This window comes from Klebsiella ornithinolytica (assembly GCF_030505655.1).
In the GTDB taxonomy this organism is placed as follows: domain Bacteria; phylum Pseudomonadota; class Gammaproteobacteria; order Enterobacterales; family Enterobacteriaceae; genus Klebsiella; species Klebsiella ornithinolytica.
The window spans coordinates 115,343-346,028 of the sequence record NZ_CP130154.1; the positions used below are offsets into that span (position 1 = coordinate 115,343).

Annotated in this window: 224 protein-coding genes, 22 pseudogenes and 1 riboswitch (2 of these 247 cut by a window edge); of the genes and pseudogenes, 153 read left to right on the plus strand and 93 right to left on the minus strand. The window is 49.0% G+C overall.

The window, feature by feature from the left end:
* The 48 genes from Q1L34_RS26805 to Q1L34_RS27040 all read left to right on the plus strand — a co-directional run.
* Positions 1–225: the 3' portion of a type II toxin-antitoxin system RelE/ParE family toxin gene (locus Q1L34_RS26805; protein WP_014839961.1), read on the plus strand. 87 nt of this gene lie to the left of the window's left edge; 225 of the gene's 312 nt are visible here — the last part of the coding sequence; its start codon lies off the left edge, out of view; it ends in the stop codon at positions 223–225.
* 10 nt (positions 226–235) lie between these two features.
* Positions 236–571, plus strand: a complete 336-nt coding sequence (locus Q1L34_RS26810) for a hypothetical protein (protein ID WP_017901023.1) — start codon at positions 236–238, stop codon at positions 569–571.
* Between the two features lie 11 nt (positions 572–582).
* Complete coding sequence (locus Q1L34_RS26815; protein WP_017901022.1) at positions 583–957, plus strand: hypothetical protein; 375 nt, start codon at positions 583–585, stop codon at positions 955–957.
* Positions 958–1,102: 145 nt separating this feature from the next.
* Positions 1,103–1,363: a hypothetical protein gene (locus Q1L34_RS26820; RefSeq protein ID WP_024266227.1), complete on the plus strand. Its 261-nt coding sequence runs from the start codon at positions 1,103–1,105 to the stop codon at positions 1,361–1,363.
* A complete protein-coding gene (locus Q1L34_RS26825; protein ID WP_017901021.1) occupies positions 1,350–1,874 on the plus strand; it encodes a hypothetical protein in 525 nt (174 codons plus the stop codon). Before Q1L34_RS26820 ends, Q1L34_RS26825 begins: the two co-directional genes overlap by 14 nt.
* 356 nt (positions 1,875–2,230) lie before the next feature.
* Entirely contained in the window at positions 2,231–2,545 is a 315-nt protein-coding gene (locus tag Q1L34_RS26830; protein WP_017901020.1) for a hypothetical protein, read from the plus strand.
* Positions 2,546–2,572: 27 nt separating this feature from the next.
* Positions 2,573–3,220 (plus strand): hypothetical protein, encoded by a 648-nt coding sequence (locus tag Q1L34_RS26835; RefSeq protein WP_014839962.1) that lies wholly within the window; start codon positions 2,573–2,575, stop codon positions 3,218–3,220.
* Positions 3,221–3,241: 21 nt separating this feature from the next.
* Positions 3,242–3,487 (plus strand): hypothetical protein, encoded by a 246-nt coding sequence (locus Q1L34_RS26840; protein ID WP_024266234.1) that lies wholly within the window; start codon positions 3,242–3,244, stop codon positions 3,485–3,487.
* Between the two features lie 260 nt (positions 3,488–3,747).
* Positions 3,748–4,992, plus strand: coding sequence for a site-specific DNA-methyltransferase (locus Q1L34_RS26845; RefSeq protein WP_017901019.1), 1,245 nt, complete (start codon positions 3,748–3,750; stop codon positions 4,990–4,992).
* A 63-nt stretch (positions 4,993–5,055) separates the two neighbouring features.
* Positions 5,056–8,436 carry a hypothetical protein gene (locus tag Q1L34_RS26850; RefSeq protein ID WP_014839963.1) on the plus strand — a complete coding sequence of 1,127 codons (3,381 nt, stop codon included), beginning with the start codon at positions 5,056–5,058 and terminating at the stop codon, positions 8,434–8,436.
* A 9-nt stretch (positions 8,437–8,445) separates the two neighbouring features.
* Positions 8,446–8,799, plus strand: coding sequence for a hypothetical protein (locus tag Q1L34_RS26855; RefSeq protein ID WP_017901018.1), 354 nt, complete (start codon positions 8,446–8,448; stop codon positions 8,797–8,799).
* A gap of 319 nt (positions 8,800–9,118) precedes the next feature.
* On the plus strand, positions 9,119–9,910 hold the full coding sequence (locus Q1L34_RS26860; RefSeq protein ID WP_014839964.1) for a hypothetical protein: 792 nt from the start codon (positions 9,119–9,121) through the stop codon (positions 9,908–9,910).
* 1,122 nt (positions 9,911–11,032) lie between these two features.
* The gene (locus tag Q1L34_RS26865) at positions 11,033–12,130 is read left to right on the plus strand and encodes a RepB family plasmid replication initiator protein (RefSeq protein ID WP_024266240.1); all 1,098 of its coding nucleotides are present in this window, start codon (positions 11,033–11,035) and stop codon (positions 12,128–12,130) included.
* 1,157 nt (positions 12,131–13,287) lie between these two features.
* Positions 13,288–13,632, plus strand: coding sequence for a hypothetical protein (locus Q1L34_RS26870; RefSeq protein WP_017900716.1), 345 nt, complete (start codon positions 13,288–13,290; stop codon positions 13,630–13,632).
* A gap of 694 nt (positions 13,633–14,326) precedes the next feature.
* A complete protein-coding gene (locus tag Q1L34_RS26875) occupies positions 14,327–14,863 on the plus strand; it encodes a hypothetical protein (protein WP_014839965.1) in 537 nt (178 codons plus the stop codon).
* A 75-nt stretch (positions 14,864–14,938) separates the two neighbouring features.
* Complete coding sequence (locus Q1L34_RS26880) at positions 14,939–15,142, plus strand: hypothetical protein (RefSeq protein ID WP_017900715.1); 204 nt, start codon at positions 14,939–14,941, stop codon at positions 15,140–15,142.
* An 83-nt stretch (positions 15,143–15,225) separates the two neighbouring features.
* Positions 15,226–15,702: a hypothetical protein gene (locus Q1L34_RS26885; RefSeq protein ID WP_017900714.1), complete on the plus strand. Its 477-nt coding sequence runs from the start codon at positions 15,226–15,228 to the stop codon at positions 15,700–15,702.
* A gap of 476 nt (positions 15,703–16,178) precedes the next feature.
* Positions 16,179–16,760, plus strand: coding sequence for a hypothetical protein (locus Q1L34_RS26890; RefSeq protein WP_017900713.1), 582 nt, complete (start codon positions 16,179–16,181; stop codon positions 16,758–16,760).
* 16 nt (positions 16,761–16,776) lie between these two features.
* Positions 16,777–17,070 carry a hypothetical protein gene (locus tag Q1L34_RS26895; RefSeq protein ID WP_017900712.1) on the plus strand — a complete coding sequence of 98 codons (294 nt, stop codon included), beginning with the start codon at positions 16,777–16,779 and terminating at the stop codon, positions 17,068–17,070.
* Between the two features lie 33 nt (positions 17,071–17,103).
* Positions 17,104–17,685, plus strand: coding sequence for a DUF6012 family protein (locus Q1L34_RS26900; protein ID WP_025999287.1), 582 nt, complete (start codon positions 17,104–17,106; stop codon positions 17,683–17,685).
* A gap of 388 nt (positions 17,686–18,073) precedes the next feature.
* Positions 18,074–18,943 (plus strand): DUF4942 domain-containing protein, encoded by an 870-nt coding sequence (locus Q1L34_RS26905; protein ID WP_014839966.1) that lies wholly within the window; start codon positions 18,074–18,076, stop codon positions 18,941–18,943.
* Positions 18,944–18,996: 53 nt separating this feature from the next.
* Positions 18,997–19,317 carry a DUF5983 family protein gene (locus tag Q1L34_RS26910; protein WP_014839967.1) on the plus strand — a complete coding sequence of 107 codons (321 nt, stop codon included), beginning with the start codon at positions 18,997–18,999 and terminating at the stop codon, positions 19,315–19,317.
* 80 nt (positions 19,318–19,397) lie between these two features.
* Positions 19,398–19,712: a hypothetical protein gene (locus tag Q1L34_RS26915; protein WP_017900709.1), complete on the plus strand. Its 315-nt coding sequence runs from the start codon at positions 19,398–19,400 to the stop codon at positions 19,710–19,712.
* Between the two features lie 286 nt (positions 19,713–19,998).
* Positions 19,999–20,202, plus strand: coding sequence for a hypothetical protein (locus Q1L34_RS26920; protein ID WP_014839968.1), 204 nt, complete (start codon positions 19,999–20,001; stop codon positions 20,200–20,202).
* Between the two features lie 42 nt (positions 20,203–20,244).
* Positions 20,245–20,856 carry a hypothetical protein gene (locus tag Q1L34_RS26925; protein ID WP_025999286.1) on the plus strand — a complete coding sequence of 204 codons (612 nt, stop codon included), beginning with the start codon at positions 20,245–20,247 and terminating at the stop codon, positions 20,854–20,856.
* 64 nt (positions 20,857–20,920) lie between these two features.
* Positions 20,921–21,166, plus strand: a complete 246-nt coding sequence (locus Q1L34_RS26930) for a hypothetical protein (RefSeq protein ID WP_014839969.1) — start codon at positions 20,921–20,923, stop codon at positions 21,164–21,166.
* A 327-nt stretch (positions 21,167–21,493) separates the two neighbouring features.
* A complete protein-coding gene (locus tag Q1L34_RS26935; protein ID WP_017900706.1) occupies positions 21,494–22,228 on the plus strand; it encodes a hypothetical protein in 735 nt (244 codons plus the stop codon).
* Between the two features lie 298 nt (positions 22,229–22,526).
* The gene (locus Q1L34_RS26940) at positions 22,527–22,718 is read left to right on the plus strand and encodes a hypothetical protein (RefSeq protein WP_223226679.1); all 192 of its coding nucleotides are present in this window, start codon (positions 22,527–22,529) and stop codon (positions 22,716–22,718) included.
* A gap of 3 nt (positions 22,719–22,721) precedes the next feature.
* A complete protein-coding gene (locus Q1L34_RS26945; RefSeq protein WP_017900705.1) occupies positions 22,722–23,795 on the plus strand; it encodes a hypothetical protein in 1,074 nt (357 codons plus the stop codon).
* A 416-nt stretch (positions 23,796–24,211) separates the two neighbouring features.
* Positions 24,212–24,619, plus strand: a complete 408-nt coding sequence (locus Q1L34_RS26950; protein ID WP_017900703.1) for a hypothetical protein — start codon at positions 24,212–24,214, stop codon at positions 24,617–24,619.
* Positions 24,616–24,900 (plus strand): hypothetical protein, encoded by a 285-nt coding sequence (locus tag Q1L34_RS26955; RefSeq protein WP_017900702.1) that lies wholly within the window; start codon positions 24,616–24,618, stop codon positions 24,898–24,900. The genes Q1L34_RS26950 and Q1L34_RS26955 overlap by 4 nt, the downstream gene beginning before the upstream one ends.
* 369 nt (positions 24,901–25,269) lie before the next feature.
* Complete coding sequence (locus Q1L34_RS28405; RefSeq protein WP_305955157.1) at positions 25,270–25,602, plus strand: hypothetical protein; 333 nt, start codon at positions 25,270–25,272, stop codon at positions 25,600–25,602.
* Between the two features lie 256 nt (positions 25,603–25,858).
* On the plus strand, positions 25,859–26,491 hold the full coding sequence (locus Q1L34_RS26965) for a hypothetical protein (protein ID WP_017900701.1): 633 nt from the start codon (positions 25,859–25,861) through the stop codon (positions 26,489–26,491).
* Between the two features lie 39 nt (positions 26,492–26,530).
* Entirely contained in the window at positions 26,531–27,052 is a 522-nt protein-coding gene (locus tag Q1L34_RS26970; RefSeq protein WP_017900700.1) for a DUF262 domain-containing protein, read from the plus strand.
* 92 nt (positions 27,053–27,144) lie between these two features.
* Positions 27,145–27,432 carry a hypothetical protein gene (locus tag Q1L34_RS26975; RefSeq protein ID WP_009654227.1) on the plus strand — a complete coding sequence of 96 codons (288 nt, stop codon included), beginning with the start codon at positions 27,145–27,147 and terminating at the stop codon, positions 27,430–27,432.
* 252 nt (positions 27,433–27,684) lie between these two features.
* Positions 27,685–28,005, plus strand: coding sequence for a hypothetical protein (locus tag Q1L34_RS26980; protein WP_009654204.1), 321 nt, complete (start codon positions 27,685–27,687; stop codon positions 28,003–28,005).
* 89 nt (positions 28,006–28,094) lie between these two features.
* Positions 28,095–28,529, plus strand: a complete 435-nt coding sequence (locus Q1L34_RS26985) for a hypothetical protein (protein ID WP_017900698.1) — start codon at positions 28,095–28,097, stop codon at positions 28,527–28,529.
* A gap of 85 nt (positions 28,530–28,614) precedes the next feature.
* Positions 28,615–29,247: a polyamine aminopropyltransferase gene (locus tag Q1L34_RS26990; protein ID WP_017900697.1), complete on the plus strand. Its 633-nt coding sequence runs from the start codon at positions 28,615–28,617 to the stop codon at positions 29,245–29,247.
* Positions 29,248–29,528: 281 nt separating this feature from the next.
* A complete protein-coding gene (locus tag Q1L34_RS26995) occupies positions 29,529–29,873 on the plus strand; it encodes a DUF957 domain-containing protein (protein ID WP_025999285.1) in 345 nt (114 codons plus the stop codon).
* Positions 29,870–30,115: a hypothetical protein gene (locus Q1L34_RS27000; protein WP_017900695.1), complete on the plus strand. Its 246-nt coding sequence runs from the start codon at positions 29,870–29,872 to the stop codon at positions 30,113–30,115. The genes Q1L34_RS26995 and Q1L34_RS27000 overlap by 4 nt, the downstream gene beginning before the upstream one ends.
* Positions 30,116–30,149: 34 nt before the next feature.
* The gene (locus Q1L34_RS27005; RefSeq protein ID WP_017900694.1) at positions 30,150–30,578 is read left to right on the plus strand and encodes a hypothetical protein; all 429 of its coding nucleotides are present in this window, start codon (positions 30,150–30,152) and stop codon (positions 30,576–30,578) included.
* An 88-nt stretch (positions 30,579–30,666) separates the two neighbouring features.
* Positions 30,667–30,831, plus strand: a complete 165-nt coding sequence (locus tag Q1L34_RS27010; RefSeq protein ID WP_014839972.1) for a hypothetical protein — start codon at positions 30,667–30,669, stop codon at positions 30,829–30,831.
* 646 nt (positions 30,832–31,477) lie between these two features.
* Positions 31,478–32,719 (plus strand): hypothetical protein, encoded by a 1,242-nt coding sequence (locus Q1L34_RS27015; RefSeq protein WP_017900693.1) that lies wholly within the window; start codon positions 31,478–31,480, stop codon positions 32,717–32,719.
* Between the two features lie 104 nt (positions 32,720–32,823).
* The gene (locus Q1L34_RS27020) at positions 32,824–33,246 is read left to right on the plus strand and encodes a hypothetical protein (protein ID WP_009654205.1); all 423 of its coding nucleotides are present in this window, start codon (positions 32,824–32,826) and stop codon (positions 33,244–33,246) included.
* The gene (locus tag Q1L34_RS27025) at positions 33,239–33,421 is read left to right on the plus strand and encodes a hypothetical protein (protein WP_009654202.1); all 183 of its coding nucleotides are present in this window, start codon (positions 33,239–33,241) and stop codon (positions 33,419–33,421) included. The genes Q1L34_RS27020 and Q1L34_RS27025 overlap by 8 nt, the downstream gene beginning before the upstream one ends.
* Positions 33,414–33,833, plus strand: coding sequence for a hypothetical protein (locus Q1L34_RS27030; protein WP_017900692.1), 420 nt, complete (start codon positions 33,414–33,416; stop codon positions 33,831–33,833). Before Q1L34_RS27025 ends, Q1L34_RS27030 begins: the two co-directional genes overlap by 8 nt.
* A 23-nt stretch (positions 33,834–33,856) precedes the next feature.
* Entirely contained in the window at positions 33,857–34,294 is a 438-nt protein-coding gene (locus Q1L34_RS27035) for a hypothetical protein (protein ID WP_017900691.1), read from the plus strand.
* Positions 34,295–34,389: 95 nt separating this feature from the next.
* Positions 34,390–34,881 (plus strand): P-loop NTPase family protein, encoded by a 492-nt coding sequence (locus Q1L34_RS27040; protein WP_017900690.1) that lies wholly within the window; start codon positions 34,390–34,392, stop codon positions 34,879–34,881.
* A gap of 503 nt (positions 34,882–35,384) precedes the next feature.
* Here the strand turns inward: Q1L34_RS27040 and Q1L34_RS27045 are convergent.
* A complete protein-coding gene (locus tag Q1L34_RS27045) occupies positions 35,385–35,798 on the minus strand; it encodes a hypothetical protein (RefSeq protein ID WP_017900689.1) in 414 nt (137 codons plus the stop codon).
* Between the two features lie 303 nt (positions 35,799–36,101).
* Between Q1L34_RS27045 and umuD (Q1L34_RS27050) the strand changes: the two genes are divergently transcribed.
* Both umuD (Q1L34_RS27050) and Q1L34_RS27055 read left to right on the plus strand, forming a co-directional pair.
* The gene (gene umuD, locus Q1L34_RS27050) at positions 36,102–36,524 is read left to right on the plus strand and encodes a translesion error-prone DNA polymerase V autoproteolytic subunit (protein ID WP_014839973.1); all 423 of its coding nucleotides are present in this window, start codon (positions 36,102–36,104) and stop codon (positions 36,522–36,524) included.
* A pseudogene (locus Q1L34_RS27055) lies at positions 36,524–36,652 on the plus strand (Y-family DNA polymerase); the annotation flags it as partial. The gene umuD (Q1L34_RS27050) and the pseudogene Q1L34_RS27055, both read left to right, overlap by 1 nt.
* 44 nt (positions 36,653–36,696) lie before the next feature.
* Here Q1L34_RS27055 and cap2-3 read toward each other — a convergent pair.
* Together cap2-3 and mblB are read right to left on the minus strand one after the other, a co-directional pair.
* Positions 36,697–38,925 carry an anti-phage 6A-MBL system cap2_3 protein gene (gene cap2-3 / locus Q1L34_RS27060; protein WP_014839974.1) on the minus strand — a complete coding sequence of 743 codons (2,229 nt, stop codon included), beginning with the start codon at positions 38,923–38,925 and terminating at the stop codon, positions 36,697–36,699.
* The gene (mblB, locus tag Q1L34_RS27065; RefSeq protein ID WP_327204593.1) at positions 38,922–40,103 is read right to left on the minus strand and encodes an anti-phage 6A-MBL system MBL-fold protein; all 1,182 of its coding nucleotides are present in this window, start codon (positions 40,101–40,103) and stop codon (positions 38,922–38,924) included. Before mblB ends, cap2-3 begins: the two co-directional genes overlap by 4 nt.
* 136 nt (positions 40,104–40,239) lie before the next feature.
* Here mblB and Q1L34_RS27070 point away from each other — a divergent pair, with 136 nt between their 5' ends.
* Both Q1L34_RS27070 and Q1L34_RS27075 read left to right on the plus strand, forming a co-directional pair.
* On the plus strand, positions 40,240–41,100 hold the full coding sequence (locus Q1L34_RS27070; RefSeq protein ID WP_017900684.1) for a BrxR family helix-turn-helix transcriptional regulator: 861 nt from the start codon (positions 40,240–40,242) through the stop codon (positions 41,098–41,100).
* Positions 41,101–41,107: 7 nt separating this feature from the next.
* Complete coding sequence (locus Q1L34_RS27075) at positions 41,108–41,626, plus strand: hypothetical protein (protein ID WP_014839975.1); 519 nt, start codon at positions 41,108–41,110, stop codon at positions 41,624–41,626.
* Positions 41,627–41,665: 39 nt separating this feature from the next.
* Here Q1L34_RS27075 and Q1L34_RS27080 read toward each other — a convergent pair whose 3' ends face one another.
* The 3 genes and pseudogenes from Q1L34_RS27080 to Q1L34_RS27090 all read right to left on the minus strand — a co-directional run bounded on the left by Q1L34_RS27080 (position 41,666) and on the right by Q1L34_RS27090 (position 47,451).
* Positions 41,666–43,876 carry a tyrosine-type recombinase/integrase gene (locus Q1L34_RS27080; protein ID WP_032447056.1) on the minus strand — a complete coding sequence of 737 codons (2,211 nt, stop codon included), beginning with the start codon at positions 43,874–43,876 and terminating at the stop codon, positions 41,666–41,668.
* Positions 43,860–44,417, minus strand: a pseudogene (locus tag Q1L34_RS27085) (tyrosine-type recombinase/integrase); the annotation flags it as partial. The gene Q1L34_RS27080 and the pseudogene Q1L34_RS27085, both read right to left, overlap by 17 nt.
* Before the next feature lie 25 nt (positions 44,418–44,442).
* Positions 44,443–47,451 carry a Tn3 family transposase gene (locus Q1L34_RS27090; RefSeq protein ID WP_004118541.1) on the minus strand — a complete coding sequence of 1,003 codons (3,009 nt, stop codon included), beginning with the start codon at positions 47,449–47,451 and terminating at the stop codon, positions 44,443–44,445.
* A 160-nt stretch (positions 47,452–47,611) separates the two neighbouring features.
* On the opposite strand from Q1L34_RS27090, the gene Q1L34_RS27095 reads away from it, so the two are divergent.
* Both Q1L34_RS27095 and Q1L34_RS27100 read left to right on the plus strand, forming a co-directional pair.
* On the plus strand, positions 47,612–48,169 hold the full coding sequence (locus tag Q1L34_RS27095; RefSeq protein ID WP_327204594.1) for a recombinase family protein: 558 nt from the start codon (positions 47,612–47,614) through the stop codon (positions 48,167–48,169).
* Positions 48,170–48,300: 131 nt separating this feature from the next.
* Complete coding sequence (locus Q1L34_RS27100) at positions 48,301–48,633, plus strand: DMT family transporter (RefSeq protein WP_004118538.1); 333 nt, start codon at positions 48,301–48,303, stop codon at positions 48,631–48,633.
* A gap of 353 nt (positions 48,634–48,986) precedes the next feature.
* Here Q1L34_RS27100 and nhaA read toward each other — a convergent pair whose 3' ends face one another.
* From nhaA to Q1L34_RS27140, 8 genes are all read right to left on the minus strand, one after another.
* Complete coding sequence (gene nhaA / locus Q1L34_RS27105; RefSeq protein ID WP_011977829.1) at positions 48,987–50,135, minus strand: Na+/H+ antiporter NhaA; 1,149 nt, start codon at positions 50,133–50,135, stop codon at positions 48,987–48,989.
* Positions 50,136–50,510: 375 nt separating this feature from the next.
* Positions 50,511–51,068, minus strand: a complete 558-nt coding sequence (locus tag Q1L34_RS27110) for a recombinase family protein (RefSeq protein WP_003100847.1) — start codon at positions 51,066–51,068, stop codon at positions 50,511–50,513.
* A complete protein-coding gene (locus tag Q1L34_RS27115) occupies positions 51,062–51,433 on the minus strand; it encodes a hypothetical protein (protein WP_003100853.1) in 372 nt (123 codons plus the stop codon). The genes Q1L34_RS27110 and Q1L34_RS27115 overlap by 7 nt, the downstream gene beginning before the upstream one ends.
* Positions 51,430–51,930, minus strand: a complete 501-nt coding sequence (locus Q1L34_RS27120; RefSeq protein ID WP_003100856.1) for a hypothetical protein — start codon at positions 51,928–51,930, stop codon at positions 51,430–51,432. The genes Q1L34_RS27115 and Q1L34_RS27120 overlap by 4 nt, the downstream gene beginning before the upstream one ends.
* A complete protein-coding gene (locus Q1L34_RS27125; protein WP_003100858.1) occupies positions 51,927–52,253 on the minus strand; it encodes a hypothetical protein in 327 nt (108 codons plus the stop codon). Before Q1L34_RS27125 ends, Q1L34_RS27120 begins: the two co-directional genes overlap by 4 nt.
* A gap of 254 nt (positions 52,254–52,507) precedes the next feature.
* Positions 52,508–52,864 (minus strand): cupin domain-containing protein, encoded by a 357-nt coding sequence (locus Q1L34_RS27130; protein WP_000215515.1) that lies wholly within the window; start codon positions 52,862–52,864, stop codon positions 52,508–52,510.
* Positions 52,854–53,255: a HepT-like ribonuclease domain-containing protein gene (locus Q1L34_RS27135; protein ID WP_001293886.1), complete on the minus strand. Its 402-nt coding sequence runs from the start codon at positions 53,253–53,255 to the stop codon at positions 52,854–52,856. The genes Q1L34_RS27130 and Q1L34_RS27135 overlap by 11 nt, the downstream gene beginning before the upstream one ends.
* Entirely contained in the window at positions 53,252–53,542 is a 291-nt protein-coding gene (locus Q1L34_RS27140) for a nucleotidyltransferase family protein (protein ID WP_001247892.1), read from the minus strand. Before Q1L34_RS27140 ends, Q1L34_RS27135 begins: the two co-directional genes overlap by 4 nt.
* A gap of 158 nt (positions 53,543–53,700) precedes the next feature.
* On the opposite strand from Q1L34_RS27140, the gene Q1L34_RS27145 reads away from it, so the two are divergent.
* A complete protein-coding gene (locus tag Q1L34_RS27145; protein WP_015065644.1) occupies positions 53,701–56,667 on the plus strand; it encodes a Tn3-like element ISPa38 family transposase in 2,967 nt (988 codons plus the stop codon).
* On the opposite strand, the gene crcB is transcribed toward Q1L34_RS27145, so the two are convergent.
* The gene (gene crcB, locus Q1L34_RS27150) at positions 56,664–57,011 is read right to left on the minus strand and encodes a fluoride efflux transporter CrcB (protein ID WP_085903546.1); all 348 of its coding nucleotides are present in this window, start codon (positions 57,009–57,011) and stop codon (positions 56,664–56,666) included. The genes Q1L34_RS27145 and crcB overlap by 4 nt on opposite strands.
* A 77-nt stretch (positions 57,012–57,088) precedes the next feature.
* Positions 57,089–57,159, minus strand: a riboswitch (Fluoride riboswitch).
* Between the two features lie 380 nt (positions 57,160–57,539).
* On the opposite strand from crcB, the gene Q1L34_RS27155 reads away from it, so the two are divergent.
* Positions 57,540–58,736 carry an MFS transporter gene (locus Q1L34_RS27155; protein ID WP_001549953.1) on the plus strand — a complete coding sequence of 399 codons (1,197 nt, stop codon included), beginning with the start codon at positions 57,540–57,542 and terminating at the stop codon, positions 58,734–58,736.
* A gap of 71 nt (positions 58,737–58,807) precedes the next feature.
* Here the strand turns inward: Q1L34_RS27155 and Q1L34_RS27160 are convergent, their stop codons facing one another.
* Together Q1L34_RS27160 and Q1L34_RS27165 are read right to left on the minus strand one after the other, a co-directional pair.
* Positions 58,808–59,635, minus strand: coding sequence for a universal stress protein (locus Q1L34_RS27160; RefSeq protein ID WP_004118529.1), 828 nt, complete (start codon positions 59,633–59,635; stop codon positions 58,808–58,810).
* Positions 59,636–59,653: 18 nt separating this feature from the next.
* A complete protein-coding gene (locus Q1L34_RS27165; RefSeq protein WP_001549885.1) occupies positions 59,654–61,132 on the minus strand; it encodes a SulP family inorganic anion transporter in 1,479 nt (492 codons plus the stop codon).
* A gap of 483 nt (positions 61,133–61,615) precedes the next feature.
* Between Q1L34_RS27165 and Q1L34_RS27170 the strand changes: the two genes are divergently transcribed.
* Together Q1L34_RS27170 and Q1L34_RS27175 are read left to right on the plus strand one after the other, a co-directional pair.
* Complete coding sequence (locus Q1L34_RS27170; protein ID WP_001549886.1) at positions 61,616–61,969, plus strand: metalloregulator ArsR/SmtB family transcription factor; 354 nt, start codon at positions 61,616–61,618, stop codon at positions 61,967–61,969.
* 95 nt (positions 61,970–62,064) lie between these two features.
* A pseudogene (locus Q1L34_RS27175) lies at positions 62,065–63,267 on the plus strand (arsenic transporter); the annotation flags it as partial.
* Positions 63,268–63,560: 293 nt separating this feature from the next.
* Here Q1L34_RS27175 and Q1L34_RS27180 read toward each other — a convergent pair.
* Positions 63,561–64,583 carry an IS110 family RNA-guided transposase gene (locus Q1L34_RS27180; protein ID WP_001572362.1) on the minus strand — a complete coding sequence of 341 codons (1,023 nt, stop codon included), beginning with the start codon at positions 64,581–64,583 and terminating at the stop codon, positions 63,561–63,563.
* 23 nt (positions 64,584–64,606) lie between these two features.
* Complete coding sequence (locus Q1L34_RS27185) at positions 64,607–67,645, minus strand: Tn3 family transposase (protein ID WP_015062840.1); 3,039 nt, start codon at positions 67,643–67,645, stop codon at positions 64,607–64,609.
* Positions 67,646–67,812: 167 nt separating this feature from the next.
* On the opposite strand from Q1L34_RS27185, the gene Q1L34_RS27190 reads away from it, so the two are divergent.
* A complete protein-coding gene (locus Q1L34_RS27190; protein ID WP_157190499.1) occupies positions 67,813–68,448 on the plus strand; it encodes a recombinase family protein in 636 nt (211 codons plus the stop codon).
* 27 nt (positions 68,449–68,475) lie between these two features.
* On the opposite strand, the pseudogene fghA (Q1L34_RS27195) reads toward Q1L34_RS27190, so the two are convergent.
* Positions 68,476–69,111 (minus strand): annotated as a pseudogene (gene fghA, locus Q1L34_RS27195) (S-formylglutathione hydrolase); the annotation flags it as partial.
* 83 nt (positions 69,112–69,194) lie between these two features.
* Here fghA (Q1L34_RS27195) and Q1L34_RS27200 point away from each other — a divergent pair.
* From Q1L34_RS27200 to Q1L34_RS27260, 13 genes and pseudogenes are all read left to right on the plus strand, one after another.
* Positions 69,195–70,190 carry a tyrosine-type recombinase/integrase gene (locus tag Q1L34_RS27200; protein WP_374121765.1) on the plus strand — a complete coding sequence of 332 codons (996 nt, stop codon included), beginning with the start codon at positions 69,195–69,197 and terminating at the stop codon, positions 70,188–70,190.
* Entirely contained in the window at positions 70,187–72,319 is a 2,133-nt protein-coding gene (locus Q1L34_RS27205; protein WP_256800097.1) for a site-specific integrase, read from the plus strand. The genes Q1L34_RS27200 and Q1L34_RS27205 overlap by 4 nt, the downstream gene beginning before the upstream one ends.
* A 138-nt stretch (positions 72,320–72,457) precedes the next feature.
* The gene (locus Q1L34_RS27210) at positions 72,458–73,501 is read left to right on the plus strand and encodes a nucleotidyltransferase domain-containing protein (RefSeq protein ID WP_157190501.1); all 1,044 of its coding nucleotides are present in this window, start codon (positions 72,458–72,460) and stop codon (positions 73,499–73,501) included.
* Positions 73,498–75,231: a ThiF family adenylyltransferase gene (locus Q1L34_RS27215; protein WP_157190502.1), complete on the plus strand. Its 1,734-nt coding sequence runs from the start codon at positions 73,498–73,500 to the stop codon at positions 75,229–75,231. The genes Q1L34_RS27210 and Q1L34_RS27215 overlap by 4 nt, the downstream gene beginning before the upstream one ends.
* On the plus strand, positions 75,224–75,694 hold the full coding sequence (locus Q1L34_RS27220; protein WP_157190503.1) for a Mov34/MPN/PAD-1 family protein: 471 nt from the start codon (positions 75,224–75,226) through the stop codon (positions 75,692–75,694). Before Q1L34_RS27215 ends, Q1L34_RS27220 begins: the two co-directional genes overlap by 8 nt.
* An 8-nt stretch (positions 75,695–75,702) precedes the next feature.
* On the plus strand, positions 75,703–76,770 hold the full coding sequence (locus Q1L34_RS27225) for an SAVED domain-containing protein (RefSeq protein ID WP_157190504.1): 1,068 nt from the start codon (positions 75,703–75,705) through the stop codon (positions 76,768–76,770).
* Positions 76,771–77,220: 450 nt separating this feature from the next.
* The gene (locus Q1L34_RS27230) at positions 77,221–79,074 is read left to right on the plus strand and encodes an ATP-dependent nuclease (protein ID WP_226327460.1); all 1,854 of its coding nucleotides are present in this window, start codon (positions 77,221–77,223) and stop codon (positions 79,072–79,074) included.
* A 554-nt stretch (positions 79,075–79,628) separates the two neighbouring features.
* The gene (gene umuD, locus Q1L34_RS27235; protein ID WP_172692341.1) at positions 79,629–79,985 is read left to right on the plus strand and encodes a translesion error-prone DNA polymerase V autoproteolytic subunit; all 357 of its coding nucleotides are present in this window, start codon (positions 79,629–79,631) and stop codon (positions 79,983–79,985) included.
* An 8-nt stretch (positions 79,986–79,993) separates the two neighbouring features.
* Positions 79,994–80,299 (plus strand): annotated as a pseudogene (locus Q1L34_RS27240) (Y-family DNA polymerase); the annotation flags it as partial.
* Positions 80,300–80,375: 76 nt separating this feature from the next.
* Complete coding sequence (locus Q1L34_RS27245; protein WP_034039555.1) at positions 80,376–81,665, plus strand: site-specific integrase; 1,290 nt, start codon at positions 80,376–80,378, stop codon at positions 81,663–81,665.
* Entirely contained in the window at positions 81,658–83,388 is a 1,731-nt protein-coding gene (locus Q1L34_RS27250) for a site-specific integrase (RefSeq protein WP_034039553.1), read from the plus strand. The genes Q1L34_RS27245 and Q1L34_RS27250 overlap by 8 nt, the downstream gene beginning before the upstream one ends.
* On the plus strand, positions 83,385–85,424 hold the full coding sequence (locus tag Q1L34_RS27255; protein WP_034039551.1) for a hypothetical protein: 2,040 nt from the start codon (positions 83,385–83,387) through the stop codon (positions 85,422–85,424). Before Q1L34_RS27250 ends, Q1L34_RS27255 begins: the two co-directional genes overlap by 4 nt.
* The gene (locus tag Q1L34_RS27260; protein ID WP_023443007.1) at positions 85,405–85,869 is read left to right on the plus strand and encodes a hypothetical protein; all 465 of its coding nucleotides are present in this window, start codon (positions 85,405–85,407) and stop codon (positions 85,867–85,869) included. Before Q1L34_RS27255 ends, Q1L34_RS27260 begins: the two co-directional genes overlap by 20 nt.
* A 67-nt stretch (positions 85,870–85,936) precedes the next feature.
* On the opposite strand, the gene Q1L34_RS27265 is transcribed toward Q1L34_RS27260, so the two are convergent.
* Both Q1L34_RS27265 and Q1L34_RS27270 read right to left on the minus strand, forming a co-directional pair.
* Positions 85,937–88,627 (minus strand): AAA family ATPase, encoded by a 2,691-nt coding sequence (locus Q1L34_RS27265; RefSeq protein WP_058131653.1) that lies wholly within the window; start codon positions 88,625–88,627, stop codon positions 85,937–85,939.
* 440 nt (positions 88,628–89,067) lie between these two features.
* Positions 89,068–89,625, minus strand: coding sequence for a TetR/AcrR family transcriptional regulator (locus tag Q1L34_RS27270; protein WP_088903444.1), 558 nt, complete (start codon positions 89,623–89,625; stop codon positions 89,068–89,070).
* Positions 89,626–89,670: 45 nt separating this feature from the next.
* Between Q1L34_RS27270 and Q1L34_RS27275 the strand changes: the two genes are divergently transcribed.
* The 8 genes and pseudogenes from Q1L34_RS27275 to Q1L34_RS27310 all read left to right on the plus strand — a co-directional run bounded on the left by Q1L34_RS27275 (position 89,671) and on the right by Q1L34_RS27310 (position 100,040).
* Entirely contained in the window at positions 89,671–90,645 is a 975-nt protein-coding gene (locus Q1L34_RS27275) for an IS5 family transposase (protein ID WP_088903445.1), read from the plus strand.
* Positions 90,646–90,958: 313 nt separating this feature from the next.
* Positions 90,959–92,122 carry a multidrug efflux RND transporter periplasmic adaptor subunit TMexC2 gene (locus tag Q1L34_RS27280; RefSeq protein WP_088903431.1) on the plus strand — a complete coding sequence of 388 codons (1,164 nt, stop codon included), beginning with the start codon at positions 90,959–90,961 and terminating at the stop codon, positions 92,120–92,122.
* A gap of 15 nt (positions 92,123–92,137) precedes the next feature.
* Entirely contained in the window at positions 92,138–95,272 is a 3,135-nt protein-coding gene (locus tag Q1L34_RS27285) for a multidrug efflux RND transporter permease subunit TMexD2 (protein ID WP_027591160.1), read from the plus strand.
* A 4-nt stretch (positions 95,273–95,276) separates the two neighbouring features.
* Complete coding sequence (locus tag Q1L34_RS27290) at positions 95,277–96,710, plus strand: multidrug efflux transporter outer membrane subunit TOprJ2 (protein WP_088903432.1); 1,434 nt, start codon at positions 95,277–95,279, stop codon at positions 96,708–96,710.
* A 429-nt stretch (positions 96,711–97,139) separates the two neighbouring features.
* Positions 97,140–98,117: pseudogene (umuC, locus tag Q1L34_RS27295) on the plus strand (translesion error-prone DNA polymerase V subunit UmuC); the annotation flags it as partial.
* Positions 98,118–98,162: 45 nt separating this feature from the next.
* Positions 98,163–99,215 (plus strand): annotated as a pseudogene (umuC, locus tag Q1L34_RS27300) (translesion error-prone DNA polymerase V subunit UmuC); the annotation flags it as partial.
* Positions 99,216–99,820: 605 nt separating this feature from the next.
* Positions 99,821–99,973 (plus strand): annotated as a pseudogene (locus Q1L34_RS27305) (DUF5431 family protein); the annotation flags it as partial.
* Positions 99,918–100,040 carry a type I toxin-antitoxin system Hok family toxin gene (locus tag Q1L34_RS27310; RefSeq protein WP_223256846.1) on the plus strand — a complete coding sequence of 41 codons (123 nt, stop codon included), beginning with the start codon at positions 99,918–99,920 and terminating at the stop codon, positions 100,038–100,040. The pseudogene Q1L34_RS27305 and the gene Q1L34_RS27310, both read left to right, overlap by 56 nt.
* Positions 100,041–100,247: 207 nt before the next feature.
* Here Q1L34_RS27310 and Q1L34_RS27315 read toward each other — a convergent pair whose 3' ends face one another.
* Positions 100,248–100,508: a hypothetical protein gene (locus Q1L34_RS27315; RefSeq protein ID WP_009653224.1), complete on the minus strand. Its 261-nt coding sequence runs from the start codon at positions 100,506–100,508 to the stop codon at positions 100,248–100,250.
* A gap of 540 nt (positions 100,509–101,048) precedes the next feature.
* Here Q1L34_RS27315 and Q1L34_RS27320 point away from each other — a divergent pair.
* Positions 101,049–102,020 carry a hypothetical protein gene (locus tag Q1L34_RS27320; RefSeq protein WP_009653249.1) on the plus strand — a complete coding sequence of 324 codons (972 nt, stop codon included), beginning with the start codon at positions 101,049–101,051 and terminating at the stop codon, positions 102,018–102,020.
* A 360-nt stretch (positions 102,021–102,380) separates the two neighbouring features.
* On the opposite strand, the gene Q1L34_RS27325 is transcribed toward Q1L34_RS27320, so the two are convergent.
* The gene (locus Q1L34_RS27325) at positions 102,381–102,758 is read right to left on the minus strand and encodes a hypothetical protein (RefSeq protein WP_014839919.1); all 378 of its coding nucleotides are present in this window, start codon (positions 102,756–102,758) and stop codon (positions 102,381–102,383) included.
* Between the two features lie 1,534 nt (positions 102,759–104,292).
* Here Q1L34_RS27325 and Q1L34_RS27330 point away from each other — a divergent pair.
* The 5 genes from Q1L34_RS27330 (at position 104,293) to Q1L34_RS27350 (ending at position 106,950) form a co-directional block, all read left to right on the plus strand.
* A complete protein-coding gene (locus Q1L34_RS27330; protein ID WP_017900896.1) occupies positions 104,293–104,508 on the plus strand; it encodes a hypothetical protein in 216 nt (71 codons plus the stop codon).
* Between the two features lie 89 nt (positions 104,509–104,597).
* Positions 104,598–104,885: a hypothetical protein gene (locus tag Q1L34_RS27335; RefSeq protein WP_025999308.1), complete on the plus strand. Its 288-nt coding sequence runs from the start codon at positions 104,598–104,600 to the stop codon at positions 104,883–104,885.
* A gap of 167 nt (positions 104,886–105,052) precedes the next feature.
* Positions 105,053–105,457, plus strand: coding sequence for a hypothetical protein (locus Q1L34_RS27340; RefSeq protein WP_017900898.1), 405 nt, complete (start codon positions 105,053–105,055; stop codon positions 105,455–105,457).
* Between the two features lie 161 nt (positions 105,458–105,618).
* Positions 105,619–105,966 carry a hypothetical protein gene (locus tag Q1L34_RS27345; RefSeq protein WP_014839918.1) on the plus strand — a complete coding sequence of 116 codons (348 nt, stop codon included), beginning with the start codon at positions 105,619–105,621 and terminating at the stop codon, positions 105,964–105,966.
* Positions 105,967–106,593: 627 nt separating this feature from the next.
* Entirely contained in the window at positions 106,594–106,950 is a 357-nt protein-coding gene (locus Q1L34_RS27350; protein ID WP_014839917.1) for a hypothetical protein, read from the plus strand.
* 51 nt (positions 106,951–107,001) lie between these two features.
* On the opposite strand, the gene Q1L34_RS27355 is transcribed toward Q1L34_RS27350, so the two are convergent.
* From Q1L34_RS27355 to mobI, 8 genes are read right to left on the minus strand one after another with little or no spacing between them, the layout of a single operon-like run.
* A complete protein-coding gene (locus Q1L34_RS27355; RefSeq protein WP_017900900.1) occupies positions 107,002–107,775 on the minus strand; it encodes a nuclease-related domain-containing protein in 774 nt (257 codons plus the stop codon).
* 6 nt (positions 107,776–107,781) lie between these two features.
* Entirely contained in the window at positions 107,782–108,918 is a 1,137-nt protein-coding gene (locus tag Q1L34_RS27360) for a S49 family peptidase (RefSeq protein WP_014839915.1), read from the minus strand.
* Positions 108,919–108,926: 8 nt separating this feature from the next.
* Positions 108,927–109,601: an IncC plasmid conjugative DNA transfer DtrJ family protein gene (locus Q1L34_RS27365; protein WP_024266292.1), complete on the minus strand. Its 675-nt coding sequence runs from the start codon at positions 109,599–109,601 to the stop codon at positions 108,927–108,929.
* Between the two features lie 12 nt (positions 109,602–109,613).
* Complete coding sequence (locus Q1L34_RS27370; RefSeq protein WP_014839913.1) at positions 109,614–110,711, minus strand: hypothetical protein; 1,098 nt, start codon at positions 110,709–110,711, stop codon at positions 109,614–109,616.
* 2 nt (positions 110,712–110,713) lie between these two features.
* Positions 110,714–112,840, minus strand: a complete 2,127-nt coding sequence (gene traD / locus Q1L34_RS27375; protein ID WP_014839912.1) for a conjugative transfer system coupling protein TraD — start codon at positions 112,838–112,840, stop codon at positions 110,714–110,716.
* Positions 112,830–115,766 carry a TraI domain-containing protein gene (locus tag Q1L34_RS27380; protein WP_014839911.1) on the minus strand — a complete coding sequence of 979 codons (2,937 nt, stop codon included), beginning with the start codon at positions 115,764–115,766 and terminating at the stop codon, positions 112,830–112,832. The genes traD and Q1L34_RS27380 overlap by 11 nt, the downstream gene beginning before the upstream one ends.
* Positions 115,767–115,780: 14 nt before the next feature.
* Positions 115,781–116,590: a hypothetical protein gene (locus Q1L34_RS27385; RefSeq protein WP_014839910.1), complete on the minus strand. Its 810-nt coding sequence runs from the start codon at positions 116,588–116,590 to the stop codon at positions 115,781–115,783.
* On the minus strand, positions 116,590–117,054 hold the full coding sequence (gene mobI, locus Q1L34_RS27390; RefSeq protein WP_017900904.1) for a conjugative transfer protein MobI(A/C): 465 nt from the start codon (positions 117,052–117,054) through the stop codon (positions 116,590–116,592). The genes Q1L34_RS27385 and mobI overlap by 1 nt, the downstream gene beginning before the upstream one ends.
* 609 nt (positions 117,055–117,663) lie before the next feature.
* Here mobI and Q1L34_RS27395 point away from each other — a divergent pair.
* The 6 genes from Q1L34_RS27395 (at position 117,664) to Q1L34_RS27420 (ending at position 126,445) form a co-directional block, all read left to right on the plus strand.
* Positions 117,664–118,419, plus strand: a complete 756-nt coding sequence (locus Q1L34_RS27395; protein WP_017900905.1) for a hypothetical protein — start codon at positions 117,664–117,666, stop codon at positions 118,417–118,419.
* Between the two features lie 193 nt (positions 118,420–118,612).
* Positions 118,613–119,137, plus strand: coding sequence for a hypothetical protein (locus Q1L34_RS27400; RefSeq protein WP_017900906.1), 525 nt, complete (start codon positions 118,613–118,615; stop codon positions 119,135–119,137).
* 16 nt (positions 119,138–119,153) lie between these two features.
* Positions 119,154–119,696 (plus strand): hypothetical protein, encoded by a 543-nt coding sequence (locus tag Q1L34_RS27405; RefSeq protein ID WP_024266295.1) that lies wholly within the window; start codon positions 119,154–119,156, stop codon positions 119,694–119,696.
* 372 nt (positions 119,697–120,068) lie between these two features.
* A complete protein-coding gene (gene traF / locus Q1L34_RS27410) occupies positions 120,069–121,106 on the plus strand; it encodes a conjugal transfer protein TraF (protein WP_017900908.1) in 1,038 nt (345 codons plus the stop codon).
* Positions 121,096–122,505, plus strand: coding sequence for a conjugal transfer protein TraH (locus Q1L34_RS27415; protein WP_017900909.1), 1,410 nt, complete (start codon positions 121,096–121,098; stop codon positions 122,503–122,505). The genes traF and Q1L34_RS27415 overlap by 11 nt, the downstream gene beginning before the upstream one ends.
* Before the next feature lies 1 nt (position 122,506).
* A complete protein-coding gene (locus tag Q1L34_RS27420) occupies positions 122,507–126,445 on the plus strand; it encodes a conjugal transfer protein TraG N-terminal domain-containing protein (protein WP_025999309.1) in 3,939 nt (1,312 codons plus the stop codon).
* A 36-nt stretch (positions 126,446–126,481) separates the two neighbouring features.
* Here Q1L34_RS27420 and Q1L34_RS27425 read toward each other — a convergent pair whose 3' ends face one another.
* Complete coding sequence (locus Q1L34_RS27425) at positions 126,482–127,810, minus strand: IS4 family transposase (protein ID WP_017900911.1); 1,329 nt, start codon at positions 127,808–127,810, stop codon at positions 126,482–126,484.
* 107 nt (positions 127,811–127,917) lie between these two features.
* Positions 127,918–128,205: a hypothetical protein gene (locus tag Q1L34_RS27430; RefSeq protein WP_017900912.1), complete on the minus strand. Its 288-nt coding sequence runs from the start codon at positions 128,203–128,205 to the stop codon at positions 127,918–127,920.
* A gap of 268 nt (positions 128,206–128,473) precedes the next feature.
* Here Q1L34_RS27430 and Q1L34_RS27435 point away from each other — a divergent pair, with 268 nt between their 5' ends.
* The gene (locus Q1L34_RS27435) at positions 128,474–129,142 is read left to right on the plus strand and encodes a DEAD/DEAH box helicase (RefSeq protein WP_024266297.1); all 669 of its coding nucleotides are present in this window, start codon (positions 128,474–128,476) and stop codon (positions 129,140–129,142) included.
* A 301-nt stretch (positions 129,143–129,443) separates the two neighbouring features.
* Here Q1L34_RS27435 and Q1L34_RS27440 read toward each other — a convergent pair whose 3' ends face one another.
* Entirely contained in the window at positions 129,444–130,037 is a 594-nt protein-coding gene (locus Q1L34_RS27440; protein ID WP_017900914.1) for a lytic transglycosylase domain-containing protein, read from the minus strand.
* Positions 130,038–130,170: 133 nt separating this feature from the next.
* Between Q1L34_RS27440 and Q1L34_RS27445 the strand changes: the two genes are divergently transcribed.
* The 11 genes from Q1L34_RS27445 to Q1L34_RS27495 all read left to right on the plus strand — a co-directional run bounded on the left by Q1L34_RS27445 (position 130,171) and on the right by Q1L34_RS27495 (position 138,379).
* On the plus strand, positions 130,171–130,899 hold the full coding sequence (locus tag Q1L34_RS27445) for a thioredoxin fold domain-containing protein (protein WP_017900915.1): 729 nt from the start codon (positions 130,171–130,173) through the stop codon (positions 130,897–130,899).
* Positions 130,900–130,915: 16 nt separating this feature from the next.
* Entirely contained in the window at positions 130,916–131,221 is a 306-nt protein-coding gene (locus tag Q1L34_RS27450; RefSeq protein WP_017900916.1) for a hypothetical protein, read from the plus strand.
* 13 nt (positions 131,222–131,234) lie between these two features.
* Entirely contained in the window at positions 131,235–131,576 is a 342-nt protein-coding gene (locus Q1L34_RS27455; protein WP_017900917.1) for a hypothetical protein, read from the plus strand.
* A 63-nt stretch (positions 131,577–131,639) separates the two neighbouring features.
* Positions 131,640–131,849, plus strand: a complete 210-nt coding sequence (locus tag Q1L34_RS27460) for a hypothetical protein (protein ID WP_017900918.1) — start codon at positions 131,640–131,642, stop codon at positions 131,847–131,849.
* Between the two features lie 62 nt (positions 131,850–131,911).
* Positions 131,912–132,856, plus strand: a complete 945-nt coding sequence (locus Q1L34_RS27465; RefSeq protein WP_017900919.1) for a DsbA family protein — start codon at positions 131,912–131,914, stop codon at positions 132,854–132,856.
* Positions 132,857–132,936: 80 nt separating this feature from the next.
* Positions 132,937–133,452: a hypothetical protein gene (locus tag Q1L34_RS27470; RefSeq protein WP_087549171.1), complete on the plus strand. Its 516-nt coding sequence runs from the start codon at positions 132,937–132,939 to the stop codon at positions 133,450–133,452.
* Positions 133,449–134,051, plus strand: a complete 603-nt coding sequence (locus Q1L34_RS27475; protein WP_017901393.1) for an HAD domain-containing protein — start codon at positions 133,449–133,451, stop codon at positions 134,049–134,051. Before Q1L34_RS27470 ends, Q1L34_RS27475 begins: the two co-directional genes overlap by 4 nt.
* 265 nt (positions 134,052–134,316) lie before the next feature.
* Entirely contained in the window at positions 134,317–135,306 is a 990-nt protein-coding gene (locus Q1L34_RS27480; RefSeq protein WP_017901392.1) for a hypothetical protein, read from the plus strand.
* A 103-nt stretch (positions 135,307–135,409) separates the two neighbouring features.
* Positions 135,410–135,985, plus strand: coding sequence for a hypothetical protein (locus Q1L34_RS27485; protein ID WP_223226691.1), 576 nt, complete (start codon positions 135,410–135,412; stop codon positions 135,983–135,985).
* 293 nt (positions 135,986–136,278) lie between these two features.
* The gene (locus tag Q1L34_RS27490) at positions 136,279–137,913 is read left to right on the plus strand and encodes a Na+/H+ antiporter (RefSeq protein WP_017900828.1); all 1,635 of its coding nucleotides are present in this window, start codon (positions 136,279–136,281) and stop codon (positions 137,911–137,913) included.
* Between the two features lie 121 nt (positions 137,914–138,034).
* Positions 138,035–138,379 carry a hypothetical protein gene (locus Q1L34_RS27495; protein ID WP_017900829.1) on the plus strand — a complete coding sequence of 115 codons (345 nt, stop codon included), beginning with the start codon at positions 138,035–138,037 and terminating at the stop codon, positions 138,377–138,379.
* Positions 138,380–138,455: 76 nt separating this feature from the next.
* Here Q1L34_RS27495 and Q1L34_RS27500 read toward each other — a convergent pair whose 3' ends face one another.
* On the minus strand, positions 138,456–138,770 hold the full coding sequence (locus Q1L34_RS27500; RefSeq protein WP_017900830.1) for a hypothetical protein: 315 nt from the start codon (positions 138,768–138,770) through the stop codon (positions 138,456–138,458).
* A gap of 209 nt (positions 138,771–138,979) precedes the next feature.
* Here Q1L34_RS27500 and Q1L34_RS27505 point away from each other — a divergent pair, with 209 nt between their 5' ends.
* Positions 138,980–140,383 carry an ISNCY-like element ISKpn21 family transposase gene (locus Q1L34_RS27505; protein WP_001567368.1) on the plus strand — a complete coding sequence of 468 codons (1,404 nt, stop codon included), beginning with the start codon at positions 138,980–138,982 and terminating at the stop codon, positions 140,381–140,383.
* A 28-nt stretch (positions 140,384–140,411) separates the two neighbouring features.
* Here Q1L34_RS27505 and Q1L34_RS27510 read toward each other — a convergent pair whose 3' ends face one another.
* From Q1L34_RS27510 to Q1L34_RS27540, 7 genes are all read right to left on the minus strand, one after another.
* On the minus strand, positions 140,412–141,044 hold the full coding sequence (locus Q1L34_RS27510) for a DUF6904 family protein (RefSeq protein ID WP_236949582.1): 633 nt from the start codon (positions 141,042–141,044) through the stop codon (positions 140,412–140,414).
* 543 nt (positions 141,045–141,587) lie between these two features.
* Positions 141,588–142,196 carry a DUF2913 family protein gene (locus Q1L34_RS27515; protein ID WP_024266306.1) on the minus strand — a complete coding sequence of 203 codons (609 nt, stop codon included), beginning with the start codon at positions 142,194–142,196 and terminating at the stop codon, positions 141,588–141,590.
* A 136-nt stretch (positions 142,197–142,332) separates the two neighbouring features.
* Complete coding sequence (locus Q1L34_RS27520) at positions 142,333–142,731, minus strand: H-NS family histone-like protein (protein WP_014839899.1); 399 nt, start codon at positions 142,729–142,731, stop codon at positions 142,333–142,335.
* A gap of 373 nt (positions 142,732–143,104) precedes the next feature.
* The gene (locus tag Q1L34_RS27525) at positions 143,105–143,461 is read right to left on the minus strand and encodes a hypothetical protein (RefSeq protein WP_017901071.1); all 357 of its coding nucleotides are present in this window, start codon (positions 143,459–143,461) and stop codon (positions 143,105–143,107) included.
* A 380-nt stretch (positions 143,462–143,841) separates the two neighbouring features.
* Complete coding sequence (locus tag Q1L34_RS27530) at positions 143,842–144,636, minus strand: DUF4942 domain-containing protein (RefSeq protein ID WP_017901072.1); 795 nt, start codon at positions 144,634–144,636, stop codon at positions 143,842–143,844.
* Between the two features lie 244 nt (positions 144,637–144,880).
* The gene (locus Q1L34_RS27535) at positions 144,881–145,702 is read right to left on the minus strand and encodes a phospholipase D family protein (RefSeq protein ID WP_014839898.1); all 822 of its coding nucleotides are present in this window, start codon (positions 145,700–145,702) and stop codon (positions 144,881–144,883) included.
* Positions 145,703–145,810: 108 nt separating this feature from the next.
* Positions 145,811–146,305 (minus strand): thermonuclease family protein, encoded by a 495-nt coding sequence (locus tag Q1L34_RS27540; RefSeq protein ID WP_017901073.1) that lies wholly within the window; start codon positions 146,303–146,305, stop codon positions 145,811–145,813.
* A gap of 179 nt (positions 146,306–146,484) precedes the next feature.
* Between Q1L34_RS27540 and Q1L34_RS27545 the strand changes: the two genes are divergently transcribed.
* Both Q1L34_RS27545 and Q1L34_RS27550 read left to right on the plus strand, forming a co-directional pair.
* The gene (locus Q1L34_RS27545) at positions 146,485–147,756 is read left to right on the plus strand and encodes a DUF1173 family protein (RefSeq protein ID WP_014839897.1); all 1,272 of its coding nucleotides are present in this window, start codon (positions 146,485–146,487) and stop codon (positions 147,754–147,756) included.
* A gap of 395 nt (positions 147,757–148,151) precedes the next feature.
* The gene (locus tag Q1L34_RS27550) at positions 148,152–148,637 is read left to right on the plus strand and encodes a hypothetical protein (protein ID WP_017901075.1); all 486 of its coding nucleotides are present in this window, start codon (positions 148,152–148,154) and stop codon (positions 148,635–148,637) included.
* Between the two features lie 10 nt (positions 148,638–148,647).
* Here Q1L34_RS27550 and Q1L34_RS27555 read toward each other — a convergent pair whose 3' ends face one another.
* Positions 148,648–148,980 (minus strand): hypothetical protein, encoded by a 333-nt coding sequence (locus tag Q1L34_RS27555; RefSeq protein ID WP_017901076.1) that lies wholly within the window; start codon positions 148,978–148,980, stop codon positions 148,648–148,650.
* Between the two features lie 1,353 nt (positions 148,981–150,333).
* Here Q1L34_RS27555 and Q1L34_RS27560 point away from each other — a divergent pair.
* The gene (locus Q1L34_RS27560) at positions 150,334–150,933 is read left to right on the plus strand and encodes a hypothetical protein (protein WP_025999330.1); all 600 of its coding nucleotides are present in this window, start codon (positions 150,334–150,336) and stop codon (positions 150,931–150,933) included.
* 80 nt (positions 150,934–151,013) lie between these two features.
* On the opposite strand, the gene Q1L34_RS27565 is transcribed toward Q1L34_RS27560, so the two are convergent.
* Together Q1L34_RS27565 and Q1L34_RS27570 are read right to left on the minus strand one after the other, a co-directional pair.
* Positions 151,014–151,325, minus strand: coding sequence for a hypothetical protein (locus Q1L34_RS27565; RefSeq protein ID WP_226566131.1), 312 nt, complete (start codon positions 151,323–151,325; stop codon positions 151,014–151,016).
* Positions 151,307–152,287, minus strand: a complete 981-nt coding sequence (locus Q1L34_RS27570; RefSeq protein ID WP_000019450.1) for an IS5-like element ISKpn26 family transposase — start codon at positions 152,285–152,287, stop codon at positions 151,307–151,309. Before Q1L34_RS27570 ends, Q1L34_RS27565 begins: the two co-directional genes overlap by 19 nt.
* Positions 152,288–152,364: 77 nt before the next feature.
* Between Q1L34_RS27570 and Q1L34_RS27575 the strand changes: the two genes are divergently transcribed.
* On the plus strand, positions 152,365–153,048 hold the full coding sequence (locus tag Q1L34_RS27575) for a hypothetical protein (protein WP_162263803.1): 684 nt from the start codon (positions 152,365–152,367) through the stop codon (positions 153,046–153,048).
* 66 nt (positions 153,049–153,114) lie between these two features.
* The gene (locus tag Q1L34_RS27580; protein ID WP_017901081.1) at positions 153,115–153,861 is read left to right on the plus strand and encodes a hypothetical protein; all 747 of its coding nucleotides are present in this window, start codon (positions 153,115–153,117) and stop codon (positions 153,859–153,861) included.
* Between the two features lie 190 nt (positions 153,862–154,051).
* On the opposite strand, the gene Q1L34_RS28455 is transcribed toward Q1L34_RS27580, so the two are convergent.
* Both Q1L34_RS28455 and Q1L34_RS27585 read right to left on the minus strand, forming a co-directional pair.
* Positions 154,052–154,621: a LuxR C-terminal-related transcriptional regulator gene (locus Q1L34_RS28455; RefSeq protein ID WP_017901082.1), complete on the minus strand. Its 570-nt coding sequence runs from the start codon at positions 154,619–154,621 to the stop codon at positions 154,052–154,054.
* 78 nt (positions 154,622–154,699) lie between these two features.
* On the minus strand, positions 154,700–154,816 hold the full coding sequence (locus Q1L34_RS27585) for a small membrane protein (RefSeq protein ID WP_017901083.1): 117 nt from the start codon (positions 154,814–154,816) through the stop codon (positions 154,700–154,702).
* Between the two features lie 99 nt (positions 154,817–154,915).
* On the opposite strand from Q1L34_RS27585, the gene Q1L34_RS27590 reads away from it, so the two are divergent.
* Both Q1L34_RS27590 and aqpZ read left to right on the plus strand, forming a co-directional pair.
* Entirely contained in the window at positions 154,916–155,896 is a 981-nt protein-coding gene (locus tag Q1L34_RS27590; RefSeq protein WP_042934497.1) for an IS5-like element IS5 family transposase, read from the plus strand.
* 146 nt (positions 155,897–156,042) lie between these two features.
* A pseudogene (aqpZ, locus tag Q1L34_RS27595) lies at positions 156,043–156,666 on the plus strand (aquaporin Z); the annotation flags it as partial.
* Positions 156,667–156,875: 209 nt separating this feature from the next.
* Here the strand turns inward: aqpZ and Q1L34_RS27600 are convergent.
* Together Q1L34_RS27600 and Q1L34_RS27605 are read right to left on the minus strand one after the other, a co-directional pair.
* A complete protein-coding gene (locus Q1L34_RS27600) occupies positions 156,876–157,589 on the minus strand; it encodes a site-specific integrase (RefSeq protein ID WP_071600436.1) in 714 nt (237 codons plus the stop codon).
* A gap of 58 nt (positions 157,590–157,647) precedes the next feature.
* A complete protein-coding gene (locus Q1L34_RS27605) occupies positions 157,648–158,751 on the minus strand; it encodes a porin OmpC (RefSeq protein WP_017901372.1) in 1,104 nt (367 codons plus the stop codon).
* 223 nt (positions 158,752–158,974) lie between these two features.
* Here Q1L34_RS27605 and Q1L34_RS27610 point away from each other — a divergent pair.
* Positions 158,975–159,064: pseudogene (locus Q1L34_RS27610) on the plus strand (DinI-like family protein); the annotation flags it as partial.
* Between the two features lie 15 nt (positions 159,065–159,079).
* On the opposite strand, the gene Q1L34_RS27615 reads toward Q1L34_RS27610, so the two are convergent.
* The 3 genes and pseudogenes from Q1L34_RS27615 to Q1L34_RS27625 form a co-directional block, all read right to left on the minus strand.
* Positions 159,080–159,265 carry a hypothetical protein gene (locus tag Q1L34_RS27615; RefSeq protein ID WP_017901373.1) on the minus strand — a complete coding sequence of 62 codons (186 nt, stop codon included), beginning with the start codon at positions 159,263–159,265 and terminating at the stop codon, positions 159,080–159,082.
* Between the two features lie 88 nt (positions 159,266–159,353).
* Positions 159,354–159,690: pseudogene (locus Q1L34_RS27620) on the minus strand (glycoside hydrolase family protein); the annotation flags it as partial.
* Positions 159,691–159,789: 99 nt separating this feature from the next.
* Positions 159,790–160,821 (minus strand): IS630-like element ISEc33 family transposase, encoded by a 1,032-nt coding sequence (locus Q1L34_RS27625; protein WP_001752311.1) that lies wholly within the window; start codon positions 160,819–160,821, stop codon positions 159,790–159,792.
* A 250-nt stretch (positions 160,822–161,071) separates the two neighbouring features.
* Between Q1L34_RS27625 and Q1L34_RS27630 the strand changes: the two genes are divergently transcribed.
* Positions 161,072–162,052, plus strand: coding sequence for an IS5-like element IS5 family transposase (locus tag Q1L34_RS27630; RefSeq protein ID WP_042934497.1), 981 nt, complete (start codon positions 161,072–161,074; stop codon positions 162,050–162,052).
* Positions 162,053–162,657: 605 nt separating this feature from the next.
* Complete coding sequence (locus tag Q1L34_RS27635) at positions 162,658–163,308, plus strand: HAD family hydrolase (RefSeq protein ID WP_014839892.1); 651 nt, start codon at positions 162,658–162,660, stop codon at positions 163,306–163,308.
* Between the two features lie 27 nt (positions 163,309–163,335).
* Here the strand turns inward: Q1L34_RS27635 and Q1L34_RS27640 are convergent.
* Positions 163,336–163,719: pseudogene (locus tag Q1L34_RS27640) on the minus strand (VWA domain-containing protein); the annotation flags it as partial.
* Positions 163,720–163,786: 67 nt separating this feature from the next.
* Here Q1L34_RS27640 and Q1L34_RS27645 point away from each other — a divergent pair.
* Positions 163,787–164,952, plus strand: a protein-coding gene (locus tag Q1L34_RS27645) for an IS3-like element ISKpn37 family transposase (protein ID WP_100248964.1) whose coding sequence is annotated in 2 segments (ribosomal slippage) — positions 163,787–164,051 and positions 164,051–164,952 — 1,167 coding nt in all. Because the reading frame shifts where the segments join, the coding sequence is not laid out codon by codon here.
* Positions 164,953–164,969: 17 nt separating this feature from the next.
* Here Q1L34_RS27645 and Q1L34_RS27650 read toward each other — a convergent pair.
* The 7 genes and pseudogenes from Q1L34_RS27650 to Q1L34_RS27680 form a co-directional block, all read right to left on the minus strand.
* Positions 164,970–165,833, minus strand: a pseudogene (locus Q1L34_RS27650) (TerD family protein); the annotation flags it as partial.
* A gap of 88 nt (positions 165,834–165,921) precedes the next feature.
* The gene (locus Q1L34_RS27655) at positions 165,922–166,497 is read right to left on the minus strand and encodes a TerD family protein (protein WP_017901334.1); all 576 of its coding nucleotides are present in this window, start codon (positions 166,495–166,497) and stop codon (positions 165,922–165,924) included.
* Between the two features lie 80 nt (positions 166,498–166,577).
* Positions 166,578–167,156 (minus strand): tellurium resistance membrane protein TerD, encoded by a 579-nt coding sequence (terD, locus tag Q1L34_RS27660; protein WP_014839890.1) that lies wholly within the window; start codon positions 167,154–167,156, stop codon positions 166,578–166,580.
* 50 nt (positions 167,157–167,206) lie between these two features.
* Entirely contained in the window at positions 167,207–168,247 is a 1,041-nt protein-coding gene (gene terC / locus Q1L34_RS27665) for a tellurium resistance membrane protein TerC (protein WP_014839889.1), read from the minus strand.
* Between the two features lie 23 nt (positions 168,248–168,270).
* Positions 168,271–168,726, minus strand: coding sequence for a tellurium resistance membrane protein TerB (gene terB / locus Q1L34_RS27670; RefSeq protein ID WP_014839888.1), 456 nt, complete (start codon positions 168,724–168,726; stop codon positions 168,271–168,273).
* 22 nt (positions 168,727–168,748) lie between these two features.
* Positions 168,749–169,912 carry a TerD family protein gene (locus Q1L34_RS27675; RefSeq protein ID WP_014839887.1) on the minus strand — a complete coding sequence of 388 codons (1,164 nt, stop codon included), beginning with the start codon at positions 169,910–169,912 and terminating at the stop codon, positions 168,749–168,751.
* Positions 169,909–170,493 (minus strand): TerD family protein, encoded by a 585-nt coding sequence (locus Q1L34_RS27680; RefSeq protein WP_014839886.1) that lies wholly within the window; start codon positions 170,491–170,493, stop codon positions 169,909–169,911. Before Q1L34_RS27680 ends, Q1L34_RS27675 begins: the two co-directional genes overlap by 4 nt.
* A 311-nt stretch (positions 170,494–170,804) precedes the next feature.
* Here Q1L34_RS27680 and Q1L34_RS27685 point away from each other — a divergent pair, with 311 nt between their 5' ends.
* From Q1L34_RS27685 to Q1L34_RS27715, 7 genes are read left to right on the plus strand one after another with little or no spacing between them, the layout of a single operon-like run.
* Positions 170,805–171,863, plus strand: coding sequence for an ATP-grasp domain-containing protein (locus tag Q1L34_RS27685; RefSeq protein WP_014839885.1), 1,059 nt, complete (start codon positions 170,805–170,807; stop codon positions 171,861–171,863).
* Between the two features lie 11 nt (positions 171,864–171,874).
* Positions 171,875–173,017 carry a phosphoribosyltransferase domain-containing protein gene (locus tag Q1L34_RS27690; protein WP_014839884.1) on the plus strand — a complete coding sequence of 381 codons (1,143 nt, stop codon included), beginning with the start codon at positions 171,875–171,877 and terminating at the stop codon, positions 173,015–173,017.
* Positions 173,010–173,783, plus strand: coding sequence for an HAD family hydrolase (locus Q1L34_RS27695; protein WP_014839883.1), 774 nt, complete (start codon positions 173,010–173,012; stop codon positions 173,781–173,783). Before Q1L34_RS27690 ends, Q1L34_RS27695 begins: the two co-directional genes overlap by 8 nt.
* Position 173,784: 1 nt before the next feature.
* A complete protein-coding gene (locus tag Q1L34_RS27700; protein WP_024266325.1) occupies positions 173,785–174,864 on the plus strand; it encodes a cysteine protease StiP family protein in 1,080 nt (359 codons plus the stop codon).
* A complete protein-coding gene (locus Q1L34_RS27705) occupies positions 174,864–175,820 on the plus strand; it encodes an HpcH/HpaI aldolase/citrate lyase family protein (protein ID WP_014839882.1) in 957 nt (318 codons plus the stop codon). Before Q1L34_RS27700 ends, Q1L34_RS27705 begins: the two co-directional genes overlap by 1 nt.
* A 10-nt stretch (positions 175,821–175,830) precedes the next feature.
* The gene (locus Q1L34_RS27710) at positions 175,831–177,054 is read left to right on the plus strand and encodes a DUF4236 domain-containing protein (protein ID WP_014839881.1); all 1,224 of its coding nucleotides are present in this window, start codon (positions 175,831–175,833) and stop codon (positions 177,052–177,054) included.
* Positions 177,055–177,056: 2 nt separating this feature from the next.
* A complete protein-coding gene (locus Q1L34_RS27715) occupies positions 177,057–177,530 on the plus strand; it encodes a lipoate--protein ligase family protein (protein WP_017901328.1) in 474 nt (157 codons plus the stop codon).
* Between the two features lie 178 nt (positions 177,531–177,708).
* On the opposite strand, the pseudogene Q1L34_RS27720 reads toward Q1L34_RS27715, so the two are convergent.
* From Q1L34_RS27720 to merR, 3 genes and pseudogenes are all read right to left on the minus strand, one after another.
* Positions 177,709–177,897, minus strand: a pseudogene (locus tag Q1L34_RS27720) (type II toxin-antitoxin system TacA family antitoxin); the annotation flags it as partial.
* Positions 177,897–178,436: a type II toxin-antitoxin system RelB/DinJ family antitoxin gene (locus tag Q1L34_RS27725; protein WP_017901326.1), complete on the minus strand. Its 540-nt coding sequence runs from the start codon at positions 178,434–178,436 to the stop codon at positions 177,897–177,899. The pseudogene Q1L34_RS27720 and the gene Q1L34_RS27725, both read right to left, overlap by 1 nt.
* 130 nt (positions 178,437–178,566) lie before the next feature.
* Complete coding sequence (merR, locus tag Q1L34_RS27730) at positions 178,567–179,022, minus strand: mercury resistance transcriptional regulator MerR (RefSeq protein WP_001166628.1); 456 nt, start codon at positions 179,020–179,022, stop codon at positions 178,567–178,569.
* A gap of 71 nt (positions 179,023–179,093) precedes the next feature.
* On the opposite strand from merR, the pseudogene merT reads away from it, so the two are divergent.
* The 4 genes and pseudogenes from merT to Q1L34_RS27750 all read left to right on the plus strand — a co-directional run.
* Positions 179,094–179,381, plus strand: a pseudogene (merT, locus tag Q1L34_RS27735) (mercuric ion transporter MerT); the annotation flags it as partial.
* A 264-nt stretch (positions 179,382–179,645) separates the two neighbouring features.
* Positions 179,646–179,825 (plus strand): annotated as a pseudogene (locus Q1L34_RS27740) (ArsR/SmtB family transcription factor); the annotation flags it as partial.
* 64 nt (positions 179,826–179,889) lie between these two features.
* Positions 179,890–180,594: an IS6-like element IS26 family transposase gene (locus Q1L34_RS27745; RefSeq protein ID WP_001067855.1), complete on the plus strand. Its 705-nt coding sequence runs from the start codon at positions 179,890–179,892 to the stop codon at positions 180,592–180,594.
* A 5-nt stretch (positions 180,595–180,599) separates the two neighbouring features.
* On the plus strand, positions 180,600–181,169 hold the full coding sequence (locus Q1L34_RS27750; protein WP_048221193.1) for a hypothetical protein: 570 nt from the start codon (positions 180,600–180,602) through the stop codon (positions 181,167–181,169).
* Here Q1L34_RS27750 and Q1L34_RS27755 read toward each other — a convergent pair.
* Positions 181,163–181,860 (minus strand): IS1-like element IS1B family transposase gene (locus tag Q1L34_RS27755; protein ID WP_223822560.1). Its coding sequence is split into 2 segments (ribosomal slippage): positions 181,163–181,611 and positions 181,611–181,860, totalling 699 coding nucleotides; the frame shifts between segments, so codons are not numbered across the junction. The two genes, Q1L34_RS27750 and Q1L34_RS27755, sit on opposite strands and share 7 nt — an antisense overlap.
* Before the next feature lie 337 nt (positions 181,861–182,197).
* Here Q1L34_RS27755 and Q1L34_RS27760 point away from each other — a divergent pair.
* The 4 genes from Q1L34_RS27760 (at position 182,198) to Q1L34_RS27775 (ending at position 184,644) form a co-directional block, all read left to right on the plus strand.
* Positions 182,198–182,737, plus strand: coding sequence for a fimbrial protein (locus tag Q1L34_RS27760; RefSeq protein WP_072210013.1), 540 nt, complete (start codon positions 182,198–182,200; stop codon positions 182,735–182,737).
* 17 nt (positions 182,738–182,754) lie between these two features.
* Positions 182,755–183,501, plus strand: coding sequence for a hypothetical protein (locus tag Q1L34_RS27765; protein ID WP_060635798.1), 747 nt, complete (start codon positions 182,755–182,757; stop codon positions 183,499–183,501).
* A 238-nt stretch (positions 183,502–183,739) separates the two neighbouring features.
* Entirely contained in the window at positions 183,740–184,180 is a 441-nt protein-coding gene (locus tag Q1L34_RS27770) for an SgcJ/EcaC family oxidoreductase (RefSeq protein ID WP_171817557.1), read from the plus strand.
* 134 nt (positions 184,181–184,314) lie between these two features.
* Complete coding sequence (locus Q1L34_RS27775; RefSeq protein WP_042863089.1) at positions 184,315–184,644, plus strand: SMR family transporter; 330 nt, start codon at positions 184,315–184,317, stop codon at positions 184,642–184,644.
* 127 nt (positions 184,645–184,771) lie between these two features.
* Here the strand turns inward: Q1L34_RS27775 and Q1L34_RS27780 are convergent, their stop codons facing one another.
* Entirely contained in the window at positions 184,772–185,377 is a 606-nt protein-coding gene (locus Q1L34_RS27780; protein ID WP_042863090.1) for a cyclic nucleotide-binding domain-containing protein, read from the minus strand.
* 276 nt (positions 185,378–185,653) lie between these two features.
* Here Q1L34_RS27780 and Q1L34_RS27785 point away from each other — a divergent pair, with 276 nt between their 5' ends.
* A complete protein-coding gene (locus Q1L34_RS27785) occupies positions 185,654–186,406 on the plus strand; it encodes a winged helix-turn-helix domain-containing protein (protein WP_052215425.1) in 753 nt (250 codons plus the stop codon).
* A 10-nt stretch (positions 186,407–186,416) separates the two neighbouring features.
* A complete protein-coding gene (locus tag Q1L34_RS27790) occupies positions 186,417–186,899 on the plus strand; it encodes a FidL-like protein (protein WP_042863091.1) in 483 nt (160 codons plus the stop codon).
* A gap of 163 nt (positions 186,900–187,062) precedes the next feature.
* Here Q1L34_RS27790 and Q1L34_RS27795 read toward each other — a convergent pair.
* The 3 genes and pseudogenes from Q1L34_RS27795 to Q1L34_RS27805 form a co-directional block, all read right to left on the minus strand.
* Positions 187,063–187,965 (minus strand): annotated as a pseudogene (locus Q1L34_RS27795) (TrlF family AAA-like ATPase); the annotation flags it as partial.
* Positions 187,966–188,004: 39 nt separating this feature from the next.
* Complete coding sequence (locus Q1L34_RS27800; protein WP_022646508.1) at positions 188,005–188,571, minus strand: hypothetical protein; 567 nt, start codon at positions 188,569–188,571, stop codon at positions 188,005–188,007.
* Positions 188,568–188,831, minus strand: coding sequence for a hypothetical protein (locus tag Q1L34_RS27805; protein ID WP_022646507.1), 264 nt, complete (start codon positions 188,829–188,831; stop codon positions 188,568–188,570). The genes Q1L34_RS27800 and Q1L34_RS27805 overlap by 4 nt, the downstream gene beginning before the upstream one ends.
* Before the next feature lie 275 nt (positions 188,832–189,106).
* Between Q1L34_RS27805 and Q1L34_RS27810 the strand changes: the two genes are divergently transcribed.
* Together Q1L34_RS27810 and Q1L34_RS27815 are read left to right on the plus strand one after the other, a co-directional pair.
* Entirely contained in the window at positions 189,107–190,144 is a 1,038-nt protein-coding gene (locus tag Q1L34_RS27810) for a hypothetical protein (protein ID WP_022646506.1), read from the plus strand.
* A complete protein-coding gene (locus Q1L34_RS27815; protein ID WP_007372364.1) occupies positions 190,141–190,431 on the plus strand; it encodes a helix-turn-helix domain-containing protein in 291 nt (96 codons plus the stop codon). Before Q1L34_RS27810 ends, Q1L34_RS27815 begins: the two co-directional genes overlap by 4 nt.
* Before the next feature lie 531 nt (positions 190,432–190,962).
* Here Q1L34_RS27815 and Q1L34_RS27820 read toward each other — a convergent pair.
* A complete protein-coding gene (locus Q1L34_RS27820; RefSeq protein WP_007372363.1) occupies positions 190,963–191,343 on the minus strand; it encodes a hypothetical protein in 381 nt (126 codons plus the stop codon).
* Between the two features lie 979 nt (positions 191,344–192,322).
* Between Q1L34_RS27820 and Q1L34_RS27825 the strand changes: the two genes are divergently transcribed.
* From Q1L34_RS27825 to Q1L34_RS27835, 3 genes are read left to right on the plus strand one after another with little or no spacing between them, the layout of a single operon-like run.
* Entirely contained in the window at positions 192,323–193,732 is a 1,410-nt protein-coding gene (locus Q1L34_RS27825; protein ID WP_007372362.1) for a cytochrome ubiquinol oxidase subunit I, read from the plus strand.
* Positions 193,732–194,742, plus strand: coding sequence for a cytochrome d ubiquinol oxidase subunit II (cydB, locus tag Q1L34_RS27830; protein WP_007372361.1), 1,011 nt, complete (start codon positions 193,732–193,734; stop codon positions 194,740–194,742). Before Q1L34_RS27825 ends, cydB begins: the two co-directional genes overlap by 1 nt.
* Before the next feature lie 25 nt (positions 194,743–194,767).
* Complete coding sequence (locus Q1L34_RS27835) at positions 194,768–194,914, plus strand: DUF2474 domain-containing protein (protein ID WP_000859348.1); 147 nt, start codon at positions 194,768–194,770, stop codon at positions 194,912–194,914.
* A 160-nt stretch (positions 194,915–195,074) separates the two neighbouring features.
* On the opposite strand, the gene Q1L34_RS27840 is transcribed toward Q1L34_RS27835, so the two are convergent.
* From Q1L34_RS27840 to frmR (Q1L34_RS27885), 10 genes are all read right to left on the minus strand, one after another.
* On the minus strand, positions 195,075–196,226 hold the full coding sequence (locus Q1L34_RS27840) for an iron-containing alcohol dehydrogenase (RefSeq protein ID WP_007372360.1): 1,152 nt from the start codon (positions 196,224–196,226) through the stop codon (positions 195,075–195,077).
* A gap of 685 nt (positions 196,227–196,911) precedes the next feature.
* On the minus strand, positions 196,912–197,187 hold the full coding sequence (gene frmR, locus Q1L34_RS27845) for a formaldehyde-responsive transcriptional repressor FrmR (protein WP_001141269.1): 276 nt from the start codon (positions 197,185–197,187) through the stop codon (positions 196,912–196,914).
* A gap of 364 nt (positions 197,188–197,551) precedes the next feature.
* Positions 197,552–197,983: a DUF488 domain-containing protein gene (locus Q1L34_RS27850; protein WP_000765646.1), complete on the minus strand. Its 432-nt coding sequence runs from the start codon at positions 197,981–197,983 to the stop codon at positions 197,552–197,554.
* 191 nt (positions 197,984–198,174) lie between these two features.
* Entirely contained in the window at positions 198,175–200,826 is a 2,652-nt protein-coding gene (locus Q1L34_RS27855; RefSeq protein ID WP_000038427.1) for an excinuclease ABC subunit UvrA, read from the minus strand.
* 203 nt (positions 200,827–201,029) lie between these two features.
* Positions 201,030–202,340, minus strand: a complete 1,311-nt coding sequence (locus Q1L34_RS27860; RefSeq protein ID WP_000233327.1) for an NAD(P)/FAD-dependent oxidoreductase — start codon at positions 202,338–202,340, stop codon at positions 201,030–201,032.
* A gap of 17 nt (positions 202,341–202,357) precedes the next feature.
* The gene (gene fghA / locus Q1L34_RS27865; RefSeq protein WP_000440264.1) at positions 202,358–203,188 is read right to left on the minus strand and encodes an S-formylglutathione hydrolase; all 831 of its coding nucleotides are present in this window, start codon (positions 203,186–203,188) and stop codon (positions 202,358–202,360) included.
* A 47-nt stretch (positions 203,189–203,235) separates the two neighbouring features.
* The gene (locus tag Q1L34_RS27870; RefSeq protein WP_000664785.1) at positions 203,236–204,570 is read right to left on the minus strand and encodes a DUF3422 family protein; all 1,335 of its coding nucleotides are present in this window, start codon (positions 204,568–204,570) and stop codon (positions 203,236–203,238) included.
* Positions 204,571–204,727: 157 nt separating this feature from the next.
* Positions 204,728–205,126: a VOC family protein gene (locus tag Q1L34_RS27875; RefSeq protein ID WP_000070400.1), complete on the minus strand. Its 399-nt coding sequence runs from the start codon at positions 205,124–205,126 to the stop codon at positions 204,728–204,730.
* Between the two features lie 50 nt (positions 205,127–205,176).
* The gene (locus Q1L34_RS27880; protein WP_000842119.1) at positions 205,177–206,286 is read right to left on the minus strand and encodes an S-(hydroxymethyl)glutathione dehydrogenase/class III alcohol dehydrogenase; all 1,110 of its coding nucleotides are present in this window, start codon (positions 206,284–206,286) and stop codon (positions 205,177–205,179) included.
* 58 nt (positions 206,287–206,344) lie between these two features.
* Complete coding sequence (gene frmR, locus Q1L34_RS27885; RefSeq protein ID WP_001120775.1) at positions 206,345–206,620, minus strand: formaldehyde-responsive transcriptional repressor FrmR; 276 nt, start codon at positions 206,618–206,620, stop codon at positions 206,345–206,347.
* Positions 206,621–206,906: 286 nt separating this feature from the next.
* On the opposite strand from frmR (Q1L34_RS27885), the gene uvrB reads away from it, so the two are divergent.
* Entirely contained in the window at positions 206,907–208,883 is a 1,977-nt protein-coding gene (gene uvrB, locus Q1L34_RS27890; protein ID WP_000103071.1) for an excinuclease ABC subunit UvrB, read from the plus strand.
* A gap of 301 nt (positions 208,884–209,184) precedes the next feature.
* Here uvrB and Q1L34_RS27895 read toward each other — a convergent pair whose 3' ends face one another.
* From Q1L34_RS27895 to vapB, 4 genes and pseudogenes are all read right to left on the minus strand, one after another.
* Complete coding sequence (locus tag Q1L34_RS27895; protein WP_000699996.1) at positions 209,185–209,451, minus strand: flagellar transcriptional regulator FlhD; 267 nt, start codon at positions 209,449–209,451, stop codon at positions 209,185–209,187.
* 48 nt (positions 209,452–209,499) lie between these two features.
* Positions 209,500–210,213, minus strand: coding sequence for a GNAT family N-acetyltransferase (locus Q1L34_RS27900; RefSeq protein WP_000139428.1), 714 nt, complete (start codon positions 210,211–210,213; stop codon positions 209,500–209,502).
* A 686-nt stretch (positions 210,214–210,899) separates the two neighbouring features.
* Positions 210,900–211,297, minus strand: a pseudogene (locus tag Q1L34_RS27905) (type II toxin-antitoxin system VapC family toxin).
* A complete protein-coding gene (vapB, locus tag Q1L34_RS27910; protein ID WP_032140383.1) occupies positions 211,294–211,527 on the minus strand; it encodes a type II toxin-antitoxin system VapB family antitoxin in 234 nt (77 codons plus the stop codon). Before vapB ends, Q1L34_RS27905 begins: the two are co-directional and overlap by 4 nt.
* A 70-nt stretch (positions 211,528–211,597) precedes the next feature.
* On the opposite strand from vapB, the gene Q1L34_RS27915 reads away from it, so the two are divergent.
* Together Q1L34_RS27915 and ppl are read left to right on the plus strand one after the other, a co-directional pair.
* Positions 211,598–212,428 carry a hypothetical protein gene (locus tag Q1L34_RS27915; RefSeq protein WP_001270901.1) on the plus strand — a complete coding sequence of 277 codons (831 nt, stop codon included), beginning with the start codon at positions 211,598–211,600 and terminating at the stop codon, positions 212,426–212,428.
* A gap of 151 nt (positions 212,429–212,579) precedes the next feature.
* Entirely contained in the window at positions 212,580–215,267 is a 2,688-nt protein-coding gene (gene ppl / locus Q1L34_RS27920; protein ID WP_000215804.1) for an anti-phage protein Ppl, read from the plus strand.
* Positions 215,268–215,436: 169 nt separating this feature from the next.
* On the opposite strand, the gene Q1L34_RS27925 is transcribed toward ppl, so the two are convergent.
* From Q1L34_RS27925 to Q1L34_RS27940, 4 genes are all read right to left on the minus strand, one after another.
* On the minus strand, positions 215,437–217,266 hold the full coding sequence (locus tag Q1L34_RS27925; protein WP_063251046.1) for a hypothetical protein: 1,830 nt from the start codon (positions 217,264–217,266) through the stop codon (positions 215,437–215,439).
* A gap of 206 nt (positions 217,267–217,472) precedes the next feature.
* The gene (locus tag Q1L34_RS27930; protein WP_007372357.1) at positions 217,473–217,610 is read right to left on the minus strand and encodes a hypothetical protein; all 138 of its coding nucleotides are present in this window, start codon (positions 217,608–217,610) and stop codon (positions 217,473–217,475) included.
* A gap of 177 nt (positions 217,611–217,787) precedes the next feature.
* Positions 217,788–218,267 carry a hypothetical protein gene (locus tag Q1L34_RS27935; protein WP_126498302.1) on the minus strand — a complete coding sequence of 160 codons (480 nt, stop codon included), beginning with the start codon at positions 218,265–218,267 and terminating at the stop codon, positions 217,788–217,790.
* Positions 218,268–219,011: 744 nt separating this feature from the next.
* The gene (locus Q1L34_RS27940) at positions 219,012–219,947 is read right to left on the minus strand and encodes a hypothetical protein (protein ID WP_000151478.1); all 936 of its coding nucleotides are present in this window, start codon (positions 219,945–219,947) and stop codon (positions 219,012–219,014) included.
* A gap of 178 nt (positions 219,948–220,125) precedes the next feature.
* On the opposite strand from Q1L34_RS27940, the gene Q1L34_RS27945 reads away from it, so the two are divergent.
* Positions 220,126–220,953 carry a ParA family protein gene (locus tag Q1L34_RS27945; RefSeq protein WP_000981293.1) on the plus strand — a complete coding sequence of 276 codons (828 nt, stop codon included), beginning with the start codon at positions 220,126–220,128 and terminating at the stop codon, positions 220,951–220,953.
* A complete protein-coding gene (locus tag Q1L34_RS27950) occupies positions 220,953–221,237 on the plus strand; it encodes a hypothetical protein (RefSeq protein WP_000032260.1) in 285 nt (94 codons plus the stop codon). Before Q1L34_RS27945 ends, Q1L34_RS27950 begins: the two co-directional genes overlap by 1 nt.
* A 175-nt stretch (positions 221,238–221,412) precedes the next feature.
* Here Q1L34_RS27950 and Q1L34_RS27955 read toward each other — a convergent pair whose 3' ends face one another.
* On the minus strand, positions 221,413–222,108 hold the full coding sequence (locus tag Q1L34_RS27955; RefSeq protein WP_000778342.1) for a hypothetical protein: 696 nt from the start codon (positions 222,106–222,108) through the stop codon (positions 221,413–221,415).
* Positions 222,109–222,638: 530 nt separating this feature from the next.
* On the opposite strand from Q1L34_RS27955, the gene Q1L34_RS27960 reads away from it, so the two are divergent.
* Positions 222,639–223,262: an RES family NAD+ phosphorylase gene (locus tag Q1L34_RS27960; protein WP_001071437.1), complete on the plus strand. Its 624-nt coding sequence runs from the start codon at positions 222,639–222,641 to the stop codon at positions 223,260–223,262.
* 30 nt (positions 223,263–223,292) lie between these two features.
* Here Q1L34_RS27960 and Q1L34_RS27965 read toward each other — a convergent pair whose 3' ends face one another.
* Positions 223,293–223,970, minus strand: a complete 678-nt coding sequence (locus tag Q1L34_RS27965; RefSeq protein WP_000182008.1) for a hypothetical protein — start codon at positions 223,968–223,970, stop codon at positions 223,293–223,295.
* A 464-nt stretch (positions 223,971–224,434) separates the two neighbouring features.
* On the opposite strand from Q1L34_RS27965, the gene Q1L34_RS27970 reads away from it, so the two are divergent.
* The 7 genes and pseudogenes from Q1L34_RS27970 (at position 224,435) to Q1L34_RS28000 (ending at position 228,320) form a co-directional block, all read left to right on the plus strand.
* Entirely contained in the window at positions 224,435–225,199 is a 765-nt protein-coding gene (locus Q1L34_RS27970; RefSeq protein WP_000174662.1) for a tyrosine-type recombinase/integrase, read from the plus strand.
* A 19-nt stretch (positions 225,200–225,218) separates the two neighbouring features.
* A pseudogene (locus Q1L34_RS27975) lies at positions 225,219–225,395 on the plus strand (hsdR); the annotation flags it as partial.
* Between the two features lie 64 nt (positions 225,396–225,459).
* On the plus strand, positions 225,460–226,164 hold the full coding sequence (locus Q1L34_RS27980) for an IS6-like element IS26 family transposase (RefSeq protein ID WP_042863657.1): 705 nt from the start codon (positions 225,460–225,462) through the stop codon (positions 226,162–226,164).
* A gap of 51 nt (positions 226,165–226,215) precedes the next feature.
* A pseudogene (locus Q1L34_RS27985) lies at positions 226,216–226,395 on the plus strand (IS30 family transposase); the annotation flags it as partial.
* Positions 226,396–226,495: 100 nt separating this feature from the next.
* Positions 226,496–227,308 carry a subclass B1 metallo-beta-lactamase NDM-1 gene (locus Q1L34_RS27990; RefSeq protein ID WP_004201164.1) on the plus strand — a complete coding sequence of 271 codons (813 nt, stop codon included), beginning with the start codon at positions 226,496–226,498 and terminating at the stop codon, positions 227,306–227,308.
* 3 nt (positions 227,309–227,311) lie between these two features.
* Positions 227,312–227,677 carry a bleomycin binding protein Ble-MBL gene (gene ble, locus Q1L34_RS27995; protein WP_004201167.1) on the plus strand — a complete coding sequence of 122 codons (366 nt, stop codon included), beginning with the start codon at positions 227,312–227,314 and terminating at the stop codon, positions 227,675–227,677.
* Positions 227,678–227,681: 4 nt separating this feature from the next.
* Positions 227,682–228,320, plus strand: coding sequence for a phosphoribosylanthranilate isomerase (locus tag Q1L34_RS28000; RefSeq protein ID WP_004201168.1), 639 nt, complete (start codon positions 227,682–227,684; stop codon positions 228,318–228,320).
* 10 nt (positions 228,321–228,330) lie between these two features.
* Here the strand turns inward: Q1L34_RS28000 and Q1L34_RS28005 are convergent.
* From Q1L34_RS28005 to cutA, 3 genes and pseudogenes are all read right to left on the minus strand, one after another.
* Positions 228,331–228,897: pseudogene (locus tag Q1L34_RS28005) on the minus strand (hypothetical protein); the annotation flags it as partial.
* Between the two features lie 90 nt (positions 228,898–228,987).
* Positions 228,988–229,362: pseudogene (locus Q1L34_RS28010) on the minus strand (protein-disulfide reductase DsbD domain-containing protein); the annotation flags it as partial.
* 4 nt (positions 229,363–229,366) lie between these two features.
* Positions 229,367–229,696 (minus strand): divalent-cation tolerance protein CutA, encoded by a 330-nt coding sequence (gene cutA / locus Q1L34_RS28015; protein WP_004201171.1) that lies wholly within the window; start codon positions 229,694–229,696, stop codon positions 229,367–229,369.
* Positions 229,697–229,889: 193 nt separating this feature from the next.
* Here cutA and groES point away from each other — a divergent pair, with 193 nt between their 5' ends.
* Together groES and groL are read left to right on the plus strand one after the other, a co-directional pair.
* The gene (gene groES, locus Q1L34_RS28020; RefSeq protein ID WP_004201172.1) at positions 229,890–230,180 is read left to right on the plus strand and encodes a co-chaperone GroES; all 291 of its coding nucleotides are present in this window, start codon (positions 229,890–229,892) and stop codon (positions 230,178–230,180) included.
* Between the two features lie 55 nt (positions 230,181–230,235).
* On the plus strand, positions 230,236–230,686 hold the 5' portion of the coding sequence (gene groL, locus Q1L34_RS28025; protein ID WP_004201176.1) for a chaperonin GroEL. Its footprint extends 1,190 nt past the window's final position; the window shows 451 of its 1,641 coding nt (coding positions 1–451); its start codon is at positions 230,236–230,238; its stop codon lies off the right edge, out of view.

A 230,686-nucleotide genomic window follows, 5' to 3' on the forward strand; every position in this document is an offset into this window, starting at 1 on the left:
AGTCTGAAAAGGGCGCTTGAGGAGCTGCATAATGCGGCAAGCGAAGCTGACCTGATCCGTCTTAAAAGTCGTAACTATGAAAAAATTCACCATACACGTTTACGAGAACGTGAAAGGGCGGGAGATATGTCATCTATCCGTGTCTCTTCAAAATATCGTCTGCTGTTCACCTGGGCCGATGGTGGCGCAAACCGGGTGAAACTTACCGCTCATGCCCATGCGTAAGGATTCGTTTATGCAGCATTGCACAGCACGTCCTAATGACGAAGTCCGGGCTATCGATCTGTTTACATCCTTAGGTCGGGAAGGGGTGCAGTTTCGCCTGGACAGCCTCGCTATATTGGCAGCATCTCGCTGGGAGCAGGCGTTACCTTTGCCTCCTGATTACACAGGAACACCGATTGATTTTCTGTCGGATGCGGAACGCGAGGAAAGGCATATCCTTTTAACCGGTCAGATGCTTTGCATCGATGAGATAGCTGAAGCACGTGAACGTATAAAGCAGCGTATAGCCAGTCGTAAAAAGCTATGCGGTACACGGAATGCTGACTCACATATTGAAAGCGTTTGAATGGGACTACCATGTTAGAGAAAATTTATTATCTGGCCCTTTTTCTGATTGCGGTTTGCATTATCTGTGGTTTCGTTTTTGCATGGCGCAGACGTAGCCCTATGGCCCTGACGTTGACTATCAGCGCTCTTGTGATCTGTATTGCTTTTCATACGCTGGAGAACTCTGTTGCGACAGGTAAGGATGAGTTATTGCCAGGTGCCAGGGACTTTACACAGTGCGAGCTGGTTGACCAGCAATCAGCTGAAATCAGCGGTTTTGGCTATCCGGTCGTTGTTCTGATTTGTGATGACGGCCAACAGATTTTAGATGCAGGGATATACACGCAGCAGCTGAAGCAAAAACAGGATTGCGCCCCGGGCAGTGAGGTAACAAGCTGTCATTAACTGCCAGAAAAGTTACTTTCCCAAATAATTCTTATCCGCTGCAGTATTTCCTGTTTTCCAGCGAGAAAGTATCCGTTAGTATCTGTTAACATCATTGAATCAAACACAGAGAGAACAAAAAAAATTAACCGCCATAGAGGTATAAATGACTTCCGACGACAATCAGAATAATGCAAGCGGCAAAGGTGTGGATGATTCTGTTAAATCAGGCCAGAGCCAACAAAACACAATTAGCATTCTTAAACCAGGATCAAATAACGACCTGATTGACCAACTTCGTGGTGGGCCTCTGGACAAAACATCCGTTGACTATGAATACCACTCACCGGATCCTACTGAAACTGCCCAACGTCTTGCTTTAATTAGTTATTTGATTGCCGGGGAAGAAAAAAATGGTGCCTTTTAAACCTGTTAATTTGCTTCAAATTATGTCATCTCACAAGATGGAGACAGATGATGTTGCACTAATCGCCGGTACCGATTCTGTTGTAGTGGAGTCCTGGTTCAAGGATGGGGTCGCCAGTGAGACAGCCCTGCACAACATCGCATGTGCAGTCGGAGTATCGACGGAATGGATTCGGGGCTTTGTCTCCGGTGAGGATGAAACACTTAAGGCAAACAGTGAAGGCCTGACGAAAGAGTTGCAGAATCTTCCCCCTGAAGAAATCTCCGTTCTGGCAAAAAGCTTCAGTTTGCGTTTGAAAGATATCAGTGAACTCGATAACAAGCAGCAGGGGCAGGCTCTTTCAACGGTCAATAATAATGCGGTTTTCAATAGTGATACCGAAGAACTCCTTGCGGTATATCGGTTATTGCCAGAAACAGAAAGACGAAATCTATATCGTGTGGTTTGTTTGAGACACAAAGAACTAGCACGGCTTTACGAAAAATATATTAATAATAAACAACTTATTTAATAATGCTACATGGCTACAGAACTGGACATTAGCAATAGCCGGTGTCCGGTTTTTATCCGCACGCGCTAGTTTTAAATGAAACTAACAATCAGTCATAAACACTGGGCAAAAACAAATTATTTCCATTTCAATCTCATTTCACCCCTGGTCATAGCATTTATTTCTGGCATAATAGCTTTATAGTGAATAACACAGCTTGCCCTGAATTGTTACTCTCTTACTAAATTATCAAGGATAAACTAATGATATCTAAAAACGAGGCATTAGATTTTTTAATGATGCCAAGCCAGGGTGCAACCTTTAGCGTTTTTGTTGGTGCTATTAGTTTATTATCAATCCATACACAAGGGTAAAACATGACGAACAAAGATGTCAGCAAAGCGATTTCAGTCAAAGACAAAGAAGCTCTTCATTTAGAAGTTGTAGATGGAAAACTAGCTGTAAAAAGAATATGCGAAGATTTTGTTATCGTAAATTTGAATGATATCCCTTCGAACCGTGAAGAACTCATTCATTTCAATAATAAATATTTAGCTCCAAACGGACTCGGTATTGATGCAGAGTCACTTTCTGATGTAAAAGTCGAGCAACTTATTGAAACAATAAAAGAAACATTCACTAAGGAGAATGGGGTTGCCACTATGACTGACTATACTGGCCCTCTTAATTAACCCAACACTAGCTATCAGTGAGGCGATATGTCGACAGAAAACAGTGCAAAGATCACTTTTACTTTTAACGGTAATGCTCCTCAACACTGGATAACTACATTAAATAGTCAAAGGAAAGGTACCTGGATTGATCCGCAATCCAGCGGCAGCAAAGTACTGCTGGACATCCTCACTAGCAGCGGCATTGATGCGGACAGCGTTCGCGGTGATGATGTTCTGGTGTTTTCAGTTCCCTCTCAGCGTGAGATTTTGTCTGAACTTCTTGGTATCTATGCCGTTTCTGATGCCAGAGTGTTGCTTATCGCCGCTACGCCATTCTGTCCGAACCTTTCTCGTGTTGTGGTAACAACCCACCAGCTTCTTTCGGACGGCAGCTCTGTTTCCAGCGAACAAAAGGCATTACGCAACCTGTTTTTTATGACACAAAACGGCATCTGTATTCAGAGTGATTTATCTTTGAATCTTGACCCGGCCAAACTACCTGGTTCCCGTTTCTTTGCCTGTGAAGATGATATGGAACAAGCAGGAATTCAGCGTTGGGGAGAAAATGGTGGTGATGCCTGGCGTGCAATGGCAACGATTATGCATGGAAAGAAAATTCTCATCAACGGGGCCGGACAAATGCTGGAACTAGGGAATACCCCGGAAGAGCGGATTAACGCCGTCAATAATTAAATTCATTTATAGGTTGTACCTATGGAAACAACATTTTTAGGAAACAACGAGTTTATCAAACATGGAGGCCAGTTATTCCTAAAAACTGAGGAAAGCTGTTTCGCTTTTTATAATATAGAATGGGCGAAAAAAATCTTATCCAGTGATAATGTTAAGTTTCAAAATGGAAGGATGTCCCATGACGTCGCCCATGATGTTCTTGAGGAAGCTCAGGATAACTTATTATGTTTTTTGTGTGCAACATTACCTAAAATGTCCACCAGCTAAAACTAACTGTTTGCGTGAAATGACGCTATCGAGCCCCCCCCTAACACAGGGGTTCTCGTAGCCATAACAAGAATTCCATCTAACACTGCAATCAAAGGGAAATGGTTTTTGGGGATTCGAAAGTTATACATCCATAAACAGTGGATGTTTATAAATCATATAATTTTTTATCGGATTATTTTTTAATCTAATGAAAATCACCCCTGGCACTCAATTATAAATATGAGATAATGATTTTACGAATTCAACAGGGGTATGTTATGTCTCGTCTGAACCTGGATTTAATTGAAACTATTTACTCTGATGCTGACCGTGAACTCACCAATGATGAGTTGTATCGGGAGGTACAGTCTCGCCTTTCAATTTCAGATAATGATTTCAATTCAAAAGAAAAATTCGGTTTGGCCGGTGTTCCTCATAACAAAATTAAACACCGTATCCGTTGGTTCCAACAGACACTAAAAGCCATGAACGTCATCGAACGTTTAAGCTCCGGCCGCTCTCTATGGCGTCACTGCAGGAAAAAAAATTCCGGACTTTCCGAAGCGCGGGAAGGGACACGTATAGTGGCATTCAGTACAGATCTCGGGGTAGCGATTTTAGGCAACTCTACAATGGTGTTGCCTGGCAATACCGAACCGGTCCATCTCTGCCTGACATCTCCACCGTATCCACTCAGAAAGCAGCGGGATTATGCCGCAGCCTTCAAAAACGACAGTGACTATATTGATTTCATCGTGGAAGCCATTAGACCAATCGCCCGCCAGCTGGTTAACGGTGGTTCTGTCGTGCTGAATATCGGTCAGGATATTTTTAATCCGGGTCAGCCTTCACGTTCCCTCTACCCGGAGCGCCTGCTACTGGCCTTGTGCGAAAAACTTGACCTCTACCTGATGGACCGGGTGCCGTGGGTGAATATGAGCAAACCACCCTCACCGACATATTGGGCCTGCCGTAAGAAAGTTCAGCTGCTGGCCGGTCATGAAATTATTTTCTGGCTGACCAATAATCCTGATGCTGTCCGTTCCTGTAACCAGCGCGTTTTGCAGCCCCATACAGAGAGCCACAGCGCGTTGGTTGCCAGAGGCGGAGAGAACCGTACGACCATCTACGGTGACGGAGCCCATGTCGTGAAACCAGGTGCCTTTTCTCAATCCACTGACGGGGCTATTCCCAAAAATGTGATAATCCGAGGCCATGCGTGTGCTGACACTCGCCGCTTTCACAAGGAAGCTAAACGGTTAGGGCTTCCTGGACATGGGGCGATGTTCCCTACGGCCATCCCCGACTTCTTCATACGGTTTCTGACGGAAGAAAACGAGCTGGTGGTTGATCCTTTCGCTGGCTCTCTAAAAACAGGCCTTGCCGCCGAACGGCTCAACCGCAGATGGATGTGTTTTGATAGTATTCTGGAATGGTTACGAATTTCAGCCACCGGCTTTTTTTCTGACTTCCCGGGATTTGAGATGAACCCGATTATTGATAACGGCGAGTTGTTCGCGTAAGCGGGCGTTAGAACATTTTTCATTCTGCACATCGTGGAGTGAACGATCACAGGAGATGGCAATATGCCTGACATTATCCCGCACCAACAGCAGCCGGAACAATTTCATAAATTCTACTCCCTCAAGGGGGGGCAATACTGGCGTGCCAAAAACGCGATTCCTGAACAACGTATAGAGCAGGATGAGGTTTTGCTGATTGAGTCGCTTCGCTGGGTCGATAATGCACTCCATACCGTGATCCTCCGCACCCATCCGTCAAAATTCGACAAAAACTTTGTTTTCAAATTCACCGATGCTGCTGGCCGTAGCTACAGCACGACGAAATCGTTTAAAGAACACCGCTTTCTGTTCGACGATTTTCTGGACAAATTTGAGTTTGCCGATGACGGGCAGGAAATCCGTGGTCAGGAACTGCTGGCCGCTCAAAACCGGGTTAGCCAGCTGACACAGCAAATGACCGACACCATGTCCGATCCTGATGCTCTGCGTACGGAACTTCTTGGCAGGATTGAAGCGAAAAAAGCCAGTTCATCAGCTCCTGGGGATGAGAAAAAACAACTGCCTATGGTTCCGGGCCTGTCGTCATCTACGGAGTTAGCATCTCTCGGTTCCGCTCTTTCTTCCGGAATAGATGAAACAAAAATAGTACAGCTCAAGCAGGCAGTTGAGTTCAGACATGAAATCGCGCAGGCCCAAATCGACTGGATCAAAGAAAAGAACTCTGTGATTTCGAAAGCCGTCATGGCTATTACACCCTATCTGGAAGAGTCGGCCGCCGCACAGTTGGCTATTGCTGAAGATAGTCGTGAAACGCTGAATAAGCTGATGGACGGTATCAAGTCCCTTGACCTTTACATCGGTAAAGATGTGGTGGTTAACACGATCAGAGAGGGCGATTCAGCACCGGCACACATTCCCTTAACGTTCGTACAGCGTAAGCTGGCCGTCGACGAGGAAACCGCTGTTTTTCTCGATATCGGTGAATGGTTTGATTTTGAAAAGCTGCCACTTTTTTTCCAGGCATTAAAGAACCATCCGGGGCTGGTGGAGCAGATCTTCCCGTCACAGCGCTGCGTGGTCTGTATGACCACGACCCGGCGCTATATTGATTATCAGGACCGCTGGGCGAACTGGGAGCTTAATGCCAAAAACCAGACCGTTTTCCTGATGGTTCGGGACGGCGAACGGCTGTTCCAGGTCTACTCCGGTGTTGAATCTCACCTCGGCGCTCATACGCTTTTCCCGACCACCGATGAGCAGGGAAATATCTTTCGTGGCGTTGACGGTTCGCAGGTGACGTTCAATGACGTGTCCTACACGGACAAACTCAAAGCCCATGAGATGGTTGCTCTGCATTATTACCGGTTTCTTATCCTGTGCTGCGGGCTCGACCACCGGCTTAAGCTCTTTGGCGAGTTCTACGACCCTCAGGACCGCTTAAGTTTCGTCTCTATGGCGTTCCAGGAGACGTATTGTCGATTCATTTACGATCATGATGGTACTGGTCTTCTGGACGATCCTGATGCGAAAGTGCGCCCCTCTATTGAGGAGTATATAACCCAGGCCAATAGCCATTTGCGCTCAGGTTCAAGGGTGTTCTGCGAGTGGAGAGCTGTTTGTACACCAAATACCGCGCCAGGTGTTGTGAAAGTCGATACTGGTACCAGTTACCGATCCTATTATTTTACCGCCGATTTCATCGATGATGAGGGAATGGCAGTGGCCTTTACCCGCAACAATGAGATTTGCGTGGAGGTTCCGGTCAAAAAAGATATCTACCGTCGCACCCGGGCTAATGATGTACGTGAATTTAATGCGAAAGTATCCCTCACGAATTTTCAGCGTGATCCGTGGGATGACGCCAGCAGCGTGGGATTCCTCTGTCTGGACGCGGTAAAAGCCGATGATCTGGATTATTACATCAACAGCCGCTCCAGCCGTAGGGATTTTATGTACTACATAAAGCTCTTCAAACGCCTTTCAGCTGTCCTGAGAGCGGAAGAAGAGCAGGAGATGCCATATCGACAAAAGCTCCTCAGAGCGCTGGTTGATGGCAACATAGGCACTAAAGCTAACCGTGCTGAAATCGTCGACAAGACAGTTATCACCTGGCGGGCTGACAAAAAAGGTCAGCCGCTTAGTGAAGGAATTGACAACGAGAAAAGCTGGAAGGCATTACTTGGCATGATGGACCTGATCGCCTGGCGCGGTTTGAGCCATAAAGAGGCCGCAGTGGAGATGGCCATCTCCCGGGGTAGCAAACCGTTACGTCTGATAGTCATGACAAATGCCAGACTGGCTCTGTACGTAACCCCTACAGACGAGGAACGTGATGATCGCGTGGAAAAACATAAGTGGGCCATGCTGCTGACCTTCAAAATGTCAGCAAAAGGGCTGACTCTGGATTCCAGCAAGCCTGCTTTGCTAAGCAAAAATAGTGTCTGCGAAACAACCCTCTATGAATGGCCGGAGGCCAATGAGTGGAAAGGGCTGAAATCAGTGTTCTCCAGCTTCCACGAAAAACAAAGAGCTTTTGAATACATTGAGACAGGTAAAGAGGACCTGCGAAAACTGTCTCCGGCTAACCCTGCTGAATTTGAGGCTGGGGTACGTGAATGGATGACGGCCTACTGCGAAATGAATGATTACCGCAAAACCGGGGGCCAGGTGCAGCATCCGAGATTGATGATACCGGTAGGCATCTACATTGACCGGGGAGACTGGCAATATATCTACGTCACTACAGAGAGTGAGGCCGCAGGGTATTTTTATCACAACGCCAGCGAATCCCTGAAAAAGGAACTTTTTCAGGAGTATGTATCACGCTTTGCTCATCAGGAAGGAAAACTCGAAAGGCTTGAAACTCGGGGGAACCGGCTGGCATTGGGCATGGCTAACAAAACTCCCGACATCGGGATGTTCAGTGCAGATCGCAATGTTGAAATGGATAGCGTGAAATATGGTTCTCTGTCTTACAGTGCTTACAGCCAGCTTCAGATGATAGAAAACCGTTTATATTTTGTCATTGAGGAAGCTGAACGTGGGGTACATCGTCGGATTTATATTGCCGATAACCTAAAAGACGATAAGGATGAGTTTATCATAGACAAACTCCTTGGTTCTTCACATCTACAGGAGTCGTCTGGCGTTGATGTATTCGAAGTTATGCTGCCTAAGTCGCTGTCAGAAGGGCCACTGCCGGTATTGAAATCAAGTGGTGAAATCTACCGTATTCACCACTGGTTCGACATTTGTCCAAAAGGGACTGACTCGAATGTATCATTGAGCAATATTGATGCCCCTGTAAATACTGTTACCAGACACAGTTTTGATAGCAGGGAGGCGGCAATTATGCATATCCTGAGGCAGGATAATACAGTTAGGAAAAACACCTCTGGTGACATATTTAATACGCCAGAAGGTATTAACGAAAGATGGTATTAGGAGGGGCTAATGTTTAGCATGTTCTTTGTTTTAACCAGTATTGTTGTGTGGATTATGCCGGTGATGACCATCGCCGGAGCAATTTTCCGTAAGGACCTGTTAAACCGGAATGAATGGACATTTCTCGTATTCTTTAGCGTTATTGCTGCATCGTACGTGTCATATTCCAGCTGGCAGGACAGAAATATGGGCCTGGTACCAATAGGGAAAGAATATTTATCTTGCCAGTTAAAATCGCGTAATGAACCTGACCTCACAAGTTTCAGGACCGTGACACTTGATTGTGGCGGAGAAGAAAAAATGGCTAAAGAGGAATTTTATGATGCGGCCGTAAAAGCCGCCACAAAATACGGTTATGAGTAAATCGTCAAGATTCACTTTCCTCCATTTTACCCCTCAGCAATTTCAATTTCGTTCAATCCACCAGCACAGGCCCACGGTCCCGGTAAACCCGGTACCGGGACCTGTGCCGTGAGACCACTTTAGACGGGTCACATCACTTCAAAGGGAAGCTGTCGCCGTCTCAGTCACCCGGTCTCAAAATTTTTACAGGCGTTCAGCCTGCAAAAACTTTGAGCTGCGGCTTCCTTCTCCGCCCTTTTTCGTTCTGTTTTCCCCGTCTGCGTTTGTCTCACGGCACAGGTCAAGCCGCATACTATCCTCAACTGCTGGAGAACTCGCTATGAACGTTTTTAACAATCTGTTTAATCGTCACTGCCAAAACACTCTGCTGGCGCACGGCTGGCCCGCCGATCTGGAGCTGGACTATTCATTACGTTATTGCCAGGGAGATGGTGTGGCATTTTACGGCGTGCTGCATGACAAAGAAATTTTGACTTTGCTGTCTGGTCTGCTGAGAGATAACCACATCACCGAAAAGCTGGCAGAAGAGGTTGCCGAAGTAATAAAAGACAGCGACACAACACTCACCCTTGAGCGCAACAGTTTTGGCTACCGGTATTCTCATGCTAATACCATCCGGGCAGAGTTAGAGAATTACCCAGACGACATTGGATATGAAGAGCGCTTTAATGACATGCTGGAGAGTGTCCGTGGGAGCATTGAGCAGATTTGTAGCACACTGGAAGGTGACGGATATAAAATTCATGAAAGCATAACGCCTTCGTATGAAGGAGACCTGGTTATGTCACGTTCCACCGCCAATTTTGAAATCATTGTGACAGAAAGCGAAGAGGAATACTGGGACACATCTGATACCTGGGATGATGAATGCAAAGATTTATGCATCGCAGATATTCTGAGTGGCAAATGTGAACTGAAAAACCTAGAAATCCAGGTCAGAGGTAGACACACAGGCAAGGTCTATGGGCAACATTATGCCGAACTGGTATTTATTAATAAAAACAGCCCGGTGCGAAGCTGGTTTGACAGGGAATGGTTAAGAACAGCGCTTGATGATGCACGTGGCAATATTGAAGAAAACCGTAGTGAACTGAAAAACATAAGGTCATAATTTATATTTAAGGAGGTGCGACTATATATGATGTCGCACCTTTTTAAAATATTGGCAAACACATAAATGCCTGTCACATTCAGAAAGGAAAATCATTGTAGCACTATTCTGAAATTCATAAGGAATTACAGCGTTGAGAATATCCGATGTTTACTGGCTTAACTTTCGCTGAAAACTACGGCAGTTCAGTAGATACAGGTATCGGAATGCCCAGAGCTTCCATCATTCCGGCCCCCGGTCGTGCAGTGGAACAGCGAAACGAGATTGCCGCGCTTCGCCTGTCCATCCGGTGACGGCGAACGGAAAAAACTATTCGTCCGCGATGGACGATTCCGGTTAAAGTCCTAAAATGGTCAATGTCTCCAGGCTTTCAGGGATTGGGATCCGCTTGGCCCGCTTATCCAACATTTCACTGATCCTTTCTGGATCAAACAGGATCCAACCTTTCAGCAACCCTATCCTTAAGTCAATTAGCCCCTCAGAAGCCCGTAAACGCTCTCTGAGGACATTTTTCAGAAAAAAGGTATCTACCTACGTATAAATTCTACGATTAATCCTGTGGCGTTTCAGGGGCATTTTGTCATTGGGGGGGGATTGTCTTCACTGTTAGCTGTTCCCAAATTCTACCACCAGCATTACCAGGCAGAGATACAACACACATTGACTTTTTTTTATCATATTAATAAATAACAGTTTTTAAAACAAAACATCAGCGTTCGTACGTTGCCTTTTACGCTTGTTTGCCGTTGTTTATCTCGATCTGGAATCCAGCTTCGGGAGGATCAGGGGGGGGAATGCCCGGAAAGAAGCTATTTTGCTGGTTTTGTAAGCAATCTGGAGGGGCAAGACACTTATCACCGTTATCCACAGGGTATAACCAATAATAGATCCCAATATGATCCAAGATCTAACCTAAATAAAACCCAAAGGATCCCCGTTCCTTCATCCCATTGATTTTATGATAAAAATCGTCACTTTCCCTCATCGTTCGTACGTAGTTTTGTCAACGTTCGTACGTGATTATGTCATTGCTAGGTTGAAATTCGTCATCGTTGGTATGTATTTTTAACATCGTTCATATGATATTAAGTAATCGTTCGTACGTTTGCAGAAGGGTAACCTGTGAAGAAAGTAAACAAAGAAATATCTAAAGATATCAGTGGGAAAGGTTATTTTTCTTTTGAAGTGACAGGACAAACAGGCAAAGTTACTCACTTCGCACCAGGGAACACAGGCACTGTCCAGCCCGTTGCGCTGCTAAGACTAGGGGTATTTGTCCCGACTCCCTTGGCTACAGGCAAAACACGTTCCATTGATAAAGTTGTGACTATGGACGTGTCAAACGAGCTCCAGCATATGGAGGTCGCTTCCAGTGAAGGGTACAAGGAGATCTCCCTATCTAGCCCCCGGCTGGATATGAACACCGATTTTCGAGTCTGGCTGGGAATTGTCAGGACGATTCACGATTTTAACGATGTCTCAGTTTCGGGAAGAATAAAATTACCTTTCTCAACGTTCCTCAAAAACTGTGGATTTGACCCGACACGATCGAATAAGCACATGAAAGCACGTATCGACGCCTCGATGGTTAAGCTAAGAATGGTGACATTTCAGTTCAGAAACGAAGATTCCACGCTTACTACCGGCCTGATAAACTGGGCACGTTATAACATCAAAACAAATGAGATCGAGATAGAAGGTGACCCCCGCATCAAAGAGCTTTACGCGATTGATTATAAGGTTTTTTTGCGGCTTAAGGCACTGGACAGCTTACAACGAAAAGAGTCTGCACAGGCGTTGTATACCTATCTGGCGAGCTTGCCGAAGAACCCGGCCCCAATCAGCATGAAACGATTCCGAGACCGACTGCGGTTAACTTCCCACGTCTCCGCTCAGAATGAAATTATACGGCGCTCACTTCGTGAGCTACATGAGATAGGTTATCTGCAATACCATGAAGAGAAGGTCGGTAGAAATATCAAATTTCATATCCTAAAAAGAAGCCCATCTCTCGGTGCGAAAAAGGACCCTATTCAGGCACCGGCACAAAATGCCCCGATCCTGGATGACCCGTTGCTTGAAAAACTGAAAATGATGAAAGCAGCTGGATTTACCGGCGAAGAGATTGCTGCAGTTCTTGTTTCCATCGATAAGATGAAAAAGATAAACGGCAAGCATCATGATGAAGAGGCTGAAGACGCGGATTTTAGCGAGGAGTGAGACTGCTCAACTAACAGAGGGAGTCTTGGCTTTCTGAGACTCGTTCATTTCCTGATTGCCTTCCTTCAGACGCAAAAAAACCTGGGGCATTCCCCATCTAATTATCAAAACGTCATCGTTCGTACGTTCACGGTTGACGGATGCGTGTATCCGGACCTATTGTCATCGTTCGTACGTTAACGTGCTTTGCTCGTTAAAAACACTCCCGATAAAATGGCAGATGCCAGGAACGTTCTGGAACAAAAACAGATTGTATGAATTGATATTTAAATTAATAAAAATCAATAAGATATACTTTCGTGAGCTACATATACACCTTCCCTAAACTCATACTGTCTTCTAAATACAGTTTCCGCTAACACTAGCGCAACGCCAAAAAGTCATCGTTCGTACGTATGAACGATGACGAAATGGATCAGAGGCATTGTTCTACTGAACAGGCAATCTGATAACAGATGTGTGCGGAACTAGCCTCAGGCCTAAACCTTTAACGTTCAGCGAGCTTTAATTGGTATTGATACTCGTACGGCGGTACTCCCTTACTAAAAGTAACTTTTCAAACTTAAATTGCCCGATGTGCTGTCCTGTTTTGAAACTCACCAAAGTTTTCCAGACAGCGCGCTTTAGAGACTCAATCGCCCACCACTTTACTTGGAAAAAAAGTTACTTTTGGTGATAAGCCCTGTCAGAGCAGCTGATCCTGTTTCGTCGTGCATCCGGACGAACATATAAATGAGAGACTGGACAGAGCAAGGCACCGGAGGCCAAGATTGCTCCTTCTCTCGTACGTCTGGCTTGTCCTGGCCTCAAGTGATCACTCAAGGCTTATCGCAATCAAAAGTAACTTTACAAACTATCCCACCAGCTGAAGCACCGGAATGCCGTTGCTCATCACAGGTTGAACAATTTTACAATGTGCTGAAATGATTTTTCGGGATTAAGGAACGTTTTTTCGTGATGTAAGCAATAAAATGTCATTTCATATCAAGGCTGTATGAATATACAGTGTCTGGATATGACCGTCGCCGGTTTTTGTCCGATTGGGGAAATAATAAATATCCTGGAAAAGGCCTTTACAGCGTTAAAGACATAGATATGCATTTAGCCCATGCCTATAATGAGTAGCCGAAACATTAAAATAGATATGAGGTAACAGAATGATTAATATCAAAGAAATTCCACTTAGGGATATCCTTGTTGTGGGGATTCCTGTTCTGTTGTTTTTGACTTTGCTGTGCATGCTTAAAAGTCACTTTCCAGACGTTGTTAACGTCATCGGTACATTATTCGTTTTTATTTTTTCGCCAGCACTGGTGGCACTGTTGACCCTTAACCGGGGAGTGTTCGTGTACTTTGCCGGAGCGCTCGTTACACAGGTGCTTACTGCTTCTCTGGTGTATTTTGTTTCTTCCCGCGACTTTAGCGAATCTGTAGGCCTTGGAGCGTGCGCAATAGTGATTTACGTAATTGCTCAGTCGAAAATTAACGACATTAATCCATAGTTAAGAAGGGAAAAACATAACTCCGCACATTAGTTCTGGTGGCGGAAAGCAGAAAGCCTCGTAGTTAATTTTCAAGGAAGAGTAAACCACGAAATTAACGCGAAACGCCCTTAGACATTTTATCCCCCTCCTTTGCATAATCACTGAATGTTTATGAAATAAAAGAATTTTTTTCCTCTATTATTCAAATAAGGGCTTTACACAGGGTTTTAATCTGTATAATTGTTGCTGCCAGACACGAATACAGAAGAGGGTTTTATTGCATATGGGTGGTCGTGGAAGTTGCCGAAGAAAGCGAAGCCTGCGCTGTGTCCCCTGCTATGCAGGAAACTGGCACCGCTACAGAGACGGGCTGGACTATAACGGATGGGAAGATGTATCAGTGATCGCAAATAAAGGGTCGGGGTATGTGTGTCAATGCAGACAATGTGGTCACACCTACATCTCCTACTCCTCTGCTGCCCGTCGCCAGTATCAGTATCAGGTTAACAGAAGCAGCGATGAACCCGGTATTCGGGAAAATAATTTTAATTCAAATGCAAATTCACCCTCTTAATTCTGAAACGCCATTGTGTATCGGGATAAACTTTCTGTGCATGCTGGTTTGCATCAGCGCATTTCATGAGTGCTGTTGCAGACATGCAGATGAAATCAGATTTGATAATTTATAAAGAATGAAGGGCAGGGCTGATTAATGAAAACGTCTATCGCACCGATTCTGTTCGGGAGGAATATTGCCAATATTTCGGAGAAGCATTTTACTCCCTGGTTTTGTCCTTATGACCACTACCCGGGTTTGGTTCTGGCCTCAACGATCACCGTTCCTTATTCACCCTCACCGGACTGGTTTCTGGGTGAAGAACAATGTGGAGGTCACAGTTGTAACCAGTTTCGTGCAGCAATAAAGCCTTTGCAGATCATACCTCAGTCACAGGTACAAGGGGATCTGGAACTCATTGCCAGCGAGGGATTTGAGCCAGGCACGCTCGATTATTTTAGCCTTGCAGACGATGAGGTGCAGAAACGGGTACGGCTGAATTATCAGTCATTCGTTATGAATCTAGGTTTAACCTGCTCGGATGAAAATGTTCTTCTGCTGACGCAGCCACTGTATCCACTGGATGCGACGGAATCCAATCTCAGAGCGTTAACTACAGACCAGACTTGCCTGAGCGGACTTACTGACACCACCGGACTGGTCATTTTTGTTGTGGGGGTGAACTGCGACTAGGAGAGGGTAGAAAAGGGTAGTATCACGCTAAGCCACTTACACATTAACGAATAAAAGTCACTTTTTGAGGTAGATATGAAAAAAATCACACGCGATGCATTACTGGTACCCTTCATCGGGCTGCTGATCCTCTCCTACCACATGGGCTATTTCCTTTCCGACTGGCCTTACTGGCAGGTATACGCCATGCTGGCGGTGGCCTTCTTTGCAGGCCGTTTCTGGCTGAGAAAAAAAACGTCGAAAGATGAACCTCAGGAAGGCAAAACAGCCGGTGAGTAAATCTTTTCCTGAACTGGCCTGTTCCGGTAATAACGTCCAGGCCATTCAGTCAGTTGACGGAATAACATAAAAGGAGCCTCTGTATGAGCAACATGACAGTGTCGTTTTACAGTAAAAAACATCATGACACCGTAACCAGCGCGATTAAAGCCCGTGCCACATCATCAATTGAGCTTCTCTGTACACCGACGCTTAATCAGCTCCTGGAGCTGACAAATGCGATCTGCCTGTGTGCCGGGATTGAAAATCAAATCGGCCTTTTCGTTGACGACTCAAATAGTGACGAATCCGGGCACGACGAACAGGAACTTACGACACACGTTGCATGGCTGTTTAACCAGAAAAGCCATGGTACTGCCCGTAATGCAATTATTAAAAAAGACATTACGGAGGTGAAAATTGATGACCCTCTGACTTTGAATGAGATTCTGGCGATCATCGAGGCAGTGTGTCGTTGCGGCGGTATTGACGATGACGTAGTGGCTATTGCCGAGCCTATGGTAACGGTCATTGACGGCGCAAAATACGATAACGCCGCTGCCGTGGATACCATTCATTGACCGAACGGAAACCGGAAAAGTAACTTTTCCATAGAGGTGTTTATGCTGTTTCGGAAACTTGTTTTGTCAGGGGGAGGATGTATCTTGCTTCTGGCCTATCACGGAGGCTATTTGTTAAGAACCTGGCCGTGGCTGTTCTATTATGCAATGGTCGCATGGGGGGTTGCATTCAGCTGGTATTTTTTCGCGACCCCTAAAGCCGATTTGGTTCCGGAAAAGATAAACAAAAACGAAAAACAAATACCCATCGCTGGTCAATCACAGACTAACCGGTATAAACAGAATGATAGTGATTCTTCACTGATTAGCCATAACATTAATTTCTCATCTACAGGAATCAATCATTCGGAAAGTATCATAAACAATGGATCAGATTGCAGTTATTCGGACTCGTCAGATTCAGGATGCAGTGGGGGTGATTAAAAATCCTGGATAAATAATTAAAATCCTTACAAATAATTAGATGAGGAGGAGATATGGCATACACAGGAATAACAGATCACGCCAGACTCAGACTTATGCAGCGTTCACGACTTCCCCTGCATGTACTCACTGACATGATCGACAAAAGGGAATATGTGGATCTGGGTTCCAAACCCGGAATATTAAAAAAACACATTCTGATTTATAGTCGACTGGATGAACGTTGGTACGTACTAATCAGGGACATAACATCAGGATGTATCGTTACGGTATTGCCGGAAAATTACCATGATTCTTCATTTATTAAAATCAAAGATTCAGATAAAAAATCTGCATATGATTTAGCGTTTAAAGTCAGGGCTTCTAGTCCTGAAGTTATTAGTATAAATCTGTGCTTTAATGATTTCGATGGTTACCGACATTCAAAGAATATTTATTCCATACCGCTTTCACAGGTGGATATGTCGCAAGAGTTATTTTTAAAGTCAAAGTTTATAAAACAGATAAAAAGAAATATTAGGGAAAATATTGCACGAGGGCTTTCCTTTGATGAACATACCATAGAGCCTGGTTATACGCCGTTGTTCCTGAACGTGAGGTTCAGTGCGGATACATACAAAATATTATATTTCTGATTACAGGGGAAACTCAATGAATGACCGAGTCGTCTTTTTAAACATCAATGCAGAAGATAAAACCCCATTTATTACTGAGGTAGAAATGCTTATTGGGGGAGTCCCACGGCTTATGTATCCAGATGGCACAGAGCAGTTTGCGGATGATGAAAGCGAAACTGTTCTGATTTATTCACCTCGACTGACCGAGCAGGAACTAGAAGCATTTTGCGAATCGAACATTGAGCATTACCGGACTTTTCACGAGAAAAATTTAAAACACATACTGAGGGGAGACCGCGTATCAATAACCCATTTCTGGGTTGAATAAACTAAGTTAGGTATTCACGATTTGGAGGGAATCATGTATCTGCATCTTGTACCAACACTATACCACATCATTTCAAATAAATGCCGACTAGAATCAGTGACGATCCCGGAACTGAAATTCGAGATTAAGGATGATGGACTTTCATGCGGAAGACCGTATCCAAATAAACGGCTTTATGTTGGCATGAAAAATAATCGGAAAGCCATGGTTGGGCTACTTCTTGAATATGACAAACAACTCAGCCAATTTACAACGGAATATAAATGGGTTATTGATAACATTGGTGTTGTTCAGCACCATATTAAAACGATTGTGCTGGACAGTGAATTTGACCTTATTTCACAACACATAGGGTTAAATATTGGTCTGGATGAATTGAAGCCAAGACTCCATCCCTCTTATCACAAAATCGCACCAGTTAAAATACAACCTATGATGGAATCATACCGAACAGGCGAAGCGGTTAATAAATTGCAGCATGATGTATGGGAGAATAATGTTCTACTGTTCAGGACAGAGACATTGCTTTTGCATACTCTGGAATCAGAAAGACTCGCTAAGTATAGTTTTTTCATCGACAGGCTTCCTCAATTAAGTTCTAAAATTTGCATCTGAATTAATTCAAAAAGCTCCGATTTTATTGAGGGGCTTTCCTTTTCATGAAATGCCAATTTAAAAACCCCATACAACTTATGACCTAAACTTGAAACACAATCAGGAAAAGACGACTACGCAATGATGGTTGCTATGGGGGGTTAACCCCATTCCAATTTTGATTAAAATCACTGAGTGATTTTGACTTAATTTTTCTCCCTTATTTGCATCTTATGTAAACAGTGGGGCATTATAAACTCATGACTTTCTGCCCCAACACCTCAAGATCTAAGAAAGTAACTTTTTTATTGGTTTTTTAAAAATGGGGGTTGATGGGACGAAAAAAAAAGGTATCCTGGTTTCAACGAAGAATAGTTTTAATGCTTGCCTTATCTACCCGGGAGTTCATATGTCCTTAGAAAATACATTGACCGCTGAGTTAAATTCATCAGAGAACGCAGGCGGTATTATACCTTCTGTTGCTATTGATTTAATTATTGCTCAACGTGCAGCAGGTATTGCGGCATTTATGGAAGGTTTAGATAAACTCAGGGAAGCGGAGCGACTGTTCGCTGCTGCGGCTGAAAAGGACTGGTTCACGGGGCTAGATGAGATTATTTCGACCGGTAGGCGTTGCCTTAAAGAACATGAGATAGAGGCGGTTCGACGCCGGGTGGCTCGTAGCGTTGATAGATCTATCTGGCAACGCTTGATGACCCAGACAGGTATGTTTACGTTGATGAGTGGTGATCAACATGACAAATGGACTGCTCAGGTATACAGCAAAGATTGTCCGGAAGTCACCCTGGACAATGTCATCAGTACGTTTCAGCATCTTAATGCAACAAAAAATGAAACGTTTGTTACAGGTATTATTGATGTTTTCCGTAAGCTGTCCTGGGACTACAAAACAAATAATCCTTGCCGTCTGGGCAAGAAAATTATCCTCGAAGGTGTTTTATCCATAAATGTCTCACCAACCCGATACGCTTCGGTCAGGACTAATGCGCAGAACTGGATTAACGATCTCGCCCGTGCTTTCTGCCTCATCGACAAGAAAAACGTGCCAGATTCACGGATAGCAGAAGGGTGCCAGTACAGGGATTTTATCAACTTAAACAGTTATACGTTAAACGGTGTGTTTACCTGCGAGTGGTTCACTATTAAATCTTTCTGGAAAGGTTCAGCTCATGTGACTTTCACACGCCCTGACCTCGTTGAAAAAATTAATGAAATTATTGCAAGCCGATACCCCGGCGCTCTCCCACCCAGAGTATGAAAGTAAATTCCAACTATTTAATCATACAAAATTCATTATTAAGGAATCCTGATATGGGAATTCAAATTAAAGAAAGTTACACCACTGCTGTTATCAGCACCGCGCACATTGCTAAAGAAGATACTGAGTTATTAACTGATGCCAGTTATAATCCCCGAACAGATAGTGGACGTAGCTGGATCCACGTAAACGAATATGGTTATATTATTCGGACCAGCGTTGAAAATCCGGGGTGGAAACAGCTTTTACGAGACGATGGTATCTCCTGGCCTACAATTGAAAATATCGAAAAAGTGATTAATGCTGGGTACGAATGTGTTCATTTTGACCGTGACGCAGATATCGTTGATGGTCTGATGGCGTGGGAATGGTAACTACTCATTACCAGGGCTCCTTAACCTATAGGGAAGGGGCCCATATATAATTGGCAGTACAGAAAAAAAAGGAGTCATTAATGGATATGCTTAACGGGTGCAGTTCAGCTCCTCAGGTTTCAACATCAACCGCTATTGCTGGTGGACGCGAAGTCATTGTGACCGGTTGTGTGACAAAGCAGGGCAGAGCTATTCATTTCTGCAATCATAAGCTACTCAGCGGTAGCAATAATAATCTCTGGTTCCCAGTGGACACCGTAGATGACTGGTTTTCCGGCATTGAACGAGTGCTGGTTATGAATGGGCTTGCTGAGAATGTCGTAAACCTCACGCCGTTAATTGAAGGTTCAGAATATTTCGACTGGAAAGTAAAGTATAACCTCCGGGTTATCTGACTCACAAAAAGTTACTTTCTTGCTTAACGCTTATGAACAATCAGAGAAATCAATTGGCTGTCCACCAGCTTCTGGACAGCCGTTCTTCTAATTAGATCTTATCCAGAAATTACAAGATAACTCCATTTCTGTCCCGTTAATTGTCGTTTTGAAAAAATCATAATGATAAAATCAAATTCACCGTAGAGCTTGTCACCTGCCTGAAAAAAAACAGGGGCTTGATAAGGCGATTTAAAAATGTATCCTGGTTTGATGAATAGTCATTTCCGGGTGAAGGGAGAATTTAATGGCTGTCCAAAAAACTCATACTGGCATCGTGATTACCAAAGACGGCGAGGTAACAAAGAAATTTCATGAAACACCGACCATGTGGGTGGTCAATAAAACTGAATGTTATCGCAAGGATAACGGCATACGCCATTTTGGTGAAAGAACCCGCCGCCGCCTTGTCCTCGAATCCATAAAACCAATACCTGAAGTTAAAAATTAACTAACTTAATTATTTAATTAGTTGACAAAAAAGGAAAAAATAATGAATAGCCATTCTCCAAAAGTCGTCATGATGGACAGTGACGAAGCAGCCAGTATTCAAACATTAACGGGATGGGTCGATCGTCAGGGGCGTTTCTGGGGAGATAACGAACATCAGGCCCGCTGGAGTGGTTCAACGCACCGCAAATGTGGAAAACATCCGGAACAACATCCTGCATACCCTTCTAACAGTTATTGTGAATCATGCAGAAAAGAAGATCGCCAGGCTAAGTTTGCAGAAATGAAGCGGGTGGCCTGGCGCGGCGAACCGTTGGTGATTTTCGATACGGATACCTATTTTTTTGATGCCGAGTCGCTGGAGGATTATTGCCGTGACCATGACGTTTTACCCGGTGATCTGCAACTGGTTATCTGTCTTCCAAACCATATAGATCAGTTTGATATCCTGCAACATTGCGAAGAAATTCTACCCGAAGATGGTGAGATAAGCTTTATCCCTGAAGCTGTCCAGGTGGCGGTTGAGGCGTTGAATAAAGCGATCAAAGAAAGCGCAGCGGTCTCATGGAGCCAGGGCTCCCTGGTAGCTGTTTTACCGGATGACCTGCTGAATGCCGGTGAGAAGACCGCAGGGCAGAAAGAACAAACCGCCTGATAATGGCGGTGGGCACCACCGATAATTACGGGGCTTGTAAGCCCCTAAATTAGGGCTGACAGATATGTTAATGCAGACAGAAAAGGCAGTATTACAAATTGCGGAGTATATCCCCCGAGCTTGCCGCAATATGAAACTCTTTGAGGCAAAGGCCCGACTTGCAACCAAAATCGCATTGTATATTGTTGACGGCTGCTGTGACGAAGTACTCAATCTGGCTTTCAAACCTGCACTTAACTGCCGCACCAGGGAACAGTTTTTTAACCATATTCAGCAAATTAAAAACGGAGCTGGCAATGTTCGCTTTTAATGACGTTAATACTCCGCATGAATGCTTCAAGAAATGTCGTTGCTACCTCCCCCCAAAGCAACGCGAACAGCATCGTTTAACCCAGCATGTTTCTGAATTTGACGAGCATCCCGCTGACCAGATTGACCAATACAAGGACTACCCCGATGCGTAAAGATAACAATGTCCTCCCTCCAAAGATTAACAACGGTGTTCTCCGGCGATGGAATGCTCAGCGTGGGCAAAGAAATAGCAGGGGTGGGAGATATAAACGCTTCCCTTCAGTTCACAACTTGAACGAGTGGGTCGTTGATCGTTTGATCTCAGAAATTATCGCAGAGGACAGAGATGCCTGATAACACCGAACTGACACATGATGAAATCATTGCTGCGTTGGCACAGCTGAAGCAGATCAGCGAATACCCAACTCCCTCTACTCAATACGCACGCGTCTTACTTAAATATATTACTACGCTGGTGGAGTCGCAGAAGAAGGCGCATTCAGTAATGGCTGGAGTCGTAACCACAGCATGTATCCGGGGAGTCAGACCATTTGATGGAATTGAGTGCGATCCCCCAACTCTGGAAGAAAATGCGGAAGCGTGTGGCGATGCCATGTCTGCTCGAATCAGAGAACTGGAATCTAACCCACCAAAACCTAAGGAATTAGCCGAAGCGCTTTTTCTGATTGCAACTTTACGTGAGCAAAGCGACGGTTGGGAGCGTAAAGCCATTAACAGTTTCGCTGAGCGTACGCAGATGTTCCAGCGCATTGCCGAGTTGGAAAAGAGAAACCAAGAACTGGAGTCAGGGCTGTTAATTCCAGCCGAAGTTGAGAGCCAGGACCGAGCATCTGGCATGAACGCTGAGGCAATTTGTGTCGACGGGAACAAACCTGGCATGATTGTGGCGGTGCACATTGATGCCGGTGACTTTGTTAATGTTAATGGTCTGATATTAAAGGTAATTGAAACCGACTTTGACGACCACGACGTAACTTTATATTTGGCTGGTGGTGAAGAGTTTAAATGTGCTGCTGGTTACCTGATAGAAGTGGTTCCTGTACCAGAGGATGAAGAGTAATGGCTAAGCGCGATTTTATCCCAGCTGGCGCGACCTGCTGGCAGGGCGGTTGTTGTACTCACAGGGGGATTACCCGTCGCCATCGTTATGTTACCGGGGGCGATGGGCGGAAATTCGAATCGTGTTCCTATACTGACGACTGGTACGCACTTGGCGACACGATTGACTCTTATGGGAGACCATACCGGTATCGAATCACGGGTGAGAAGGCCACGGTTCTTACTCAGTTCTGCTTAGAAAATTTAAAGCCAGAGTAAAACAGACAATGAAAAAATATACCGAGCTTGACAGAATAATCATGGAAAAAATCGGTGTTACCCCGATCCCTTTTCACCTCTTGTTTTCCCACGACGACATCCCGGCCGAATGCAAAAAAATTGCCATGAAAGAAGGAAAAAGCGAGCCATTTCGCATCCTCGATCGTCGGCTTCAGGCTCTACGTAAAGCCGGAAATATCCGTAGCACTTCTAAAGGTTGGGTGAGGACTTAACAAATGACCACTAAATTACCATTAACAGACGAACGCCTCTCCACCATCAGTGATTACTTTGTTGCGATGGAAGAACATTACAGTGACCCGGCAGACAGAGAGAATTTTGAAATTTTCAGTGATGCTAAAGCCTTTCTGGCAGAGCTACAGCAACGTCGCAAGGCTGCAACAGGTCGCGAACCGGTGGGCATTAAGCTCCCCCCTAAGATGTCGAATGATCGCATAAATGCGCATGAATTAAGCACAGGCGTCGACGTCTGGAACCGATGTATTGATGAAGTGGCAAAGCTGAACGGCAAATGTATCCCGTCAGTTCCATCCGGGCTTCACCCAAATACGCAAAAGCTCGTGACCGAATTCTGCACCGAGCTGGCTGAAAAGCTTTATAAGGCGCAACTCAAGTACGGCCACTCAGATAACTGGTCATACGCAAATTGGGAAATTGAGTGCCAGACAGCTTTCCACGAGCATATCGCCAAAGGTGACCCCCGCGACGTTGCCGCGTACTGCGCATTTATGTGGTATCACGGCTGGAGAACCGAGGTCGAGCGTCGAGAACAGGTCGTGCCAGATGAGGTCGAGCATGTAGCCGCCGTACTAGAGCTTATCGGTGGTTTTGAGGCTGCTGATATCGATAGCGACACAGTAGATTTACGGTTTGAGATCGACGATGTGGACACTGGCTCTGACGTATCCATTACTGAATATGCCGCACGCGGTTCCGCTATTATCCGTATGCTGGCTGGCAATGCTCCGGTAAATCCAGACAGTTGCATTCTAGAGGCGCTGGAGAACATACAAACCGAGAATGAAGTGGCACGAGACCAGTTAGTCATTCTCCAGCTGACGCTATTAAAGCAGCAGAGAAAGATTGCCGAGCTGGAGTCCCGCACCGTGAAGCTGCCGAAACCTAAAGATTCTGACCCGGGTTGGAAAATTGATCCGGAATTTATCAGCAAAGTTCAGAACGAGATAGGGTACGATGACCAATGCGAATGCTGGGAGGGTACACCTTCCATGGAGGTAGTAGAGGCCGTTTTGCTGGCCGCCGCTGGCATCAAGATGGAGGTTGAATAGATGGCATTCATATCTCAACTGGGAACAATACCAAAGAGTAGCGGAAGAGTGCCAGGTTCTAAGTTCGTTTCGTTTAGAAAGACAAAATCTGGTGCTACTGGTGGGCTTATTACTAAGGACACTGGACTGCGCGGAACCAAAATAGACATTCAGATTGATGAGGATAATAAAACTATCCGTCTTGGCGAGTACGAGAACGGAGTGATGGTAACTCAAAGACAGGGCGTATTCAGTTGCTCGGTTAGCGTATTTAATGCAGTGGGAAAGTGCCGAATATCCCTGACTGATGGCGGGGACGGGTGGTGGTACGGAAGTTATAAATAAGTAGGCAGCTAACCACTATTATCCGGTTTATAACAAAAACCAGGTTCTCCCCCTGCTGGAATCACTTGGACTTAGATTTTTTAGGCGGATGCATGAGTAGAGACGAAAATATTCAGGCTGTATTTGATCTAAAAGCTGGTTATACACTTGGGCTCGCCGACATCGAGATTCTTAAGAGAGTGGCCCGGATGGCGCTGGCCGCAATGGACGGCGAGCCGGTAGTGTTTACCGACGAACGAAACCTTCATCATATTGCCATGGGCCGAGAAACCTCTCTGATTTGGGGCAAACAGAACCATGAGGCGGGAGATATCCCGCTCTTTCGCCACGCTAAGCCAGCGCCGGTAGTGCCGGTAGTGCCGGATGCATTGATTAAAGCTGTAGATTTTTATGAACAGGTTAAACGTGAAAATCCGTCAGTAGAAACGGGAGCCTGGAAAGATGCCGTGGAGTGGGTACTGAAGGAAGCCTGCCTGGCTGCTAAAAAGGATGAGTCATGACACAGAAAATCAGATTAACAGACGCGCAAGTCTATACGCTGCGCCGAATGAAAAGCGGCACCAGATACTTTCTACAGGGCGATGGAAGGCGTGGAGATGAGGACAACGGTACGCGCAGAGTCAACTGCCCGTCGCTTCCCGTCCTCTTTAGAAATGGTCTCGTTGATTTTTGCAGTGATTGCGTAAAGCAGAATTACACCTGGTATAGCGTGAAGTTGACGCCTGAAGGAGCAAAAGCCGCAAATGGTTCTCAGACAAGGAAAGAGCGCGGTTTGCCCTGATGAGGGTTGCTTACAGTGCCATGATGCAATTGATCTCGGATACCTGTCAGCATAACAGTCAGAAAAAGTTACTTTCTTTTCTCCCCAGCAGTGATAATCCCCGGCACTATCGGGTGTTTTTAGATATTCTCCATGTTTACTTTTTCATGCTTCGGGGAGAATATTTTAATTCATCGTTAATTATTTCTCAGTGTTTATGAAATCACCATGGTTTATTTTTTGTGGAGCGACCATTGGATGCCGTCAGAAAAAGTTTCTTTCCTGGTGATATGCAATTAGGGGCTTGCGAAAACGATTCGAAATAGTATCCTGGTTTGAGGTCGAATAATTTTATCCAAGACTGGACACCACATTCCGGGAGCGATGAACATGAGCAAGGTACCTGAACAAAAAAAGCATGTAATTAATTTTGAATGCGACCATTGCGGACGCAGCTATGACGATACTGATGTTTGTACTTCTGACGATTGCCCTGATAATGAAATCGCTATGCCAGACCTACTCAATTACTGGACAGTTGATGAAGTGGCTGAATGTCTCGACGGCGTGGGTGATGATCTTTACAGAAAGCTATGGTCGTACATTACAGCAGAGACTGATGGTAACCCGCCACTGGCTAAAGTTGCCTGGGAAGCGTTGACTCATGAAGAGAAGGCTGAAATGGTCCAGGCAGTGGAACAAGAGTTCCCTGACGGTGATTAAGTTCAGTAATGTGTGACAAACAAAGTGTCGTGCCGGTAATGGGTAAAGAACGGAAATAATACACAGCAAACCCTATAAATACCTTCCACCAGCAGCAATGGACATTTACGCTTGTATCCATTCTGGAAGAGCAGGCGACAGGCCTGCTTTAAAAAAGAACAACTAAACAGCTGGTGGATTGGGATAATTTAATCAACTTTAGTGTTATCTGAGTGGTAACGCGATATTTTCACTTAAATATTTCATGGTGAATTAAATGAAAGCATTAAACGAACTACAGTTACGCCAGATATCCGCATGCCCTGGGAACATTGAGTTACAGGATTGGTTGAAAATACTTGTTGCTGATAATGCAGTGCTCGTTCGTTCTTTAACGGTCATCGCTAATTCAGATGAGCATCATGGTAAGACGATGGTCTGTGATTTTGATTCGTTGATTTCTGTAGCTACTGCTGGTCTGAAAGAGCATGAGCAACTCCTTAAAGGGAACACTTCACCTGATTGCGAACAACAAGAAACAAACATCCCTATGTTCTACGTGGATGGAGAGGCGGCAATACGTCTTCTCAAGGGGCATACTCGTTATGCAGCCATGACGACTGAGCCAAAGTCTGGTAAGACGTTGCCGCTTTACATAAACGCTCAATCTGCGTCAGTCGCACCGGCAGAAACAGAGCGAAAAGGTAAAAGGCTCCGCGTTGCAGAAGGGAGGTATGCCGCTTTTTTCCCTCAAGAGCGGCCACTCGATGGAGCGCAGATCATCGCATGGGATGAGAACGGTAATTTGTTAGGCATTGGTTTTGGACGAGACACACGCGATACGGGAGTTGCTATCATCGTCAACGGAAAAAAATACGACTCAAACCATGTGATTCACTGGTGTAGTTAGCCATTCGAATGTGGCCGGTATGTAAGGAAGATGAGAATTATGACCAGTACCAACAGAGTTCGGGACGCTGAAATCTTTCGGGCCAGAACGGGGGAGTATCCGGTTGACATGTACATCAAGTGGCTGAAGGATGGCGCACTGGATTTCGATGCCGACTATCAACGTGACTATGTCTGGGGGCATGAGGAACAACAGGCTTTTTTACAGGGGCTGATATCCGGCTTTCCTCTGGGGTATGTGGCGCTGGCGAGAGCCCCCGACTGGGCGTCCCGGGATGGTGCATATATTGAGGTTGTTGACGGCAAGCAGCGACTGACAACGTTAAGGCTGTTTATCAACAACAAAATTTCACTGGCGCTCGCAGGGGGGCCGGTTTTCTGGCAGGACCTAACTCGTGGTGAGCAACTCGCCTTTGGTGCCCCCACGTTAACCGCCGTGGTGCTTGATGACGCCACGCCACAAGACCGTCTTGACTATTTTATTGCAGTTAACTTCACCGGCATGCCACAAAGCGAGGAGCATAAACACAGGGTTCTCGCACTCAAAGGAAATATTCAGTAACGATCAGTCAACTTGTCAGTTAACGAGAGCATGATGAGTCAGTTGCTGGTTTGCACCAACCCTTTCAGGATGTATATCGGGAGGTCTGTTAAGTGGATCAGAATCAGGTTTTAGACGCAATCAATAATGACGATGTTACAGCACATGAATTGTTGAGCGAAGCAATGCCAAACGCCGCCTCCCGTTTTTACCGGACGGCAAAAAATCTCTCCAGACTCCTGGATGAAATTCACGAGCATTTCCCGGATGCATCGTATTATGCCGCATCCGGCACGTTATGCTTACTGCTGGGGGAGAGCCATAGCAAGTCTGACGTGGCGCAGCAGGAGCTTTTAGCCCATGCAGCTCCTGGCTTGAGGGTTGAAGGGGGGGACTGGTAGTGGAGAATACTTTCGGTAAAGAGTGACTGGTAAACGTCATTGTGGGGGATATTAGTTGGCCGATTATTTTGTCAGTAGCCGTAAATCCTGAATACCGTTACTATCCGTAAATCGGCAGTCTTTCCTTGAACGTTGAGCCGTATATTAGCATTAATACCTAAAACCCCCTCCGGCTATTCGCCGGAAAATCAGATACTGGGAAAGGGAGGAAGAAAGTGATGCTTATGAATTTTTTCCATGAAGGTGGTTAGTATGCGTAAATCCGTTTCATTTGCAGTGGTTACTTTTTTTACTGGTATCAACCTCGTTATAAACCCGTTCCTGGAGGAACCTGCATTATGGGGGGCGCTCCTTGCAGGCATTTTCATTCTGATAAACATTGTGGCGGAAAAAATGCATCTTTGGAGTGGCGTTGCGTGGATTATAGCCGCTGGCATAATTCTCGCCATGATGATTAATGGTTACGTTCTAGGCGATAAATTCAAATATCTTATCTGCGTTTTCTCTTTCTTGTCTTCTGCCTGGTATTCCGTTGTAGAGTTTAGGAAGAAAAAAGCAGCGCAGGCTTCATAATATAAGGGTTTATGCGCGAGCAGATTAATATACTTTTCGCGAAATCTAACCTGATTTTTTGTGTTTAACCAGAAAGTAAAGGCTGAATTATGGTAACTGAAAAGGAACTAATTGCATTTGACCTACTACAGAACTTCGGCGAACGATGGAAATACCGATATTCAGCTGGCGCTAAATATATATTTGCCAGCAGTAAGGCTCGGGCAATTGAAGGTGCTACAGAAGCATTCAGGAAAGCTAGACCGGGTGAGCTTTTAACACGTGAGGAACGCTATGAGAAAGCAAACCAAGATGATATCGAACAGTCGGATAATCGGTGGAAACACCTTAACCTTGACGATCTGCAAGCGCTTTTCTCACGAATGGGAGGTGATATTAAGTCGCTACAGGGGGCCTCTCTACGTGAGTTCACCGGGAACGGCGGTCGGCGTACGTCAAGTGCGGTTGCGGCTCAGGGGGCACGGGATACAGCACTAATGTGTATGCGACTTGAGCGCTACATACAATGGCGGCGGGAAAAATAGACTTTCTTGGCTCCATATCCCTGCATCAGCTGCAATACTGTGATAATTTTACGTCATCAACGTCTCGGAAATTCAGGTAGGCCGTATGAACGCTATTTTTTCTGATCTCCCAGTCAAAGACGGTAAATCCGGCTCGTGGACATTGGATACTTTCACTATCACCGAAAATGACGCAGAACGTCTTGCTATTCGTGCCGACTTTTCAGGCAATCAGGATGAATTTATTCCAGCGGGAGAGTATCGTCGTCTCTCATACAACAGTGATGTCGTGATGTCCAACACACCGATGGAAATACGGACCTGCATGGATTTCATCGAGCGGGCGACAGGCCACGTGCTTATCAATGGACTGGGCCTTGGAATGGTGCTTAATGCAGTATTAATGAAAGCAGACGTCACGCACGTTACTGTTATTGAGAAAGAGCAGGACGTGATCAACCTTGTCGCCGCGAGCTTTGCGGACGATAAACGCGTAGAAATTATCTGTGCAGATGCGATGACTTTCGTTCCACCAGCAGAGGTCACCTATGATGTATGCTGGCACGACATATGGCCTCAGTTCTCAATGGGGAATCTTGATGAAATGGAAATGTTGGAAAGAAAGTACCTTTATCGTTGCCAGTGGCAGGGTTCCTGGGGTAAGGAACAATGCGAGAAAGAGTTAATTAATTTTATCCAGATTGAGGGTGAAATTGAAAAATGGCTGCAAAGGGTTTAATGAAAATAAATCGTCGTATATAACACCGGCATGACCCTGTTTTTACTCAGAAGTTATGGTGTGGTATATTTAGGTGTTATTGTTGTTTTTTCTGGCTTAATTCGAATTAATGGATTTTCTGGTAACCCCCATATAAATCAACCTCCGCCTTTGTTGTTTAAATGGGGTTGCATACGCAATTAAATAATGTATCCTGGAGTTCGGGTTATCTGTGGTTTTCGTACGTAAATTGCGCACCACTACAAGGTAATATATCTGCTCACTTTATTATGGGGTTTATTATGAGCGCACAAGATTCTTTGGAAATACTTCTCGCCTGGCTTGAGGATAATGTTGAAATGGAAACAGATATCATCTTTGCTGATGATATTGACTCCGCAGCCATGATACCCGCAGTCCAGGCTGCTATCGCTGGTTTAAAATTTGATATATTTAACGATGAAGTGAGAAACCTGTTAAAGGTTAAACATAAGCAGGTTGTTAAAGACGCTCTGGACGCAAGCTCAGACTTTCTGGATACGGATTGCGTCATGGACCGACTGGGTATTTCATACAGTGATGCAGAACTCCGGACTTCCGGTGCTCTGGAGCTGCATAACGCTCTTCTCGGATGGGCATCAGAATGACCGAAATAGCCCAATGCCCGGCAGTTAAGCAAATTAACTTTTATATACTGGAGGCCTCACCGGAGTTGCTGGTGGATCGCCGGGTATATCTTGAAGTTGTGCTGCTGAAAATCTGGCGAAGCCGACTTGAGACAATCCGGTCCTGGAATTGTGTTTCTGATGAAGATCGCATTCTGGCTGAAGCATATCAACGTGGCATAGATTTTCTGACGAAAACAGTCAGGCTCGTCACCCTGGATTGATTCTTTAACTCAACTGTGATGCAGAGGACGGAACATGTCTGAGAGCAAAGCCTTCAGGCCCGATGGCGGTGGAATGAGCTTAGGGCGCATTCAGGAAATTGCCGATAACCCGTATTGTGATGAAGAAAAACGGTGGCTGGCTCAAACGTTTCTGGCAAGAGCCAGTCAAAAACCAGCTGCATATGTGGATGCTGTTAATCTGCGCCAACTCCAGAGGGGGGAAGTGGAATCAGCGGTAATTTTTACCAATATGGAATGTACCGCCCTATATCTCAATCCACCTGCCATTCTTAACGGCGTCGATACAGCACAGGTGACGAGAAGTGCAGACCTGCTCGATTTAGAGCTACGCATTGCAGAAGCAAAAAAAATGGGTCTCGACACGACCTCGGTTGAACAGAAGTACCACGAGTTAATTGAAGAGATTCGATCGAACAGGCATCATTCCGGGAACGAACGTTGACCTGCTCAGTATGGTTATGGTTTGCAGTCAGATAAAGTAACTTTTAAATATAAAACACCATAAATAAAACGGTTAAAAAGGTGGTCGAATGAAAACCAACGAACAATTACTCAGTGCACTGATTGCGGCACTGGAATGGATTGATGCAGTTCCTTCGGATACGGTTCTGCCTGCTATGCCAGGATTTGACCGCGACGAAGTGAACGAGTTGATCGCAAACGCCCGCAAAGAGCTGCAATCAAAGGTGAGCTAAACAGATGAGCCGTACCGTGCATAGCAGGAGACTTGTACCTGCTATGTTTCCGGCGACGTGGTACTGAACCTGAAAAGTAACTTTTCCATCGACGTTCGGGGGCCTTTTTTTGAACAGGAATCAACATGACGGGTCAAGCGTCTACGATTTTCACAATCAGATAAAAATGGTTTCTTCCTTCCCCCACAAGCTTTGCCACCATTCCCAGCGCCGCTTTTGTCAAAAAGTTACTTTTGAAAGCACTGACTCAGCACCTAAAAAAGTTACTTTTCTGCCCTTGTAAACGTGTCCGATCGTCTTTTCCACCCTCAAATAAAAGTAACTTTTGACAATTTATGCCAAAAACCAATGAAACACGCATCTTTCCTATGCCCCTTCATTTCTCGTATCTCATTCAAAATGCTCCAGAAATTATGAAATACGGGAAACCACTGCAAAAATTTTCTTCCTCTAAACACTAAAATCCGCCTCCTGGTTCCCTTGTCACAAAGAAATCATGTGTAGAATTTTTGCCGTGAACAAAAAAAAGTAACTTTTTTCACGCCAAAGTGAAAATAGGGGCTTGATGGAGCGTTTTGAAAATGTATCCTGGGTCTAACAACGGCAATGACCGTTAAACCACATACAACAGGAAGAGGAAAATTCAATGACTACTGCAACTCTGGCAACTCCAGCTAAAACCAAAAACGAAAATGTTTCTCTGCGTACCTTCTTAGAAAAAAACGGTATCGGTGGTCGTCTGGGCAATGGTCTTGTTATGGACCCGACGCATCTGAACATCATCCCTGGCTTTAACACCCGTACTGCTGGCCTGGGTGAGGCTTACTGGGAACTCCCGGAAGTTAAGGACCACCTGGCGCGTCTGGCGCAGCAATATGCCGATAGCCCACTGGAAATGGCCGCTATGGTTGTCCAGGTTCGTGATGGCCAGGTTGTCATTCGTCAGGGACACTGCCGTCACCGTGCAATCCCTCTGGCTAATAAAATTCGCGAAGAACGTGGAGAAGGCCCGGTAGATAAAATCCGTGTTGACGAGTTTCGTGGCTCGGATGGTAAAGCAGAGCTCTTTAACCTTAAAGGTAACGATCAACTGCCGGTTTCTATCGTTGCGCAGGCAGAATCACTGTACCGCCTGCACAACGATAGCGAAGAGCCTATGAGCATTGAGGAACTTGCCGAAGCCCGGAAAGTCTCCGTTACCCATGTTCGTAAATTGCTCAAAGTTCACACCGCCCCGGAAGCGTTAAAAGGTCTGGTCGTAAAAGGTGTTGTCGCATATTACGCTGCTCTCGACGTGATGGAAAAACATCCTGATAACTGTGTTGCTATTATTCAGGAAGCGTATGATAAGTTTGGCAAAGCCACTGACAAAACCATTGGGCAGGTCCTTCTTGCTCAGCGTGCAGGTGAAAACGGCACCAGCGGTGAATCTGATGGCAACGTGACAACCATTACAGCGACTGATGCAGGTAACGCATCTAATAGCACTGCTGGCGCTGCTGCTGGTGCAGTTGATGGCTCTGCAGGGAATGAGGCTGGTGTTGCTGGTGGTGGCTCGGAAGAAGGGGCAGGGAGTGACAATACCGAACCGACGCCGACTCCGGCCCCGAAACGCGAACCTAAACAAAATTTCAAAACTCAGCTGTCGGTATTCGACGTGCTGCCGAAAAAAATCTCAAAAGAGATCGTCGATAACTCGCTGGAAGTTATCAACCGTATCGTTGTTGATGCGAAAGAAATTCCGTTTATGGAAGACGGTGCGGAAGTTCTCACTAAAGCTCAATATCAACTGACTCTAACCTATGAAGAGTTCGTGCAACTGACAGCAGCCAAAGACAGCTACGATAAACATCTGGAAAAAATCCAGAAAAAAAACACAGAGCAGTAAGGTAATAACCGTAACCGGGGAGATATCCCCGGCTAACATCCTGTTTATTTCATTTCGAATACATTACCGGCTTGTTTTCAGATAAGCCAGGGGACATACATAAAATGAATTTTATTAAGCTTATTATTTTATTTGCCGTTGTGGCTTTGCTGGTTTATGGATTCAGCGGTTTATCAGGAAAAGATTCCGTCGCCTTTACATTTCTGAGCTTTGGTTTTTCAGCTGTTATAGCTGCATTTTTCTGGATAATGATTGTGTTGCTGGTGGCTCTGTATTTGTTTGCTTCAAGCTCAATCAGTATTTATCCAAAAATGCTTTTCCTGGAAGGTACACTTTTTGGCTGGTGGTATTTTGTTTTCAATTTTCTTATACCAGACGGACAGTCTCTAACCTTGCTGGGCGTAAATATCTATAACCTTGGGGGTTATTTTATATACGGAACGACCGTGCTTATTGGTATCGGTATTGTGATGATGATGTTCCGGCGGTCAACTAATCAGGTTGATAAGGTGAAAAAGCATGGCTGATTTCGCTTCAACAAAACAAAATTCATCGTTCGAGCTTTGGTTTGAACAACTCCAGATTTTGGCTGAACTGAATGGTGATGTCGCTGGAGAAAAGGCTGACTGGGTACAGGCCTATGAAGCGGGAATGGCTGTTGATTCTGCGTACTATGAAGCCTTTGGTGACAGTGATGACTGACACGAACAATCAGGAAAGAAACGGTTCAAAATTTCTGTTTGGTGTGACTTCTACCGACCGCATTATTCAGACTGAGCAAGGCGATGGATTCATTAATTCATGTATCGCAGCTCACGGGATTATCACCAAAATTATTTTGACGAGCTATCGTGCTGCTGGTGCTCTTACGGAGATGGTTCTCTTTAATGAGCAAGGTGCTACCTTCGTTATTACCATTGAGTCAGGGGTGTTTACACCTTCTGGATTCGTGCTAACTGATGAAGATATCCAGATAGCACACAAGCAGATCACATTATCCGACACAACAGACATATTAATCCTGGCAACGAGGATGGCTAGACGTGCAGGGCTTAAGCCCGTTTTTCCTGAACAATCGGAATTTAGTTCGATTTTAGAATTTACAGTCAATTAACGCACATTTATTAAGGTGAAAATATGAGTTCTGATGGTGTTGAATTGTCTTCTATATCCGATGGTGTTGAGTTGTCTTCTATATGGGAGGCGGGTTCCTGGTTTCCCGTTCGTGAGTTTGGCATTCTGTTATTAGTCATGCTGTTCCTGATGATTGTTTTTGGTATTTTTAGGAAAGATTTTTCCCATTTAAAACCACTGCTCACATTGTTTGTTTTGTTAATTGCTCTTGGCGGGACGATACTCTTTATGACCTTATTCTTTTCTGCCAAAAACAAAAATGAAGCTGAATGGCGAGACTGGGCAAAAGACCACTGTAAAATTGTTGCTAAAAAAGATGGGTCAACAACTACTGGTGTCGGTATATCCCTGAAAGGGCAGGCTGGCCTGTTTATTGGCGGAGAGCCAGGGCAGACCGGTTACAGTTGCGATGATGGCGTGACTTACTGGAAAAATGAGTAAGACCAACCATTGCGATATCCTTTTTACGTTCTATTTATAATCTGTTTGCGATAAATATCTATTTACTATTTCAGCTACCTGTAAGGAAATTTTATATGATGCAACATAATTCTTTACCTGAACTGGTTCAGGCGAATGTGGATGGCTACAGCCGTAGTATCAATAGTTTTTTGCAGCAAACTAAGGTGATGCCTCTGGCTTTCATCATTGGCGAATCTGGATCCGGTAAAACTTGTCTGGCTAATCTCGCATTACCAGGGGCTTTATATCCCACTGCGCGGGAAATCGCAGAATGTGACAATATCTCTGAAGACTTTTCAGGGGCTGACATAGTCATTGATGATATTGAGCTGTTTGACGCAGATAAAATCCACGAATGCATTCTGGCGGTTCGTGCATCAGGACATAAAATCATAATCACCGCCAATCCTGCAGAACATACTTTGTGTACAGGTCTCTTTAGTCGTCTACCTGTGCCTACTCGGTGTTTTTTTGCGAGGTTGCATGATCGCCATACTCTTCAGGAGATGAAGAGAGAAAAAGACTCCCTGAATATCCCGGCTACTGGTTCGAATTTTTCAGCCTAACTTAAACCCCGGCTTCGCAGTTTGGCTGGTATGTCCCCCGCTAGCGGGGGTTATCGGCAGTAATTTGATGCCCTCATTTGCACCTGAAGTATGTCCCCTGGATGCGGGGGTTATCGGATGCTGAGCCAGCTTAAACTGTGTGTCTGTCCCCCGTTGGCGGGGGTTATAGAGCAGTTGGTCTTTTCGGAATTGATTGTTTTCGGTGCGGGCCCCGTAAACGGGGGGATGGACGATAGCGAAAGCTCTCCTTGATTCCTCTCTTGTGTGCCCACAATCTCGCGGGGGGTGATGCGAATGAATTTTGGCGAGCAGGGGGCGCATCCCTGATTTCGTCTAATGGATTAAATCAAATAGTAGCGTGTCCCTAGAAATTTCTTCTCCTGCATTCATGAGGAAGCAACTCAATATTAGAATATTTTCTCAAGGAAAGTTACTTTTCTGTCGTATAGACGTTTGCACAAATTTCAACTCAATAACCTAATATCCTAGATAGCTCCACTGTATTATGCCTGGTTCCAAGGGGTTACATACGAGTTATCTGGTCGTTTTAATCTAAAGTTGTTGTACGGAAATTCTCCATGGCGCTCTACTATCCATATTTCGTTGAGCACCTCTTTGCGCTCTGAGTTCGGATTAACGATGAATGCTTGTACGGTATCATCTTCCTGATCGATGACAATGCATCCCGACCGAATGTCATCGTCAGATGAGGTAGGACAATCTTTATTCCCATATACTTCTGCAACACTTCCGTGATCGTTAATTTTCCAACCAGGAGAAATAGCTATGGATGGTAACTTAAATGCTCCCTCTAAGAAAATCTGCTTTATATAAATATCAACTGAGTCTTTAACTTGATCGCAACCAGTAAGCAATAAGCCTGACATTATTGTTAGAGTGATAAGTTTCATTTTCATTTGCGATGTCCTCCTTTTTTTAAATTTATCACCTGTCGAAGATTTAATCATTATTTTATGAGTCACAAATGTGAATTAAAGGGCTTATGCAATCAAAATGGAGTGTTCGGTCAGATTCAACAGTTGATATCAGATGGTAGACGCCTTGATGCTTGTGTTTGGGTTTGCTCAGATGAAAAACAGCCAGTAATTATGGATTTACGAATGACGTCGCTAACCTGTTACCTGATGGGCTGGGAACCGCCTGAAACATAATTTATACTGTTTATTTATACAGTTATATTTTGTGGCGAGGTTAGTTATATGTTATTGGTTCCTAAAGAAAATCTGGTGAAACTTAACATTCCACTGTTTCTTGAGTTATGCCCCGCTGGTTTTCCAAGCCCGGCCCAAGACTATACCTCCAGTGAGTTAGACCTGAACGATTATTGCATAAGGCATCCCTCTGCAACCTATTTTGTCAGGGCACAGGGGAACAGCATGCAGGATGTGGGGATGCGGGATGGAGATTTGCTGGTGGTCGACCGTTCACTACGCCCTCAGAACCGAGACATTGTGATTGCCGAAGTGGACGGGGGCTTCACAGTTAAACAGCTCCAGACTACTCCGAAGCTGGCCCTTCTGCCCATGAATAATGCCTATTCGCCTATTTACCCTAATCCTGATGAACTTACTATTTTCGGAGTGGTGACACATTGGGTTCACCGTGCCAGGGGTAATATCTGATGTATGCACTGGCTGATGTAAACAGCTTTTATGCAAGCTGCGAAAAGGTCTTTCGCCCAGACCTTCGGGATAAGCCTTTGATTGTTTTGAGTAATAATGACGGCTGCGTAATCGCTAGGTCAATTGATTATGTGGAATTGCAAGTAACACTGTGATGCAGATGAAGCGAACTTCATCTGACTATAATGTTGATATCGTTTTCCGCAACAATCAGCATCACAGCAGGTAAACCTTCCACACTCATTTTTTGATGTAACTTTTTGATTAAATTATCATCTTCATTACTGGCTTTCGCTGAAAATCCTTGAGGATGGGAGTGCCATTCACCAACATAATCGACAACACGAGCGGTCAGCTGCTGAACCCGTTCTAATGCTTCCTTTTGTCCCTCTTCTCCTCGGACAAAGAAGGCTGGTGAGGATTTACTGTCGATAGGTTCTGGGAACACATCAACCAGAATAATAGTCTTGTTCTTAAAATCAGTTATGCCCACAATAGCGCCCCCGGTTTCATTCGGTAGGGCCTGTAAACGGGTATGTCTCAGTTTTTGTTCTAAGCCTTGATCGTATCTAACAATCCATTCGCCAGCAATTACAGATACCACAGGGTAAAGCTCAATTTCATGAGCGCTCACTGCACCTGAATTTTCATCAGACACCCAGATACATAATCGAGCATCATCCTTAAGGACGGTCTGCCGTAGTTGGCGCGACAGGATACCAGCATGAACGTGAATACATTCGTTAGACATACGTACAGAAATATCCCTACATCCACCACCGACCCAACGATCACCATAATTGTGCTGTAGGTGAGTGTTTCCCCACTCGCTGCTCAAAATTGCCCGGTAGTATTGCCCCTCAATTGCATCAATTCGGCACTGTCTGTCTGTATCCTCTATTAACATCACGCTGGCCTTGCCTGATGGTGTCAGAAACAGACTAACTGTTCTGGGTATATCATCTTTTAACGCTAGGGTCCTAGGCACCTCAAAGGTGGTACTGACATCCACAACTAAGTGAGCCTCATTCACAGCTCTGGCAATATCATGATCGTCATCAAGAATACTTTTATTGATCGCTCCGGGGAGAGGTTCATGTGGATAAATACTACCTGCGAGGTGCCGAAGAATATCAGTTTTAGGGTATCCAATATGATCATCAACCCCAATATGGCGGGGCAGATTATGTGGAAGGAGTTTGTCAGGATCGATAAATGTCCAGTGTCCCCAGCCGATTCGTATCCAGATATCAGCTAATGTGCCGCCAAGAGCCCCAACGCCAGCCAGAACACCATAGAAAGATGCATTATCAGAATCAACAGCAGAAATGTCTCTTGCTCGTGCAGCATTCATAGCAGAACGTATTTCGACAGGTAACAGTGGTAACTGTTGCCATTGTGTACCTCTTACGCCACCAAGTAGTCGGAAACGGTGCTGTATTCCCCGCTCATTCCTGGGGGCAAGTATGTCTAATACGCTGGCAAGTTCGTAGAGTGAGCGTTCCACGATATAGCCCATAACATCAGTACGTTCTGTTTTACCATCCCTTAAACGAGGAACCCATAGCAGAATTAGCAAACCTTCCTTTTCACCAGAGCTAGGGCGAAGACCTGTATCAGGTATAGCATCATAAACAGCATCAGCGAGTGGCTGGAGAAGTTCACTTCCCCAGGATTGAAGCTGCTCTTCCAGTTTTTTCAGATTGTCAGGATATGAAGCAACTAATGAGGCTTCAACTGGTGGGACGGCAATGGTTAATAAGCGAAATGGTCTGATGCCCTGATTAGAATGTTCAGGTACAGCCCTTAAAATTATCGGCTTACCATTGCTGACCATCTGGAGGCTGAGTTTATGAGCTGCGGCATGATTATAATCAAGATAATTCGCTGGTAAAATAAGTTGATAGGGGCTCATATAAAAAAGTTGCTCAAGAGGTTGGTCTTCTCGATGCAAACGTTGTTCAGCTGATTCTCTGAGCCACCAAAATATTCGCTCAATAAATCTTTCAGGTGTCCAGTTGCGTTCGACGGCGTTCCAAGATACATCATAAAGGCAAAGAATTTTTGGAGAGTCTGGTACACCTGCATGTTGATGAGATAAAACAGGAAAATCTTTACGCAATGCATGAACTAGGATCGGGATAGTGAACTTAGGGTTTATCTCAATAGCTAATCGTTCTTTACGACGAATGCCGGCCTTATTGCCAGAAGTTACTGTACCATCAGCAACATCAATGACTAGGTATTCCGAGCGGTCATTGTTTTGCTCAGATAAACGTAATTCTCGAACAGTTATATAGGGATGCTGTTCGCATGCTGTAAGCAATGAGATTGTTTGCGGATATAGGCTATCACGCCCCGATGAATCGAGGCGTTTACCCAATTCGAAATATTCGATCATTGGTTTATTACACCTGCCCGGGGTGCGGCTGCCGTAGCAGCGCTTGTCGCAGCAGAAACTGCACCAACAATAGCGGGAATCAATTTTCCATCTCGTGCCACTTCAAACTCAAGAACAGTTTTATCTTTAAGGTCGCCCGTGCAACTGAACCAACCATCAACATTATCCAGAATATCATCGTACTCACGTTTAGCTCGAATACACGGAGGATCATAATCGTCATCAAGTATCTGTTTGCTGCTGGAAACTATTGTCGCTCCAGAACGCGCTTGCCCTAAAGCATTACGGGCCGCATCGCAAACCAGAGCATCTTCTCCCCATTGTGACCAGCTATAATAGGAAAGTGAATGCCACGAACAATGATGTGGTGTGAGGAGAAGATCATACTCCAGCACCTCAGGATTGCTTTTGTAACGATTCCATAATCGCTCCCAGATGAGAACTTCTGCATCCCCACCGAGTAAAAAGTGCATAGGATTACGAGAATATGCGGAAGGCAGTATTTTCATATTCATAATGATACTGGATTCATTTTTAGAAAGGGCTTCTTCCAGATTTTCATCATCTTCATGTGGTGCGGGTGCCAGAAGCTGTGCAGAGAAAACGTCTGAAACTTGCCCGTCAATTCTGGTGAATGTATCACCAGCTTTAATAAGAATGGCACTCAGAACATCCGTTTTACCGTTAATATCTTCACCCATGATAAGAATGCGATTACCGCTAAATGCGTAACCATGTTCCCGCCAGTATTTTACACGGCGCCGAGCTTCCGTATTAAATGCCTGAGCATCTTCGCAAAGTGTGTGATTTTTCGAACGACGTCGAAAAATCAATGGTGATGACCACAACTCTCGGATGATTATGCGTTTTTCTGAACGTTTCAGATGGTCATCTGGATAGTCTTCAGGACGGCCCAGCCAAAAATGTTTACGTAGCCCCCCACAATGGTCCTGATCCGGATGACTCAGCATAAAGACGTCAACAAAAGGGCGATCGTTATTATCGTACTTCAATCTGTTACGTAGCGCCGAGGCAACATCAGGTGTGTCATCTTTGGGGTCATCAGCAGCAGAACGGATATGTACATCAGTCAGAATGGATGTACCCGGGGTATCAGCCAAACGCACCAGTGTCATATCACCGTTGCCGACCTGGAAAAAAGTAACTTTTGCTGCCATCGACATCTCCTTCAGGGATACGAAAGATTGAGGTTAAGAACATCTGTTGCTAAGATACATCTAGTAATTATTCGAGTCTAGTAACTATACGTATATTTTTTAGACTCAAATTGTAAGCACAGGAAATGATTGATAAATGATTGATAAAATGGTGCGAACTGGTCATTGGGGCCAAGAGAGACGACTTGAATTCATCGATTTTCGCCTACTGTGGGAAGGTCGACTTAACCGTGCAGATATCACTACATTTTTCAGAATTTCTGTGCCGCAGGCTTCATTAGATTTGGCTAAATATCAAGAGATTGCACCAAGAAACATGGTGTATGATCGAACTCAGAAGGCTTATGTAACTACCCCAGATTTCAAACCTGTTTTTTCAAGTTTTGACAGTAATCATTACCTGAATGAACTATTAGGGCGAGAAAATGGAATAGTGGATCCTTGTGATAGTTTCATTGGATGGGCCCCTCCGGTTGCCAGCCTTCCTCTTCCGGCTAGGAAAGTACAACCTGAAATATTGATTGATTTAATCCGGGCCATGCAAAGAGAACAGGCTTTGGTTGTTGATTATCGTTCGATGACTAATGAACCAGCGGTTCGTATGTTATACCCAACTGCATTTGCACATGATGGTCATCGGTGGCATATTCGCGCCTATTGTTTTAAATCTGCAATGTTTAAAGATTTTGTCCTTGGCAGATTCTTTAATATTATTGAATTTGTTTCCCCACCGACATCAATTCCACAAGATGTTGACTGGAATACATTTATTGATGTGGTGATAGGTCCAAATCCTAACTACGATACGAATAGACGGCTATCTATTGAGCATGATTACCAAATGGTGCATGGCGAGGCGAAAATTCGGATACGTCAAGCACAATTATATTATCTTAACCGTCGGTTAAATTTGGATGTGAAAATCGATTCTTCAATAGATGATAAGCAGCAAATCATCATGCTAAGAATAGAAAAACCTGAAGATTCTATAGGATAAAGTTAACATGAATGTAACTGGTATTAATAAAAACAATAAGGAATGGATGATTGCGATAATAATCACCTACCTTTTTATTCTGTTATGTCTGGCAACATACGCTATTGGGGCTATGTCTCTGGGGTGGTTGCCTGCACCTTACGCACCATTAAGGGTGCCACTGATGTGTGGCACCATTGCCTATATTGGTGGTTGTTTATATTGTTTTCGTGCAATTTACATCAATAAATGCATTAGAAAACAATGGGATCCAGATTGGCATGTATGGTATTTCATCCGCCCACTTACCAGTACAATTGCAGGTGCAATCAGTTACTTATTTCTTAAAGCAGGATTGTTAGTTCTGGAATCTAGCTCCAATGCAGGGTCCAGTGAAATGGGTTTCTTTGCATTGGCGTTTATTGCAGGCTTTAATGTCGATAAGTTTGTCGCGAAAATTGAGGAAGTTGCAAAGGCCGTGTGGGGGATTGAAAAAACAAGAAGTGCAACTAATCATGAGGTAAAAGACTTAGATAAAAAAGAATAACTTGGATATTCAAATTAACCGGGATATTTTTTCGCTATTTTATCTTTTTTGCTTGTCTGGTGTTTCAATGTTTTTTAATTTCTCTAATAATTTGTCTATCGCACCAATATCATTATTTACTGCTGCCTGTTCATCATCCGTCAACGGGATCTCCTGCATCATTTTGAGTAAATTCTGACGCCCCTCTATATATTGCGCTTCTGATGATGATTTAGGCAGGTAGAACGAACATTTTGCACAAGCCATACGGTGTGGGCACTGTTCAAAAAAGTCATAACTACACAATCCGTGCCCAAGGTCATAATATCGCCATGGTTCTCCTTTCTGCATTTGTCCGGACGAAATTGCATCCTGATCGATCAGCACCGAAACCATACGACGGTTTCGCTCAAAGTATCCTGCTTTAGACAGAGACCCTGCCAGTTTTGTCGGTGTGATATCGATATAATGCTGTGTCGAACTGGGAGAGGAATGTCCGAGCCAGCGCTGTAACTCAAATAATCCTAGTGGTTCCCGGGCATTAAACAGCTGGCTGGCTATAGTTGCCCGCGCTCTGTGGCTAGTGATAGTCCCCCTGATATCTTCGTTTGGAACACCAGCTTTCCGACAAAGCATCGGAATTAAGGATTTATTAATATAACTCTGGCTAATCCGAGCAGCTTTATGCATAAAAAGATAACTGACAAGTTCACCCGTTTTTAAATCAAGTTGGTCTGGTTGTATATTTCGTTCTTTTTCCCAGCAATCAATGTATTCCCCTACGATTGGATCAACAGGTTTGGTGAAGGCCGTGCTGGTTTTGTTCACGGGGACATCCAGCAAACATATCCGAGAGCCGCCCTGATGTTCATCATTTTGCCAGCGTATACAGCCTGTTCGCATCCGCAAAATTTCATCACGACGCAACCCACCAAACAGCCAGAGAACACATAATGCACGAACCATAGAAAATGGGTAGCGATAGTAAAGTTGTTCACCATAATGCAGATCCTGCTCCTGCAGGTTCAACCCTGCCCAGACAAGTTTACTCCATATATCATCAGCAACGACTCTTGGTGCAGGGCCAATACTGGCCCGGATAGCGCGGGGTAAACGGAACGTTCTGACAGGATCAAATCGGACGATAATAAGCCCCCATTCCTGAAGGTCTCGAAAAAAAACTCTGATAGCCTGTAAAATCCCCGCCCGTGCAGAGGCTGTCATTAACTGGCCTATTCGATTCTGATACATATGGCGCGGTTCAGACCACTGGCCTATTTTCATTTGACACACTGCAGCTACGTATTCAAGTGCGATGTCCCGGCTCCAGTCTGCAGGAGAATGTATATCAGGGTGAGTGGCTTTCAGCCAGCGCCCACACTGCAGGATGCGGTACCATGTACTGAGTTCAGATGATGGTGCTTTAATAGCGGTTTTACGCCAGCGTTCACACCATCGCAACCATTCTTCCGGAACGTTACTGGTTGCACGATATTCCCCGTGAGGCCGTCTGCGCTCAAGAATACGATGGTCAATGCCCGCGGGGAACAGCCCCATCGCAGCAAATATCCTTGACAAGGTGGCCGCAGAGCGACGCATATAAACAGGCCCGTAAGTTATTACTCGCTTAAGTGTTTCCAGTTCCAATTTTTCAGGATCAACCTGCCGCTGACAAAGCATAGACAGCAGTAGCGCATTACGAATGTTATTGTCAGCAGCGACAAAGCCGAGGCGCTGCATGTTCTCCTGAAGCTTGTTTACCGCCGCCTCTGTCGCCGGGCGGCCAAAAACTTTGACAGAAAGCCGATAATGATAAAAGCAGCCAGCCGCCTCAAGTCGATTAAATCCGCACAGTAACCAAGCAATCGCGAGGATATACTGTCGACAATTACCACAGCTGCCATATTTTTTGCGAAATACCTCTTCACTGCTGCACAGCACTTCGAGCCAGTCGTCCTGGGTCCATGACCAGTAGTTTTTTTCCAGCCGGTGCATTTCCAGAATGATGTCATGAATTGCAGAATTGGTTGTTGTGGATGCGGCATTCATCCACTTTAATGCTGCTCTGAGTGGAATTATCAGGCGAGAAAGCCTTTGTCTTACACAGTTCGACCAGTTTTGTTTATGACGTCCAACAACATACTGAGCCAGGTTTATCAAAGTATCTCGTTCAATCGGCTGTAATTTGGGAGAACAATCCCAGTCAGGATCAGGTTGCCATTCTTCGTAGTCAAAAGGGGCTGGCGCATCATATTCAGTTTTCATTGCCATCCGTATTGTCCCCCTTTAAATTGTGTAACCGATGTTCATGTATCGACGCCATACCTGCGTTAAATTTTTCCGTAAGATCACGCGCACTAAGATGGATATAAAGTAACGTTGACTGGATACTCTGATGGCCGGCAAACGTAGCGATCTCATGAATATCCCAGTCAGCTCTGGCGAGATCGGTCAGACATAGATGTCTGAAGGTATGCGTACTCAATTGGGGTAGCCCCGCCTGCATTGCCAACGACCTTACGATCTTGGACCAGGTCCACCGGGTTATTGGCGCAGTTCTGTTGCGACAGGAATAAGAAAGAAACAGTGGGCCACGGGAAGTATTTAATTGTCGCCGTTCTGCTAACCAGAGGAAATATAACTCTCCGGTTACGACAGAATAGGGCACAACCCGACCTCGCTTAGTTTTTGTCGTTTCAGCCCGAACTGTTAGCAAGCGACGAGAAGGGTCAATATCGCCGGTAGCAACGGAGCACAACTCTTCCCGGCGCAGGGCACAGTCGTACGCAAGAGATAGCATAAAAGGGGTTCGAGGTTCAATCGTGTAAAAAACCACGTTAAGGCAATAATTCATTGTTTGAATTGAAATTTAATGGCCTCAACTCTCCCTTCAGAATATTTTCCGGCAGCGTGAACGTATAATGTCCCAGCATGTTGATATGACCGTACATCAGTGGCGACAGGCGTGAGATATGCTCGTCTTCCGGGATCTCACCAGCGCTGCGCAAATGTGATAGCGCTTCCTGCATATAAAGCGTGTTCCACAATACAACTGCGTTAGTGACAAGCCCCAGCGCACCCAGTTGATCCTCCTGCCCCTCACGGTAACGTTTTCTAATCTCACCACGTTGGCCGTAACAGATCGCCCTTGCCACGGCGTGACGGCCTTCTCCCCGGTTAAGCTGAGTCAGTATCCTGCGACGATATTCTTCATCATCAATGTAGTTGAGGAGGTACAGCGTCTTGTTGACCCGTCCCACCTCCATAATCGCCTGCGCCAGCCCTGACGGACGGGAACTTTTTAAAAGCGAGCCCACAAGTTCTGAGGCGTGGACTGTACCCAGCTTCAGAGAACCGGAAACCCTCATCATTTCATCCCATTGGGTTTCTATCTTTGACAGTTCAACGCATCCCCGCGCCAGCTCATCCAGTACCCCGTAGTTCGCATTTTTATCTGCACGCCAAAATACCGCCTCACCGGCATCTGCCAGGCGGGGCGAAAACTGGTAGCCCAGCAGCCAGAACAGGCCAAAGATAATGTCGCTGGACCCTCCAGTGTCCGTCATAATCTCCACCGGATTCAGCCCCGTCTGCTGCTCCAGAAGCCCTTCCAGCACAAAGATAGAGTCACGCAACGTACCGGGGATAACGATGCCGTGAAAGCCGGAATACTGGTCAGAAACAAAATTGTACCAGGTGATCCCACGCCCTGAGCCAAAGTATTTTCTGTTAGGGCCAGAGTTCAGCGTTTTTACAGGAGTGACAAAGCGCATCCCATCTGCAGAAGCCACTTCTCCGCCGCCCCAGCGCTCAGACAGTTCCAGCGTGGACTGAAAATCGACCAACCGGGCATTAGCGCTGACCAGCGTTTCAGCCCGAATGTAGTTTTGTTTTACCCAGCTCAGACGGTGGCGGGTCAGTGCCGGAATACTGTGTTTGATCAGCGGTTCATGTCCGATATTGCAGGCTTCAGCGAGCAGTACGGCACACAGGCTGATGTTAAGATCCTGAGCACGGGCTTCAGACTCACTCACATGAGTGAATTCGCGGGTAAAACCAGTCCGGGCGTCAATTTCAAGCAGCAGCTCTGTCAGATCAACAGGGGGGACCAGCTGCCTGACGCGGCTGTTCAGAAGAATCAGCGGCTGCGGTTCTTCCAGTTTTTCCAGACTGCTGATGGTCAGGGACGGATATTTACCCTGATGACAGATGCTCACGGCAGCATTCAGCTCAAAGCGTGAGGCCACCGTTTTCCAGGTTTCGTCCAGTTCGGTTGCCAGCTGTTTAACGGCATTTCCACCATCGGTGGGGTGTCCAAGCGCCCGGCATACGGCGATCCGCTGAGCCTGCCATTCTTTCCCCTGAAGAAACTTCTGACGCGGATCGCCCCAGCGATCGCTGTTCTCCAGCCAGATATCGCGGCGACGCAGCGAATCCTGAAGGCGTTCCAGCAGGCACAATGAGTATCCTGCACGCTGTATCCGGCCTTCGGAGTCGTACACCAGACGTTTCCAGGGACCTGTAATGATCTGCTCAGGCGCATTCTCCAGGAGGCGTTTTTTCGAACCACTCAGTTCGGCCAGGTAATGTATGGCCGATAGCGTATTTTCGCCGGCAGGGGCAGACTGAAAATGTAAATCACGCAGCATCGCTGGCAGAAAGCGCTTAACCCGTCCATATTGCTCGACCATTTCATCCTGGAAATTTGTGTCCTGCGGGCGGGCAAGCTCATTGACTTTACCTACGGATTCCGCCAGCCGGTTCTTTGGTACGTGGCTGAAAATAGTCTGACGCAGCGCTGCGTCATCCATTTTATCATCCAGTAAAAGCGTACATGCATGTGCCAGAAGTAGCGCCGCGCGATCAAGATCTTTGAGCGTTCTGAGCCGTTTTTTCTGCCCGGTTTGCTTCGCTGAACGCGTGATATTGAGGATCAGCAGATCCAGAACATCGACAGCCTCATCGAGTGCCAAAATTTCCTGTGCTTTAACAAACGCGGTCAGGATGGCCAGCCGCCGTTCCTCCGGCATTCTGGCGATATATTTTACCGAAGCCATGCCAGCATAACGAGCCAGGTTGCGGAGTTGAATTGCAGGCAGCCCGGCAAAATTCAGCCGGGAAAACTCCAGGCTGCGCAGGCGTGTGTAGCGCTGAAGTGCGTCAGTAAAGGCCGGACCACTGACGTTGACGGGCCCTTTTCGTATCTGCTCCATCACGGAAACCCGCTGTCCTTCCGGTATGACAAGCAGACCGGCCAGTTGCTCAGTCTGCCAGCTGTCAGGTAATGCAGCCAGTCTGCGCCACAAACGCCTGCTTGCCCGCTCACGAATTTCGCCAATGAGCCTCGTCAGCGCTGAGGCTGCGGGCAACAATACTTTATTCTGGAGCAACCATGCCGTGGCAAAATCGAACATCAGACCGGGGCGCTCGTTACTGAGCCATGTGCGGATATAAAGCAGACGTTTCAGTCTGAACGACCAGGGGAAATCGCCAAAATCATGGTAGTCAGAGTGTTGCCTGATCAGCCTTTGATGCTCCCAACGGGTATTCTCTCTCTGGGCGTATCGGGCCATGATCTCAGGGCGATGAATGTTCAGCTGTAATGCAACGTAATTTCGGACGCCGGGAGGTATTTGCAAGGGATCGGTCTGGAAGGTTCCCAGAAAACGGGCCGTGGTTAGCTGAAGGGCAATCCCAAATCGGTTATGTTTCCCCCGGCGCTGATTAATAAAAACAAGATCGCGTTCATCAAGATGAAAATACCGGGCCAGCTGAACCTCGTTAGGCTCGGCGGCATACCGTCCGTAGTTTTCGGTCTGTTCACTGGTCAGAAAACCGTCACTCATCCCGCATCCTTTCGTAAGGGTATCGCTCTGCTCAAATTTTGATAGTCTCAGATATTATAAGTTTTGAGACCTTTTAAAGTGCGTGCTTACATGAGTATCAAAAATCGTGTTTTATGCTTTATGATACTACGCAGTATCAGTATCGATTTGTGAGACCAATATGGCATTACTGGGATATGCAAGGGTATCAACGAGCCATCAGAAACTGACGGCGCAGATCATGGAGCTGAAATCTTCAGGCGTCAGAGATGACCGGATTTTTACTGACATGATGTCGGGCGCCACGGACGAACGTGAAGGGTTACAACGGCTGCTTGCCCGTGCCGAACAAGATGACATTATCATGTGTACCAAAATGGACCGGCTTGGCCGCAACACAGCGGATATGATCCACATTGTTGATGCCTGCTATAAAAAGGGAATAGCCATCCGGTTTCTGGAGAATGGACTGAGTACTGAAGGCACGATGGGTAAAATGGTCATTCAGATCCTTGCTGCCGTTGCTGAAGCTGAGCGGGAGCGGATCCTGGAGCGCACAAACGAAGGCCGGGTCATCGCCATGGCGGCAGGCGTCAGGTTTGGACGGAAACCTCATCACAAATCGGCCGCCGCACTGGAGCTTATCCGGCACGAAACGCCCATTAAACTGGTGATGGAGAAAACCGGCATATCCAGGGCCACCTATTTCAGGTTAAAAAAACTGGGCCCAGGCAGTTAACCCGACGCAGGCAGCGATTTTTTCCTGTGCCGGAAAGGGTTTCGCGGTTGATGCTGATGATCCCCTGCTTAAAAACAGAGTTAACATTGCCCACAATATTGCTGGTTTTGATGAGCCGTTAAAGGAGTTTTATGAATGGATGGATGTATCTGGTGATTGCCGGCATAGCCGAAGTCTTTTATGCCGCGTCAATGCTCCGGACTGAGGGATTTACCCGGATCTACCCCAGTATTTTTTGCCTGACATTTATCGGTGTGAGCATGTACTTTTTGTCCCTGGCAACACGGACTATTCCTGTAGGAACCGCTTATGCGGTCTGGGTCGGGATTGGTGCTTTAGGGACAGCAGCGTACGGAATAATTTACTTAAATGAAGATAAGGGCCTGTTACGCATTGCCTGTTTCGGACTGATTCTGGCGGGTATCATTGGCCTGAAAATTCTGGCAGGACACAAGCAGCTGTAGGTTCTCATCCATAAACAGAACTCCGGGGGCATTCTGATTTTAGACATCAGCATGCCTCTCCCTTTCCCCTTTTTGAAATGGGACATTACCCGCTACATTAATAACAGGCGAGAGAACCGACATAACCGGGGGCGGCCAGGAAAAGTTGCCATGATTGACAAAAAGACTGCTTTTTGTTTGTACCTGCATGATTAACGGTGCGAATTTTTTCGGCAAACTATAAATGCGGGCACCAGTGTGATGATAAGCACCTGAATAAATGCCGACGGTAATGAAGGTGGCCCTGTTGATTAATAAGTTTGCAGGGAAATAAAAATCCCCGTCATCACGGGGATTTTCCGGACCCGAATGCGTTACCGGGAAGGATGCGAAGGAGAAAAGCGCAGTATCAGCATACCCGCCAGTGCTGCCAGTACAGAGCCGGCAAGTACCCCCACCTTGACCTCGTCCACCAACAGGGGGCTTTCTGCAAACGCCAGGTTGCCGATAAACAGGCTCATGGTAAACCCTATTCCGCACAGGACCGATACGCCGTAAACCTGCAGCCAGGTACTTTTTTCAGGCCGTTTTGCCAGGCCCAGGCTGACGGCCAGCAGCGACAGGCCGAAAATGCCCGCCTGCTTGCCAACAAACAGGCCCAGCGCAACGCCGACCGGTACCGGCGACATCAGGTCATCAGCCGTCATACCGGAGAGCGCGACCCCCGCATTTGCGAAGCCAAACAGCGGCAGTATCAGAAACGTCACCCACGGATTGATGCCGTGCTCCAGCCGGGCAAGAGGGGATTGTTTATCCGGATCGGTTACCCGCAGCGGGATAAAGAGCGCCAGCAGGATACCCGCGATGGTGGCGTGCACCCCGGACTGAAGCATGAAAAACCACAGCACGCCCCCCGCCAGCAGATAGGGAAACAGCCGGGTAATCCCGGCACGGTTCATGATAAACAGCAGAGCAACCGTGACCGCCGCACCGGCCAGCATCAGAAACGAAATATTACTGGTATAGAAGAGCGCAATAATAGCCACTGCGCCCATGTCGTCCAGAATAGCCAGCGCCGACAGGAAAATTTTCAGCGAGGCAGGTACGCGACTGCCCAGCAGTGCCAGTACCCCGAGCGCAAAGGCAATGTCCGTGGCGGCAGGAATTGCCCAGCCAGCGAGGGTTTCATCGCTGCCCGCATTAAACCATACGTAAATGGCCGCAGGCACGGCCATCCCGCCCAGCGCGGCAAATCCCGGCAGCGCGCGCTGGCCCCAGGTGGCAAGCTGACCGGTGAGAAGCTCGCGCTTGATTTCCAGGCCGACCATCATGAAGAACACGGCCATCAGGGCGTCGTTTATCCAGTGCTCAACGGAGAGGCCGGCGGCGTTGTATTTCAGGAATACCTCATATCCCTCCCTGAGCGGAGAGTTAGCCACGATGATAGCGGCTGCTGAGGCGATGATGAGCACGATGCCGCCGGCTGCGGGCGAGCTGAAAAATGCAGATGGCACTTCTGACATCCTCTTTTTATTTCTGTCTGGGATTTCTGACACACTCCCTCCCTTTATTCAAAAAAAACAGGCCTTCCCCTGATATACAACCGCTGGTTATCAGAGGATAAGCCGGCTGAGCTACGCTGAAGATATAAAAAATACGATAATTAATTGCTGATAAATTAACGAATTAGCGTGACGTTAATTTTATCATAACGTCCGGCCCGCTTCAGGCGGAAGAGGTAAAGCCCTGTAAAGCTGCCGCAGGCAGGGGCATTTTTATCCGTCATCAGCCACACGCTCACAGCAGCCATGTGACGACAAAAAAACCCAGGGCAGTCATCAGAATGGAGCCGGTTACGTGTACCAGGGGTCGTCTCAGAAAACGGAAAATAAAGCACGCTAAGCGTGCGTGGAGGCTGGCACCCAGCGGTACAGCGTCGGAATGGACACGCCGAGGTTCTTGGCCACGTCCTTGGGCGGCACCCCGCTGGCCAGCAGCTTCTTGGCCGACTCGATCTTGCTGTCGGTCATCTTCGGCTTGCGGCCGCCTTTGCGGCCGAGCTGCTTGGCGACTTCCAGCCCGGCGCGGGTGCGCTCGACGGTCAGCTCGCGCTCCATTTCGGCAAGGCTCGCCATGACGTGGAAGAAGAACCGCCCGGATGGTGTGCCGGTGTCGATGGAGTCGGTGAGGCTCCTGAACTGGACACCGTGCTTGTGCAGATCGCCGACCAGATCGACCAGTTGCTTGACCGACCGGCCCAGCCGGTCGAGCTTCCAGACGACCAAAGTATCGCCTTCGCGCAGCATTTCGAGCGTCTTGGCCAAGCCAGGCCGGTCTGCCCGCGTGCCACTCACCTTGTCCTCGAAGACCTTTTTACATCCGGCCTTGCTCAAGGCTTCGCGTTGCAGCTCCAGGTTCTGATCCTGCGTCGAGACGCGCGCATAGCCAATCAACATGGCTTGTCTCGCGCCCGGTCGATGCGTTCCTGCATCGCCTGCATCACTTCTTCGTGGGTGTACGATCTGGCGTTGGCGTCGGTGGCTTGCCGCAGGGCTTCCTCAACCTCGCGCGTCATCCGCTCGTAATCCTCCGGCCACAGCGCTTGCTCCATGCGCAGCGACGCCTGACCCAGCAGGTGCAGCAGGCTGAACAGCCGCATGTCGTTGGTGGCGACGATGCGCTCCCGAATCTGCTCCTGAATAGCTTCGCTAGCCCGATGCGCTTGTGGTGTGGCAGTCCCCTCGTAGTCAGCGGGGAATTCCGCTTCCTCGGCAATCCTTGCCCAGGCGCTGGCCAGCGCCTCGATGGTTGACGTGCTCATTTCCGCCGCTCCTGTGCTCTTTGGCGAATCAACCGGCCAAGGGGCCTCGACGCGAAAACCAGCAGCATCACGCCTATCGGATACCAGGTCGAGAAGACCACCAAGGCATCGAAGGCTGGCCGTCCGGTGTTGGTAGGCAGTACGGCGGTCACAGCCATCAACCCGCCGACCGTCCAGATGATGCGCCACACGTAGGGCATCACGCGGGGCACGTAGCCGTCATCGAAAGCGGTCTGGTAGTAGCGGCGCAGGCCGCGCTCGGCAAGCGCCTGGCGCTGCCGCTCCGACAGCGCATCCGTCCGGCCATACCAGCGCCGGAATGGTGGACAGCGCAGCAGCAAAGGGGTGAAGAGGATCATCACCGCCACGATCGCGACACCCCACGCCATGACGGCGCCGGCATCGGGCCGCTTGGCGTTCTCGATCACGGGCGCGAAGACGCCCGGAGCACCGATCATCCAGAACAGCGCAATGTGCTGATGGAAGGAGAGCTTCATTTGCTCATCCACTTGCGCAGCAGGCGCTTTTTCAGGGAGGCGCGTTCTTGCGGGTTGCGTCCCTTGTGATTGGCGATGCGATCCGCCGTGGCGGCCTGGCGCTTGACGGGCCAGTAGGAGCGGCCATCCTTGCCCATCGACCAGACGCTGCTGGCCTGGTTTTCCAGCAGGGGCAGATGGGCGCTCAGGGCTTCGGGCGACGCGCTGGTCAGCGCCGTGCGCTCACGGGTGCGCCAGCGCTGATGCCAGAGCTTCTTGTCCTCGCGCTCGCTGCCGCAGGTCGTGTGCCCGACGATGGGTGTTTTGCGGCGGCTGCGGCTCATAACGTAGTGGTCTCCAAGAACATTCAGGACTGATCCCAGGCGTCGATGGTCAAGACCTGATCGGCAGGACAGGCGGCTACGCGGTCGGGAACTGGATGGTGTTCAGTCTCATGCCGACCCCATTCGATTGATCGCGTCGCTTGCGGCACGCTGCGACGCAAGGAGGTTTGCGACCTGGTTTAGCAGCCGTGTCCGCTGCATGTCTGTTACCTATCTCCCCGACCGCTCATTGGACCAACTCCAGAGATTGGGCTCTATCGCTCAGCCAATACGAAACCGGCATTGGCTGATGCCACAACCGAGACTAACACAAATGGCTCGGTACCTGTATTTCGCGCCCCGTGCACTTGGCCCGGTCTTGCCACGGCTATCTCACCTTCCCTGAGGGCACGAACAATCCCATTGCCCTGAAAGTAATCAGCCATTCCCGACAAAACAGTCCACGTGTCTTGGCCGTGAGGATGAATGTGAGCCGCAATTTCCTGCCCGGGATGGACATGCCAAACCACGATAATTGAGTCTCGGGTTTCAAGCACAACGGAACGAATAGGCTCGCCTTCGGACGGCTGAACATACTCGGCTACAGAAAATATTCTCGATTCAACAGTCATCGGAGATCCCTCTTTCACAGTTGTCGTTACGGTCTTCATCGTCGGCATCCTGACGCACGGCGGGCAATTGCTGGAGCAACGCCGGCAGCCATTCCTGTACCGTCTCCCACACCACATCGAGGTTGATGTCGAAATAGCCGTGAGCCATGCGATTACGCATATTGCGCATGCTGCGCCACGGCACGTCGGCATGCGCCTGGGTGAACTCGACGTAGCCATCCATCACCTTTGTGGCCGCCTCGCCGATGACGATCAGGCTCATGATGACGGCCTGCTGGGTGCGCTTGTCGGCCAAGAAGTCGTCCTTGGCCATCCCTTCCACGAAGCTGCGCGCATCGGTTGCGGCCTGCTGAATGTGGTCGAGGTAATCGGGCAGGCGGTTCTCGCTCATATCGGTTGCGCCTCCGCGAGCACCTTGGCCCGGAACTTCGGCGGCAGGTCGCCGGGAGTCAGCAGATCGACGTCAACGCCGAGCAGCGATTTCAGTTCTTCTTCCAAATCGCCCAAGTCCAACAACGTGGCACCGGGCAGCGCATCGACCAACAGGTCGAGGTCGCTGCCATCCCGGTCGGTGCCATGCAGCACCGAGCCGAAGACGCGCGGGTTCGCGGCGCGAAAGCGGCCTACCGCTTCACGCACTGCGCTTCGCTTCATGTCAAGCACAACAGACGGTCGCATGCGCATCCTTTCTTATCGAAACTCGTTGAGATGATATGCAATCAAGAATAGAATTTCAAGAACTATTTTCGAGAATCGCAATGCCTTGATTCCCGTGCCGCGCCGGTTGCCTTGGCGGGCTTGTCACAAACCTACGTTTTCAAGAAGAAGGAAACCGCATGCCCCGCCGTTCGATCCTCTCCGCCGCCGAGCGCGAAAGCCTGCTGGCGTTGCCGGACACCAAGGATGAGTTGATCCGTCACTACACGTTCAGCGAAAGCGACCTCTCCATCATCCGGCAGCGGCGCGGCCCGGCCAATCGGCTGGGCTTCGCGGTGCAGCTCTGCTACCTGCGCTTTCCCGGCGTCATCCTTGGCGCTGATGAGCCACCGTTCCCGCCATTGCTGAGACTGGTCGCCAACCAGCTCAAGGTCGGCATCGAAAGCTGGGACGAGTACGGGCAGCGTGAGCAGACCCGACGCGAGCACCTGGTCGAGCTGCAAACGGTGTTCGGCTTCCAGCCGTTCACGATTGGCCACTACCGGCAGGCTGTCCAGTTGCTGACCGAGCTGGCCATGCAAACCGACAAGGGCATCGTGCTGGCCAGAGCCTTGATCGAGCACCTGCGGCGGCAGTCGGTCATTGTGCCCGCCCTCAACGCCGTCGAGCGGGCGAGCGCCGAAGCGATTACCCGCGCCAACCGGCGTCTCTACGACGCCTTGGCTGAGCCGCTGACGGACGTGCATCGCCGTCGCCTCGACGATCTGCTCAAGCGCCGCGACAACGGCAAGACGACGTGGCTGGCCTGGCTGCGGCAATCCCCGGTCAAACCGAACTCGCGGCACATGCTGGAACACATCGAACGCCTCAAGGCGTGGCAGGCGCTCGACCTGCCCTCCGGCATCGAGCGGCTGGTTCACCAGAACCGGCTGCTCAAGATCGCCCGCGAGGGCGGCCAGATGACGCCCGCCGACCTGGCGAAGTTCGAGCCGCAGCGGCGTTACGCGACCCTGGTGGCGCTCGCCATCGAGGGCATGGCCACCGTCACCGACGAAATCATCGACCTGCATGACCGCATCCTGGGCAAGCTGTTCAATGCCGCCAAGAACAAGCATCAGCAGCAGTTCCAGGCATCCGGCAAGGCGATCAATGCCAAGGTGCGGCTGTTCGGGCGCATCGGCCAGGCGCTGATCGAGGCCAAGCAAGCGGGCCGCGATCCGTTCGCCGCCATCGAGGCCGTCATGTCCTGGGATGCTTTCGCCGAGAGCGTCACCGAAGCGCAGCGGCTCGCGCAACCCGAGGACTTCGATTTCCTGCACCGCATCGGCGAGAGCTACGCCACGCTGCGCCGCTACGCGCCGGAATTTCTCGACGTGCTCAAGTTGCGGGCCGCGCCCGCCGCCAAGGACGTACTCGACGCCATCGAGGTGCTGCGCAGCATGAACAGCGACAACGCCCGCAAGGTGCCCACCGACGCGCCGACCGAGTTCATCAAGCCGCGCTGGCAGAAGCTGGTGATGACCGACACCGGCATCGACCGGCGCTACTACGAACTGTGCGCGCTGTCGGAGCTGAAGAACGCGCTGCGCTCCGGCGACATCTGGGTGCAAGGCTCGCGCCAGTTCAAGGACTTCGAGGACTACCTGGTGCCGCCCGCGAAATTCGCCAGCCTCAAGCAGGCCAGCGAATTGCCGCTGGCCGTGGCCACCGATTGCGACCAGTACCTGCATGACCGGCTGACGCTGCTGGAAACGCAGCTCGCCACCGTCAACCGCATGGCGCTGGCCAACGAGCTGCCGGACGCCATCATCACGGAGTCGGGCCTGAAGATCACGCCGCTCGATGCGGCGGTGCCCGATACCGCACAGGCCCTGATCGACCAGACGGCGATGATCCTACCGCACGTCAAGATCACCGAATTGCTGCTGGAGGTAGACGAATGGACGGGCTTCACCCGGCACTTCGCCCACCTGAAGTCAGGCGACCTGGCCAAGGACAAAAACCTGTTGCTGACCACGATCCTCGCCGACGCGATCAACCTGGGCCTGACCAAGATGGCGGAATCGTGCCCCGGCACGACCTACGCCAAGCTGGCCTGGCTGCAAGCCTGGCACATCCGCGACGAAACCTACGGGGCGGCACTGGCCGAGCTGGTCAACGCGCAGTTCCGACATCCCTTCGCCGGGCATTGGGGCGACGGCACCACGTCATCGTCGGACGGCCAGAACTTCCGCACCGGCAGCAAGGCCGAGAGCACCGGCCACATCAATCCGAAATACGGCAGCAGCCCAGGGCGGACGTTCTACACCCATATCTCCGACCAGTACGCGCCGTTCCACACCAAGGTCGTGAACGTCGGCGTGCGCGACTCGACCTACGTGCTCGACGGCCTGCTGTATCACGAATCCGACCTGCGGATCGAGGAGCACTACACCGACACGGCAGGGTTCACGGACCACGTCTTCGCGTTGATGCACCTGCTGGGCTTCCGCTTCGCCCCGCGCATTCGTGACCTGGGCGACACCAAGCTCTACATCCCGAAGGGCGATGCCACCTACGAGGCGTTGAAACCGATGATCGGCGGCACGCTCAACATCAAGCACGTCCGCGCCCATTGGGATGAAATCCTGCGGATGGCCACCTCGATCAAGCAGGGCACGGCGACGGCCTCGCTGATGCTCAGGAAGCTTGGCAGCTACCCGCGCCAGAACGGCCTGGCCGTCGCCCTGCGTGAGCTGGGACGCATCGAGCGCACACTGTTCATCCTGGACTGGCTGCAAAGCGTCGAGCTGCGCCGCCGCGTGCATGCCGGGCTGAACAAAGGCGAGGCGCGCAACGCGCTGGCCCGCGCCGTGTTCTTCAACCGCCTGGGGGAAATCCGCGACCGCAGCTTCGAGCAGCAGCGCTACCGGGCCAGCGGCCTCAACCTGGTGACGGCGGCCATCGTGCTATGGAACACGGTCTATCTGGAGCGGGCCGCGAACGCCTTGCGTGGCCACGGTCAAGCCGTCGATGACGGCCTGTTGCAGTACCTGTCGCCGCTCGGCTGGGAGCACATCAACCTGACCGGCGATTACCTCTGGCGCAGCAGCGCCAAGATCGGCGCGGGCAAGTTCAGGCCGCTACGGCCGCTGCAACCGGCTTAGCGTGCTTTATTTTCGTTTTCTGAGACGACCCCTACCAGCAGTGAAGTAAACGCCCAGAAATAATTACCGGACTGCAGCTGTGAGAATATTTCCAGGGAAAACGTGGAAAACGTGGTCAGCCCACCGCACAGCCCGGTGATAACAAGTAATCGCCAGGCCGGATCCAGGTCAGGATGGCGCATGAACCAGGCCAGCGACGCACCAATGATAAATCCGCCCGCAAGGTTCACTACCAGCGTGCCCGGTGGCAGGTCAGGAAACAGGCTGTTCAGGCGTGCGCCAAGCAGCCAGCGGATCAGGCAGCCAGCGGATCCACCAATGATAATGGCCAGATAAGATTTCACGGGGTTTACCTCTGTGTCAGAGGGAGTATGCAGGCTGATGATACGGGGCGGCCTGACATACTCCCGGTTAAAGGGGAGTAATATCAGGCGTCATCAGCTTCTCAGGGGAAGCGGTTGGGTAAGGTGGAACGCCATCACCTCGCCGCAATTCTGGCCCGGTCACGGGCGTTAATCAAGCGGCTATCCACTGTTTTTGTGCGACTCCCCCTGCGGCGGGCATGAGGAGCCCGTTTTCAGGCTTGACCTGAAGAGCATTAAAAATTATCGTTTCGGCAGCATTTTATATCTGACTGTGAGTCATGCACATTACGCCACCCTGAGTTTCTCTTCGCCCGTCCTTTATCAGAGAGCCTGCCGCGACAGCCAGTCCGCGCCGGGTACCGTTCTCTCATATCCGTTACGGGACTGCCACCTTTCACGGTGAACCCGCGTGTACCTGCTTCAGGGACGCAGGCGCCGTGTCCGCAGCAGCCGGTACGGACACGTCGTGATTAATCGGCGGGCTGCAGCCCGCCTTCAGGGATATTCATGCGTCAGCTTTTTCGGTTTATGTTTCATCACGCCTCTCACCTTACGTTCGGTGCGATGCTGATGGCCATGTCCAGCTTTGGACAGACCTATTTTGTCTCACTTTACGGGCAGGATTTTCGTGAGGCCTTTGGGCTCACCGACGGCGGACTGGGCGGCCTGTACGCAATCGGAACGGTGATGAGCGCCATCACGCTGACCTGGGCCGGACGGCTGATTGACTACACCACGACCCGCCGCTTCACGCTGGCGGTCACCCTTTTGCTGCTCACGGCCTGCCTGCTGGTTTCCGGCGCACAGGCGGCGTGGATGCTGTGCATCGGGTTTTACTTTCTGCGCCTCGGCGGCCAGGGACTGATGGTGCATACTGCGCTGACCGCAACGGCGCGCCAGTTCCCCCTTGATGCAGGCAAGGCGCTCGGCGCCATCGCGCTGGGGCTCTCGCTGGCGCAGGCCGTTTTTCCTGTGATTGCGGTGCAGATAAGCGCGCTGACGGGATGGCGCGCTGCCTGGGGCATCAATGCCGGAATGCTTGTTGCCGGCGTGGGGGTCGCGCTGATGTTTTTGCCCCGCGGGAAAGAGAAGCCGCTGCGTACGTTCAGAAAGCGGGGTGAGGAGAAAGAAAAAGAGGCGCCGGTATGGCGAAACCGCAACCTGCTGCTGGCGCTGCCTGTCGTGCTGGCCTCCCCCTTTATCACCACCGGCTTCTTCTTCCACCAGGCGAGGCTGGCACAGGAGAAAGGCTGGGAGCTGTCGTGGGTGGCGGTATGGTTTATTGCCTATGCCATTACCCAGGCGGTATCGCTGCTGTCGTTTGGCCCGCTGATTGACCGGCTCTCACCACGCAGGCTGCTGCCGTGGTTTCTGATGCCACAGGCCCTGGCCATGCTGGCGCTATGGCTCAGCAACGGTCAGTGGGTGACGCCTTTTTACCTGATTATGACCGGCGTATCGTCGGCCATTGCCTCAACGCTTGCCACCGCGCTCTGGGTACAGCTGTTTGGTCCGGCGCAGCTGGCCAGGGTGCGCTCGGCGGTTGAGGCAGGGACGGTGATTGCCAGCGGGGCATCCCCGGTAATCATGGGCGTGCTGATAGATAACCATGTCACCCTGCATCTTCAGGCCCTGTTCTGCCTGGTCTACATTCTTGGCGCCAGCCTGCTGGCCACCGGTATCAGGACGGATGCGCCGCAATAACGCGCCTTTACCTTCATACCCGTCATCCTCTTTCCCCTGTGAAGGCGGGCCTGATATCAGGCCCGCCTGTTTCATCGCAGCATCAGCAGGGGCTGACGGCTTTCAGACAGCATTTCCGTGGTGTGGCTGCCAATAAAGAATCGCCGTAACCGGGAGTGCCCGCAGGCCCCCATTACCGTGAGGTCGATATCATGGGCGTCCGCGTAGCGGCACAGCGCCCCGGTTACGGACTCGTCTTCCAGCAGGCGTGTCTCGGTCGTGATACCGGCTTCCTGAAGAACAGCCTGCGCATCCTGCAGGGCTGACATGTCACCGTTGACCATCACGATATGACAGCTCAGGCCGTGCAGCAGCGGGCTGACCGTCAGGCGCGTCAGGTTTTTACGGCTCTCACTGCTGCCGTCGTACGCAAACATCACCCGCGCCGGCGGCGTAAACGTCTCCGGCACAATCAGCACCGGGTTTTTCTGCAGGCGAATGACGCTTTCCAGATGGCTGCCTACCTGATTCTGCGTCCCGCGGCGCCCCAGCACCATCAGCCGGACTTCGCCCAGCTCCGCCAGGATTTCGTCCAGTGCGCCGTGCTTTTGCAGCAGCTGTGCGTCCGGCTGTCCGGTCTGCTTCAGGAGCTCCGCACAGCCGGCCAGCACGGCCTTGCCCTGCGCCATCAGCAGCCGGCTGCGCTCACCCTCGACGCGGACCAGCGCTTCGGTCAGCTGCTCCCGGCTGTCAATACCAATGCTCCCGGTCAGGTCAGACACGGCGGGAGTCTCACTCTTTTCGAGCACGTGCAGCAGCGCCAGCGGCGCGCCAAGTTTACCGGCTGCCCAGGCAGCATACTCACAGACCGGCCGGGTTGACGGCGAGCCGTCAACGCAGGCAATAACGGTGTTATTCATGATGCTTTCTCCAGTAAATTAATGGCCACCCATCAGCTTTTCCACTTCTTCAGGCTTGTCATGCACTCCGAAGCGGTCAACGAGGGTGCGGGTCGCGTCATTCATACCCTTGATCTCCACTTCCGTGCCTTCGCGACGGAACTTGATAACCACCCGGTCCAGCGCGCTCACGGAGGTGATATCCCAGAAGTGGGCGTGCGTTACGTCAATCACCACGCGCTCCACCGCTTCACGGAAGTCGAAGTGGCTCATAAAGCGATCGGATGAGGCAAAGAATACCTGGCCGGCTACGGTATAGGTGCGGGTGTCGTCCTTCAGCTCAGAGGAGACCGCCATAAAGCGGGCGACCTTGGTGGCGAAGTTCAGCGAGGCAATCAGCACGCCGGTGAGCACGCCAAACGCCAGGTTATCGGTCGCCACCACCACCACCACGGTGGCCAGCATCACCACGCTGGTTGACAGCGGATGGCTGCGCAGGTTGCTGATGGAGCGCCAGGAGAAGGTGCCGATGGAGACCATGATCATCACCGCCACCAGAGCCGCCATGGGTATCCGGGACACCCAGTCGCGCAGGAACACCACCATCAGCAGCAGCACCACGCCGGCGGTGAGCGTGGAAAGCCGCCCGCGCCCGCCCGATTTGACGTTGATCACCGACTGGCCAATCATCGCGCAGCCCGCCATGCCGCCGATAAAGGAGGTGCAGATGTTGGCCACGCCCTGCGCCTTGCACTCGCGGTTTTTATCGCTCGGCGTGTCGGTCATGTCGTCCACGATGGTGGCGGTCATCATCGACTCCAGCAGCCCCACCACGGCAAGTCCTGCCGAGTACGGCAGAATAATCATCAGCGTGTCGAGGTTAAGCGGGATATCCGGGATCAGAAACACCGGCAGGCTGTCCGGCAGTTTGCCCATGTCACCCACGGTGCGCACGTCCAGGTGCAGCCACATGGAAATGGCGGTCAGCACGATGATGCAGACCAGCGGCGAGGGAATGGTTTTGTTCAGATACGGGAAGAGATAAATGATGCCCAGGCCCGCAGCGGTCAGGGCATAAACGTGCCAGGTGACGTTGGTCAGCTCCGGCAGCTGCGCCATAAATATCAGGATGGCCAGCGCGTTCACGAAACCGGTGACCACCGAGCGGGAGACGTAGCGCATCAGGCTGCCCAGCTTCAGGTAGCCGGCCGCCAGCTGCAGTACGCCGGTCAGCGCCGAGGCCGCCAGCAGATACTGCAGGCCGTGGTCTTTTACAAGCGTGATCAGCAGCAGCGCCATCGCACCGGTGGCGGACGATATCATTGCCGGACGGCCGCCGAGGAAGGCCATAACCAGGGGAATACAGAACGCAGAGTAGAGCCCGACCTGCGGGTCGACTCCGGCGATGATGGAAAAGGCGATCGCTTCGGGAATAAGCGCGAGCGCGACCACAATACCGGCAAGGACGTCACCACGGACGTTACCCAGCCAGTCCTTACGCGTCGAGGACAGCAGCATAGTCATTTCTCAGTTTTTGATTACGGTCAGCCCGTGAGGGCAAAAATTTTACGTACGAAAAAGCACATCCGCAGACGGGATGTTTTTGAGTGCGCGCCGAAGTTTATTCAGTGCGACAGAGGAGGGGTACGACTCAGGGTGGCGTAAGACGCATGGTGGTGTTTATCACTCCTTCACGGCTGACAGAGCAGCGCGGGTAATCAGAAAGACCGGATGAACAGACGTTCAGTACCGGCCACAAATGCCCGCCGGGCAGATGAACCACGGCAAAAAGCGCTTTTTACTCTACACGAATTGTTAACGGGGTCAACGCGCAGGGCAAAAACGCTGTTCATGGAATGCCGGTCAGGCGCATCCGGACGGAAAGTCCTTCTGCATGCTCAGGCTCGTCCGGCGTTCGCACATACATATGATTAAGTGAATATAAATTTGACGGAGAAAGTTTCACAGGTACACTCAGGTCAGTCACAATAAGGAGTCACCATGCCACCCGTGTCCCCCCTGCAGCTTTTTAAAAGCCTTTCCGACGAAACCCGACTCAGCCTCGTGCTGCTGCTACGCGAAAAAGGGGAGCTCTGCGTCTGTGAACTTACGTCCGTGCTGAAAGAAACTCAGCCCAAAATCTCACGGCATCTGGCTCTGCTGAGAGAAAACGGGCTGCTTACCGACCGGCGGGACGGAAAATGGATCCACTATCGTCTGTCGCCTCATATGCCGGCGTGGGCAGCGGCGGTTATCGAACAGGCTTATCTCTGCCAGCGGGATGATATCCGCCAGCTCAGCCGGCAGGCTGAACGCGATAACGCCACCACCAACGGCAAGCCTGTCTGCATTTAAAAATTTACCGGTATATATCTGGATTATCGAATATATTACGCATCGAAAATTTATCAGTCCGGTTTAACAGGCATTTGTATTCAATAGGAGCGGGTATGTTTCTGGCAGGTGCGATTTTCATCCTGACGCTGGTACTGGTCATCTGGCAGCCGAAGGGGCTGAGCATTGGCTGGAGTGCCGTCATCGGTGCGGCGCTGGCGCTGCTGACCGGCGTGGTGCACATCGGTGATATTCCGGTGGTCTGGCAGATTGTCTGGAACGCCACGGGCACGTTCATTGCGGTCATCATTATCAGCCTGCTGCTCGATGAGTCCGGCTTTTTTGAGTGGGCCGCGCTGCACGTTTCCCGCTGGGGAGGCGGCAGGGGCCGGCTGCTGTTCACGTATATCGTTCTGCTGGGTGCCGCAGTGGCGGCGCTGTTTGCCAATGACGGAGCCGCGCTAATTCTGACGCCGATCGTTATTGCCATGCTGCTGGCGCTGGGATTCACTCCCGGCTCCACGCTGGCGTTTGTGATGGCAGCGGGCTTTATCGCTGACACCTCCAGCCTGCCGCTCATCGTATCGAACCTGGTGAACATCGTAACGGCTGACTTCTTTACGCTGGGCTTCAGCGAGTACGCATCCGTCATGGTGCCGGTGAACATTGCCTCCATTGCGGCCACGCTGGTGATGCTTCATCTCTTTTTCCGCAGGGACATCCCGGTCACCTATGACCTGGCGAAGCTGAAGGCACCGCGGGAAGCCATCCGGGATGCACGAACCTTTAAGGCTGGCTGGGTGGTTTTGGTTCTTCTGCTGGTTGGCTTTTTTGCTCTGGAGCCGCTCGGCGTGCCGGTCAGCCTGGTGGCGGCGGTGGCGGCGTTTATTCTCTGGCTGGTTGCCCGCAAAGGACACGTGATTGACGCCGGCAGGGTGCTGAAAGGCGCGCCCTGGCAGATCGTTATCTTTTCGCTGGGCATGTATCTGGTGGTATACGGACTGCGTAACGCCGGACTGACTGATTACCTTTCCGCCGCCCTGAACCGGTTTGCAGAGCACGGCGTATGGGGCGCAACGCTCGGCACCGGCTTCCTGACGGCGGCACTCTCGTCCGTCATGAACAACATGCCCACCGTGCTGGTTGGCGCGTTGTCGATTGACGGTAGTAGCGCACAGGGCGTGGTGAAGCAGGCGATGATTTACGCCAACGTCATCGGCTGTGACCTCGGCCCGAAAATAACCCCTATCGGCAGCCTCGCAACCCTGCTGTGGCTGCACGTGCTGGCACAGAAAAACATCACCATCAGCTGGGGCTATTAGGGGTCAGTTTGGATATCGAAAATTATTGTACTATAAGGGCTTCCCCGGCGTGTCAACGCCGGTGTTTATGGTTTCTGTCTGCTCTTCAGTAAAAATAAAGGGGAGAGACTGCGGTACTATAAACGGCCATGATGAATCGTCATCGATTCGGACCCTGATGAAAGACGCGCGTGAGGTTCTTGTTCGTTAAGCGGATACGTATATCCTGTACAATAGCCAGATAGGCCTCACGGGGTCTAACCCTTTATCATCAACGAATTGCAGGTCAGATGGTTATTTTGTTTCGTGCTTTAGCTGGCTGAGTACAGCCTGAAATCATCACCGTAATGCAATGATGCCCAGCACAGCCTTGCGTTTTTGGCGGCGATGGCTACAACGGCACGCCAGTATCCTCTGCGATCGACCAGTGAACAGACCCAACGACTGAATAAATCAGTCCTTTTCTCGGCACCAATCAGAACCGAACGAGCCCCCTGAACCAGTAGCGTTCGCAGATACGAATCGCCAGCTTTAGTTATCCTGCCAAGCTTTGATTTCCCACCACTGCTGTACTGCGATGGCGTTAGTCCCAGCCAGGCTGCCAGTTGTCGCCCATTTTTAAAATCGTGTGCATTACCGATACTGGCGACCAGCGCACAGGCCGTTGTGGGACCAATCCCTTTCAGTTCCATCAATCGCTGGCTGCGGTGATCTGTTTTTGCCATGCGGGACAAAATCCGGTCATATTCAGTAATATTATCTTCAATACGATCAATGTGTTCCAGCAGGTCATTAACACATTGTTGAACCTGAAGTGGCAAAGAACTCTTCTGCTCAGAAACCATGTGACGCAGGGCATCTGTACTTTGTGGGGCGATGACACCGAATTCCGATATCAAACCTCTCAATCGGTTATATGTTGCTGTTTTCTCTTCGATAAAACCCTGTCTGATACGGTGTAGGCATTGCATCGCCTGCTGGCTCTCATCCTTCACTGGTACAAACCGCATATGCGGGCGACGAACTGCTTCACAGATAGCCTGAGCATCAGCTGCATCATTTTTGCCTGATTTACCGGCCATGCGGTAAGGAGATACAAATTTAGCAGCCATCAGCCGTGGTTCATGACCATATTGCCGAAACAACCTTGCCCAGTAGTGAGCCCCGGAGCATGCCTCCATCCCGATAACACAGGGAGGTAAACTGGCAATCAGCTCAGGAAGGGCAGCACGCGATACTTTGGGTTTAACCAGAACAGTTTTACCGTGTTGGTCAACGCAGTGAACAGCGAACACATTTTTAGCAAGATCGATACCGACAGTCGTGATGGTCATAACGAATCCCTCCGGGGCTATGTTTACCCCATGATTGCACAAGAGTTAATCAGGCGCATATCCAGGGGAAGTCCCTTCCATTCGTTAAGGTTATTTTTTGACCTGCCTAATTTAGCTGGCCTCAGCCGACGAAACTTACCGGCTGACGGTATCCGGTTGCTTTTCCATATATAATCGCCTGTCAGATTGATGTGTTCCCAGCCTAGCGGGGACAAATGCGACAGCAGTTGCTCGTTGATCTTCACTCCCTTACGCTTCAGAGCATCGACAGCTCTTTCCATATAGACGGTATTCCACAGGGATATGGCAGCTGTCAGGAGCGTCAGTCCACTGGCGCGATAGCTCTGATTTTCCGGTTTTCGGTCCCTGATTTCTCCCAGCCGGTGCATAAATACCGCTCGCGCCAGCGCGTTACGGGCTTCACCTTTATTCAGCCCCGCCTGTACCCGCCGACGCAGTGCAGGATCGCGGAACCAGTCGAGCATAAACAGAGTTCGTTCAATACGGCCAATTTCTCTCAGTGCTTTGGCCAGCCCGTTTTGCTTGGGGTAGCTGGCAAGCTTTTTCAGCATCAGGGATGCCGTCACGGTTCCCTGCTTTATCGAGGTTGCCAGACGCAGCACTTCACGCCAGTGAATTTCGATCTCTTTCAGATTCAGGCTGGTTGTTGATATCAGTGACTGAAGCGCCGGGTACTGGCCTGCTTTCCCTTTGATAAATAGCTTCTTGTCGTGGAGATCCCTGATTCGCGGACAGAACGCAAATCCCAGCAGATGCATCAGGGCAAAGACATGATCGGTGAAACCCGCTGTATCGGTGTAATGCTCCCTGATTTCCAGGTCGCTTTCGTGGTACAGCAAGCCATCGAGCACATGGGTTGAATCTCTGACCCGACTGATTATGCAGGTGTAAAACGGGCTGTATTGATCCGAAATATGGGTATAAAACTGACGTCCGGGCTCCTGCCCGTATTTCGGGTTAACCTGCCCTGCGTAGCGGCCTGATCTGCCTGTTCTGAAATTCTGTCCATCTGATGATGATGTTGTCCCGTCTCCCCAGAATGCCGCCAGCGGCCTTTTCCCCTGCGCGTTTACCAGCTCTGCAAGGGCTGCTGAATAGGTTTCGTCGCGGATGTACCATGCCTGAATATCTTCGAGTGATGATTTGGTGCTACCGGGGCAGGCTTCCGCCATTTTGGTCAGGCCAAGATTGATGCCATCCGCAAGAATGGTGGTGAGAAGCAGGCGGATATCGGGACGGGTAATGTCAGTTTTTATATGCGAAAAATGTCGGGTAAACGTCGTCCAGCTGTTTACCTCATCGAGAATTTCCGTGATTTTAGGGCGCGGTAGCATGCTGTAAACCAGCTCTGCCAGCGGTGAAACCTGCACCGGAACGCTGTTATCCAGCGGAGAGACTTTTACGCCCCTGTAAGATATTTCCACATCGGGCAGTTCACCAAGGGCAGCCATGGCATTGACCTCTTCAAGCCTGGACTGAAGCAGGGTCATACGGCTGGTAATGTACTCATGATAATCAGCAGATACGGGAAGTGGCAGCGCCGGTGTGAGTTTGTCAAAGTCCTTTTCGGGAATGAGGTAATCATCAAAATTTTTGTAGCGGCGTGAGCCTTTAACCCAGATGTCCCCGGAACGCAACGCCCCCTTAAGCTCGCTGAGCGCACAAAATTCATAGTACTGCCGGTCAATACCCGCAGGTGTAATTACCACCTTGCGCCAACTTTCTGGGACAAACTCAAGCGGCGCGGTGGCCGGAACTTTACGTGACTGCTTCCGGTACATATCCTTGATCACAACCAGCGCATCAGCCAGAGGTTGCGCTGCCGGAGTTGCGATTAACTGTAAAGCTGACAACATGCGCGGGGCATATTTCCGTAATGTGCTGTATTTCTCGGTAATAATATGCAGCGGGTCAAAATTATTTTTTCTGGCGAGATGGCGTGTTTCCTCCAGACTGGCGACAAATTCAGGCCATGGGAGTATGTTTTCTATTGCGAGCCATGGATCTCCCCCGGAATCACGGGCATCAGACAGCGCCTGACCGACATTGATGTACTGCCTCAGTTTTGACTGGATCAGCTTTCCGGTCTGCTGAAGGCGCTCAGCCTGTGTTCTTTTGGCTTTGCTGAAAAGGCTGTTCAGCATTCGCTCATGCAACTCAATCACTTCGTCTGTCAGTGTGGCTCTGGCTTCTTCCAGCACGCACACCAGGATCGCATGACGCCGGGCTGCTGAAAATCGGGTCAAATCCCGGCTGCTCATCTTTCGGCCTTCCCGCGCCAGTTTCAGCAACCGGTTCTGGTGAATGGTACGATCTATACCTTCCGGTAATGCCAGCGATTCAATGCTACTGAGCCGATCAAGGTGTTGCAGCACGTTCTTACCATTGATTTTACCCGGAGGTTGCAGAAGCCATGTCAGCCTGGAAGACTGATTATCCGATGACTCAAGTAAACAATCCAGAGCATCCCTGTGAGCCGGAGTTAACGGAGCATTCAGGGTCTGAAACACGATTTTATCGCCGCCTGCCATGGCCTCAGCACAGGAACGCTCCACGACATCAATCGAGGGGATTATCACGTTGTTCTGCCGGAGCCAGACCAGTAGTTCTTCGGCCAGGAGAATACCTTTATCGGTGCGCGTCGCCATCGGCAGCAGGTGTGTAATACAGTCCTGCTGTATTTTGCCGGTGAACGCTTTTAAGCCAAGATAGCGGTACAGTTCGGTTAAATGTTCGCGTCGCGTGGTTTCCCTGCCGGAAAGGTAAGCTGGCCAGAGATCCCCGGTAAGTTTTAGCCTGCTGGCGATATGCTTCAGCAGCGCATCAGAGGGAGGGATTTTTTTATCCGGGGTAAAGCCGACATTTTTCAGATAGCAAAGAAGGACGGCAAAACCAAAACGGCTGGCAGGTTTACGGTGGGCACTGATAAGTGCCAGATCATGTTCACTGAAATACGCCATCCGGGTCAGCGTTAACTCTTCGTCCGGTAATGCCAGTAATGATTCTCTTTCCGACAGAGAAAGAATCTGCCTCCTTGCCATATAGTTTCCCTCGTAAATTATCCGATGCGGTATTTTTAACAGAAATGCTTATCGCATAAGGGTACACCCTGACGCCATATTCAAAACGTGACGGCACACGATGAATGACATAACCTATATGCGATAGATTAAATGCAATAACTTAAATGCGATAACGTGGTGGAAAAATGTTCATCAGAGCTTATTTAAGGGCATCGACGGAAGATCAGTTCGCCGATCGGGCAAAAGAGATGCTGGAGCAGTTTGTTCAGGAGCGGGGACATAAAATAGCCAGTTACTACCGGGAGAACATCAGCGGTACAAAACTTGACCGCCCGGAACTGGGGCGCTTACTGAAGGACAGTCACCGCAATGATATTTTACTGGTCGAGCAGATAGACCGTCTGACCCGTCTGAGCAACAGCGACTGGATGACGCTGAAAAAGCAAATCGAGCAACACGAGCTGCGGATTGTCAGCCTCGATGTACCCACCTCATGGCAGGCGCTGTCAGATAAAGATCCTTCGCAGGCTGACCCAATCACCCGCGCCGTGATAACCGCCATCAATAATATGCTTATCGACCTGATGGCCTCGATGTCGCATAAGGACTGGCTGAGCCGCCGCCATCGGCAGAAGCAGGGAATTGAACGGGCACATACGCTGGGAAAATACCGGGGCAAACAGGCCGATCAGGAACGACATAAGAAAGTTCTGTATTACCGACAGGTCAAGAAACTGAGCATAAGAGAAACTGCTGAAGCCACCGGTTACAGCACATCTCAGGTCTGCAGGATTCAGGCCCTGTTCAGGCCTGAAAATTAAGCACATTTTCTGAGGCTGGAAATCAACTCATGCTGACAGCCTGAGCCTGTTGGCATGGTAAGCAATGTGCTCACCAATAAAGCTGGAAATGAAATAATAGCTGTGGTCGTAACCAGTATGATATCGGAATGATGTGTTGATGTTCATCTCGTTGCACACTCTTTCAAGACTTTTAGTGCGTAACTGATCTTCATAAAAGGCGTCACTTAATCCCTGGTCAATAAAAATTTCTGGTAATTTCGCACCCTGTAAAATGAGACTGACGGGATCGTAGTGCTCCCACGTTTTTTTATTTTCACCCAGGTACGCGGTGAATGCCTGTTGTCCCCATGGCACCTGAGAAGGTGACACTATTGGTGAAAATGCCGATACACTCACATATTCATCAGGATTTCGCAGCGACAGAACCAGCGCTCCCAGCCCCCCCATGGAGTGACCGGATATTGATTTCCTTGATGTTACAGGTAAATGCTCCATGACAACATCCGGAAGCTCATGGAGAATATAGTCATACATCCTGTAATGCGTGTTCCACGGATGTTCCGTCGCGTTCAGATAAAATCCGGCACCCTGGCCCAGATCGTAGCTGTCAGCATCTGCGACATGCTCTCCACGGGGACTGGTATCAGGAACAACGACGATGATGTTGTTCCTGGCGGCATAAAGTAAGTTAAGTGGAATGCAACATTTGATTGGCCTGTTTGAACTAAACTACACCTGTTTCTCTGTCAAAAGAGGTCAACATGATGGTCAGCAATCCACTTTTTACTGCCAGTATGCATCTTGTTGAGCAATGGCTCGGGCTACTGACTGATCTGGGGCGGGCTGACGCCACGATCAAAGCCTATCGTGGTGCTCTGACGCATTATCTGCGGTACTGCGAAGCAAATTCACTACATCCACCTTCTGCCCGTTTTGAAGATTTTTCCGCATATCTACGGCCCCAGCTCCCGGGAATGGCACTGCCGGCCGCCAGTGCCACACTGCAGTTGCGCATTTCAGCCATCCGGCTCTGGTACGAGTATCTTTATTACCAGGATCTCTGTGAAACCAGTCCGATACCCCGGGCAATGTTGCCCAGCCCGGTGTTCAGCGGACGCGGACTGGTACCGCGTATCACCCGTCTTCCCAGCATTCCTGATGATCATAACTGGTTTACTCTTCTGCAACAGGCCGCCTCCGCAACGTTGCGCGACCGTCTGATGCTGGCACTAGCCTACTATGGTGCATTACGGCGGGCAGAAGTCACGGCGCTTCAGGTTGACGATCTTGATCCGGGCCACCGGCTGATCCGTATCCGTGCCGAAACCACCAAGAATCATCGCGAGCGTATAGTGTGTTACAGCCCAACGATAACCCCTGTGCTTGCCGCACATTTGCAGCAGTTACGGCACAGTGGTTTTTTTGGTGGGGCACTTTTTCGCTCAGTCTCTGACCGGAATCACGGTATGCCGCTAAGCATCTGGAGTTGGAGTAAAACCGTTCGTAAATGGAGAGACCAGGCCGGGTTGGCCGATTTCTCCACCCATACCTTCCGTCATCTGCGCCTGACCCATCTGGCGCGGGCTGGCTGGAAACTTCACGAACTCGCCGCCTATGCCGGGCATCGGGACCCCCGGACGACCCAGGTTTACTTGCACCTGTCCGGTACCGATCTCTCTGCCCGCATGGCCGGGGCTGTCGCTGAGCTTGACAGAAAAGTTGCCGGACTGGTTTTTTCTGACCGGAGGATTCTCTTATGAAAGCCGAAAACACTACCGGCGTTGTCTGGCAGCCCTTTGAGCTGGAGTCATACCGGCTCAGGGACGCTTTCTCCGAACAGGAACGCCTTGCCCTGAGCACTCCACAACGGCGGGGTAAGTATCTTCAGCAGAAACGTGTGCCGGCATTCCTTCGCCCTCTATATGACATCGCCACCCGGAGTGGTATAAAGCCAGAGGTCGCCAGGATAACCATTCTGGCGGTACTCGCTGAAGCGGCCCGCCAGGATCTGCCTTGTCACCTCTGGGCAGAGGATATATCGCAGAAGTTGTATCAGCGACGACACCTCAGTGGTCCGTTGCTGGCGGCTTTTGCCTTCCACTTGTCACAGGTTCCTCTCCCGTTGTACAGCGCCCGGTGCCGGCAGCCTGCGTATTATGCCTGTGCGGTTTTTGGCCGGGATATTTTTCAGCAGGAACTCAGCCGTCTCATGGACGTCCTGGTGGCTCAGGGGTATTCCCTCCGCCATCAGGAAATGTTTCTCTCGGCGGTTCTGGGAATGCTGATGCTGGAAAATGGCGATCCGCGGCTGGAAAGCTTTACCGAAGATCTCCTCCTGCGGGGCCAACAGTACCGCACTAACGGAATCGCCAGAGCGGTAGGTAAGGTCTCCCATGGACTGGCAGCCATGGGAATTTTGTCACGCCCATTGCGCATGCGGGGTTATACCGGCTGGAAAGAGAAACGAACTGACGGGATTGCTGCTGAATGGGTCGGATGGTGTCAGCGCTGGCGGGAAACGTCCGTACTGCGGCCACGGACCCGTGAATCGAACTACAGCTTTATTCTGCGTATCGGTTTGTGGCTTGCCAGAGATTTTCCTGATATTCGAGAGCCTGCTGACTGGAGCATCAGTACCTGTGCCAGTTTCATCGCAGCCCTGGGAAGAATGAATGTGGATGAGCTTTCTCTGGAGCCTGAAAAAACAAGACGAGTATCCGCCCGATCCGGACAGCCAATGATGAGCAACTCCCGGGCATCTTTTTTGTATGCCCTGCGGCGTTTTTTTGTTGATTTTGAACTCTGGGGATGGGGAAGGCTGAAGCTAAGCCCCTACCGCCATCTGGCCACGCCGGACACGCCAGCGTTCAGCCGGGGAGTAAATCCCAGGGTGATTGACGATCCTGTGTGGCTGAAGCTGATCTGGGCCAGCCTCAATTTACGACCTGAGGATATGCTGACCGGGATCCATTATCCGTTTACCATGCACCAGGCGATGGCGGTTATCTGGACTCATGCAGGCTTACGCCAGAACGAAATATTTCGATTGAGCGTAGGCTGTGTCCACGAGCAGACAGATGATATTGTGCATGATGATGGCAGTATTATCCCTGCAGGAACGCTCTGTTATCTCGATGTTCCGGCTGGAAAAACATCAAGGGCATTTGTCAAACCAGTCGCCAGTGTCGTGAAAAAGTATGTAGATCTATGGTTACAGGAACGCCCTACAGAACAGGCTCCTTTGACGGATGAGCGAACTGCTGAAAGGGTCAATTATTTATTTCAGTACAGAGGAAAACTGATAGGAAGCTCAATCCTGAATAACACGATCATTCCGGTACTCTGTGCCCGGTCCGGTGTCCCTCTCGATGACAGCCGGGGGCGAATTACCAGTCACAGGGGAAGAGCATCAGCCGTCACCGCACTGGCCAGTGTGCCACAGGGGATGACTCTGCATGAGTTGATGGAATGGTCCGGACATAGCTGCCCACGCTCAACCCTGCACTACATCCGCATTCGCCCAACACGGCTGGCGGCTTCTTTTGTGAAAGCGGACAAAATTTCTCATATGATTAGCGTGCTGATCGATCATGACAGTCAGGCACTAACGTCATCAGGGCCTGCCCTATACTATGATTTAGGCGATTTGTATTGCACCAATCCATTTTGGAGCAGTTGCCCGCACAGAATGGCCTGTATTGGTTGTGATTTCAGCTTGCCAAAAAGCAGCTCTCGGGCTCAGGCTCTTGAAAGTAAGGCATCCATACATCGGTATCTTGAAGAAGTTCCGCTCACGCCAGATGAGAAAGCCATTGCTGAAGGTGATATTGATAAGCTGACAGCATTCATAAAAAAAATGGCTAGTCAGCCACCACCTCAAAAAGACTAAACCTTACGGGCTCTCTACGTTAACAAAGTTAATTTTTATTGATGTAAATCAGAATTAGATTAAATTCTCAGTCGGTCACTTGAAATCAAGCGAAGCGGCTCCATTTGTTGTTTAATTCACAACAAATATGGGGTCAAGATGAGTCTTCAAAACAAATTTAAAAATTTTCACGATGCTATCAAGTTAGGAAGGAAGGACTTGGAGTACACAACGGCCCGCCTCAAGGACGAAAGCATTACTGCCGATATCGTTGAACGATTCAAAGAAGATGGATATCCGGTTATTGAGGATTTCATTCAAGGGTCTTTGGCGACCTTCACGGGTATCCGGGAAAAAGGCCAGGATTTCGATATTGACCGTGCAATAGTAATCGAAGCGGAGTTGGCCCCAGAAAACCCAATAACACCTAAGCTCGCTGTACTTGAAGTACTGGAAGGCCGGGGTTTTAAAAATGCTAAGATCAAAAAACCTTGTGTGACTGCTGACTACAAGGCTGATGACCTTCATATCGATATCCCAATTTACCGCAAGTACGATAACGGCCAATACGAACTGGCCGTTGGCAAGAAACATTCAGCTGAGGATAACCGCGAGTGGGCCAAATCTGCGCCACGTGAACTTATCGACTGGGTGAATAATTACGACGCTAATGAAGCTTATGGCTCGAATAAGCATGACCAGTTTCGACGTATTGTCAGATACCTCAAGCGCTGGCGAAATTTTACATTTGGCGATGATGTCCGTCGTAAAATCTACTCAATTGGTATAGCTGTCATGGTCAAGGAATCCTTCGTCTCCTCCATCAACGATGAAGGCTTCCCTGATGACCTTACTGCACTGAGAAAGACAATCGACCACATACTTAACTATCGTAGCTATTTCACTCAGGTTGACGTGGATAAATACAGTGTCAATGTTACGCTTCCAGTCTGCCCATACAGAGATATTTTTCATAGCAGCAGTATCGTCACAGGAACACAGTTTCGCAACAAGCTGAGCGCACTGTTGAAAACCTTGGATAAGGTTGCTGATGAAGAGCAAGAGTCAAAACAGTGCGAATTGCTACGAAATGCATTCGGTGAAGATTTTCCTGAGTGCGCTGAAACATCATCTGCATCGTCAAATGCTGTTAAAACTGTTTTCGCATCTGCCGGAGTAGTGGGGACATCGCAAGGCGCATGAATTATTCAGTCATCATGGCTCACTTGAATGAATGCGGATACAAGGTATCCGCAATTCCATCAACGACGGCAGAGGTCGGATTCTTAACTGTCGAACTGGAGATAAACGGTATGCCAGTTACTCTTTGGCATATCGCTGTTACTGAACTCTCGAAAATGCCCAGCTTTCTCCTGGCTGAGCCATCAACATTACCCAGACTTGCGCACACTGCGTTCTATCCTGGAAGCAAATTTGCAAGCATTTGTGTGAATGTACCTGACGCAGTATCCGTGAATTTTGAGTGTCCTGAGCTAGCCTTTGAAGAATCGCTAAAACGCCATGTTTCTTTGTTAAGTCAAGCTTTAACCGATAGTGAATGGAATACAAAGGAATTACTTCGGGAATTTGAAGCTGGCTGGCTGAATATCGTTGAGCCGGACATTCCCCCCTTTCTCTGTTTAACTGAAAGCGAAACACCAGAAGAGTTGTGCGTTCTGAAACCGAGTAAAGGCAGCGTAGGTCTGGGAAAATATCATTTAGGTTATGCTGAAGAGGCAGTCCCAGATAATATTTTTTCACCTATCAATCAGCTTCTAAAAAATCGCCAAGCCGCAAAAGGTAACGGATTCGTCATACCGTTGAGCGTGCTAAAACCTGCTCCATGGAAAAAGGATGAACTTACTGACTGGTATCTAGACCTACTGTCAGAACTACCGACGAATGTTCAAACAAAATTAACTCAGAAATTTGCTCAAAAGCGTTCATATGAGTTTTGGCTAATCTTCAATGCCCAAACTCCCTCTGGAATCACATGGTTTGGAATCCACTTTTCCCAAAAGAATGCTGGCAAGGGTCGAAAAACATTGCCTTTAAAGCATTCACATCTGGCCGAATGGGTGCTTGAACCCTTCATCGTGTTAACTTTTAATAAAGAAAGGATTATGCCCCGGAGTGGAGCGGAACAATCCCTTACTAGCAAAAAAGTTATGCTTGTTGGATGTGGTTCCGTAGGAGGCGATGTTGCAGATAAACTAGCAGCCTCTGGCGTTGGCCATATAGATTTATATGATCCAGAGACACTTTCACTGAATAACCTTTATCGGCACATTCTGCCACCCCAGTATGTCTCGTTCCATAAACCGAGTGCATTATGGCACAGCCTCACTAGCAAGTACCCATGGCTCGAGATTGGAAGCTACACTGGTAAGCTACTTGATTTGAGGAGTCATGACTTACTAATGAAGTATGATCTAATCATCATAGCTATAGGAGCACCGACCCAGGAACGATTGTTTCATGATTATTTAATTAAAGAAAAAATTAATGTCCCAGTTATTAACACATGGGTTGAAGGGTATGGCATAGGGGGGCATGCCGTTCTGGCGATCCCTGGGACAAAAGGATGTTTACGTTGTTCATATGTTGACCCAGCTGATTTTTCAAGAGGACTAGCCTCTAACTTGAATTTTTTGGCCCCGAATCAAGATTTGACTAAAAACCATGCTGGATGTGGCGATGCGTTCCTACCTTACTCATACATAGCCTCGACTCAAACTGCTCTTATTACCGCTAATCTCGGGGTTCAGTATCTTCTTAATAAAATTAGAGAATCATCCAGAGTGAGCTGGAAGGGGAGCTCTGAGGATGCGATAGCAAATGGATTCAAATTAAGCGGAAGGTATTACGCATTCACCCGTATATTAGAAATACTGCCCTTGTTCAATGATGAGTGTGATATTTGCAATGGATAATTTTGATATGCTAATTATCGATACTGAACATTTTAATCTCACTATATCAAAGAAAGTGAGTGATATCTGGCAGGAATATCGACAGCTCAAACCAATGGATCCCGAAGCGTTTGGAGTACTCATTGGCGATAAAGATTTTGAGATTGAGCGTTATGGTTTAGTTGAAATTACAGTACCGCAGAAAGAGGACAGATGCTCAAGAATGAGTTTTACCCTCAGAGATCCGGAACATCAACGTACCGTCGATCGACTGTATGAGAACTCCGAAGGCCAACTGGTCTACTTTGGCACATGGCATACACATCCTGAAAAAAACCCTCACGCTTCATACACCGACACTAGGGACTGGAATAATTGTAAATTACGGAACCCTGGACAGAGGCTTTTTTTCATAATAATTGGTACGGAAAGAAATGCCATTTACTATTTTAATGATGGAAAAATTATTCGACAGGAATTCTGAGGTACATCATGGATAAAGCAACTTTAATATATCTTATCAAGTTTATTTTTAGACCAAAAGATCAACTTTCTAAACTTTCACTTGGTTTGTTGAGTTTAGGAATGACAGGATTAGTTGGCGGTTGGGGGCTTAACATTGTTTTCTCAAAATCTTTTGTTAAAAGATATATTGATGTTATCGATGGAGTAAGTTTAACCTATCAAAAGTACTCGGATATTGCTCAAATAATAAGCTTTATCTTTATTGTTGCGGGTTTTATTTTATGGTGTATTTGCGTATATTTCGCTCTTCGGGACTTGAATAAGCGAGATATTGCCCTTATTCGAGCATATGGGTTTGAAAATACTGATCCTCACGCGGCAGAGAAAATACTCTCTACCAGAGAGAAGGCAAAAATTTTACATGTGGATTTTAAAGCCTTTGACTCAAGAATAAAAAATAACAATTTGTCCAACGCAAGTTATATCCGGCAAACTATCCAAGATAGGATACATCACACTGGTGCAACAACTGCTTATGTTGCTGCACTCGGCAGCGTACCGTATCTTTATATGGTTGGTAGCTTCATGACAGATGGACATTTGGCATTAAAGTTGTTTGATTTTGATCGGGATAAAAAAGTTTTTCATCCTCTTGATGCACCTCCGACTAATGCAAAGATAGTTAAGTTTTATAATGGTCAGATAATTTATGATAGTAAATGTGTACCATCAAATAATGGAAATGTTATAGGTCTTGCAATTTCATTTACAATGGAAGTTTTAGAAAAAGATCTTCCTGCCGAGTTTATTGGGCATACTTTACATGCTCAACTGAATACAGGGTTCCGGTTTGATAATCTTCCTGAGGAAGATGAGCAAGAAAAAATAGTCAGAGAGCTTAGCTATATTATCTCTGAATTAAAAAAACAGGCTAATGAGGTGCATCTTTTTGTTTCCGCACAAGCATCAGTCGTCCTTCGGCTTGGGACCCTTTACCAAGAAGGCTTGCATGGTGTTATAAATATTTGGCACTGGAACTCTATTGCTAACAAATATGAATGGTGTATAAAAGTGACTAGCAAGAATGTAAGTTAACGATTTATTCAGCATTTATGGTCTTTTTCAAATTGATAGTTTGTTTATAATGCCCTGATATATGGAGGATTATAACTCAGGGCTGTATGAACATATAACGCACATGTTAAATGAACCCGCTTCTACTTATAGCTTTTCAGTTACTACCCTTCCTTATACCATATCTGAAAGATTTTCGTATATCCATTCCGAACACTGCCGGGCAAAACCCATCACAACCTTTATGTTGTCTGGAAAAAGCATTAGACATCATAATTTTCTAGTTATTTAATCCAGAGCTATTCGCAGTGACTACTGAGAGGAACAAGATGGACGTTATTTTTACGCGATGAATCAATCAACATATCATAAGGTCTCCGACAATAAAGAATTTAGCTTTTTGGTATTGTTACATTTTTTTGATGTAAGTCTCATTATTACTCTATTTTTAAAATTAAAATAACTAACTGTATGAATAATACAAAGCCATCTTTAAATACTTTATTTTTATATGATATATGGAAAATACCAATGCGATTACACACTCTTAAAATAAATGGTTTTAAAAGAATTCACAATGCTCAGGTCAAATTTGGTGACGCCACATTTTTAATTGGTTCTAACAATGCAGGGAAAAGTTCAGTTTTAAAGGCCATTGAGTGGTTATTGTCTGATAAAAAAAGAATGGCCTCAGACTGTTTCTGTTCCGAAGTTGATGCCGAAACTGGTGAAAACAAAATTTCCTGTAAAGAAATAATACTTGAAGCTGAGTTTAGAAATGTTCCAGATGACGCTAAAACGTGGAGAGGATTCAAAGGGAGAGTGTTTTCTTATGATCCAACCGATAGTGGAGAAACTGGGAATAGTATTTTTTACAGAAAGAGCTATACATTGGGTGAAGATGTTTTAATTGAATTAAAATCACTCAAGAGAGAACTGAAAAAAGAGTTCGAGAATCTAAAAAAACCTCTGGAATTTATTGAATCGGGAGTCGATGCTGCAATCATCACCGAACTATTCTCTGCTTTAGAAAAAAACATAAGTGGTAGTGAAAAGTCAAAACTTGAACTCATAGATGATATTTGGGACATAACAGAAGAAGAGATCTGGGACAAAAACCCAGGTGGTATAGGTGGCGTGGTACTTTCAAGGCTACCAAGTTTTTTACTTATTCCAGCAGAATCAGGGGCTAATGAAATTGAAGATAAGACGGGAGTGCTTCAAAAAACACTAAACGAACTATTTAAAGATGTTCGAGGAGGATCAGACAATTACAAGCGTGCCCAGGAATGTCTAAATGAACTTGCTAAGGAATTAAACCCTTCCGATGAAAAATCAGAATTTGGGATAATGATGGGTGAGCTAAACAAAGTTCTTTGCGGTGTATTCCCTGAGTCAAAAATCTATGCATTCGCCGATCTTTCCAATCCTGACACTGCATTGTCACCCACTTTTTCCATTGAAATGTCAAGCAATATACGAACTACAGTATCTAATCAAGGTACCGGCATGGTAAGGGCCGCCGTTTTTGGCCTGCTAAGATTCAGGCAGGAATGGTTGAGAAAAAGAGGTGAAGACGCAAGGAGTCTTATCATTGGTTTTGAGGAACCTGAAATATATCTTCACCCAAGTGCAGCCAATCAAATGAGAGATATTATCTATGACTTATCAGGCCTATCATCTCAAATCATTGCCACAACTCACTCCCCTTACCTCATTGATCTTTCTAGGAAACCAAGGCAAGTATTGAATAGATTCCATTATGAATCCTCTCATACCTCAATTAACCCATTTTCTGTGACCGAAAAATACAAACAGCTATCAGAGGATGACAAGAATTATGTGAAAATGATAATGAAATTGGATGACCATATGTCGCGCATATTTTTTACTAAAAAGGTTATAGTCGTAGAGGGTGATACAGAGGAAATTGTTTTCAAGGAAGCGATTCGGAGGGTGCCTGCACTCTCTAGAAATAAGATCCTAACCAACACTGAATTAGTTAAGGCGCGAGGAAAGGCAGCCATAATAGGATTAATAAAATATCTTTCTGCATTAGATGTTGATTTTATCGTTATTCATGATAGGGATCAGGGAGTTAAGGGGGCGGAAGTATTTAACCCACATATACTAGAAGCAGCTGGCGATCATGAAAAAGTAATTGTTGTAGAGGAGTGTATTGAAGATCTTCTTGGCTATCCAGCCCCAAAATCTGAAAAACCATTTAATGCCTATCAACAAACATTAGGATGGGGAGATGATTTTGATGGAGTTCCTGATAAATTAAAAGAAGTTATGCAAAGAATCTATAATACGTGGCTATAAAATAATTAAAACATACAGCTTAAGGGTTCTAATGATGGGTCTGAGAGTCAGATCCATCATTTTTATAGAACTGTCCTCTAATTGTTAGCATATTGCTACACTAACAAAGTTGTTTGATCGCTCCCCAATATCAGCGCTGGGATAAATCAGAGCCCGTTGGTTATAGATAGCTATTGCACGAGCAACACTCCCGGCATCTGAAGCAGGGAGCACATTGGCATCAAGTTGAGGCCGAGAGAGAGGTAGTGACAATCATTGAACGGTTCCGTTGGTTCCAGAACCATCTGTCTATACCTCTTACTTGCATAACTAAATTTGCACTTACTTCAACAAGATCACAATACACACTTATGAATCACTTGCTTTACTCTGCCATTGTACAATACTGTATATGCAAACAGTATTAATTGCGAGTAAATCAACATGTCGCCTTGGAATGTAATTTTTATATTTAACAATATAATCATATTGTTAAATAATTTTTTAGCTTATGAAAGCAATAAAGTACGACGTCCTGTATTTTATTCTTTTTCTGCCTATGAAGGCCTGTGACCATGGGAGCATTTCCATCCCCAGCTCAGGATTACGTCGAAAAGGAACTGGATTTAAATGAGCTCTGTATACGCCGACGGGCCTCTACTTTTTTTGTACGCGCCAGTGGCTGCAGTATGCAGGAGCTTGGTCTTTGTGATGGCGATATTATGGTGGTTGATCGCGCTGAAGAAGCTATTCATGGTGATATTGTTGTTGTGGAAGTCGATGGCGAGTTTATCGTTAAGCGTCTTCAACTGAAGCCCCGGCTTGCGCTTTTGCCTATGAGTCCAGCATTTCCAATTATTTATCCCGATGAATTGCAACTACTTGGCGTGGTTACGTGGTTTTTCAACTGCACTCGTACTCGACGGAGGTAACGATGCCAATGTTTGGTCTTGCGGATGTAAACTCATTTTATGCCAGTTGTGAGGCGTTGTTTCGCCCAGATTTGCGAGGCAAACCGATTGTTGTTCTTAGTAACAACGACGGATGCGTTATCGCACGTAATGCAGGCGCAAAAGCGTTAGGGATAGAAATGGGGGTACCCTGGTTCCAGATTAAAAATCAGGATTACCGGAAACAGGTACATACTTTCAGCTCAAATTATGCGCTTTATCATAACCTTAGCCAGAGGGTAATGATCGCCCTAGAGGAAGTTGCCCCGCGAGTCGAACAGTACAGCATCGATAAGAGTAAGTTGTATAGTGCGGACGCCTAAGCTATTGAGTTCTATCTATGGACATTGTTAAGCGTCCCAGGGGCGTTGAATGGCGACGCTAGAGCGCATTCATTTCGTGCCCCATTACCTCGTGCGCAGAGAGAACGCCGTCGCATACTCCCCCAGTAGCAGCCGGCCATCCATTGAGGGCTTGCCCCAAATCTTTTGGGCAGACTATGCACCTTGGAGGGAGGCAAACCTGTGGGCAGTGGAGCGAGCAACGACTGGTGACGCTTCTCTTAAGACCGTTGCCAGTAACATGAATGGCCTTCTCAATTACGCTAAATTTCTTGAATCTCGTGATTTGCAGTGGTTCGAGTTTCCCGCTCGCAAAGCTGACCGCTGCCTGGTGCTATACCGAGGGGCGTTGATCAAGATGCGCGATGCCGGCCAGATCGGCCCATCCACGGCGTCTGAGTACATGCGCAATTGCATCATGTTCTATCGGTGGGTAAGGCATAGGGAGCTTCTTTCTCCACACGTCCAGCTGTGGCGGGAAAAACCCTACGTCGTTAAATACTTCGACCGGGTGGGGTTCGAGCGAACGATCAGCGGAACCACCACCGACCTCAGCATCCCGAACCGTAAGCGCCCAGGCCAAACGCTTGAAGATGGGCTGTTGCCAGTCTCGGAGACCGATCGCGATGCAATTCTGGATTTCGCCGCAGAGAACGCCACGCCCGAGCTCTACCTCATGTTGGCCCTTGGATTTTTTACCGGGATGCGGCTCGGCAGCATCTGTGATCTCAAGATTCAGTCTCTGGAGCGCGCCGCCCCCGACCCTTCCGCTGAAGGGCTTCTACGCCTTGCAGTTGGTCCAGGCGCAGCTCCGCCAGTGCACACGAAATTCGGTGTGACTGGCCAGGTCTGGATACCCGAAGCGTTGCGTGATGAATTGCTGGAATATGCCAAAGGCTGGCGGAGGATGGAACGAGAGGCGAAAGCCTCGCCCGAGAATCGTGATTTGCTGTTCTTGACCCGCTTTGGTAACGCCTATGGCAGGCGCGGCACCGATCAGTCATCTGCTGTGAATGTTGAGATGTCCGAGTTTCGAAAACGGGGCGTCAAAGCAGAACTACAGGTGCTCCGTAAATTCCGCTTCCATCAGTCGCGCTGCACCTTCGGTACCGAATTGGCACGTCTGGCGCTATCGGCTTGTGCCGATGTCGCTATTGTAATTGCGACGGTCAGCGACGCGTTGCTCCATGGGCCTAACTCTGAAGCCACCACCTTCAAATACATCCGATTCGTACAGGCACTGCCGATCAAACAAGCCCTCTCAAATAGCTTCATGGCGGCATTTAGCGGGATCGGCGCTGGGGCGCGGCACGATGGATAGTTCCGAATTCGACCTCACTTTCCCGATGCTTGAGTATGGGGCCACTGAAACGCCCTGGGACCTCCGGCCGCTGCTGTTTCGCGGAGGTGCAGCAGCAAAGGTGAAGCATGTGGGCCGCCAGATCGCGCAGGGCGAACTCGGCAGTCCCTTGCCGGAACGTTTCGAGCTGGTGACGCAGCTGCATGAGCACATGACTGACGACCTTGCTGGTGGCGGAAGTCGCTTCTCGGTGCAGAACAAGATCAGTGCATTGCGCCGATTCTTTGCCTGGATCGATTCAGAAAACGTGAATCTCAGTCTCGAGACGGCGGCCGACACGTTCATTCGTTGGACCGATCACTTGCTCCAGCGTCATCGAGTCGAACGCAATTTCAGCGATGGGTCCCTGTACGATCTCACCAGGCTCACGGCGACGATGCTGGACCGAGCATTGGACCGCCAAGCAAGCCTGAGCAAGAGCACACGTATTCGCAAGCCGCGCGGCAAAGGCAAGGTACATACGAGCAAAGCGGACAAGCAGAATCTGCAAAACACCTTCGCATTCGGACACCTTCTAGCTGACGTATGCGAGGCATTGACCTGGAGGGGGACAATGGCCCCCCTCCCAGTTTGTATTTCGTTACGCACCGGCCAAGTGCTGGAACTATGGTCGGGATTGCAGAGCCCCGAGAAAGTAGCGGCCCGCCGTACCAGGCCGCAAAACCAAGCGCAAATCGAAGCATCCCTGGCGGCGCGTGCCGCCCACGATGCAGATCGGACACTGCGGACCCGTTTCCCCATCGTCAATTTACGGATCGAGAGTGAATTGCTGATGTTCATCGCCCAGACCGGTCTGAACCTCCAGCAAGCACATACCCTGCGGGTTGAGCAGTTTCATTACACCAGCCACATAGACGGCTACCAGGTACGTACCTACAAAAATCGACGGGAAGGAGAAGTGCTATTCGAGATCTTTGCCAGTTATCGAGAGTGGTTCGAGCGCTATCTCGAATGGCGTTCCGAATGGTTTCCCAATGAGCCGGATGGTTTGCTCTTTCCGCTTATACGTAGCGGGGGACGAATCCTAGAAGAGGCGACGCAGTTCACGAACGTTACGCGCATCTGCCGCGAGCTTGGCATACCGATAGTGAGACCGCGAAAACTGCGCGGGACGCGCATCAACTGGTTGCTTCGGGAGTCCCAGAATCCCCAACAGGTTGCGGAGTTGGCCCAGCATACGGTGCAAACGCTGATACGCGTATATGCCGACCCCCATCCGCAGATCGCTATGGTGGAAATTACGCGCTTCCATCAGCAAACCGATCCGTCCCTTTCACCTCCTGCTCCTGGTAGATGTGTATCGGCCACACCTGAACCAGTGGGCACGATGCCGAAGAATGGTCCGCGACCCGACTGCATCAATGCTGCCGGTTGCCTGTTCTGTACCCAGCACCGGGATATCGAAAGTGAGGATCATGTGTGGTCTCTCGGTAGCTTGCGCCACCTCAAATCGCTTGAACTGGCACGCTACCGCCCATCCAGTTCGGGTAAGCACCTGACGACAGAGCATCCGGCCCTGCTGGTGATCGATCGGCTGACGGCCAAACTGCGCTTCTTCGAAGAAAGTAGCGAGGTCCGCAGGCTTTGGGTCGAAGAAGCCAGAGCGCGCATAAGTGAAGGTGACTACCACCCGGCCTGGGATGGCTTCATCCGATTGGCAGAACTGCGACAAAGATCAGCATGACGAAAAATATTCTTTCCGAACTTGGCCTCGGCATCGACTCGCCCCTAGCGATTCCTGATGCGCCGAACTACCGTCCGCCGTGCTGGCCACCGCAGCGTGATTGGCCGGTCATCATAGATGCCGCTGGCCAGGTGGTGAGCCGTTGGGGCGATGCCATTTGGCGGCTCGACCCATGGGCGGGAAAACGGCTCACTCTCAATTTCGGCGATGGCCCAGCTAAGAAATATGTCGCCGCGATCGATCCTGCGAACGCCGATTTATTGCGGACCGTAATCGGCTGGTGGCTATACGGCCCCAATGGAGCCCGTGGATACCGAGGCCTGAAAACGCGCTTCGACCAGATGCGTCGGCTGTTCGTCTTGTGCACTCAAGAAGGCATTCTCGCATCCGAACTGAGTCATTTTCCGCGCGTTGCCGACCGTCTCCCGGAGGTGCTCCAGGCTTCCCGGTCCGGTGAGTTCTTGGCATTGCTGCACGAACTGTACGAGCGGCGGGATGCGCTGGGGTTCACCTTGTTGGATCGCGCAGGGTTGGCACGCCTCGCAGCGGCCATGCCCGACCACCAGAAGCTCCAGACCCCCTATATCCCGCCCCGCATTTGGCACTATCAAATCACACGCTTGCGCGAATGCCTGGATGACTTTTTGGCGCATCGAGGCCAAGTCGAGGAGTGCTTCCGCTTCTGTCTGGCTGCCTATCGGCACAACTCTGCCAGTCTCCAAGGACAACGCAGGCCACAATCGTTCTATCCGTTTCAGTGGCCGTCGGATGGATCAAACGGAAAGTGGACTGGGCGGCAGTACTACGGCCCATTCATCGACACCGCGCATCGGTTTGGCATGGTGGAACTATTTCGTCGCTGGCTGGGAGTGAGCGACGACGAAATTCGCATTCAAACTCTGAGTCGCTACCTCAACCTCGTGAGTCGATCTGGACTGTGCTATCTGCTGAACTTCAGCCTCATGCGAGTCGAAGAGGCTTGGAACCTGCGCGCCGATTGCTTGCACATAGAACGTGATCCGCAGTTTGGCGACATCCATGTATTGTGCGGACGAACGACCAAGACGATGTCGGATTCTGAGGCACTTTGGGTGACGTCCCCGTCAGCTCAGGTGGCAGTTGAAGCCATGCGTGTGGTCGCAGACCTCCGCGCAGAATGCGACTCTCCCCCCGGCGAGGCCTCGGTGCCGGATGATCCGGCCAAGCGCTATCTGCTTGATTATTGCCTTGAACCGTGGGGAACGAAGTTCACCAAGATCAACCGCACGATTCGGCCATCGATTCCGAGCTATGCCCATGTGCTTCAGTGGTTCGACAAGCTGTTCGACCGTGAGCAATTGCGCATTACGCCGGAAGATTTCGAATTGGCTCGGTTGGTGACGCCGACGCTGACCGACGAGTTTGCGGTCGGCAAAATCTGGCCGTTGGCCTGGCATCAACTCCGACGAACCGGCGCAGTGAATATGCAGGCATCCGGGCTGGTCAGCGACGCTTCATTGCAGTTTCAGCTAAAGCACGTCGCCAGAGCGATGAGTCTCTACTACGGGCAAAACCATTCCAGGGTACGGCTGGAAGAGAAGGCCCATACCTACTACGTCCGCACCATGTACGAAACTTTGGGTAGGCAGCTGCAACAGCTGACGAGCAACCGATTCGTCAGCCCCCACGGCGAGAAGCGAAAATCTGAGATTGTCCGCCTAATCTCAGCCTCTGATGCTAAGAAAGCGATCAATCTGGCTAAGAAGGGGACGGTCACTCATCGACCGATTTTGCTGGGCATCTGCACGAGCCGTACCCCCTGTCCCTATGGGGGCATCGACAATATCGCTCGCTGCGGAGGGGGCGACTCCCCCGGAGAAACCAAACCATGTGCGGACGTTCTCTATGACCCCGAGCAACTCGACGAAGTCGAAGTGTTGGAGGCGGTATTGGATGAGCGCCTGGCCGCTGCCGAGGTAGACAGTCCGCTAAGGACTTCGTTGGAAGCCCAGAAACGTAGTGTGGAGAATTATCGCCATGTCATCCGGCAAACATGAATCCGCTGACCCGGCTAAGCGAATGAGTGCCGGCGAGCAGTATCGCGCAGCGTTCGAGCGGCTGAAGAGCAACAAGCCCGAACGACTGCCGAAGGGGACGCCCGTAAGTCAGAACAACGTTGCCAAGGAGGCCGGCAGCGACCCCTCTGCACTGAAAAAAGCTCGTTTCCCCCTACTGATCGCTGAGATCCAAAAGTACGTGGAAGGACACGCTGAGCAACGTCCGCCATCAGTGCGCCAAGTCAGCTTATTAGCCCGCAGAAAAAATCGTGGACTTCGAGAACGGATCGAGGAAATCACGCAGCAGCGTGACCACCTAGCCAGCCTACTCAGTGAGGCCGACGCCACCATTCTTGAGCTGTACGACCGTATTGCGGACTTGGAGCGCCAACTGCCGGCCTCCAATGTGCTTCCTCTTGATCCGCGAGGCCACAAAAAACTTTGAAACGGAGAGCTCGCAATATTCGAAAGAAACACAGCCATGCCCGACCAGCCCGGCATGAAACGTCGGGCTAGCCGCCGAAGAGCTTCTTGCGTTGCGCGGTCCGCTCCCGGCGTAGATTCTCGTAGGCAGTTCGGCGTTTAGTCGCGTTTTTGATTAATTCCAGGACCTGGGCGATATCGCCGAGCAACTCCTCACGCGCGGGAAGCGGTAGTTGGCGCTCGCCTGGGGTGTCGTGGGCCTCGGTAGCTTCGCAGGCCCGCGCATACACTGCCAGCAACTGCTCCCACTCCTCTGCGGGGTGGCCAATGACAGCACCAAATGCTTCTACGCTCACCACATCGCTGAACGGCTGGACGGTATTGTTCAAAAAAACCTCGCGTATGGCGCGCTCGACAGTGCCTCGGAGGCTTGAGTATCCCGATGCGATTTGCCGCTCAAGCTCATCATCCGGGTCGCTGCCGACCGGAACGTTCAGTGCTTTCGCACGACTTTCGAGATCGGCCAGGCGGGCCTTGGTGTCCATCGTCGTCCACGTCAGCCCCTCGCTCACTAGTCCCGGCGACTCGTCCCAACCGATGGTCTTGTAGCTGGCCGAGCGATCAGCGCGCTGAAGCGCCATCGCGAGCTCGGTCAGGAACACCGCATCATGGGTGAACACCAGCACTTGGCGGGTCTCAGCCAGCGCTACCAAACGCCGAGCTATGGCCCGACGATATACGTGATCCAGCGACGTAGACGGATCGTCGAAAATAACGGTCGAAGTATGTGGCAGGGATTCGAGCTCGGCGAGGAACATAGCCATCCCCAACGCGCGCTGCTCGCCCTCTGACAGCACCTTGGAGGCTTTCGCCGTGATTTCCTGCAGGCGCAGCGTGACCTTGGTCACCCCCAGCTCTGTGCGCCCGCTCAGGTCGGGTTGCACCCGTCGCTTATAGCCCAGGGCTTTCAACTCAGCATTCATAGAAGCGGCCAGAGCCTCGGTCACATGCGTCGCCGCCAGGGACGTCAGTTTGCGTGACACTGCCGCTGGGTTGAGGGCGGCATGGCAGCGGCTCAATGTGGCATGGACCTGACTGTCCTGAACAAAGCGCTCCACCGCGCCAAGCTGGTTGGCGAGGCGTTGTCGGGCTTCTAGCTCTGCCAGTTCTTGGGTCAGCGCCAAGCGTAGAGCGGGATCGGCAGAGGTCCGCAGGGTATTGGCGTCGACTCGGAGCGAAGCAGCTTTGGCGGCGAAGAGACTATCGAGGTTTGCTTCGATAGGAAGCGGTTCTGACTCGGGGGACCAGTTTCCAGTTTGCAGGGCTTGGCTAACCCAAGTATGCCGGGCGGTCCAGACCGATGCCGCTGCGGTGATGGCAGCGTGTAGGTCGGGCAGTCGCTCCTCCACGTCAGCCCGTGTTGGCACATCCAGAACGTTTAGATCGACAGCCTGCACCTTCCCTAGAGCGTTCATGCGCGCAAGCGTGGCGGCTTGCGCATCCGCCGTGGCGCTGTCGGCGACAAATGCCGCGAAACGCCGCATGCGCTCCGAGGCATCCGTTGAATAAGGTTGCTGGCAGAGTACGCAGTAAGCGTCCGGTTCCAGGTGCGGGAAGGGATGTTCAGGGTATGCCGTCTGCTGAGAGAAAGCCTCAGCGGCTCGGTACATCGTTTGCCAGAGTTCAGCTCCTGTGCCTTCCAGCAGCGTGGCGGTGGGTGAGGACGTTACCGGCAACTCCATGGCGTTCAGTGTGTCTCGATCCTGAAGACGCGCTTGCGCCAGTTGCATGGCGAGATGCGCGGTTTTTTCCGTTGTAATCAGTTCCTTTGCCCGTGCTATGGCACGATCATTCACCCAGCGCTGGACTTCCTCGGCTCGACGCTGCGCCTGGTCCAAGCGTGTCGCCAAACGTTCCAAGGCCAGCGCCTGCGGCACAGGATCGCTTTCCAGTAATGTCCGCTTCAGAAACTCCAGTCGCCGGAGTTCATCGTCACCGACCGTCCCTAATCGAGCAAGCACGGCGCGGTCCGAGTCCCCACCTAATTTGGCGATGTAGCGGCCGACTTCGGTGTCACCCTTCAGCGGTTCGAATTGCCGGGTATCCAGAGCCAAGGCATTGCGTTCGGTCCCAATCCGTGCCTGTAAATCACGCTGAAGTAGGACCAGGCGCGTCAGATGAGTGAGTCCGTAGGGCTGAAATGCAGGGGTCCCTTCCGCGTCGATGTAGTCATTGGCACAGGCCGCGTCGTAGACCGAGACCGAACTCAAATGCAAATGGGCCGGCCCGTTCTGGACCCAACGTGCGGTTTCCGGAGTGCCATCCACCAAAATGGCGAAATCTGCTGATGGCAGTCTAGCTGGGGTTGCCGCCCCAAAAGCGTCGGGCAGGACCTCCACCCGATGCCGAGCGTTGCAGGCATTCTTGAAGACGCGGGCGTAGCCGGATTTGCCGGCGCCGTTATGACCAAAGAAAATGGTCATGCCCTCCGGTGCGAGGTCAAAGGCACGACCGGACGGGAAGCCGTTTACCTGGTCTAGCCCCGAGACACCCACCAACCGCACGGTTGCGCCACTTCCGGCGCCTGGTACGTCGTCCAGCGTGAATGGCCGTGCTCCCCCCGTGGTTGCGTCTTCCCGTTCTTGCTCGCGAACCATTCGCAGAATGGTCTCGATGTCATCTTGGGTTAGTTCGGCCCGGGCAAATATCCGGCGCAGTGCTTCCTGCTGCCAGGGTCTGAGTCCGCCGGCCCACCCAATAATCTCGTCCAACAATGGCATATCCGTCTCCTTTCCAGATCCGCCGATTAAAGGCCGCGCCCAGTTGGATGGCAAGTGGCCAGCGCCTTCGAGGTGCTTCGCCGTGTTCCGTTTGCCTGCCTTCCTGACCGCCACCCTAGTGGCTTGTCCGGTCGTGACGCTACACGGGCAGAATTTCTGCATGCTGGCCAGTATCAAGCCGCTCTAAAGTCCGCTACCGGAAAGCGCTGTTTAGCGGTGAGAGACGGGGAAAGTGCGGAAGCTACTACCGACGCAAGCGATGTGGTGAGCAGTCCTCAGGTATGTGCGAAATTGCACTCCTCTTGACCACCAATTTGGGTTGGCGTTGACCACGGATTGCGTTCAACTTGACCAGGGCGTGTCACTGTCACGACCGTCAGAGAACGGCCAAAAACGGACACCGCCAACCCGTTGGAAAAAAAACTGAGCGTTGCTTTCCGTTAAGTTTGGTAGTTGCAAGCCCCGTTCAGGAAGAATTGCTCGATCAACGCCGCCATACCTGCGCGTGCGATACGGCCGCGGCGCTCGGCGTCTACCAGGCCGAAGATCAAGGAGGAGAAGATTTCGGTAAGCGCCGGGGCACCGATATCGATACGGAATACGCCCAGTTTTTGCCCGCGGAGAAAGAACTCGTCCAGCGTTTCCGAGTAAGGCAGCCATCGGCAGCCGCCTGCATCTAAATCAAACGTGTCCGGGCGCCACTGGAATGAGAGGAATACCAACAACTCCCTGTGAATCAAATGGCCTTCGATCAGACGATGCAATGCGTCCAAGGGCGCCGCCTCAAGATCGGCATCGGCAATGACCCTATAAATAACCACCGAACCATGATTCAGAAGCATCTCGATCAGGTTGTCGCGGGTGCCGCAAAACCTGTTGAGCGTCGCCTTGCTGACCCCCGCTGCCTGGGCTATTTCTTTGAACGTGGCTCGCGGGTGGTCAACGATGGCGATCGCCAGGGCCTTCAGCAATTTCTCATCGGCAGCAGTTAAGGCAATGCTGATCAAGGTCCACCGTTGTCGCTTCTCAAACGTTATCCGCAGATGAAGCAGCAGACCCTGGCAATGGCCGCAGATCAAAACAACGGATTCGAGCAGTCGCGCAAGCCCACCCGACGTGAAGAGTTCTTGCGGACCATGGAGACAATAGTGCCTTGGGCCGCCCTGTGCCAGGTGATAGAGCCGCACTACCCCAAGGCCGGCAACGGCCGCCCGCCCATTGGCCTAGAGCGCATGCTGCGCATCCATTTCCTGCAGCACTGGTTCAACCTGGCCGATCTGGCGTGCGAGGAGGCTCTGTATGACAGTGCCAGTCTGCGCCGCTTTGCGGGCATTGACCTGGGTCGTGAACGGGTGCCCGATGCCACCACGCTGCTGAAGTTTCGCAAACTGCTCCATGAGCACAAACTGGGCGAAGCCCTGTTTGCCAAGGTAGGCCAGCAATTGCAGGAGCGCGGCTTGAAGGTCAATACCGGCACCATCGTGGATGCCACCATCATCGCCGCGCCCAGTTCTACCAAGAACGCCGACAAGGCGCGCGACCCCGACATGCACCAGACCCGCAAAGGCCAGCAATGGTATTTCGGCATGAAGCTGCACATTGGGGTGGACAGCCAAAGCGGGCTGGCGCACAGCGCCGTGGTGACGGCGGCCAACGTGCACGACAAACACCCACTGCCCGATCTGCTGCATGGCAATGAGCGACGCGTGTACGGCGACTCGGCCTATGCCAGCCAGAAAACACTGATAGCGAGCAAAGCCCCCAGGGCCAAGGACTTCACCAACCAGCGCACCCGCCGTGCGGGCGAGGTGGACGAAGTTCAGCGGGCCAAGAACCGCAACAAGTCACGGGTGCGCGCTCGGGTCGAGCATGTCTTTGCGGTGGTAAAGCGCCTGTGGGGATTCACCAAGGTGCGCTATCGCGGGCTGCAAAAGAACGCCACGCGTGCGTTCACGGCCTTGGCGCTGGCCAACATCTACCTTGCCCGAGGGCGCCTGCAGGGACAGGTGCGCCCGTAAGGGTCCGAAAGGGGCTCAAAGGCTCCCGAAACAGGCCCTGTGGGGCAAAGCACAGTATCTTTGCGGGCCATTTGGCATTCAAATGGCTGTGCGATGGATATGACGTTACTTGTTCAGCATTGCCTTAAATCCATCGGTCACTCTTTATCTATCGCGGGCAGATGCGGGTATTTTGCCTAGAACACTCATTTTTCTCAAAGAGGATACTAGCTTTGTTCACACCAAAATCAAATGAGTCAATATTGACTTATTTGATTTTTGCGTGGATCATGCGCGGCTTCGACTACGTACTGGCTTCGCGCTTGGGTGAGATATGAACAAATTCCGCGAATGGATCACTTTTTCCGTGATCTCCTATTTGATCGCCGTGACCCTGGTTGGCTGCGACAAGCCCGAAGAGCAACGGGAAGAGGCGCCAGCGCGTGAAGTCGATGTGCTCAGCGTGAAGACCGAGCCCTTCACAGTGTTCGCCGAGCTACCAGGGCGCATCGAGCCGGTGCGTGTCGCCGAGGTGCGCGCGCGGGTGGCGGGGATCGTGCTCAAGCGCACCTTCGAGGAAGGGGCCGACGTGAAGGCCGGTGACGTGCTGTTCCAGATCGACCCTGCGCCGTTCAAGGCGGCCCTGTCGCGGGCGGAAGGTGAACTGGCTCGCGCCGAGGCGCAGCTGTTCCAGGCTCAGGCGATGGTTCGCCGTTACGAACCACTGGTGAAGATCGACGCCGTCAGCCAGCAGGATTTCGACAACGCCATGGCCGCTCTGCAGAGCGCCCAGGCCGACAAGCGCTCGGCCCAGGCCAATGTCGAAACTGCCCGCCTGGACCTGGGTTATGCCGAGGTTCGCGCCCCCATCGCCGGGCGTATCGGTCGCGCCCAGGTCACCGAAGGGGCTCTGGTAGGCCAGGGCGAAGCCACGCTGCTGGCACGTATCCAGCAACTCGATCCGGTGTACGCCGACTTCACCCAGCCTGCTGCCGATGCCCTGCGCCTGCGCGCGGCAATCGCCGAGGGCAAGGTTGCCGGTGCGAGCGACCAGCCGCTGTCGCTGCGTGTCGACGGTACCGATATCGAGCGCAAGGGCACGCTGCTGTTCACCGATATCTCGGTGGATCGCAGCACCGGGCAGATCGCCCTGCGAGGCCAGTTCGACAACCCCGAGGGCGTGCTGCTGCCGGGTATGTACGTGCGTGTGCGCACACCGCAAGGGCTCGACCAGAACGCCATCCTGGTGCCGCAACGTGCCGTGCAGCGTTCGGCTGACGGCCAGGCCAGCGTGATGCTGCTGGGGGAGGGCGATACCGTCGAGGCGCGCCAGGTCACCACCGGTGCCATGCAGGGCTCGCGCTGGCAAATCAGCGAGGGCCTGCAGGTCGGCGACAAGGTGATCACCAGCTCGCTGGCGGCTATCCGTCCGGGCGCCAAGGTCATCCCCCGCGAGCAAGATGCCGCCGAAGCCGCTCCACAGTCCCAGGTGCAGTAAGCCGGAGAACCTCTCATGTCCCTGTTTTTCATCCGGCGCCCCAATTTCGCCTGGGTAGTCGCCCTGTTCATCTCGCTGGGTGGCCTGCTGGCCATCCCGTTCCTGCCGGTGGCGCAGTACCCCAACGTGGCGCCGCCGCAGATCACCGTGACCGCCACCTATCCCGGCGCTTCGGCGCAGGTGCTCACCGACTCGGTGACCAGCGTCATCGAGGAAGAACTCAACGGCGCCAAGAACCTGCTGTACTTCGAGTCCACCAGCAACGCCAACGGCATCGCCGAGATCACCGTCACCTTCCAGCCAGGGACCGACCCCGAACTGGCCCAGGTTGACGTGCAGAACCGTCTGAAGAAGGCCGAGGCACGCATGCCGCAGGCCGTGCTGACGCTCGGCATCCAGACCGAGCAGGCCACCGCCGGCTTCCTGCTGATCTATGCGCTGAGCTACACCGATGGCGACAAGGACGCCAACGTCACGGCGCTGGCCGATTACGCCGCGCGCAACATCAACAACGAAATCCGTCGCGTGAACGGCGTCGGCAAGCTGCAGTTCTTCGCCTCCGAGGCGGCCATGCGCGTGTGGATCGATCCGCAGAAGCTGGTCGGCTACGGCCTATCCATCGATGACGTGAACAACGCCATCCGCGCGCAGAACGTGCAGGTGCCGGCCGGTGCCTTCGGCAGCACGCCGGGTTCCAGCGAGCAGGAGCTGACGGCGACCCTGGCGGTCAAGGGTACCCTGGACAACCCGCAGGAATTCGCCGCCATCGTGCTGCGTGCCAACCAGGACGGCTCGCGCCTGACCCTGGGCGACGTGGCGCGCATCGAGGTCGGCAGCCAGGACTACAACTTCGGCTCGCGCCAGGACGGCAAGCCCGCCGTTGCCGCCGCCGTGCAGCTGTCGCCCGGTGCCAACGCGATCCAGACCGCCGAGGCGGTCAAGCAGCGTCTGACCGAGCTGTCGGCCAACTTCCCGGACAACGTCGAGTTCTCCGTGCCGTACGACACCTCGCGCTTCGTCGACGTGGCGATCGACAAGGTCATCATGACCCTCATCGAGGCCATGGTGCTGGTGTTCCTGGTGATGTTCCTGTTCCTGCAGAACGTGCGCTACACCCTGATCCCGTCCATCGTCGTGCCGGTGTGTCTGCTCGGTACGCTGACCTTCATGTACCTGCTTGGCTTCTCGGTGAACATGATGACCATGTTCGGCATGGTGCTGGCCATCGGCATCCTGGTGGACGACGCCATCGTGGTGGTGGAGAACGTCGAGCGGATCATGGCCGAGGAAGGCCTGGCGCCGGTGCCGGCGACCATCAAGGCGATGGGGCAGGTGTCCGGGGCGATCATCGGTATCACCCTGGTGCTGTCGGCGGTGTTCCTGCCGCTGGCCTTCATGGCCGGCTCGGTGGGGGTGATCTACCAGCAGTTCTCGCTGTCGCTGGCGGTGTCGATCCTGTTCTCGGGCTTCCTCGCGCTGACCTTCACCCCGGCGCTGTGCGCCACGCTGCTCAAACCGATCCCCGAAGGCCATCACGAGAAGACCGGTTTCTTCGGCTGGTTCAACCGCAAGTTCACCGCCCTGACCGGCCGCTACACCAAACTCAACGGCAAGCTGGTGCCGCGCGCCGGGCGGGTGATGTTCATCTACCTGGGCGTGGTGGTGCTGATGGGTTTCTTCTACCTGCGCCTGCCGGAATCCTTCGTGCCGGTGGAAGACCAGGGCTACATGATCGTCGACATCCAGTTGCCGCCAGGCGCCACCCGTGAGCGCACCTCGGCCACGGGTGAGGAGCTGGAAGAGTTTCTGATGGCCCGCGAGGCCGTGCAGACGTCCTTCCTGGTCCTCGGCTTCAGCTTCTCCGGCATGGGTGAGAACGCGGCCATTGCCTTCCCGCTGCTCAAGGACTGGTCCGAGCGAGATTCTTCGCAGTCGCCGGAAGCCGAGTCGGCTGCGGTCAACCAGCACTTCGCCAACCTCGATGACGGCGCGATCATGGCGGTGCCGCCACCGCCGGTCGAAGGCCTGGGCAACTCGGGTGGTTTCGCCCTGCGCCTGCAGGACCGCGCCGGCCTTGGCCGCGATGCCCTGTTGGCAGCGCGCGATGAAGTGCTGGGCAAGGTCAACGGCAATCCGAAGTTCCTCTACGCCATGATGGAAGGTCTGGCCGAGGCGCCGCAGCTGCGCCTGGTGATCGACCGTGAGCAGGCGCGCACGCTGGGAGTCAGCTTCGAAGCGATCAGCAGCGCGCTGTCCACTGCGTTCGGCTCGTCGGTGATCAACGACTTCGCCAACGCCGGCCGCCAGCAGCGCGTGGTGGTACAGGCCGAACAGGCCGAGCGCATGACACCGGAAAGCGTCCTGCGCCTGCATGTGCCCAACGACAGCGGCAGCCTGGTACCGCTGAGTGCTTTCGTCACCACGAGCTGGGAAGAAGGCCCGGTGCAGGTCGCGCGTTACAACGGTTACCCGTCGATCCGCATTGCCGGTGACGCCGCGCCCGGCGTGAGCACTGGCGAGGCGATGCTCGAACTGGAGCGCATCGCTGCCGAGCTGCCCGAAGGTATCGGTTACGAGTGGACCGGGCTGTCGTATCAGGAGCGGGTCGCCAGCGGGCAGGCGACGATGCTGTTCGCCCTGGCCATCACCGTGGTGTTCCTGCTGCTGGTGGCGCTCTACGAGAGCTGGGCGATCCCGCTGACGGTGATGCTGATCGTGCCGGTCGGCGCACTCGGCGCGGTACTGGCGGTGACTGCTATCGGCCTGCCCAACGACGTGTACTTCAAGGTCGGCCTGATCACCGTGATCGGCCTGGCGGCGAAGAACGCCATTCTCATCGTCGAGTTCGCCAAGGACCTGTGGGAAGACGGCTACTCGCTGCGCGATGCTGCTGTCGAAGCCGCGCGCCTGCGTTTCCGCCCGATCATCATGACCTCCATGGCGTTCATGCTCGGCGTGGTGCCGCTGGCCATCGCCACTGGCGCCGGCGCTGCGAGCCAGCGCGCACTGGGCACCGGGGTGCTGGGCGGGATGCTCAGCGCGACCATGCTCGGGGTGATCTTCGTGCCGATCTTCTTCGTCTGGGTGCTGTCGCTGCTGCGCACCAAACCTCAGCAAACCGACAACCATCCCCTGCATAAAGCGGAGTAATGCGATGACCTCTCACTTCATGCTCCGTCGCGCTCTGCTGCCCCTGGCCATCGCCGCCCTGGCGGGTTGTTCGCTGGCCCCGACCTACGAGCGCCCGCAGGCACCGGTCGCGTCGCACTGGCAAGCCGCCGACGCGGAGGGCACCCGTGCCCAGGCGCTGGACTGGCAGACCTTCATCGTCGATGCCGACTTGCGCCGCGCGGTGGATACGGCGCTGAGCAACAACCGCAGCCTGCGCCAGGCGCTGCTGGATATCGAAGCTGCGCGTGCCCAGTACCGCATCCAGCGTGCTGATCGCCTGCCTTCGATCAACGCCAATGCCAGCGGCAACCGCCAGCGCCTGCCTGCCGATCTGTCGCAGACCGGGCGCTCGGAAGTGACCAGCAACTATCAGGTCGGCCTCGGCCTCGCGGAGTACGAAGTCGACCTGTTCGGCCGCGTGCGCAACCTCTCCGAGGCCGCGCTGGAGACCTACCTGGCGACCGAGGAGGCGACCCGTGCCACGCAGATCAGCCTGGTTGCCGAGGTCATCCAGGCCTACCTGACCCGCGATGGTGCGCTACGCCGCATGGCCCTGGTCGAACAAACCCTGGACAGCCGCATGGCCTCGCTGGAGCTGGTCAGCCAGCGCCGTGCAGCGGGGGCCGCCACCGCCCTGGATTACCAGGAAGCGGTCGGCCTTGCCGAACAGGCTAGGGCCGAGCGCGAGAGCACCGAACGCCAGTTACGCCAGGCGGACAACGCCCTGGTCCTGTTGCTCGGCACGCCAGATGCCGCTCGCCTGCTGCCCGCGACGCCCCGCGACGACCTGATGGTGCTGCAGGACATCGCCCCCGGCACCAGCTCGGAACTGATCGAACGGCGCCCGGACATTCTCGCCAGCGAGCACCGCCTCAAGGCGCGCAATGCCGATATCGGTGCAGCTCGCGCCGCGTTCTTTCCCCGGATCAGCCTGACCGGTTCGGTGGGCAGCTCCAGTGCCGAGTTGTCCGGATTGTTCGATGGCGGCTCGCGGGCCTGGAGCTTTGCCCCGACGCTGTCGCTGCCGATCTTCGCCGGTGGCCGCAACCGCGCCAACCTGGACCTCGCCGAAGTGCGCCAGGACGCGGCGGTGGCCGACTACGAAGGCACCATCCAGACCGCCTTCCGCGAAGTGGCCGATGCCCTGGCCGCCACCGACACCCTGCGCCGCGAGGAGGCTGCCCGCCAGGCTCTGGCCGGTTCCAGCGAGGCTGCGATGGCCCTGGCTAAGGCGCGTTACGAGGGCGGCGTGGACGACTACCTGCGTTATCTTGACGCCCAGCGCAGCACCTTTAGCAACCAGACCACACTAATTCAAATCAGCACGGAACGGCAGATTGCGCTGGTTGACCTGTTCAGGTCTCTGGGCGGTGGCTGGGGCCAAACTGAACCGATGGCCGGGATCGGCGCTGAGTGAGCAAAGCCAGGAGTCCTGCATCCGAAGACCGGACTCTGGCTCCATCACCGGTGAGCTACTGGTCATCGACGGGGCAATCGTCTGATCGAGAATAAGACTGTCTGACGACTGGCAGGCCTATGGATTATTGGTGGCAGCAGCTAACGGCTCTATAAAGAGCTGCAAAAAATCACTGTAACGCATGATTGACTGACTGCTTCTGGCCGGTTTCTGCCTGTTGCGTCTCTGCTGCCCACTGGCCAAGTCGGATGCACGCGGTGGTCAGTACCAATGCAATTGACTGGTCAAATGGGTGCAATTGCGCAGGTATGGACTTCAAGCCCCAATTTCCTGGAAAAGAGGTTCTTTCTATGGACATCCGACATCAGAGATTGAGTAGCGGAATGTCTGAGCTGAAGTCATGTCCATGGCTGTTCTTCTTTCCTTTACATTGACGAAATGTTTCTGGATTTGACCGGCATTGACAGTTGCGAAGGGTTTGAACATTTTGGTCACCGTCTCAAAGCTCATGTCCTGAATACCGTTGGGCTGCCTATTGGCGTCGGTATCGGGCAGACCAAAACCCTGGCCAAATCAGCCCAATGGGCCAGCAAGGTGTGGAAACAGTTTCGCGGCGTCCTGGCGCTCACACCGGATAATCCGAAACGCACCATGACACTGCTTGAAAATCAGCCCGTAGAAGAGATTTGGGGCGTGGGCAGGAAAATAGGCAAACGCCTTAACCTGATGGGGATTAAAAATGCTTTACAGCTCGCTCAGTCCAACCCGAGGTTTATAAGAAATAATTTCTCGGTCGTTCTGGAGCGTATCGTTCGCGAACTGAATGGAGAGTCCTGCATTCCTCTTGAGGAGCTTCCGTCATCAAAACAGCAAATTATATGCTCACGCTCCTTCGGTAAGCGCATCACGTCAAAAACAGCCATGCAGCAGGCACTCTGCCTCTACGCGACACGTGCAGCCGAAAAGCTGAGAAGCGAACGTCAGTTTTGCCGACACATTGGCATTTTTATAAGAACATCACCTCATGCTGTTAACGAAATTTATTACGGTAATAGTGCAGGGGAAAAACTTGCTCTCCCGACCCAGGATACGCGAGACATTATTGAAGTTGCGATGAGTTCGCTCGATCGCATCTGGCTGGATGGTCGGCGCTATATGAAGGCCGGTATCGCGCTTGATGATTTTACGCCGAATGGCGTAGCTCAGTTCAACCTTTTTGACGAGAACAAACCTAGAGAGAAAAGCGCCCAACTGATGAAGGTACTGGATGGCATCAATCAGTCCGGGTTGGGCAATGTGTGGTTTGCGGGGCAAGGTGTCAATACAGCGTGGAAAATGAAGCGGGAAATGCTTAGCCCGGCGTGGACGACCTGTTGGGATGATATACCGGTAGCACGTATCCAATAAGAAGCTTTCCATTAGTGAAATTCTGAATCAACGGTTGCTTTTCTGTTCCACATAAACGCCAGCATGAGCGCCAGGGTGCATTTCTGTCTGGAAGAATTATCTTCTAAGGTGGAAGAATACAGCATCGATGAATCCTTTATTTTGGCTGGTGGTATTGATAACTGCATGACGTTCGAGGAATACGGACATCAGCTGCGCGATCATGTTTTCCGCTGTACTGGACTGACTATTGGTGTGGGGCTGGCGCCGACCAAAACCCTTGCGAAAGCCTGCCAGTATTCAAGCAAGACCTGGCCCCAGTTCGGAGGGGTACTCGCGCTGACTGCAGGCCAGCGTAATCGGATCGATAAGATGCTTTCTCTGATGCCGGTAGAGGAGGTGTGGGGGGTTGGTGGGCGAACCACGAGTAAGCTACATGCAATGGGCATAACCACTGCGCTGGAACTGGCTAGGGCAAACCCTGCATTCATACGAAGAAACTTCACTGTAGTCCTTGAGCGTACCGTACGAGAACTCAATGGGGAAAGTTGTATTAATCTGGAGGATGCCCCTCCGCCAAAACAACAGATCATATGCAGCAGGAGCTTTGGACAGCGCATTACAACGTATGAATCCATGCGGCAGGCAATTTGCCAGTATGCTGAACGTGCTGCGGAAAAGCTGCGGCAGGAACGTCAGTACTGCGGCCACCTGTCTGTTTTCATTAAAACCTCTCCTTTTTCCAAAAATGAACCGTATTACAGCAAAATTGCAAGCGAGCGACTCAGCATCCCATCACGTGATACACGAGACCTTATTGCAGCTGCTGGGCGTGCTCTGGATAAGATCTGGAAAGAGGGACATAACTACGCCAAGGCAGGCGTCATGCTGAACGATTTCAAACCTGCTGGCGTGACTCAGCTCTCGCTGTTTGATGAAGGGAAGCCTTATGCGAACAGCGATGCACTCATGAACGTACTGGATACGATCAATAATTCAGGCAAAGGCAAAGTATGGTTTGCAGGTCGAGGCATCGCACCGGCGTGGACAATGAAGAGAGACATGCTCTCTCCGGCTTACACGACCCAGTGGGACTCCATACCGATCGCTACACTCTGAAGTATCACAATCAGGGAAAATGTATACAGGCTGCTCAGTCTCATTAGCTGGTGGTTGATATTTGCACAACAATAACTATTCCAATATGCCGCTACTGCTATTTGATAATGCCTGGGGAATTTTGACATGGTCACTCGTCGTTTTTTTAGAGTTAATCTTCAAACAGCAGCCCCGACCCTTCTGTAAACAAAAAGTACGAGCGTATCTGGAGAACAAGGGGGTTGTTTTGGCGCTGCTCTGTGTCTACACAGAACCATACATAGCCCAATACGAACGTGGTAACTGGACTGTTAGTCACCGCCTGGCACGACAACATGGGCAGTTGCAGGGAAAGCAGAAGGGGATAATCGGGAGAAGACCGGCAGGGAGCAAGAGACGACTCAACCTCAGAAGAGGCTGGTGAGCCTGGCAGAAAATACGTCAAAAACTATCTAAAATATTATTCACTTATCATCATTTTAGACCTGGGAGGGTGGGGTTATACAGGGTATAATGATGACGGCGCTTGAGGCTTTTTTGCCTCATGATGTTTGAGTGGTTTGGATGTTGTGTGGCAGAAAGCAGAAAGCCCCGAGTAATTTTTCAATTAACCCGAGGCCCACTGTATGTCTAGTCAACACCAGTATGGCCTCTTACCGTGCAATTTGCAAGGAGGAGTAAACCATGAAACTACCGCGAAACGCCCTTATCTGGTGCGTATTAATCGTGTGTATCACGCTCTTGATATTCACATGCCTGACCCGGAACCGCTTATGCGAACTCCGGCTAAAGGACGGGGACAGGGAGGTCGCGGCAAGCCTGGCTTACGAATCCAACGGTAAGTAGCAACCTGGAGGCGGGGGAAACCCCGCCTTTTCAGGAGCTGGGTTGATCTGACATGCCTGAAGCGCTTTATGAAGGGGTTACCGGTTCGCTGGTAGCCCCTTTTTCCTGCCCGGATACCAATTAAAAAACCGCACGACCGGGGAGGGGAAATCAAAAAAAAGCCCACCAGTGGCGGGCAAAGACTACACACAGCTACTACAGGAAGATTCAGGCGGTTTCTTCGTAAACGTTGTAATCACACATTGCGCCGCTGTAATTCTGAGAGCTCAGCGCTTTATTCATCGCGCAACTGAAGGCGTTCGAGCGATCGCCAGCTGTACCGTTGTGTCCGTAGCGGGCAATTTCATTCGGTTTTTCATAACTGCATTCTTCCAGAACAATAAAGGCAGCAGCTTCACTATCCAGCAATTCGATACCGAGCCCTGCATTTTTTGTGTTTTTTAACTGGTAATATGCCGTAAGTGTCATGCCGGACCCCTCATAAGTCATACCGTTAGTAATAACACATTTCTATGGGTAAAGTTGAAATTTATTAATCCGCCCTGAAACCCGACATTAACAATAATATTCAGGGTGATAAATGATTAAATCAATGCATCGATGCTTCAATTTCCGTTATGTTAATTTATTATTTAAAAAACTGCAATCAGGAAAAGAAATGTCCGACCACTGCCACCCGGCGAGACTGGTTATTATTATCCGGGGGGGGGTAATTGCTGGGCATATAGACACTGACAGTTTATTAGTATAGATAACTGTTCGATAAAATAACACAGTCCATAAACAGTGCAAAATTATGGCCTGAGATAAACAGGAAGGTAACTTTTTAGGCTGAGGTCATCACACAGACATAGTTCCTCAATATTAAACCCTTCATCGTACCCCTTGAACGGTATGATTCGTTAATTATTTTGGGTCTTGATGCGTTGATTTTAATTGCTATCCTGGTTATCAGCCAGCGGAGTGTTCTTAAGGGAGCGCCGCAACGTTAAAGACAGGGACAATAAAATGACTACAACACAATTAATCACTGCTGCAGAGAATGAAGATGTGTTTGCCAATATTATGACCACGCTGGTGGAGTTGGCAAAACACGAGGGCGATTTCATGTTGCATGACGCCATCTGTCGGGCGGAAATCGATATCGACGAAGATAAATTTTACAGCATGATTGGGGGCCACAGGCAATCCGCTGCACAATGTGTCCGCTTACTCAGGCGCTGCGGGGCTATCACAAGTAAAGCAGTGTACGACCTTGCGTCGAACGTCGAGCGTCTGGCTCTACGGCTTGCCCGCGATGAATGGCTAAGGGATATGCCATTTCCGTTAAAATCCCTGGCATTTTATCAGGACGAGGCGACAGCAAAACGCGAAAGCTATCTGGTCAATCAGAAAGAGAAACAGTATCGGTTCAGTGTCTATGTAACAGGGCGTGTGGAATACCCTGAAGATGACCCGATGCAAGGCACCTACATCACTGACGGGACATTCCTGCTGGGTAAAGCCCAGACCGTGGCAGATGCGCTGGAACGGGCAAAGGAAGCCGCTATGCGGGGTGAATGGAACGAACGTGGGGAGGAAGAGGATAGTTATGATCCGTGGATGTGCAGAGACTGCGGACCGGTCAGCTTTTATGAAAGAACGATCGAAATCCGGGATGAAAATGAACGGCTAGTGGTTGCCGGTAATGCCTGCAACCTGGAATGGTACGGGCACGTTGCTAGTCTGGAGGAAATCCGCCGAATTGAAGAGCAACAGAAGGCACTCTACGAGAAAGCCAGCTACGAAAGCGGCTGGGACAACTATGAGACCGCTCGTCAGTTGCGACAGGAAGCAGAACAGTTATCCGTCGGTATTGTGGATGAATACTGGCGCAACCACCCGGACGTTATTAAAGCAGTGGAGGAGTTTAATTATCCGGCGTTCATGGATGAAGAGGCGATCGCCTTTAACGCTGACGAGGACATGGGGATAGAATGACGGTCAGCTGGTGGGGCAAGCATGTACAATCCAAACCAGCTAAAGCACCTGGCGGGCCAACTAGCGCACGCCGACCACCCAAGAAACCCGGAACCTTTCTTCTGATTGCGATTTTTCCAAACGACCAAAAGTGTTCGCAGGGACAGAGGGGGTTAAGGGGGAGTGGCTGACCGCACATATCCGATCCTTTCCCTTGTACTGATGCAGGTTGCTCACGTCATGTACTGTTTTCTGAAAGAAGTGATGAAGGCAATCAGAGGAAAAGTTACTTTCGCTCACACTGGCAGTCACCCCGCACATTACCTGAAGGAGCTGACGCAGTGATGACGTGCAGAGCGGGCGTGAAACGCTATACCGCTGTCAGGGCTCTGTATAATATTCCGTGGCGTATTCAACCGCATCCAGCGATGCGCAACCTGTCATACCGAAGTAACGCCGGTCAGTTACGCCGTCAATCCTGAACGGTACCAGCGTGCCGGTCTGTCCTACCTGCACCCCTCGTTCCTCAATGATCACATCCTTTTGAGTTAAATGGGGCTTCGAAAACAGCCGTTCGCCATTTAACAGGACATTCTTCAAAACGGCGGCTGTGGCCTGCTCTGTCGTCACTGAAGGGCAGGCGCGTATATCCGCCTGGAGAGACGCACGGGCGTCCAGCCAGTACCACGCAATAAGCGCTGCTATAAACACGGCCAGCGCTAAAACAGATATCCCTGCTACTTTTAAAAACTTCATCATGGGCAGTACCACTTACCGATAATTTAACACCGGGCTGAAATATGACACAGAAACATAATGCCAGCCATCCCTTATAATGTCAGTGGACGGAAAGGATGACTGGGGTAAACAAAACACAATCAGAGGAAAAGCTATTTATGATCGGCATCATTGGGCCGGTATGAGTTTGCATAATGCCTGGATAAATACGAGTGAGGTAAGGGACATCCGCCTTAAGTGATTGCAAGCTCATAATGCCTGGTAAATTACGGGTTATCGGGTACACAGCAATAATGAATCTTCAGGCGAAGAAAGTAACTTTTGTCGACGGTGGACGGAAAACAGGCAACAAGACGACCAGGACTCAATGACGTCATAACGTCGGGGTACGCTATCTCTACGCCAGAGGGCCAGTCTTTGGTATCAGCTGTAAAAAGCCTTCAGGATGCGCACAGCACGACAGCTGGCGCTCTTTAGTGGCATTGCCTGTAGTTCCGGTTCAGTTCGGCCCGGTATGACTCTGAGTCCATATATGAACGATCTGCCGCGTTCCGTCTCAGTGTGTCGGACACAAACACATCATTAGCCAGTGTGTCCTGCATACGTTTTATGGTCATTGTGTCATTGCAATTATGTCTACGCACACTGGCAATATCAGAAATAATCAATCCGATTACCGGAGACAGTTCATATAATGCGATTATTTATTTTTTCTCTGGCGGTCTGACATCAGGGTCACTTTCTGCAGAAATGCCTGACGCAAGTGGGACGCAAAGAAGAAGGGACAGTATTAATTTGTTCATGGCTTCTTCGGCCTTGAACCACGCCAGGCACAATATGAGAGGTAGGATACAAAAGAGAAAAATACAAAAGGGATGTAAAACCAGACCCTCAGGGATTTAATTTCTTCATCTGAGACCAGAAAGGTCAAGGCAGATATTATGGCGAAACAGATGAGTGTCAATGTGAGTGTAAGAATAAATACAAACTTATCATCTGAAGTAGTAGGGATGAGGCATGATTCTTTCCGATCGCTTTTGTGTTCCATGTAGGCTCGCTATTAATGATGGGTGAATATGCGATGATATTATCACAACAGGTCATGATATTCGGATGGAGTAAATCTGAAATGCTTTTCTGGTGGCGATAAATGTAGTTAATCGCAAAACGTAATAATCGGCTTCAGTAATGTTCTTCAGTAACTCAGAAACTTTTCGAATAGTTAGTTAATGCTGACAGTAGCGGCTCATGCGCGCCCATAGAATGCCATTGTGCTGGGCCCGAAGGGGGGGATATCATCACATCGATGATGTTGGTTTTGCTGGTGGATGTTGGCAGTCACCAGGGGCAGGCATTCAGAGAAAAGTAACTTTTATCTACCGCCGGATACTAACCCTGAAATGCCAGGGTGATTATGAATGGGCGATGATATAAAAAAACCTGAAATGAGCTGAATGCTCTAACCAGTGGCTACGACAGACAATATGATTATGTATAATGCTGAAAGACAGTCATTCGCGTTTTTAATGATTACTTATTTTTTCAGGAGTCAAATATGGGCATTAAATTTCATGATTTCAGAGATGACAGACAAACCTTTGACAGGGGGGAGTGGCAGGCCACCATCGACATGAATAAATGGCTGGAAGATAAAAACATAGACGTTATATCAGTTGAAACTATTTTTGAAGTCTCAGGATCCATGGCGAGCACTTCCAGCAGGTTCGAGGCAATCCGACTCTGGTACAAAGAAGTCAGCCCGACTATCTGAAGTGTGGAGTGGGTTAATTGAGCTGGGTATGCTGGTTAACCTTTTCACCTGAGCATAATAAATCCATCCTCCAACAAAAAGACATTCACATGAATATCAAAATTCAGGAACCACCTTCTCGTACTCAAACCTTTGTCATGAGTACGCTCTACGTAATTCGTGGGCTTGCGGCAATGACAGTATATTTTTTCAGAACGTTTCCTTTAGCATTCTTCTATGTATTGCTGGTGGTCACTTTGTTTTGTGATATGAACAATATACCGTTGAAAGGGCTTATGCAGGAGGGGATGCTCATTAAACTATCCGCCTATGCATTACAGGCTAACGTGCTCTGGCTTGGTATTAAGGTGACGAGGAATTCAGACGAATTTTTCTAGTGGCATAAGAAGCAGGGCACCGGACTAATAAGGCAAAAGTTACTTTCGTCTTACAGCTGGTGGACTGGTACACCGGGAATAACGCATTATTATCCGTATGGTAGTTCAGGAAGTGCTTAGCGTTACCATTCTGACAACATCTTAAGCCAATACCAAAGGCAGGCAACATGACAAATGAACATCAATCAGAAAATATTGGATGTTTGGTTTTGCCCTTAAGCCACAGCAATCGGTACCTGAGCACACTATCAGTCGAACAGATAGCTGCATTACCAGATGCCCCAGTGTCTCGCGCGGGACGGAAAAGCAATCTGTCATTCTTACCGTTTATCTTCTCTCTGAATGGCGTACGCTTCGCTGAGCTTGATGTGGAGCTGACACACCGCTTCACCGAACTCAGGGGCATTGCAGGTACGATAGGCTTGATACTGGTAGCAGAAGTTCATTCAGGCCCGGCCAATGCTGTTATCCAAACCCCAGAGGGGATGAACGACAAACTGCTGGTGGACTGGTATGTAGAGAATGACGCGATGATATCAGTCAGCCGGTTTGTGAAGGACTCACCGTGGTGAGCAGGCTTCCCACAGTGTCATGAAGCAGGTTCGTGCGAAACTCCTGATGTTGCGCCTGTTGTTCCCACTTTATGTTCTTTGCGACCTACGACGATATTCGCCGGAAAAGTAACTTTTTTGATTGCCCCGGGTGAGATTTTTACCAGAAACAGGAGCTGCTAATGTATAGCCGTTTCATGAACGATCCTCTTGACGAGCAATACTTACTGTCGCCAGCTATTGTGGGTTCCTACGCTGATGGCGAAATCCCTGCAGAAGAGATTGAGGTAAGGGATGCAGTAATACGATTCAAAGTCACAGGCGATCAGGCGTTGTCCATGAACCTGTTCCACAGGCTGTTTCATTACCAGCGTTACAGGGAAGTCAGGGCATCATTCGATAAAAGCGGGCTAACGTTGGTGGACGTGGTTAATCGTACCCCATTCCACAAAGCGGCGATGCGGCGGATATACAGTGATTTGCCAGAACAAAGTATTGCACGTAGGGTGCTGGTTGATTTTATCAGATAGGCTGTTCGCTCTTTCTAAAGCCAAAAGGTAAATTGTGGGCTGGTGCATTAGACAGGCCCAAAAAAAGCAAATGGCAATCAGAAGTAACAATAATTCTCACAGTGCGACTCGTGTACACCGCCTCTGGGAGGCACGCACAAGCTCTCTGCGGCGTTACTGGCATCTGTCTGTACAGTCGGGCTACCGTGCACTGCCATAGCACATTCTCGCCGGAATGATGCCGTAGTGCAGGCTCCCATAGGGCGATGACTCGCAGTTGCGGGCTCAACCGTAAGCCATCTGATACGAACTGACATTAAGTCGCCATTCAAACAGGACGTGGCAGAAATCGATTAACCCACCATTCCTCCCGGGTGTTATTCAGCACAAAAGTCACTTTTAACCACCGGGATTCACCGGGGTCATCACATCACAGCGCCTCATAATTTCTGGTTGTTTATGATTACCTGATCATCTTATTCAAAAACACCGGTTGAATATCGACTCCATTATTTCTCACTGTTTATCAGACGCATTCCCGCAACTGTTATTGCATCCGTTTTTAATAGCGTGGATGAAAATAGGGGCTTTGAGGAGGCGTTTGAATCTTTATAATAAGAGGCTGGTAAAGCTGCTGGTGGACCTGACATGACATTTCTTAAATCTCTGGACTCACCGCCATTCATCGCAACGTATCGTTGGGCGGGCTCATTCGATGGACGCTATATGCCTCAGGCGTATTCACTTCTGCAGGAGTTGAATCTCCGTCACTACCTGCCGGTGGTCAAGGCCGAGTTCGATATCTGTGTCATTCACTGTGGTAGAGAGTGGTGGCGCTTCAGGCTGGTGGATGTGAAATCTGATGAACATCAGCAAAGGATGGTGGCCCGAACGGCATACCGGCTAAACCAGTCAATGGGGATCGCCGAGCAAATGGTCAACATGATCCGCGCGTGGCAGTCCGTGCCGTACCTGAATCCTCCTGCATCTGACTACTTTAATTAAACAGGGCCCGCTGGTGGCCCTGTTTATACCTGATGACGAACGGGAAACGCGCTATTCGCGGTACTCTTTATGGATGACTTCAGACCGCTTACGTGAAAATAACTTTTTCAGCGCACGGAAGAACAGGGTGGTTGTCAGCAACGTAAAATAGGTCACTCTGTGCGGTACTGATATCTTTTGCCGGTGCTTTAATTTCAAAGAATAAACATGGCCCAGGTCAGTTAACAGCGTCTGGGGCAACATCGCCTTACGCAAGTCACTTTCTATCCAGCCAATTTCTTCAACACTTAAAACAGGCTCTGTATCGTACGCGATGAACTTGTTACCAAGTTCAGTACAGTTACGGCACAACCATTCCGGCACAGGACTCACCATGAACTTACTGCTGCCCGTCAGTAACACGACATTGAAAATATTCTTTTCGTCACGCTTCAGAGCCCGACACACTCCAGATATATGGGTTTTATTCTGAAGGAACGGATTCTGCATCTTGTGTTTTTGTTCACCGTAACGGTACACGACTGTCCACACTCTATCATCGAGAGAACCATAAATGTCTCCGGAGTAGTGTTTCTCTTCGATAATGAAGATCCCTTTCGTGCTGATAAAGATATGGTCTATCTGTGTGGTCTGGGATGCGTTGAGCGGTAGGGTAACGTCTGACAGAAGCGTCCCATCAAGGTCAGCCAAAACACCCTTTAATGCATTTCGTGTACGCTGCTCGCTAAACATATTACTGACAAGCGGCCAGACACACAGGATGATGCACGACAGGACCAACATGACGAACACCAGAAAGATAGTCGTTAACGTTGTTAAATCCATTGTTCGCTACCTCACCGTGCTGGTGGCGTTAAGCGCACCGGATAAAGCCTCTTTCAGGTTTACGTCCAGTGACAATCCTAACATGCTGCTTAACGATGCTTTAGGCGCGTTGTAGTCGCGGAACCGCGTGGTTCCGTAAACAATACTCAGTCGTTCACGCACTTCTGTGCTGGTGGCTGTGTCATCGATAAGACCAAACGCTTTAGCACGGTCGCCCAACCAGAATCTCCCCGTGTACAGTTGTTCTTTATCAGCCTGCTCACGAGAAAGTAACTTTCCTGCCCGACCAGCTTCGACATCACTGATAAACTGCTCATGCATTTTGTCGAGTAGCTCACTATGCAGAAACGCTTTGGTTTCGTCGTCAATCGGACGCCATGGGTCAAGCGAAGCCTTCCAGGCACCGGCCGTTAACGGCTCGTTAGCCACTCCAAGACGGTCCATAATCTTTGACACATCCCAGTGGTCCATGCGCACGCCGATACTACCGATAATGGCGTTTGGGTCCGCATAAACCGCATCAGCCGGAGAAGCCGCGTAATAGCAGGCCGAGGCACACATATTCTTAATGCTGACAATTATCGGACGGACGTCACGGGCAGCAGCTGGCAGCTTCCCTTTACCGGTACCAACAGCTTTCAATAATGCCTGTTTAACAGCGTCATTAGCCGCTGGTGGAACTTCCTTTTTATTTGATGACGCTGTAGGGTCAGAATCCTCAATCGTCAGCCCCGGCGCTCCATGGAGGGAATTGCGAAGCTCGTTTATCTCACGGTAAATATTAATGGCGTCAGACGGGCCGCCACCGCCCGATTCAGCCTCAATCAGGATCGCTTTAGCATGCGGGTTATCCCACGCTTCACGTAAAGCGCGGGCAATGATAACGCCGTCGCCCGTTGGCGAACCCGTGCCCATTTCTCCATGGATACGGATAACTGCGATATGGTCGGCTCCCTTACCGTTTTTCTGTTTATCCTGATACATGGTGAAACCACTGTAACCAGCAAACCCAATACCAATAATCGTCAGGGCCATTTTTGATAATACGTGCGATTTATACAGTCGGTAAAACTTCTTACTTTCACGCGATACCACATCCTGAACAGAGCCTGTTTCAGGTTGAGGTGGTTTTTTTTTGAACATGTATTTCCTCACATGAGTTTTTGGTAATGCGCAAGAAGCCGGTTAATGGCAATAGCAAGCAACGCCAGTGCAAGCGGCGGAAAATACTGTGTCAGCCCGTTAAATAAATTCAAATTAGGGATAACAAGATATGCAACTATCAATACACTGATTATCGACAGAGAACGGAACCAGAGGCGATAAAGCTGAATTGTAACATCGCCGAAAACAAATCTCTTCATTTTCCACTGGTAATAACCATCCAGTGCCAAAGCAATCATCAACGGCAGGAACGTGAAAAACCAGCCAACCAGCAAATACCAACGGTAAATTGCCTGATACGCCATTAACGGGACGTTTCGGGCGGCGTTGTAGTTCGGGCTCATGAATTTGTTTGCCGCAAGGTTCATCCCCCGCGCCGGTTTGGTTTTATCGTCCTCGGGTAATAGCCACTTATTCAGGTACCCTGTAAAATTTAATTCGACGAAAAAGTAATTAAACGTCTTTTCCGTTCTTCGCGTGACATCCTGCCATCTCTCCACATCCATAAGCAACTTGCTGGATTTCACCTCTGCGCTGATATCTTTATAAAGCTTATTGGTGTCTTCCAGGTAAACGTTAAACAGAAAATAAATCAACAGACCCAGCCCTAAACCGAACCGGATCATCGTCATTCTCTGCGCCGACATATCCTTTCCAGCCATTTTACACCTCTGTCAGTCAGTTTTATTTGTGAACAGCTCTGCCCAAAGGGCTGCCAGGCGAATATTGCTTTCTCTGTTGAGGTAGTGATTCTTCCAGCCATGAAGAATGCCCGAACACGCCAGGTCATCCGATGCGATTAACCGGGATATAAGTGAAAAAGTCACTTTCCTGCGGACATCTTCATTTATCCAGCGGACCTGTCCCGGGGTTGGCATGTATACGGTATCTTCTTCAACCGGCCGCAAGCGCGAGAACTGACTAAAGGGCTCCGCCCATGGCGTCCAGAGTGCGTGAAGAGTACCGTCATTAAAGCGGACGGGAAGAGTCAGCACCGAGGCGGAAAACTCATCAAGGAACGACTGAATAATACAGCTCTTGCGGTACATTGCTGGCTGGTGGCGGTTGCCCAGGATGGAAAGGTCGATAACACGGTTAAAAAGAGACGTGTATTCATCGTGTGGGTCGCTCAGGTTGTCACTCCAGAAAAGTAGCTTTTCTTTCAAACCGGATATCAGCGCATCCTCTTCGAAAATACCCAAATCGTGCTGGTGGATGTCAGGCACCTTACCGTGCCGCTTGCGCCGCATTACCTGGTATTCAACCTGTTCAGGTATATCAAGGAAAACGGGCAGGAAGCCTGCAATATCAATAAACTCAGGCAACAGGTACCAACCAAGACGCTCCGCATTAAGCTGGATAAATTCCATGCGTTCCTGATTATCATCAATCTGTACCTCAACTGTATGGCTCTTTGCCATGCAGGTATTCAACAGTTCTTTGAGCCACGCGGTGAATGGTCCCTGAGATACAGACCAGTTACTGACGATCTCTTGCTCATCGTGCGTAACGATAGTCACCTTATGACGGATAATAAAAAACTCAGACAGAGTGCGGGCCACTACGTCCAGACTATCAACTGTGTATTGTGCGTATACCTTGCTAATGTCACCAGTGAGCTTCCTGGCGTAGCGTGACAATATTTCCGGGAGACACTCATCGTCAACATTAATGCCATACTGTTTCAGTGTCTTATTTGCACGTGAAATATATTTGGGTTGCGAAGAGTTCATACCGAGCAAAGATGCTCTTGATACTCGTTTACATTCCATAGTCAGGCCACCTTCTGGGATTTGCTTAGTATTTCTTCAACGTCGAGATTACGTCTCAATTTAAGTTTGAAGGGCGATGTTGTGATCATATCAATGACAGTTGTGGTTCTACGCATTGATTTTCCCGGCACCGTAATAGGCATCTGGCCTACGATTTTTCGCCCGTCCTGTAAGCAGGCGATGAAATGCAGGGTCGGTATCATTGACAGTAATTCCTGCGGAATTGCACTCACCATTGTTGTGGACTTACGTTCGGAAATCGAGCCATTGAAATCTGTATGGGACTGTTTAGTGCCCGTGCTGGTGGTGTAAGTCACCTGGTTCATCGAAACATTAGCCTGGCCGACTTTAGTCAGGACAAGTTCCTGGGTCTTCGCGTCAGTAACTCGTGTGGAAATATAGTTGTTGCAAAGCCCCGTCAACCGGTCAGCGGTATCAGCGCTGGTGGCCGAGACAAAGTCTGAAATCGTCTGCGTAGAGATGAACAATGCGATCTTAGCCGCACGCCCCTGGGCAAGCAGGTTAATCATTTGCATATTAATGGCCTGATGGGCCTCATCGATAAAGATGGAAACCCTTGGCGCTGCGGACAAATCAGTCGCCGTGTTATAGCGGCTACCTGCCTCAGCGGCGATATCCGAAGTAATTAGCTGGGAAAGGTCCCGCGCAGTTGCCGGGTCAGACAGGCCATCCAGTGAAATATAGAGCACACCACCACTGTTAAAAAGGCCATGGCTGTTAACGATGTTTCGATTAGGGTTCTCGACATCGTTCGCCGAAAGCAATATATCCATAGGAGTCTGGGATAATCGCTTAAGCATTGGCATAAGGCTGGCTGTAATTTTGTAATAGTGAGATTCATCACCGGTTACGTATTTGAAACATTCCAGAACCGTATCCATACCATGCATAACTTTGGGGGTGTTATCTTCAAAGTAGTTGCTGAAGAAATAGTTCTTCAGCAGTTCAATTTCGTCCGCAAGAGGAAGATTGGGGGAAACCTGAACCGTTAAATGCCATTCCGGCCCGAGATGGTAAATATAAAAACCCCGTAGCGCATTTCGGGTGGTAACGACCAGGTCCTGTTTTGAGCGGATTGCATAGTAAATATTCTGGATAGTTGGTTTTGTACCAGCCAGCTTCAACGCACCAATAGCTGTTGTAACAAGCCCCTCTGCGATACGTAAGAACGGGTCTTCACCACCTTCGGTACCAGCAATGATGCTCATAATACGGGCCGAGAGGTCTGTATCCTTAACATAGTTAGCGCTGACATCGTAAGAAATAGACCTGGACGGACTACCTGCGTGGAAATGTAGGAAAGGCTTACAAAGGCTTTCACATTCTTCCTGTAACCCGTCCTGCCACTGGTAATCGTTTTTAGGGTCCACTACGAGGACGATGTGCCCAAGATGAAGCATAGAACTGGAAAGAAGACGCTGGAGAACCGTTTTCCCTGTCCCTACGTTTCCTGTGATAAGGGTATGACCAAAGAAATTTTCTTCATTGACGAAAATCGGCACCTTCTTATCAACACCAAAAATTGAATAATTCCCACCAAGTTCAGTCGCAAGTTTTCGATAGTGGCGAGTAACAGGATTCAGAATAAAAGGTAACTGAACCTCATGCATATCACTGGAAAGGTTGTGTACCTGATAGGTACGTTCAGAGTGTTCAGGTCCCCATTTGAAGCCATTACACAAAAAAGTAGTACGCTGGGGGATCTCGACTTTTTCTTTTTTACGGAAGAGCTTGTTAACCAGTTTTTTAGAGGGGGCTCCTCCAGACGCCTGAAAACCGACCAGTTTCTGGTACTTTCGGTCATCTGCAAAAAATTGAGCGTTATTAATCATCCGGAAGTCTTCCAGCGACAAAAAATCTATCGTGCGATGAAATAAACGCCAGTGCGCTCTAAAGATAGGCACACCATTCCATAACCTCCAGCAAGCCATAGCGATTAAACCAAGAGAGCAATAGAAGGGGATTTCACTGATTCCGTTCTTGCTGGTCCAGGAGTCGATAAGGACATAGATAGAAAATAGTATCAGGAGTACCGCTGAACGAAATTCAAGGGCAGGGCGGTAAAGCATTTCCTGAGTATGCAGATTGTTTCGGCTTCTACGTTTCATTGCTTATGTCCTGATGGTTAAAAAACGAAATAAATTCTTCGTAAAAAATGTTATTGCGCAAAGCGCCTTGTTGAAGATCATCAAGGCGGATCATGTAGTGCCGTATTGCTTGTCCTATCGTTATCTTTAACGCGGCAACCGGGAAATTAGCCAACGCTAGATTTAACTGACGAATTTCATCCTGACTGAGCCCCCAGGATACTGCATCATCTAAAATTCTAAAACGGAGACAAAAATTGATATCAGTGACCAATACGACCCGTTGCAATGCTCTTATATGCGCTGAATTATTGTTGTTCTTCACTCGATTCAGGAGATTTATAATCGTATCGATATCGGAGAGAAGTGTTTCGCTGTTACTGATGTCAGCCTGCTCCGGAACTGATGGCGTAAGAGATTTTGACTGCTCAAGGTCGTGTGCAATGACGACAGCCGGATCAGTGACGATTTGACTCTGACGGGCAAATAACGCTTCAAAATCGCTGTTAATGTCCCTGATACCTTCATCTGAATCTGCCTCCACATCCTCCGGAGATTGTTCGGTATCCGAGGCAAAATTATCAGGCGTACTCTCAGAAAGTAACTTTTTGTCCTGCGTTACATCAACATCAACATCAACATCAACATCAATGTTGTCACGGGTTTGGTTTATCGCACCAGATTCACTATAACCAAAATTATCACCATGAGAATACGATGAGTAATCATCCCAATACTGTTCAACATCCTCTTCCTGAACATCGGGATATTCGGTTGGAGGTATGCCATTCGGTTCGTGTTCAGCGTGGTCCAGTTCAGGTGCTTCCTCTTCGTAACGTTCAGGAGGGAGCGGCTCAGGATTCACCATAACCAGTGGCGGCGGGAAAGAGAAAGACAACATTTCATTTTCGGACTTCACACCACCAAATAAATCAGCAGAAAGCAATGGCAGCATCTCAACCTCTTTAATATCAGGTTGATGGCGTAACTGAACAAGCGATACTTCGTCAATTAACTGGACATATCGTTTTCCGTCGTTGCACGGGATGCTAAATTCTTCATCGAGACTTCCTGAACGTAATGAAAGTACAAAGAGACCGGACCCCATTAAGCGTGGTTCATCAAGCGGTGCAATAGAGCGAATATGGTGCTCTGACACATACAAGACCCCATCGATTAAAACCAGATCATTTGCATTAATTGCATTATTGTTGAACTGGTGCTGGAGTCTGGATATGTACTCGCCAGGACTTATTTCTTCTTTTTTACGGCGTTTTTTAGCGGTTTTCCTGGTATCGGATTCATTTGTTTTACATTCTGGTTCATCTGAGTTCAGTGCCGTTTCTTGAGTACTTTCCGGTTCCTGTTTCGGTTGATTCTCATCAGCTGTCGCCTCGGTTTCTTCAACATCAGCAGTGTTATCAGAATCTAAAACAGCACTGTTACTATCCTCTACAGGATGTTTATCAGCGTTTAAAACTGGAGCATTATCAGATGACTGATTTACGCCAAGGCGAATTGATTTTGATCCATGTGAAAGAGGGCGTGCATAGAGCGTGTCATGCCCTTTGCGGTCAACAAAAACATAGTCGTTCGTGTCGTTAATGCTGAAAATGCCTGGCGTACTTTCTGGCAGGATATCGTATTTAAACAGGAAGCCTACCCATTTAATTTTTAAAAGAGAGAACCAGCTGAGGCCTTTGATTCCCTCATCAAACATTCTTTGAATGTCCGTTTCTGAAAAATCACCGCGATGGAAAAAGTGTGCTATCCGTTGTTCGCCGTAAGGCTCTATATAGCCGCCGGTTAACAGAAGGTCGGTTAAGGCTTTGCGACCAATTTCACCATCCGGGAAGTTAATTCTGAGGTGTTTAAACTGACCCAGAATGAAATCAAGGGCCGCATGTTCGTTGATGTAAACAGAGCCCCCAATAATCATAATATGGACCGGAGGCGGCGAGTTTTTATCAAAGCGTTCAGACGATGAATCAAATCCATTGATATTAAGAATACTAATATTGTCTTTCAGAATCGCGACGGCTCGGGCAGCTGTATCGGATGCCCGGATACCGGATTGTTTATCATACCGATAGCTGGTATCGGTGCCGGTAGAATGCCAGTCAGCCGTTCTCATACAGCGCGAAATAAAATCATCACTGGTTGTATAATTACCTAATGCCGCCAGCATTTTATCGTACAAACGCTCTTTGACAACGTCACTTAAATAATTAAGACACGTATCGTTTAAACAGCGTTCTAGGAATACAGGTGCCCGTACAGAATGCTCGTTAGCCAGCCTTTTACGCCAGATAACCTCATAGGACAGAATACGGTTTGCATTGGCCCAATCCATTAAACTGGACGACAGAGGGCGCCACGTACTGTTAACCCCCGGGGTGGATGAAATAACGTCCACATCAAATATCTTACCTGCATCATGAAACAGGCCGCAAATAAAGGCCGCATAAAGGTAACGACGTTTTCGTATCTGCTCTTCATCCTGTAAACCAATGGGGCGTAATTCAGTACTGTAGGCAAATTTTAAAGCCAGAAAAGCAGTTTCTAAACTATGCGTTAACAGGCCACCGGTGCCAGCATGGTGATGATTTTCAGACGCAGGTAAAAGGTGAATCCAGCGCGTAAATTCCATCAATGGCTTAATAACCAGATTCGTTAAAGTATAGGCATCCTCACTCAGGTCTGAATTAGGCAAACCGATATACATATTGATTTCCTGTAACCGGTTTGCATGGACGGATAAGATTTCACGCTCTGAAAAGAGTGTTATACCCGTAGGCTTGCTGGGATAGTCAAGATAGCTTTGCACGTCCTTGTTAGGCGTGTGTGGGATATCATACTCATCATCAGTATCATAGATACTGTCGTAGTCATGCCCTCCTGAGAGGGCGACCCTGATTTTATAAAAAAGCCTGGATATAATACTCATATCAACCTGTGAGTTTATTGAACCTGAACGGGAGTGACAGAAGTCTCGGCTTTATCAGCTGTCTTACTCTGGACTACCGGAACGGGAGTGACAGTATTCTCGGCCTTATCAGCTGTCTTACTCTGGACTACCGTTTCTTCTTTTTTTAACGCCTGCTCCGTCTCAGCATCGGGTTTTGGTTCGAGGCTCGCAATATACAGTTCGACGGATTTAAACCGCTTAATGCTTTGAATGAATGGCAATGCATCATATTTACCATTCACGCGATTTTCTGCGTTCAGTATTTTACTGATGCTATCCATGGCGACACGAAGGGAGCTCAGGAGTTGCAGGATAATACGGTCGTGGATCTGTTGAGATATCTGACCATATAACCACAGCTGGTGCGCCTGGCGAGTCAGTACGTTGATGGTCTGGATAATGTTCAGCAATTTATAGGTTAATGGGTGATTCCAGCGAATCTCAAATTCTTCATAGTCAAATCCATCGAATGATGAATCTTCGATGGGGAGTTTGGAGACATTTTTGTCAATCTGATCTTTGTACGTATTGACATTACCAGAAAGTTCGTCATAAACCCCGGAAAGCCATTTCTGAACTTTGGTGCTGGTTGCCTGATCACCTTCGACCAGCCGGAAGATATTATAAATAGCATTAGAAATGGCGTTGAACTGACGCAGGCAGGCTCTGTTTTTTTCATGGAAATGATTATAAAAATCACTGGAAAGTGGCTTTAATTTTGAAATGACCATCCCTAAAGGACGGTTGTTACCGGCGTTCCGTTGATTACGCTGTTCATTTTTAGGGGATACGTTGTCGACCATTATAATAACCTCTTCAGTTTTTCCAGTCTTTTGATGTCGGCTAGCTTTCGTTGATGACATTCCGTAAGCAGTTCACGGATCGGTTTAATTTTGTTTTCTGTCTCCTGGATCATCTCCAGTTCCCAGTCTAACGCTTTTTTAAAACAACTAACGCTGTAGCCTCCCAGCTTCGGTTTAACAACAACCCCATAATGTTCAACTTTGTTTTTGAACCTGGGCGAAAAATCCTTCCAGACAATAGTCAGTTTTTGCGATGAACCGACCTTTTGTAACACTGGCGCGTATCTGCCGGGAATAAATCTCCCGCCATTTGCATACGTGTTTTGTGATATCAACTGGTTTCGCGCCTTCCAGGCGGCCCAATATCCATCCAAAACCTTTGAAGCTTCCAGCTTCAGTAACTCGATGTATCGTACCGAGTTCGCGATAACGGTTTCCTGATGATTGGTAATTATCGGGTTCATATCTACTCCTCCAGACAAACAGGCTACAGGAGTTCAAAAAAATTTTTCAGGAATAACAAGGGTGATTTTATTTTTTTTTAACTTTTTTCTGCGGGCACACTGCCACGGCTAAAAAAGTGACTTTTACGTGTTGAGACGAATATCGCCTACAAGCCGGGCACCGTGAGCCCACTGAGTGAACAGAGAACCTTACTCCGGAGGGGGGGGGTACCAGAAAAGTAACTTTTTTCGAATCTGGAATAGTTACCCTTATACATAAGTGACTATTTTGGGAAAATTCACACATGACGAAACCTGGAAAATCACAGCCCATTGGTCACTATTTTGGTAAAATTCACAAATGACGTTTTTTTCCCATTGGTGAATTTTTTTAAAAAAAGCAGCAATGAAAGATGATGGTTTGCGCCAGTTTTGGCATAAAAGTGTCTAATGATATACGTGAAAAAATCGATGATCTAACACGAGGTACTAAAATGCAGATAGTGCTTTATAATATTTGTGAATAACTTTTTCTACACCCTGCCGGGGTTGCTGTGATATAATAAAAGCCCCTTTGACGCGCAGAAGTAGCGCAGTAAGATATCGACTCAAAAGTGTCCTGGAGAACGTATGGACGTACAACAAAACGTACAGACTGACTCGGTCATTAAAGCGTTTCTCCGTTCGGAGTTACAGTTAATCCGGAGTCAGCAAAAGCTGCTCAGCGTGTTGCCTCGTGAACTCGCGTCGGATTATCGCTATATTCCCGATATCCTCCTAGGCCGTTTTTTCCATCCATCTACAGATACTCGTCTTAATCGAATTGCACAATCAGAGGCACGGCCCGGGAGTCTGTTAATTCCGCGTGTAAACGGAAAACCTGTTTTATGGAGCGAGTTGATCAAATTGATCCTGGATGACTCGCATTACCTGAAGTTTGATGCATACGGGCGACCATTTGACAGTTCAGAGCTGAAACCCAATGCCCCGTGCGAATTAATAAGCGGGAAAAGTTATGTCTACAAACCTGTCGACCTTGAGTTATTCCGGAAAAATATTGTCTCTATACAGATGAACTTCCTCGTTAATCTGTGGAATCTCGCCAGATTTAAACCTGCTTTTGTCCAGTCCTATTTAGCCCTGTCAAATGATGCATTTCAGATGTTGGTTGAAACAGAAATGTCTGCATTCGTTGAGGTCACGAATGTGATCTTCTTTCCCCGGTTTATAACCTATGATACCGGTCGACGTGGTTCCAAAGTTTATGCGTGGGGGTACGAGATACTGGCTGATCTGCTTGAGGGATTTATACCCAGAGAAAATATGGAAAACTTACGGGTAGAGTTCACTCTGAAAGAGTCGTATGAGAAGTTAAAGAAATTTTAGTATCACAGTGGGTTTATATTGACTCACCACTGTCAGTCAGGATTGCGACAGAGTGATTATGGTTCATACAGGATAACGAATACACGACCCCGAACGAATTTAGTTAAAAAGTTACTTTTCAGAACCACACGCAGTCATTTTTTCAGCCGGTCGTCTGACCCGGTACCGGGTCACGTTAAGGAGAATACGGATAATGGTTTTAAAAAAGAGTGAGGTAAGCCAGCTGGATAGCCTGGCAAAAGCCATCAGGTTACTGGAATATGATGCTAACAAATATACGATAACGCATTTGTATGGCCGTAAAGTTGCTGACAGACTGGAGTATCGCAAAGGAGTGAATACCAGATCAGGAGTAGGGTCGTGGCTTGGTGAAAAATCTGCGATGCTGCTCTCTAACGTTGTTGTGAACAATGCAATACATATTTTCGGATATGAACCTCAAAACCCTACAGAATCCACAAAAGAAATGGATTTTAATGCACTGGTTGATTTGTTAATACAGACAGGATATTCGCCAGAATACTACCCGCTCCAGGTTAACAGGATAGTTCAGGTTCTCAACGGGATGAGTGAGGCGGATTATAAAGACTACTGTCTGGTCTGCAAAAAACCCTTCATTCATGCGCCGGATAAATATGACTCCTGTCCGACATGCAGCGCAAAAAAATGCAAAGTAGCAATTATGCGTTATTCGCAGCCCGTTGTTCCCTTTGAATAAAAGACATTCATCACTCATGGAAAATCAACTTTTACACACCGCAAGCACTATCTGTCATATCGCGTTTGCATCAACAGGAATAACGACGCCTTCAGATGAACAAGGATTTTTTCATCTTTCAGACTCGATCCATCACCGGTTGCGTACGATTTCGCCCGACCTGAATGTCCGTTGTGCTTCTTATTTATTCCTGCCGGTCATCCATACAGAGTTAAAAACAGATGACCTCAAAAACCATTTTCCTGATTGCATCTTGCAGCTCGTTCAGGAGCTGACGCCGTTAAAAAGGGCCACCTGTCCATCCGGCAAGATCCGGTTTGAAAAAGAACTTGATGCCATGTTTTCGGCCAGTTCGGAAGCGGTCAGCATTCGTCTGGCCGAATATCTTTCGGGACCTTCCCGTTTTCTCCGGATGATAAAAAATCCGGACCGTAAGGCCCGTATAGAGAAAATCCTTGCATCCAGAAACTGTAATTTATCTCACCAGTTGATGCTGTTGATACAGGCGGAAGAAACAGTGTCCAGATTTAAATCCCCGGGCAAAGTCAGGAAAGATTAACCGCATTCTTTCTGCATTTAAATTTCATCAACGGCCACATCCTGGGGTAGACCTTTCAGGCAGAAAAAGGTCATCGCTTTCGCGTTCATGGTCGATTTTTGTATACCTGCCTGTTTTTTTTGCTTTGAAAAAGCACTCCTTCATTCACCATACGGTTTTCCCTTTGAAGGTCAGCAGGAATACTCACCTGTCAGGCTAATACATTACCAGCAGCGTCTGTCTCCGGTTCGCCAGACGCGGATATGTTGCGCCATTGTTCGGCCTGAAACAGCCCGTGAGAAAAATTTCAGATTTCGCACAGAACACCTTCCTTATTGAAGAAAACGAATTTTTTTTTATGGGATGATAATGCTAACCATCGAGGGGTAGCATATGCAGATCATAAAAACTTTCTTCCTTAAAACAGCCATTAGTTCGTTGCTGGTGCTTTCCACTATGAGCATGGCTGAAACACAGTATGTCGGGAATACACCTTTTGTTTCCGGCCAGGCACTGAAAAAAGGTTTCTTCTGGTATAACGATAAAGAGCCGGTTGAGGATGAAGAAGAACAACCGCAACAGCCTTTAACGGGTTCGCCGTCTCAGGACAAGAATGAAGAACTTAAGCTGGATTCCCGGTGGCTGAAAGAAAACCTGCTTAATCTCCGTTATGCAGCAATGGATAACCCGACAGACGAAAACCTGTCCCGTTATTATACTGCGCAACGTTTAATGCTTGATATTGCCACCCGTTTCTCTGACCGTACCCGGGATTATTTCATCAGTAATCCGATGATGTCAGAAAAGAGACGCCAGCCGACTGAAACAGTTGCTTTAAATGCACACCGGGCCGGTCTTGAAGATAAGCAGCAAAAAGCACTGACCTCCATTTTCCAGAAGGGCGGGTTGTTTTTCTTTTTCCAGAGCACCTGCCAGTACTGTCATGAACAAAGCCAGATTCTTAATTTCATGCAGAATTATTATCACGTTGACATTATGCCGGTGAGTATCGACGGACGTCCTCTCCATAATGGTTTATTTCCCCGCTATGGCAGGGCAACGATGGATATGATTAAACGGTATGCCATTACTGAAGTTCCTACTGTTTATCTCATGTCTAATGATGGCTCTCAGGCGACACGTGTCAGTACCGGTCTTGTTTCCGCAGACGAACTTAAAAATACGATTATTCTTGCGGCCAGAGGAATGAACCTCCTCGATGAGGCCACATTCCAGAATACGCTCGACATTAAGAAGCAATATGCGATTGGCGACAGAGACGTCCTGACCGTGAACAAAGTTAGCTATGAACAGGACCCTTATCTGCTTCAGAACTTAATGGATAAAAAACTCGGTGAGTACGACATGCCTACAACCGATCGGGTAGATGCCCGTTTCTCAGAAAATGAAGGGGGCTTTAGTGGCTACTAATTTTCCAAAAGTAACTTTCCTGAAAAAGTTACTTTTATCGGCCATTTTTTTTGGGGCTTACTCAATGCAGCAGGTCCATGCTGCCAACGTCATGGAAGGCATATTCACAGGTATGGTTGCATCAACTGATCCCGGTTCAGTCAGAACGGCGTCACGTGTCGGAGCTGTGGGCGGCAGCTTCTCATACCGCCAGCCTCAGGTGAATACCAACCTCGTCAACGTCAGTTTCCCGAAAGCCAGCGTCGGGTGTAACGGTATTGATATTTTCCTCGGCAGTTTCAGCATGATCAACGGTGATCAGCTTGTACAGATTGGACGCGGTATCGCACAGGGCTCAGCGGTATATGCTTTTAACACCGCAGTTTCTGCTATCTGCGCCGACTGTGCAGCGATTATCGCGAACATTCAGGACAAGCTCGCTGCGCTGAACAAATTTGCCAAAGACAGCTGTAACGCGACCTATGAGTTTTTGCAAAACGGACTGGGCACTCCTCAGGAGTTTACTGAGAAAATCGGGCTCGGTGGCGGCGCTGTTGACTCCATGGTATCAGGTATATTCCCGGATTTTGGTAGCACCATGAGTCAGCCTGCGAGTGAAGTAAACAAAAAGAACTATGCAAAAGATCCTGATGCATTTAAGGAAAAATACGCCGGTAATATTGTTTACCAGGGATTCATGAGCATTGATAACGGCAATATAAATGTAGGGGGCGTGACTGAACTAACAGGTTACAAATTGGCCGAACAAATAATGTCACTTACAGGAACACTTATCGTCAGCTGGGATAGTAATGGGGAAAATTCTGCGATAACACCCGTCCCGCCTACGATGAAAGCGGCTGATTTCATAAAGGGGACAGGAACAGGAAATGTTAAGTTAAATGTTTGTAACCCAACTCCTGATTTACGCAGTAACAGGAAAGCACAGTGTCTTGAAATGCGTCAGGAGTCTATTCAATTCAAAGGACTGTCTGAAACCATTATTGAGACATTGCTCGAAGTTCAGCGGGCTGTCAGGAATGACACTGAGTTGACGCAGGACCAACGTAAACTTATCAGCATGTTAGGTGTTAATAACATCATTCCTACGCTTCAGACCTTGTCAGCTGCTGAGGGTGTTCAATACATCAAAGATATCAGCACGATCGCGGCAAAAAATTTCACGATAGAGTTGCTGAGTAGTGTACAGAATAAAATGACAAATATGACTTTGCCTTCAGAGGCGATGACATCGTTTAAGGACCAACTAGACAAAATAAACCAGACCTTCAGAAATCAGATCCGCAGCGCTTCAGAAGTACAGTCTATCCAGAATACTGAGGAAAAAACGGTTCTGGCCTACTGGGATATGGCATTCATTAAAAAACGCACCTATGGCGATAGCGGGAACGGGGGCTGATATGGATAATTTCACGATATACACCATTAGTGAGATTGATTTCGTCTATACGGCATTCAACGGGATCGCACTGATTTTTTCCTCTCATGGTTCCAATGAATGGATCAGATTTGCTGCTTATGCTGCCACTATTGGACTCTTCTATAAATCAATGAAGTGGGTACTGGCTCCGAATAAAACGGATGTCCCAATATTCTCATGGATAATGGGCCTGTTGTTCTATTCCATTGCCGTCATTAAAGCCGATGTCACGCTGGAATCGGTGAAAACAGGCGAGGTCAGAAATATCGATGATGTCCCGCTATTTATTGCTGCCTCGGGCGAGCTCACTACCGGGTTATTACATGGCCTGATTACAGACTGGCGGGCAGCGTTTGACCCGCTTACCCCGGTAGGACAGGTCAGTGACACGCTGGATGACAGCCTGACACTGGGCCCTATGACCAAAATGGTCAGATATATGGAGTGGGGCGGGGAGTCGAGCGGGTTCTGTCAGGCATTCCCGAATACGATGAGCGGAAGCGAAAAACCTGTCACTTTTGATGTCTGCAGAATCATACAGTCTATTGCACGCGATTGTATTAAAACGACCCAAGACTCAGAGGTTCAGACACCACTAAGAGGGGTGGCGTTAAATGAAATCTATGCCACTGATCTTGCGTCTGTAATGAACGTGATGGATTCAATGACTGCCAACAGCCTCAAGACAGCAAGCGTCCCAATGGTGACATCTACAGGTTTGCAGTATGCGTCCTGTACGGATGCCTGGGCGGCGGTTAAAGCCGCATTCGACTCTCCTCAGGGCGCGTCTATTATGCGTAATCTGGGTCAGATGAATCAGTTTGTCGCACCGCAGCAAGAGGATAGTGGCCAACAAACTGATTTTATCGGTGGTGCAGCCACCACGCTTTTTGGAAGTGCCGGTCAGGCTCACAATATTACTACTGCTGCATTTGTACTCAACCAAATAGATAAAGGTGTGCTGCAGTATCGCAAGTCATTGGGTATAGCGGCTGACTACCAGCTTTTCGAAGCGAGCATGAAACGAACCAACGCCATGGTCAGTCAGGGGCAACTCTGGCTGAACATCTCAGGCGCTGCAATATCGTTCCTAGAAATGTTCAGCTACATGGTTGCACCATTTGCCCTGATTGCGATCCTCTTCCTGGGAGGTGAAGGCATAACTTCAGCTGCAAAATACCTTCAACTGATAGTCTTCGTTAACATGTGGCCGATAACAGCGGTCATGGTCAATGCATACGTAAAAATGGTATTAAATCAGCAGTTTGACACATGGTCATCGCTGGGTGTACAGACCACGATGAACTGGGCAAATATGGGGAGTATTCAGGAGACGTACGGGAGCTACCTGTCTGTAGCTTCAGCGCTGTATTGCATGGTGCCAATGCTGACGCTGTTCCTGTTGACCACCAGCATTCATCCTATGATGGGAGCGTTGAAAAATGTCACGCCGGATGCTCCTGCCAATACTGGCCATGTCACACCAGAAGTGTGGTCGGCGGGTAATGCGGGTAAACAGTCCTTTGGTGACCAGACACACACCGCAGCCACTTCAACCGGTGGCGGTATGTCATCAGGCGGGCTTCTGAATTCTCCGACCAGGATGATGCCGACGCTTGGCCTCGGTTCAGCCCTTCAGGATACTGTATCTGCATCAGGTAAAAATGAAATTGGGACTACAAGACAATCAACTAGGACCGCTTCACAGGCTTTAAACGAAGCCTGGGCCAACGCGTCACAGGGAAACCGGACACAGACCGGATCAAGCACAACTCAGGGTGGAATGAAACTGCTTCAGGATATTGGTACAGCTTTAAGCAATGGGGTTGGAAGCGATGTAGGATTATCCGTTGATGCTAAAGAAGCTAAATCATTCCAGGCAGTATTTGGAGGTGGGGCTGACATATCTCTTGGCTTAGGTGGCGGAGGTAAGGGTGGAAGTACCGGTACCGGTGGCAGTCTCCTTGGAAAAATGATTAATGCAGCTGGCGGATTACAAGCATCTATACAAGGGCGAATTATGAATGACTCGGGTTTAACCGATAGTCAGAAAAAAGCCTATACCGACAGTCTGAATAACTTATTTAAAGACGGCAGTTCGTTTGCCAAAGATATCGCTAAATTCGAAGCAAACAGTATTCAGAACGGATTTACTGATTCAGATAGTTATCAGAAAGTTGCGCAACAGATGCAACAATATGCTCAGTCTATCAGTAATTCTGAAACTAATGCGTTCAGTAAAACTGGTGGTCAGGCTTCTCAGCTTTCAATGAGCAGCAGCCTCAACATCGACGGAGGAGTGCTGTCTGACACGATGAGCAAACCTGCCACCGAGAAATCTGTTGGCGACTTTTGGGCGTCACTTGGCGGAAACCGCGAAGCTGCAGTTGCAGAATGGAAATCCATGAAGGATACATTGAACGGTAGCAATACACTGGGAGACACTAAGAATGGTAATGATGCATTTGTTAAACAAATGTTTAACAAAGCAGATGAGTTGACCAAGATGGGCTCCGGTGAAACAGTGGCTCAAAATCTTGGTGACATTCAGCAAACATCGCAAATGTTTAAGAATGCGATAAGTATGATGGGAGCTAATGCTGGGATTCTTGCTCCAGCAGCTGAAAAACTGGATCAGTTCGTTGGTCTCGGTAGCGGAGGCAACTATGCCAGCCACCAGGAGCAAACGCAGAAAGCCCCTGATACTTCTGCTGTACCGGGAGCTGGCGACATTTCAGGCAACTTCAATAATCAGCGCAGTCAGGTTACAGGTGGACTAGGCGCACGCCAGGACGCAGCGAAAGCACAGCCTGGTACAACTATCGGGGGTATGTCAGCACAATCTCTCAAAGAAGATGATGCGAAACAGTTTATCGCTAATCGGTCTGGTGAGAATGAGGGCAGGATCCTTTCTACAAGTCAGAGAGAATCGCTTGACAATGTCCGGGAGCAATTGCCTGAGAGCAATCAAAAAGGAACCCTCGAAAAAGCTCTTCAGACAGCTGATAAAGACTCCCTGCCGGTAAAAATCGCCGGTGGCGTTCAGTCTATAATACTGGGTGATGCAGAGTCAGTAGATTACGACTCAGCAACACAACAAACAATGAGTAATTTGCAATCAAGAGAACCGCCAAAAAATGCTGAATCATTCCTTCCTTCTGGAGATAAAACAGAGGATGCTAAAGCTACATTAACCCAGGCGGCATTGCATAGCGAAAATGCCCGACATCAGACTGGCGAGGCCAGAGAGAAAAGCCTCGCCCAGAGTGAAGCCTATCGCGAGTCATATAACAATTTAACCGGTGAAAATCTGACAACGTCTGATGTGTCTCGTGTTGCTCGATTAGGCGCAGACGGAAAAAACAATGGATTTGAAAATGGGTTATCAGATGTCGTTAAATCCGTTGTCAGTGGTTCGGGAACGACAGGTGCGCGTCCTGCCACCGGTACAGCTGATTATAATCTGGGTGAAGGCATACGTGATAACAATGGGCATGCGCCAGGGATAATGAACAAAATTGGAGCGGCGGCTGAGAAGGTGGTCGATAATTCACCAGTTTCGCAGCGACTCTTAACTGGAGCTGGTTCGGATCGTCATGTTGCTGATTCAATGAAAATCGGTAGTGGGCCTTCTCAGGCAACACTCATAGGTAATATGGCTAATAACATTCAACTGGAACAGACAATCGCTAGCGCACAAAGCAGTCCAGGTATTACGGAAGATAAATTCAACAGGATGTCAGATCAGAGTCAACAGATGATGAGTAATGTACAACGCCGTTTATCTGATGACCCTAGATATGGACCTGAGGTAGCCGCAGAGTATCCCCAATTTGTAGGTAGCTTACCTGGAAATCTGAGCGAAACGGAGTCATCTGATAGGGCAAAACAGTTTCTTGATAAGCATCGAAAATCTTAAATAAAAAAGGCCAGCAAATGCTGTAATGCCAGTCAGTTAAGCAACTGACTGGCCCTTTTTCGGGGCCGTGGGGTATCTCCATGGCCTTTCCTTTACCACTCTCGGGAAGGCCCTTTCTCTTCTTGTCGGTAATTTTACCAGTTGCCCCATGCTTTCAAGATCGCGCATCAGCTCCGGGAGACGCCCTGGTGAAGCGCCCTGAAGAGTCATCAACATTCTCATGACCATGCCACATGATTCTGAGAAGCTCAGCTGATTCGGCCAGTATCCTTTCAGATGCCCGGCCATTTTAATCATCTGATATCTCACCAGATTATAAGCCAGTAAGACGCCCCACAGTTCCTGCTCCACAAGCTCCGGCTTTTTACTTCTTAGCGTCAGCCTGCTCAGTTGCATCGTCTGTTTTATCTCCCGGTATCCCAGTTCAATTTCCCAGCGATGGCTGTACAGATCTGCCATTTCCCCACCGGGGTAACGCATGGCATCCGTCATTGACGTCAGCAGATGGCAGACTTTACCTTTGCGCGTCACGCTCAACAGCCGGGCTGTCATCTCATCTCCCAGACCCGGCCATTTTTTTCGTGCCTGTGGACTGGTTTTCAGCTTCACCAGATGGTCGCCCTTACCCAGCTTTCTGACCTCTTCGTACTGCGCACCCTTTCTGAGCGGGATCATCCAGTGGCGGTGCTCTCCCGCCTGGCTCCATGCATTCAGCAGCCCCAGGGAGTAATAACCTTTATCCATTAACGTCAGGGTGTTATCGCCGGTCTGCTCTATCAGTTGCTCCGCGAGCTCATTTTCGCTGTTTTTCATCGTGCCGAAGGCCGCTGCCGTCAGCAGATGGCTGGTCAGCTCCATCTGACAGACCATTTTTACCTGAGGATAAAGTGCCGGGTTTCCGCCATGCGTCTGGCGGGGGAAAGCTTTATCATTTTCTGGCGTGTCCGGTGTTCGCCAGAAAACACCATCAATGGCCAGCAGGGTCAGACCGCACCAGTGCGGATGCGGCGTGGCGTTATGCCAGAGCTGCGCTGTTTGCGTGAACACGCGGCGTACGGCCTCGCTTCCCAGCCGCTGGCGGGCCTGGATCACGGCGCTGGGTGCAACGAACGGACGATTGCCGGGTAACATGATATCCAGCCGGTTAACGATCTGATGAAGCGGCTCCTTGCGCTCAAGTGCCATACCGACAATGCACCAGACCATCATTTCCAGAGGAAGGCGCCGTTTGCGTAACGTGACAGTGCCGGACTCTTCAAGGCAGCGGGAAATCAGTTCCGGGTCAAGATAATCGCCCAGAGAAGCCAGAGGGTTACGCAGAGAATCGTAACGGGATACCAGATCAAGAGCCTGTCCAATGTGCATAAAAAAATCCGGAAAAGGGTGAGCATTTCCGGATTTTTACACAGCCACTGGATCGATCAACCGATCCTTAACTGATCGGCATTACAGCAAATGCTGGCCTTATAAATTCACTTATCATCCGGGCTAAAGATTTCTTCATTCCTTTTCATGTTGTAATTGTATTCATTAGAGCGCGGATCGGACATATCCCAATGACGAATTCTAAACGAGTCCGGGAGAGAGGCCTGGGAAGAAATTACTGAATTTTCAGAACTCTGTTCTGATTTAGCTGTACTCCGAAAGAGCGGATGCTTACGACCAACAGTGATGTAGCGGTAAACAAGCACTGCCAGGCAAAAGACATAGAAGAGCTCTTTGAAGTCGGCAAGGTCAAAACCAAACAGTTCGTACATCATTGGGTAGCCCTCTATTCATTCACAATTGATTAGATTATAAACTATTTAACCTCACCTCCAACCCCCTATTTTCAACACACCCGAATGGAGCCTCAACTCAAAAAGGGGGCTTTACAGGGCATAGTTCATAGTGTAACCGTGTGATACACAGCTGTTTCCGCTGTCCAGTATTCCGTCCACTGTAGAGAGGGCGCTGGCAAAACATTTTAAGGTCCCTTCCTGCTGGTGGCCTGGCAAGGTCTCTGTACAGATTCTGGCAGACCAGACAATGGACGTTGGCACTTATCTGCCCGACATTGAATCAGAACAGATTTGGGTAGGTTGCCCGTTACGGGTTCACCGGCGCTGTGATGAACCAATGTTCCGCATCAGTAATGATATTGCCTATGACGGGTTGATGGTCCACGGGAAAAAAACGACCCAGATGAATCTCCCGGAAAGTGGATGGCTGGATGTGAAGGGGAGGACCAGCGAGGGGAACTGGGTAAAAGAGGAAGGGACGGCAGTAGAAAAGTTACTTTTGGATTTGCGTCATCAGTATTCGCTCACGGCTGACAACGTGTTTTTGATTTCGCCATTCCGGGACTGTGCAAAACGACTTGCCGATATAGCGAAGAAATTGCAGTTCAGCAGGGATAAAACGGGCACTGTACACAAAACACAGGGAAAAGAAGCTACGGTGGTTATCCTCGTGCTGGGAGGCAACATACAGAATCCCGGCGCTAAATCATGGGCAGCGGGCACACCCAATCTTCTGAACGTCGCGGTAAGCAGGGCAAAACAGCGAATTTACGTTATCGGGGAGCGGGGATTATGGGAGAAGCTACCCTATTTCTCAACACTGTCGCGGGCGCTGGGCGATCTAAAAGAACCGGTGATCGTCAATAACACGCCAGTGTCGTATCTGGAAGAGTATTTAACCACGGAATGGCGCTGATAAGCGCCATGCCTGTTAACACCTGAAACGGGCCATCGTACCGGCTCATAAACTTGATCACTATAATGCGGAAAGGTAACTACGGTATCGACTTTACCAGAATACACAGTACGGCGCATGTTAACCGGAACGGTAGCACCATATGGGCTGGCAGGATGAAGGATTTACTGACATGGCCGCGTTGACAGATTACGACCACCTTCATTTTAGATGGTGCGGGCGTAAGAGAAACAGCACATCCTCTGCTCTCCCTGTCACCTGTCGAAGTGACGACCAGATGCCATCACTTCAAAAGTTACTTTTATCTGGGTGGGTTGTTCGCGAGTTTACCCGGTATCTCCGCTAATTTCGGGTTTACGCGATCAATCCCTGTCCAGGCATTGAGTTGCTGCATTTTCCCGTTTCGCTGTAATCGCCGGTTATATCGAACCATAAAATTGAATATATAGTTGGCTCTGACGCGAGGGGTCTTACTGTTGTAGTCGGCGATGCCTTCAAACACATTCCCCTTACGATCAATAATTTTACGATGCAGCCACCACGTACCCACCCAAAAAGAGGCGCAAGCATCGTAAGCAAGCTCACGCCAGCTTATCGCGGGGAAATGAGATTTCACTTCCGCCAGATTTGATGAATTTATCTGCATTGGCCCAATATCCCATGTACCGTTGGTATTAAGGACAAAAGAACCAATCTTGCCGCCTTCATTATCAAAAAGGGTAAAAACAAGGTCACGGTCAATGCCGAAGAAACGAGCGGCGTCAGTTAAACACTCATTCTTGACCGTCTCGGGTACATTTTGCGGTTTAGGGCGATCCCTGGGCGGATTGAATGCTGCATTGGCATTGACTGTTAACGTTGCGAACAGCACAGCGCCAGATATTAGTTTCGTCATAAACCCGCTCCTCAAAAGTTACTTTGTCAGGTTACACGTCATCAAAAAAATTTTTTCCTAGCTGGGGGTAAAAACACCTCCTGGTCGGAAAATTATTTTTTTTGGTTTGATACAGTATTTAAGGAGGTAGGACATGATTAAACCAATTGCAGTCGCCCTGACATTGTTATCCGTATCGGCGTATGCGGACGTTAATTTATCAGCGGATGTGAAAGCCAAAATTGAGGCCGTTGGTATTGATGCCTTTTATGCGGAGAAGTCGCCTGTAGAAGGGATTTACTCGGTCTTTTCGAAAGAGGGGACCAGTTACGTCACGTCTGACGGGGAATACATCTTCACCGGGAATTTATTCAAGGTGAAAGGTGCGGAAGTGGAAAACACCACAGATGAGTTTATCAGCAAAGGGATGCGATCCTATATTGAGAAGCTCGATACCATCACCTACAAAGCGCCGGATGAGAAATATGTAATCGGTGTCTTTACTGATATCACCTGCGGCTTTTGCCAGAAATTACATAACGACCTGCAATTCTATCTGGAGAAAGGGATCACCATAAAATACATCGCTTATCCTCGCGCCGGTATGAACTCCATGGTTGCGCGGAACATGGCATCGGTCTGGTGTGCAGACGACAAACCCGCTGCGTTGACCAAAGCCATGAAAGGTGATGGCTTGCCGGATAAGCAACCGACAAAGGCCTGCATGGACTCCGTTCAGAACCAGTTCAATGCAGGGAACATGTTCAAGCTCTCAGGCACGCCTAGCGGTTTAAGCCTGAAAGGTGAACCGATGGTATTTGCTGGGTTACGTGACCCTGACCAGATGCTGAACAGCCTGAAGACGGCCAATCAGAAAAAATAGCTCTCCGGGAGAGACAATGAAGAAATTTATGGCAATTGCAGCGGTGGTGGTTGTGTCATTTTCAGCCCAGTCCAGTTTGTGTGGTCAGAGTGGCTGCAAAGTTACTTTTGTTGATGTCGATGGTACCGAAAAACCGATCCTGCTGCTTGATGCTGCGGAGACTCCGTCGAAGAGTGCTATGGGCCGGGTGTTTGATGATGTAAACACTACCGGTAAGACAATTCAGACCGAGCTGAAATCCTCAGTATCCGGGCATAAAGATAAATCGTCGCCGGTACAAATGAACCGGGTGTTAAGCCCGATTAAAATCTACAGCGCATAATACGGAGTCCGACATGGGATTAATCAGAACGTTGGTCTATGTGGGTATCATCGGCGGCATATTTGCCTATTCACAAACAAAAGATAGTCTAGATAATATTCCACTTCCGGATGTTGAATTGCCTTCATCGCTGACCAGCAATGACATTATGAAGTCCTCAGTGTTAGCGGATTCCATTGCCGCATTGAAAAACCATGGCGTAATGGAAGGTGTAGTCGGGATGATGGGTGAACAACATGATATCCGTGGTTCATTCAACGAAGTCGTCATGATGGCCGGTAATAACGATATCCAGAAGCTTATTCAGGATACAGTGGATGAACTTGACAGCAGTAGCCGGAAAAACAGTCAGTAAGATGGAATTTCAGGTCTTCAGATGTATTTCTTTTGATCGTTAGATGAATACAGGAGGTTTAGCATGATAAATAAACGAAAAAATCATCGTGTCATCATTTGTTCTGCCCTCGTGTTGGGAGGTTTTTTATTAGGTTCAGTAAACTACGGTATGTTGAAATTAATGATAAATAACGGGGTGCTGGGTAATGTTTCTGAAATCATGACTGTAAAGAAGGTAAGTCATGATGATCCATTCGAGTCAGAAAGCAGTCGCCGAATGGCCGGTCAATAAGTGTTCTTTCATATACATCAGTTGCATTTACAAAATCATAAAATGACTTCCGGGGAAAAACCATGGAAAAGAAGCAAAATCCTAATCAACGTATGCTGATTAATATTGGTCTGGCCCTTTGTGGCTTTGTAGCTGGCTCAGTTGTCTGGGGGCCTGCCAGTGACCTGTTTAAATCGAATCAATCGGCTAAAGAACCTGCTAACGAACGCATGATCGAGCAGTTTAATCGGCTAATCAGAGAGCCTCAGGCGAATCAGTCAGCCGGTTTAGTTCTGACAGAACAGGACAAAGAGCTGATTGGAAAGACTGCGGCGCAATATTTGATCGACCACCCTGAAAACCTGGTGGAAGCGGGTAAACGCCTGGAGTCTAACCGCGATGGTGAGAAAATGTCTAATGTAGTGAATACTAAAGACGTTCTCCTGGAATCAACCTACACTCCAAACTACGGTCCGGATAATGCGGATGTCGCCGTGATCGAGTTTTTTGATTACATGTGCCACTTCTGCCAGCAATCCAGCCCGGTTCTTGAAAAGGCCATTAGCGCGAACAAAAATGTGCGAACGTTCTTTAAAGACTTCACTATTTTCGCAGACCGTACTCCGATTTCAGGTATGGGCGCAAAAATTGGTCTTTATATTTTTCGGACATACGGTCAGGATAAATATTATGAGTTTCATAATAAATTAATGAACGAGACCGGAATAGCGCTTCAGTCCAAAAAGGATTACTCACCGCAGAATCTGGCAACGCTGGTTCATGGGCTGGGGTATAAAGATATTCTTGACGAACACGGTAACTTCCTTCTGACTGCACAACTACGTGACCAGCTCCAGAATGTGCTTGATGCGAATATGATGCTGGCTGATAAGCTCAATTATAGTGGTACTCCGGTATTCATCATCATGAACATTAAGAACCCGCAAAACAAAACTACCACCATTATTCCCGGTGCGCCTGATTCTTATCGCTTGCAGCAGGCCATTGATAAAGCAAAAGACAACTAAACATATTCCTTCCTTAGGTTGCTTTAATGAAGCTTGAGCCAGGTATTTTACTCAACATTAATTATAAGAAGGTCATATCTATGTTTGAACATAACATTCTTTTCAACAGCATGATGATTATTATCTTATCTTACATGCTATTTAAGAGCATTAAGTCAAAAAAAAGATTGCATAAAAAGTATGAGGAAGTCTATAAGGCTTTTCATCTGGCTGACTCTCAGTACAACGGCGGCATGAAAGACGCTTACAGAAACTTATCTTTAAGCAATGCACATTTGAAGTTTTTGGCAGAATACTTCAACCAGGAGACAGTTAAGTTTGATGGAAGAAACATAATCTGTGAAAGAGAACAAGATGTACAGTATGTTCTTTCGCTTATGGCGGATAGTCATTTTTGGTTGAATAAAGCCATGAAGGATATAAATACAGCAGTAAGTAACACGGATGTTATAAAAGATATTAAATTATCAGCTCCGCCATTTTCTTCATTGGGAGGATTGAAATTAATAGCAGATGAATTTCATCTTGAAAATAAAGAGTTTGATGGGTTTGCTACTCTTAAAATCAAGTATGAAGAGATGAAGGGGGAGAGATGACAGGGGCTTTGTTTTCACTTTCTGCTAGTGGGGTGGTGTTTGCCGCCTCTGTGGTTATTCTCATTCTTAGTGCTATGTTATACGACAGTTTAAACAAAAGGCGTGTTCGAAATGTTCAATCATATGAATTTTTAGCCTCGCATGAAGCAGCAACTGGAACTCATCCAGAAGGTACTGTTCTGCTCTATCTTGATTTTGATGGTGTTCTACATCGAAGAATGAATGAGTCCTTTGAAAAAATGCCCCTGCTGGAAGAAATTTTAATTCAATGCCCTGAAATCCTCATAGTGATCTCCAGCAGCTGGAGGGAGACGATGTCTTTAGAGGGGCTAAAGCATCTTTTCCCGGTTTCATACCGGCACAGAATCATTGGCGTTACGCCTTCACTTCAGGATGTACCGGATATTGAATATATCCGGTACAGGGAGTGCCTTTCAAATGCCCGATATCTGGGTATCAGTCATTTTATTATTATAGATGATGAGTCGCACCGTTTTCCACCTGGGTGTGAAAATCTGGTGTCTACAAAATACAGAGAGGGGATGACTGACGAAACAGTATCAGCAGTCATCATGAAATATCGTCAGTATATCGTATGAAGGCATGCGTTTCATATTCTGTACGCGATGAAATAAACGCCGATTATGAAACGCAGATACTCAAGCCAGAGGTAAGGGGCTGTCTTCAACGGATTGCCGGGAAGGTTTAACAGAAAAGACAGCATTTCATATTGTCCGGTGATCCCCGCGCCCCTAGAATAAGCGCATTATGAGTACCACCAGCCCATAAGGATGAACAAATAGTAAAACTAACTATAGCATTTAGTAGTTTATTTTAAAACTTTATTACAGGACGGCATGGAAAATGAAAAAAAACATATATAATGATGTGGCAAACATTTTTAAAACGTTGCAGGATGCCATAACGAAAGAAAATATAACAAAAGATATGTACGCAGATTACTGTCAACGTGAAGCGATGAGGGTAGATGAAGGATGCGCACGACGAAATGCCCAGTCTATAAAAATTATTACCGAAAAAAGCATGATACTTGAAACGGTATTTCTAAATGTAAAGAAAACGTATGAGCTAAGGCAGCAGTATGAAAGAGCTCTGATTGCTCAATGGGGCGGTGTAATAGACGACGAAAATGTAACGTATGATATTATACACCCTAGCCTGAAATCCTTATCTGCTTATGTAGCATATCGAAAGGACATAAAAATTGATGAGAGAATGGGAGAGATGTATGAGAAAAAACCTGAACTGTCCCGTAGCATCAGGTATCATGAGCGATATTTATGTCCGCAGGAACTAAAATACAAATATAAGATAAACGCCAAATTTCGTCCGGATCTAAAACTTCTGATCAATCCACCTTACCCTGGGTTTTGTAAGAATTTACTTTACTGGTATGTCAGTGCATTTTCACTGCATCTTAAAAATGGAAAACCAGGGGAACCAGGGAAGCTTGAAAATCCAGGTGAACCATTAAAGATAGGATTTCGCCATCCAGTGAGTAAAATGAATTATGAAGAAATGTGTGAAGGTCTTGAGATTTTTATGCCGTATATGTGCAAAGCTGAAAACGGAAAAATTGTTATTCATGCGGAAGGGTATTTATCATGTGATAGCTATTATAGCAGCATACTGGTTAACCCGCAAACGGGGGGGGCTGAGCTAGTTATATACAGAAAGGGTCGCTTTGACCATCGACATAACCCGAATGCACTGGAATCTCGTACGTGGTTGAATGAAGATAGAATAATAAAAGAATTTCCCAGCATACGAATTGCTTTGCTGAATATCATAGCGTGCAGCTATCGTGCGCACTTCAAAAACAGGGATATCTAGCTAAAGCTCCGTAATCCCCGGTGCAATCGGGCATTGATATAAGGAGGCTAATATTTATTGAATTTTACATGTGAGGGATAAAAGTGAATTAATGGTTGCTTTAATGAAGATTGAGCTAGGTATTTTACTCAACATTACATATAAAAAGGTCATATCTATGTTTGAACATAACATTCTTTTCAACAGCATGATGATTATGATTATTTTCTTATCTTACATGCTATTTAAGAGCATTAAGTCACAAAAAAGATTGCATAACAAGTATGAGGAAGTCTATAAGGCTTTTCATTTGGCTGACTCTCAGTACAACGGCGGCATGAAAGACGCTTACAGAAACTTATCTTTAAGCAATGCACATTTGAAGTTTTTGGCAGAATACTTCAACCAGGAGACAGTTAAGTTTGATGGAAGAAACATAATCTGTGAAAGAGAGCAAGATGTACAGTATGTTCTTTCGCTTATGGCGGATAGTCATTTTTGGTTGAATAAAGCCATGAAGGATATAAATACAGCAGTAAGTAACACTGATGTTATAAAAGATATTAAATTATCAGCTCCGCCATTTTCTTCATTGGGAGGACTGAAATTAATAGCAGGTGAATTTAATCTTGAAAATAATGAGTTTGATGGGTTTGCTACTCTTAAAATAAAGTATGAAGAGAAGAAGGGGGAGAGATGACTGACGAAACAGTATCAGCAGTCATCATTAAATATCGTCAGTATATCGGATGAAGGCATGCGTTTCATATTCTGTACGCGATGAAATAAACGCCGATTATGAAACGCAGATACTCAATCCAGAGGTAAGGGGCTGTCTTCAACGGATTGCCGGGAGGGTTTAACAGAAAAGACAGCATTTCATATTGTCCGGTGATCCCCGCGCCCCTAGAATAAGCGCACTATGAGTACCACCAGCCCATAAGGATGAACCAATATGCATGAAGAGTTTGCCATCGGAAGAGGAGGGGCAATATGTCGCTGATCACCATTGTCCTTGTTTTCATGATGGCGATAGTTGTTACTGTGTTTATATCTCATTTGTTGCCCGTAAAAATTCCATTACCCCTGCTTCAGATAGCTGCCGGGGCGGGTCTTGCTGCCGGAGGCTTCCAGGTTGATTTCGAACCGCATATCTTCCTGCTGTTGTTCATCCCGCCGCTGTTGTTTCTGGATGGCTGGCGAATACCCAAGGATGCATTTTTCAGTGATCTGAAACCCATCCTGTCACTGGCAATTGGCCTTGTCCTGGTCACCATTATTGGCATTGGCTGGTTTATTCACTGGCTTATCCCGGCGATCACGGTGGCCGCCGGATTTGCGCTTGCCGCGATCCTGTCTCCAACGGATCCGGTGGCCGTCTCTGCTATGACCGCCAGTTCACCGCTGCCCTCACGAATGGCGCATATCCTCGAAGGCGAATCCCTTCTGAACGATGCATCCGGCCTTGTGGCCTTTAATTTTGCGATTGCTGCAGTGCTCACCGGTACCTTCTCCCCGGGAGAGGCGGTGACCAAATTCTTCCTGATGGCCTTCGGCGGTATTCTGAGCGGTCTTGTGGTCGTCTGGGTAACCGGTAAGTGCAATAATTTTCTGGTGAAACGGACACGCGAGGAACCGGCCATCCAGATACTGATTAGCCTTCTTATCCCGTTTGCCGCGTATATTCTCGCTGAGGCATTCCATGTCTCGGGGATCCTGGCTGCGGTAGCTGCTGGCATCGCCATGCACTATGAACAGCTGTCGGGTCCTCGTTTACCGGCCACACGCATGAAAAGCGGTGCCGTGTGGAATATGCTTCAGACTACGCTGAACGGGATGATTTTCCTGATGCTGGGTGAGCAGTTGCCACGTATGCTTTTGACTCTGCCGGAAGTGGCACAGCAAGCGGGAGTGTCATCTCCGTGGTACTTACTGCTGTATGCCGTGGTTATCACACTGGCTCTTGGTGTGATGCGTTTTGCCTGGGTATGGCTGTCCATAACCCTGACGGTATTTCGTCAGAAACGGCGGGGCAAGGTCACGACGGTGCGCACCCGGTTCTCTGCGATGGCTGTGATGGCTCTCGCCGGTGTGAAGGGTTCCGTCACTCTGGCGGGGATACTGACACTTCCGGCCGTACTGGATGACGGGTCACCGTTCCCGGGAAGAGAGCTGCTTATTTTTCTCTCAATGGCGGTGATCCTGTTATCACTTATTGTGGCTGCTGTAGGTCTTCCCTTCATGACGCGCTCTCTCGGAGAGGATTTGCCTCATGACGCCGGGAGCGGCAATATCGGAGCAGCGTTGACGGAAGCGGCCATCAACCGACTGACCGATTTGCTCAGCCAGCCAGTCGCTGATCCCGATGAGCAGGCCTTACGCGCTGATGCCGGAAATATGCTCCTTGAGACATACCAGCGACGGCTTCACTACAACTACAGCGATGAACAAACCGACGTCGGGCTGGAGCTGATGAAACGCACCAGGCTTGAGAAGTTTATGCAACGTGAGGCCATTATCGCGCAACGTAATGAGCTTTTCCGTATGCGAAAGGCCCGTACTATCAGCGATACCGCCTTCCATCAGGCGCTCAGGGCGATCGACCTCAAAGAAGAAAGCCTTCATTAACCGGTGTCCGTACCAGTCCTCCCTGTTCAGAGATGAGCGGGGAGGCTGAAGGCTTTGTTAATTCAGCATATTACTTTTCTTCGACGACACGCGGTTCGTAATGTAACCCCAGGAAAACATCATGAATACCAGTTCCTCTTTAAACTTAATGGTTGATGCTGCAGATGATTCAGAGTGGAAACGCGCGAACGGCTACCAAAAAGAAGAGAGGCCGGTTCAGACAATCAGGAAAGTCATTATCAAAGGTGCATGGCCGGTCGTCATTTTTTGTGGATCTAAGCTTCAACTGGTGGTGGCTGCCCGGGACCTGGACGGGTTCAGGCATATCGAGACCCGTATTGATGGGCAAAATCTGGTCGTAGGGCAAATGGGTAACGGAGTCATCAGAACAGGTCAGCATTTATCTGTTTCTGGATCAGGCAACATCGTATCAGCTGGTGACGTATTTGAAGTTTCATGGCATTAAAGCCAGAAAAGATTCCATCTATCCCGAATGAAGCCACGCCTGCAGCGATAATGAGCTGACTATTGCAGAAGAGTAGCTATCCCGGAATTTCCGAGAGGAATTCATTAAAGAGATTATCATCGTACAGTGGGTATATTTGCTTCATCATACCAAAAACGGACATAGCTGCACTTCGCAAGTCGGGATAAAAAGCAGGCTTAGTGATAAGATCGCTTTCATTCTTCAGCACACCTTCGAAGCAACCGTAATCTTCCCCAAACTCCTGAACTATCATCCACCGGCCATCCTTGCATTCAACTACCATAATAGCAGACTTGGGGTAGTCGCCAGCTGGGGTCAACCAATCAAAATGGTAGTGGGTGATAGTTTGATAACTCTTATGGACATTCATAGCATTAACCCTGATGCAAGACTTACAAAGTGAGAGGTTAGTGCTCGATAAAAAAATACTGTATACATATACAGTACGTATTTAACATAACGTACATTATGCGCACTAAGTCTGTAATGGCTCAATAGTAATGTCCGCCTGTGGCTCAATTCAGATGTCCGCGCTATGGTAAGCTTCACTGGTCCGTTTAAACTACCGGGAGGCATATCATGAGCGCAGAAAGCTCAGGAGTGTTTACTTTGAAAGAGATCAACCGGATCAAGATTATACAGGACGTCATTGAACGTCGCATCACAACGCGCCGTGCGGCCGAGCACCTCGGTATCAGCGACAGGCAATGCCGCAGACTTCTTGCCCGTTACCGTGAAGGCGGACCGCTTGGTATGGCCAGCAGACGATGTGGCATGCGTGGTAACCGCCAGTTGCCACCCGGGCTCGCAGATCAGGCTCTGGAACTGATCAAGACGCGTTATGCTGATTTCGGTCCGACTCTGGCGCGTGAAAAGCTCGAAGAACTCCACGGACTGTTTCTTGGCAAAGAAACTGTCCGGCGCATCATGGTGCGGGCTGGCTTATGGGTTCCCCGTAAACAACGTGCCGCAAGGATCCCTCAACCACGGTACCGGCGTCCGTGTACTGGTGAGCTGATACAAATAGATGGCTGTGATCACGACTGGTTTGAAGGCCGTGGCCCGGCCTGCACCGCGCTGGTCTATGTTGATGATGCAACCAGCAAACTGATGGAACTGTTGTTTGTTAAATCGGAGTCCACGTTTTCTTACTTCGAAGCCACGCGGCGCTATATCGATAAGCATGGTAAACCGCTGGCACTGTACAGCGATAAAGCCGGTGTTTTTCGTGTTAACAATAAACACGCCACAGGCGGAGACGGGCATACTCAGTTTGGGCGAGCCATGCATGAACTGAACATCCAGACTATCTGTGCAGAAACCAGTCCCGCCAAAGGGCGTGTAGAACGAGCTCACCTCACTTTACAGGATCGTCTGGTCAAAGAGCTGCGGTTACAGGGCATTTGTTCAATGGAGGCTGCAAATGACTTCGCTGAGGCCTATATGGCTGACTATAACCGCCGTTTTGGCAAAGTACCGCGACATGATTTTGACGTACACCGTGCTGTAGAACATGATGAGGACCTGGGGCTTATTTTCACTGTTCGTGAAAAACGTAAAGTCTCAAAATCGTTGACGATACAATATGATAAAATGTTGTACCTGATTGAAGACAGCGAACTGAGTCGCCGTGCAATAGGTAAATATATCGATGTGTATCACTATCCTGATGGCAGAAAAGAGCTGCGCCTGAACGGTACGCTACTTCCCTACTCTACCTACGACCGACTGTCAGAAATCGACCAGGGCGCGATTGTCGATAACAAGCGTCTTGGCCGAACCCTGGAGTTTATCAGTCTGGTGCAGAGCAAGCGGGATAACACGCGCTCTCAGTCAATTCCCGCTGGAGATGGCCCTTCCCGACGACGGCCAAAGCAGGAAGGGAAGAAATCCCAGCGCTCACTGGATAATGATGACATGCTCGAAGCACTCAAACAGCTTCAGTCACGTTCAGAGGACATTTTTGGTAAAAGAGCCCGCTGATGGTACTCACTGGCCGGACAGTGGTTGCTCACCAGTTGATATTGTCCGGCCAGACCCATGATGTATTATTCATTTCGTTCAGCATCTTTATGTCCTGCTTTTCACGGGCATACTTACCCCATAATGAATGAAAAGAACGAACAATACTGATTAACTGCTTTTTTCTTTGCTCCGGAGATAGGCTGATAAAATAGCAGCACCTGCTGTCAATATTATCCTCAATGAAATTAAAATCAGAGTCTGATGCATATTTTACTGTTAGCATAATATCATTCGACGTTGTTCTCTCAGACTCTGTTAATGCTGATTCTATCAGGTATTCAAAGGCATACATGACAGACAGCTGGTTTTTGTCTGTCTGAATATAACCCATTGAGTTTCTGAGTATTGAGGACTGTACCAGGACCAGAGGCCATAAAAGCTCAACACCATAAAGCTTATATGTATCATGTTGATCATACTGATGTTGCTCAACACGATGATTACCTTCCCGTGCTTTACGAATATCATAGGCAAGGGATAACATAAATCCGTCTTTAACTTTAATCAGTGGGCTTTCATCCACGATGTAATGAATGAGTTCATGTAATTCATTCAGGGCTTCTGAATCTCCCCACAGTATAAAACCTGCATTGTTCGGCGTTAACTCGTATCGAAGCATGGGCTCAATCATCCTGTTGTTTCAGTCGGAGGAAAGTCTATCAGTAAAGAGAATGAGAGATCAAAGTGGTCATTTTAATTGAGCTGGATAACGGACATTTCAATTGAGCCTTGACAAAGTCTTTGATTTTACAGGTTCTTTTGATTTTATATGGGTATGGCCTGATATACGAAATGCCAATATGAACACAACAAACTCAGGCTGACACATACATCATTACAATGAGAACATTCATCAAGACTAACGTAATAACGTTAAGCCACAGTGAAACAATACTCTTGCTTATGAAAAGTTTAGTTAAATCTGGGGACTCATCTTTATAATCACCAGTTCTGGATGCTGCCTGTCTACGGTTCATGACAGCATAAATTTCATAATGACTGACTAAACGCAATATCAACACCAGATAAATTAGAAGAATACCAGCAATGATTAGATATCTTGAACCGTTAAACAAATCCATAACTGTCTCAATTTGAACGTCAAACATTGTATTCTATCTCACTTTTTGAGGAGATCGTCTTTCTTCCCGGGATACCGTGCTCATTCTTTAGTATCAGCATTTAACTGCAGAACGGAAAATTTCTGGGTTGAAGGTAGAGACACGTAACTTAGCTTGCACTGCTCTAACAAGGGAAAAATGCCGTCAGTTAACCCGGACAGGCGTAAACTAAGAGGCTGGATGAGCTTTCCTGATTGAGTAAATTTATCCGAAAGCGTTGATTGCTGCGTATAAATAGAAGGCTTTCCGGGGCTGGATGTCCAGCCATTCTGCCAGTCTGTATCCGACAGCAGATAATCCTGCCACCCCATTGTTCGAAGTGTGTCAATCATGCAGGTGAACCGGAATAAGGTACTCTGTTTTGTAAACTCACCTGAACTTGCCAGCCACAGGTATTCAACCTTTTGATATAAGCGTGCAGACGGGCCTTTAACCTTGCCCTGTTCCTGCAACCAGAGAATATCCTGCGCTAATGACCTGGGAAACAATTTGCGTTTCTGGGCAGTGGATAGCCATTGCATAATAAACATATGGATTTGTAGCGAAGACTGAATCTTTCCTTCCCTTCGGGCAAGCGCAACTGCGATCAGGATACACCATGAAAAATGCGCCAGTTCAGTATCTGGCCGTTTGGTAGGTAGAACAGTCAAAGAATTCTCCGGCGTAGTTCAGCAACTGGTGAAAGACCAAGAATACCACAAGAGAACCACTGACGTACCCCAGGCTTTTCAGGATGAAAAAAAACCACCTTTTTAAGGTGGTTTCGGAATGACTCAGCTTTTTCGCTTAAATCAGGAAATCATCAAGAGTTTTACCGGCATCCAGTTGAGCTTTAATTGGAGATGGTGTACGACCCTGACCAGTCCAGGTTTTACGCTCACCAGCATCGTCGATGTACGCATATTTAGCAGGACGTGGTTCACGTTGCTTGCGCACTTTAACGTTAACGGCTGCTTCCATCAACTCACTCGGATCAATACCGTCAGCGATCATCATTTCACGATAGTGACTGAGTTTTTCCAAACGCTCGCGATTAGCGGCTTCGAGCTCTTTTTCTTCTTCACTGCGTTCAGAGACAACCGTAGTGAGTTTTTCCAGTAGTTCTTCGAGAACCTCTAAAGGCAGTTCACGCGCCTGGGCGCGAAGTGTACGGATGTTATTAAGAACTTGTAATGTCTCGCTCATAGTTACCTCTTCTTGAACATCGTTATGCAGCTACATAACAACATTAAATTAACAGTTAAATGTCAGCAGGAGGCGTTGCAAGCTAAATTATTATCATCGTGAGATGATTTAAAAAATTCTGGCTCTCATGCTGTCTGTATGTTCTGTAACCCGGATACGCCCTGGTGTTGGTATGTTCATTGTCTTATAGAAAACGAACAATTGCATCTCGTAAAATCTGCCACTCCGTTTATGACTCAAGTAAAAGAGTCCAATGAACAGGTGATTTTTAAATTGTAAAGGTCATAAAAAAAATAATCAATGTTCTTTGATTCATTTTTTCAGGATGATGTCTATATCACCAGGCTTAACCATTACAGTGAAGTCTGAATGTTTACTCAACGATTATGTATGGAACTGATTTTTCAATATCATCTATATCACACAGTCCGTGGATTAAACCTAACCGCATCGGCACATTAACTCTTTGTTTTGCGTAAAGGTATGCCATAGCCCCCATGCAATATGTTTCCTGCCCTGAAGGTTGATACTGGCCCGTCTCATCGTCATTGAAAGCACCGGTAGTGTATGTTGTTTTATGGCAAAAAAAAGGAATATTGTCATTGGCGAGAAGCGTCGATTTTATGTCATCGATGCGTCCTTCTACTAAGGGAATAGGATTATTTTTAAGAAAGGGACAATCTTTGCAAGGCCGTTTCATAGCAAAGAGCTTCTTCACATTAAGGCTCATATTTCACCATAAGAAATTTCTATACAGATTGTAAAATTATACTACAGACTTAAGAATCAAACCAAAGTTCAGAAAACCTACAGTATCAGACCCTGGAGTATACAAAACCAAAAATTGAAGCTTCTCAATGTAGGTTTGTTAAACCACAATGATAATGAGCTTGTACATCATAAGATGGAGTAGTCGATAAGACGGGCAGCACATCCGGGACGAGTTTAAATTTCGACCAGTGAAATTATTTCGTCATATAAAATAGCCACGGTATGAGGTCATGTTTAGCTCAATCATATCAATACCGGCCCTGGACCTGCCTCACAGGACGTTGAGCTTATTATCTCTGTCGAAGGTATTTAAAACCCCGGGAACCAGTGCCGGGGCATTTACTTCACGTCAGGCAGGTTGTTTCTCTGGTATGATGCAAGCACATCATTAAGACCATCCAGGACCTTTTTATCCATAAACCGCATATGGATGTTTCCGTTTCCATACACAATAAATTTAATATTTAAATCCTTGTCGATATAGTCAACTTTCTGATAATCATTCTTCTCTCTAAGAGCAAAAAGCTTAGGTACGATAACATCCTGCTGGCTGTAAGATAGCCCTTCTATGTACCGGGAAATCCTGTAAAGATCATTGAGGCTGTTCAGGTCTCGATCCGTCATGTCAAGGTAGTATACATCCTTCTTGAACCCGTTCTTTATAACCATATTTTCATTAATAACAAAGCTACGGGCGTTCTTTTTAAAATCATGGCTCAGATTACCCAGGCATGAAACCAGACCCTCGCAGAGTATGTCTGCCCGATTGTTAACCGTATGAGCCACTTTCTCTCTTGCTGACTGAATCGTCATAATTGGTGGTTCTGTTACCAGTTCGTCAATAAATGATTTTAGTTGAGGTGCATTCCAGTAGATATTTAATGATGTTCTGTCGATGAGTCTCTTCCATGATTCTCTATCAATCAAAACTCTCGCCCTCTCTATCTGTTTATCTAAATGGGCAGGGTTAAAGCGAACATATGCAATTCTGAGCTGATCAATAAGGGAGATGCCCATCAGTTTTTCCGCTTCGGATATTGCAGTTAATCCATTAATAAAAAGATTCATTGCCATGTCCCGCTCAGACACAACGCTTTCTACAAGATTAGTTTCTTTCAGTTCGTGGGATGTCATATTATCTCCTTTTTTTTAAAAGGATGACATATTAGATCGCTTCGTCAATACCCTTTTTTAAATTCACATACTCATATAGAGCGAACGCGGAATTTTGACCATAATATTGCTGTAGTTGGAGAAAAGTAACTTTCAGGCGGGTATCGTTAAGAGATTGATGACTGGGTAGAAGCATTGGAGCAATGATTCAATCAAGAGTGGCTTTGTTATCAAAACCACCCTACTATTTTAGCCGCAGGCCAGATTAGATAGAGATATCAGAAGGCCACAGGAAATACATCTCTCCATTTTTCTTGTATCGATTAGGTTTGCTTTCACCGCCAATGGAAATCCCTAACGTTGTCAATTCATACTTACCATCATTATCTTTGAGGTATCCCGCAGTGATAAGCTTCGTATACATGTCGGATAACCCCATCTTGTGCTGTTTTGATAAATTTGTAGTGGTTAGTTTATTTGCAGGCTCGGCATTAGCTTCATCGTCTTTTCCTGCGCTGTCATCCGAATCAGTTGTTTTGTTATCAATGGATACGAAAGTTTTTTCGTCATTTTTTGTGGATGATTTCGAAAAATCTTTTTTCTGTTCCTGATTTTTTTTCGAATCAGAGTCAGCGGTTTGCAATGATGTTGGGGATGGAATGTTTTCTGTGCTGATCCGGATTAAACGCTGGGCCTCGGTAATAGAAGCATTGAATGCTTCCCGGTCTTCATCTTTTACAATTAATACCCCCAGTTCATGGTTATTGATTTGACTAAAATCATACAGATTCAGGCTGCATATCAGGCTCTGACTTTCATTAGCATAAAATTTAGCATGCAGATTCTGGCAGAAACTGAGCCGTACGTAGGGCAAACTGACTAGCCATTCATGGTCTTTTGGGTTGAGTTCAGATTTACCGTAGATGATACGAATATCTACCTTCATACGGTTTTTATCTTCAATTAGCTCCTTAATTCTGGCGCTTAGTTTCAGGTAAGGGCTTATCAGGATAATGCGCTCTTCGGCATTCGCTATAGTTTGCTCTACGTGATAATTCAAACCCGTTGTATTGAGAATCTGGACCATAAAAAACCTCGATTTTTCTGTAATTTCTGAATGACAGCGACAAAATAAAAGTTACTTTTTAAATGACCGCTGGTTCGATGCCTTAAAGGATGAAATGTCACTCAGTGCTTAATTATTTGCTTTACGCCACTGGCGTGGCTCTACCGCGTGTGGGTCAGACCATAACCCTTTACCTGCGTTACGTGCATTTAGCTCAAGAGACCCATACTGAGGAACCGTTAGCCGCCCCTGATAACGATATGCCCATGCCATGCCTTCTGCGACCATAACGGCATTAAGATCCTGGTTATTCAGATAGAGGGTACCAAGCATACGCCCATACACGTCCTGCCCGTGGTCCTCAATAACGACAACTTTGTTTGCTGCCATCTGAGTCATGGCTTGCTTTGCCTTCTGACCGAAGGCCTGCTTACTCTCCGGGGCATCAATCCCATAGAGCCGCACTCTGGTATTTGTAGCGCCGTCATAAACTTGGACAGTATCGCCATCAATTACCCGCACAACTTTCCCTGAAATGGTTTGAGCACAGGAAAGCATCGGCACCGATAAAATAAATACGGACAAAGGGACAATGGCAAATCTGGTCATCCGGAATTTAATCATTTGCTGTCTCTGGGTGATAATCATTTATTGTGAGTTGAACAGAAAAAAAACAATGAATTTGAAAAGTTACTTTCGAAGTATAGGTTACTTTATTAATTACATGCTATTGTGTCAATCTATATGAAAATTATTGCCGAAAGCGAATAAAAAAGCATGTCAGCTCAGGAAAAGGGGGGCTTATGTCTACTGTAAATGATGTGATTGTATCTTATGGAGTGGACAGTAAAAGGTATTCAAGAGACTTCCAGACCAAAGAGGAATTTAAAAAGAGCTGGTATGCAGTTTTATCTCGTGCACACGCTTCTGTAGACTCGAAGGTAAGCTGTTCCTGTAAGGGTAAAGGTCCAAAGTTACTTGCCGTAAAATATCATACAGGTGGCGATACGTATTTTCTGGCACGGTATCCGAATACAGGTAGCCAGCATTCTCCTGATTGTATTTTCTTCACACTGGATAAAGATAATTCCGGGTTAAAATGCTATACACATGGCGTAGTCAAAGACCTTAAAGATGGTGGCTTCGGCATCAGACTCGACGTTGCATTAGCTTCATCTGACTCCGAATCTACCTCGATCGTGCCTGTAGATAACAGGAACACACCTGGTGGCGTTTCGCAAAATAGCATGTCGCTGCTAGGTTTGCTCCAGTTCCTGTGGGATGACAGTGGTCTGAATCGCTGGTATCCCAAAATGACCGGGAAACGTAATCCAGGAAAGGTATTCAACCTTATTACCAGTTCATCGGAAAAAATTAAAATTGCATCACATCCACTCTCCACACATTTACTGGTTGGCACATATCCTTCTACTCCTCAGGAAACCAAAAACATAAAAATGACAGATGCGGTTATGCAAAGCAAGGAGCGTCTGATTTGCATCAATGCGTTGTCTAAATATAACTACGAGAAACATTCGAATGTGTCAAAGCGGCTTCCGGTAAGGTATTTTTCTGGCGTGCCGGTCGTGCTGATGAATACAGAGGACTGGACGTTACTGGAGAAGAGATTCCCCTCTGAGATAGCAAACTGGAGAGCAGGTGGCAATGTCATCTGTATTGCTATAGGCGAACCTGGTAAGTTTAAGGGTAAAGATACGTACTACCTCAAGCCCCTCCAGATCGCCCTGATGAACGTTGATGATAACTGGATCCCTGCAGATTCCAGCTATGAACTGACTATGCTTAATTATCTTCATAACCAGGGAAGAGCTTTCATCAAGCCACTAAGATATGACGCCTCTAATAATGATGTCTTTCCTGATTTCTGCCTGACGGATACAGGGGGGCATGAACTGTTTCCTATTGAGGTATTTGGCATGGATACAGCTTCATATCTGGCCCGTAAGGCGATTAAAGAAAGTTACTATAATGAACGATATGGAAAGAACGGTTGGGCATCATGGGTTGCACCGGCTGGCCCCTTACCTCAGTTGCCACCGAAAGCCAGAAGTTAGCCCCAGGTTATAAGGGCTTCGGCCCTTTACTCCTTCCCCGGCTTCACATCTCCACTACCATGGTTGAGTTCTGACTGATAAAAGGCAATTTATTGCCCCTCTCATTCGTTTGTTAGTCACAGCTACGCCGCCTTTCAATCCAGGCAACTGTATTGCTTCACATAATAATTGTGATTGATTACGCATGCTATTTGCTCGATCTCAGAAAAGTTACTTTTTTTGCAGACAGTACAGTTTGCAAAAGAACACTTAATCCATTTCTGGCTATATCACCCTTCCCTTCTTTACCTGGGATAATAAAATTTAATTAAGCCCCTATTTTAAACTTTTACAAACTAATCATGTTATTCTTATCCTGAGATTATTACCTGCTTTACATCGTTAAGGAGATCATCATGCCAACAGTAAAAACAGTTGTGTCTAAAGTTTTCTTTTTTAGCATCTGGCTGGCAATAGTACTTTACATAGCATATTTATCATTATCTAATTTCATGTTGAGAGGCATCGATCATGAAGTGGCTACCACTTACAATGATAGTGAAGGGTTTGTATCAGGTAATCCAATATCAGTAAAGAAAGTTGACCCTTCCGATGTCAGAAAAACAACGACCCAGGAGAAAGTTACTGGCGTTAAGTGGAACTATTATAGAATCGGTCAAAACGATACGATCGGGGTTTTTAGTTACCATCAAATCAAAGAGGGTGACATCCTAACGATTACCTCACCCACTGAAATAGTGCAAGAAGAACTCAGAAACGGACGTTTAAAAAAGTTTGAAGAATTCTCTTTTATCGAAAGCGTAGTTAAGAATAGTAAAAATGTACCTTTTGTTAAAGTTTGTATAACCAATGGAAGTTGTTTTTCAGCCATACGCTTATAGTAAAAAGGGCCTATTGGCCCTTTTTGTTTATTAAAGATTTAACGCCGAAATACACCAACCTAAAGCCTTGATATAAATCACGTTGTACACTTATTGCTCCCCAGAAAATCACCCAGGTTACCAGAAAATGAAAAAGCATCGCATATTTAAGCTCAATTCCAACTGATAAGACACCATTTATCGTGGCTTCAGCCAGAAACGGTGAGAAGTAATAGAGAGCAATAACAGGAATGATTGAGTAAGTCACAAATAACAGGGTTCTCCTGAGCGTAAGGTCGTCGCTTAATTTTGAATTAAAATCTAATCCAGTGTCTTGAGAGTGTGGTATACCTTTGATGTTCATAGTCGTTCCTTTATCAATGTAGAAAGTTATTTTTCTAAAACTTAACATGCTTACTGTCATTAAGATTTATTGGGTATTCGGGATTAGTCGTATCGTTTCGCTACTGACGTAGTTTAAAAAAAGCTTCAGGGCCTTACCGCCATCCTCCTCGTTATGCTGCTGGTCTATTTTCATGTGTATATTACACAGGGTGATAAATGCACCTGGTCGTGTGCTGTTGAGTCCATTACTTTTCTAAACATTATTCAGTTTTATAATTATATATCACATCATAAATTATAGGGCATGGTTTCAATGTGTTTGTTTTGAAAATTATTTAATAATCCAGACCAGTATCAACTATATCGTTAATGTTTTATTTTAAACATTCTGACCGGAAAGCCTGCCTGCCTTTCTCGCAAGACTCTTAAATAACATGACCATGCTGCTCATGACGGCAAACAAGGACGAGATTGCCCCCTACCGTTCTTCTTCCCGCCAAGTGTAAAAGTAACTTTTGGCGTATAAAGGGGTTCAGCCCTGCAGTCCTTCATCCGGTGACTTCCATTCTGAACCGTAAACCGGCCCGTTCTCATCCAGAAGGTATATTTTGCATCGCGTGCGCTACGTGAAATCTGACGTACTCACCCCTCCGTTTTTTTCCAGATTTCACGTAGCGCCACCTGTGTGAAAACCACTCCAAAAGTAACTTTTTCTCAGGTCAAAAGCCGGTCACCCACATATCGGGGAAAGTCACATTAATTTAACACATTGAATAATGGTATTTATTCGAAGTGTTAAAATGCCTGAAACTCAACCAAATAGATACCCGATCGCCATAATCCTTAAAATCTGAAGTTATCTTTCCGGACGGATTGTGGTGAGATTAATGAAATGCTTTTTCATTAATCTAAAACCAGATGCACGGAGTTAGTGTTAGCATGCTATCTGTTTTGCATGTGGCATTCACGATGCGGTACTACTCATATTTTCGGCGATATGTGACACTGTCACGCAACTACCATGGTTATGAACAGGAATTGAGCAGCGCAGTCGTGTTCAACGAGATGGTCAGGACAGAGTTTAATATCCTGCAGATTCAGAGTTGTCGGGTACAGCCGGGAAGTGTCAAACCGGCAAAGGGCCGAATGCTCCACATTCAACAAACCACCCCTGGTTAGTTGAATCCTTTGCCGGTTTTCACGAAGAATAGCATTTACCCAGCGAGTAGTGATCAGTCCTGCTCGACATTTTTATGTCCAGATATGAAGAGCTAAAAAATTTCTGGTTAAAAGCAATTTTCCTGCCCGTATGGAAAAACGCCGGGTACCGCAGTTGTTAAGATGGTTGTCACCTGAACAAACGGATGATTTTATGAAAATTATTGAGGTCAGCTACGGCCCCACTGATGGAGTATCCATTAGTGGTTTATATCTGCGAGAGACGACAACCACTCAAAAATCCGGCGCACTTTTAGGCGGTGGACTATCACAGTCCGGCGTAGTTCTGGGAGGTGGCGGATACTCTGGTAGCGAAACAAATCAGACGGGGCGATCGGCTATTTTTGCGCCTCCTCAGGGCAAAACAGCAGAACCGGATATATCGAGAATGCATGAACTGTTAATGTACCTGGCTGTGGGATTCATCGCATTGAACATTCTCACTTATGGTGCATATGGAGTTCTCATTCTCACTGACTTTGAGTTGTCAAAGACAGCAGTAGAGTTATTTGAAAGTTCGTTTTACTTTTATATGATAATAGGCATTGTCGCTGCCTTATGTATAATGCTAATAGCTCCAAGGGATTATTCTCCAGTCCATATGGAAAACAGGAGAAATGAACTAAGGAAGGATGTTTACCTTCGTCTCCGTTATGTCGATACTGACAATATCGTTTTTGATCCCGTAACGCTAACGGGTTGCCATGCTGACAGAGTCTATATTTATTCTTTAATTGAGAGCATTATCAGTTAGTTTGCATGGGAAGGCCTTGGCATTATCTGGTCTTCCCTTTTCTATTTGCCGGACTTGATGATATCCATTGGTGTTGAATTTTAAGGTAGCGTAATCGTATCGCTTCTGTAATCTATCCAAGTTTTATATGCCACATATAAACATGATGCCGGTAGATTTAAAAAATAACATATCTCTATCCCATCTTTCATCTTTTCCATTAAATGGGATATCCCGGCATCTCTGAAGGAAGGTGCGAATAAGCAGGTCATTTCTTCCCAAGCTGACTCGCTGATTAAAATTTCGCGGATCTGGGCCGATTTTTTTCCCGCAAACAATCGAATCAGCCTATTTAGGCTATTTTTTCCACCATTTCTGGCGTTATTTCCGGTTTTTACTGAGATCTCTCCCACTGACGTATCATTTGGTCCACCCGAAACAGGTTGGCCAGGGTGAATAACATCGCCAGTTGGTTATCGTTTTTCAGCAGCCCCTTGTATCTGGCTTTCACGAAGCCGAACTGCCGCTTGATGATGCGAAACGGGTGCTCCACCCTGGCACGGATGCTGGCTTTCATGTATTCGATGTTGATGGCCGTTTTGTTCTTGCGCGGATGCTGCTTCAAGGTTTTTACCCTGCCGGGACGCTCGGCGATCAGCCAGTCCACATCCACCTCGGCCAGCTCCTCGCGCTGTGGCGCTCCTTGGTAGCCGGCATCGGCTGAGACAAATTGCTCCTCTCCATGAAGCAGATTACCCAGCTGATTGAGGTCATGCTCGTTGGCCGCGGTGGTGACTAGGCTGTGGGTCAGGCCACTCTTGGCATCGACACCAATGTGGGCCTTCATGCCAAAGTGCCACTGATTGCCTTTCTTGGTCTGATGCATCTCCGGATCGCGTTGCTGCTCTTTGTTCTTGGTAGAGCTGGGTGCCTCAATGATGGTGGCATCCACCAAAGTGCCTTGGGTCATCATGACGCCTGCTTCGGCCAGCCAGCGATTGATGGTCTTGAACAATTGACGGGCCAGTTGATGCTGCTCGAGCAGGTGGCGGAAATTCATGATGGTGGTGCGATCCGGCAGGGCGCTATCCAGGGATAATCGGGCAAACAGGCGCATGGAGGCGATTTCGTACAGGGCATCTTCCATGGCACCGTCGCTCAGGTTGTACCAATGCTGCATGCAGTGAATACGCAGCATGGTCTCCAGCGGATAGGGCCGTCGGCCATTGCCCGCCTTGGGATAAAACGGCTCGATGACAGCGGTCATATTCTGCCATGGCAGAATCTGCTCCATGCGGGAGAGGAAAATCTCTTTTCGGGTCTGACGGCGCTTAGTGCTGAATTCACTATCGGCGAAGGTGAGTTGATGGCTCATGATGTCCCTCTGGGATGCGCTCCGGATGAATATGATGATCTCATATCAGGAACTTGTTCGCACCTTCCTTAGAAGCAATGCATGAGTTGTTTGAGCCTGACAATGATTTTATTCAACGCATTACATCTGGTGATAGCCATGACGGTCTTTCTGAAATGGAACGTGTTGTGCGTCACTGTGTGCTGAATCACCCGGACAAAACTACAGTTGAAGTTATTGAAGACTGCGATTGGTCATTTGATGGTGAAATATGTTCTGAGGGTTTCCTTGTCCACAGTGATTGCGGTAATTTCAATTCAGAGCATGCAGCGCTTTTTGCCCAGGCTTCTCTAATTGCCTTCGGGAAAGATGAGCTTTTATCTTTTCAGATATCTTATACATGCGATAACTTCAGACGTACTGATGGTTATGGCGGTGCTGCCTGCGTAGTTTCCCGTGAATTTATTCGCTGGACGGGGAATTACGATTTTCTTGAAGCTGAAGAAACCGCCTTTACTGAACGCATGCACTATTACTTCTGTTCTTTTACTGAGGTTATCGGTGAGCTGGAATGTCCTGTGACTTTCATTCTATGTTGCCCGTCTAATGTAGATGCATCTCAGCGCTATAATGAAATATTGCTTAACTATCGAAGTGGTGGAAAAACCAATATCGACGGTAGCATTAAATTTTCCTCTTGTTCATCTCTCAAAAATGCCCTCCTGGAGCCTGTTACTCCGGATGAGTACCGGGTGATGGCAAAGTACCTTAAGGTGATGTGATCCACGGAGGCGGGAATTGGTCTCCCGCCTCTTAACACACTATTTAACTGAAACTCCGGTGACTAGATGACAAAACAAATTTTACCTGCTGAACTGGCCGAAATTGTAACCGCTCTACTGGTTAAACCTGAACTGCTGGGCGAACTGGACACACGTGTCGCTCATCAGGAGTTCATGAAGGCCATAGGATGTGTTGTAGCTGATTTCTGTGGTGGTATCGTTAACGGGGTGACTGACGGAGATATATCGAGTCCCTATCTTTCAGATGTCTACAGCACACCCTGTCTGCATATTGAAGCAGATGACCGTCTCCCTTCGCTGGAGCAAAATGTCTGGGCAAACTATCACATTGAAGGCTGGAAAGAAGCTGATGTTCTGGAGGCTGTATCTGTTCCTGCAACAGTGAAATCACAGCGAGCAGATATTCAGGGGATGTTAAGTAATGCCGGTCTTGCACTGGGTATCGAACAGCAGTTAAAACTCAAAATGGCAGACTGGCGAATTGCGGAAGGCTGTGAGCTGTTGCATGAGGAAGACGGAAGGCCTTACACCGCTACCCTCCATATAGCAAACCAGATATCACTTGAACTTGAGGACGAGTCTGGTGAGCCATCCTTTGGTGTACGGCTGGAGATTAACCACGGTGTCCCTGCTTTGCATCTTAACGTGGCCGGAGGTGATATCCTCCTGCATATGCATGTAGCACAGGGTGGCTTGATTCTGACGCCGGACCACTCCGGGGTGCAAATTGGTAGTGCTGAGCCTGATCGTCATTCCTACCATGATGATGCATCCCTGCTTGTGCGGTCATAATCTTAATACTATCCCGTTGAGCCAGGTGGCTGGTTCGGCGGGACAGGTTATCCACCAGCATCGAAGAAAGAGTGGTTCACATTCAGTAAAAGTAACTTTCACAAATGGCCCCCCAAGGAATATCGGGGCGGGTTTACGCACTGGCGACGGGAAGCATGCGGGCGGGGTTACATCAGGCGGATGTACGTCACTACCGTGACTTCTGTTTCTGTAGTGTTGTACCACTCCCGTAAATCACATTCCGCTGAAGGTAGATATCCGCGACGGATTTACCCCCCAGTTTTTTCAGAACCCGATTGATATGGTCCTGGGATGATCGTTTGGTGATTAATAATTCAGACGCTATGTCCACATCGGAATGGCCACAAAGTACGAGACGCGCTACGGTGAATTCCTGATTAGTCAACCGGACAATATTAACTGCTGGTGGACATGCAGAGTTATTGATCGTTTTCAGTACTTTAGCGATAAACACATTCATTTCGGTTGTGATATCGATAAACTGTGAGGCATTCTTTCGGTCACATTCTATTGAACTGCGCATCAGATAGCAGACACGTGCACCGTATTGATAGAGCTTCCTCAGTGAATGTAAATTTTCCTCACGTAGTGGGCATTCAATGAAAAATACATGGTCCTTACGGACCTTATGGCTTCTGAGGTCATCCGCTGATAGTTGGTATACGGTGATCTCATACTTTCTGAGTATTAACTCAATTCCAGCAAACAGAAACTGGTTGTCCGTAATGACGTAAATCATGCTCTCTGTCACTCCATGTATAGTATCCGCTCCGTCTGTGAATGATACACGGTGACGGTAGCTAATACTGTCATGATTTTAGCGTTTAAAGCTTCCTTTTGATCTACGTTGGTCTTTCAGATATGACACCAGTGAATACACAGCGATGAAAAGAAGTACAATAGCGGCCAGCAGTGCAAACAGGTTAGACATCATGTATCTCCGGATGAATGGGAACAGTAACTAAGGAAGGTGCGAACAAGTCCCTGATATGAGATCATGTTTGTCATCTGGAGCCATGGAACAGGGTTCATCATGAGTCATCAACTTACCTTCGCCGACAGTGAATTCAGCAGTAAGCGCCGTCAGACCAGAAAAGAGATTTTCTTGTCCCGTATGGAGCAGATTCTGCCATGGCAAAACATGGTGGAAGTCATCGAGCCGTTTTACCCCAAGGCTGGTAATGGCCGGCGACCTTATCCGCTGGAAACCATGCTACGCATTCACTGCATGCAGCATTGGTACAACCTGAGCGATGGCGCGATGGAAGATGCTCTGTACGAAATCGCCTCCATGCGTCGGTTTGCCCGGTTATCCCTGGATAGCGCCTTGCCTGACCGCACCACCATCATGAATTTCCGCCACCTGCTGGAGCAGCATCAACTGGCCCGCCAATTGTTCAAGACCATCAATCGCTGGCTGGCCGAAGCAGGCGTCATGATGACTCAAGGCACCTTGGTCGATGCCACCATCATTGAGGCACCCAGCTCGACCAAGAACAAAGAGCAGCAACGCGATCCGGAGATGCATCAGACCAAGAAAGGCAATCAGTGGCACTTTGGCATGAAGGCCCACATTGGTGTCGATGCCAAGAGTGGCCTGACCCACAGCCTAGTCACCACCGCGGCCAACGAGCATGACCTCAATCAGCTGGGTAATCTGCTGCATGGAGAGGAGCAATTTGTCTCAGCCGATGCCGGCTACCAAGGGGCGCCACAGCGCGAGGAGCTGGCCGAGGTGGATGTGGACTGGCTGATCGCCGAGCGCCCCGGCAAGGTAAGAACCTTGAAACAGCATCCACGCAAGAACAAAACGGCCATCAACATCGAATACATGAAAGCCAGCATCCGGGCCAAGGTGGAGCACCCATTTCGCATCATCAAGCGACAGTTCGGCTTCGTGAAAGCCAGATACAAGGGGTTGCTGAAAAACGATAACCAACTGGCGATGTTATTCACGCTGGCCAACCTGTTTCGGGCGGACCAAATGATACGTCAGTGGGAGAGATCTCACTAAAAACTGGGGATAACGCCTTAAATGGCGAAGAAACGGTCTAAATAGGCTGATTCAAGGCATTTACGGGAGAAAAAATCGGCTCAAACATGAAGAAATGAAATGACTGAGTCAGCCGAGAAGAATTTCCCCGCTTATTCGCACCTTCCCTTGCGGCAGCATTCCCGGGATTAGGAATTGGTTTTGCTGGGGTGGCGCTGGCCTTCGGTTTAACGGTATTAACCATGGCATATGCCGTCGGTCATATTTCCGGCGGACATTTTAACCCGGCAGTGACTTTAGGTTTATGGGCTGGAGGTCGTTTCCCGGCCAAAGACGTAATTGGTTATATTATCGCCCAAGTCGTCGGCGGTATTATCGCCGCCGCTATTCTGTATGTTGTCGCCAGCGGTAAAGCGGGCTTCGACGCCACCGCTAGCGGGTTCGCTTCGAACGGTTATGGCGAACACTCTCCGGGCGGCTTCTCAATGCTTTCCGCCATTGTGATAGAGATTGTCCTGACATGTGGCTTCCTGCTGGTTATTCACGGTTCCACGGATAAAAGCGCTCCTGCCGGCTTCGCCCCTATCGCCATTGGACTGGCACTGACGCTTATTCACCTGATCAGCATTCCGGTCACCAACACGTCGGTAAACCCGGCGCGTAGCACTGCGGTAGCGATTTTTCAGGGCGGTTGGGCATTGCAACAATTATGGTTATTCTGGGTCATGCCAATCATTGGTGGGATACTGGGCGGTTTAATTTATCGCACTTTGCTCAGCAGTGATAAATGAATAATTAAAAACTCTATACGACTGCAGATCATTCCATATTCACGCCAGCCATCGAAAAAATCTTCAGTCCTCCCCACTCTGCAGGCCTTGCATACAACTGTATGGGTGGGGAGTGGGGGGTTAAACCGTACAATTATCCAGCCTCGTATAGTTGATCGAGTGTGTCGCAATTTCGAGCACCTCAACATGATCCAAAGCATCGCTTTTTATCACATATCCCTCTCCAAGGACATAATTAAGCATTTAACTTTCAAATATATTTCAAGCCACTTATTCCTTTTAAACCCCATTAACTTCATTACTATTGATGGCTCAACTCCCAAGATCAGCATATTCATTGCAAATGCGTGTTTAATTGCATCCGGCGTGACTTCTACTGGAAAAATCACGCCATCCAATCTGGCATGTTTAATAGCATTATCTATCCATGATGTCGCAATGAAATTGTCCACATCCCATATCCTCCTAGGTTTGGTGGAATCGCCGCAAGTATTACCCGCTATTTTCAAAGTAGCAATCAATAACTTAACTTGAGCTATATAATATGGGGAAAGTAAAGGAATTTTCCGGCGGGGAGACAATCTATTATCGTTATCTAACGACAATGATTCAGTTTCAGAACTTAATACTTTAACATATGGGCGAGGAGATTTAAAAACAAAAGACTTCCGTTCTAAATGAATCACTTCAGTTAATGAAGCACCAGTATTCCATAAAGTAGAAACAAAAGTTCGTACACTCAACTCAGGCGAATAATGCAAAACAATGTTAATCTCTGTGGGTAAAATATATGGAGGAAAACCCAATTCAAGGGCCTGTTTACGAAACCCCTCCCCCAGATACAACCCCTTCGGATTAAAAGCCCCTGAAGTAAGGAAAATACTTTCAAGTTCTTTTTTATTTAATGGCTTATTATCCATCATATCTTATCCATCATATCGACACAAACACCGGCCACCAAGGCCGGTGTTTGGTAAATAATTAAAACTGATATACTAAACCAAGTGCGACAATGTCATCAGTAGAGATGCCAGCAGCACTGGTGAAACGATTGTCATCCACCAAATTGATTTTATAATCAACATAAGCAGACATGTTTTTGTTGAAGTAGTAGGTCGCGGCTACATCAACATATTTCAGCAGATCCTGATCGCCGAAACCTTCGATGTCTTTACCTTTGGACTGCAGGTATGCCACGGACGGACGCAGACCGAAGTCGAACTGGTACTGTGCAACCACTTCAAAGTTTTGTGCTTTATTAGCATAACCACTGACGGAATCACCACTGAAACGAGTCGCATTATAAGTTTGGGTATACTCCGCAGCCAAGTAAATATTGTTCGCGTCATATTTCAAGCCACCAGTGTAAGTTTCTGCGTATTTACCTCGACCAACCAGACCTGCAGCATTCTGGTCATCAGTTCGTTTAGAATGAGAGTATGCAAAACCTGCGCTGATGCCTTCCCAAATATCATAAGTGATCGCTGTTCCGAAGCCATCACCGTTCTGTTTGTTCCAGCCGCGACCATTGTTAGTCTGGCCTTCACCACTTACACTACCGTTTTTACCCTGGTACTGCAGCGCAAAGTTCAGGCCGTCAACCAGACCGAAGAAGTCAGAGTTACGATAGGTTGCAACACCATTAGCACGCTGCTGCATGAAGTTGTCAGAGCCATAAGTGTCACCGCCAAACTCTGGCAGAACGTCAGTCCAGGAAGTTACGTCGTAGACAACGCCGTAGTTACGACCGTAGTCGAAAGAGCCCACGTCGCCGAATTTCAGACCAGCAAATGCCAGACGAGTCCAGGACTGCTTGTCAGAACCTTCAACGTTGTTCGCCTGAACGTTGTATTCCCACTGACCGTAGCCAGTCAGTTGGTCATTAATCTGGGTTTCGCCCTTCACGCCGATACGCATGTAGGTCTGATCGCCATCGACGCTCTTGTCATCAGAAAAGTAATGCAAGCCATCAATTTTACCGTACAGGTCTAATTTGTTGCCATCTTTGTTATAAATTTCAGCCGCATTTGCTGCACCTGCTACCAGCAGAGCCGGTACCAAGAGGGATAGTACTTTAACTTTCATGGTTGAACCCTCGTTTTATATTTGCCACTGCGTATCGGGCTGTCATTGTATAATTATCTATACACAAAAAAATCCAGCCTTCTCATGCTGTAAGCTAGTTAAAAGTTCCCTGTGAATACACCTACATTTTGTAACATATTGTAAAAGGAATGCATAACACGTCATCTCGTGTCTCATAACCAAAACACATAGCAATAGGAATGGACATGCCCTGAGGGGCTATACAGATGCCAGTAAGCATGAAAAAGAACAAATTGGCAGAGTTATCCTGGAGATGTTCGAAGAGGCTGATATGTGGATGTCTGGAGAATAAAATTAGCGATACCAATCATGCATTTGATGCCTTCAGCTCTGCAATGATGTTTTGCAATTGCTCCATTTTGCCAGCTAAATATTTCACCGCGCTGATCGCATCCATCAGCAGCGGATTGGTATCGAGTTGCAAGCGATCATCGTCCACTCTCTCGCCGTTGAGCATAACCACAGCGCTGATAATGGCGGTCACGCGGCTCATGACATGATTATTCCAACAGCCAGAAACCACGGCCACGCATCATTACCATCTAAGGCAAGAAACGCAGCAATGACGAAGCAAATCAGATTCATTTCACACCATCCAGACAGAGCTGCTTTTCCGCTGCGCGACGAGTCACCAGGCCGGGAAGGATTTTTCCTCCGTCGTATACCCCAGCGTGGGAACTGGTTGCAGGCACTAGTTATCTTTCCCTGTCGCAGGTAATTAAACAGAGTTGATTTCTGCATACTGGCGCAACCAGCGTTAAACGTGATCGACGTTACAGCAGAAAATGTATTGTCGCTTAGTTGTCGTCCATTGCCGTAGGTATTGACGCAGCGCTCAGCCGCAAGGATGTTTCGCTCCCGGTCTGCGGCTATCTGCTAATCAGTTTTGCACACACCGCCTTTAACGTCATGCGTGTTAAGGCACAGCCCTGATGTAGGTAGTGATTATGCTAATAGTAACGGACATAAAAAAGCCTGAATCGCCACGGATAATCTAAATAGCTGCGCCTAATACCGCTACACTTTTGCCTGACCATGTTTTCCTCCGGGGAATGGGCTGGCGGTTTCCATAAAATGGCGGACCTTTTTCAGTAACTGCCACATTGAGCGGCACTGATGATTACGGGTTATCGTGTCATGAAGTGCCTGCCATAGCTGTTCCACATGATTCACCCACGGCGAGTAAACCGGCTGGTAAATTACCCTGAACTTGGGATTTGCTTTCAACCAGCGCTGTGTTTCGCGGCTTTTATGGATAATGTAGTTATCAACGATCAGCGTGATTGTTTTCGCCCGCCGATAAGTGGCTTTCAGGTGCTTCAGCAGAGCGATAAACAGCGCTGAACTTTTGCTGTTGCCGCCCACGTAGCTGACTTTACCCGTGCCACTGTGCAGTGCGCCGGCCAGATAGTATTTTTCGTTCTGCCCCGGCGTCACTACCCGTTTCTGCTGTCCGCGCAACTGCCAGTCCGCACCGATTTTAGGATTAAGGTGGATATCCACTTCATCTTCATAAAATACCGGATGCTCTGCGCTGCATTCATCCAGCGCTTTGTGGATTACCGCCATCTTTTCATCTTTATGTGGGTCACGGATACGCAGAGTTGGCGCGGCCCTGCGCCATACAAGCCCCGCAGATGGCAACCAGCGGCGAACGGTTCCTGCATGTAACTGGCAACCGGTTATCTCATTGATTTTTATTGCCAGTAATTCGGTGCTCCAGCGTGAACGTTGATAACCAAAATCGCCGGGAGAATGCTTTATCAGCTCACGTAACAGGGTGCAGATATGTTCAAAAGGCCAGCGTCGGGAGCGCCCTGCGGGTAAGGATTTCAGGCCTTCAATACCTGAGTGCGTAAACCAGTTAATCCAGCGACCAACGGATGAACGGGCACAACAGAGAGTTCTGGCAACATCGCTGACCCGTTCACCCCGATGAAGCATCAGCATGGCCGTGAGTCTGCGGGCATGATTTTTATCACGCGTTTTATGAATAGCTTTCTGCATCAGGCGTCGTTCGCCACGGGGTATTGGTACTATGATCGGCATCGCTCAGTCCGGTTGGTGATTTTGGTTGGTTTGGCGATTGATCAGATCGCACAATCCGGGCTGAGTTCCCTTTCAGTGATCTACTATTCCGCGCAGCTATTTAGACACTTCCGAGCCGTTGATAATACTGGTTTTCATATTCTGTCGGTGACATATGATCGCTAGAACCATGCCGACGCTTAGGAAGGTGCGAACAAGTCCCTGATATGAGATCATGTTTGTCATCTGGAGCCATGGAACAGGGTTCATCATGAGTCATCAACTTACCTTCGCCGACAGTGAATTCAGCAGTAAGCGCCGTCAGACCAGAAAAGAGATTTTCTTGTCCCGTATGGAGCAGATTCTGCCATGGCAAAACATGGTGGAAGTCATCGAGCCGTTTTACCCCAAGGCTGGTAATGGCCGGCGACCTTATCCGCTGGAAACCATGCTACGCATTCACTGCATGCAGCATTGGTACAACCTGAGCGATGGCGCGATGGAAGATGCTCTGTACGAAATCGCCTCCATGCGTCGGTTTGCCCGGTTATCCCTGGATAGCGCCTTGCCTGACCGCACCACCATCATGAATTTCCGCCACCTGCTGGAGCAGCATCAACTGGCCCGCCAATTGTTCAAGACCATCAATCGCTGGCTGGCCGAAGCAGGCGTCATGATGACTCAAGGCACCTTGGTCGATGCCACCATCATTGAGGCACCCAGCTCGACCAAGAACAAAGAGCAGCAACGCGATCCGGAGATGCATCAGACCAAGAAAGGCAATCAGTGGCACTTTGGCATGAAGGCCCACATTGGTGTCGATGCCAAGAGTGGCCTGACCCACAGCCTAGTCACCACCGCGGCCAACGAGCATGACCTCAATCAGCTGGGTAATCTGCTGCATGGAGAGGAGCAATTTGTCTCAGCCGATGCCGGCTACCAAGGGGCGCCACAGCGCGAGGAGCTGGCCGAGGTGGATGTGGACTGGCTGATCGCCGAGCGCCCCGGCAAGGTAAGAACCTTGAAACAGCATCCACGCAAGAACAAAACGGCCATCAACATCGAATACATGAAAGCCAGCATCCGGGCCAAGGTGGAGCACCCATTTCGCATCATCAAGCGACAGTTCGGCTTCGTGAAAGCCAGATACAAGGGGTTGCTGAAAAACGATAACCAACTGGCGATGTTATTCACGCTGGCCAACCTGTTTCGGGCGGACCAAATGATACGTCAGTGGGAGAGATCTCACTAAAAACTGGGGATAACGCCTTAAATGGCGAAGAAACGGTCTAAATAGGCTGATTCAAGGCATTTACGGGAGAAAAAATCGGCTCAAACATGAAGAAATGAAATGACTGAGTCAGCCGAGAAGAATTTCCCCGCTTATTCGCACCTTCCCTAAATTACCCTACCACTAAGAAAATTCCTATCAATGTTGATTTCTTTACATATACCCACCTGATGATGGTATGTGCAATACATTAATATTTAGTGTTTATGAAAAGAGTCTGAGATAACGAAAATGAGGGTTTATAACCTGGGTGAGTATTAATTGCCTCTAAAAAACAGCTCAGAGAGGCGCGTTAAAATTTTTCTATTATTGCCGGGACCGTCGCCAACGGCGCGATGTATTCCGTATTAAAACTGTCAAGAGCTGCGAAGAATGAGCCAGTGACAGCGGGCAAGTCATCGAGAAAACCGGGAGTACGTGACGAACCTTTAGTTTGCTGAGCGAAGCGAACATCATAAAAAGTAACTTTCTTCACCTTCTGTGGCCGATTACCAATATTATTGCCTGAATGGTATAGTCAAACCTGTAGGAAGCTGTTCCCCCATTTTACCAGGAAGAAGATTACGATGAATGTCATTCAGTCCCGTATGCTCTCTGTATTTGATTTTGACGGCACACTAACACGGCATGACAGCTTTATCCCTTTTCTGCGGTTTGCCTTTGGCAATCGGGCTTTTTCCCGTCGTATCGTCACAATGGCTCTTCCCACGTTACGCTGTATGGGGAAGAAGATGACACGTGATGAACTGAAAGAAATTCTCATCACAACCTTCCTTACTGGGGTTGACGAGAAATGGCTATCCAAAAATGCTGAGAAATTTTGCCAGGTCTACTGGAGTCGGCTTATGCGTCCTGCAGGCCTGATGGCCGTGGCGAATGAAGTGAATTCCGGCGCGGAAGTGACATTATGTTCTGCTTCACCAGAAATGGTACTCAGGCCATTTGCCGACAGGCTGGGCATCAAAGTGATAGGCACACAGCTTGAGGTCAAAGAAGGGATACTTACCGGGCGTATTAGTGGGCATAACTGCCGGTGTAGCCAGAAAATTATCCGGCTGGAAAAAGAGTACGGTCCTTTGAAAAATTATCATCTGCGGGCATGGGGAGACACACGAGGGGATTACGAACTACTGTCAGCTGCAGCCGACCCTCACTGGCGGCACTTCCATGCGACCTGGCGTCGGGGAAAAGTTCCTTTCGAACTACCTATCCGGTAAATTATCGCCCCTTTCCGGGGCGAAGGCTCACAGAATACCCGCTATTTTTGCCTGATCCAGCCAGTCTTTAAACTCTTCCAGAAGTTGCTCGTACAGCTCCTCATCCTTCACCGTTGCGAAGTTATCGATGGCAAAGAAGTTGCTGTTATCGATTCGCCGATCGCTGAAGGTATCCAGTTTTTCGAGAATACCGTAATTTGAACCGCCGAGGCCCACAAATTTCCAAAAAATGGGGTAGTTGGCCGAGCGGCGTATGGCTTCTTTGATTTCACGGGTTTTACTAATCCCGCCATCCGTAATGCAGACAACATAAACGGGCAGTATGCTGTCCTTGAAGAAGTCGATCACCTCATTCATGACCGGCGGCTCGTTGTTTGTCCCGCCCAGGCCCGGAAGGATTTCCCAGGCTGTAGTGGATCGGTAATTCAGGACACCTCGAAATCCTGTTAATGTTAAAACAGTGAAAATGAGGTGATGCATGATCAAAACTCGTCGGACTAAACGTACCTTTTCCCCGGAGTTCAAGCTTGAAGCTATCGAACAGGTGGTTAAATACCAGCGTGATGTCAGAGAAGTCGCGCTGGCACTCGAGCTCAACCCTGACCATTTGCGTAAATGGATACGGTTGTATAAGCAGGAACTTCAGGGTATTGAGCCCGCTGGTAATGCTATTACCCCTGAACAACGCGAAATTCAGCAGCTTAAAGCGCGGATAAAGCGCCTTGAGATGGAAAAAGAAATACTAAAGCAGGCTGCCGTGCTGATGAGCGAAATCCCCGGGAAGCCGTCGCGCTAATCACACGGCTGAAAGCAAAGTGGCCAGTGCGGGTTCTTTGTCATTTATTCGGTATTCACCGTAGCGTTTATTACGCGCAGGTGAAGCGTCCTGTTAATGTGCAAAGAATTGAATTACGAAGTCGGGTGAGGGCTTTCCATGCTCTCAGTCGTGGCGCAGCCGGTAGCCGGGCAATCAGTCAGATGTTGCGCCAGAGTGGCGTTGATGCAGGCCGGTGGCTGGCACGACGACTGATGCGGGAATGCGGGCTGACAAGTCGACAGCCGGTTAAACATCACTACCGGGTAAACGAAGACAAAAGTCCGCCATTGCCAAATTTACTGAACCGGCAATTTAACCCCGCCGCACCAAACCGCGTCTGGTGCGGCGACATCAGTTTTATTCGCCTGCAGGACAAATGGTGTTATCTCGCGCTCGTTGTTGATTTATATTCACGGCGGATTATCGGTTCAGCCCTCTCATTAACCGCTGATGCTGAGTTGGTGTGTAGGGCTTTGCGTAATGCACTGGAAACACGACCGCGTGATGGCCGCCTGCTGTTTCATTCAGATCAAGGTGTTCAGTATAAAAGCAATAAATACAGAAAGTTACTCTGGCGTTATGGGGTAATGCAAAGTATGAGTCGCAGAGGGAATTGCCTGGATAATTCGCCGATGGAAAGAGTCTTTCGCAGCCTTAAAAGTGAATGGCTTCCGAAAGGTGGTTATGGTGATTTTAGCCATTCGGTACGCGATATAAACCAGTGGATTAATGGTTATTACAACGTTTATCGACCTCACACGAACAACGATGGTTTACCGCCTTGCTTACATGAAGAAAAGTGGAAACAGATTATCCCGGTGTCCTGATTTTGTGATCCACTACAGGCAGATCGTTTACCCGTGTTCTGGATAGCCGCAACATATCCGTCAAGATTGTCCAGGGTGACGTCAGGGTATTTCTTGTGACGCTCAGCAAAGCCCCACACATCCATCGTACCGTCATCATCGAACTGGACTGACAGGACGGCTATACGGTCGAGAACGGACTGCACATGTCCCTTTTTAAACTGACCGGTCATAGAGCCTGAGGCATCAAGAACAAAAGCGACTCTGGCTTCAACCGTCTCCAGCTTGTGTTTGGCAAGAGAAACACTGGCTTTTTTTGCCAGACTGATAAGCGCGGGGGCTTTCCCTTCCAGTTTTTTCTCCAGACTGATCCGGGCTGGTTGCGTTGGGGTATCTTCTGGTTGTGCGACATCGACACCATAGCTGACGGCAAGTGGCTCCAGTCCACCGTTAAACCCCTGCCCCTGAGCACGGAGTTTCCATTGCCCCTGATGACGGTAAATCTCGCCCATAATCACCGCTTTCTCACTACGGCCCTTCAGGTCGACATTGAATTCAGCGATGCCGGTTGCCGTCAGCCGGAGTTGCGAGAGTCCGCTGATCGTGTCATTGCCATCTATCACCAGCGTTATAGCGATTTTCTGAATGGTTTCGGGAATGCGTTCCAGCGCAAGCTGAAGGTTCGCATGCTGGTGGCCGGGAAGCAGTTTTACAGCTCCACCGGCAGCACTCCGATTGTTGTAGAAGATAAAGTCTGCGTCACCGGTGACTTTCCCGTCAGCATTCAGCATAAACAGGCAGGTTTCTGGTTCACTACTAAAACTGTACGATGACAGATAATCAAGTCTGAGCGTCAGGTCCGTAGTATGTAGTGGAATATTCTGTCCTGATTGTAATTGCATCTGATCCCTCTTTAATTTTGAGCAATATTCATTCAGTAAGCTGATATAAAAAACCCCGGACAGGCCGGGGTTTCGTTGGGGTTATTTATCAGATGTTGATGCCATGCTGTTGCGCCAGCGCACCCAGGCCACCAGCAAACCCCTGCCCGACTGCTTTAAATTTCCACTCAGCGCCATGGCGATAGAGTTCGCCGAAAATCATTGCGGTCTCCGTCGACGCATCTTCAGACAGGTCAAAGCGGGCAATCTCAGCGCCGTTATCGTTGTTCACAACACGCATGTAGCTGTTGCTGACCATACCGAAGTTCTGTTTACGGGCTTCAGCTTCATGAATAGTGACAGCAAACACCAGTTTTTTAACGTCAGCGCTGACTTTAGCCAGCTCGATTTTGACCTGCTCATCGTCTCCGTCGCCTTCACCCGTGCGGTTGTCACCCTGGTGCTGTACCGCGCCGTCCGGGCTGGTGGTGTTGTTATAAAAAACGAAGTGCGCGTCGGACAGCACTTTTCCATCTTCGCCGACCAGGAAGACCGAGGCATCGAGGTCAAATGCCTGACCATCGGTAACACGCGCATCCCAGCCCAGACCAACCAGTGCCACATTCATGGAAGGGGCTTCTTTGGTCAGAGAAACATTACCGCCTTTTACGAGAGAAACTGCCATTTTATCGCTCCTGCTTATCGTTGACGTCGGGGCCGGATGACCAACCCCGCGTGAAAATAGTGAGAAAAGTAACTTTATTATCAGGATGCGTTGATGCCGTACTGCGCACAAACGGAACCCAGACCACCGGCATAGCCCTGGCCGACTGCACGGAACTTCCATTCCGTATTGTGGCGATACAGTTCACCGAACAGCATCGCGGTTTCGGTGGAGGCATCTTCAGTCAGATCATAGCGGGCGACTTCTGTCTGATTGTCATCATTTACCAGACGGATGAATGCACCAGATACCTGACCGAAACTCTGGCGACGGGCCTGGGCATCGTGAATGGTCACGACGAAAATGATTTTGTCCACATCAGCAGGGATCGCATCCAGTTTGATTTTCAGGGATTCATCATCGCCATCACCTTGACCGGTACGGTTGTCGCCGGTATGGGTGACTGAACCGTCGGAAGATTTCAGGTTGTTGTAGAAAATAAAATCGGCGTCGCCACGAACCTTGCCATTTGCGGCCAGCAGGAATGCCGAAGCATCGAGGTCAAAGTCCTGACCATCGGTAGAGCGGGCATCCCAGCCAAGACCGACGAGAACATTTTTCATTGTCGGGGCTGCTTTGCTCAGTGAAACGTTGCCGCCTTTAGATAGTGAAACACTCATCAATTTATCCTCTTTCGTTAATCACATACTTATTATTAAACAGCCGGAGATCAGCTTTCTTTATTTTCCGCTTCCGGTTTTTCAGGGAAGATAACGCTGGCAAGAATACCGAGCGCCAGCACGCCTAATACGACATACAGGCTGGTGGTTGCGGACAGGCTGTAGCCATGGTGCCAGATATGGTCGGAGGCATTCAGGCCAAGCTTAAACGCAATAAAGAACAGCAGGACGATAACCGCCTTTTCCAGCTGAGACAGATACTGCTTCAGAGCTTCCAGCACAAAATAGAGGGTACGGAGACCAAGGATAGCAAACATCATTGCGCTGTAGACAATCAGTGGCTCACGGCTGACCGCAATGATTGCCGGAACGGAGTCGAAGGCAAACATGACGTCAGAGAGTTCAACGACCGCGACACACAGCATAAGAGGCGTCGCATACAGGGCGGCTTTTTTTACCCGTCCAATGCTCACATCGTTGTTTTCGGGTTTCGCCAGCTCGGCATCAACTTCTTTCTGGGTTAACAGGAACGCATGTCCGGACAGTTTCGGCCAGATAGGGAAGAACCGTTTGACCAGGCGATAGGCGAGGTGCTGGGAGTAGTCCTCAATTTCATCGCCATCATCACCGCTTTTCAGCATCATGACAGCAGTCCAGGCAACGACCACGGCAAAAACCAGTTCGACATAAGGGCCAAGGCTGAGCAGACCGGTACCAATCGCAACAAAGATCCCCCTGAAGACGATGGCCCCAACGATCCCCCAGTACAGTACACGGTGGCGATAACGGTCTGGCACTGAGAACCACGAGAAGATGGCCATCATGACGAAGAGGTTATCAACGGACAGGACCTTTTCAAGCGCATAACCCGTGACAAACAGGCTGGCAACTTCTGCACCGTGATGGATATAGAGGAAACCGGCAAATGCCATCGCAACGATAACCCAGAAAACGGACCATAAGGCCGCACTCTTAAGGGAAATTGGCTTGTCATGGCGATGCATGAACAGGTCAATAAAGATGGCGCCGACCGACAGCGCGATAAAAACAATCACTGTTTCAGTCGGAAAACCGATGTGTGTGGAAACCATAGCGTACCCTTAGCGGATGTTTATCAGAGGCCGAATTCAGTCGGGTCGAAGCCCAATGAACGGGCAATTTCACGAACGGCGTTTTTCTCATCCTCGTCAAAATTACCGTCGCTTTTTGCAACAGCAATACCGACACGGACTGCCAGCTGAGCCGCTTCAGGCTGGTCTTTCAGCGCGAGGATGTATTTCATCGTCTCGCCTTTACCAATTTCGAGATCAAAGTCGAAGCTGGTCACCAGTTTGTTGAAGAATTCGATAACCTCAGTCGTTTCAAAAACTTTCAGTTCTTCTGATGCCCGCAGAAAGCCAATCATTTTCTGCTTTTCTTCAGCGCTGACGCCGTCACTGGAAACCGCGATACGTGCGCATACCGCGACTGTACCCTGCATAAATTTCTTGTTTTTGTAACGGCCAACCTGGCGGGTCAGCTCATCACGGCCTGAGGTCAGTGCCCCTTTAACTTTGTCGAAAAAACTCATTTTCCGTTCCTCATCAATTTGGTTATTTAGAACCTTTAGACCAGCGAAACCCCCAGCCAAAGGCCTTGTCCATCTCCTCCTGGCCTCTGAAGAACTGGTTAATCCGTTCTACGCGAATTGACCCGTTGTCATTCACCAGACGGGCAATTGCGCACAGAGTACGTTTGTTATCTCCCTCGGTCAGACGGGTTTCAATGGGGGGCTGGTCCGGTATATGGAGCGTCACCACACCGTCAGTTTTATCCCAACTGGGTACGCCCTGGTAGATGAAGGCATAAATCAGAACCTGATTGATTTGCTTCCACTCCCGTCCGTTAATATGCAGCCATTCGCCATCCATGGCCTCCCCGGTACGATCATCGCCCTGAAGCTGAACATAGGGCTCGTTATGATAGTTGCCAAAGGCATTGCCGAGTGCCTGGATCACGGACTTGTGACCATCCTGAAGTTTGACGAACGCGCCCAAATCAAGGTCAATCGCTTTGCTTGAGCCAAACATCCCTCCGAGTAAGCCACCGGAGCCGGAGCCACGATGCCAGTTAAGGTTGATGCGGATCTCGCCAAAGTTGTCCTTCTTGGCAAGGCTGATAGCCGGTTTCTCTTTGGTCAACGAGACCTTGCTTAGGCTCACCTTATTTGGTGCAGGAGCCGGAGGCGGTGCGACTGGCGGCGGAGAGGCTGGTGCGGCATCATCAGAGACGTTCACACCAAAGTGTTCAGCCAGTGGTTTGAGACCACCATTAAACCCCTGGGCAATAAACCGGAATTTCCATTCAGCATTTCGCCGATAGAATTCGCCGAGGATAAGTGCGGCCTCCTGCCGTCCAGTCAGTTCAACCTGCCCGCAGATCAGTTGAGAAGCACCACTTTCAACCAGGATAGAAAGATTATTCAGGGTCGAGACGGTATGGCTGCCGTCACAGGTCACCGTAAAAGCGACTTTCTGTACCTCAGATTTGAGGCGGCTCAGGTCAACGATAAAAGAGCTGTTATTTCCCTCAGGATGATAACTGACAGTGCTGTCGTCGTTACGAGGCTGTCCGTAGAAGACCATATCCGCGTCTCCCTGCACTTTTCCGGCAGCAAACAGACGGAACGCGGAGGCATCAACGGGGCCACCTGAAAGGATCCGCACGCGGAGTTCCTGAGCGGGAACGGGGGCATTTCCCCCTGGCGTCAGGTTCATGCGCTGACCACTGTGTTAATGATGTCAGGGTACATATCATCGATCGTGCGTCCACTGCTGGCTTTCCCGTGGGCGGTAAAGTCCCAGTTGCCGTTATTACGGCGGAGTGAGGCAATAATAATGCCAGTATGCGCTCCCTGCTCGGTCAGTTTGTATCGGGCCAGTTCTTTGTTGGTCTGATCAACAACACGGCAGAAAGCGTTATCAACATCATTAAAAGACTGCCCACGGAAACTGTTAACGGTGAAAGCCAGATATTCAACCTTTGCAGGCAATTGGCCGAGATAGACATTGATGACCTCATCGTCACCGTCTCCCTCACCCGTCAGGTTATCGCCGGTATGTACCACGGAGCCACAGGTCGATTTCAGTTTACGAAACCATATTGTGTCAATTTTATTACCGGCACTGTCCAACAGAACGCAACCCGCGTCCAGATCGATAGAGTCATTGCCGCCAAAAATGTTGCCAAATAATCCTTTTTTCTTTACCGGATCCCATCCCAGACCGAACTTAAGTTGGCTGAGTGCGGATGATTGTTTGCTGAGTGATACCGTCTGGTTTTTACTTAAAGAAACCATATTCATTCCTTAAAAGGTATTGACTGAGACATTGTGAAATTAGTAGTAAAGCAGGCACCATCAAAATCATATCATGACAAAGTTCACCTGCAAGACAAAAACGGGTAGGTTTTCATAATTTACTTTTAATTACATTCCGGACTAACGAATTAAATTAGCGTAACCAATTGATAGTATTCAAAAATATATAGTTGTTCTCAAAATCATAAACAGCCAGAGTTTATCATATTATGATTGACATGGTTCGGAGGTATTCTTAGACTCATGTATCAGTAAAACTTTTTCCTCTCTTCAGGCAAAAATAATAAAAGATGAAAAACAAAATTTGGTTTATGGAAGGTTTGTCCTCCCAGCGAGACATTATTCTCGGTGTGAAATCTTTTGCAGATAAACACAATAAAGATATTCTGGTTTTATCTTCTCACCGGAATGAACGAAATGAAATTCTCTCTGTTTCAGATCTCTCATTAATCGAACCTAAAAATGAAGATGACCGTCTTTCTTTCATTCACTCCGTCACGATGAACCATGGCATTAATGCGATTCATACCGGGCGAAACTGTAAATGGTTTGAAAGTCAGCGAGATGCCATTCAATCCCCGTCCGTGAGTCTGACAACAGGCGCGACCGGAACTGAATGGTTCGAGCTCGCTGACGAAAAAGTTACTTTCTCGGAGTACATGACAAAAAATGGACTCCCGGTTGTGCCGTCTGTGCGGGTCAACTCTCCCGATGAACTGAGTCATTTGCTCAGCCACTCCCCGTATCCTTCTGATCGTCTCTGTATTAAGCCCGTAACCGGTATTTATGGCATGGGATTCTGGCGTTTTGATGACGAGATTTCACCGGTCGCGTTTCTGAATAACCCCGACAGCCGGGTTATCCGTCCGTCACAGTATCTGGCCGCACATGCCCAAATGGAGACCTTTACACCTCAGGTTCTGATGCCTTATTTACCGGGGCCTGAATACTCCGTAGATATGGTGGTAAGTCAAGGGACTGTCCTGGCCGCCGTCGGGCGGCGTAAGGAGGGGGTGCTCCAGCATCTGGAGAATGAAGGGGAAGCGATTGAACTCGCCATCGCCTGCGCCCGCTTAATGAACGCCGACGGAATGGTCAACGTCCAGACCCGGCATAACGTTGAAGGCAATCCCCTGCTGCTTGAAATAAACATGCGCCCGTCAGGGGGCATTGGGTATACGCAGCACAGTGGCGTGAATCTGCCGGGTCTGTATGCCTTCCATACACTGGGGTTGATGGATGAGGATCAGGTCAGGCAGTCAGCGAAAACTGATTTTTCGCCTGCAGTCGTCCGCTCTGTCACCGACGTCATTCGCTACCCGGCATTATTGACCAACAGAATCGATTAATGGAGATAAATATGTCAGTAATGGATGGATGTTCCGTTTATCAAAAGACATTATCTTGTGGGCGGATTGAGGTAAGCAGCGAGGTGACCGATTATCCTCTTACTGATCTCTTTGATATCGCCGAACGGCGGAATCCTAAACGCGCATTTCTGTTTGTCAGTAAAGTGCTGGGTCGCCATATTCCTGTCTCGCCTCAGGTCATGCGCAACGTTTACACACAGCTGGCGGAGCAGTTCCTTGGGACACTGGACGGGCCGGTGGTCTTTATCGGGATGGCCGAGACGGCTGTTGGCCTTGGGGCGGGAGTGTTTGATGAGGTGCGTAAGCATCACCCTGATTGTGTCTATCTGACATCAACCCGCCATCCGGTCGATGGCGAACTGCTGTGCGAGTTTAAAGAAGAGCACAGCCATGCCACTGACCACCTGATCTACTGTCCCTCCACACCGGATATGCGGCGCACAGTGGCAGAAGCTCAGACGCTGGTGCTGGTGGATGATGAAGCCACGACGGGGAAAACGTTTCTCAATCTTCTGGCCTCATTACGTGCATCGGGTGCACTCCGGAAGGTACGACGGGTTATTGCTGTCACGCTGACTGACTGGAGCGGAGAGGCCCTCAGTCAGAACAGCCCCCTGCCCGTTCACGCTGTATCGCTCATCTCAGGCAACTGGCGCTGGACACCCGAACCGGATGCCCCGCTGCCCGTCATGCCCCCGGTTAATGTGACCTCCAGGGGGAACGTCCCGATCACCGGCAAACAATCCTGGGGGCGACTCGGGATGCAGATACCGGCCAGTGACCTGGGCCTTAAGGTTAAGGTTTCGCACGGGGAAAATATTCTGGTGCTGGGCACCGGCGAATTCGTCTGGGAACCGTTCCTGCTGGCTGAACGTCTGGGATCGGCGGGCGCTCAGGTCCTTTACAGTTCCACCACCCGATCACCGATTTCAACCGGCTTTGCAATCCAGTCCGCCATTGCTTTCAGCGATAATTACGGCCTGGGTATCCCGAATTTTGTCTATAACGTCGCCCACCAGCGGTTTGACCGCATCCTGCTTTGCACAGAAACTCCGGCGTCGAGCGTGGACCCCCGCCTGCTTGAGGCGCTTTCCGCCGTCGCTCCTGCCGTAGAGGTGATTACCTATGAATAAGCCCGTCGTATTCAGCGACCTCGATGACACCCTGTTCCAGACCCGCCGAAAAATGGTGGATGAACTTGCCCTTGAACCCTTCCGGACCGGCGCACTGGATCGCAGTCTCACACCTCGCAGCTTTATGACCGAAGAGCAGGCCATGCTGGTGGACTGGTTGCTGGAGCATGCGGATCTCATTCCGGTGACGGCCAGAGGAACGGAAGAAATCAGCCGGGTGCAGATCCCCTTCCGTTCCTGGGCCGTAACCACTCATGGTGCGGTGATCCTTCGTCCTGATGGTACGCCAGACCGCGACTGGAAAGCCCATATGCTGGAGAGCCTGTCCTCCTACGCCGACCGCTTAACGTCAATGCAACATATCATTACCGAACTCATGGAAGCACGGGGCATCAATGCCTGGGCACGGCTCAACTACGAATATGATGGTACGCCGGTGTATCTGGTCATGAAGCACTGCGACAGCACGAAGCTTGATGAACTGAACGCTATCGGGGATGAGATCGAGCGCGTCTTTTCGACCGAAGGGTTTTACATCCACCGCAACAGCAACAACATTGCCTGGTTACCCTGCCCGGTAGAAAAAGGACTGGCCGTTTCCTGGTTGCTGGAAAAACTCCGTCAGGAGCGCGGGGTTTTCCCGGTGATAGGGCTGGGTGACAGCCTGAGTGACCATCGGTTCATGAAACTGTGCAGCTGGTTTGGTCTCCCACGCCAGAGCCAGTTTGCTGAGGCTATTTCACAGCATATTTTTGGAGAGCAATAACATGTCTCACATCACTTCGTTTTCTGGTTCGTATCAACCGGACGATGTTCAGTTTTTGCTGAAACCCATTGCTATGGAGATGACGCCGGTTGACCTGAAGGAAGAACTGATTCAGTCAGGGAAAATGCATTACTCCGACATGCTGAGTCAGGAGCCTGAGCCAACCCGCTGGCATCTGGATCTTTTCACCCGTGCGCTGGACGCGGGGGCAGCACGGCTGGCGCGGGAGGTCTCTCAGCTTAGCCGTGAACTGGCCTTACGCGCCGGTGATGACCCCGTGGTTCTGGTCAGTCTGGTCAGAGCCGGTGTCCCTCTTGGTGTGATGCTCCATCAGGCGCTACGGGCAATGGGAAAACGGTCTTACCATTACGGTATCAGCATTATCCGCGATCGGGGTATTGACGCTGCGGCGCTCGACTACATCGAATCACGTCATGGCACAAAGGGCATTGTGTTTGTCGACGGCTGGACGGGAAAAGGAGCCATTACCGGCGAATTGTCACGCACGCTGAAGGACCGCCCCGGCTACCCGGCACAACCTCGTCTGGTTGTGCTGGCAGATCCCTGCGGATGTGCCTGGCTTGCCGCCAGTGACGATGACTGGTTGATCCCATTCGGTATCATGGGTGCTCCTGTATCAGGTCTGATTTCACGTTCTGTCTGGGCCGAAGAAGGCCTGCACGGGTGCGTGGTATGCGACCACCTTCAGTCTTTTGAATGCAGTCAGCTGCTGGTGGACACGGTAGCAAATTTCCGGGAACAATTTGACGGACAAGACCTGCCACCTACCGGCTGGGACGTCGGGAACAATGCAGCGCGCTGGCAGCTGAGCAGGGACGTCATCGGAGGGCTGGCTGAACAGTATGAGGTGGACAGTATTAACAGGATCAAACCGGGCATCGCTGAAGCGACCCGGGCGGTTCTGCGTCGTGTGCCAGATCATGTGTTTGTCCGGCAGATGGATGACCCGGATGTCGCGCTTCTGGTCGGTCTGGCAAAAGAGAAAGGCATCGCGGTGACGGAAGCCGGGGATGCTCTCGGCCAGTATCGTGCAGTTACCATCATCAAAAAGGTACGCTGATGAAAAAACAATTCACCCCATGGGAACTGGGCGCAACGCTGTACATGCCTGCAACCCGAAAGGATCTTGTTGAAGTGGTGCTGGACGGGAAAATACCCGGTCTGCGGTCTCTGGTGGTGTGCCTGGAAGATGCCGTCAGCGAACATGATGTTCCTTTTGCTCTTCAGAATCTCTCACTGTTTTTGCAACAGCTGAATGAAGCTAAATTTCGCCACGGAAACGACGAATGGCCGTTGGTCTTTATTCGCCCCCGTCATCCGGACATGGGGCGCTGGCTGACAACGAATGTGGATCTTAGTGCGGTCGATGGTTTTGTCCTGCCAAAGTTTACCCGCTCCACGCTGCCGGTGTGGTGGGACATTATGGCCGATACCGGGTTGAGCATGATGCCGACACTTGAAACCGAAGATGTCTATGACGTGCTGAAAATGCAGGATCTGGCCTCTGAGCTGTCGAACCACGCCTGTCGGGAACGTATTATTGCACTGCGTATCGGGGGGAACGATTTGATGAACGTGGTCTCTCTGCGACGTCCACGGTCTTTGACTCTTTATGACACGCCGATGGGATATGTCATTAAAATGCTGGTTTCGGTATTTGCCCCGCGTGATTTTGCGCTGACGGCCCCCGTGTGCGAACACATTGATGACCACGGGATTATGGCGCGTGAGCTGGCGATGGATATTGCTCACGGGCTGGTGGGGAAAACAGCAATTCATCCGGACCAGATCAGTATCATTGAGGGGGCACTGAAGGTTTCTCCAGGCGAACATTCTGACGCACTGCGAATTCTGAACTCCACGCAGGCGGTCTTTAAATCACAGGGTGCGATGTGTGAACCGGCGACCCACCGGCGGTGGGCTCAAGGCATCCTGGCCCGGGGCCAGGTTTACGGACTGACGACCGGACAGAACACAGACGGGATCAGGCTGCTCCCGTTCTCTCAACAGCAATAAGGGGCAGTACATGGGATTCAGATTCAGGAAGTCGATCAGTATCATTCCCGGCGTCAGGATAAACCTGAGTAACGGCACGCCCAGTCTGAGCATCGGCCCGCGCGGGGCGTCTCTTTCTGTTGGAAAACGTGGCACTTATGCCAATCTGGGACTTCCCGGTACCGGGCTGAGTTACCGTACACGAATAGACCAGACTGCACGGGGGCGTCAGGACAACAGTACGCAGACAGTTCCGGGGGTGAGGGAAGATCTTGAGCAGGAAGCTGAAAGACTGATGTCTGTCCTGAATGCCATCACGAATATTCATGAACTCTCCCCGTCTCCGGCTGACGGAAACACCTGGGCATCGCTCGAAGCGCATTATCTTCAGCTCCATCAGGGGGAATTCGACCTGCCCGCGCCCGTACGTCCGTCAAAACCTGAGTATTCCCCCCTCCCGCACGCTCCTGATGAACATTCCGGGCGAGGTTTTCTGGGTGGACTGTTTGAAACCGAATCCGCCCGGATTGAGCGACAGAATGCTAACCATAGTCGGTGGCAACAGGAAGTCGCAGATATTGATCGAGAAAACACGCTTCTTCAGCACCGGTATGAGACACAACGTGTGGCCTGGGCTGAACAGTATGCAGAATGGCAATTCCAGGCCCAGGAGCATAAGAAGAAATCAGCACTTTCGGTGGCCGGTACCCGCGCACAATTCCGTACTGACGCCCGATTCTTTGAAAACTGTCTCGCAGAGGTGTTCGCGCAGACGGAATGGCCGCGAGAAACCCTGGTGACCTTTGAGGTTCGACCTGACGAATCCACTATCTGGATCGATGTTGATTTACCTGAAATTGAGGATATGCCTGATAAGGTGTATGCCGTCAACGCCCGGGGTACGGATATTACGGAGAAAGCGATGACACAAAAAGCGGTCCGGGGAAATTATGCGAGACACGTCCACGGCATCCTGATGCGTTTAGCTGCTATCGCATTTCAGACCCTTCCGTTTGAGTTTGTCGTGCTTTCCGGCTTTACTCAGAGGGTCAGCAAACATACGGGGTACCTTGAGAATGAATACATTCTTTCCTGCAGGATAGACCGCCATCATATGGAAAAAATAAATTACACGAACCTTGAAGATGTGGATCCTATTGCGGTACTGAGTGTTCAGCCACTTATCCGGAAAATGAGTACCACTTTCCTGTTTCAGCCCATTGATCCTATTACGTTAAATGCAGGCTCCAGTTGACTATGCAACTCAATTCCCGACAGGAACGAATTTATACTCTGGCAAATTTACTGGGTACGGGAAAACCCGTTTCTGCGGAAAAAATCATCGGAACACTGGGTTGTTCCGAACCCACCCTTAGCCGGGCGCTAAAGGAACTTCGCGAATCTTATGCTGCGGATATCAAATACAGTAAGGCTGGTCATTCTTATCAGCTTGTGTCTTTCGGACAACTTGATAAAAAAACATTACGCCGGATGAATGAAGCACTCTCTCAACATGCTGAACTACGGTCTCAGGGTATTTCGACAAAAGTGTTGCTGGATAAAGACCTGAAAACGACGGTCTCATTATCCATTCGACGTCGGATACTTCGGAAAATCGACAGACTAGCGAAACTCACCGGCACATCCCGAAGCGAGGCGGTTGAGACACTGGCTGAAATGAAGATCGAGGACTTTATTAAGGTCCATCAGTTTAAGAACCGTCCTGAGTAGTCCATTCAGGGAAGAAAACCGAACCATAAAAAGTGACTTAACATTCCAGTTGAAAAGAGTCTCGACTCATAACCTGGATGCCGGATGTCCGCTCCCTCCGGTATGCCGTCGTTAACCAGGGTACCAGGTCAAAGAAATCATTCAGAGTTATGTTCAGCCCTCATGGATTCAGGCGCTCTCATTCCCATGGTGATGTGCGGTTCAGCAGGTTATCTATTCGTACCTTGCGTTCCGGCGTTATTGGGGCGTCAAGCTCCTCAATAAACGCCTCAAACTGATTGTCATCGAGGAGGAACAGGCATTGATCAAGCTGAAAGTCCTTTGCTACCCTGCAGGCAACCTCAAGCATAAAATCGGTCCGTGATTTCATTTGAGAAAGTCAAAATCTTCCCGACGCTGAGCTTCCAGACCATGATTTTTCTGAATCGCCAGAATTGTCTGGTCGGCGGCGTGTAATTTATCCTGCAATTCCTGGCCTCCCGCTTCCCCGTTATAAAACGATGGAGGAGTAGAGAGAATGGCCTCCATAACATCCATCAATGACGCGACCTCCTCACCGCTCAGTGTGCCGCAGTCATATATCAGATCGTTATGCAGCTTTGAAATATGTCCTGCCATCGTCATTGAGTACGCCATTCCATTTTTCGCTCTGGGGGTTGACGATGTTTCAGTAAGCAAACGCCAGTATTCGAACACAGATCGGGCAGTGGTGATTAACCTCCGGGTGTATTCCTCTGAGCTAAAAAGACGGGAGCTGACCGTAAAGGGGAGTTTTCCGTTTTCAGCAATATACTGATAGAGCAAAGTAATGGCCTGTGTGGGGTTGGTTCCCAGCAGTTTCATTGTTTCATCCGTGCGTTGTTTGAGTTCGTCATCAATGCGAACGCTGATCTGTGACAGTGCCATACATACTACCCGTGTAGTGAGTTTGCTATACAACATATCACAGTGACATTTGTGTAGCAACTATGCTACACGCTTAGTTCTCATCCTGGACATTTCAGGGGTCGTCTCAGAATTCGGAAAATAAAGCACGCTAAGGCGTAGTCACCCCGTGACTCCCCCGCGCCGATGCAGCGAGCTTCGTTCCGTCTTGCAGTGACGCAATCAGCGGGCAGGAAACGTTCCCTTTCCGCGCATGGCAGGCGCACACCAGTTCAGACAGCACGGCCTCCATGCGTGCCAAGTCGGCCATCTTCTCGCGCACATCCTTGAGCTTGTGCTCGGCCAGGCCGCTGGCTTCCTCGCAATGGGTGCCATCCTCCAGCCGCAGTAGCTCGGCGATTTCGTCCAGGCTAAAGCCCAGCCGCTGGGCCGATTTCACGAACCGCACTCGTGTTACATCCGCCTCGCCATAGCGGCGAATGCTGCCATAGGGCTTGTCTGGCTCCGGCAGCAGGCCCTTGCGCTGGTAGAACCGGATGGTCTCCACATTGACCCCGGCCGCCTTGGCAAAAACGCCAATGGTCAGATTCTCAAAATTAATTTGCATATCGCTTGACTCCGTACATAACTACGGAAGTAAGCTTAAGCTATCCAAACCAAATTTGAAAGGACAAGCGTATGTCTGAACCACAAAAGTCTGAACCACAAAACGGGCGCGGCGCGCTCTTCGCCGGTGGGCTGGCCGCCATTCTTGCGTCGGCCTGCTGCCTGGGGCCGCTGGTTTTGATCGCCTTGGGGTTCAGCGGGGCATGGATCGGCAACCTGACGGTGCTGGAACCCTATCGCCCGATCTTCATCGGCGCAGCGCTGGTCGCGCTGTTTTTCGCCTGGCGGCGCATCTACCGCCCGGCGCAAGCCTGCAAACCGGGTGAGGTCTGCGCGATTCCCCAAGTGCGAGCTACTTACGGGGTCTGAGGTCCAACCATGCGAAAAACCACGTTAAGAAAGCAACCTTCTGAAAAGGCGACGTTTATCAGTTTTTTTTCCGGCCATAAAGGGGGCGGAAATTATTCCCTGCACGGGTATTCGCAAGGATTTCGGTAGTGCTCTGGCTCTGCCCCCCATAACCTGGCGGACAGAGCATGATTGGGAAAGCGGTACCCTCACGGCAGAAACGATTGACGCAGGCTATATTTCTATTATTCTGGAAATATAGATAAAGGAGGTATTATGGATTTAAACACTGCTGCAAACGCACTTCGAGAACTGGGCCACCCGACACGTCTCAGCATATACCGGGAGCTGGTCAGGGCGGGTCATGAAGGCCTGCCGGTTGGCGAACTGCAGAAGCACCTTGAGATTCCTGCCTCCACGCTCAGCCATCATCTTTCAGCGCTGATATCCGCTGGACGGCACTGTTGCAAATAGTCGGTGGTGATAAACTTATCATCCCCTTTTGCTGATGGAGCTGCACATGAACCCATTCAAAGGCCGGCATTTTCAGCGTGACATCATTCTGTGGGCCGTACGCTGGTACTGCAAATACGGCATCAGTTACCGTGAGCTGCAGGAGATGCTGGCTGAACGCGGAGTGAATGTCGATCACTCCACGATTTACCGCTGGGTTCAGCGTTATGCGCCTGAAATGGAAAAACGGCTGCGCTGGTACTGGCGTAACCCTTCCGATCTTTGCCCGTGGCACATGGATGAAACCTACGTGAAGGTCAATGGCCGCTGGGCGTATCTGTACCGGGCCGTCGACAGCCGGGGCCGCACTGTCGATTTTTATCTCTCCTCCCGTCGTAACAGCAAAGCTGCATACCGGTTTCTGGGTAAAATCCTCAACAACGTGAAGAAGTGGCAGATCCCGCGATTCATCAACACGGATAAAGCGCCCGCCTATGGTCGCGCGCTTGCTCTGCTCAAACGCGAAGGCCGGTGCCCGTCTGACGTTGAACACCGACAGATTAAGTACCGGAACAACGTGATTGAATGCGATCATGGCAAACTGAAACGGATAATCGGCGCCACGCTGGGATTTAAATCCATGAAGACGGCTTACGCCACCATCAAAGGTATTGAGGTGATGCGTGCACTACGCAAAGGCCAGGCCTCAGCATTTTATTATGGTGATCCCCTGGGCGAAATGCGCCTGGTAAGCAGAGTTTTTGAAATGTAAGGCCTTTGAATAAGACAAAAGGCTGCCTCATCGCTAACTTTGCAACAGTGCCGGACATAGATCCAAAACAAACCCCGGACGACGCAGCATATGCCTGGAGTAACATTGTAGACGACGCCAGAAGTAATCAGGCGGTACCGGCATTGTCCTTGTATTCAGGTAATCACTGGTCTACGGCAAAGGAAATTTTAAACTCAACCAGAAATCTGGAGTTGTGGATAATCTCTGCCGGGATGGGTTTTTTAAATTGTAGAGATCGGGTGCCCTCTTACGAGGCGACATTTCATCAAGTACCATTCAGGCATGATCTCTGGTGGAAAGCCATCACAAAATCACTAGGAAAGCATAACCGTTGCGCAACTATAAGCCAGTTAATGCAGTCCAGTCCGAATGATGAATATTTGATTGCGGCTTCGCCTGTTTATATTGCTGCTGTCCAGAATGACATCCTGAAGGGCATTGAGAGTTTGACTCATCCTCTTACGCAACTAACGATCGTGACATCAGGGGCATATGCTGGCCCACTTGAAGAATACTTAATTAAGAGTTCTTCGGTAATGACTCCAACTTATTGATAGTGTTTTATGTTCAGATAATGCCCGATGACTTTGTCATGCAGCTCCACCGATTTTGAGAACGACAGCGACGTCCGTCCCAGCCGTGCCAGGTGCTGCCTCAGATTCAGGTTATGCCGCTCAATTCGCTGCGTATATCGCTTGCTGATTACGTGCAGCTTTCCCTTCAGGCGGGATTCATACAGCGGCCAGCCATCCGTCATCCATATCACCACGTCAAAGGGTGACAGCAGTCTCATAAGACGCCCCAGCGTCGCCATAGTGCGTTCACCGAATACGTGCGCAACAACCGTCTTCCGGAGCCTGTCATACGCGTAAAACAGCCAGCGCTGGCGCGATTTAGCCCCGACGTATCCCCACTGTTCGTCCATTTCCGCGCAGACGATGACGTCACTGCCCGGCTGTATGCGCGAGGTTACCGACTGCGGCCTGAGTTTTTTAAATGGCGGAAAATCGTGTTGAGGCCAACGCCCATAATGCGGGCGGTTGCCCGGCATCCAACGCCATTCATGGCCATATCAATGATTTTCTGGTGCGTACCGGGTTGAGAGGCTGTGTATGTGAACTGTAACTGCCATGTTTTACGGCAGTGAGAGCAGAGATAGCGCTGATGTCCGGCAGTACTTTTACCGTTACGCACCACCCCGTCAGTAGCTGAACAGGAGGGACAGCTGATAGAAACAGAAGCCACTGGAGCACCTCAAAAACACCATCATACACTAAATCAGTAAGTTGGCAGCATCACCCGCAGGGGGAACTGACGAAAGTAAAACATTAACAGGCACTGTGTCCTGGGTTATCACGCCGGCAACAGATAATCCGTCCCCGCTGATGCCCGTGATAAAAAAAGGCGGAGTACCCGTAGAGTCATTTACCGTCAGTCTGACAAATGCCCAGATTCAGAGCGATGATTTTACCGTGAGCCTGACCGGAAATGAGTATCCTGGTGCATATTCATGGACAATGAATATCACCACGACAATAGAGTGAATCAGTCATTACACGAATACAGGATGGAGAGGTGTAGCATGGAATCAATGATGGTTAAACCGGTATTTCTGATATTGCTGGGTTGTGTACTGCAGGCACAGGCCGCCAGCGACAGCACATTTATTACATTCAACGGCACAGTATTAGCCAACACCTGTACTCTCAGCACCGGCTCAAGAGACCAGATTATGGTGCTTGGCAGCATTGCCGATCGGGACATTAAAGGTAAGGGAACCACTGGCGGTGAGAAGGAAGTCAATATGGTTCTCAGGGACTGTGGGGCGTCAGCCACTGCTGTGGTTGTCAGCGTACAGGGGGAGGCAGATAACGATGACGCGCTGGCATTCAGAAATGCCCTTCCGGAGAGCGAAGGGGGAGCAGCCGGCGTTGGGCTCTATTTTTATCAGACCGACGGGAAAACTCAATTCAGTCCTGACGGTTCGGTCACACAAATCAGCGCACTGACGCCCTCCGCAGATAATACTTTAATCTACAAGGCCGCGTATGCCGGAACGAAAGATTCTGTGGTTGCAGGGAAATTCAGTACTGTTGTCAATGTGAACTTTGAATATCAGTAATACTGTGTGGAGAACATATGCAGAACAGACTATTTAGCAGAGTCGCAGCCATCTTTATATTCACTGGGCTGTATTGTGGCAAAGGTATTAGTGCAGAAATTGAAGCGTACAGTGTACCGGTGACGCAATCGTTCGACGTAAATTATGGTTATCATATTTATTCCGGGCAGACAGGAATCAAATGTTCCACTGCGGCTCAATCTAATAAACTATCTCTGATAGCCCACTATACACATCGTGATTACAGCGTTCCATGTGATGGCTCAACAACATGGAGTGGGGACGGTACACCCTCGGATGGCGCCTGGTCATTACGGGTAACCCTGATAAATGAAGGGATCAACAACGAGTCAGTATATATCGAATATGGAAAACATGGTACGAATGCTCAGTGGGCAAGTTTTCACCGCAGTATACCCGGACGAAGCACATGTGGGTTAACTTATGAGCCCACAGTCAAAATCGGTGATATGACTCCGGGGTACGCCCCTTCTCCCGTCAGGGTTTTGGGTGCTGGCGCCGGCAATGGACAGATGTCGCTTAGGCCGATTAGTACAGATTCTTATGGCTCCTTTATCTCCAATAGCGACGGAAAAAAAATATACATGGCAGTGAAGTCTACAGAAGGTGAAAACTGGAATAACGTAAACCAGGTCTGGGAAGGAACAAATAAACAGGACTATTATTTACACCTCCATGCACCTGCACGCGACTCTGAAGGCGTGTATGAAGGCATAATGCAGGTGTCACTGACCTGTCTGTAAACGACAGCAATTAATAAATAGCGATAAAATCCTGACAATAAATAATGTGATACCTGACGACATATCATTGATATTCCCTTAATAATAAACAATTCCAGGAGGTATTGATAATAAAACAAGACGTATAATGCAGAGGGTACTCGCTCTCTGAGATCAATTTTTGAAATAAATAACCTGCTTTTGTGTCCGGAAACACAAATGCGGACTGCTGTCTATTACCATATAAAGAGATATGATGATGAAAAAACTAATGTTACTGCTGTCACTGGTATCAGTGAGCGCCTTTGCTTCTACTGAGGTCTGTGTTAAGGCCACCGATGCCCAGATTGAGGGGCTTTTTGAGCGCTGGAATGAGACCCTGAAATCCGGTGACGCAAAAAAAGTGTCGGCGAACTATTTAAGTGACGCGGTTCTTCTTCCGACGGTGTCGAATAAAGTAAGACTGACAGATGCCGAGCGAGTGGATTACTTTGAGCACTTCCTTGAGAAAAAACCCACAGGAAAAATTGACAGCCGGACAATACGTACCGGCTGTAACAAGGCTATCGACAGTGGAGTGTATACCTTCACTTTCGCAGATAAATCCACTGTAACGGCACGCTATACCTTCACGTATGCCTGGGACGGGAAAGACTGGAAAATTTCTTCTCATCACTCTTCAGCCATGCCGGAAGGCTGAAGGGACTAGTTTCCCGTCATTCCGTTTAAATTAAGTTATAATAATACAATCTGCAGATTGTATGTGGATTGTATTATGTTACCCATGTCATTAAAAGGTTAACTGTAACTGATATATATTCAGGGAGCACTCACATGGTCTATTTTATCCTGTCATTATCTATTGTGTGTGAGGTTATTGCCACGACCTCATTAAAAGAGTCCGATGGGTTCTCCAGGCTCATCCCGTCGGTTCTCACTGTGTTATTTTACGCAGCGGCGTTTTATCTGCTCACGATACCCATGAAACAGATCCCGACAGGTATTATTTATGCTGTCTGGTCAGGTGCGGGGATAGTGCTGATTAGCTTAATCGGGTGGATTTATCACGGGCAGAAAATCGATCTGCCGGGGATCACGGGGATAGGTTTTATTGTGGCGGGCGTATTAATCATAAATATCTTCTCCAGATCAGTCACGCATTAGGCGGTGTGCAGACTGTCCGCTGTTCTCCCTGCCCCACAGCGCATCAGGCTGTTTTGTTAATTAATGACACGGGCATGGGATATTGTTGCACGGTACCGGGAGAGACGGATCCTGAGCCCTGGAAAGACTAGGACTCATACATTTCAAGCTTACCTCTTTCCAGTTGCAGGGAACCCGCCTCTTTAAGTTTTTTCATGATCCGGCACAACGTGCTTTTTGAAAGGTATGAGCTGTTAATCAGAAAGTACAGCAGGGAGAATCTTTTTCTGATGTGTGACGGATAGGCATTCCAGCGTTCAATCATGTTTTTTGTGTGAGTTTCAGTACATGAATTCTGTGCTTCTATATAACTGAGAATTTCCGTGTGATACCCGGAAATGACAGCCATGACATCAGGCAGCAAGTCACGGTAATTGACTAAACTCCAGAAGTGATTGTACTCAATGGCAGAAATTTTTCCGTGATCAATTTTTTCAAGATAAAGGGGAAGTGAATTCGCAGTGGGAATGAGTCCGATGACAAAAGGACCTGAAATGATAGTGATTATTTTATTATCTTTCCTGGTTCTCACCAGAAAATCACCTTCTTCTATGAAGAATACCTTACGTTTCACGCCATCGGAAAATTCAAAGATTTGTTTTCCTTTAGACATTTTATCAAATTTTGCGGGAAAGCAGTCACGCTGCATATTTTGCATTAAGACGGAATGACCCGGTAACGTATGAGCAATCATGGAGTAGCCTCAGGTGTCAGTAATAAGATCAAAAAAGAGTCAGGTGCCAGACCTCGTTCGATTAACAGATTATGAAAAAAACCATCGGTGTGAAATTAAAATCTATAATATAGCAATATTCAGGATATAATCCTGTAATTTATATCCTATTTATAACTGTGCTCTGCCACCGGGTCTTGCCAGGAAGAATTCCGTCATTGTACTATTGCCCGTCAGCAGTGTTTTTCCGGCGGGTCATAATGATTTTATCCCTCTACACAAAATTCTGGATTGCTTATGATCTTCTCGATATCAGACATCATCATCTTTAACACCCTGGACGGTACCCTGACATTAACCGGCGAACAGCGACAGATAAAACTGCCGTTGCCGGCCTGCAGATTACTCGAAACGCTGCTATCAGAACCGGGAAAAATTTATGACCGGGAGTTCCTGTTAACCGAAGTCTGGGATAAACAGGGTCTGACCGGTTCAAACGGTAATCTGAACCAGTACATCAGTATTTTACGCCGCCATTTCAGCACGCTTGGCCTGGATGATCTGATCCAGACGGTTCCACGCATCGGGTTTATGATTAATAAAGATATCGAGGTCACCGTATCTGATGTGTCTAATGATGCCCGCACCGCAACGGATCTTTTTCCCGCCGAACCTCCCGGCAAAAGGAATCTGTATCTGGTTGGATTAGCGTTCCTGACGGTTTGTTCAGCCCTGTTTTGTGTGTACTCCCTGATGTTTAATGCTGCGCCGTCTGAAGTCAAAATTGTAAAATCCATGTATAAGGGATGCAATATTAACTACCTTTCTCCTTTCAGTAATTATGAAGTACAAAAACTCAATGTGGTTGTGGCGGATCTGCTTTCTTCACATGCGATACAATGCAATACCAGTAATATTGTTTTCTTTGACTATTATAAGTCTGTCAATTCCGCTGATTTTGGCAGAGCCTTGCTCTCAGTGTGTCAGAAAGGTCAGGCGGACTCAGCCCTGAAATGCAATAGTTTTTATTATTATAATTTAAAAGCATAATGGAGGCCTGATGAAAAGATATATATCATTATCCATTCTGTCGGTTTTAATTGTTTTTTTTATTGCCGCAGGTCTGTTTTACAAACCGTCGACACATTACCCGTTTAAGTGCTACGGATTCATAGAATATAACCTGGTTCTTGATAATAAAGAGGTACAACTGAACCTTTCGCAGGACATCCGGCTTTATGATGATAAAACAGGTGAGATCTCATTCAGTGGCAGAGTGATGTATGATAACAGGAACACGGTTTTCAATCGTAAGATCATGCTCACCAATACCTCCAGACTTGATGAAGACACACTGAAATTCACTATTAAAAAGACCGTGAAATCACTCTCGGATAATACGCCGGATGATGTTTACAATTTACTGATGGATGAATATGTTGCCTCTCAGCACACCATACAAATTGATCTGATTGAGATTGTGTCTGGCCTTTGGGTCATCGGATCACCGACGTCTTTTATTATGATATGCCAAGCGTACTAGCGTTCCCGTTGTCAGGGGGGCCGGGTAATGATATTCATCATTTCTGCAGCCTCCTTATTCACACCATGTCACCCGATTTCATTCGTCTCCGGAGAGTCGGTTTCCGGAACAGCGGAAGAAAAAGCAGACCTGACGAGGGTCTGCTTTCAGTTCCTGAGACTCATCAGATGGCGTTAAGCCACACCATCCCGTATTTTTGCTCACGCGCTTCGAACGCCTGGCGTCCCCCTTCAAGCACATCACATATAGCCTTGCACATACTGTTTGGCGCCCCGTGATCTCCGTATTCCAGCGCCCCGCTACGGTAACTGATGACTTCATCATTATTGGCCGCGATGATGACCTGTTCAGCATCACAGTTAACCACCAGGTTGGCGTTATGCGTCACGATGATGACCTGCCGGTACTGTTTTATTTTTCTGAAAAGTGGGACCAGACTATGCATGATGAATTCATTGTCCAGGTCATCTTCCGGCTGATCAAATACAAACGGCGATCCGAAGGCATCTGCCGCCAGTTTAAGGCAGACATAGAAGGTCCCCCGTTGCCCGGCTGACAGTTTTTCCACGGTTTTACCTTTGTCTTCAAATTCCGCCCTGACGTTCAGATAGCGCTGGATCTGCTCCGGACTGAACAGATAACTGAGAAGTGCATCCGGTCCCTGACTGTTAAAATATTCGTCGCGCCAGAAAAACGCCTCGAGGGTCAGTTTATTGTCCGGGCATTCCGGCAGAACCAGCATGGGTTCATTTGCCAGCAGGGCCCGGAACTCATCAATGCTGCTGATCCTGAACACCTCCCGCAGCCTGTCCTGGGTAGTCAGCTCCCCGGTCGCCCTGAACCGGCCCCGGTTCAGATAACTGAGCATCCCGTTGTAAAAGGCCGTGACATCAAAGTGAGGCTGGCCGTAAATGCGGATATCCGTAAGAATGTCCTGTATCAGGGCCTGCTGATCCTGCGTCAGATGCGGTTTTGTGGTCAGCGATGCGAAAGCCGTGTCGATCACGCCCTGTCTGGACAGCAATCCATACATGAATTCAGCCGCAAGCCTGGCGCGTTGTTCCAGTCCGCTCCAAGACGGTATGCATGAAGGGTTTCTGCCAGGCTAATCCTGGCTCTCGTTAATCTGGATATGTACCGGAAGACCCGCGTCATAACAGGTCTGATACAAGTCAGCCACCTGCAGGGGATCGCCTTCCATTATCTGACGTATTCCACCTGCATTCGTCACTTGCAGACAGGTGGAGCCGTCGAGCCGGATCACGTAGGCTGCCTGACAGATACGGTGAAGGCTGTCACCGAGAAAAACCTCCACCGCCTCACCGGTTGTCGACTCGCGCAAGGGCAGACTGTGCACCTTCAACTGGCGCTGGCGGGAGATTTCGTCATCACGGGCTGCCTGATAAAGCGGTTCCGCCACATCGCGTCCGGCCCCGGTCAGCTCCACGGCCAGCTGCTGGTTAGGCGCGCGCAGGGTGCGCAGCCAGCCCGCTGCTTCCATGCGCCGGCAGGAGGCGCGCAGGTTCGGCCCGTACACCGGGGCGTCCCCGCCCTGTTCCAGCACCCGCTCAATATCCCGCGTGGCCACCGGCCCCGGACGTTTCGAATCCAGGGCGGCCAGCACAATCAGCACCCGCCGCTGCAGCGGTGACGGGCGTCGCGCCTGTGTCATTGCTTATCCGTCTCCGGCCAGATGAGTTTTCTGAGACGCTGATGATCGACGTCAATGAGCGCTTTGGTTTGTTCGTAATTTTTCATTGGCGCACCAGTAATCGCCAGTTCATACCAGAATTGCAGAAGGGTGCTGGCCATACTCGATTCGCTGATGTATTTAGCGCCCTGACTGTCCAGCTCGCATTCACGGATACGTTCTTCCGCTATCCGGGTCAGCTGCTCATAGCTGAGTGAAAAATTCACTTCTTTCTCATCCATCCTGCACGCTCCGTCTGATAATGTCCGGTTTAGTCAAAAATCATACTTCATATGATTCATGTATTAACTGTAGAATATCATATCAGATATGATTATTATGAATAACGATAAATATCACACACAGTATGATTTTATGCGTTTTGTTTATTTATCATATTTCTTACCGTTTTCCCGCCACGCAGATCCGAAAAGATGCTTAGGCGGTTCTTTTGCGGCTGACATTCTTTTGAGTTTTAATGACGTGATATAGCAAGCCCACACAGAGGGAAAGAGGAATGAGCCAGCAACTGCGCAAGCGGTCTGACATTGAGAAAAAGGTTGCGGCCGGAGAGGCTGTTAAGGAACAGCCGCGTCAGCTAATCAGGGACACTATCACCGGGAAAATCATTTCTAACGAGCGGGTGCCTGAAACGCTCCCGGCCTGCCTGATAGCGATGCAGTCGAATACGCTTGTCTACAACGATGTAGATGTGGAGGCCTTTCAGCGGGAAGTCCGTCAGCAGGTATCACAGATACTGGACGCCATCAGGGATGAGCGATTTGAAAATGCCGGCATAGCCTATCAGCAGTTTATAGACCAGTATGATGCGTGTTTCGAAACGCCTTCCGTGGATGTACTTGGTGAGGTGAAACGACGTGGTATAGATCTTTATGCGGTGCTGGAACATCAGGGAACCCGTCTTACGGCAGAAATGTGCGTTGGAGGTAGTCATGATCGAGCGTCTGAACGCAGCTTTAATGCCGTCACCGAGGCTCATATCAATCTGTTGTTCTATATGCTCACGCTGAATCTGGCGATCCATAACAAGATTGATAATGTCCAGAAACAGCTACGTACTAAACTCGGTTTTCTGGAAGAGCGGCTCAGAACGTTGCTTAACGAGTACATCTATGCAAATCAACTTGGCCGGATCGTTCTGGACGGGTTACATGCAAGCGAGACCCTTTATGGCTGGATTTTGCTTGAAAAAAATGACCTGGATGCTGCCCGGTTGATTTATAAGAATGATTTAAAGCTGAATAACGAAATGAAGTTTGCCGAGCTTCATGCAGAGGTGATGAGCATCTACCAAAAGAGATACACATCTGAAACGCCTGAAGATCTTCGGAATAGAGCTTTCTCAAGGTGTGGGTTATCCGAAGACAGAGCACAATTCGCTTTTAAGCTGTGTTATTACCTTCACCAGACAGGACAGATTAGGAAGTATATCGATGAGCTGACGCTGGGTGCTGATAACAACGACACGAGTGACGCTACCGTGGATGTCCGGTCCCTCCTGGTTCCCTCTGCATCCGGGCTCGCAACTCAATGAAAGACGAAATAGCACGACAGATCGCCGGACTTATTGAGCTGAACAAATTTAATGGCTATACGCTGGTCAGCGGAGAAGACTGGCAGAAGCCTACAGTCACCGAAATCCTGCTGGTCCGGGGATTTATCCCCCTGACTGACAACCAGCTGGCTAACCGACTGGATGTGGACGAACGCACCATCCGTAAGTGGAAATCAGGAGAGACCAGTATGGTGTACACCACCTGGTGCTGCCTGTGCTGGCTGGCTGGGCTGGGGATGCCGCTCGATAACATTATCAGTGGCTGAAGATTCGCTTCCAGATGCGTCTGAAAATGAATCGTCTCTGATATCGGCAGCGGGAACGGATGATATGAGGGAGACGGTCATAGTTTTTCCAGAACAATGTCCAGCCCTGATACCCCTTGACCACTAATAGGATGAAGCAGCCGGCTTTGAAGATGCCATATGCGATGGCGGTGAGGATTAGAAATACAGTCATACGATTTTCCTTATGTAAAACTGTATTTAGAAAATCCGATGCGGCCTTTAAGGCCGGACTGTAAAAAAACCTGAAAAAAGTTTCTCTTTCCTCTTTGTTGCTATTACTGGCTTTGTCAGCCTTGAATTTTGCTTTTTATGCAATATTCCCCTAATGACAACTATCCAGAATTTTTTTGTGCTTCTGCAAAAATCCTTCTTCTCTTCTCCTGAGATCCGAAACTCATTGAGTCGGAAGACTGGGTACCTCTTCAGAACGCAGAATCACCTGAGTTACCAGAACAGCAGACGTAAAAAAGGCCGCTGAAGCGGCCTGATTAAATTATCCGGGCAATTCACTCAGCCTGGAAGTTTTTCAAGGAACTGGAGGACTGCCTTCTGGTATGCAGTCCAGTTTTTAGCGCTTTCCCACGGGGTTGAACCGTCGTTATAAAAATAAATATCGCTATCGAGTAATCCCGGAGCACCTGCAAGAAGATGATCACCGTAATCAGCGTATTCCGCGCCGTGGCCACCGGCCTGCGCCATAAATCCCAGAGGTTTATATTCACGATTAAGAAGCAGATATTTACCGGGTTCATGTTCTCGGACAGAGTACGGCAAATTGAATCGCATTAGCCATTTCATGGCATCGGTCTTACTGTTTCTGATTTTAAATCCGCGAAAATCATTTTCAAAACAATGTACTACCGTTTCAAGTCTGCTCTTTAGCGTTTGCATGTATCATCCTTTGTGCATTTGCCACGATGGGAATTAATTGCTTACAGCGCAGCTTCGAGGATACAGGATTCAGACAGTTACTTATAGCGATGCCTGAGAGAATGGCCAGTACATCTGACAACGCAGCAGGCTGAATTCCCGGATGTTGAATAATGACCCTCAATGCCACTCCCACCTTCAGCGCCTGTGGAACTGTCGTTCCACTCCTCGTCACGTCCGGTTCCGTGAGAGCGCTGGACCTGCTCCGGACTGAACTGATAGCTGAGGAGTGCCTCTGGTCTCTGACTGTTAAAATAATTGTCTCGTCAGAAAAACGCCTCAAGGGTCCGGATATTCCGGCATAACCAGCATGGGGTCATTTGCCTGTAGGGCCTGGAACTCATCAATGCAGCTGATCCTGAACACCTCCCGCGGTCTGTCGACGGTAGTCAGCTCCTTGTCGATTATTTATTCCTTTGTTTGTGACATCTACTTCTGATACCAGAGCAAAAATCTAATCCATATGTATATGAAATAATTTGTTGTTTAAAAAATGAGATTTAATATCCTTAGCCAGGACACCAGAATATACCTGGTAGAATGCACGAGCATATTGATTTTTTCGTGTATCAGTGGTTAAAACCGGACGGTATGCATATTTCAGAAACATCTAATCACCTAAATTTTTCAGTAAGTTACACATAACCCCCCCCACTATTAAGAATTACTCTCAACACTATTTGTATCGTGCAGTATCAGGAATGATCGTGGTTGCTGACACAATAACGAAAATCCTGCATTTTTGTAATCGACCTCATCTATCACTACATTATTGCAACTTATTGGACACATTTAATCATGTGCTTAACAATGTACTTGCAAGTGAGTTTTTATCTCATACAAAAAAATGATTGTTTTCAATAGTCGAAATTTCTCATCAAGGCTCTGATTTGATAAGAAATAATTAATTATCAGTGTATTATCGGGGTTAAGGTGAACTATGTTCGGATTAGATGCCTTCCATTTGGCCAGGGTACAGTTTGCATTTACTGTTTCCTTCCACATTATTTTCCCAGCAATAACCATTGGTCTGGCCAGTTTCCTGGCCGTGCTCGAAGGGTTATGGTTAAAGACACGAAATGACACTTACAAGGAGCTCTATCACTTCTGGTCAAAAATTTTTGCAGTAAACTTTGGTATGGGTGTTGTTTCCGGTCTGGTTATGGCTTATCAGTTTGGTACCAACTGGAGTGGCTTCTCACAGTTTGCAGGGAGTATCACCGGTCCATTGCTGACCTACGAAGTTCTGACTGCGTTCTTCCTTGAAGCGGGTTTCCTTGGTGTCATGCTGTTTGGCTGGAATCGTGTTGGCCCCGGTCTGCACTTCTTTGCTACCTGTATGGTGGCGCTGGGGACACTGTTTTCCACGTTCTGGATCCTGTCATCCAATAGCTGGATGCAGACTCCACAGGGTTATGCCATCGAGAATGGTGTTGTTATCCCTGTAGACTGGCTGAAAATTATCTTTAACCCTTCCTTCCCGTTCCGCCTGTTACATATGTCCACTGCGGCTTTCCTTGCAAGCGCTTTTTTTGTCGGAGCATCAGCAGCATGGCATCTGCTAAAAGGCAATGATACTCCCGCTATTCGCAAAATGTTCTCTATGGCATTGTGGATGGCATTAATCGTTTCCCCGATCCAGGCCGTTATCGGTGATGCGCATGGTCTGAATACTCTTGAGCACCAGCCGGCAAAAATCGCTGCGATTGAAGGACACTGGGAAAATAAACCTGGTGAAGCAACCCCTCTGGTTCTGTTTGGCCTGCCAGATATGAATGCAGAAGAGACGAAGTACAAAATAGAGGTCCCTTATCTTGGCAGTATTATCCTTACACACAGCCTTGATAAGCAGGTGCCTGCCCTGAAGAGTTTCCCTAAAGAAGATCGTCCTAACTCCACTATCATATTCTGGTCTTTCCGCGTAATGGCTGGCTTAGGGATGCTGATGATTCTTCTCGGGGTGGTCAGCGTATGGCTGCGCTGGCGGAAACGTCTCTATACATCTAAACCGTTCCTCTATTTTTCTCTCTTCATGGGGCCTTCGGGACTGATTGCGTTACTGGCCGGTTGGTTCACAACTGAAATAGGTCGTCAACCATGGGTCGTTTATGGCGTACAGCGAACGAAAGATGCTGTTTCTGCACATGGCGATTTACATATGTCAATCAGCTTACTGGCGTTTCTTCTTGTTTACACCTCAGTCTTTGGCGTCGGTTATATATATCTCGTACGTCTGATCAAAAAAGGGCCTGTACATGCTGAGGAGCATCAGGAGGTAACGGATGGAACACCTGCCCGTCCTCTGTCAGCGGTAAATGAGGGTTTGGCAACACGTGGGAGAGACAAATAATGGGTATTGATCTGTCAATTATCTGGTTTGTCATCATCGTCTTCGCTACGTTGATGTATATAGTGATGGATGGATTTGATCTGGGAATCGGTATTTTGTTCCCGTTTCATAAGCACGATGTCGATCGCGATACAATGATGAATACCGTTGCGCCGGTATGGGATGGCAACGAAACCTGGATGGTACTGGGGGGAGCGGCATTGTACGGCGCGTTTCCTCTGGCTTACGCTGTTATCATTGATGCTCTTAGTATTCCGCTTACCGCAATGTTACTTGGGCTTATCTTTCGTGGTGTGGCCTTCGAGTTTCGTTTTAAAGCAATCCCGGAACATCGACCTATCTGGGACAAAGCATTTATAGTCGGCTCTGTACTGGCCACTTTCAGTCAGGGTGTTGCAGTCGGAACCTTATTAAATGGATTGAGTGTGTCCGGACGTGCATTTAGCGGTTCTGCATTGGTTTGGCTCGCCCCGTTCCCTCTGTTCTGCGGATTGGGACTGGTACTGGCCTATGCCCTGCTGGGTTGCACCTGGCTGATTATGAAAACAGAAGACTCGCTTCACCGCAGGATGTCAGAGCTTGCAACTCCGTTAACCATTGGTTTACTGGCAGTTATTGCAATTATCAGTGTCTGGACCCCATTGACTCATCCTGAGATTGCCAGTCGCTGGTTCAGTATGCCAAATGTCATCTTTTTCCTGCCTGTACCATTGCTGGTCCTTGTTTGTTGCTGGGGTATCGTTCGCAGTGTTTATAGCCGTCGATCCAGCTTTGGTCCCTTTATGCTGACGTTAGGATTAATCTTCCTTGGTTTCAGTGGTCTTGGGATCAGTATCTGGCCATATATCATACCGCCTTCTGTAACCATCTGGCAGGCCGCGTCACCTCCTCAGAGTCAGGGCTTTATGCTAATAGGTGGCTTGTTGATTATCCCTGTAATCCTGATGTACACCTGCTGGAGTTACTATGTATTCCGGGGGAAGGTAAAAACTGGCGACGGTTATCACTAATGGTGAGGTCAATGGAGAAACTTAAATGAAAACCGTTGATGAAACACCTCGTCCATTCTGGAAAAAATTGATGTGGCTGGTGATTATCTGGGCTGTCAGTGTAATGGCGTTGGGGGTCGTTGCCACAATATTCAAATTGCTAATGACAGCCGCTGGGATGAAAACTCACTAACGTTTAAATCGGGTTACCTCTGGTAACCCGATTTTCTTAGTATCAAAAAGACATGTTTATGGTCAATTTCTCTGGTCAGAAGTGATTTAAATTTCTGACCATGAACTTGTACAACTTTCCTTCAGATATAATTCAGATAACGGTGTAAAAAGGAGAATGCTTACATACGAGCTTTGTAGAGCTCAATAATCTCCGAAAGGCTTGCCTGACGAGGATTGGTTAAAGAACAAGCATCATTTAGTGCATTTTGTGCCATAAATGCAAGTTTATCCTCCGTTACACCAAGATCAGCCAGGCGTTGATTCGTACCGACTTTTTGCGACAACATCTCAATTGCTTCGATAGCAGAATTAATGGCCTGCTCCTGAGTCATTGTTGAGACATCAATCCCCATTGCCCGGGCGATTTCAACAAAACGATCGGGAACCTTTTTCGCATTAAATCGGGATACTTCACCCAGCAGGATCGCATTACACAAACCGTGAGACAGATTATAAACGCCACCTAACTGGTGAGCCATTGAATGGACATAACCAAGAGACGCGTTTGAAAATGCCATTCCAGCCAGATATTCACCATATTGCATGGCATCACGTGCTTCGCGGTTTTGGCCATCATCTACAACGTCTTTAAGATTATTAACAATAATTTCAATTGCTTTGATAGCACAAGCATCAGTAACAGGCGTAGCTGCTGTTGATACATACGCTTCAATTGCATGAGTTAAGGCATCCATACCTGTAGTTGCCGTAAGGAACGCAGGCATTGCGACCATAAGTTCAGAATCGTTAACCGCAATGATAGGCGTAAAGTGCTTATCCACTACCGGGTATTTAGTTTCATCTTCCTGGTTAGTGACGATTGCAAATACGGTCATTTCCGATGCCGTACCCGCTGTCGTATTTACAGTAACTAATGGTAATTGTGGTTTTTTGGACAGATGCACACCTTTCGAGTAATCCCGAATATGCCCACCATTAGTGGCCACCAATGCAATACCTTTAGCTGTATCGTGAGAAGACCCCCCACCAAAGGAAATGACAAAATCAGCATTACTTTTTGCAAGCAAGGCTAAACCGTCATCAATATTTTTCTCTGTTGGATTAGGTTGAACACCATCAAATATTGCATAACTAATTTTATGCGCCTCAAGCTCATCTGTCAGTTTGTTAACCAGTCCCGTGTCAGCCAAAACACGGTCAGTGACGATCAGCGCTTTTTTTAACTCCCTTGAAACAAGTTCATCCCCTAAAAGACGAATAGCATTAAGTCCCATTAGGGTTACAGGCGGCATATAAAATACATTACTCATAGTTAATATCCTTTCGTCAGTTTAAATATTAGAGAGGGCATTTTAAATCTTGATAGCCTTGTTGTTTCTGTGTGTACATCATCTGCTTCATATACTATACGGCAGTATAGTAACTGGCAATACCAATACTGTTGATAAGGATTAAAAAAAGATAAACACTTGATTTTTATCTGAAAATATTTTTTGATGTTTGATGAGGACTTGGGTTATCACTTCTGAGTAGTAACCTGTTGCGTGCGGGAAATATCTTCAGACAGGTCAGGTGACAACGCCGTACAGAATGGGCCTATACAGTGCTGTGGCCAGTCTCCAGTACCAGAACTGTCAGTTAGTACTGGTTTTCCGAACAGTGGGCGATTCTGCCCTATCGCCTGGACCGGTCTTGCGACGGTTTACAATTACAGATATCTGTAGGGTGAGGCGGCACCTGGAACACTGGTGCCGAGAATGATTACTGGATCAGAAAACTCAGGGCAGTATGTACTGCGCATGATAACGAAATTATCGCACCTGAACTGATGACAGCATTTGTCGTAGTGGTATACAAAGCAGAAATTTGTTTTGGCTGAACGACACTGGACTCCTGGGACATAGTCAGGGAATGAGTAGTATCTGTGGACTGGCTATGCCGTTCGGTTGGTGTTCATAATGACATCCAGCAGTGACCGGGTTTACCGGTCAGTTGCTATTTAAGATAGGCGCGAACCAGTTCAATCGTATCGTCAACTGATTTACTGACTTCATGGCTATAGTTGTCATTCTGGTCAAAGGTTTCTCGTATGTGACTCTCCAGAACCTCAGCCATCAATCCGTTAGATGCGCCACGAACGGCAGCAATTTGCTGGAGAATGGCGCGGCATTCAGCACCATTTTCAAGTGCTCTTTCCAGAGCATCAATCTGCCCTCTGATGCGGCGAACCCGTGTCAGTACCTTTTTTTTCTCTTCCGGAGTACTGGGCATTTCTTACCTCACTATCTTTAAGTTGATATACTGCATCGGAGTATGCATTATCCGATCAATGAATGTATACCTCCCATGTAGTATACAAACATAACAGAGCACATACCGATAAGCTTTATTTATAAAATAAAACAACTGGTTATATTATTGGCAAAATACAGGCTGAAGGGTGTGATATTAGCCCAAAAGCATGGTCAAAAAAAGCGCGTCGCAAACACTGATTTTCGATATCAAGCCACTTCCTGTTAGCGCATATTGCTTTAGCAGGCTAAATCCTCTTCCTTTTGTCCGAACATCGTCTGGTACCGTCATAGTCTGTGGGAGCTGTGTTCTGGTGTTCGGGCGTACAGACACAACCCAGCCACTATAAATGCATGATAGTGACATCAGGCCATTTATCTGCCAGGTACTCAGCAACCAGCCGTCTGTGGCAATGATGTGGTTTATGTTCGCTACACAATAAGCAAGCATCAGCAAACTGACTCTTTTCGAGCGTTTCGATATGTCTTTTTGTAATCAGATCGATGAAATCCGAAGAATATATATCCCAGTCTCCTTTCTGTAATTTGTATCGCTCAAACATTTCCCGCGTCGGGGCAAGATCTGGCATATGTGCGTAATCGATATCACACAGAGTACGGGCAAAGAACTTCAGATCGTCCTGTTTTGCAAAACCTGCCAGCTGAGAGCGATTATTGAGACGCACATCCAGAATACGTCTTGCTCCGGATTCCTTCAGACGCGTAAAAAAATCCTCCGCCGAAGATTGTGTGAAACCAATCGTAAATAGTTTCATCAGGTTCTCCTTACCACCTGCATAACAGTGATGTTTAACACTGGATAAGATTTGGTGTTTTTGCTGTGCCCTGGTACAACAGGTTTCTTATCACGTATTTTTTCAGGTAGTTACAATGACAGGTAAAATGTTCAGGGGATATACCAGTAGCGTGACAGTGTCGTCATTCACGCTATGACGACACTGTCCTTTTACCAGTTCCGTGACAACTCCCGGGCAATAAACGGTGCCGTGCGGCTTTCACAAACCTGTGATACCTGGGCGGGTGTACCTTCTGCAACCAGGTTGCCTCCCTCATGACCTGCTCCGGGACCAATGTCCATAACCCAGTCAGCCTGCACGACTGCACGCATATCGTGTTCAATCACAACTACGGTATTCCCTGTCTCAACAAGACGCTGCAACTGCACAAGCAGACGGTCGGCGTCTGACGCATGGAGTCCGGTGGTCGGTTCATCCAGAACATACAGCGTATGGCCACGTTGGCTACGTTGCAGTTCGGTTGCCAGCTTTATCCGTTGAGCTTCTCCTCCGGATAACTCAGTGGCTGGTTGACCCAGACGCAGATATCCCAGACCGATTTCGCCCAGCAGGCGCAGAGGTCGCGCCACGGGTTCTACATCAGCAAAGAAGCTGCAGGCTTCATCCACTGTCATCTGCAAGACTTCCGCAATGTTTCGCTCCTTCCAGCGAACCCTGAGCGTATCCGGGTTATAGCGTGCGCCATGACATGTCGGACAAGGGGCATACACACTGGGCATAAACAAGAGTTCAACGCTGACGAACCCTTCACCCTCACAGGTTTCACAGCGACCTTTTGCCACATTGAAAGAAAACTGTCCGGCATCATAATGATAGTTTTTAGCAGCAGGTGTTCCGGCAAAGAGCTTACGAATATGGTCAAACAGTCCGGTATATGTCGCCAGGTTAGAACGCGGTGTCCGGCCTATCGGTTTCTGGTCAACCTGCACCAGACGTTTGATCAGTCCGGTGTCGCCTGTCAGCGTACCGTAAGTTTTCTCAGTAACGGTTGGTCCCTCAGCATCACTGCCCTCGGATAACACGTCTTCTGGTTCATGGCCAAGCGAGGAAAGCACCAGCTCAGGTAAGGCCTGAGCAATCAGACTAGACTTTCCGGAACCCGAAATACCTGTAACAGCGGTCAGTACCCCCAGAGGAATACAGGCGTCCAGTCCCTTCAGGTTGTGACGGTGAATATCCTGTAATTTTAACCATCCTGCTGGCTGTCGGGCGTATGATTGTGGTGGCCTGATTTCATCAAACAAATACCGCGCCGTTCTGGATTCAGCAATAGCTTTCAGACCTTCAGGTACACCACTGTAGAGAATATGACCGCCCTGTTCTCCTGCAGCGGGTCCCACATCAACCAGCCATTGCGCCCGTCGCATCAGGTCAAGATCATGCTCAACGACAAACACTGAGTTTCCGGCATCCCGCAGGTTCTCCAGAGCATCGTAAAGTGCATGGCTGTCTGCAGGGTGCAGGCCTGCTGATGGTTCATCGAGAACATAGACGACCCCAAACAACATGGAGCTAAGCTGAGTGGCAAGACGCAATCGCTGGAGTTCCCCTGCGGAGAGTGTTGGCGTTGTTCTGTCTAATGTCAGATAACCAAGTCCCAGTTTCTGCAACTGATACAGCCGGTCCATAACACCTCTGGTCAGTCGTTGAGCAGCCAGTCGTTTCTCTGTCGATAATGCTGAGGTCCGGCGGACATCCGGCGTTACAGAATGGACTGCTCTGCCGGAACCTGCGCGTTCTGTCCGGTCCCGGCGGGTGATATCCCTGTCAGTATCAGCCCCGGCATGATGCGTACTGAAATCCCCCCGGGAGATAGGAAGAAGCAACTCAGCCAGCTGGTCTAAAGGCATCTGCATAAACTCACCGATGTCCACTCCAGCAAAAGTGACTGACAATGATTCCGGTTTAAGCCTTTTTCCGTGGCAGACAGGACACAGTTTACCTTCCATAAAACTGGAGACGCGTTTCCTCATCAGTGCACTTTGGGTGTGTGCAAAGGTATGCAGAACATAACGTCGCGCCCCTGTAAACGTCCCCATATAACCCGGAGTCATTTTTTCCCTGACTGCGACACGTGTGTCTTCCGGGCTGAGTCCGGGGTAGACCGGCACCGTCGGGGTATCTTCAGTAAACAGGATCCAGTGTCGCTCTTCTTCAGATAACTCTTTCCAGGGGATATCGACGTCATAGCCCAGTGTCACCAGAATGTCGCGAAGATTTTGTCCGTGCCAGGCAGGTGGCCAGGAGGCAATGGCTCTGTCCCGGATACTGAGTGACGGATCAGGTACCATCAGTGCTTCTGTCACATCATAGATATGTCCGAGACCATGGCAGGATGGACATGCTCCCTGAGGCGTGTTAGGAGAAAAATCCTCAGCATAGAGCATAGGTTGTTCTGCCGGATAGGCTCCCGCCCGGGAATACATCATGCGCACCAGGCTCGATAAGGTGGTCACACTGCCGACAGAAGAGCGTGCATTGCTGGTTCCTCGCTGTTGTTGAAGGGCAACTGCAGGGGGGAGTCCATCAATGGCATCCACATCCGGAACACCGGCTTGATCAATGAGGCGCCGCGCATACGGGGCAACCGATTCAAAGTAGCGTCGTTGCGCCTCAGCATAAATGGTTCCAAAAGCCAGTGAAGACTTACCGGAACCAGAGACCCCCGAAAAGACAACAAGTGCATCACGCGGAACAGAGACATCCACCTCTTTAAGGTTGTGCTCCCTGGCACCACGTACCACAACAGAATTACTGGCGTCTGTCAGGGTTGGGGGGGCACCAAAAAGTTTCTTTGACATAGTTTAATCCTGTAATACGTAAATCAACTTTACTTCTGACGCTGGTTACGTTGAATGGCGTTAACCGATGTGCCGAACCATTAGTTAAGAAGGAATAATGACAAAAGGGATTTATGCAGCAGTAAGCGGATTGCCTGCGCCGGCGCCGGTGATTAAATAAGGAATGCCGCTGATGTTTCAGCGGCATCAGTAAGGTTCAGGTATCACTCTTCTGAGCGGGAATGGACCGCACTCTTATCCGGATCAGGTGATTTACCTCCCGTGATAATGCGGGCTCCCCTGTATCCGATACTGTGGTTCCAGATCCAGCTGATAGCGACACTCAACCGGTTTCTGGTTCCGATCAAAAAATACAGGTGGATAATTTTCCAGAACCACCACGCCATGGCTCCCCGGAGTTTTAACCGTCCCATATCAACCACAGCCAGTCCGCGACCGATGGTCGCCAGGTTCCCCTGATGCCGGTACCGGAAAGGTTTCAGGACAGGTTTTTCATCCTTTAAACGGGACTGGATCAGTTTAGCCACATACTGTCCTTCCTGTTTTGCGGCCGGAGCAATGCCCGGGATCATCCTGCCGTCCTCTCCGGTCACGGCCGCGGTATCACCTATTACAAATATTTCAGGGTGTAACGGGAGCGTGAGATCAGCTCCCACGATAACCCGACCAGCCCGATCAGCTTCCGTCTTGAGCCAGCGTGCAGCCGGAGAAGCAGTGACGCCTGCTGCCCAGATGATCGTTTTGGCAGGAAGAGGTTGCCCACCATATACTACGCCTTCGGCAGAGCATTCCGTTACCGGTTGGCCAAAACTGACTTCCACTCCCAGTTTCTCCAGGGACTGACGGGTATATTCCGATAATGACTCCGGGAAGGCAGTGAGCAATCGTTGTCCGGCTTCAACCAGAATAATTCTGGTCTCTGTCGGATCAATAGAACGGAAATCATTTTTCAGCGTTTTCCTTGCCAGTTCGGCAATGGTCCCGGACAGCTCAACGCCTGTCGGTCCCCCCCCGACAATGACGAATGTCTGGTAGGCAGCCCGTAACGCGGGATCAGTGGTATTCTCAGCTTGTTCAAAAGCGGAAAGGATCCGTGCGCGCAGGGTCGTGGCATCATCCAGGTTCTTCAGTCCCGGCGCAAACTGTTCCCACTCATCATGACCGAAATAAGCGTGCGTGGCCCCAGTGGCAACGACAAGCGTGTCATAATCAATTCGGGAACCATCTTTCAGCAGAACCTCCCGTGAATCGGTATCCACATCCTGGACCTCGGCCATCAGGGTACGTACATCCTCACGATGACGAAACAGAGAGCGAACGGGCCAGGCAATTTCTGCTGATGGCAGTGATGCGCCAGCGACCTGATAAAGTAAAGGCTGAAACAGATGGTGGTTACTCCGGTCAATGATTGTGATCGAAACGCCCGGCTCTTCCAGTTCTCTGACAACGGAGAGTCCACCGAACCCAGCCCCTATCACGACAACATGATGTTTTTGATCGCAGAAATGTACCATAACCATAATTCCTGAATTTAGCGCGTCAGTGCTGCTGCATGATGTGCAATGTGGTCGCCAATGTAGCTGGAGATAAAGTAATAGCTGTGATCGTGTCCCGGACGCAGGTTAAGCGTCAACGGATGACCGGTGTCCTCACAAACGCTCTTCAGTCTCTCCGGCTGAAGCTGAGTCTTCAGAAACTCATCATTCAGTCCTTGGTCTACAAGCAGAGGTAGCCTTTCCTGCGCTTTACGGATCAACTCAACCGTGTCGTACTGCTTCCAGTATTCCCGATCATCACCCAGATAAGCAGACAATGCATTTTCTCCCCAGGGCACCTGAGAAGGTGCGACGATCGGTGAGAATGCGGATACACTCTGATAGCGGCCCGGGTTTCTGAGCGCAATCATCAGGGCGCCATGTCCGCCCATCGAATGTCCACTGATACTTCTTTTATCAGACGCCGGGAACCATTCTTCAATCAGGGACGGGAGCTCGTTTACCACATAGTCATACATTTTGTAATGTGTCGCCCAGGGCTCCTGGGTTGCATTAACATAGAATCCGGCCCCCTGACCGAGAGCGTAGTCAGGATCATCAGGAATATCGGTGCCACGCGGACTGGTGTCTGGTGCCACAATCATGATCCCATGCTCTGCGGCATAACGCTGAACGCTCGATTTGGTAATAAAATTCTGTTCCGTACAGGTCAGACCGGAAAGCCAGTAGAGTACCGGTACATTACCGTTAAGCGCCTGGGGTGGAGTATAAACACCAAATTTCATCGTGCAGCCAAGCGTGCCAGACTCATGCTGATAAACTTCCTGCCACCCATCAAAGCTGGCATGATGTTCAAGACGTTCCATAATTTTCTCCGTATAACGACAGGACAATTCAGCAACAACGTAACAACTCAGTCAGAGCGGTTTTCGTTATGTTCAGGGTCGGTGTGCGAGTTTCTTATTCTTCGCACCACCCACCAAATCGCGAGCACAATGAAGGGCACGAGAATGGCAACCGCCAGCTCAGGTGGCATGACATCGTGGATCCCGGGAACCCCTTTCACCAGATACGAAATCAGACTCACCACATAATATGAAATGGCGGCAACAGACAATCCTTCAACGGTTTGCTGCAGATGTAGCTGTTGTCTGGCCCGGTTATTCATCGAAGCCAGCAGGTCACGGTTCTGATGTTCCAGTTCAACATCTATCCAGGAGCGAAGTAACGAAATAGCCCGCATGAGTTTGTCAGACAGCTTCGCCTGTCGTTCTTTCACAGAACGGCAGGTTCGCATGGCTGGGGCAATGCGCCGTTGCAAAAAATCAGACCAGGTGTAGTAGCCTGGAACCGGCGTTTCGGAGAGCGTATTCAGCCTTTCCTCAACAATTTCATAGTAGGCCTGGCTTGCGCCAAACCGGTACAGATTCGCTGCAGCGCCGGCTTCAAGTTCTGCGGCAAGATTGGTCAACGCAGAGAGCAACTGTTCATTTTTACGATGCTCTCCGGTGCGCATTTCTTCTGTAATTTCAGCCAGTCGGTTTTCCACTCGCCTCAGTTCAGAGGCCATGGTTCTTGTAAGTGGTAAAGAAAGCAAAGCAAGCGTGCGATAATTTTCAATCTCAAGCAGCCGCTGAACCAGTGCACCCAGCTGTGCCTCTGTCAGGTCCCGTTCAAGTATCAGAATGCGTGTCAGCCCGTCTTTATCCTGGCGAAAATCAGAGATAATTGCGGCACGGCCATTTTCTGTTACTGAATAGCACCTGCTGACAGGATCTAAATTCGTTACTGCAGCCTCAGATTCTGCAGTCCATGGCAGAATATCCAGACGGGTACCACAGATAACCGAACCCGGTGGCGTGAAACCATGCCGGAAGGGGTTCTCTCCCCTTAACTGTCCGTCACGCGGATCGCATGTGGTACTCCATAAGTAGGTGGAAAACTCACCGTGTTTTTCACAATACAAAGCGCCTTCCCGCCACGTGATACCGTGCAGGGGTGCTGAATTTTCTGATGGTGTTAAACCAAGACGATCTGACAGCTCAACCATGACCCGCTGGTCACCTGACTGGTCGCCTTTAGTCATGAAAGCAAACTGCAGCAGGGTCTGTGGTGATGTGATAAGCAGGTGCGGACGCGCATGTACTTCATTGACAGCGGCCGTTCTGTCTTTATGAGCCGGCATCCCGTACACGGTTTCGGGTGATTGCATCTCAGAACGGATAGCAGATAATGCTGACTCTTTCATAAGACTCTCTCTTTTTCTGACGGCCAGTCACATTACGCTTCGAGAAAGATACCCGCAGACGTAAACGTCTGCGGGTTGATCTTCATACGCTGGCACAACTCATACCGTTCGCCTGATCGGCAAACCGTACAACATTTGTGTCGGATGCACCCTACGATCAGATGAAGGTATAGGAGCAGATCTTGTTACCAGCCGGATCACGCAGGTAGGCAGCATAAGCACCTGGCAGATGACCACGAGGACCCGGTTGGCCTTCATCAGTCCCGCCAGCAGCCAGGCCTGCGGCATGGAAAGCGTCAACTTCAGCAGGCGTGGCGGCAGCAAAGCCAATTGTCACACCATTGCTGGATGGCGCTTCACCATTGCCAGGACGGGCAATGATGAAAGCCGGCTTGTCACGGCCAAACAACACCCAGCCATTACCAAAAGGACCAAGGTTGTTGATACCGAGTGCACCTAAAGTGGCGTCATAAAACTCAGCCGACTTTTGAACATCTACAGCACCGATAAAGACGTGAGAGAAGATGCCATTGCCTGAAATAACTGGATTGGACATGGATTGTTTCCTTTAAAACTAATATTGAAAGATCGCCAGTGAAACCTGAATCAGTAGTGGATCACTGTACGAATAGATTTGCCTTCATGCATCAGGTCGAAGGCGTCATTAATCTCTTCAAGGCCCATGGTATGAGTCACGAATGGTGCGAGATCGATTTCGCCTTTCATCGCATCTTCAACCATGCCCGGCAGCTGGGTACGACCTTTAACACCACCAAAGGCAGAACCCTTCCATACACGGCCGGTGACCAGCTGGAATGGACGAGTGGAGATTTCTTTACCTGCACCCGCAACACCGATAACGACGGACTGACCCCAGCCACGGTGTGCCGCTTCAAGTGCAGAACGCATTACGTTTACGTTACCGATACATTCAAACGTATGGTCGACACCCCAGCCTGTCAGTTCAATGAGAACGTCCTGGATAGGTTTGTCGTAGTCTTTCGGGTTAATGCAGTCAGTTGCACCAAATGAACGGGCCAGGTCAAATTTCTCCGGATTGGTATCGATGGCAAAGATACGACCCGCTTTTGCCTGACGCGCGCCCTGTACCGCTGCAAGGCCAATACCACCCAGGCCAAAAATAGCAACCGTGTCACCTGGTTGTACTTTCGCAGTGTTGTGAACCGCACCGATACCTGTCGTTACGCCACAACCCAGCAGACAGACATGTTCATGATTCGCCTGTGGATTAATTTTGGCTAAAGACACTTCTGCGACGACGGTATACTCACTGAATGTAGAGCAGCCCATATAGTGGAAAAGAGGCTGGCCCTTGTAAGAGAAACGGGTCGTGCCATCAGGCATAAGTCCTTTACCCTGGGTGGCGCGAACAGAGACACACAGGTTAGTTTTTCCGGATTTACAGAACAGACACTCGCCGCATTCTGCCGTGTAAAGCGGAATAACATGATCGCCAGGTTTCACACTGGTGACCCCTTCGCCGACTTCCACAACAACACCCGCACCTTCATGACCCAGTACTGCCGGGAACACACCTTCCGGATCATCACCGGACAAGGTAAATGCATCAGTGTGGCAGACGCCGGTATGGGTGATTTTTACCAGTACTTCACCCTTACGAGGCGGCTCCACATCAATTTCAACGATCTCGAGGGGCTTACCAGGAGCAAATGCTACAGCTGCACGTGATTTCATATGTCATATCCTTTTATTACTGTTTTTACTGACCCCATCAGACGTCTGCCTGGCAGAGTTAACGGAGATATGAGCGAACAATGGAAATAGCGTCGTTGATAGATTTCGTCTGCGACCCCCTTCTTTTGTTCGTATCGGGAAATTCTTCCCTGAGATAGCTTTCCAGAACAACAGTCATCAGGCCTTTAACGGCTCCTCGTACCGAAGCCAGTTGCTGCAACAATGAAGAACATTCCGCTTCGTTTTCAATCGCCTGTTCCAGCGCTGCAATCTGACCTTTGATACGTCGTACCCGGACAAGCGCCTGTTTCTTTTCTTCTGGAGAATGTGGCATTGATTGTCCCTGTTAATCAGGATTGAAGAGACTATAGTATACCCCCCTATACTATGCAAGAAAAAATGTTGACCCCACGATGTACAAATCCAGACAGATGACAGAGTTGTATCAGGCACATTCGTACTTTAACGGTACACAATAGAAGTGAACAGAACGCCAACTTATTGGTACAGAACAAATAACTTTTCTTCAGTCAGGCATAAATGCCTTACGTCGGGTTGTCATAAACTATAGTGTAGTAGTGTTAACGCTGTCCGGGGCGTTCCAACCAGGAGAGATCATAATGTCCACAGGAAAATTCATTTTACATTCAGGCTATATCCCGTCAGGAGATCAGCCCGAAGCAATAGCCAGACTGATAGCGGGAGTCGAAGCAGGAGCGACACATCAGACACTTCAGGGGATAACCGGTTCGGGTAAAACCTTCACCATGGCGAATGTGATACACCGTTTGCAGCGCCCTACATTAATACTGGCTCCTAACAAGACGTTAACCGCACAGCTTTATCTGGAGATGAAGCAGTTTTTCCCAGAAAATGCTGTCGAATACTTCGTTTCTTACTACGACTTTTTTCAGCCAGAAGTCTATATCCCCGGAAGTGACCGCTTTATCCCGAAAGATTCCGCTATCAACGATCATCTTGAAAGGTTACGGTTATCTACGACCAAGGCATTGATTGAACGTCAGGATGTGATAGTCGTCGCTTCCGTCTCTTCGATATACGGATTAGGTGATCCGGACGCATACAGAGAGATCCAGATCCCGGTATACCCGGGACGACAACTCGCCCAGCGGGAGTTAATTCATCAACTGGCACGTCTGCAGTATGCCCGTACAGACAAAACTCTGGGACGGGCGATGTTCCGGGTTCGCGGTGACGTTATTGATATATTCCCTGCCGATTCCGAACATCAGGCCATCAGGGTCGAACTTTTTGATGATGTTATAGAATCCGCAAAATGGATTGATCCTGTCAGTGGGAAAATTGCGGGCGACATTGAACATTATTTAATATCACCCAAAACACTCTTTGTTACACCGACCGCAAAAATACCCTCAGCCACCAAAAGCATTCTTACTGACATGGAGAAACGGGTTGCTGAACTTAACAAAGCAAATCGTCTGATAGAGGCTGAGCGCTTATACGAACGCGTCAACAATGATGTTGAAATGATCCGTGAACTGGGTTACTGCTCAGGTATGGAAAACTATTCCTGCTATTTCAGCGACAGAAATCCGGAACTCCCACCGACAACGCTGCTGGATTACCTGCCAAAAAATGGCCTGCTCTTTGTTGATGAATCGCACGTAATGGTCCCGCAAATCTCAGCCATGTACAGTGGCGATCAGAGTCGCAAGGATACTCTTATCGATTTCGGCTTCCGTCTGCCCTCCTCAAAAAACAATCGACCCCTGAGTTTTGCTGAGTTTGAGAAGATTAAGCCCCAGACTGTCTTTGTTTCCGCAACCCCAGGTAAATATGAATTGCAGAAATCAAAGAAAAATGTTGTTCAGCAAATTATCCGCCCCACCGGTTTACTGGATCCCGAAATTGAGGTCCGAAGCAAAGACCAGTGTGTGGAGAACTTACTTGAAGAAATCCGTCATTGCGTCAACAGAAACAATCGTGTCCTGGTGACAGTGCTGACCAAAAAGACCGCAGAAGAACTGAATGATTTTCTGACAGAAAATGGGATCCTGTCCCGATATCTGCATTCTGATATCAAAACAGATGAAAGACAGGAAATTATCAATGGATTACGGGCCGGGGAATTTGATGTCTTAATCGGCATCAGTCTGCTGCGTGAAGGACTCGACATCCCTGAAGCCTCACTGGTCGCGATACTTGATGCTGACCATGCAGGTTTTTTACGTTCATCACACGCACTTATTCAGATGATTGGACGTGTGGCACGTAATGTGGAGGGTAAAGCCGTACTCTATGCAAACAGGATCACTCCGGCCATGAAACAGGCGATGGATGAAACGCACAATCGCAGGGAACGTCAGATAGCCTATAACCTGGAACATCATATTAAACCAGTGACTTCAGTTCGTAAGCGGAGTACTGAACAGGATGAAAGCGTCTATCCTGCCACTCATACAGAGGCATTCTGTTCAACGCTATCAGAGTTGTGTGAAAGAATTACTGTTAAAGAAAAGCAATTACTGGCGATCGAGAATTCAGGTGAGGAGAAGGATATAGAAAAATTAAGAACAGAACTGAGTGATTTGTATCGTCAATTTATATTCATGTAACAGCATCATAAAAATCATCCTGTATTAATCAGGATGATTTTTATACACACAATACTTTCCCTCTTGAAATCCGTATTCACAGGAATTACTTTCCGTGCTTCCAGTAAGGAGTAGTTCCGATTTCATCGATAATAAAATCAATAAAATCAATAAAATCAATAAAACCCCTTACTTTATATGACATGTTTTTTTGCGGATAAATAATCCAGATCGCTGATTCATTGGGGTACATACTGAATTCCCAGTCCGGAATAAAAAAGAAGAAAATGGTCCGTAAGATGTTAAGTAAATCCTGCTGAGCTCATCCCATTCCAGTGGACTGACTGAGTAATACATCTATCTGGTGGTGATCCCTGAGTCTGAGTACGGTAATCAGCTCCGGACGTTCAGCAAGACGAACCAGTTCGGGCAACGACAACTGCAGGAGTTTATCTCCGGTACACTTGTCGATACCTAGCCGAAACAGGGCTGTGTCTTCGTAATGATTCAGAACCCGCTGGGCAAGCAATAAATAGGAAAGATTGTGATGCCAGATTTGCCTCTCAATCTCTGCATTCATTATTTTCATTCAGATTCTCCCTTTTTCCAGTAACGTCTGGGGGCAATAACAAAAGAGTCAGGGCTCTGTTGTCGCCAGGTAATGCCGTAAAGGATGTATTTGATGTCCCCGGTCATCGAAGTTGACAGTTCTAAGCCAGATAGTTATCGCACTGGATATTCTTTCCCATTCATCCTGAATGATTGAATACATTACAACGTCCACGCTCCTTGATTTAAGTATTTGTTTATTACGCAGTACACCCTCTTTCTGGAACCCTAATCTCTCGGCAGATCTCATACCCTGAGAGTTGAGCCTGTCGGTTTGCCATTCACAGCGACGATATTTAAGCACATCAAAAACATATGATAGTATCAGGAAAATTGCTTCTGTACTGACTGAAGTTCGTTTGATAACTGGAGTAAGATGTACGCCTCCTATTTCTGCTACGTCATTTTTATTGTCGAGGTTATACAGAGAAAGAGTTCCCACAGCATTTTCTGAATTATTTTCTATAATGGCGTAATGATATACTCCCTTCTGTTGAATGAGTTGCTGAATATAACTGTGGGTTGCCTGTTTTGTCGGCGGTCTTTCATCCGGAAGATAGGTCCAGTCACGTGAATCCTCTATACTGTGCCATCCCTGGAAGAGGTCATTCCCGTGACGGGTGGACAGCAACTGCAGAGTGCAATAACGCCCTGGTAATTGGCGCAAATCAGGTAATGAAAGAGTGACGTCATCGTCAAGGTGACTGCCTATATATTGACCGAAATTATTTTGCTCTGTCATATTCTTCTCCTTAAGAAACGTAAGGATAACAATGAGAAGTTTCGGCGTTTATTTTAGATATAAGCAACTGAAATCTTAACGGTATGTACCATATCAGATGTATCCTGAGAAACATCATATATTAACAATAGCATATATTGCGTTTGTATCAACGCTTATATTCATTTTGAGAACATGTTCGCAATTAGTTAATTATCTCGAAGTAACGGAAATATGTCAGATATTATATTGTGATTATTATTGTGTGGGTATTAATGATGTTGTTCATTATTTAAACAAAAAAAGACTGAGGGACCGTTATCCGGAAAATGTTGTATCGCCAGGAGGATAAAACAGGACAAGTTTAGCAACATACGAGAAAACCGCAAACCAAATGAAAAACCGTTTTGGCAATTTCTGAATGAATCAAGAATTGCTCCCTGACTCACCGATCGTCAGCGTTTCCCGAAGGAATCTGATTCCGTCTGATATTTCTTAAGGATAAGACCAAAATATGAAAAAAGGGAAGTCAGGATGACCTCCCACTAATTGCCTGAAAACCTGTATTTTATACATTACTGGATGTTGAAAACACTGAGCGAACGCAAGGCATGATGTACGCGTGCTGTTCTGTTTCCAGTGCTGGATTCATTGATGGCGCAACCACCTCTGCCAGTCAGTCTCACATAACTACATACCAGGAACCGCTAGTTAACCCAGTCCTCAGGTACCAAGGTCGATATCCTCTCAAACTCCAGCGCATTATTCGTCACCAGCACGGCACCGGCGACAATTGCGTGCCCGGCGATAGCTATGTCGATCGGGGTGCCAGCGAGGCGCAGCACCAGTTTAATCTCCGTGGTCGCATCTACCGCTGCGCAGTCCCAGGTCAGAACGGCACACAGAACGCGTCAACCAACTGCTCGCGGGGTGGGGAGGCCTTCGGACCTGTGGCGCCAAAGCGCATCTCGGAGTAAGTGATAACCGAGACCACGATACGCTGGTCACGCAGCACCGCCGGCTCCAGGCGCTTCAGCACCACTTCCGACTGCTCGCGCATGATGAACGAGCAGATGTTGGTGTCGAGCATGTAGATCTTGTTCACAGGTCAAATCGACCTTCATCGCTGACAACGTCCCCACGTTCCACCATAAAGTCCGGTTCGGCTTTTTCAAGCTGCGCGAACGAGCACCAGGTCGGCCGGACGGGACGCAGGATGATACAGTCCCCCTCCCGAACAATCTTCAGCTCGCTGACGCCCTCAAAATCCAGATCGCGAGGCAGACGGATGGTTTTGAGAAAAACATCGGGTAATGTACGCCAACTGGAATTTATCTCGCTACGTTACCGACAGTTCTGGCTCTGGTATGGATAATGAGTCAACTGAGATTTCGGAGAAAAAAAGATGCGTTATACCCGAACCAGCACTGCAACTGATGTCACTGATACACTCAGACAATACCAGGCTGACTTGCTGACAGGTCCTTGCTGGATGTCGGTATGGCCACTGATAGAGCGGCTACTGAGTCGTGAGAATGAAATGCAGTCGGTCTGGCAGAATATTGCCCGTCAGGCGCTAACCTGGCAGCAATGCTATTGTCTTCTGGAGCAAATCATACTGGCGGGCCGTTTCAGTAGACCTGATATCGTTTCCCGATTGAAAGAGGATTATCGCCAGCTTGAAGAACTGAACCGGACTATCAGTAAGGAGGCCGGTGAACTGGCACAGAAGATATTGGTCCGAGATGCGATCCTGAACCGGAACGCATTCACACTTGAGAGAACCACGCACATCGTGGAACTGATGGAGATGGCTGAAGATAATGATGGGCTTTACCGTTATTATCTTCATGAAACACTCGATGGCCTGACCTGTCGTTATGACGGAAAATACTGGCCGGGACTCCCTGGCGTCCTGCAGGTTATAGCAAGGGAGCACCCGGAAATTGGATGTCTATCAGAAAGCGATCGGGCCATCATTAACGGGCGCGGCAAAATGCTCCCCGATTATCTCCGCGAATTATTCAGTAGCATCGAGAACGTCAGGCAGGGTCCATGGGGTCTGCCGAAAGAATTTACGTTGACGGACAGTAGCCTGGCTACGCTGGCCACTGTAACACTGGATCATACTGAAGTGTTCTCCGCTGATACGGTAAAAGTACGCCGGAGTGAATTCAGCAAAAGAGGAGAGCGGGGAGCATGGCCATTTAAGCCACTGAAGGCAGTCGATATGTAGACCCCCGATGTGGACGAAGGTCTTATTTGCCTTCTGACTTTTCCGCCAGACCGACTGAAGTTCATGCCAACAGCAATCATAACGGTTACTGAATTACCAGGTGAATGCTTCTATAGTGGGATTACCTTAGGCACCACATGGAAAAGAAACAATGACGGTAGGATCACGCTGGTTTAAATTTGATTTTCATAACCATACCCCGGCCTCAGATGACTACAAAGTCCCAGATCTCCAGCCCCGGGAATGGCTGCTGGCTTACATGCGGCAACAGGTCGACTGTGTTGTCATCAGTGACCATAACAGTGGGGCATGGATTGACGTGTTGAAAGCGGAACTGGCGAACATGTCCCGGGACGCCAGTTCCGGTGAACTGGCAGACTTCCGGCCGCTGACTTTGTTTCCCGGTGTGGAGCTCACGGCCACCGGCAACGTTCATATCCTCGCCGTGTTGCACACCCAGAGCACCAGTGCCGAGGTGGAACGGCTACTGGCACAGTGCAACAACAACTGTCCTATTTCGCGTGAAACCCCCAACCATCATCTTGTGCTTCAGCTGGGACCCGCGGGCATTATCAGTAATATCCGTCGTAACCCGGAAGCTATTTGTATCCTCGCACACATTGATGCGGCGAAAGGCGTTCTGACAAGCCTTACTAATCAGGGGGAACTGACGGCCGCTTTTCAGTCAAATCCTCATGCAGTGGAGATCAGACACCGGGAGGAGGAGATTACGAACGGGACTCACCGGCGTTTAATTGCGGATTTGCCATGGCTTCGGGGATCAGATGCGCACCACCCTGAACAAGCGGGAGTGCGCACCTGCTGGCTGAAGATGTCCGAGCCTGATTTTGACGGTCTCAGGCACGCATTACTCGATCCGGAAAACTGCGTGCTGTTTGATGATAATCCACCGGAGGCACCAGCTTCACATTTGCGCAGCCTGACATTCAGGACCCGTCTTTGCCAGCCGGCAGATCAGTATGGAGCCTCCGTTGAGTTTAGCCCGTTTTACAATGCGGTGATTGGCTCCCGGGGCAGTGGTAAATCCACGCTTATCGAAAGTATTCGTCTGGCCATGCGAAAAACCGAAGGGCTGACTGTGTCTCAACGCAACAAGTTGAACCAGTTTAGTCAGATGGGGATGGGCATGGATGCGGATTCTTTCATCGAATGTGTGTTCCGCAAAGAAGGCACAGATTTTAGGCTCAGCTGGCGACCCGATGGTCGTAATGAATTGCATATTTTCAGCGAAGGTCAGTGGGTGCAGGACAATCACTGGTCACCAGATCGTTTTCCCCTCTCAATATACAGCCAGAAAATGCTCTACGAACTGGCGTCAGACACAGGGGCATTCCTGCGCGTCTGTGACGAGAGTCAGGTAGTCAACAAACGCGCCTGGAAAGAGCGCTGGGATCAACTGGAAAGGGAATACCTGAATGAGCAAATAACGCTGCGTGGTCACCTGGCCAGCCAGACGATCGCAGATAAACTGCAGGGGGAGTTGTCTGATGCTGAACGGGCCGTCAGTCAGTTGCGGTCGAGCGCTTACTATCCGGTTTGCACCCGCCTGGCCACGGCTCGGGCTGAACTGTCTGCAGCAACGCTTCCTCTGGAGCATCATGAACAGCATGTCGCTGGTCTGAGGGCGCAGGAGAAAGAGCCAGTACAAGTCCCGGAGCTCCAGGTGGAGCCGTCTGCGACACTGACAGCATTTATGACGCGTCTTTCTGACGTACAGCAAAAGTATGACCAGCGTCTTGACACACTGTTGTCGGACTATGCCGCGGAACTCAGTACCATTAGGCAGGACCCCCCTCTTCTCGCACTGGAAGAGGCGGTGCGTAACCAGGAGGAAACTGTACAACGTGAGGCCATGGTGCTACGAGAACAGGGACTCAATCCGAATGTCCTCGATGAGCTGATGACGCGCTGTGAGTCGCTGAAGTCGGAACTGAGAAATTACGCCGATCTTGACGGGACGATCGCGGCCTCAGCAGCGAGATCCACAGGATTACTGGCTGAAATGCGTAACCACCGGATGGTATTGACGGAAAAGCGGAAGGCGTTTCTGTCCTCTCTGTCTCTCAGCGCGCTGGATATTAAAATTCTGCCGCTCTGTGCCCCACACGAAGACACCGTATCTGGTTATCAGGCGGTAACCGGGATCGGCAACTTTGCCGATCGTATCTATGATGATGGTGACGGGAGCGGGCTGCTTCATAGCTTCATCAGCTTGCGCCCGTACAGTCCGCTACCGTCGGCAACGGAAAACAAATATCTTGCGCTGGATACGCTTAAAGCTCTGCATCTTGCCATCCATCGCGAGGAGCCGGGAGCAGGGTCAGAGCTCCACGGAGCTTTCAGAAATCGCCTTAAAGGTCTGAATGATGCGCAACTGGATGCCCTGCAATGCTGGTATCCGGATGATGGGATCCACATTCGGTACCAGACGCCCGGAGGAGGGATGGAAGATATTTCCTCTGCCTCACCGGGACAAAAAGGGGCGAGCATGTTGCAGTTCCTGCTGTCATATGGCACCGATCCCCTCCTGCTGGATCAACCAGAAGACGACCTGGACTGCCTGATGCTGAGCATGAGCGTGATCCCTGCCATCATGGCAAACAAGAAACGCCGACAGCTGATTATCGTGTCGCATTCTGCCCCAATAGTGGTCAATGGTGATGCGGAATACGTTATCAGTATGCAACACGACCGCTCTGGCCTGCACCCGGGGCTTTGTGGAGCGCTTCAGGAGACGCCGGTGAAGGAACTGATTTGCCGACAAATGGAGGGAGGGGAAAAAGCATTTCGTTCCCGCTATGAGCGGATACTCAGCTGATAAACGGCACCATCCCTGGGACAGAGAGACATGTCAGAAGAGTGGCACCTGCGTGCCGCTGAGTATCTGAAAACCCGAACATAGACCCCGATCAGGCTGCCCCAAGAGTTTGATCGGGGCCTATGAGGCCGATGAGTTACCCTTTCTTCTGACAGTCTTCTCCTGAGTGTCAGTGGTGGGCATTGAGCCATGCTATCAAACGAGCATCGCTACGGGAAAGCGTCCCGTTTTTCAACTGATTATCAATGGCTGTGTATACTTTCTTTTCCGTGATCCCGTGAAGGGGGTTCAGTTCCCTGAAAACTGACTCACTGGTAAACTGGCACCGGGTAAATGCCTCCTCAGCGGTGCTGACGGTTGGGTGGATCACCACAATATTAAACAACGCGCTGATTGTTGCCCGCAGATAGTGTTCAAGGTTCACCGTCAGCAGGTCAATGTGCGGGCTGGTACCTGCATTGTGCACGATGGTATTTCTCAGCAGATACAGGCGGTGAAGATGTCGGGTGACTTTCTCGGCATGTTGCCCCAGTTTATCCGCCATTTTCTCGGGTGACGCACAGATCCCGGCAAGCTTACGCACCCGATACATGACATAGGGAAAGTGCTGTAAATCTGTCTGAAGTTCACGGACCCGGTCCGCATCTTTAAGAAGGGCATAGAGTTGCCCCAGCGGAAGTGAAGCGATCTCCGGTGTGCGCAAGGGGTGCCCTGGCTCTCGCAGAATGAAGCGCAGAACTTTTCTTAGATAAAACAGTTGCTTAACAACATAGTCCAGCACCATACAGGGAGCCACAACACCGATGACATGCTGTTCATGTGATGGTGTGCCAGGGGCAACTCCTAGCGTTAATGATTCAAGCGCCGACCAGTAAGCGGTGAAACGACTCTCCTGAACTTGGCTTTCAATGCCGTTACGGAAAAACCGAAATGCGGAGCTGATTTTTTTACGGGACACATCCGGTGTATCCGTGAACAGTCGGTTCATCGCCACCATAAAGCGCGCAAACTCCTCGTCCGTTAACCGGTCCGCGTTTGCCTCGATTTCATTATCGAAGCGCGGCACTTCTGTTTCGTCTTCATCCCTGATTATCATGAACTGTTTCTGGACGGTGATATCTCCCTTACCTACCATGTAGGCAATGACATCCAGGGATTCACGAAGCATCTGACCGGCCATGTTACGGGCAGATGTGTCAGACATTGAGCAAACCGGTATATCGACTGAGAGGGAGAAGCGTTGTCGGGCTTCATCAAGTGGCATGAACACACATCCGTTGAACTGCAGTGTGGGTCCTTGCGTGTTAAGTAGGGTGTGCAGTTTCTCACTGGTAATAAACATCCGAACAGTCACGTCCCGAGTAGGCGTTACCAGTTTCTGCCGGAACGAGTGAAAGGCGGCCCGGAAAGCGTTCGGTTCAGTACTCACATTCCTGAAAATATTGATGTACAGCAGGTAACATTCCGTCAGTGTCATACCCCGGGTGAGGAGTACACTCATCACTCCGTTTGTCAGTGAGTAAATATCCCGTGCATGGTGTTCATCCAGAGGGGGCCATGCAAACAGTTCCTGTTCAAGCATCTCAAGAGCCTCAGTGATATAACTGGCCTCGGTGATATCCGCCAGTTGTACACATAGGCTACAGATAAGACGAGGACGCTTTTCCACCGGGCTGCGAGTGGGGTCAACCAGCAAATCTCTGTCCAGAAGAGTCACCAGTTGAGCGGGGATGTCCTCAAATGCTTCTCTCCTGAGAACTTGATCGGTCTCGAGTAACTCGAGCAGTTCAGTGGCCACCCGGAGTCTTTTTTTATCGGCACTGAAACGATCTTCCATTTCGTAAAGAAATAGCAGTTCGCGGATGGTGCTGAGTGGATTGCTGTATCCGACCCGGTCAGTATCCGGGCTGTTTTTATGGCAGAAGTTGGACCAGCATTCAATAAAATAAAGCTGACGCTCGGTGAGTACATCCCTGCTCAGACGTCGGTCGATACGCATAGGTCTGGAAATCTCTTGTACAGTGAGTTATTATTTATTCATACCATATTTAAACCATCTGCCGCCATGCGGGGGATGTCACCGAAAAAAACGGCTCTCCCTTCCGTCAGTGGCTCAGTCCCGGGAAGGCTCAGGGCCTCATATCCAGAAAGCCACCCTTGCGGGTGGCTTTTTTTTCAGAAGTCCGGATGGTCCAGTGCAGGCAACTACCTGGCGACCCGGATGATGTCCGCCTCCCGCCAGAACAGTGCTTCATTCATGTACCAGAACAGGTGGCGACGGAAGACATTTTGCTGAGGACGTTCCCGACCAGCCTGCTGCACACGCAGTGAAAGCCAGGGCACACCCATCCATCATGATGGGTTGGAGATTGAACATTCAGTCATCTCAGGCAGAGTAAACCCGGTCTCTGACAGAACGCCTGTGGGACGTTTATTGATGAAATTCATTCTCTTCCCCATTTATATTCCCTGCTGACCCTACAGAAAACTGAAAGGAAGTCATGAGACAATCATGAAGGTTTAAGGCTGGCTGTCCGTCAGCATGACTGAATAGTGAATACCTTGTGGCAGATTGATTGAGAATGGTTTATTCAGTGTAAGCGGGATGGTCTTTGGTGCAATCGGTATTGTCCTGATACTGTCTCCTACCAGGCGAGCATTCACGTATCGCTCGTGATCATAGTAATTTATCTCACCACTGATCTCGGCCGTTCTGCTTTTTTCACCCGGAGACAAATCAATATACATCGTCGCTGCGGCAAATTTTCTGTCCAGCTCAGAGGTGAATGCTTTTCCAGGCATCGGTCGAAGTGCATACAGTATAGCGTTATGTGTATTGTCTTGTTTCATAAGGCTGTCCGCAGTTACGGTAATTATGGTTGCCCCTGATACTGGCGACTGCATTTCCGTTCTGAGGTACTGCGCACTGTTTTCTGATGGCACGGCACTGCATCCCATCAGCGAGAGGCATAAAACAGCGAGTCCTGTCATTCTGTTCAATTTAAATGTCCTTTATCCATTATCAATAATTGGTGGTCGCTCTGTCAGTATCGGCATGATTCATAAAATGTTGATACTGTTATGCCTGGACCCGAAAGATACGAAAGGCGAAAACTATCTTGCTCATAAGATAAATAGTGCTAGTTACCACTGCTTTGGCTGGAATGACCCCACGACAGAAGACAATTTATGTCCTCACGAAGAGGCCTGTTCGAAGATCTTCGAACTGAGGGCGCGGAGAAGGCTGCGACGATTCAACATTATCTGTAGCAATTCAGTTTCAGAGCAGATGTGCAAAACATTTTTCAATAGACAGCAAAACCGGAAATGTAACTTTCCATAAAATCAGAACACTGATTAACCCAATCTCCGGAGATTCACATGCCTTTCTCTGATTTTCTGAAAATCATTCAGAAGTTTCAGTGTGCAACTGTGCTGGAAAAAGTACTGATGCTGCTGTTTGTAATTCTGATCATTGTGCAACAGGTGATCGATACGTTCTGCAGTCGATAAGACCCGGCCGGTAAGAAAGCGGGGTTGGATTAGACGGGTTTCTTACACGCCGGTCACAGCCAAGTGTCCTGCCGGAACGACAGGACACAGCCTGAACACAACGGGATTTCTGGCAGAATAACCGTAACACCCACCTCTTTCTGCGGAGCGCCATCTATAGACATTCTTACGGAAAAAAACGACACCTGATGGACAGGTACCGAAGGGTTAAACCAGCCAGGCTGATTAGAGTTATGGGAGTATTAGCTTCGTTTCGTTTGTTTCAAGCAGCTGTACTTGTTCGTCAATCCACTGCCCTGCAACAGCAGCTTCACTGAAATCTACTACCGGGTTATCTATCAGTTTCTGAAGGAGCTGTTCAATACGATCTATCCGGTAATGGAGATCACGCATTTCGGCTAAAAAATCAAATTGCTCCTGGTGAAAGTGAGTGTACTCGAATTTCAACCGGTACCGGCCGTTATGATAATTAACCTGTTCCTCTGTGTGTTGCCTTGCCTTACGAACTTCGTCAGCCAGGAATGTGTCAACATCACGTGTTTCTAACTCTCCGCTAAGGCGCTGCAGGGCAGGAAAGTGGTCAGGATAACAAAGGGCGAAAGTAATCATCATTCCCTCTAAAAAATGATCCCCTAACGTTTTATTAATCCAGTCCTTCAGCCACTTGCAATGCCTTTGCAGCGTAGGATCTGCACCTACAGAGACTGGCTCATAGGCCGCTCGAGCGATAATATGGAACAGAAGCGCTACGCAGTACATTTTGCCTTTCGTGCTAACCTGAACGCGATCATCGTATTTGAGATTATATGGGTTGATGTTGGGCATAACATCATGACTGTAAACCAAAAACTCAAGCGACTCATCCATGACCTTCTCAAAACGCTGGCTGCGATTGTTTCTGTCACTGATAGAGCCGGCCTGATACCACCGGTCCGAAAGCTGTCGGTATCGACGGTAATAGTCATCCTCTTTTTGCTGAATAAACTGATTCCGGATCTGGGCGTCAATCCGACGTGCCAGACCGGAGAAATCGGGTAGGACAAATTTCTCTGGTTCATTTTTCGGAGATATAAGTGCTATGAATTCAGAAACCTGCATGTCTTTACTCTGAGGTCCATAACGTTTTCCTGACATGCGAGTGCCGATGAAAAAGCTTTCAATCGTCATAACTTACCTTTCAGTGTCTATTCAGAAATTTTAAGTGTGCACTAACTATTCCATAAAACTGCATATCAAGACAAAATATCAATCAGTATAAAAATACTTTTGTATTACATTTGTATTGCCAATGTGTGCGTAATGGATTACAACTACTCCTGACTGATAAACATAATCTGGAGCCGTTATGATGAACAAGCTACAGGAACGATATGCTCGCATAATTGCGATAATGAACAATAAAGGTGGTCCTGGTAAGACCAGTTCGGCTACCAATCTGGCTGTTCACTATGCCAGATCAGGGAAGCGGACGCTGTTGATTGACTCGGACCAGCAGGCCAATACGACAGAAGTCACCGCAAATGGTAAAAAGTACTATTCCATGTATGGTCCAACTATTTGCGATCTCTACAGCAATTCTCGATTTGATATCCGCGATGTCATCATCCCCGCGATGGCCGGTGATGCTCCTATCCCTAACCTGGATCTGATTCCGTCTGACCCGACGTTCGAAAAAATTATTGAACAGACCCTTACCCGCAGTCACCGCGAAAAAATCCTGGGCCGTCATCTCGAGAAAGTTCGCACTGAATATGATTACATCATTATTGACTGTGCACCTGGGCTCAATATCGCAACCGGCAATGCAATTTTTATCGCCGATCATGTTCTGGTACCTGTCGATGGCGGGAGTTTTTCTCTGAGTGGTCTTGAAATCATGCTGGACTATATGGATGAGATCTCTGAGGAAGATTATGCACGCTTCAGTGTATTCCGGAACAATTACAATGGTGCAAATAAGAAAATAAACACTTATATCGAAACCGCCCTGGGCTCGCACGAGAGAATTTCTCCGAGACTATTGAAAAGCCGGATTCGTACTGATCAGGCCATAGTACAGTCTCAGGTGGCTTGTCTTCCTCTGTACTACTACCAGAAAAGTGCAATGGCTTTAGTGGATTACGGCAAACTTGCCCGTGAGCTAGAAGAAATTATCAGCAGTGAGGCAGCATAATGTCTAAAGAACTTGTTCGACCTATAATGGAAAAACCTGAACGGGCCAGAAAAGAAAGTAGCCTGACTAACATTGCGGCTAAAAAGAAAAATACGACAGGCGAAACACCAAAAACTATACGCATGACACCTGCGGAAAAGATGCTGGCGCAGGAACTGGTTGAGCAGATCCAGGCACTTACGCACAAGAACATTACGGTTTCCACATTACTTCGTGCAGGGCTGTACCTTGCTCAGTCAGCAGGACCAGAAAAAGTTCTGAAGGCGATTAAAGAGAACATTTAGCAATACAAATGAAATACATTTGTATTTCATCTTCAGACATCTTTCCTGCTCAGTCTGGCCTGCGGGATCAGCAGGCCATCTTGTCCAGTTGCTTAATTATCTCAAGTTCTTCTTTAAGCAAAACAGGGTACTGATGGGTACAGGATTTTAACATTAAGAACTGGCGATTCTGTCTTCATTTTTCGTGTATTTTTGAAGGGAGCCCTTTAAAAGCGTCTTCCCAGTAGAGTTCCCTTTCCTCATCATTAACAACTTTACTCATCCATGATTCCGAACGGTTCCAGCGAGCAGCAACTTCCTTCATGGTCCAGTTTTTTTCTTTTAATAATTTTTTAATCGTCTGAGTTGATAATCGGGCATTACTCCAGTTTTCAAGAGACTTTCTGGAAACATGAAAATCAAATTCAGGATATGTCTCTTCAAGTTTTTCTTTAGAAATAAAAGACCAGTTAGGTTCCTGGTACTGGTTGAAGTGAACCAGACTATATCGGTCATCCTGGGTTATGCTGATTTGAGATTCGTAATGTTCTACCCATACAGAATTCTCACGAACATACTCAAACAGAATTGATATCACTTCTTTACTTTTACGTTCCTGTGATTTAAATAAATCAAAAATCCCTTGCTGATTCTGTATTTTAATTGCACCGTCATTAATGAGTGCATTCACAGCTGATGCCCGTACACTCTCAACAGCATTGGTAATTGAAGTGTTATAATAATTTAACAACTGAGCACAGAAAAAAATTATCTTCCCGTTAACGATCTGAACTTTTAAATAGCAAAATCCCTCATCATCCCAGAAGGCTCTGAACTGCAGAGGAAGATATGTTTTTTTAAACCCTTCAATCAATCTGACACTGAGCTTCATCTTAGACTCCAACTGATTTTATAATGATAAATTGAACTATAGTTCAATATTTGTCAAATCAACGTGCAAACTGATGTCGAAAGAAGGCTGATACCTGTGGGAGATATTTTGATGCGGTAACAACCAGGACGGTCAGGATTTCTCACTCAATAGAATGAGTAACAACGCCAGCCAGAACCGGTAAAGACTGTAAGTGCATATCATCGGCACCGAATACAAATGAATTACAAAAGTAGTTCATTTGTATTCGGCGTAATTTCACTTAAAAGCTAATTAAATGTTCAATTCTTCAGCCGGTATTACACGGAAACCTACCAAAATTAGTTGGTTATATCATTTAGTTCATCCTTTACCGATCGTTCTAATACATCCAGCGCCAGGTGATGTATTATCAACTCAGTTGTCAGCTTAACGGGCAACTACCTCACGTTACGTCTGGATAACAGGCGCAACACACACGTAAATCTGAGAGGAATTCCACATGGAAACTCAAAGAATTCGATATATAAACTTTACAGAAGGAATCATCCATGAACCAATTTACAGAGGACCTACATAATGTAGTAGCTCAAATCTTAGCCGGCGCAGAAATCTCTGATAGTGAAATTTTCAAAGAATTAACTATTGAACCTGATTTTTACAAGGTGCAGGACCAGTATTACGGTGGAAATGGTATCTATTTCAACTCTGAATCAGAAACCCGCTTTTCACTGCGTAGCAAATCCAAAGGTGTATTGTATCTGGCCACCACGGCATTTACAGGGCTGAAAGAGTTTTATCAGGATGCTCCGCTTGTTGAAACTGAGGATCTTGAGAAAAACTGTATGGCGGTAATTCAGGCAGCACGCACAATCAAGATTATTGATTTAGCTGCCCTGGCGCCCCATCTGAAAACTCCGTTAGGTTATTTGATGGGCTCTAAAGCTGTCTATGAGGATACTCAGTGGCTGGCAGAAGTGCTTTCTCATTATGCTGATGGTATTGAATATTTGTCTCAACACACCGGCAAAACCTGTATCGCGTTGTGGTCTGACACCGTTGATGGAAACGGAATGCTGAAGAACATCTCAGTCACTCCGTTAATCCAGTTCAGTCTCAACGGACAAAGTACGCAGGCGATCTTAAAATCAAAGCTGGGTATTCTTACTCTCTGAGATTAAAAATGGGCCAAAAGGCCCATTTTTTTACATGGTATGGTTGGTACCAAAGTTTTCTGCCAGGATTCTGAAGTGGGTCATCTCTTCAGGCGTAGCGCCACGGCGCAGCGCGTCAACAATAGAGACATGTGTTTCAGTTCCCGGAATATCAACTTTACGGGTAAAGAAGTGACATTTCCGCACAGCACTGACCTTGTGTTTAATCAGGGATAATAATTCCGGGATGCCGGCCAGCATACCGCCTTCTGAATTATTCTCACGTGTGCAAAACTGAAATACCGGGTAAAGGTTTTCAGAACCCCATTTAATCTGAATAACTTCACCACGGTTTCCTCTTTTATGCAGGGTTGGCGGCGTGGTTGCCAGTATTTTTATAACGGCCGTTGATTTATGCACTCCGCCTGAATTCTCCAGCGACTTAAGAAATACTTCTCTCGCTTCAGCAAGATCTTCCTGGGCCTGTTTTTCAGGTGTCATGGTATTAATTAATGTCTGCAGCTGAGCCTGATTCTTTAATTCAGCCCAGAATGTTTCATCCTGCAGCGTGAGCAGTTCCAGTAACTTCTCGTGGGGCAGTTCATGCAGTGCTTCAACGAACTTGCTTCCCACATTCTGAATGCGGGTCTGCAGCAGCTGGATTTCAGTTTGCTCACGGTTTTTGAGGTGAGCACGGGCTTTATTAGGTGCATAACTGATGTTTGTCATAGTCGCCTCGTCTCGGGTGTTTAAGATTTCCATGACTTAAGAATACACAAAATCTTAAAGAAGTGCAATTTTTGTACTTCCTGCATTCCCTGCAAAATCTGCATTCCGATTTCCGCTATTTGAGGAAAGGTCGCCCAACTGAGGGCAGTTTGTCACAGAACACAACATACAGCCCTTCCCTCCCCTTCAGACCCCATCATCCAGGCAAAAAGGATCCTTTTTCGATCCTTTTGCGATCCCATACTCTCCTCACGCTAAAATATTTGTTTCTGATTTATGGTATATATCCAGAAAGCGGAAATTCAGTGCACACCGCTCTGCGGGTTTTTTCCGTGGCAGTCGCGGTCGCGAGCAACGAAAATGACAGCAGAATTTCATCAGATTGCGCTACGTGAAAAATGGCAGGGTTGCAGGGGTGTAACCCGACAGAATTTACGTAGCGTGAGCGGACCAACGGGGACACCATGACTCTGCCCTCTTTTATTAACGCCTCCCCTGCCCTGCCGGCGACAGGCCAGTCGGCTGGCCTGGACTACGGCCGCGCGCTTTCGCTACGCGAAATGGCCCGGCACTACACCGAGCTGCCAAAATATCTGCTGGCTCCGGAAGTGGCCGGACTGCTGCACTTTGTTCAGGACTGGGGTCAGCACGCTTTTTTTAATACGTTATGGAATACCGGGGCACGCCTGAACGAAGGCCTTGCCCTGAGACGGCGTGACTTTCACCTTAACGAGAGCATTCCGCATGTCGTTCTTCGCACCGCCAAACAGCGGCGTGCCGGCGGCGGCCGTCCGCGTAAGGGAAAAAGTGCCAACCGGGTGGTGCCGTTATCGGACCCGGCCTATGTCGATGAGATGCGCCGGCTGTTCGCCAGCACGAAGGAGCAGTTTGAAGATGATCCGATTACAGGCGAACGTCGCGCGCAACCGGTGTGGAATGTTTCCGACCGGACGGTGCGTAACTGGCTGGTCCGGGCTACTGATGCCGCGGATCGTGACGGCGTCAGACTGAGCATCGACGTCAGCCCCCATACCTTCCGGCACAGTTTTGCAATGCACCTTTTATATGGCCACGTTCACCCTAAGGTACTCCAGGGTCTGCTGGGGCATGAGAAGTTTGAGAGTACTGAGGTCTATACGAAAATATTTGCGCTCGACGTGGCTGCCAGTCAGCAGCTGCGCTTCACCCTCGATACACAGGATGCGCTGCAGCTACTGCGTATAAAATAGATAACCAAGTTGAGTTCCCATGAAAAAAACCAAATACAGATTTGAGAGTGATGACGATCCCTTTGTATCTAAAGATGTTTTGACTCTGATCGACAACGGACTTGTGTTTCTGGATAAGGCGCGTGAAGAATTGCAGGACTCCATGCCCAAATTTTCGATTGTCAGTTTCTGGACAGCGGTCGAGATCCTGCTGAAGGGGCACTGTTGCAAATAGTCGGTGGTGATAAACTTATCATCCCCTTTTGCTGATGGAGCTGCACATGAACCCATTCAAAGGCCGGCATTTTCAGCGTGACATCATTCTGTGGGCCGTACGCTGGTACTGCAAATACGGCATCAGTTACCGTGAGCTGCAGGAGATGCTGGCTGAACGCGGAGTGAATGTCGATCACTCCACGATTTACCGCTGGGTTCAGCGTTATGCGCCTGAAATGGAAAAACGGCTGCGCTGGTACTGGCGTAACCCTTCCGATCTTTGCCCGTGGCACATGGATGAAACCTACGTGAAGGTCAATGGCCGCTGGGCGTATCTGTACCGGGCCGTCGACAGCCGGGGCCGCACTGTCGATTTTTATCTCTCCTCCCGTCGTAACAGCAAAGCTGCATACCGGTTTCTGGGTAAAATCCTCAACAACGTGAAGAAGTGGCAGATCCCGCGATTCATCAACACGGATAAAGCGCCCGCCTATGGTCGCGCGCTTGCTCTGCTCAAACGCGAAGGCCGGTGCCCGTCTGACGTTGAACACCGACAGATTAAGTACCGGAACAACGTGATTGAATGCGATCATGGCAAACTGAAACGGATAATCGGCGCCACGCTGGGATTTAAATCCATGAAGACGGCTTACGCCACCATCAAAGGTATTGAGGTGATGCGTGCACTACGCAAAGGCCAGGCCTCAGCATTTTATTGTGGTGATCCCCTGGGCGAAATGCGCCTGGTAAGCAGAGTTTTTGAAATGTAAGGCCTTTGAATAAGACAAAAGGCTGCCTCATCGCTAACTTTGCAACAGTGCCGGCAATATTTACCTAAAGGGATTGATTTAAATCAGGCAGATCAGCATTATTTAAATCAAGTTGCCATGTCACTGAATACTCGTCCTAGAAAGGCGTTAGATTGGCTTACACCATTAGAGAAATTTGCTCAGCTTGTTGATTATCATATGGCTTTTGAAACTGTCGCACCTCATGTTTGAATTCGCCCCATATTTTTGCTACAGTGAACCAAATTAAGATCATCTATTTACTAGGCCTCGCATTTGCGGGGTTTTTAATGCTGAATAAAAGGAAAACTTGATGGAATTGCCCAATATTATGCACCCGGTCGCGAAGCTGAGCACCGCATTAGCCGCTGCATTGATGCTGAGCGGGTGCATGCCCGGTGAAATCCGCCCGACGATTGGCCAGCAAATGGAAACTGGCGACCAACGGTTTGGCGATCTGGTTTTCCGCCAGCTCGCACCGAATGTCTGGCAGCACACTTCCTATCTCGACATGCCGGGTTTCGGGGCAGTCGCTTCCAACGGTTTGATCGTCAGGGATGGCGGCCGCGTGCTGGTGGTCGATACCGCCTGGACCGATGACCAGACCGCCCAGATCCTCAACTGGATCAAGCAGGAGATCAACCTGCCGGTCGCGCTGGCGGTGGTGACTCACGCGCATCAGGACAAGATGGGCGGTATGGACGCGCTGCATGCGGCGGGGATTGCGACTTATGCCAATGCGTTGTCGAACCAGCTTGCCCCGCAAGAGGGGATGGTTGCGGCGCAACACAGCCTGACTTTCGCCGCCAATGGCTGGGTCGAACCAGCAACCGCGCCCAACTTTGGCCCGCTCAAGGTATTTTACCCCGGCCCCGGCCACACCAGTGACAATATCACCGTTGGGATCGACGGCACCGACATCGCTTTTGGTGGCTGCCTGATCAAGGACAGCAAGGCCAAGTCGCTCGGCAATCTCGGTGATGCCGACACTGAGCACTACGCCGCGTCAGCGCGCGCGTTTGGTGCGGCGTTCCCCAAGGCCAGCATGATCGTGATGAGCCATTCCGCCCCCGATAGCCGCGCCGCAATCACTCATACGGCCCGCATGGCCGACAAGCTGCGCTGAGCCATGGCTGACCACGTCACCCCCAATCTGCCATCGCGCGATTTCGATGTGACAGAGGCGTTTTATGCGAAGCTGGGCTTTGCGACGAGTTGGAAGGATCGCGGCTGGATGATCCTGCAGCGCGGCGGTTTGCAGCTCGAATTCTTCCCCTATCCTGACCTCGACCCAGCTACGAGCTCGTTCGGCTGTTGCCTGCGGTTGGATGATCTCGATGCCATGGTGGCATTGGTGAACGCGGCGGGAGCCGAGGAAAAAAGCACCGGCTGGCCGCGCTTCAAAGCTCCGCAACTGGAGGCGAGCGGCCTGAGGATCGGCTACCTGATCGATCCCGACTGCACGCTGGTGCGGCTGATCCAGAACCCCGACTGACCGCATGCCCGCGAAAATCAAGATTTGCGGGATCAGCACACCCGAGGCGCTCGATGCGACCATCGCGGCGCGGGCGGACTATGCCGGGTTGGTGTTCTATCCAGCGTCGCCCCGTGCGGTTACGTCGAATGTCGCGGGCGCTTTGACATCGCGCGCAGCTGGCCAGATCGCCATGGTCGGTTTGTTCGTCGATGCGGATGATGCTGTCATCGCCGACGCACTGGTGGCAGCCAAGCTGAACGCGCTGCAGCTGCACGGTTCGGAATCGCCCGAACGCGTGGCCCAGTTGCGCGCGCGGTTTGGCAAGCCGGTGTGGAAGGCGCTGCCCGTCGCCAGCGCCAGCGATGTCGCACGCGCCGCAGCCTATGCCGGGGCGGCGGACTTGATCTTGTTCGACGCCAAGACCCCCAAAGGCGCGCTGCCCGGCGGCATGGGGTTGGCGTTCGACTGGTCGCTGCTGGCCGGATATCGCGGTGCCTTGCCGTGGGGGCTGGCAGGCGGGCTAAATCCGACGAATGTTGCCGAGGCGATTGCGCGCACCGGAGCGCCGCTGGTCGATACCTCCAGCGGCGTCGAAAGCGCGCCGGGCGTCAAGGATACCGACAAGATTACCAATTTCGCCTTTGCGGTGCGCTTGGCCTAAATCGCGTCGATCAATAGGCGTCGTTCAGCGCAAAGATCGGCTTGCGGGTGCGCCACTGCCCTCGGGTGAAGTCGGGAAAATCTAACGTGCGATTGCCCTCAGCAATCGATTGTTCCGACAGAGGCGTGATCGCGCTCCAGGCCAGCGCGTCGTAAATGTCGATTGGCATCGGGGCCTTGGCCTTCAGCGCCTCGACAAAAGCGTGGATCACGAACCAGTCCATCCCGCCATGCCCGGCCCCTGCCGCCAGATCGGCGTAGCGTTTCCATAGCGGGTGATCGTATTTCGCAAACCAGCCCTCGGCAGGCTCCCAGCGGTGCGGCTGTGGGCTCTTGCCCTCCAGATAGATCGACTTGTTGACGTCCATCCACAGCCCCTCGGTGCCTTGCACCCGAAAGCCGAGAGAATAGGGGCGCGGCAGCGAGGTGTCGTGGCACAGCATGATCGTTTCACCATTAGTGCAGCCGATCATGGTGTTGACCACATCACCCAGTGCGAATTTCACCTCGGCGTTGGGATGATCGGCAGAGCCGTTCTTGACGACATAATCATGCAGCCCGCGCGCCTTACAGCCGAAGCCGCCAGCGCCCGCTTCGCCCGGCAACGCGACCTTCAGGGTGCGGGTCTGCGGCGGGTAGCACACGCCGGCATCGGCGCAGCCCTGGTACTTCACGGTCAGGGTGGTCGCGCTCGCGCCGGCCGCGGGCGTGCCGGTGAGGGTGCCGAGCAATTCCTTGCGGTAGGTTTCGACGTCGCCGAAGAATTCGTCGCGGTAGGCCTTGCCCTTCGGCAGCGCCATGGTCGCGCCGGTGAAGGCGGCATCGGCCTTGACCGAGGTGCGGTGCCGGTACAGGTAATAGCCGTCGGCGATCCGCCAGCGCACCTCGATGCGGTCCGGCGCGGTGGCCTGCGCGGACAGGACGAAGACCTCGTCGACCGGCGGCAGTTCGAAGTCCTGGGCGACGGCCGAGGTCGCGGGCAGCGCAAGCAGCAGGGCGAGCCCGGCCAGCCAGCGGCGCAGGCGGATCGTGGATGCGGTCATTGGCTCAGTTTACCGGTCGGCTCTCGGCGGCCAGCCATTGCAGGTATTCGGGCAGGCCGGACGCGGCTTCGACCGCGAGCAGCTCCGGGAGTTCGTAGGGATGCAGTTGGCGCAGGCGTTCCTGCAGGGCGGGGTAGGCCTCGGCACTGGTCTTGACCAGCAGCAGGACCTCGGCCGCGGCCTCGACCTTGCGTTGCCAGCGATAGACCGAACGCAGGCCGGGCAGGAGGTTGACGCAGGCGGCCAGGCGCTCGGCCACCAGCGCGGTGGCGATGCGCTCGGCGCTGTCGGCGTCGGGACAGGTGCAGAAGCAGATCAGGGCGCTCACCGGCATAGGGTAGCGGCTGCCCCGATCCGGCGGGCCTGGCGGACATCCGCGTGCGGCCCTTGAAAGTCGGCGGGCCCGCCCCATCTCGGTGGCATGCCGGGTTCGCCCGGTTCTGTTGTCCGCGGTTTGGCACTCGCTTCGCGCGACTGCTAAAATCGCCGGGTTTTTCCACGTCAATCAACCATTTACCGAGGTTGCCATGTCCAATATCAAGCCGCTGCACGACCGCGTGGTCATCAAGCGCATGGAAGAAGAGAAGCTGTCCGCCGGCGGGATCGTGATCCCGGATTCGGCCACCGAGAAGCCGATCAAGGGCGAAGTCGTCGCCGTCGGCACCGGCAAGGTGCTGGACAACGGCCAGGTCCGCGCGCCGCAGGTCAAGGTCGGCGACAAGGTGCTGTTCGGCAAGTACAGCGGCACCGAAGTGAAGCTGGACGGCGTCGAGCTGCTGGTGGTGAAGGAAGACGACCTGTTCGCGATCCTCGGCTGATCGCGCGTCGCTCCCACACATTTCTCATCCGAATAATTTTTCGAGGTAATTCGCAATGGCTGCCAAGGACATTCGTTTCGGCGAAGACGCGCGCTCCAAGATGGTGCGCGGCGTCAACGTGCTCGCCAACGCCGTGAAGGCGACCCTCGGCCCGAAGGGCCGCAACGTCGTGCTGCAGAAGAGCTACGGCGCGCCGACCATCACCAAGGACGGCGTCTCCGTCGCCAAGGAAATCGAACTGGCTGACGCGTTCGAGAACATGGGCGCGCAGATGGTGAAGGAAGTCGCTTCCAAGACCTCCGACAACGCCGGCGACGGCACCACCACCGCCACCGTGCTGGCGCAGGCGTTCATCCGCGAGGGCATGAAGGCGGTCGCCGCCGGCATGAACCCGATGGACCTGAAGCGCGGCATCGACCAGGCGGTGAAGGCCGCGGTCGGCGAACTGAAGTCGCTGTCCAAGCCGTCGTCGACCAGCAAGGAAATCGCCCAGGTCGGCGCGATCT

Coding starts and splice junctions, on each gene's coding strand:
- Q1L34_RS26810 (WP_017901023.1), top strand. CDS start 236: ATGCAGCATTGCACAGCACGTCCTAATGACGAAGTCCGGGCTATCGAT.
- Q1L34_RS26815 (WP_017901022.1), top strand. CDS start 583: ATGTTAGAGAAAATTTATTATCTGGCCCTTTTTCTGATTGCGGTTTGC.
- Q1L34_RS26820 (WP_024266227.1), top strand. CDS start 1,103: ATGACTTCCGACGACAATCAGAATAATGCAAGCGGCAAAGGTGTGGAT.
- Q1L34_RS26825 (WP_017901021.1), top strand. CDS start 1,350: ATGGTGCCTTTTAAACCTGTTAATTTGCTTCAAATTATGTCATCTCAC.
- Q1L34_RS26830 (WP_017901020.1), top strand. CDS start 2,231: ATGACGAACAAAGATGTCAGCAAAGCGATTTCAGTCAAAGACAAAGAA.
- Q1L34_RS26835 (WP_014839962.1), top strand. CDS start 2,573: ATGTCGACAGAAAACAGTGCAAAGATCACTTTTACTTTTAACGGTAAT.
- Q1L34_RS26840 (WP_024266234.1), top strand. CDS start 3,242: ATGGAAACAACATTTTTAGGAAACAACGAGTTTATCAAACATGGAGGC.
- Q1L34_RS26845 (WP_017901019.1), top strand. CDS start 3,748: ATGTCTCGTCTGAACCTGGATTTAATTGAAACTATTTACTCTGATGCT.
- Q1L34_RS26850 (WP_014839963.1), top strand. CDS start 5,056: ATGCCTGACATTATCCCGCACCAACAGCAGCCGGAACAATTTCATAAA.
- Q1L34_RS26855 (WP_017901018.1), top strand. CDS start 8,446: ATGTTTAGCATGTTCTTTGTTTTAACCAGTATTGTTGTGTGGATTATG.
- Q1L34_RS26860 (WP_014839964.1), top strand. CDS start 9,119: ATGAACGTTTTTAACAATCTGTTTAATCGTCACTGCCAAAACACTCTG.
- Q1L34_RS26870 (WP_017900716.1), top strand. CDS start 13,288: ATGATTAATATCAAAGAAATTCCACTTAGGGATATCCTTGTTGTGGGG.
- Q1L34_RS26875 (WP_014839965.1), top strand. CDS start 14,327: ATGAAAACGTCTATCGCACCGATTCTGTTCGGGAGGAATATTGCCAAT.
- Q1L34_RS26880 (WP_017900715.1), top strand. CDS start 14,939: ATGAAAAAAATCACACGCGATGCATTACTGGTACCCTTCATCGGGCTG.
- Q1L34_RS26885 (WP_017900714.1), top strand. CDS start 15,226: ATGAGCAACATGACAGTGTCGTTTTACAGTAAAAAACATCATGACACC.
- Q1L34_RS26890 (WP_017900713.1), top strand. CDS start 16,179: ATGGCATACACAGGAATAACAGATCACGCCAGACTCAGACTTATGCAG.
- Q1L34_RS26895 (WP_017900712.1), top strand. CDS start 16,777: ATGAATGACCGAGTCGTCTTTTTAAACATCAATGCAGAAGATAAAACC.
- Q1L34_RS26900 (WP_025999287.1), top strand. CDS start 17,104: ATGTATCTGCATCTTGTACCAACACTATACCACATCATTTCAAATAAA.
- Q1L34_RS26905 (WP_014839966.1), top strand. CDS start 18,074: ATGTCCTTAGAAAATACATTGACCGCTGAGTTAAATTCATCAGAGAAC.
- Q1L34_RS26910 (WP_014839967.1), top strand. CDS start 18,997: ATGGGAATTCAAATTAAAGAAAGTTACACCACTGCTGTTATCAGCACC.
- Q1L34_RS26915 (WP_017900709.1), top strand. CDS start 19,398: ATGGATATGCTTAACGGGTGCAGTTCAGCTCCTCAGGTTTCAACATCA.
- Q1L34_RS26920 (WP_014839968.1), top strand. CDS start 19,999: ATGGCTGTCCAAAAAACTCATACTGGCATCGTGATTACCAAAGACGGC.
- Q1L34_RS26925 (WP_025999286.1), top strand. CDS start 20,245: ATGAATAGCCATTCTCCAAAAGTCGTCATGATGGACAGTGACGAAGCA.
- Q1L34_RS26930 (WP_014839969.1), top strand. CDS start 20,921: ATGTTAATGCAGACAGAAAAGGCAGTATTACAAATTGCGGAGTATATC.
- Q1L34_RS26935 (WP_017900706.1), top strand. CDS start 21,494: ATGCCTGATAACACCGAACTGACACATGATGAAATCATTGCTGCGTTG.
- Q1L34_RS26940 (WP_223226679.1), top strand. CDS start 22,527: ATGGAAAAAATCGGTGTTACCCCGATCCCTTTTCACCTCTTGTTTTCC.
- Q1L34_RS26945 (WP_017900705.1), top strand. CDS start 22,722: ATGACCACTAAATTACCATTAACAGACGAACGCCTCTCCACCATCAGT.
- Q1L34_RS26950 (WP_017900703.1), top strand. CDS start 24,212: ATGAGTAGAGACGAAAATATTCAGGCTGTATTTGATCTAAAAGCTGGT.
- Q1L34_RS26955 (WP_017900702.1), top strand. CDS start 24,616: ATGACACAGAAAATCAGATTAACAGACGCGCAAGTCTATACGCTGCGC.
- Q1L34_RS28405 (WP_305955157.1), top strand. CDS start 25,270: ATGAGCAAGGTACCTGAACAAAAAAAGCATGTAATTAATTTTGAATGC.
- Q1L34_RS26965 (WP_017900701.1), top strand. CDS start 25,859: ATGAAAGCATTAAACGAACTACAGTTACGCCAGATATCCGCATGCCCT.
- Q1L34_RS26970 (WP_017900700.1), top strand. CDS start 26,531: ATGACCAGTACCAACAGAGTTCGGGACGCTGAAATCTTTCGGGCCAGA.
- Q1L34_RS26980 (WP_009654204.1), top strand. CDS start 27,685: ATGCGTAAATCCGTTTCATTTGCAGTGGTTACTTTTTTTACTGGTATC.
- Q1L34_RS26985 (WP_017900698.1), top strand. CDS start 28,095: ATGGTAACTGAAAAGGAACTAATTGCATTTGACCTACTACAGAACTTC.
- Q1L34_RS26990 (WP_017900697.1), top strand. CDS start 28,615: ATGAACGCTATTTTTTCTGATCTCCCAGTCAAAGACGGTAAATCCGGC.
- Q1L34_RS26995 (WP_025999285.1), top strand. CDS start 29,529: ATGAGCGCACAAGATTCTTTGGAAATACTTCTCGCCTGGCTTGAGGAT.
- Q1L34_RS27000 (WP_017900695.1), top strand. CDS start 29,870: ATGACCGAAATAGCCCAATGCCCGGCAGTTAAGCAAATTAACTTTTAT.
- Q1L34_RS27005 (WP_017900694.1), top strand. CDS start 30,150: ATGTCTGAGAGCAAAGCCTTCAGGCCCGATGGCGGTGGAATGAGCTTA.
- Q1L34_RS27010 (WP_014839972.1), top strand. CDS start 30,667: ATGAAAACCAACGAACAATTACTCAGTGCACTGATTGCGGCACTGGAA.
- Q1L34_RS27015 (WP_017900693.1), top strand. CDS start 31,478: ATGACTACTGCAACTCTGGCAACTCCAGCTAAAACCAAAAACGAAAAT.
- Q1L34_RS27020 (WP_009654205.1), top strand. CDS start 32,824: ATGAATTTTATTAAGCTTATTATTTTATTTGCCGTTGTGGCTTTGCTG.
- Q1L34_RS27025 (WP_009654202.1), top strand. CDS start 33,239: ATGGCTGATTTCGCTTCAACAAAACAAAATTCATCGTTCGAGCTTTGG.
- Q1L34_RS27030 (WP_017900692.1), top strand. CDS start 33,414: ATGACTGACACGAACAATCAGGAAAGAAACGGTTCAAAATTTCTGTTT.
- Q1L34_RS27035 (WP_017900691.1), top strand. CDS start 33,857: ATGAGTTCTGATGGTGTTGAATTGTCTTCTATATCCGATGGTGTTGAG.
- Q1L34_RS27040 (WP_017900690.1), top strand. CDS start 34,390: ATGATGCAACATAATTCTTTACCTGAACTGGTTCAGGCGAATGTGGAT.
- Q1L34_RS27045 (WP_017900689.1), bottom strand. CDS start 35,798: ATGAAAATGAAACTTATCACTCTAACAATAATGTCAGGCTTATTGCTT.
- umuD (WP_014839973.1), top strand. CDS start 36,102: ATGTTATTGGTTCCTAAAGAAAATCTGGTGAAACTTAACATTCCACTG.
- cap2-3 (WP_014839974.1), bottom strand. CDS start 38,925: ATGATCGAATATTTCGAATTGGGTAAACGCCTCGATTCATCGGGGCGT.
- mblB (WP_327204593.1), bottom strand. CDS start 40,103: ATGGCAGCAAAAGTTACTTTTTTCCAGGTCGGCAACGGTGATATGACA.
- Q1L34_RS27070 (WP_017900684.1), top strand. CDS start 40,240: ATGATTGATAAAATGGTGCGAACTGGTCATTGGGGCCAAGAGAGACGA.
- Q1L34_RS27075 (WP_014839975.1), top strand. CDS start 41,108: ATGAATGTAACTGGTATTAATAAAAACAATAAGGAATGGATGATTGCG.
- Q1L34_RS27080 (WP_032447056.1), bottom strand. CDS start 43,876: ATGGCAATGAAAACTGAATATGATGCGCCAGCCCCTTTTGACTACGAA.
- Q1L34_RS27090 (WP_004118541.1), bottom strand. CDS start 47,451: ATGAGTGACGGTTTTCTGACCAGTGAACAGACCGAAAACTACGGACGG.
- Q1L34_RS27095 (WP_327204594.1), top strand. CDS start 47,612: ATGGCATTACTGGGATATGCAAGGGTATCAACGAGCCATCAGAAACTG.
- Q1L34_RS27100 (WP_004118538.1), top strand. CDS start 48,301: ATGAATGGATGGATGTATCTGGTGATTGCCGGCATAGCCGAAGTCTTT.
- nhaA (WP_011977829.1), bottom strand. CDS start 50,135: ATGTCAGAAGTGCCATCTGCATTTTTCAGCTCGCCCGCAGCCGGCGGC.
- Q1L34_RS27110 (WP_003100847.1), bottom strand. CDS start 51,068: ATGTTGATTGGCTATGCGCGCGTCTCGACGCAGGATCAGAACCTGGAG.
- Q1L34_RS27115 (WP_003100853.1), bottom strand. CDS start 51,433: ATGAGCACGTCAACCATCGAGGCGCTGGCCAGCGCCTGGGCAAGGATT.
- Q1L34_RS27120 (WP_003100856.1), bottom strand. CDS start 51,930: ATGAAGCTCTCCTTCCATCAGCACATTGCGCTGTTCTGGATGATCGGT.
- Q1L34_RS27125 (WP_003100858.1), bottom strand. CDS start 52,253: ATGAGCCGCAGCCGCCGCAAAACACCCATCGTCGGGCACACGACCTGC.
- Q1L34_RS27130 (WP_000215515.1), bottom strand. CDS start 52,864: ATGACTGTTGAATCGAGAATATTTTCTGTAGCCGAGTATGTTCAGCCG.
- Q1L34_RS27135 (WP_001293886.1), bottom strand. CDS start 53,255: ATGAGCGAGAACCGCCTGCCCGATTACCTCGACCACATTCAGCAGGCC.
- Q1L34_RS27140 (WP_001247892.1), bottom strand. CDS start 53,542: ATGCGACCGTCTGTTGTGCTTGACATGAAGCGAAGCGCAGTGCGTGAA.
- Q1L34_RS27145 (WP_015065644.1), top strand. CDS start 53,701: ATGCCCCGCCGTTCGATCCTCTCCGCCGCCGAGCGCGAAAGCCTGCTG.
- Q1L34_RS27155 (WP_001549953.1), top strand. CDS start 57,540: ATGCGTCAGCTTTTTCGGTTTATGTTTCATCACGCCTCTCACCTTACG.
- Q1L34_RS27160 (WP_004118529.1), bottom strand. CDS start 59,635: ATGAATAACACCGTTATTGCCTGCGTTGACGGCTCGCCGTCAACCCGG.
- Q1L34_RS27165 (WP_001549885.1), bottom strand. CDS start 61,132: ATGCTGCTGTCCTCGACGCGTAAGGACTGGCTGGGTAACGTCCGTGGT.
- Q1L34_RS27170 (WP_001549886.1), top strand. CDS start 61,616: ATGCCACCCGTGTCCCCCCTGCAGCTTTTTAAAAGCCTTTCCGACGAA.
- Q1L34_RS27180 (WP_001572362.1), bottom strand. CDS start 64,583: ATGACCATCACGACTGTCGGTATCGATCTTGCTAAAAATGTGTTCGCT.
- Q1L34_RS27185 (WP_015062840.1), bottom strand. CDS start 67,645: ATGGCAAGGAGGCAGATTCTTTCTCTGTCGGAAAGAGAATCATTACTG.
- Q1L34_RS27190 (WP_157190499.1), top strand. CDS start 67,813: ATGTTCATCAGAGCTTATTTAAGGGCATCGACGGAAGATCAGTTCGCC.
- Q1L34_RS27200 (WP_374121765.1), top strand. CDS start 69,195: ATGGTCAGCAATCCACTTTTTACTGCCAGTATGCATCTTGTTGAGCAA.
- Q1L34_RS27205 (WP_256800097.1), top strand. CDS start 70,187: ATGAAAGCCGAAAACACTACCGGCGTTGTCTGGCAGCCCTTTGAGCTG.
- Q1L34_RS27210 (WP_157190501.1), top strand. CDS start 72,458: ATGAGTCTTCAAAACAAATTTAAAAATTTTCACGATGCTATCAAGTTA.
- Q1L34_RS27215 (WP_157190502.1), top strand. CDS start 73,498: ATGAATTATTCAGTCATCATGGCTCACTTGAATGAATGCGGATACAAG.
- Q1L34_RS27220 (WP_157190503.1), top strand. CDS start 75,224: ATGGATAATTTTGATATGCTAATTATCGATACTGAACATTTTAATCTC.
- Q1L34_RS27225 (WP_157190504.1), top strand. CDS start 75,703: ATGGATAAAGCAACTTTAATATATCTTATCAAGTTTATTTTTAGACCA.
- Q1L34_RS27230 (WP_226327460.1), top strand. CDS start 77,221: ATGAATAATACAAAGCCATCTTTAAATACTTTATTTTTATATGATATA.
- umuD (WP_172692341.1), top strand. CDS start 79,629: ATGGGAGCATTTCCATCCCCAGCTCAGGATTACGTCGAAAAGGAACTG.
- Q1L34_RS27245 (WP_034039555.1), top strand. CDS start 80,376: ATGGCGACGCTAGAGCGCATTCATTTCGTGCCCCATTACCTCGTGCGC.
- Q1L34_RS27250 (WP_034039553.1), top strand. CDS start 81,658: ATGGATAGTTCCGAATTCGACCTCACTTTCCCGATGCTTGAGTATGGG.
- Q1L34_RS27255 (WP_034039551.1), top strand. CDS start 83,385: ATGACGAAAAATATTCTTTCCGAACTTGGCCTCGGCATCGACTCGCCC.
- Q1L34_RS27260 (WP_023443007.1), top strand. CDS start 85,405: ATGTCATCCGGCAAACATGAATCCGCTGACCCGGCTAAGCGAATGAGT.
- Q1L34_RS27265 (WP_058131653.1), bottom strand. CDS start 88,627: ATGCCATTGTTGGACGAGATTATTGGGTGGGCCGGCGGACTCAGACCC.
- Q1L34_RS27275 (WP_088903445.1), top strand. CDS start 89,671: ATGAAGCAGCAGACCCTGGCAATGGCCGCAGATCAAAACAACGGATTC.
- Q1L34_RS27280 (WP_088903431.1), top strand. CDS start 90,959: ATGAACAAATTCCGCGAATGGATCACTTTTTCCGTGATCTCCTATTTG.
- Q1L34_RS27285 (WP_027591160.1), top strand. CDS start 92,138: ATGTCCCTGTTTTTCATCCGGCGCCCCAATTTCGCCTGGGTAGTCGCC.
- Q1L34_RS27290 (WP_088903432.1), top strand. CDS start 95,277: ATGACCTCTCACTTCATGCTCCGTCGCGCTCTGCTGCCCCTGGCCATC.
- Q1L34_RS27315 (WP_009653224.1), bottom strand. CDS start 100,508: ATGACACTTACGGCATATTACCAGTTAAAAAACACAAAAAATGCAGGG.
- Q1L34_RS27320 (WP_009653249.1), top strand. CDS start 101,049: ATGACTACAACACAATTAATCACTGCTGCAGAGAATGAAGATGTGTTT.
- Q1L34_RS27325 (WP_014839919.1), bottom strand. CDS start 102,758: ATGATGAAGTTTTTAAAAGTAGCAGGGATATCTGTTTTAGCGCTGGCC.
- Q1L34_RS27330 (WP_017900896.1), top strand. CDS start 104,293: ATGGGCATTAAATTTCATGATTTCAGAGATGACAGACAAACCTTTGAC.
- Q1L34_RS27335 (WP_025999308.1), top strand. CDS start 104,598: ATGAATATCAAAATTCAGGAACCACCTTCTCGTACTCAAACCTTTGTC.
- Q1L34_RS27340 (WP_017900898.1), top strand. CDS start 105,053: ATGACAAATGAACATCAATCAGAAAATATTGGATGTTTGGTTTTGCCC.
- Q1L34_RS27345 (WP_014839918.1), top strand. CDS start 105,619: ATGTATAGCCGTTTCATGAACGATCCTCTTGACGAGCAATACTTACTG.
- Q1L34_RS27350 (WP_014839917.1), top strand. CDS start 106,594: ATGACATTTCTTAAATCTCTGGACTCACCGCCATTCATCGCAACGTAT.
- Q1L34_RS27355 (WP_017900900.1), bottom strand. CDS start 107,775: ATGGATTTAACAACGTTAACGACTATCTTTCTGGTGTTCGTCATGTTG.
- Q1L34_RS27360 (WP_014839915.1), bottom strand. CDS start 108,918: ATGTTCAAAAAAAAACCACCTCAACCTGAAACAGGCTCTGTTCAGGAT.
- Q1L34_RS27365 (WP_024266292.1), bottom strand. CDS start 109,601: ATGGCTGGAAAGGATATGTCGGCGCAGAGAATGACGATGATCCGGTTC.
- Q1L34_RS27370 (WP_014839913.1), bottom strand. CDS start 110,711: ATGGAATGTAAACGAGTATCAAGAGCATCTTTGCTCGGTATGAACTCT.
- traD (WP_014839912.1), bottom strand. CDS start 112,840: ATGAAACGTAGAAGCCGAAACAATCTGCATACTCAGGAAATGCTTTAC.
- Q1L34_RS27380 (WP_014839911.1), bottom strand. CDS start 115,766: ATGAGTATTATATCCAGGCTTTTTTATAAAATCAGGGTCGCCCTCTCA.
- Q1L34_RS27385 (WP_014839910.1), bottom strand. CDS start 116,590: ATGGTCGACAACGTATCCCCTAAAAATGAACAGCGTAATCAACGGAAC.
- mobI (WP_017900904.1), bottom strand. CDS start 117,054: ATGAACCCGATAATTACCAATCATCAGGAAACCGTTATCGCGAACTCG.
- Q1L34_RS27395 (WP_017900905.1), top strand. CDS start 117,664: ATGGACGTACAACAAAACGTACAGACTGACTCGGTCATTAAAGCGTTT.
- Q1L34_RS27400 (WP_017900906.1), top strand. CDS start 118,613: ATGGTTTTAAAAAAGAGTGAGGTAAGCCAGCTGGATAGCCTGGCAAAA.
- Q1L34_RS27405 (WP_024266295.1), top strand. CDS start 119,154: ATGGAAAATCAACTTTTACACACCGCAAGCACTATCTGTCATATCGCG.
- traF (WP_017900908.1), top strand. CDS start 120,069: ATGCAGATCATAAAAACTTTCTTCCTTAAAACAGCCATTAGTTCGTTG.
- Q1L34_RS27420 (WP_025999309.1), top strand. CDS start 122,507: ATGGATAATTTCACGATATACACCATTAGTGAGATTGATTTCGTCTAT.
- Q1L34_RS27425 (WP_017900911.1), bottom strand. CDS start 127,810: ATGCACATTGGACAGGCTCTTGATCTGGTATCCCGTTACGATTCTCTG.
- Q1L34_RS27430 (WP_017900912.1), bottom strand. CDS start 128,205: ATGATGTACGAACTGTTTGGTTTTGACCTTGCCGACTTCAAAGAGCTC.
- Q1L34_RS27435 (WP_024266297.1), top strand. CDS start 128,474: ATGGACGTTGGCACTTATCTGCCCGACATTGAATCAGAACAGATTTGG.
- Q1L34_RS27440 (WP_017900914.1), bottom strand. CDS start 130,037: ATGACGAAACTAATATCTGGCGCTGTGCTGTTCGCAACGTTAACAGTC.
- Q1L34_RS27445 (WP_017900915.1), top strand. CDS start 130,171: ATGATTAAACCAATTGCAGTCGCCCTGACATTGTTATCCGTATCGGCG.
- Q1L34_RS27450 (WP_017900916.1), top strand. CDS start 130,916: ATGAAGAAATTTATGGCAATTGCAGCGGTGGTGGTTGTGTCATTTTCA.
- Q1L34_RS27455 (WP_017900917.1), top strand. CDS start 131,235: ATGGGATTAATCAGAACGTTGGTCTATGTGGGTATCATCGGCGGCATA.
- Q1L34_RS27460 (WP_017900918.1), top strand. CDS start 131,640: ATGATAAATAAACGAAAAAATCATCGTGTCATCATTTGTTCTGCCCTC.
- Q1L34_RS27465 (WP_017900919.1), top strand. CDS start 131,912: ATGGAAAAGAAGCAAAATCCTAATCAACGTATGCTGATTAATATTGGT.
- Q1L34_RS27470 (WP_087549171.1), top strand. CDS start 132,937: ATGTTTGAACATAACATTCTTTTCAACAGCATGATGATTATTATCTTA.
- Q1L34_RS27475 (WP_017901393.1), top strand. CDS start 133,449: ATGACAGGGGCTTTGTTTTCACTTTCTGCTAGTGGGGTGGTGTTTGCC.
- Q1L34_RS27480 (WP_017901392.1), top strand. CDS start 134,317: ATGAAAAAAAACATATATAATGATGTGGCAAACATTTTTAAAACGTTG.
- Q1L34_RS27485 (WP_223226691.1), top strand. CDS start 135,410: ATGAAGATTGAGCTAGGTATTTTACTCAACATTACATATAAAAAGGTC.
- Q1L34_RS27490 (WP_017900828.1), top strand. CDS start 136,279: ATGTCGCTGATCACCATTGTCCTTGTTTTCATGATGGCGATAGTTGTT.
- Q1L34_RS27495 (WP_017900829.1), top strand. CDS start 138,035: ATGAATACCAGTTCCTCTTTAAACTTAATGGTTGATGCTGCAGATGAT.
- Q1L34_RS27500 (WP_017900830.1), bottom strand. CDS start 138,770: ATGAATGTCCATAAGAGTTATCAAACTATCACCCACTACCATTTTGAT.
- Q1L34_RS27505 (WP_001567368.1), top strand. CDS start 138,980: ATGAGCGCAGAAAGCTCAGGAGTGTTTACTTTGAAAGAGATCAACCGG.
- Q1L34_RS27510 (WP_236949582.1), bottom strand. CDS start 141,044: ATGCTTCGATACGAGTTAACGCCGAACAATGCAGGTTTTATACTGTGG.
- Q1L34_RS27520 (WP_014839899.1), bottom strand. CDS start 142,731: ATGAGCGAGACATTACAAGTTCTTAATAACATCCGTACACTTCGCGCC.
- Q1L34_RS27525 (WP_017901071.1), bottom strand. CDS start 143,461: ATGAGCCTTAATGTGAAGAAGCTCTTTGCTATGAAACGGCCTTGCAAA.
- Q1L34_RS27530 (WP_017901072.1), bottom strand. CDS start 144,636: ATGACATCCCACGAACTGAAAGAAACTAATCTTGTAGAAAGCGTTGTG.
- Q1L34_RS27535 (WP_014839898.1), bottom strand. CDS start 145,702: ATGGTCCAGATTCTCAATACAACGGGTTTGAATTATCACGTAGAGCAA.
- Q1L34_RS27540 (WP_017901073.1), bottom strand. CDS start 146,305: ATGATTAAATTCCGGATGACCAGATTTGCCATTGTCCCTTTGTCCGTA.
- Q1L34_RS27545 (WP_014839897.1), top strand. CDS start 146,485: ATGTCTACTGTAAATGATGTGATTGTATCTTATGGAGTGGACAGTAAA.
- Q1L34_RS27550 (WP_017901075.1), top strand. CDS start 148,152: ATGCCAACAGTAAAAACAGTTGTGTCTAAAGTTTTCTTTTTTAGCATC.
- Q1L34_RS27555 (WP_017901076.1), bottom strand. CDS start 148,980: ATGAACATCAAAGGTATACCACACTCTCAAGACACTGGATTAGATTTT.
- Q1L34_RS27560 (WP_025999330.1), top strand. CDS start 150,334: ATGAAAATTATTGAGGTCAGCTACGGCCCCACTGATGGAGTATCCATT.
- Q1L34_RS27570 (WP_000019450.1), bottom strand. CDS start 152,287: ATGAGCCATCAACTCACCTTCGCCGATAGTGAATTCAGCACTAAGCGC.
- Q1L34_RS27575 (WP_162263803.1), top strand. CDS start 152,365: ATGCATGAGTTGTTTGAGCCTGACAATGATTTTATTCAACGCATTACA.
- Q1L34_RS27580 (WP_017901081.1), top strand. CDS start 153,115: ATGACAAAACAAATTTTACCTGCTGAACTGGCCGAAATTGTAACCGCT.
- Q1L34_RS28455 (WP_017901082.1), bottom strand. CDS start 154,621: ATGATTTACGTCATTACGGACAACCAGTTTCTGTTTGCTGGAATTGAG.
- Q1L34_RS27585 (WP_017901083.1), bottom strand. CDS start 154,816: ATGATGTCTAACCTGTTTGCACTGCTGGCCGCTATTGTACTTCTTTTC.
- Q1L34_RS27590 (WP_042934497.1), top strand. CDS start 154,916: ATGAGTCATCAACTTACCTTCGCCGACAGTGAATTCAGCAGTAAGCGC.
- Q1L34_RS27600 (WP_071600436.1), bottom strand. CDS start 157,589: ATGATGGATAATAAGCCATTAAATAAAAAAGAACTTGAAAGTATTTTC.
- Q1L34_RS27605 (WP_017901372.1), bottom strand. CDS start 158,751: ATGAAAGTTAAAGTACTATCCCTCTTGGTACCGGCTCTGCTGGTAGCA.
- Q1L34_RS27615 (WP_017901373.1), bottom strand. CDS start 159,265: ATGAGCCGCGTGACCGCCATTATCAGCGCTGTGGTTATGCTCAACGGC.
- Q1L34_RS27625 (WP_001752311.1), bottom strand. CDS start 160,821: ATGCCGATCATAGTACCAATACCCCGTGGCGAACGACGCCTGATGCAG.
- Q1L34_RS27630 (WP_042934497.1), top strand. CDS start 161,072: ATGAGTCATCAACTTACCTTCGCCGACAGTGAATTCAGCAGTAAGCGC.
- Q1L34_RS27635 (WP_014839892.1), top strand. CDS start 162,658: ATGAATGTCATTCAGTCCCGTATGCTCTCTGTATTTGATTTTGACGGC.
- Q1L34_RS27655 (WP_017901334.1), bottom strand. CDS start 166,497: ATGGCAGTTTCTCTCGTAAAAGGCGGTAATGTTTCTCTGACCAAAGAA.
- terD (WP_014839890.1), bottom strand. CDS start 167,156: ATGAGTGTTTCACTATCTAAAGGCGGCAACGTTTCACTGAGCAAAGCA.
- terC (WP_014839889.1), bottom strand. CDS start 168,247: ATGGTTTCCACACACATCGGTTTTCCGACTGAAACAGTGATTGTTTTT.
- terB (WP_014839888.1), bottom strand. CDS start 168,726: ATGAGTTTTTTCGACAAAGTTAAAGGGGCACTGACCTCAGGCCGTGAT.
- Q1L34_RS27675 (WP_014839887.1), bottom strand. CDS start 169,912: ATGAACCTGACGCCAGGGGGAAATGCCCCCGTTCCCGCTCAGGAACTC.
- Q1L34_RS27680 (WP_014839886.1), bottom strand. CDS start 170,493: ATGGTTTCTTTAAGTAAAAACCAGACGGTATCACTCAGCAAACAATCA.
- Q1L34_RS27685 (WP_014839885.1), top strand. CDS start 170,805: ATGAAAAACAAAATTTGGTTTATGGAAGGTTTGTCCTCCCAGCGAGAC.
- Q1L34_RS27690 (WP_014839884.1), top strand. CDS start 171,875: ATGTCAGTAATGGATGGATGTTCCGTTTATCAAAAGACATTATCTTGT.
- Q1L34_RS27695 (WP_014839883.1), top strand. CDS start 173,010: ATGAATAAGCCCGTCGTATTCAGCGACCTCGATGACACCCTGTTCCAG.
- Q1L34_RS27700 (WP_024266325.1), top strand. CDS start 173,785: ATGTCTCACATCACTTCGTTTTCTGGTTCGTATCAACCGGACGATGTT.
- Q1L34_RS27705 (WP_014839882.1), top strand. CDS start 174,864: ATGAAAAAACAATTCACCCCATGGGAACTGGGCGCAACGCTGTACATG.
- Q1L34_RS27710 (WP_014839881.1), top strand. CDS start 175,831: ATGGGATTCAGATTCAGGAAGTCGATCAGTATCATTCCCGGCGTCAGG.
- Q1L34_RS27715 (WP_017901328.1), top strand. CDS start 177,057: ATGCAACTCAATTCCCGACAGGAACGAATTTATACTCTGGCAAATTTA.
- Q1L34_RS27725 (WP_017901326.1), bottom strand. CDS start 178,436: ATGGCACTGTCACAGATCAGCGTTCGCATTGATGACGAACTCAAACAA.
- merR (WP_001166628.1), bottom strand. CDS start 179,022: ATGCAAATTAATTTTGAGAATCTGACCATTGGCGTTTTTGCCAAGGCG.
- Q1L34_RS27745 (WP_001067855.1), top strand. CDS start 179,890: ATGAACCCATTCAAAGGCCGGCATTTTCAGCGTGACATCATTCTGTGG.
- Q1L34_RS27760 (WP_072210013.1), top strand. CDS start 182,198: ATGGAATCAATGATGGTTAAACCGGTATTTCTGATATTGCTGGGTTGT.
- Q1L34_RS27765 (WP_060635798.1), top strand. CDS start 182,755: ATGCAGAACAGACTATTTAGCAGAGTCGCAGCCATCTTTATATTCACT.
- Q1L34_RS27770 (WP_171817557.1), top strand. CDS start 183,740: ATGAAAAAACTAATGTTACTGCTGTCACTGGTATCAGTGAGCGCCTTT.
- Q1L34_RS27775 (WP_042863089.1), top strand. CDS start 184,315: ATGGTCTATTTTATCCTGTCATTATCTATTGTGTGTGAGGTTATTGCC.
- Q1L34_RS27780 (WP_042863090.1), bottom strand. CDS start 185,377: ATGATTGCTCATACGTTACCGGGTCATTCCGTCTTAATGCAAAATATG.
- Q1L34_RS27785 (WP_052215425.1), top strand. CDS start 185,654: ATGATCTTCTCGATATCAGACATCATCATCTTTAACACCCTGGACGGT.
- Q1L34_RS27790 (WP_042863091.1), top strand. CDS start 186,417: ATGAAAAGATATATATCATTATCCATTCTGTCGGTTTTAATTGTTTTT.
- Q1L34_RS27800 (WP_022646508.1), bottom strand. CDS start 188,571: ATGACACAGGCGCGACGCCCGTCACCGCTGCAGCGGCGGGTGCTGATT.
- Q1L34_RS27805 (WP_022646507.1), bottom strand. CDS start 188,831: ATGGATGAGAAAGAAGTGAATTTTTCACTCAGCTATGAGCAGCTGACC.
- Q1L34_RS27810 (WP_022646506.1), top strand. CDS start 189,107: ATGAGCCAGCAACTGCGCAAGCGGTCTGACATTGAGAAAAAGGTTGCG.
- Q1L34_RS27815 (WP_007372364.1), top strand. CDS start 190,141: ATGAAAGACGAAATAGCACGACAGATCGCCGGACTTATTGAGCTGAAC.
- Q1L34_RS27820 (WP_007372363.1), bottom strand. CDS start 191,343: ATGCAAACGCTAAAGAGCAGACTTGAAACGGTAGTACATTGTTTTGAA.
- Q1L34_RS27825 (WP_007372362.1), top strand. CDS start 192,323: ATGTTCGGATTAGATGCCTTCCATTTGGCCAGGGTACAGTTTGCATTT.
- cydB (WP_007372361.1), top strand. CDS start 193,732: ATGGGTATTGATCTGTCAATTATCTGGTTTGTCATCATCGTCTTCGCT.
- Q1L34_RS27835 (WP_000859348.1), top strand. CDS start 194,768: ATGAAAACCGTTGATGAAACACCTCGTCCATTCTGGAAAAAATTGATG.
- Q1L34_RS27840 (WP_007372360.1), bottom strand. CDS start 196,226: ATGAGTAATGTATTTTATATGCCGCCTGTAACCCTAATGGGACTTAAT.
- frmR (WP_001141269.1), bottom strand. CDS start 197,187: ATGCCCAGTACTCCGGAAGAGAAAAAAAAGGTACTGACACGGGTTCGC.
- Q1L34_RS27850 (WP_000765646.1), bottom strand. CDS start 197,983: ATGAAACTATTTACGATTGGTTTCACACAATCTTCGGCGGAGGATTTT.
- Q1L34_RS27855 (WP_000038427.1), bottom strand. CDS start 200,826: ATGTCAAAGAAACTTTTTGGTGCCCCCCCAACCCTGACAGACGCCAGT.
- Q1L34_RS27860 (WP_000233327.1), bottom strand. CDS start 202,340: ATGGTACATTTCTGCGATCAAAAACATCATGTTGTCGTGATAGGGGCT.
- fghA (WP_000440264.1), bottom strand. CDS start 203,188: ATGGAACGTCTTGAACATCATGCCAGCTTTGATGGGTGGCAGGAAGTT.
- Q1L34_RS27870 (WP_000664785.1), bottom strand. CDS start 204,570: ATGAAAGAGTCAGCATTATCTGCTATCCGTTCTGAGATGCAATCACCC.
- Q1L34_RS27875 (WP_000070400.1), bottom strand. CDS start 205,126: ATGTCCAATCCAGTTATTTCAGGCAATGGCATCTTCTCTCACGTCTTT.
- Q1L34_RS27880 (WP_000842119.1), bottom strand. CDS start 206,286: ATGAAATCACGTGCAGCTGTAGCATTTGCTCCTGGTAAGCCCCTCGAG.
- frmR (WP_001120775.1), bottom strand. CDS start 206,620: ATGCCACATTCTCCAGAAGAAAAGAAACAGGCGCTTGTCCGGGTACGA.
- uvrB (WP_000103071.1), top strand. CDS start 206,907: ATGTCCACAGGAAAATTCATTTTACATTCAGGCTATATCCCGTCAGGA.
- Q1L34_RS27895 (WP_000699996.1), bottom strand. CDS start 209,451: ATGAAAATAATGAATGCAGAGATTGAGAGGCAAATCTGGCATCACAAT.
- Q1L34_RS27900 (WP_000139428.1), bottom strand. CDS start 210,213: ATGACAGAGCAAAATAATTTCGGTCAATATATAGGCAGTCACCTTGAC.
- Q1L34_RS27915 (WP_001270901.1), top strand. CDS start 211,598: ATGCGTTATACCCGAACCAGCACTGCAACTGATGTCACTGATACACTC.
- ppl (WP_000215804.1), top strand. CDS start 212,580: ATGACGGTAGGATCACGCTGGTTTAAATTTGATTTTCATAACCATACC.
- Q1L34_RS27925 (WP_063251046.1), bottom strand. CDS start 217,266: ATGCGTATCGACCGACGTCTGAGCAGGGATGTACTCACCGAGCGTCAG.
- Q1L34_RS27940 (WP_000151478.1), bottom strand. CDS start 219,947: ATGACGATTGAAAGCTTTTTCATCGGCACTCGCATGTCAGGAAAACGT.
- Q1L34_RS27945 (WP_000981293.1), top strand. CDS start 220,126: ATGATGAACAAGCTACAGGAACGATATGCTCGCATAATTGCGATAATG.
- Q1L34_RS27950 (WP_000032260.1), top strand. CDS start 220,953: ATGTCTAAAGAACTTGTTCGACCTATAATGGAAAAACCTGAACGGGCC.
- Q1L34_RS27955 (WP_000778342.1), bottom strand. CDS start 222,108: ATGAAGCTCAGTGTCAGATTGATTGAAGGGTTTAAAAAAACATATCTT.
- Q1L34_RS27960 (WP_001071437.1), top strand. CDS start 222,639: ATGAACCAATTTACAGAGGACCTACATAATGTAGTAGCTCAAATCTTA.
- Q1L34_RS27965 (WP_000182008.1), bottom strand. CDS start 223,970: ATGACAAACATCAGTTATGCACCTAATAAAGCCCGTGCTCACCTCAAA.
- Q1L34_RS27970 (WP_000174662.1), top strand. CDS start 224,435: ATGACTCTGCCCTCTTTTATTAACGCCTCCCCTGCCCTGCCGGCGACA.
- Q1L34_RS27980 (WP_042863657.1), top strand. CDS start 225,460: ATGAACCCATTCAAAGGCCGGCATTTTCAGCGTGACATCATTCTGTGG.
- Q1L34_RS27990 (WP_004201164.1), top strand. CDS start 226,496: ATGGAATTGCCCAATATTATGCACCCGGTCGCGAAGCTGAGCACCGCA.
- ble (WP_004201167.1), top strand. CDS start 227,312: ATGGCTGACCACGTCACCCCCAATCTGCCATCGCGCGATTTCGATGTG.
- Q1L34_RS28000 (WP_004201168.1), top strand. CDS start 227,682: ATGCCCGCGAAAATCAAGATTTGCGGGATCAGCACACCCGAGGCGCTC.
- cutA (WP_004201171.1), bottom strand. CDS start 229,696: ATGCCGGTGAGCGCCCTGATCTGCTTCTGCACCTGTCCCGACGCCGAC.
- groES (WP_004201172.1), top strand. CDS start 229,890: ATGTCCAATATCAAGCCGCTGCACGACCGCGTGGTCATCAAGCGCATG.